At 71.1% G+C, this 177,388-nt stretch carries 162 protein-coding genes, 4 tRNA genes and 2 pseudogenes (1 of these 168 running past the window's edge); 65 read left to right on the plus strand and 103 right to left on the minus strand.

The annotated features are described in order from the left end of the window. On the plus strand, nt 1-12 hold the 3' end of the coding sequence (locus ACJJV7_RS02090) for an ABC transporter ATP-binding protein (protein ID WP_405371966.1). Its footprint begins 1,674 nt before the window's first position; the window shows 12 of its 1,686 coding nt (coding positions 1,675-1,686); its start codon lies beyond the left edge, outside the window; its stop codon occupies nt 10-12. A gap of 62 nt (nt 13-74) precedes the next feature. On the opposite strand, the gene ACJJV7_RS02095 is transcribed toward ACJJV7_RS02090, so the two are convergent. The 3 genes from ACJJV7_RS02095 to ACJJV7_RS02105 all read right to left on the minus strand — a co-directional run bounded on the left by ACJJV7_RS02095 (nt 75) and on the right by ACJJV7_RS02105 (nt 3,790). Next, entirely contained in the window at nt 75-1,034 is a 960-nt protein-coding gene (locus ACJJV7_RS02095) for an ABC transporter permease (RefSeq protein ID WP_405371967.1), read from the minus strand. Next, nucleotides 1,031-2,035, minus strand: coding sequence for an ABC transporter permease (locus ACJJV7_RS02100; protein WP_405371968.1), 1,005 nt, complete (start codon nt 2,033-2,035; stop codon nt 1,031-1,033). Before ACJJV7_RS02100 ends, ACJJV7_RS02095 begins: the two co-directional genes overlap by 4 nt. 84 nt (nt 2,036-2,119) lie before the next feature. Continuing rightward, complete coding sequence (locus ACJJV7_RS02105; RefSeq protein ID WP_405371969.1) at nt 2,120-3,790, minus strand: ABC transporter substrate-binding protein; 1,671 nt, start codon at nt 3,788-3,790, stop codon at nt 2,120-2,122. 147 nt (nt 3,791-3,937) lie between these two features. Between ACJJV7_RS02105 and ACJJV7_RS02110 the strand changes: the two genes are divergently transcribed. The 3 genes from ACJJV7_RS02110 to ACJJV7_RS02120 all read left to right on the plus strand — a co-directional run bounded on the left by ACJJV7_RS02110 (nt 3,938) and on the right by ACJJV7_RS02120 (nt 5,930). Then, a complete protein-coding gene (locus ACJJV7_RS02110) occupies nt 3,938-4,801 on the plus strand; it encodes a spermidine synthase (protein ID WP_405371970.1) in 864 nt (287 codons plus the stop codon). Between the two features lie 83 nt (nt 4,802-4,884). Continuing rightward, on the plus strand, nt 4,885-5,412 hold the full coding sequence (locus tag ACJJV7_RS02115; protein WP_405371971.1) for a hypothetical protein: 528 nt from the start codon (nt 4,885-4,887) through the stop codon (nt 5,410-5,412). Nucleotides 5,413-5,441: 29 nt separating this feature from the next. Continuing rightward, nucleotides 5,442-5,930 carry a SprT-like domain-containing protein gene (locus tag ACJJV7_RS02120; protein ID WP_405371972.1) on the plus strand — a complete coding sequence of 163 codons (489 nt, stop codon included), beginning with the start codon at nt 5,442-5,444 and terminating at the stop codon, nt 5,928-5,930. Between the two features lie 23 nt (nt 5,931-5,953). Here ACJJV7_RS02120 and ACJJV7_RS02125 read toward each other — a convergent pair whose 3' ends face one another. Next, nucleotides 5,954-6,595, minus strand: a complete 642-nt coding sequence (locus ACJJV7_RS02125) for a 2-phosphosulfolactate phosphatase (protein ID WP_405371973.1) — start codon at nt 6,593-6,595, stop codon at nt 5,954-5,956. After that, complete coding sequence (locus ACJJV7_RS02130) at nt 6,592-9,054, minus strand: glycoside hydrolase family 3 N-terminal domain-containing protein (RefSeq protein WP_405371974.1); 2,463 nt, start codon at nt 9,052-9,054, stop codon at nt 6,592-6,594. Before ACJJV7_RS02130 ends, ACJJV7_RS02125 begins: the two co-directional genes overlap by 4 nt. 126 nt (nt 9,055-9,180) lie before the next feature. Between ACJJV7_RS02130 and ACJJV7_RS02135 the strand changes: the two genes are divergently transcribed. Then, entirely contained in the window at nt 9,181-9,690 is a 510-nt protein-coding gene (locus ACJJV7_RS02135) for a hypothetical protein (protein ID WP_405371975.1), read from the plus strand. Between the two features lie 19 nt (nt 9,691-9,709). Here ACJJV7_RS02135 and ACJJV7_RS02140 read toward each other — a convergent pair whose 3' ends face one another. The 6 genes from ACJJV7_RS02140 to ACJJV7_RS02165 form a co-directional block, all read right to left on the minus strand. After that, nucleotides 9,710-11,179 (minus strand): FtsX-like permease family protein, encoded by a 1,470-nt coding sequence (locus ACJJV7_RS02140; RefSeq protein ID WP_405372178.1) that lies wholly within the window; start codon nt 11,177-11,179, stop codon nt 9,710-9,712. A 26-nt stretch (nt 11,180-11,205) separates the two neighbouring features. Then, nucleotides 11,206-11,967: an ABC transporter ATP-binding protein gene (locus ACJJV7_RS02145; protein WP_405371976.1), complete on the minus strand. Its 762-nt coding sequence runs from the start codon at nt 11,965-11,967 to the stop codon at nt 11,206-11,208. Nucleotides 11,968-12,071: 104 nt separating this feature from the next. Beyond that, the gene (locus ACJJV7_RS02150) at nt 12,072-12,713 is read right to left on the minus strand and encodes a response regulator (RefSeq protein ID WP_405371977.1); all 642 of its coding nucleotides are present in this window, start codon (nt 12,711-12,713) and stop codon (nt 12,072-12,074) included. Continuing rightward, a complete protein-coding gene (locus ACJJV7_RS02155; protein WP_405371978.1) occupies nt 12,710-13,912 on the minus strand; it encodes a sensor histidine kinase in 1,203 nt (400 codons plus the stop codon). Before ACJJV7_RS02155 ends, ACJJV7_RS02150 begins: the two co-directional genes overlap by 4 nt. Before the next feature lie 108 nt (nt 13,913-14,020). Continuing rightward, nucleotides 14,021-14,980: a diacylglycerol/lipid kinase family protein gene (locus ACJJV7_RS02160; protein ID WP_405371979.1), complete on the minus strand. Its 960-nt coding sequence runs from the start codon at nt 14,978-14,980 to the stop codon at nt 14,021-14,023. Nucleotides 14,981-15,032: 52 nt separating this feature from the next. After that, on the minus strand, nt 15,033-15,512 hold the full coding sequence (locus ACJJV7_RS02165; protein WP_405372180.1) for an Lrp/AsnC family transcriptional regulator: 480 nt from the start codon (nt 15,510-15,512) through the stop codon (nt 15,033-15,035). Nucleotides 15,513-15,650: 138 nt separating this feature from the next. Here ACJJV7_RS02165 and ACJJV7_RS02170 point away from each other — a divergent pair, with 138 nt between their 5' ends. After that, nucleotides 15,651-17,060 (plus strand): DUF6421 family protein, encoded by a 1,410-nt coding sequence (locus tag ACJJV7_RS02170; protein ID WP_405371980.1) that lies wholly within the window; start codon nt 15,651-15,653, stop codon nt 17,058-17,060. A gap of 138 nt (nt 17,061-17,198) precedes the next feature. Here the strand turns inward: ACJJV7_RS02170 and ACJJV7_RS02175 are convergent. After that, nucleotides 17,199-18,308 (minus strand): annotated as a pseudogene (locus tag ACJJV7_RS02175) (MFS transporter); the annotation flags it as partial. Between the two features lie 74 nt (nt 18,309-18,382). Between ACJJV7_RS02175 and ACJJV7_RS02180 the strand changes: the two are divergent. Next, nucleotides 18,383-19,450, plus strand: coding sequence for a threonine aldolase family protein (locus ACJJV7_RS02180; RefSeq protein ID WP_405371981.1), 1,068 nt, complete (start codon nt 18,383-18,385; stop codon nt 19,448-19,450). A 47-nt stretch (nt 19,451-19,497) separates the two neighbouring features. Here the strand turns inward: ACJJV7_RS02180 and ACJJV7_RS02185 are convergent, their stop codons facing one another. Further along, nucleotides 19,498-20,166 carry an NUDIX hydrolase family protein gene (locus tag ACJJV7_RS02185; protein ID WP_405371983.1) on the minus strand — a complete coding sequence of 223 codons (669 nt, stop codon included), beginning with the start codon at nt 20,164-20,166 and terminating at the stop codon, nt 19,498-19,500. Between the two features lie 100 nt (nt 20,167-20,266). Here ACJJV7_RS02185 and ACJJV7_RS02190 point away from each other — a divergent pair, with 100 nt between their 5' ends. From ACJJV7_RS02190 to ACJJV7_RS02210, 5 genes are all read left to right on the plus strand, one after another. Then, nucleotides 20,267-20,926, plus strand: coding sequence for an alpha/beta hydrolase (locus ACJJV7_RS02190; RefSeq protein ID WP_405371985.1), 660 nt, complete (start codon nt 20,267-20,269; stop codon nt 20,924-20,926). 100 nt (nt 20,927-21,026) lie between these two features. Beyond that, complete coding sequence (locus ACJJV7_RS02195; protein ID WP_405371986.1) at nt 21,027-21,515, plus strand: hypothetical protein; 489 nt, start codon at nt 21,027-21,029, stop codon at nt 21,513-21,515. A gap of 327 nt (nt 21,516-21,842) precedes the next feature. Continuing rightward, nucleotides 21,843-23,447, plus strand: coding sequence for an ABC-F family ATP-binding cassette domain-containing protein (locus ACJJV7_RS02200; protein ID WP_405371988.1), 1,605 nt, complete (start codon nt 21,843-21,845; stop codon nt 23,445-23,447). A 79-nt stretch (nt 23,448-23,526) separates the two neighbouring features. Further along, nucleotides 23,527-28,353, plus strand: coding sequence for a DEAD/DEAH box helicase (locus ACJJV7_RS02205; protein ID WP_405371990.1), 4,827 nt, complete (start codon nt 23,527-23,529; stop codon nt 28,351-28,353). Continuing rightward, the gene (locus ACJJV7_RS02210) at nt 28,346-29,119 is read left to right on the plus strand and encodes a DNA-formamidopyrimidine glycosylase family protein (RefSeq protein ID WP_405371992.1); all 774 of its coding nucleotides are present in this window, start codon (nt 28,346-28,348) and stop codon (nt 29,117-29,119) included. The genes ACJJV7_RS02205 and ACJJV7_RS02210 overlap by 8 nt, the downstream gene beginning before the upstream one ends. Nucleotides 29,120-29,150: 31 nt before the next feature. Here the strand turns inward: ACJJV7_RS02210 and ACJJV7_RS02215 are convergent, their stop codons facing one another. Together ACJJV7_RS02215 and ACJJV7_RS02220 are read right to left on the minus strand one after the other, a co-directional pair. Continuing rightward, nucleotides 29,151-29,450, minus strand: a complete 300-nt coding sequence (locus ACJJV7_RS02215; protein WP_405371994.1) for a putative quinol monooxygenase — start codon at nt 29,448-29,450, stop codon at nt 29,151-29,153. Then, complete coding sequence (locus ACJJV7_RS02220; RefSeq protein ID WP_405371996.1) at nt 29,450-30,115, minus strand: YitT family protein; 666 nt, start codon at nt 30,113-30,115, stop codon at nt 29,450-29,452. Before ACJJV7_RS02220 ends, ACJJV7_RS02215 begins: the two co-directional genes overlap by 1 nt. A gap of 97 nt (nt 30,116-30,212) precedes the next feature. Here ACJJV7_RS02220 and ACJJV7_RS02225 point away from each other — a divergent pair, with 97 nt between their 5' ends. The 4 genes from ACJJV7_RS02225 (at nt 30,213) to ACJJV7_RS02240 (ending at nt 32,811) form a co-directional block, all read left to right on the plus strand. Beyond that, nucleotides 30,213-30,620: a transferase gene (locus tag ACJJV7_RS02225; RefSeq protein ID WP_405371998.1), complete on the plus strand. Its 408-nt coding sequence runs from the start codon at nt 30,213-30,215 to the stop codon at nt 30,618-30,620. Nucleotides 30,621-30,729: 109 nt separating this feature from the next. Further along, nucleotides 30,730-31,260, plus strand: a complete 531-nt coding sequence (locus ACJJV7_RS02230) for a thermonuclease family protein (RefSeq protein WP_405372000.1) — start codon at nt 30,730-30,732, stop codon at nt 31,258-31,260. A 76-nt stretch (nt 31,261-31,336) separates the two neighbouring features. Next, on the plus strand, nt 31,337-32,056 hold the full coding sequence (locus ACJJV7_RS02235; protein ID WP_405372002.1) for a LysR substrate-binding domain-containing protein: 720 nt from the start codon (nt 31,337-31,339) through the stop codon (nt 32,054-32,056). Nucleotides 32,057-32,085: 29 nt separating this feature from the next. Further along, nucleotides 32,086-32,811, plus strand: a complete 726-nt coding sequence (locus tag ACJJV7_RS02240) for a glutamine amidotransferase-related protein (RefSeq protein ID WP_405372004.1) — start codon at nt 32,086-32,088, stop codon at nt 32,809-32,811. A gap of 15 nt (nt 32,812-32,826) precedes the next feature. On the opposite strand, the gene ACJJV7_RS02245 is transcribed toward ACJJV7_RS02240, so the two are convergent. From ACJJV7_RS02245 to ACJJV7_RS02275, 7 genes are all read right to left on the minus strand, one after another. Next, nucleotides 32,827-33,648, minus strand: a complete 822-nt coding sequence (locus ACJJV7_RS02245; RefSeq protein WP_405372006.1) for a tryptophan-rich sensory protein — start codon at nt 33,646-33,648, stop codon at nt 32,827-32,829. Between the two features lie 72 nt (nt 33,649-33,720). Continuing rightward, the gene (treZ, locus tag ACJJV7_RS02250) at nt 33,721-35,448 is read right to left on the minus strand and encodes a malto-oligosyltrehalose trehalohydrolase (RefSeq protein WP_405372008.1); all 1,728 of its coding nucleotides are present in this window, start codon (nt 35,446-35,448) and stop codon (nt 33,721-33,723) included. Continuing rightward, complete coding sequence (gene treY, locus ACJJV7_RS02255) at nt 35,445-37,808, minus strand: malto-oligosyltrehalose synthase (protein WP_405372010.1); 2,364 nt, start codon at nt 37,806-37,808, stop codon at nt 35,445-35,447. The genes treZ and treY overlap by 4 nt, the downstream gene beginning before the upstream one ends. 54 nt (nt 37,809-37,862) lie before the next feature. Beyond that, a complete protein-coding gene (gene glgX, locus ACJJV7_RS02260; protein WP_405372012.1) occupies nt 37,863-40,073 on the minus strand; it encodes a glycogen debranching protein GlgX in 2,211 nt (736 codons plus the stop codon). Nucleotides 40,074-40,171: 98 nt separating this feature from the next. Then, complete coding sequence (locus ACJJV7_RS02265) at nt 40,172-40,645, minus strand: glutaminase (protein ID WP_405372014.1); 474 nt, start codon at nt 40,643-40,645, stop codon at nt 40,172-40,174. 52 nt (nt 40,646-40,697) lie between these two features. Then, nucleotides 40,698-41,384, minus strand: coding sequence for a GTP pyrophosphokinase family protein (locus ACJJV7_RS02270; RefSeq protein WP_405372015.1), 687 nt, complete (start codon nt 41,382-41,384; stop codon nt 40,698-40,700). Between the two features lie 79 nt (nt 41,385-41,463). Then, nucleotides 41,464-42,519, minus strand: coding sequence for a LacI family DNA-binding transcriptional regulator (locus ACJJV7_RS02275; protein ID WP_405372017.1), 1,056 nt, complete (start codon nt 42,517-42,519; stop codon nt 41,464-41,466). Nucleotides 42,520-42,612: 93 nt separating this feature from the next. Between ACJJV7_RS02275 and ACJJV7_RS02280 the strand changes: the two genes are divergently transcribed. Genes ACJJV7_RS02280 through ACJJV7_RS02295 form a run of 4 tightly spaced genes read left to right on the plus strand, consistent with a single transcriptional unit; the run spans nt 42,613 to nt 48,104 of the window. Beyond that, nucleotides 42,613-43,899, plus strand: coding sequence for an ABC transporter substrate-binding protein (locus ACJJV7_RS02280; RefSeq protein ID WP_405372019.1), 1,287 nt, complete (start codon nt 42,613-42,615; stop codon nt 43,897-43,899). Nucleotides 43,900-43,901: 2 nt separating this feature from the next. After that, a complete protein-coding gene (locus ACJJV7_RS02285; RefSeq protein WP_405372020.1) occupies nt 43,902-44,918 on the plus strand; it encodes a carbohydrate ABC transporter permease in 1,017 nt (338 codons plus the stop codon). Further along, nucleotides 44,915-45,799 carry a carbohydrate ABC transporter permease gene (locus ACJJV7_RS02290; RefSeq protein WP_405372022.1) on the plus strand — a complete coding sequence of 295 codons (885 nt, stop codon included), beginning with the start codon at nt 44,915-44,917 and terminating at the stop codon, nt 45,797-45,799. The genes ACJJV7_RS02285 and ACJJV7_RS02290 overlap by 4 nt, the downstream gene beginning before the upstream one ends. A 1-nt stretch (nt 45,800) precedes the next feature. Further along, nucleotides 45,801-48,104: a glycoside hydrolase family 3 N-terminal domain-containing protein gene (locus ACJJV7_RS02295; RefSeq protein ID WP_405372024.1), complete on the plus strand. Its 2,304-nt coding sequence runs from the start codon at nt 45,801-45,803 to the stop codon at nt 48,102-48,104. Between the two features lie 63 nt (nt 48,105-48,167). On the opposite strand, the gene ACJJV7_RS02300 is transcribed toward ACJJV7_RS02295, so the two are convergent. From ACJJV7_RS02300 to xylA, 4 genes are all read right to left on the minus strand, one after another. Then, nucleotides 48,168-49,265 (minus strand): Gfo/Idh/MocA family protein, encoded by a 1,098-nt coding sequence (locus ACJJV7_RS02300; protein ID WP_405372025.1) that lies wholly within the window; start codon nt 49,263-49,265, stop codon nt 48,168-48,170. After that, complete coding sequence (locus ACJJV7_RS02305; RefSeq protein WP_405372026.1) at nt 49,244-49,945, minus strand: ThuA domain-containing protein; 702 nt, start codon at nt 49,943-49,945, stop codon at nt 49,244-49,246. Before ACJJV7_RS02305 ends, ACJJV7_RS02300 begins: the two co-directional genes overlap by 22 nt. Continuing rightward, nucleotides 49,942-51,360, minus strand: coding sequence for an FGGY family carbohydrate kinase (locus tag ACJJV7_RS02310; RefSeq protein ID WP_405372028.1), 1,419 nt, complete (start codon nt 51,358-51,360; stop codon nt 49,942-49,944). Before ACJJV7_RS02310 ends, ACJJV7_RS02305 begins: the two co-directional genes overlap by 4 nt. 61 nt (nt 51,361-51,421) lie before the next feature. Next, nucleotides 51,422-52,609 (minus strand): xylose isomerase, encoded by a 1,188-nt coding sequence (xylA, locus tag ACJJV7_RS02315; protein WP_405372030.1) that lies wholly within the window; start codon nt 52,607-52,609, stop codon nt 51,422-51,424. Nucleotides 52,610-52,705: 96 nt separating this feature from the next. Between xylA and ACJJV7_RS02320 the strand changes: the two genes are divergently transcribed. Next, the gene (locus ACJJV7_RS02320) at nt 52,706-53,875 is read left to right on the plus strand and encodes an ROK family protein (RefSeq protein WP_405372032.1); all 1,170 of its coding nucleotides are present in this window, start codon (nt 52,706-52,708) and stop codon (nt 53,873-53,875) included. Between the two features lie 9 nt (nt 53,876-53,884). On the opposite strand, the gene ACJJV7_RS02325 is transcribed toward ACJJV7_RS02320, so the two are convergent. From ACJJV7_RS02325 to ACJJV7_RS02350, 6 genes are read right to left on the minus strand one after another with little or no spacing between them, the layout of a single operon-like run. Then, nucleotides 53,885-54,589 (minus strand): SDR family oxidoreductase, encoded by a 705-nt coding sequence (locus tag ACJJV7_RS02325; protein ID WP_405372034.1) that lies wholly within the window; start codon nt 54,587-54,589, stop codon nt 53,885-53,887. A 20-nt stretch (nt 54,590-54,609) separates the two neighbouring features. Continuing rightward, nucleotides 54,610-55,182, minus strand: coding sequence for a TetR/AcrR family transcriptional regulator (locus ACJJV7_RS02330; protein WP_405372036.1), 573 nt, complete (start codon nt 55,180-55,182; stop codon nt 54,610-54,612). Continuing rightward, nucleotides 55,179-56,021: an HpcH/HpaI aldolase/citrate lyase family protein gene (locus tag ACJJV7_RS02335; protein ID WP_405372037.1), complete on the minus strand. Its 843-nt coding sequence runs from the start codon at nt 56,019-56,021 to the stop codon at nt 55,179-55,181. The genes ACJJV7_RS02330 and ACJJV7_RS02335 overlap by 4 nt, the downstream gene beginning before the upstream one ends. After that, nucleotides 56,018-56,515 carry a MaoC family dehydratase gene (locus ACJJV7_RS02340; RefSeq protein WP_405372039.1) on the minus strand — a complete coding sequence of 166 codons (498 nt, stop codon included), beginning with the start codon at nt 56,513-56,515 and terminating at the stop codon, nt 56,018-56,020. The genes ACJJV7_RS02335 and ACJJV7_RS02340 overlap by 4 nt, the downstream gene beginning before the upstream one ends. Next, nucleotides 56,512-58,512 (minus strand): acetyl/propionyl/methylcrotonyl-CoA carboxylase subunit alpha, encoded by a 2,001-nt coding sequence (locus tag ACJJV7_RS02345; protein ID WP_405372041.1) that lies wholly within the window; start codon nt 58,510-58,512, stop codon nt 56,512-56,514. The genes ACJJV7_RS02340 and ACJJV7_RS02345 overlap by 4 nt, the downstream gene beginning before the upstream one ends. 2 nt (nt 58,513-58,514) lie before the next feature. Then, nucleotides 58,515-60,089 (minus strand): carboxyl transferase domain-containing protein, encoded by a 1,575-nt coding sequence (locus ACJJV7_RS02350; RefSeq protein ID WP_405372043.1) that lies wholly within the window; start codon nt 60,087-60,089, stop codon nt 58,515-58,517. A 161-nt stretch (nt 60,090-60,250) separates the two neighbouring features. On the opposite strand from ACJJV7_RS02350, the gene ACJJV7_RS02355 reads away from it, so the two are divergent. Beyond that, nucleotides 60,251-61,579, plus strand: a complete 1,329-nt coding sequence (locus ACJJV7_RS02355) for an MFS transporter (protein WP_405372045.1) — start codon at nt 60,251-60,253, stop codon at nt 61,577-61,579. 5 nt (nt 61,580-61,584) lie between these two features. Here the strand turns inward: ACJJV7_RS02355 and ACJJV7_RS02360 are convergent, their stop codons facing one another. After that, nucleotides 61,585-61,989 (minus strand): cupin domain-containing protein, encoded by a 405-nt coding sequence (locus ACJJV7_RS02360; protein ID WP_405372047.1) that lies wholly within the window; start codon nt 61,987-61,989, stop codon nt 61,585-61,587. Between the two features lie 82 nt (nt 61,990-62,071). Here ACJJV7_RS02360 and ACJJV7_RS02365 point away from each other — a divergent pair, with 82 nt between their 5' ends. Further along, nucleotides 62,072-62,647, plus strand: coding sequence for a nitroreductase family protein (locus tag ACJJV7_RS02365; RefSeq protein WP_405372049.1), 576 nt, complete (start codon nt 62,072-62,074; stop codon nt 62,645-62,647). A gap of 56 nt (nt 62,648-62,703) precedes the next feature. Here the strand turns inward: ACJJV7_RS02365 and ACJJV7_RS02370 are convergent, their stop codons facing one another. Further along, nucleotides 62,704-63,810, minus strand: a complete 1,107-nt coding sequence (locus ACJJV7_RS02370) for a fatty acid desaturase family protein (RefSeq protein ID WP_405372182.1) — start codon at nt 63,808-63,810, stop codon at nt 62,704-62,706. Nucleotides 63,811-64,064: 254 nt separating this feature from the next. Here ACJJV7_RS02370 and ACJJV7_RS02375 point away from each other — a divergent pair, with 254 nt between their 5' ends. After that, on the plus strand, nt 64,065-64,865 hold the full coding sequence (locus ACJJV7_RS02375; RefSeq protein ID WP_405372051.1) for a hypothetical protein: 801 nt from the start codon (nt 64,065-64,067) through the stop codon (nt 64,863-64,865). Between the two features lie 35 nt (nt 64,866-64,900). On the opposite strand, the gene ACJJV7_RS02380 is transcribed toward ACJJV7_RS02375, so the two are convergent. The 8 genes and pseudogenes from ACJJV7_RS02380 to ACJJV7_RS02415 all read right to left on the minus strand — a co-directional run bounded on the left by ACJJV7_RS02380 (nt 64,901) and on the right by ACJJV7_RS02415 (nt 69,903). Next, nucleotides 64,901-65,143, minus strand: coding sequence for a hypothetical protein (locus ACJJV7_RS02380; RefSeq protein WP_405372052.1), 243 nt, complete (start codon nt 65,141-65,143; stop codon nt 64,901-64,903). A gap of 118 nt (nt 65,144-65,261) precedes the next feature. Next, complete coding sequence (locus tag ACJJV7_RS02385) at nt 65,262-66,128, minus strand: hypothetical protein (RefSeq protein ID WP_405372053.1); 867 nt, start codon at nt 66,126-66,128, stop codon at nt 65,262-65,264. Nucleotides 66,129-66,305: 177 nt separating this feature from the next. Then, nucleotides 66,306-66,770 carry a hypothetical protein gene (locus tag ACJJV7_RS02390; RefSeq protein WP_405372054.1) on the minus strand — a complete coding sequence of 155 codons (465 nt, stop codon included), beginning with the start codon at nt 66,768-66,770 and terminating at the stop codon, nt 66,306-66,308. 14 nt (nt 66,771-66,784) lie between these two features. Then, nucleotides 66,785-67,117, minus strand: coding sequence for a hypothetical protein (locus ACJJV7_RS02395; RefSeq protein WP_405372056.1), 333 nt, complete (start codon nt 67,115-67,117; stop codon nt 66,785-66,787). Nucleotides 67,118-67,350: 233 nt separating this feature from the next. Beyond that, nucleotides 67,351-67,590: pseudogene (locus ACJJV7_RS02400) on the minus strand (ATP-binding protein); the annotation flags it as partial. 164 nt (nt 67,591-67,754) lie between these two features. After that, on the minus strand, nt 67,755-68,807 hold the full coding sequence (locus ACJJV7_RS02405) for a cation diffusion facilitator family transporter (protein WP_405372057.1): 1,053 nt from the start codon (nt 68,805-68,807) through the stop codon (nt 67,755-67,757). Next, entirely contained in the window at nt 68,804-69,289 is a 486-nt protein-coding gene (locus ACJJV7_RS02410; protein ID WP_405372059.1) for a transporter substrate-binding domain-containing protein, read from the minus strand. Before ACJJV7_RS02410 ends, ACJJV7_RS02405 begins: the two co-directional genes overlap by 4 nt. A gap of 74 nt (nt 69,290-69,363) precedes the next feature. Then, nucleotides 69,364-69,903 (minus strand): YaeQ family protein, encoded by a 540-nt coding sequence (locus ACJJV7_RS02415; protein WP_405372061.1) that lies wholly within the window; start codon nt 69,901-69,903, stop codon nt 69,364-69,366. Nucleotides 69,904-69,983: 80 nt separating this feature from the next. On the opposite strand from ACJJV7_RS02415, the gene ACJJV7_RS02420 reads away from it, so the two are divergent. Next, nucleotides 69,984-70,832, plus strand: coding sequence for a hypothetical protein (locus ACJJV7_RS02420; protein WP_405372063.1), 849 nt, complete (start codon nt 69,984-69,986; stop codon nt 70,830-70,832). 3 nt (nt 70,833-70,835) lie between these two features. On the opposite strand, the gene ACJJV7_RS02425 is transcribed toward ACJJV7_RS02420, so the two are convergent. Beyond that, nucleotides 70,836-71,138 (minus strand): DUF1540 domain-containing protein, encoded by a 303-nt coding sequence (locus tag ACJJV7_RS02425; protein WP_405372065.1) that lies wholly within the window; start codon nt 71,136-71,138, stop codon nt 70,836-70,838. A gap of 446 nt (nt 71,139-71,584) precedes the next feature. On the opposite strand from ACJJV7_RS02425, the gene ACJJV7_RS02430 reads away from it, so the two are divergent. From ACJJV7_RS02430 to ACJJV7_RS02455, 6 genes are all read left to right on the plus strand, one after another. Continuing rightward, complete coding sequence (locus tag ACJJV7_RS02430) at nt 71,585-74,053, plus strand: LuxR C-terminal-related transcriptional regulator (protein WP_405372066.1); 2,469 nt, start codon at nt 71,585-71,587, stop codon at nt 74,051-74,053. Nucleotides 74,054-74,860: 807 nt separating this feature from the next. Then, nucleotides 74,861-76,318 carry a sugar transferase gene (locus tag ACJJV7_RS02435; protein WP_405372068.1) on the plus strand — a complete coding sequence of 486 codons (1,458 nt, stop codon included), beginning with the start codon at nt 74,861-74,863 and terminating at the stop codon, nt 76,316-76,318. A 140-nt stretch (nt 76,319-76,458) separates the two neighbouring features. Next, nucleotides 76,459-77,181 (plus strand): WecB/TagA/CpsF family glycosyltransferase, encoded by a 723-nt coding sequence (locus ACJJV7_RS02440; protein ID WP_405372070.1) that lies wholly within the window; start codon nt 76,459-76,461, stop codon nt 77,179-77,181. A 204-nt stretch (nt 77,182-77,385) separates the two neighbouring features. Beyond that, the gene (locus ACJJV7_RS02445) at nt 77,386-77,955 is read left to right on the plus strand and encodes a hypothetical protein (RefSeq protein ID WP_405372072.1); all 570 of its coding nucleotides are present in this window, start codon (nt 77,386-77,388) and stop codon (nt 77,953-77,955) included. Between the two features lie 3 nt (nt 77,956-77,958). Further along, nucleotides 77,959-79,251: an MFS transporter gene (locus ACJJV7_RS02450; protein WP_405372074.1), complete on the plus strand. Its 1,293-nt coding sequence runs from the start codon at nt 77,959-77,961 to the stop codon at nt 79,249-79,251. Beyond that, nucleotides 79,248-80,294 (plus strand): hypothetical protein, encoded by a 1,047-nt coding sequence (locus ACJJV7_RS02455; protein WP_405372075.1) that lies wholly within the window; start codon nt 79,248-79,250, stop codon nt 80,292-80,294. Before ACJJV7_RS02450 ends, ACJJV7_RS02455 begins: the two co-directional genes overlap by 4 nt. Here ACJJV7_RS02455 and ACJJV7_RS02460 read toward each other — a convergent pair. After that, on the minus strand, nt 80,242-80,673 hold the full coding sequence (locus ACJJV7_RS02460) for a VanZ family protein (RefSeq protein WP_405372077.1): 432 nt from the start codon (nt 80,671-80,673) through the stop codon (nt 80,242-80,244). The two genes, ACJJV7_RS02455 and ACJJV7_RS02460, sit on opposite strands and share 53 nt — an antisense overlap. Before the next feature lie 33 nt (nt 80,674-80,706). Here ACJJV7_RS02460 and ACJJV7_RS02465 point away from each other — a divergent pair, with 33 nt between their 5' ends. After that, entirely contained in the window at nt 80,707-82,593 is a 1,887-nt protein-coding gene (locus tag ACJJV7_RS02465) for a glycosyltransferase (RefSeq protein WP_405372079.1), read from the plus strand. Here the strand turns inward: ACJJV7_RS02465 and ACJJV7_RS02470 are convergent. From ACJJV7_RS02470 to ACJJV7_RS02535, 14 genes are read right to left on the minus strand one after another with little or no spacing between them, the layout of a single operon-like run. After that, nucleotides 82,563-83,948, minus strand: coding sequence for an O-antigen ligase family protein (locus ACJJV7_RS02470; RefSeq protein WP_405372081.1), 1,386 nt, complete (start codon nt 83,946-83,948; stop codon nt 82,563-82,565). The genes ACJJV7_RS02465 and ACJJV7_RS02470 overlap by 31 nt on opposite strands. Then, nucleotides 83,945-84,919 (minus strand): hypothetical protein, encoded by a 975-nt coding sequence (locus tag ACJJV7_RS02475; protein ID WP_405372083.1) that lies wholly within the window; start codon nt 84,917-84,919, stop codon nt 83,945-83,947. Before ACJJV7_RS02475 ends, ACJJV7_RS02470 begins: the two co-directional genes overlap by 4 nt. Beyond that, complete coding sequence (locus tag ACJJV7_RS02480; protein ID WP_405372085.1) at nt 84,916-85,704, minus strand: hypothetical protein; 789 nt, start codon at nt 85,702-85,704, stop codon at nt 84,916-84,918. Before ACJJV7_RS02480 ends, ACJJV7_RS02475 begins: the two co-directional genes overlap by 4 nt. Then, complete coding sequence (locus ACJJV7_RS02485; RefSeq protein ID WP_405372087.1) at nt 85,701-86,915, minus strand: glycosyltransferase family 1 protein; 1,215 nt, start codon at nt 86,913-86,915, stop codon at nt 85,701-85,703. Before ACJJV7_RS02485 ends, ACJJV7_RS02480 begins: the two co-directional genes overlap by 4 nt. Before the next feature lie 3 nt (nt 86,916-86,918). Then, entirely contained in the window at nt 86,919-88,388 is a 1,470-nt protein-coding gene (locus tag ACJJV7_RS02490; RefSeq protein WP_405372089.1) for a lipopolysaccharide biosynthesis protein, read from the minus strand. 3 nt (nt 88,389-88,391) lie between these two features. Further along, entirely contained in the window at nt 88,392-89,519 is a 1,128-nt protein-coding gene (locus tag ACJJV7_RS02495) for a DegT/DnrJ/EryC1/StrS family aminotransferase (RefSeq protein WP_405372091.1), read from the minus strand. Then, nucleotides 89,516-90,484 (minus strand): glycosyltransferase family 2 protein, encoded by a 969-nt coding sequence (locus ACJJV7_RS02500; protein ID WP_405372093.1) that lies wholly within the window; start codon nt 90,482-90,484, stop codon nt 89,516-89,518. The genes ACJJV7_RS02495 and ACJJV7_RS02500 overlap by 4 nt, the downstream gene beginning before the upstream one ends. After that, nucleotides 90,481-91,122, minus strand: coding sequence for an acetyltransferase (locus ACJJV7_RS02505; RefSeq protein ID WP_405372095.1), 642 nt, complete (start codon nt 91,120-91,122; stop codon nt 90,481-90,483). Before ACJJV7_RS02505 ends, ACJJV7_RS02500 begins: the two co-directional genes overlap by 4 nt. Continuing rightward, a complete protein-coding gene (locus ACJJV7_RS02510; protein ID WP_405372097.1) occupies nt 91,119-92,264 on the minus strand; it encodes a DegT/DnrJ/EryC1/StrS family aminotransferase in 1,146 nt (381 codons plus the stop codon). Before ACJJV7_RS02510 ends, ACJJV7_RS02505 begins: the two co-directional genes overlap by 4 nt. Beyond that, entirely contained in the window at nt 92,261-93,256 is a 996-nt protein-coding gene (locus tag ACJJV7_RS02515; protein WP_405372099.1) for an NAD-dependent epimerase/dehydratase family protein, read from the minus strand. Before ACJJV7_RS02515 ends, ACJJV7_RS02510 begins: the two co-directional genes overlap by 4 nt. After that, a complete protein-coding gene (locus ACJJV7_RS02520) occupies nt 93,253-94,320 on the minus strand; it encodes a Gfo/Idh/MocA family protein (protein WP_405372101.1) in 1,068 nt (355 codons plus the stop codon). The genes ACJJV7_RS02515 and ACJJV7_RS02520 overlap by 4 nt, the downstream gene beginning before the upstream one ends. A 54-nt stretch (nt 94,321-94,374) precedes the next feature. After that, complete coding sequence (locus ACJJV7_RS02525) at nt 94,375-100,173, minus strand: DUF4082 domain-containing protein (RefSeq protein WP_405372103.1); 5,799 nt, start codon at nt 100,171-100,173, stop codon at nt 94,375-94,377. Continuing rightward, entirely contained in the window at nt 100,170-101,852 is a 1,683-nt protein-coding gene (locus ACJJV7_RS02530) for a GMC family oxidoreductase (RefSeq protein ID WP_405372105.1), read from the minus strand. The genes ACJJV7_RS02525 and ACJJV7_RS02530 overlap by 4 nt, the downstream gene beginning before the upstream one ends. Continuing rightward, a complete protein-coding gene (locus tag ACJJV7_RS02535) occupies nt 101,849-102,823 on the minus strand; it encodes a glycosyltransferase (protein WP_405372107.1) in 975 nt (324 codons plus the stop codon). Before ACJJV7_RS02535 ends, ACJJV7_RS02530 begins: the two co-directional genes overlap by 4 nt. 177 nt (nt 102,824-103,000) lie before the next feature. On the opposite strand from ACJJV7_RS02535, the gene ACJJV7_RS02540 reads away from it, so the two are divergent. Continuing rightward, the gene (locus ACJJV7_RS02540; RefSeq protein ID WP_405372109.1) at nt 103,001-103,606 is read left to right on the plus strand and encodes an acyltransferase; all 606 of its coding nucleotides are present in this window, start codon (nt 103,001-103,003) and stop codon (nt 103,604-103,606) included. 1 nt (nt 103,607) lies between these two features. Here the strand turns inward: ACJJV7_RS02540 and ACJJV7_RS02545 are convergent, their stop codons facing one another. Both ACJJV7_RS02545 and ACJJV7_RS02550 read right to left on the minus strand, forming a co-directional pair. Then, complete coding sequence (locus ACJJV7_RS02545; RefSeq protein ID WP_405372111.1) at nt 103,608-104,861, minus strand: glycosyltransferase family 2 protein; 1,254 nt, start codon at nt 104,859-104,861, stop codon at nt 103,608-103,610. After that, complete coding sequence (locus ACJJV7_RS02550) at nt 104,858-105,826, minus strand: hypothetical protein (RefSeq protein ID WP_405372113.1); 969 nt, start codon at nt 105,824-105,826, stop codon at nt 104,858-104,860. The genes ACJJV7_RS02545 and ACJJV7_RS02550 overlap by 4 nt, the downstream gene beginning before the upstream one ends. A 233-nt stretch (nt 105,827-106,059) precedes the next feature. On the opposite strand from ACJJV7_RS02550, the gene ACJJV7_RS02555 reads away from it, so the two are divergent. Genes ACJJV7_RS02555 through ACJJV7_RS02570 form a run of 4 tightly spaced genes read left to right on the plus strand, consistent with a single transcriptional unit; the run spans nt 106,060 to nt 110,136 of the window. Further along, nucleotides 106,060-107,175, plus strand: a complete 1,116-nt coding sequence (locus tag ACJJV7_RS02555; protein ID WP_405372115.1) for a glycosyltransferase — start codon at nt 106,060-106,062, stop codon at nt 107,173-107,175. Continuing rightward, complete coding sequence (locus ACJJV7_RS02560) at nt 107,172-108,290, plus strand: glycosyltransferase (protein WP_405372117.1); 1,119 nt, start codon at nt 107,172-107,174, stop codon at nt 108,288-108,290. The genes ACJJV7_RS02555 and ACJJV7_RS02560 overlap by 4 nt, the downstream gene beginning before the upstream one ends. Next, nucleotides 108,287-109,336, plus strand: coding sequence for a hypothetical protein (locus ACJJV7_RS02565; protein WP_405372118.1), 1,050 nt, complete (start codon nt 108,287-108,289; stop codon nt 109,334-109,336). The genes ACJJV7_RS02560 and ACJJV7_RS02565 overlap by 4 nt, the downstream gene beginning before the upstream one ends. Beyond that, nucleotides 109,333-110,136, plus strand: coding sequence for a glycosyltransferase family 2 protein (locus ACJJV7_RS02570; protein WP_405372120.1), 804 nt, complete (start codon nt 109,333-109,335; stop codon nt 110,134-110,136). The genes ACJJV7_RS02565 and ACJJV7_RS02570 overlap by 4 nt, the downstream gene beginning before the upstream one ends. Before the next feature lie 19 nt (nt 110,137-110,155). Here ACJJV7_RS02570 and ACJJV7_RS02575 read toward each other — a convergent pair whose 3' ends face one another. The 3 genes from ACJJV7_RS02575 to ACJJV7_RS02585 form a co-directional block, all read right to left on the minus strand. After that, the gene (locus ACJJV7_RS02575) at nt 110,156-110,503 is read right to left on the minus strand and encodes a hypothetical protein (RefSeq protein ID WP_405372122.1); all 348 of its coding nucleotides are present in this window, start codon (nt 110,501-110,503) and stop codon (nt 110,156-110,158) included. 133 nt (nt 110,504-110,636) lie between these two features. Beyond that, complete coding sequence (locus tag ACJJV7_RS02580; RefSeq protein WP_405372124.1) at nt 110,637-111,683, minus strand: NAD(P)-dependent alcohol dehydrogenase; 1,047 nt, start codon at nt 111,681-111,683, stop codon at nt 110,637-110,639. A gap of 68 nt (nt 111,684-111,751) precedes the next feature. Beyond that, on the minus strand, nt 111,752-112,354 hold the full coding sequence (locus ACJJV7_RS02585; protein WP_405372125.1) for a TetR/AcrR family transcriptional regulator: 603 nt from the start codon (nt 112,352-112,354) through the stop codon (nt 111,752-111,754). A 155-nt stretch (nt 112,355-112,509) separates the two neighbouring features. Between ACJJV7_RS02585 and ACJJV7_RS02590 the strand changes: the two genes are divergently transcribed. Next, nucleotides 112,510-113,223, plus strand: coding sequence for an SDR family oxidoreductase (locus tag ACJJV7_RS02590; RefSeq protein WP_405372127.1), 714 nt, complete (start codon nt 112,510-112,512; stop codon nt 113,221-113,223). Between the two features lie 67 nt (nt 113,224-113,290). Here the strand turns inward: ACJJV7_RS02590 and ACJJV7_RS02595 are convergent, their stop codons facing one another. From ACJJV7_RS02595 to ACJJV7_RS02615, 5 genes are all read right to left on the minus strand, one after another. Next, nucleotides 113,291-114,151, minus strand: coding sequence for an alpha/beta fold hydrolase (locus ACJJV7_RS02595; protein ID WP_405372128.1), 861 nt, complete (start codon nt 114,149-114,151; stop codon nt 113,291-113,293). 37 nt (nt 114,152-114,188) lie between these two features. Continuing rightward, nucleotides 114,189-115,184, minus strand: a complete 996-nt coding sequence (locus ACJJV7_RS02600; protein WP_405372130.1) for an NADP-dependent oxidoreductase — start codon at nt 115,182-115,184, stop codon at nt 114,189-114,191. Between the two features lie 40 nt (nt 115,185-115,224). Next, nucleotides 115,225-116,073 (minus strand): alpha/beta fold hydrolase, encoded by an 849-nt coding sequence (locus ACJJV7_RS02605; protein ID WP_405372132.1) that lies wholly within the window; start codon nt 116,071-116,073, stop codon nt 115,225-115,227. A gap of 133 nt (nt 116,074-116,206) precedes the next feature. Next, nucleotides 116,207-116,297, minus strand: a tRNA-Ser gene (locus ACJJV7_RS02610). Between the two features lie 52 nt (nt 116,298-116,349). Beyond that, nucleotides 116,350-117,036 (minus strand): DUF899 domain-containing protein, encoded by a 687-nt coding sequence (locus ACJJV7_RS02615; protein WP_405372133.1) that lies wholly within the window; start codon nt 117,034-117,036, stop codon nt 116,350-116,352. Nucleotides 117,037-117,131: 95 nt separating this feature from the next. On the opposite strand from ACJJV7_RS02615, the gene ACJJV7_RS02620 reads away from it, so the two are divergent. From ACJJV7_RS02620 to radA, 3 genes are read left to right on the plus strand one after another with little or no spacing between them, the layout of a single operon-like run. Beyond that, nucleotides 117,132-118,505, plus strand: coding sequence for an MFS transporter (locus tag ACJJV7_RS02620; RefSeq protein WP_405372135.1), 1,374 nt, complete (start codon nt 117,132-117,134; stop codon nt 118,503-118,505). A gap of 53 nt (nt 118,506-118,558) precedes the next feature. Continuing rightward, complete coding sequence (locus ACJJV7_RS02625; RefSeq protein WP_405372137.1) at nt 118,559-119,512, plus strand: L-lactate dehydrogenase; 954 nt, start codon at nt 118,559-118,561, stop codon at nt 119,510-119,512. Between the two features lie 41 nt (nt 119,513-119,553). Then, a complete protein-coding gene (radA, locus tag ACJJV7_RS02630; RefSeq protein ID WP_405372139.1) occupies nt 119,554-120,912 on the plus strand; it encodes a DNA repair protein RadA in 1,359 nt (452 codons plus the stop codon). 1 nt (nt 120,913) lies between these two features. Here the strand turns inward: radA and ACJJV7_RS02635 are convergent, their stop codons facing one another. The 3 genes from ACJJV7_RS02635 to ACJJV7_RS02645 all read right to left on the minus strand — a co-directional run bounded on the left by ACJJV7_RS02635 (nt 120,914) and on the right by ACJJV7_RS02645 (nt 122,902). Then, on the minus strand, nt 120,914-121,315 hold the full coding sequence (locus tag ACJJV7_RS02635; RefSeq protein ID WP_405372141.1) for a dehydrogenase: 402 nt from the start codon (nt 121,313-121,315) through the stop codon (nt 120,914-120,916). A gap of 303 nt (nt 121,316-121,618) precedes the next feature. After that, nucleotides 121,619-122,338 carry a hypothetical protein gene (locus ACJJV7_RS02640; protein ID WP_405372143.1) on the minus strand — a complete coding sequence of 240 codons (720 nt, stop codon included), beginning with the start codon at nt 122,336-122,338 and terminating at the stop codon, nt 121,619-121,621. A 45-nt stretch (nt 122,339-122,383) separates the two neighbouring features. After that, entirely contained in the window at nt 122,384-122,902 is a 519-nt protein-coding gene (locus tag ACJJV7_RS02645; protein WP_405372145.1) for an amino-acid N-acetyltransferase, read from the minus strand. A gap of 76 nt (nt 122,903-122,978) precedes the next feature. On the opposite strand from ACJJV7_RS02645, the gene ACJJV7_RS02650 reads away from it, so the two are divergent. Both ACJJV7_RS02650 and ACJJV7_RS02655 read left to right on the plus strand, forming a co-directional pair. Continuing rightward, the gene (locus tag ACJJV7_RS02650) at nt 122,979-125,489 is read left to right on the plus strand and encodes a circularly permuted type 2 ATP-grasp protein (protein ID WP_405372147.1); all 2,511 of its coding nucleotides are present in this window, start codon (nt 122,979-122,981) and stop codon (nt 125,487-125,489) included. Next, a complete protein-coding gene (locus tag ACJJV7_RS02655) occupies nt 125,486-126,364 on the plus strand; it encodes a transglutaminase N-terminal domain-containing protein (RefSeq protein ID WP_405372148.1) in 879 nt (292 codons plus the stop codon). Before ACJJV7_RS02650 ends, ACJJV7_RS02655 begins: the two co-directional genes overlap by 4 nt. A gap of 10 nt (nt 126,365-126,374) precedes the next feature. Here the strand turns inward: ACJJV7_RS02655 and ACJJV7_RS02660 are convergent, their stop codons facing one another. Genes ACJJV7_RS02660 through ACJJV7_RS02680 form a run of 5 tightly spaced genes read right to left on the minus strand, consistent with a single transcriptional unit; the run spans nt 126,375 to nt 131,396 of the window. After that, nucleotides 126,375-127,091 carry a FadR/GntR family transcriptional regulator gene (locus tag ACJJV7_RS02660; RefSeq protein WP_405372150.1) on the minus strand — a complete coding sequence of 239 codons (717 nt, stop codon included), beginning with the start codon at nt 127,089-127,091 and terminating at the stop codon, nt 126,375-126,377. 5 nt (nt 127,092-127,096) lie between these two features. Next, nucleotides 127,097-127,876, minus strand: coding sequence for a 3-oxoacyl-ACP reductase (locus ACJJV7_RS02665; RefSeq protein ID WP_405372151.1), 780 nt, complete (start codon nt 127,874-127,876; stop codon nt 127,097-127,099). A 43-nt stretch (nt 127,877-127,919) separates the two neighbouring features. Then, nucleotides 127,920-129,275, minus strand: a complete 1,356-nt coding sequence (locus ACJJV7_RS02670; RefSeq protein ID WP_405372153.1) for an aldehyde dehydrogenase family protein — start codon at nt 129,273-129,275, stop codon at nt 127,920-127,922. Further along, the gene (locus ACJJV7_RS02675) at nt 129,272-130,060 is read right to left on the minus strand and encodes a gamma-glutamyl-gamma-aminobutyrate hydrolase family protein (protein ID WP_405372155.1); all 789 of its coding nucleotides are present in this window, start codon (nt 130,058-130,060) and stop codon (nt 129,272-129,274) included. Before ACJJV7_RS02675 ends, ACJJV7_RS02670 begins: the two co-directional genes overlap by 4 nt. Further along, nucleotides 130,041-131,396, minus strand: a complete 1,356-nt coding sequence (locus tag ACJJV7_RS02680; RefSeq protein WP_405372157.1) for a glutamine synthetase family protein — start codon at nt 131,394-131,396, stop codon at nt 130,041-130,043. Before ACJJV7_RS02680 ends, ACJJV7_RS02675 begins: the two co-directional genes overlap by 20 nt. Before the next feature lie 167 nt (nt 131,397-131,563). On the opposite strand from ACJJV7_RS02680, the gene ACJJV7_RS02685 reads away from it, so the two are divergent. After that, nucleotides 131,564-133,108, plus strand: coding sequence for an amino acid permease (locus ACJJV7_RS02685; protein ID WP_405372159.1), 1,545 nt, complete (start codon nt 131,564-131,566; stop codon nt 133,106-133,108). A gap of 126 nt (nt 133,109-133,234) precedes the next feature. After that, a complete protein-coding gene (locus tag ACJJV7_RS02690; protein WP_405372161.1) occupies nt 133,235-133,663 on the plus strand; it encodes a GNAT family N-acetyltransferase in 429 nt (142 codons plus the stop codon). A 52-nt stretch (nt 133,664-133,715) separates the two neighbouring features. On the opposite strand, the gene ACJJV7_RS02695 is transcribed toward ACJJV7_RS02690, so the two are convergent. After that, nucleotides 133,716-136,241, minus strand: coding sequence for an ATP-dependent Clp protease ATP-binding subunit (locus ACJJV7_RS02695; RefSeq protein ID WP_405372163.1), 2,526 nt, complete (start codon nt 136,239-136,241; stop codon nt 133,716-133,718). Between the two features lie 202 nt (nt 136,242-136,443). On the opposite strand from ACJJV7_RS02695, the gene ACJJV7_RS02700 reads away from it, so the two are divergent. The 4 genes from ACJJV7_RS02700 to ACJJV7_RS02715 are packed head-to-tail and all read left to right on the plus strand — an operon-like array spanning nt 136,444 to nt 138,755. Further along, nucleotides 136,444-137,190 carry a hypothetical protein gene (locus tag ACJJV7_RS02700; RefSeq protein ID WP_405372164.1) on the plus strand — a complete coding sequence of 249 codons (747 nt, stop codon included), beginning with the start codon at nt 136,444-136,446 and terminating at the stop codon, nt 137,188-137,190. Nucleotide 137,191: 1 nt separating this feature from the next. After that, complete coding sequence (locus ACJJV7_RS02705) at nt 137,192-137,953, plus strand: hypothetical protein (RefSeq protein WP_405372166.1); 762 nt, start codon at nt 137,192-137,194, stop codon at nt 137,951-137,953. Then, nucleotides 137,953-138,528 (plus strand): hypothetical protein, encoded by a 576-nt coding sequence (locus ACJJV7_RS02710; protein ID WP_405372168.1) that lies wholly within the window; start codon nt 137,953-137,955, stop codon nt 138,526-138,528. Before ACJJV7_RS02705 ends, ACJJV7_RS02710 begins: the two co-directional genes overlap by 1 nt. Further along, nucleotides 138,525-138,755, plus strand: a complete 231-nt coding sequence (locus ACJJV7_RS02715; RefSeq protein WP_405372169.1) for a helix-turn-helix domain-containing protein — start codon at nt 138,525-138,527, stop codon at nt 138,753-138,755. The genes ACJJV7_RS02710 and ACJJV7_RS02715 overlap by 4 nt, the downstream gene beginning before the upstream one ends. A 104-nt stretch (nt 138,756-138,859) precedes the next feature. Here ACJJV7_RS02715 and ACJJV7_RS02720 read toward each other — a convergent pair whose 3' ends face one another. The 3 genes from ACJJV7_RS02720 to ACJJV7_RS02730 form a co-directional block, all read right to left on the minus strand. Beyond that, nucleotides 138,860-139,804, minus strand: coding sequence for an endonuclease domain-containing protein (locus ACJJV7_RS02720; RefSeq protein ID WP_405372171.1), 945 nt, complete (start codon nt 139,802-139,804; stop codon nt 138,860-138,862). Nucleotides 139,805-139,965: 161 nt separating this feature from the next. Next, nucleotides 139,966-141,435, minus strand: a complete 1,470-nt coding sequence (gene cls / locus ACJJV7_RS02725) for a cardiolipin synthase (protein ID WP_405372184.1) — start codon at nt 141,433-141,435, stop codon at nt 139,966-139,968. Nucleotides 141,436-141,475: 40 nt separating this feature from the next. Then, nucleotides 141,476-141,661, minus strand: coding sequence for a hypothetical protein (locus ACJJV7_RS02730; protein WP_405372186.1), 186 nt, complete (start codon nt 141,659-141,661; stop codon nt 141,476-141,478). A 135-nt stretch (nt 141,662-141,796) separates the two neighbouring features. Here ACJJV7_RS02730 and ACJJV7_RS02735 point away from each other — a divergent pair, with 135 nt between their 5' ends. Next, nucleotides 141,797-142,888: a DUF4192 family protein gene (locus tag ACJJV7_RS02735; protein ID WP_405372187.1), complete on the plus strand. Its 1,092-nt coding sequence runs from the start codon at nt 141,797-141,799 to the stop codon at nt 142,886-142,888. 19 nt (nt 142,889-142,907) lie between these two features. Here the strand turns inward: ACJJV7_RS02735 and lysS are convergent, their stop codons facing one another. From lysS to tilS, 13 genes are all read right to left on the minus strand, one after another. After that, nucleotides 142,908-144,431, minus strand: coding sequence for a lysine--tRNA ligase (gene lysS / locus ACJJV7_RS02740; protein ID WP_405372188.1), 1,524 nt, complete (start codon nt 144,429-144,431; stop codon nt 142,908-142,910). 105 nt (nt 144,432-144,536) lie between these two features. Further along, nucleotides 144,537-145,274, minus strand: a complete 738-nt coding sequence (locus ACJJV7_RS02745; protein WP_405372190.1) for a formylglycine-generating enzyme family protein — start codon at nt 145,272-145,274, stop codon at nt 144,537-144,539. Then, nucleotides 145,271-145,963 (minus strand): DUF2520 domain-containing protein, encoded by a 693-nt coding sequence (locus tag ACJJV7_RS02750; RefSeq protein WP_405372192.1) that lies wholly within the window; start codon nt 145,961-145,963, stop codon nt 145,271-145,273. Before ACJJV7_RS02750 ends, ACJJV7_RS02745 begins: the two co-directional genes overlap by 4 nt. Further along, nucleotides 145,960-147,696: a PH domain-containing protein gene (locus ACJJV7_RS02755; RefSeq protein ID WP_405467809.1), complete on the minus strand. Its 1,737-nt coding sequence runs from the start codon at nt 147,694-147,696 to the stop codon at nt 145,960-145,962. Before ACJJV7_RS02755 ends, ACJJV7_RS02750 begins: the two co-directional genes overlap by 4 nt. Before the next feature lie 14 nt (nt 147,697-147,710). After that, a complete protein-coding gene (locus tag ACJJV7_RS02760; protein WP_405372196.1) occupies nt 147,711-148,310 on the minus strand; it encodes a PH domain-containing protein in 600 nt (199 codons plus the stop codon). Further along, nucleotides 148,255-148,746 (minus strand): DUF3180 domain-containing protein, encoded by a 492-nt coding sequence (locus tag ACJJV7_RS02765; protein WP_405372197.1) that lies wholly within the window; start codon nt 148,744-148,746, stop codon nt 148,255-148,257. Before ACJJV7_RS02765 ends, ACJJV7_RS02760 begins: the two co-directional genes overlap by 56 nt. After that, on the minus strand, nt 148,743-149,279 hold the full coding sequence (folK, locus tag ACJJV7_RS02770) for a 2-amino-4-hydroxy-6-hydroxymethyldihydropteridine diphosphokinase (protein WP_405372199.1): 537 nt from the start codon (nt 149,277-149,279) through the stop codon (nt 148,743-148,745). Before folK ends, ACJJV7_RS02765 begins: the two co-directional genes overlap by 4 nt. Beyond that, entirely contained in the window at nt 149,276-149,644 is a 369-nt protein-coding gene (gene folB, locus ACJJV7_RS02775; protein ID WP_405372201.1) for a dihydroneopterin aldolase, read from the minus strand. Before folB ends, folK begins: the two co-directional genes overlap by 4 nt. Then, nucleotides 149,641-150,438, minus strand: a complete 798-nt coding sequence (gene folP, locus ACJJV7_RS02780; protein WP_405372254.1) for a dihydropteroate synthase — start codon at nt 150,436-150,438, stop codon at nt 149,641-149,643. Before folP ends, folB begins: the two co-directional genes overlap by 4 nt. 11 nt (nt 150,439-150,449) lie before the next feature. Then, complete coding sequence (gene folE, locus ACJJV7_RS02785) at nt 150,450-151,040, minus strand: GTP cyclohydrolase I (protein ID WP_405372203.1); 591 nt, start codon at nt 151,038-151,040, stop codon at nt 150,450-150,452. A 10-nt stretch (nt 151,041-151,050) separates the two neighbouring features. Further along, nucleotides 151,051-153,057 carry an ATP-dependent zinc metalloprotease FtsH gene (gene ftsH / locus ACJJV7_RS02790; protein WP_405372206.1) on the minus strand — a complete coding sequence of 669 codons (2,007 nt, stop codon included), beginning with the start codon at nt 153,055-153,057 and terminating at the stop codon, nt 151,051-151,053. A gap of 99 nt (nt 153,058-153,156) precedes the next feature. Beyond that, nucleotides 153,157-153,708, minus strand: coding sequence for a hypoxanthine phosphoribosyltransferase (hpt, locus tag ACJJV7_RS02795; RefSeq protein ID WP_405372208.1), 552 nt, complete (start codon nt 153,706-153,708; stop codon nt 153,157-153,159). A 9-nt stretch (nt 153,709-153,717) separates the two neighbouring features. Further along, a complete protein-coding gene (tilS, locus tag ACJJV7_RS02800) occupies nt 153,718-154,725 on the minus strand; it encodes a tRNA lysidine(34) synthetase TilS (protein ID WP_405372210.1) in 1,008 nt (335 codons plus the stop codon). Between the two features lie 109 nt (nt 154,726-154,834). Between tilS and ppa the strand changes: the two genes are divergently transcribed. Continuing rightward, on the plus strand, nt 154,835-155,368 hold the full coding sequence (gene ppa, locus ACJJV7_RS02805) for an inorganic diphosphatase (RefSeq protein ID WP_405372212.1): 534 nt from the start codon (nt 154,835-154,837) through the stop codon (nt 155,366-155,368). Between the two features lie 64 nt (nt 155,369-155,432). Here ppa and ACJJV7_RS02810 read toward each other — a convergent pair whose 3' ends face one another. Next, nucleotides 155,433-156,929: a peptidoglycan DD-metalloendopeptidase family protein gene (locus tag ACJJV7_RS02810; RefSeq protein WP_405372213.1), complete on the minus strand. Its 1,497-nt coding sequence runs from the start codon at nt 156,927-156,929 to the stop codon at nt 155,433-155,435. 198 nt (nt 156,930-157,127) lie between these two features. Here ACJJV7_RS02810 and ACJJV7_RS02815 point away from each other — a divergent pair. From ACJJV7_RS02815 to ACJJV7_RS02830, 4 genes are all read left to right on the plus strand, one after another. After that, nucleotides 157,128-157,200: transfer RNA gene (locus ACJJV7_RS02815), tRNA-Glu, on the plus strand. Between the two features lie 21 nt (nt 157,201-157,221). Continuing rightward, nucleotides 157,222-157,295: transfer RNA gene (locus ACJJV7_RS02820), tRNA-Asp, on the plus strand. A 68-nt stretch (nt 157,296-157,363) separates the two neighbouring features. Beyond that, nucleotides 157,364-157,436 (plus strand) — tRNA-Phe (locus ACJJV7_RS02825). A gap of 119 nt (nt 157,437-157,555) precedes the next feature. Next, entirely contained in the window at nt 157,556-157,738 is a 183-nt protein-coding gene (locus ACJJV7_RS02830) for a hypothetical protein (RefSeq protein WP_405372215.1), read from the plus strand. 60 nt (nt 157,739-157,798) lie between these two features. On the opposite strand, the gene ACJJV7_RS02835 is transcribed toward ACJJV7_RS02830, so the two are convergent. Next, a complete protein-coding gene (locus ACJJV7_RS02835; RefSeq protein ID WP_405372217.1) occupies nt 157,799-158,554 on the minus strand; it encodes an MBL fold metallo-hydrolase in 756 nt (251 codons plus the stop codon). A gap of 96 nt (nt 158,555-158,650) precedes the next feature. Here ACJJV7_RS02835 and ACJJV7_RS02840 point away from each other — a divergent pair, with 96 nt between their 5' ends. The 6 genes from ACJJV7_RS02840 to ACJJV7_RS02865 are packed head-to-tail and all read left to right on the plus strand — an operon-like array spanning nt 158,651 to nt 162,871. Next, a complete protein-coding gene (locus ACJJV7_RS02840) occupies nt 158,651-158,860 on the plus strand; it encodes a heavy-metal-associated domain-containing protein (RefSeq protein WP_405372219.1) in 210 nt (69 codons plus the stop codon). Beyond that, complete coding sequence (locus ACJJV7_RS02845; protein WP_405372221.1) at nt 158,860-159,027, plus strand: hypothetical protein; 168 nt, start codon at nt 158,860-158,862, stop codon at nt 159,025-159,027. Before ACJJV7_RS02840 ends, ACJJV7_RS02845 begins: the two co-directional genes overlap by 1 nt. A gap of 23 nt (nt 159,028-159,050) precedes the next feature. Further along, entirely contained in the window at nt 159,051-161,300 is a 2,250-nt protein-coding gene (locus tag ACJJV7_RS02850) for a heavy metal translocating P-type ATPase (RefSeq protein ID WP_405372223.1), read from the plus strand. Nucleotides 161,301-161,328: 28 nt separating this feature from the next. Beyond that, nucleotides 161,329-161,634: a metal-sensitive transcriptional regulator gene (locus ACJJV7_RS02855; protein WP_405372225.1), complete on the plus strand. Its 306-nt coding sequence runs from the start codon at nt 161,329-161,331 to the stop codon at nt 161,632-161,634. 19 nt (nt 161,635-161,653) lie between these two features. Further along, complete coding sequence (locus tag ACJJV7_RS02860) at nt 161,654-161,977, plus strand: hypothetical protein (RefSeq protein WP_405372226.1); 324 nt, start codon at nt 161,654-161,656, stop codon at nt 161,975-161,977. Nucleotides 161,978-162,019: 42 nt separating this feature from the next. Beyond that, the gene (locus ACJJV7_RS02865; RefSeq protein ID WP_405372228.1) at nt 162,020-162,871 is read left to right on the plus strand and encodes an NAD-dependent epimerase/dehydratase family protein; all 852 of its coding nucleotides are present in this window, start codon (nt 162,020-162,022) and stop codon (nt 162,869-162,871) included. A gap of 18 nt (nt 162,872-162,889) precedes the next feature. On the opposite strand, the gene ACJJV7_RS02870 is transcribed toward ACJJV7_RS02865, so the two are convergent. Together ACJJV7_RS02870 and ACJJV7_RS02875 are read right to left on the minus strand one after the other, a co-directional pair. Then, nucleotides 162,890-163,441, minus strand: coding sequence for an HdeD family acid-resistance protein (locus ACJJV7_RS02870; RefSeq protein WP_405372230.1), 552 nt, complete (start codon nt 163,439-163,441; stop codon nt 162,890-162,892). A 116-nt stretch (nt 163,442-163,557) separates the two neighbouring features. After that, on the minus strand, nt 163,558-166,215 hold the full coding sequence (locus tag ACJJV7_RS02875) for a glycosyl hydrolase 53 family protein (RefSeq protein WP_405372232.1): 2,658 nt from the start codon (nt 166,213-166,215) through the stop codon (nt 163,558-163,560). A gap of 258 nt (nt 166,216-166,473) precedes the next feature. On the opposite strand from ACJJV7_RS02875, the gene ACJJV7_RS02880 reads away from it, so the two are divergent. From ACJJV7_RS02880 to ACJJV7_RS02890, 3 genes are read left to right on the plus strand one after another with little or no spacing between them, the layout of a single operon-like run. Next, on the plus strand, nt 166,474-167,610 hold the full coding sequence (locus ACJJV7_RS02880; protein ID WP_405372234.1) for a glycosyltransferase: 1,137 nt from the start codon (nt 166,474-166,476) through the stop codon (nt 167,608-167,610). Continuing rightward, nucleotides 167,607-167,867, plus strand: coding sequence for a glutaredoxin family protein (locus ACJJV7_RS02885; protein ID WP_405372236.1), 261 nt, complete (start codon nt 167,607-167,609; stop codon nt 167,865-167,867). The genes ACJJV7_RS02880 and ACJJV7_RS02885 overlap by 4 nt, the downstream gene beginning before the upstream one ends. Nucleotides 167,868-167,883: 16 nt before the next feature. Further along, nucleotides 167,884-169,566, plus strand: coding sequence for an aldehyde dehydrogenase family protein (locus tag ACJJV7_RS02890; protein WP_405372238.1), 1,683 nt, complete (start codon nt 167,884-167,886; stop codon nt 169,564-169,566). 70 nt (nt 169,567-169,636) lie between these two features. On the opposite strand, the gene ACJJV7_RS02895 is transcribed toward ACJJV7_RS02890, so the two are convergent. Next, nucleotides 169,637-171,190, minus strand: coding sequence for a DEAD/DEAH box helicase (locus tag ACJJV7_RS02895; RefSeq protein WP_405372240.1), 1,554 nt, complete (start codon nt 171,188-171,190; stop codon nt 169,637-169,639). A 191-nt stretch (nt 171,191-171,381) separates the two neighbouring features. After that, on the minus strand, nt 171,382-172,257 hold the full coding sequence (locus ACJJV7_RS02900) for a neutral zinc metallopeptidase (RefSeq protein ID WP_405372242.1): 876 nt from the start codon (nt 172,255-172,257) through the stop codon (nt 171,382-171,384). A gap of 146 nt (nt 172,258-172,403) precedes the next feature. Between ACJJV7_RS02900 and ACJJV7_RS02905 the strand changes: the two genes are divergently transcribed. Beyond that, nucleotides 172,404-172,835 (plus strand): dehydrogenase, encoded by a 432-nt coding sequence (locus ACJJV7_RS02905; RefSeq protein WP_405372244.1) that lies wholly within the window; start codon nt 172,404-172,406, stop codon nt 172,833-172,835. Nucleotides 172,836-172,845: 10 nt separating this feature from the next. Here ACJJV7_RS02905 and ACJJV7_RS02910 read toward each other — a convergent pair whose 3' ends face one another. The 4 genes from ACJJV7_RS02910 to ACJJV7_RS02925 all read right to left on the minus strand — a co-directional run. Next, nucleotides 172,846-174,528, minus strand: a complete 1,683-nt coding sequence (locus tag ACJJV7_RS02910) for a protein kinase domain-containing protein (protein WP_405372246.1) — start codon at nt 174,526-174,528, stop codon at nt 172,846-172,848. Beyond that, nucleotides 174,525-176,021 carry an FHA domain-containing protein gene (locus tag ACJJV7_RS02915; RefSeq protein WP_405372248.1) on the minus strand — a complete coding sequence of 499 codons (1,497 nt, stop codon included), beginning with the start codon at nt 176,019-176,021 and terminating at the stop codon, nt 174,525-174,527. Before ACJJV7_RS02915 ends, ACJJV7_RS02910 begins: the two co-directional genes overlap by 4 nt. Further along, complete coding sequence (locus tag ACJJV7_RS02920) at nt 176,021-176,848, minus strand: PP2C family protein-serine/threonine phosphatase (protein WP_405372250.1); 828 nt, start codon at nt 176,846-176,848, stop codon at nt 176,021-176,023. Before ACJJV7_RS02920 ends, ACJJV7_RS02915 begins: the two co-directional genes overlap by 1 nt. After that, the coding region (locus tag ACJJV7_RS02925) for an FHA domain-containing protein (protein WP_405467811.1) at nt 176,845-177,388 on the minus strand (544 nt) is incomplete at its 5' end. The genes ACJJV7_RS02925 and ACJJV7_RS02920, both read right to left, overlap by 4 nt.

Raw genomic sequence — 177,388 nt, forward strand, 5'->3', positions numbered from 1 at the left:
ATCGCGGTCTGACCTGCGTGCGGGCGCCCGCCAACCCGGGGTCCGCACGTCGCGAACCCAGGCGGGCGTGCCGATCAGCGACCGCGGGTGCGGGGGTCCATGGCCTCGCGGAGGGCTTCACCGAACAGGGTGAAGCCGAGCGCGGTCACGGCGATGCAGATGCCGGGCAGGAACGCGAGCCAGGGGGCGATCGCGAGTTCCGCCTGCGCATAGGTGAGCATGCGGCCCCACTCGGCCGTCTCGGGGCGGCCGCCGCCGAGACCGAGGAACGACAGCGCGGCGGCGTCGATGACGGCGGTCGCGAGCGACAGAGTGCCCTGGACGATGACCGGACCGACCGCGTTCGGCAAGACGTGCGTCATCGTGATGCGGCCACGGCCGAGGCCGAGGGTCTGCGCCGACAGGACGTAGTCCGATGAGCGCTGCTGCAGCATAGACGCCCGCAGCAGGCGCGCGAAGATCGGCACCTGCGCGACACCGATCGCGATCATGATCGAGTTCTGGTTCTGTCCGAGGATGGCCGCGATCGAGACGGCGAGGAGCAGGCTCGGCACCGACAGCAGGATGTCGACCAGGCGCATGATGAGGTTGTCGACCCAGCCGCCGAACGTGCCCGCGAGCAGGCCCAGCAGCATCCCGCCGATGAGGCCGTAGGCCGTCGAGACGACACCGATCACGAGCGACGACTGCGCTCCCCAGATGAGCTTGGAGAGCACGTCGCCGCCGAAGCGGTCGAGCCCGAGCGGGAAGCCCGGGATCTCGCCCGGTCCGGGGATGAAGGTCGGGGTGATCTCCCGCGCGCCGGGGAGTGCGGTCTCACCGAACGGCGCGAGCAGCGGCGCGAGGATCGCGACGAGCACGAACAGGAGCACGATGACGGCGCCGACCCAGGCGGTCGGGCTGCGGCGCACGCGCTGGAAGACGTCACGCCAGAAGCCGCCCTTGGGCGCGGCCGCGGTGGTCGTCGAGACGCCGAGAGCGGTGCTGTCCTGGGCGGCGCTGCCACCGGCGGCAGGAGGGAGATTGGCGCTCATGACACCCTCACTCTCGGGTCGATCAGGCTGTACGACACGTCGACCAGCAGGTTGATGAGGGCGTAGACGATCGCGATGAAGATGATGAAGCCCTGGAGCACGGGGTAGTCGCGGGTGAAGATCGCCCCGGCGAGGAAGGAGCCGATGCCCGGGAAGGCGAAGACCGTCTCGGTGAGGATCGCCCCCGACAGGAGGAGGCCCGCCTGCAGGCCGATCGTCGTGATGACCGGCAGCATCGCGTTCCGCAGGATGAAGCGGTTGCGCAGCAGCGGCCCGGGCACGCCCTTCGCCTTGCCCGTGCGCACGTAGTCGGCGTTCTGCACTTCGAGCACGGAGGCGCGCGTGATCCGGACGATGATCGCCAGCGGAATGGTGCCGAGGGCGAGCGCGGGGAGGAGGAGATGCAGGAAGGCATCCCACGCGGCGTCGAACTCCCCGGTGATCAGCCCGTCGAGCACGTAGAAGTTCGTATAGTGGGTCGCGTCGATGCGCGGATCCTGACGCCCGTCGGACGGCAGCCAGCCGAGCTGGACGGCGAAGACGTATTTCAAGATGAACGCGAGGAAGAACACCGGGACGGTGATGCCGATGAGGCTCACGACGACGGCGCTCTGATCGGCGATCTTGCCATGCCGGCGAGCAGCCCAGTAGCCGAGCGGCACGCCCACGCCGACGGCGATGATCAGGGCGGCGAGAGAGAGCTCGATCGTCGCGGGGAAGCGGCGGAGGAACTCCTCGACCACCGGCCGCCCCGTCTGGATCGAGCTGCCGAAGTCGCCCGTGATCAGGCGTCCGAGCCAGGTGACGTACTGCTCGATGATCGGCCGGTTGAAGCCGTAGAGCTCGTTGATGCGCTCCACGGCCTCGGGGGTGGCCTTCTCCCCCAGGATGCTGGTGGCCGGACCGCCGCGGAGGGATCGGACCCACCAGAAGAGGAGGATGCTCAGGCCGAGCAGGGTGGGTATCAGCAGCAGAAGCCGGTTGCCGATGGTTCGCAGCACGGTGTCGCTTTCAAGTCGTGGCGGTGCGGGGCGAGGAAGGACCTCGCCCCGCACCGGTCAGGAGGCGGATGCCACGGAGACGTCTTACTTCGTGAGGACGATCCCGGTGAAGACCTCGTCGTTGACGGGGCTGGCCGGGTAGCTCTTGACGCGGGGGTCGAAGGCCAGGGTCGGCGCCGGGTGGGCGAGCGGAACGCCGGGGATGAACTCGGCGACCATCTCGTTGATCTCCTCGTACTGAGCCGCCTGCTGCGCGGGGTCCGCGGTGCCGCGGGCCTCGGTCAGCGCGTCGAAGATCTCCGGGTTGTCGAAGCCCCACTCTGCGGACGGCTGTCCGAAGAAGACGCCGACGAAGTTGTCGGTGTCGTTGTAGTCGCCCGTCCAGCCCAGCAGGTGGATGCCGTGGTCGGTTCCGCCGGTGATGCGGTCGAGGTACTCGCCCCACTCGTTCGATTCGGGTGTGGCGGTGACTCCGACGGCCTCGAGCTGCTTCGACAGCACGGTGAAGATCTGCTCGGGGTCCGGCATGTACGGGCGCGAGACGTTGACCGGGTAGTTGAAGGTCAGCTCGAGCGGGTTCGACTCGTCGTAGCCGGCCTCGGCGAGGAGGTCCTTGGCCTTCTCGGGGTCGTACTCGTACGTCGTGACGTCGGGGTTGTAGCCGTTGACCGAGTCGGGCATGAACTGCGTCGCCCGTTCCGTGCCCTCGGGCAGGACCTGCGAGATGAGCGCGTCCTTGTCGACCGCATAGGAGAGCGCTTCGCGCACCTTCGGGTCCTTCAGCTCCTCGACGGCCTGGTTGAAGGCGAGGTAGAGGATCGTGAAGGGCGGGCGCGAGACCATCCTGAAGCCGTCTTCTTCGAGAGCGGCCGTGTCGGCGGGGCCGACCAGGTCGTAGCCGTCGATCGAACCGGATTCGAGCGCCTGGCGGCGAGCGGTCGGGTCGTCGATCGTGCGGAAGATGATCTCGTCGATCTGGCCCTTCTCGCCCCAGTAGTCGGCGTACGACGACAGGGTGACCTGCTCGCCGACGGCCCACTCGTCGAACTTGTAGGGACCGGTGCCGGCCGGGTGGCCCTTCGCGTACTCGCTCTGGGTGGGGGCCTCTGCGGTTCCGCCGACCTCGTCGGCTCCGAACTCCTCGAGCGCCGCAGGCGACTGCATCGAGAAGGCGGGCAGCGACAGGGCGGGGATGAAGCCGGCGAACGGCTTGTTGAGGGCCACGGTGACCGTGGTCTCGCCGTCGGGCGTGCACGACTTGTAGACCGCATCGGCCGGGTCGGACGCGTAGCCCTTGAAGAGCTTGTTGTAGTAGTAGCCGACGCCCTCACTGGCGGCGAGGCCCTCCCAGTTGTACCAGCGCTCGAAGTTCGCGCAGACGGCCTCGGCGTTGAACGCGGTGCCGTCGTGGAACGTCACCTCCGGCTTGAGCTCGAAGGTGTAGCTGAGCGAGTCATCGGATGCCTCCCACGACTCGGCCAGGAGCGGCGCCGGGTCGGGGGTGCCGGGCTCGGTGCCGACGAGGCCCTCGAAGATCTGGCGGGCGACGCGGAACGTCTCGCCGTCCTGCGCGAACGCGGGGTCGAGACCCGCGGGGTCGGCCGATGCCGCGAACACGAACGTGCCGTCGACGTCGCCGGGCGCGGCGCTCTCGCCGTCGCCGCCGCGCTGGCTGCCGCACGCGCTGAGCGCGAGGGCGCCGATCACGAGTGCCGCAGCACTCGCGACCACCCGCTTCCTGTGAATGGGGAGCATTGCTGTGCACCTTCCGATAAGACTCGTCGGCGGCCGACTACGCAGTCGTTCGCCGAGGGGATGCCGCTGACGCTACCGGCAGCGATGCCGGCAAGCGGTTACATCTGCATCTCGATCGTGTTTCTTCCTCCGGGCTACCGTAGACGAATGGCCCGCTCCCGCGACCCCCTCGACCCGCCCTCCGCCCGATTGTCCGACGGGCGGCACGCGCGGATCATTCCCGGTCGCTTCGCCGGCGGGTGGGAGCTGATCGTCGAGACGACGCCCCAGTCGCACGTCGACCTCGACGACCCGTCGCACCTCCACTTCGAGTACATCGCACGCATGGGCGCCGTGATCGACCAGCTCCGGGAGCCGGGCGAACCGCTGACTGCGGTGCACCTCGGCGCCGGAGCGATGACGCTGCCGCGATACGTCGAGCACACGCGTCGCGGTTCCCGCCAGCAGGTCATCGAGCTCGAGCAGGGTCTCGTCGACCTCGTCCGCGAGCATCTCCCCCTCCCCCGCACCGGCCAGCTGCGCGTGCGCATCGGCGATGCCCGCGACGTCGCCGCCCGCCTACCGGCCGGGCTCCTCGGGCAGGTCGACCTCGTCGTCTCCGACGTGTTCGCCGGCGCGCAGACCCCCGCGCACATCACGAGCGTCGAGTACTACGAGATCCTCACCCGTCTCCTCGCTCCCACCGGCGTGCTCCTGGTGAACATCGCCGACGGCAGCGGGCTCGCGTTCGCCCGCCGGCAGGTGGCCACCGTGAGGTCGGTGCTCGAGCACGTGGTCGTCCTCGCCGAGGTGCGCACGCTGAAGAGCGGACGCTTCGGCAACATCGTGATCGCCGCCTCACCGTCACCGCTTCCGATGGAGTGGCTGCCCCGGCTCATGGCCGCGGGCCCGCATCCGGCCAAGGTCGCCCACGGCGACGAGCTCGAGGCGTTCTCGAAGGATGCGCGGATCGTGACGGATGCCGACGCGACACCGTCGCCGAAACCGGCGGCATCCGTCTTCGAACGCTGACGGATGCGGCGCGCCCTGTCTTCGAAAGCGGGCCGTCCGGGCGACACTGGATGCACACGTGGCCGCGTTCGGGAGGAGTCGCCGTGAGCTTCATCAAGGGATATGACCCGGAGACCCTGCGCGAGATCGTGGACCTGCGCCAGTGCCAGGAGCGTCTGGTCGAGCTCGGCGAACAGCGCAGCCTCGCCGCGATGCTCGAGCGCGTCTGGCTGCTGAAGGTGCTCGGCCGCCTCGACGATTCGCTCGTCGTGTCGGAGCAGGCCGTGCGGCTCGCGCGCATGGCCGGCACCCGCAAAGACCTCCTGCGGGCCCGCGTGCTGCACGCCACCGTGCAGCAGTTCCGCGGCGCCTACGCGGCGGCGGTGCACGAGCTGAACATGTGCGTGGAGGAGGCGGAGGGCCAGGGCTGGGCATCCCTCGCCGCTTTCGGCTACCAGCACCGCGGCAAGACCTACTTCGACTCCGGTGACTTCGGCGCCGCACGGGCCGACTTCAAGAAGGCGCTCTTCCTCCGCCAGGAGGCCGGCGCCCCCGAGGATCAGCTCGAGTCCTCGCTGCTCGCGATCGACGCCGCCGACCGGCGCCGCGCCGGAGCATCCGTCGCCAGCTGAGTGTCCCACCCCCGCCGTACCGTCGCCCCATGACCGATCTCGTCGACGTCCGCCGCGAAGCGGAGACGCTGCTGCAGGTGCATCTCGACGCGACGTGGTCGTTCGCGTTCGACAACGCGAAACGGCGGGCGGGCGCATGCGACTACCTCCGCAAGCGGATCACCCTGTCTCGGTACCTCTCGGCCCGCTACGACGACGCCACGAACCGTCAGACGATCCTGCACGAGATCGCGCACGCCCTCGCCGGCCCCGCGGCCGGTCACGGGGCGGAGTGGAAGCGCATCGCGCGGTCGCTCGGGTACACCGGCGGCGTCACGCACCGCGGCGAGACGGCGAACGAGCTCGCCCCCTGGGTCGGTGTGTGCCCCGCCGGGCATGTCGCCTATCGCCACCGCCAGGCGACGCGGGCGACCTCGTGCGCGGTCTGCGCGCCGACCTTCGACGAACGGCACCTCTTCACCTGGCGCCGGCGCGAGATCACGGCGGCAGCGCGTCGTGCGGCACTCCAGCCGCGCTAGGGGCCGTCGTTTCCCGCCGTGGGTCAGTAGGCCGTCCACACGCCGCCGCGCAGCACGGGGACCGCGTCGTCGGCGTCGTGGTCGGCGGCCGCGAGCACCTCGGCGCGACGGTCCCGCTCGAGCAGCTCCTGGCCCGAGCCGCTCGCGGTGAGCAGGTGCCGTGCGGCGGCCCGCAGGCCGCGGAAGGATTCCGACGCGGCCGCCGCCTCGGGTGAGGAGTGATCGAGCCCGAGGGCCTCGAGCGCTCCCAGCACCGCTCCCGCGCCGAGCTGATCCTCGACGGAGAAGCGGAGGACGGCCTCCGCGCCGCGCCCAGAGAGCTCGCCGGCGGCGATGACGCTGACGCTCGTCCGCGCTGCGCGCCGGTTCTGCTCCGCGAGCACGGCGCGGGCGACCGCCGCCGCGTTTCGCAGGCACCCGAGGAACACCACGGCATCCGCGTCGGCTGCGGCCGTCGCGACGGCGGCACCGTTCAGGGAGACGGCGTGAGCGGCGTCGTCGTGCGGCACCGCCTCGCCCGTCGCGACACGCGCCGACACCGTCGACGAGAACCGCAGCACATCGACCACGATCACGATGTCGGCGGGGGCGAGACGCCGCAGCCCCTCGAGGCCCCAGTCGAATCGCAGCTGATAGCGGGACTGGTCGAAGGGGCTCGCGGTCATCCGACCAGCGTACGAGAATCGACGACCGGCATGAGCGCGAGGACGAGGCGCAGCACGTTGCGCGCCGTCCGCTGCAGCTCGCCGCGCGTGAGCCCGTCGGGGCGCGCGAGCGATGCGAGGATCGTGTCGTCGGCGTAGTCCTGCGGGCCGGCGTCGGTCTTCACACCACCGGGCATGAGCACGTCGACCTGCGCCCGCACGCGGTACGCGCTGTCCTCGAGGGCCGGGAAGTCGGGGTCGACGGCATCCTCCATCCACCAGTCGGTGATGATGAGCCCGTCGTAACCCCACTGCTCACGCAGCACGACCGTCACGAGATCGTGGTGGTAGTGCGCCCAGACGCCGTTGATCTGGTTGTACGACGTCATGATCGTCTTCGGCTGCGCCTCGCGGATGCAGATCTCGAAGCCGCGCAGGTAGATCTCGCGCAGCGCGCGCTCCGACACGCGCGAGTCGTTGCGCGTGCGGTTGGTCTCCTGGTTGTTGGCCGCGAAGTGCTTGGGGCAGGCCGATGCGCCGGATGCCTGGACGCCCCGGACGACGGCGGCGGCCATGCGTCCCGTGACGAGCGGGTCCTCGCTGAAGTACTCGAAGTTGCGGCCGCACAGCGGGTCGCGGTGGATGTTCATTCCCGGGCTCAGGAGCACGTCCGAGCCCTTGCGGAGCATCTCCTGGCCGTGGAGGGCGGCGAGCTCCTCGACCAGGGTCGTGTTCCACGTCGAGGCGAGCGCGGTGCCCGACGGCAGCAGCGACGCGTAGGCGGAGAGGCGGATGCCGCTCGGTCCGTCGGTCGTCGTGATGGGCCGGACGCCCTTCGCGCGGAGCGACTCCGACACGCCGCCGAGCACGCCGGCATTGCCGGGCGCACCGAGCGGGCTGTGCATCGTGACGTCGCCGCGGGCGAGGAGCGCGAGCTCGTCGTCAGACAGCTGGGCGACGAACGCGTCGAGGGTCGCGGCGCCGGATGCCACGTCGTCGAGCACGATGCCGAGGTCTTCCGTCGGCGCCGTCTCCGCCGGCAGCCCGTCGAGAATGCGCTCGGCGCGGGAGACGGTCGCGGTCGGGACGGGCTCGTGGGCGACGACGGCTGCGCCACCGGCATCCGTCCCTCGCGTGATCCGGTCGAAGGGCACGGCGGGTGCGGCGGCCTCGGTGAGCCGCTCGACGACCTGCACCTCGGCGACCTCGAACGACGCGACCTGCGCGGCGGAGCGGACGTCGGTGCCGAGCAGCACGGCGTACTCGCCGGGCTCGAGCACCCAGCAGCTGCGGTGCCCGGTCACCCCGGAGTCGTCATACGAGGCGAGGTCGTCGAGGCGCACCTCGAGCTGCACCCGCACGGTCTCGCCGGGCTGGAGGAGCACGGTCTTCGCGAACGCCGCGAGGTGGCGGGCGGGAGTGCCGAGACGGCCGGCGGGCGCGCTCGTGTAGACCTGCACGACCTCTTTGCCGGCGGCGGCGCCCGTGTTGGCGACCTCGACCTCGAGCCGGAGGACACCGGCGTCCGCGACCTCGTCGACGACCGTCACGTCGAAGGTCGTGTAGCCGAGTCCGAACCCGAACGGGAAGAGCACGCGCTCGGGCGAGAAGGTCTCGAAGTAGCGGTAGCCGACGAAGACGTCCTCGACGTAGACGTTGACGTCGGGGTCGCCGAAGTTCGAGGCGCTGGGGTAGTCGGCGTATTCGCGGGCGATCGTGTCGGTGAGCTTGCCGCTCGGCGCAATCTCGCCCGCCAGGACGCCGGCAACGGCGCGCGCGCCCTCCATTCCGCCCTGCCAGGCGTAGAGGACGGCGCCGATGCGATCGCCGTAGTCGCCCAACCAGGAGAGGTCCATCACGTTGCCGGCGTCGAGGACGACGACGGTGCGGGCGAAGTGCGCCGTGACCTCGTCGAGAAGGGCGCGCTCGTCGCCGGTGAGGTAGTAGCTGCCGGGCTCGAGGACGCTCTCCCGCGCCTCACCGGCGGCGCGACCGATCACGACGATCGCGGTCTCGGCGCGCGACGCGGCCGCCCGGACGACCCCGGGCTCGAGCGGCATCTCGGGGAAGTGATGCGGCCACTGGCCCCACGTCGCCGTGAACGTCGGCCGGTTGACGGCGGTCCACGACGCGTAGATCTCGGCGAGCTCGTCGTCGACGCGCACGCCGGCGTCGCGGAGACCCGCGAGGAGGTTCCAGATGTAGGGCACCTTGACGTCGCCGCCCGATCCGTAGCCGACGGCGAACCAGTCGATCTGGACGCGACCGAACACCGCCACGGCCGCCTCTCGCAGGGGCAGCGTGCCGTCGTTGCGGAGGAGCACGGCGCCTTCGGCGGCGGCCTGACGCGCGATCCCGGCGAGGGCCGGATCGAGCGTCGGGTCGGTGTCGAGCAGCAGCGTCGAGATCTGCGCGACCGACTCGACCGGGGCGAGGGTGTGCGAGCGGTCTCCGGACTCGATGGCGGGATCGAGCGTCATGGGTTCTCCTCGGAGGACGTGGGGCGGGCGGGCGGCGGTGGCCGCGCCGGTGTCATCACGAACCGCATGTCCGTGGGAGCGCTCCCAGCGTATCGGACCGAAGGCCCCGAGTGCGAGACTCGATCCATGCGCATCCTCCTCAAGCTCACGCTCGACTGCACTCCGGATGCCGCGTGGCGCGCACTCCACTCCCCGCGGGCGGTCGCCGAGCTCTACGGACCGCTCCTGGCGATGTCCCCGCTCGAATCCGACCCGCCCACGTCGCTCGAGCCGGGCACCGACATGCCGGTGCAGCTCTCGGCCCTGGGCGGCGTGCCGCTCGGCCGGCAGCTCATCCACGTCGAGGACCGGCACACCACCGATTCGCGCGGACCGGTGCGCATCTTCCGCGACAGCGGCATCCCCCTCACCGGGCCGCTCGCGGCGCTCGATGTCTGGGATCACCAGATGGCCGTAAGCGAGGCGCCGGGCGACCCGACGAAGACGCTCTGGCGCGACCGGCTCGTGGTCGGCGGCGCCGCAGCCCTGCCGCTGTGGCCGATGCTGTGGGCGACGTGGCAGTACCGCGGCCTGCGGCTCCGCGCCCTCGCCCCGACCTGGTCGTACGAGCCGGAGCCCGCCCCCTCCGGAGAGTGAGGCGGGCCGGCCGGCCTGATCACGCCGCGGCGAGCGCTTCGACGGGGACCGTCCGCGTGGCGATGCGGGTCGGCGCGACGGCGGCGACGAGCGTCAGGACCGCGGTGGCGGCCATGACGACTCCGACCGGAAGCCACGGGATCGCCGGGGCGACGAAGGTCGGCGACATCCACAGCGGCGGCATGGCCACCGACCCGAGCAGCGACTGCGCCGCGACCCAGCCGTAGAGCACGCCCAGCACGATGCCGAACGCGAGCGCGGTCACGGTGACGTGCGCGGCCTCGATGAGGACCATCCGCCGGATCTGCGGCGCGGTGAGCCCGAGGGCGCGCAGCAGACCGAGCTCGCGGCGCCGCTGCACCACCCCGATCGTCAGGAGGTTCACGAGGCCGACCGCCGCGATCACGGCGCTCACGGCGACGAGGCCCATCATCACGGTCGAGAAGGTGTCCATCATCTGATCGAACGCGGGGTCGGGCCGGCCCCCGCCCGATGCGGCGACGAGCGCCTTGGCCGATTCGGCGGCGACCGCGAACATCACCACGAGCGCGACGCCCATGACGACGCCGATGGCCATGCGGCTCGACCGTTCCGGGTACCGCACCGCATTCTGCGCGGCCAGGCGGGCCGTCACCGACCGGCCGAAGAGCCGGCCGCTCGCCCGCAGCATCCGCGGCAGGAGCACCGGCGCCCCGAAGGTCAGCGCCGTGAAGGAGAAGAGTCCGCCGAAGAAGGCCACCAGCACGCCGAGCGGGGTCAGCATCCCGAACAGGATGCCGCCGACCATGAGGGCGACGCCGACCACGCTCAGCGCGACGACCGCGATGCGGCGGCCCCGGTGCCGGGTGAGCTCCTCGTGCGTCTTCTCGACCGATCCGCCGAGCGCTTGCAGCGGGGTGACCGCGAGCACGCGCCGCGATCCCGACCAGGCAGCGCCCCACGTCGTGAGGGCGACGGCGACGGCGGGGATGACGAGGGCGGGCTGCAGGACGCCGTAGCCCGACGACGTGCCGAGAGCGTCGTCGAGCAGGGGCACCGCGATGGCTGCCGCTGCCGCCCCGAGCACGAGCCCGACGGCCGCGCCGAGCGCGCCGACGATGACTCCCTGACGCGCGACCTCGGCGCGCTGCGAGCGGGCCGTGGCACCGATCAGCCGCAGGAGCGCGATGCGGCGCGTGCGCCCCGCGATGATCGTCGAGAACGTGTTCGCCGTGACGATGGCCGCGACGTAGATCGCGACGGCGAGAAGGATGCCGCTCATCAGCGCCAGCACGGCCACCATGGTCGCGGAGTCGCCGTAGCCCTCCGTCGCCGCGAACACGCTCGAGATGTAGCCCGTCGCCGTGAGGAGGGCGACGCCGAAGGCCGTCGAGATCGCCGACACGAGGATCGTCGCCCCCATGCCCCGCTCGCGAAGCCAGGCGAGCCGGAACCGGCGGCGAGATGCGCTCTGCGGCGTCGCCTCCGCGGAGGCGGCGGGAGCCGGCATCCGCTCGGACGGCGTCACCGGGGCGCTCACGCCGTCACCTCGGCGGCGAGCATGTGCGCGGAGACCTGCTCGGCCGTCTGCTTCGGCTTGTCGGCGACGATGCGCCCGTCGCCGAGGAAGAGCACGCGGTCGGCGAAGGACGCGGCGACCGGATCGTGAGTGACCATCGCGATCGACTGACCGTGCTCACGGCTCGCCGCCGCCAGCAGCGCCAGCACCTCGCGGCTCGACCGGGAGTCGAGGTTGCCGGTCGGCTCGTCGGCGAACACGAGGTCGGGCGCGGTCGCGAGCGCACGGGCGATCGCGACGCGCTGCTGCTGACCGCCCGACAGCTCGTGCGGGCGGTGCCGCAGCCGGTCGGTCAGACCGAGGGACTCGATGAGGCCGTCGATGCGCGAACGCTCGAGGGCGGTCGGCCGGCGCCCGTCGAGGTCGAACGGCAGCAGGATGTTGCCGATCGCGTCGAGGGTCGGCACGAGGTTGAACGCCTGGAAGACGAATCCGACGCGGCGTCGGCGGAGGATCGTGAGGTCGATGTCGGTGAGGCCGGTGATGTCGGTGTCGCCGATCCACACACGCCCCGAGGCGGGGGCGTCGAGCCCGGCCATGATGTGCATGAGCGTCGACTTGCCCGAGCCGGACGGGCCCATGATGGCGGTGAACTCGCCCCGGCGGATGCCGACGGTGACGTCATCGAGGGCCCGCACGGCCGATTCGCCGGCGCCGTAGGTCTTGGTGAGGTTCTGGACGCGGGCGGCGAGGCCCATGTCGGTCGTCGTGATCTGCATGTCTCCGACGTTACGAATCCCGTCCGGCACGCCGCGTCGGCCTCGGGTCGCTGCCGCGTACATCGCAAGGATGACGTCGCGGCGCGGCCGGGCCGGCCGGCGCGTCAGGCGAGGCCGTGCTCGAAGGCGAAGACGACGAGCTGCACCCGGTCGCGGAGGCCGAGTTTGCCGAGGATGCGGCTGACGTGCGTCTTCACCGTCGCCTCGGACAGGAACTCCCGGGCGGCGATCTCGGAGTTCGACAGGCCCCGCGCCGCGAGGGCGAAGATCTCGCGCTCTCGGTCGGTGAGCCCGCCGTACGACGGCGGCACCGGCTGCGTGGGCCCGCCGAGGTTCGCGAAGAGCTGGCGGGTCGCGGCGGCGGCGATGACCGACGACCCCGAGTGGACGGTGCGGATCGCGGCGAGAAGGAACTCGGGGTCGGCATCCTTCAGCAGGAAGCCGCTCGCGCCCTGCTGAATGGCCCGGGCCGCCGCCTCGTCGAGGTCGAACGTCGTCAACATGACGACGCGCGGCGGGTCGGGGTCGGCCAGGAGCGCGGCCGTCGCCGTCAGGCCGTCCATCACCGGCATCCGGATGTCCATCAGCACGACGTCGGGACGGGTCTGCCGAATCACCTCGAGCGCCTGCCGGCCGTCGGCCGCCTCGCCGACGACCTCGAGGTCGGGCTGCGAGGCGATGACCATGCGGATGCCGGCACGGAACAGCGCCTGGTCGTCGACCAGGACCACGCGGATGACGCTCATCGGACGCTCCCCTCGGTGTGACCCGGCGCACCGGCATCCGTGTCGACGGTCACCGGCCCGCACGGCAGCGACGCGGCCACGGTGAAGACGCCGTTCTCGGGGGCTGCGTCGAGGCTGCCGCCGATGAGCTGCGCGCGCTCGCGCATGCCGATGAGGCCGTGGCCCGGCGGCCGGCGGTCGGCCGGCGCGTCGATGGACACGGGATTGCGCACCGACAGTTCGACCCGGTCAGGGTGCCAGGCGAGGGCGACGTCGACCGTGCCGCCGCCGTGACGGAGGGCGTTCGTGAGCGCCTCCTGCAGGATCCGGTACACCGCGAGCTGCACCGACGCGGCGACCTCGCCGTGCGGCGCCGGATCGACGTCGACGCGCAGCGCGACGCCCGCCGCACGAACCTGCGCATAGAGCTGCTCGAGGTCGGCGAGCGTGGGCTGCGGCCCCTCGGTCTGGCTGTGACGGAGCTGCGTGAGCAGGAGGCGGACGTCCGACAGCGCCGCGCGGGCCGTCGAGGAGATCGTCCCGAGGGCCTGCGTCTGCGCCTCGGGGTCGGCGGCTGCGGCGTACCGCGCCCCGTCGGACTGGGCGATGATCACCGCGAGCGAGTGGGCGACGATGTCGTGCATGTCGCGCGCGATGCGGGTGCGCTCCTGCTCGGCGGCGGTCTCCGCTTCGGCACGGCTCTGCGCGGCGCGGGTGGCACGCGCGCGGATGGCGGTGCGCACCAGGGCACCCGCCGTCCAGGCGAGCCCGAGGGCGAACAGCGCGGCGATGAGGACGAAGACGGCCGTCGGGATGTCCGACAAGCCCGCCTGCGGCCCGAACATGAAGCGGAACAGATAGACGGTGATCGCGCCGGCGCCGACGATCACCGAGCCGAAGCCCGCCCAGAACACGACCCGACCCCCGTACGCGGCGGTGGCGAACAGCACGGCGAAGATGGCGAGGTCGGCGAATCCGGGCGAGCGCCCGAAGCCCATCTGCATGAGCGCACCGGCCCACGCGACGGCGAGCGCAAGGCCCGGCGACAGCCGGCGGATGCCGAGGGCCGCCGTCATGGAGACGACGAGGAGCACGGCGGAGATCCGGGCCCCCGGCAGCTGCATGTCGATGCCCAGCTCCGCCGGGATCGCGATCAGCCCGAAGACGAGCGCCACCGACACGTCGACGACGATCTGGAACGGGCGGAGGCGACGGAACACCCGATCGACGCTACGCGCCCGGCCGCGCTGCGGCATCCCTCTTGCGATGTATCCGTGACCGGATGGCGGGTGCCGGGCCGGTGCCGTCCGCAGCGGAACCGGCCCGCGTCAGCCGCGCGCGGCGTCGGCGCGCGGCACGTAGACGCGCAGCCCGTCGGGCACGGCGCGCACCCGCAGGCGGAACCCGTCGACGCGGAGCTCCTCGAGTTCGCCGTCGTGCACCCATAGATCGGGGGCGCCGCCGGGCTGGACCGCGATCTCGAAGTCGCCCTCGACGATCCGCTCGATGTCGGATGCCGGGGGCATCAGCCGGAGGGCGCGCAGCACCGCGACCGAGCGCCGGCCGAAGGCGAGCGAGGCGACCGCCCGGGCACGTGTGCCGCGCGCGTGGTGGAGGCGCACGTCGAGCACCGCGTCGCCGAGCGTCGCCCGCTGCATCGTTGCGACCCGGCCGGGGTCGTTGCGGCCCACACCGATGAACACCGACCAGACCGTGGCGCGGCGACCGCCCCGCACGACTCCGACACGGTGGGCGCCGTGCAGCTCGCGCCACGCCGCCACGGCGCCTCCCCACCACTTGCCGAGGCTGGAGCGCCGCTCCCGCTCGGCGAGGAGTTCGGGATACGCGCCGAGCGAGACGGCGTTGAGCACGGTGAGCGGCTCGTCGTCGTCGACGGCGACCTCCGCGACGGCGACGGTTCGGATCTTGCCATCGATGTAGGCCGAGAGGCCCGCCTCGACGTCGTCGATGCCCGCCGAGCGCGCGAAGTGGTTGAACGTGCCATTCGGGAGGACGAGAAGGGTCACGTCGTGGGCGCGGGCGAGGTGCGCCGCCCGCGAGACCGACCCGTCTCCGCCGAGGATGCCGAGGACCGTCGGCGGAGAGTCCGCCGCCATCGCCGCGGCGACCGCGTCGTCGAGCGTCTCGTCCTCGGCGAGCTGGTGGACGGTCGCGCCCGGAAGACGGCGTCTCACATCGGGGACGCGATCCGGTCGGCCCAGCGATGCGCCGGAGCGGCTGTTGGCGACGACGAACACCTCGGACCCGGCAGCAGTGTTCTCGGTCATCCGTCGAGGCTAGTTCGCACCTCCGCCGCGGCTCGCCCTCTTGACAGGCTGGTCAGGAGGTCGCGACGGGGCGGTGCTCGAAGAACGACTGCAGCACGATCGTCGTGCGGGTGCCCACGGAGGCCGCCGCGCGGATGTCGCGGATCAGCCGCTCGAGGTCGCGCGGGGTGGCCACTCGGACGAACAGCATGTACGCGGCATCGCCGGCGACGGAATGGCACGCCTCGATCTCGTGGAGATGGGCGATCAGCTCGGGGGCGTTGTCGGGCTGACCCGGGTCGAGCGGGGTGATCTCGATGAATGCGGCGAGCGGCTTGCCGACCGCTTCGGGGTCGACGATCGCCCGGTACCCGGTGATGACCCCTCGGGATTCGAGCCGGCGGACGCGAGCCTGCGTCGCCGAGACGGACAACCCCGTGACGGCGGAGAGGTCGGCGAGCGTGGCGCGGGCGTTCACCGAGAGCTCGCCGACGAGGGCGGCGTCGACCGCGTCGCCGAGGGCCGGCGCGGGCGAGGAGTCGTCGAGAGGCACGCCTCGACGGTACCGCACCGGCCTCGGCAGTCGATCTGTTCGGTTCAGGGATGCGTAGACAGGAAACTTTCCCGTAGAATCGCCCGACTGCCGTCCAGATCGAGGACGCGCGGCATCGACACCGTTGGGAGGTCCACCATGAGCACCGTCACCACACCCGCGACGATCATCGGAATGCCCGAGGTCGTCGAAGACGCCGGCGACGCGGTGGACTCCGCCGCCTGGCAGGCGGTCAAGGGCGCCGCGATCATGCTCCAGTCGCTGCAGGTCGCCGACGGATCGATCCCCGACCCCGCCGACCACGACCAGGCGCGGGGCGCCGTCGGAACGATGATCCGCGGCATCCGGGCTCTCACTCCCGCGTTCCCGCACGACGAGGACTACCTCCGTGCGAGCGTCGCCGACTTCGAACGGTGGGCCGAGGCCGGCTTCACCGTACCCGACTTCCTCGACTCGCTCCTGGCGTTCCAGCCTCAGCAGCACCGGATCGACGGGCTCCGCCACCTCGTGGTCTTCCCGATGTACACCCAGAACGGCACCCGCGACCGAAAGGTCGAGGCGGTCCTCGTCGAGGTGATCTGGCCCGAGTTCATCGCCGCCGTCGAGCAGACCTACTCGAACCGCCTGTTCGTGTCGCTCCGTCTCCTCGACTTCACCCCCGGCTACGACACCAACTCCGCCGTGCTGTTCCCCGAGACGGTCGCGATGCGCGAGGTGCCGAGCTTCACGTGGGGCGCGATCTTCCAGGACCGCGAAGCGGCACGCTACCGGCGCGTGGTCCGGGCGGCATCCGAGATCACCCGCCTCGACCTGCCGGCCGACGCGGCCCGCCTGCTCGATGACCAGGCGCTGACCGAGAAGACCTTCGTGCTGTGGGACATCGTGCACGATCGCACCCACATGCGCGGCGATCTGCCGTTCGACCCGTTCATGATCAAGCAGCGGATGCCGTACTTCCTCTACTCGCTCGAGGAGCTTCGGTGCGACCTCACCGCGTTCCGGGAGTGCGTGAACATGCAGCGCGAGCTGTCGGCCCGCACCGACCTCACCCCGGTGGAGGCGGAGACGCTCGAACACGCGACGCTCGTGCAGTACGCCGTGATCTTCGACCGGATCTTCCGCTTCGCGATCACCGGCACCCGCGTGCGCAACTACGACGGGCTGGGCGGGCAGCTGCTGTTCGCCTGGTTGCACCGTCGCGGGGTGCTGCACTGGACCGACACCTCGCTCGCCTTCGAATGGGATCGTGTTCCGGATGCCGTCGTCGCTCTCGCCGACGCGATCGACCGGCTCTACTGGGAGTCGATCGACCGGCCGAAGGTCGCTCACTGGCTGGCCGCGTACGACCTCGTCCGCGCCACGGTCACGCCGCACCCCGCCTCGGCCTGGGCGCGCGGGCTCTCGGATGAGATCCTCGCAGGGCCGCCGAAGGGCTACACCGACGCCGTCCTCGACGACGAGTTCCCGCTGTCGATGTTCTTCGAGGCGCTCGAGAAGAAGATGCGTCCCGTGATCGCCTCGACGGCCGGCATCCGCGCCGACGACTGACGCGCCCGGCGACGCGCCGCGAAAGGAGGGGTCACCCCGAACCGGTGACCCCTCCCGCGGCATCCCGCGACGACAGCGGCGGCGCCGTGGCATCCGCCAACGGAGATGCGGGCTCGGACGTCGATTCGGGGGCCGATCCTCGAGCGCGGTCGCCGCACCGAACACGCGGCCCTGCTTCTCGAACGGCACCACCCGCTGGATCACCGTCTGCTCGGCGGCCTCGATCACCGGGATGAGGGTCATGTAGAGCCAGATGCCGAGTGCGTAGAGCCACCACCACTCCCGGATGGTGAACAGCGCCCCGAGCGCGCCCATGACGATGACGGCGAGCAGGAGGGTGCGGATCGGGTTGCGCCCGAGGCCTTTCGACGCGACGATGCCGCCGCCGATGAGGAAGCCCGTCGCCGTCACGGCGAGCACGACGCCCCAGATGCGCACGTCGAACATCTGGAGCCCGTACGGGTCCATCAGCGCCATGTAGAGGCCGCCGATCAGGTTGTTGAACGTCGAGAAGAGGATGAGCGCGAACAGCCCGGGAACGGCGGCGATCGCGACGGCAGCGCCGCGGACGTCGATGATCTTGGCTCCCGGGTCGGGGATCGGCGCCGGCTCCGGAATGCGCAGGAGCAGCAGGTGGATCAGGGGAGCCACGGTGAGACCGATCGCGATGACGAGGGTCCACCCCATCCCCACGATGCCGATCGCGAACCCGGAGAGGGCGCTCGTCACGATGAACGAGAGCCCCTGCACGGTGCCGACCAGCCCGTTCGCATTCGCGTGACGTGCAGTCGGGACGAGGAGGGTGACGGTCGTGGAGAGCGCGATGTTGCGGAGGTTCTCGACCACCGCTCCGGTGAGGATGACGCCGGAGAAGATCCAGAACCACGGTGCCCCGAGATCGAGGAGGCGGGATTCGGGCTGGGAGAGGTAGAGCGCGCCCGCCAGGAGGAACGCCGCCAGCGTGAAGACGGCCGAGAAGATCATGACCGGGTGCTTGCGGAACCGGTCGACGATCGTGCCGAACACCATGCCGAACACGGCGAGCAGCAGCATGTACGCGCCGCCGATGATGCCGGTGGCGAGCACCGACTTCGTCTCGAGATACACCCAGAAGGTGAGCGCGAACCAGAGGAAGCTCGTCGTGATGTTCGCCACGGCGGTGTTGACGAGAACCTGGGTGAAGGTGCGCATCCCGTCGGCGGGGACCGGACGCGCCGCCCCCTCCGCAGGCGCTGACGGGGTGGTCATGAAACGAAGGGTACGACCGGGCGCCGACACCGACAATGGGCATCGCGAGCACGGCGGCGACTTAGGCTGAGACGGTGACGACGCTCCACGACCCGACGGTCCGCTCCTTCGCCAGCGACAACTACTCCGGTGTCCACCCGGAGGTGCTTGCGGCCATCACCGCAGCCAACGACGGGCATCAGGTCGCCTACGGCGAGGATGTCTACACGGCGCGGCTGCAGGAGGTCTTCGCCGACCGGTTCGGCGAGGGCGCCGAGGCCTTCCCCGTGTTCAACGGCACCGGCGCGAACGTGACCGGACTGCAGTCGATGCTCCCGCGCTGGGGTGCCGTGGTCGCGGCCTCCACCGCTCACATCAACGTCGACGAGGGCGGGGCGCCCGAGCGCGTCGCCGGCATCAAGATCCTGAACGTTCCGAGCGACGACGGAAAGCTCACCCCCGATCTCGTCGACCGCGAGGCCTGGGGATGGGGCGATGAGCACCGCGCACAGCCCCTCGTCGTGTCGATCACCCAGTCCACCGAGCTGGGCACCCTCTACACGCCCGACGAGATCCGCGCGCTCGCCGACCACGCGCACGAGCGGGGCATGCGCCTCCACCTCGACGGCGCCCGCCTCTCCAACGCCGCAGCCGCTCTCGACCTTCCGCTGCGCGCGTTCACGCGGGATGCCGGTGTCGATGTCGTCAGCGTCGGCGCGACCAAGAACGGCGCCCTCGCGGCCGAGGCGATCGTGGTCCTCGACCCCGCGGCATCCGAGGGTCTGCGGTTCCTCCGCAAGCTCAACATGCAGCTCTCGTCGAAGATGCGGTTCCTGTCGGCTCAGCTGATCGCCCTGTACGAGGACGACCTCTACCTGCGGAATGCTCGGCACGCGAACGCGATGGCGCAGCGCCTCCGCGGGGCGGTCGAGGCCGGGATCGCGGACGGCTCGATCTCGGGCGTCAGCTTCAGCCAGCCGACGCAGTCGAACGGGGTCTTCGCGATCCTCCCCGACGGCGTGGCCGACCGCCTGCGGGAGAGTTTCCGGTTCTACGACTGGGACGCCTCGAAGAACGAGGTGCGCTGGATGTGCTCGTTCGACACGAGCGAGACCGACGTCGACGCGTTCGTGGCGGAGCTGTCGCGCCTGACCCGCGGCTGAGGCGGCTCAGCGGAGGGCGCCGACGGCGCGCGCAGCGGGGTGAGAACTCAGCGCAAAGCGCCGACGGAGGCGAGTGCCTGACGGACGAGCGTCGACCGCCCGCCCTCCATCTCGGCGGCGAGCGCATCGGATGACGCCTCCTCCGGCGACATCCAGGTGACTTCGAGCGCGTCCTGGCGCGGCTCGCATGTGCCCGTCACCGGCACGACGAAGGCCAGCGAGACGGCGTGCTGGCGGTCGTCGTGGAACGCACTGACACCGGGGATCGGGAAGTACTCGGCGACCGTGAACGGCACCGGCTGCGGCGGCAGCAGGGGAAAGGCCATCGGCCCGAGGTCGTTCTCGAGATGACGGAACAGCGCGTCGCGCACCGTCTCGCCGTAGCGGACCCGGCCCGACACGATCGTGCGCGTGATCTCGCCGATGGGCGTCGCCCGCAGCAGGATGCCCACGTCGGTGACCGCGCCCATGCCGTCGGTGCGCACCGGCACCGCTTCGACGTAGAGCATCGGGAGCCGGCGCCGCGCTTCGGCGAGCTCGACGTCGGTCAGCCACGCCGGGTTGCCGCCGCTGCCGCGCGTCGGCGAGCCGAACGAGGCATCACCGCTCGGGCGTCCGGTGCGGTCGAACGACGACCCCAGTCCGCGCAGCGGATCGCGCGGGTCGTCGTTGTCGTCGCGCTCGTTCGGATCGGGATCGGGGGTGCGAACGGCCATGCCTCATGTATACCCGAGCTGATGCTCCCCGGATGCCGCGGCTCCCCCGCCCGCCCGAGTCGGCATTCCGCACGTCGGAGGCCTGCGGCAGGATGGACCCATGGCCCTCGACGTCTCCCTCGATCCGGATGCCGTGCGCTGGTCCGCGAGCGAGACCGACCGCCCCGGGCGGCCCCTGCTCGTCCTCCTGCACGGCTACGGCTCGCACGAGGAAGACCTGTTCGGCCTCGCCCCGCACCTGCCGCCCGCCTTCGTCGTGGCATCCGTCCGCGCCCCCTTCGCGCCCCGGTTTCCGATGCCCGGGCACTCGTGGTTCGCGATCGACGGAGTCCAGAGCCGCGATCCCGCCGAGGTCCAGGCATCGACCGACTCGGTGCTCACCTGGCTCGACGCCGTTCGCGGCGACGCCCCGCTCGTCGGGATGCTGGGATTCTCGCAGGGTGGCGTGATCGCCCTTCAGGCGCTCCGCACCCGCCCCCACGACATCGACTTCGTGGTGAACCTCTCGGGGTACGCGTTTCCCGAGCCTCACGAGGGCGATGAGTCGCTCGCCGAGGTCCGGCCGCCGGTCTTCTGGGGCCGCGGCGCACGGGACGGGGTCATCACGCCCCCGTTCGTCGAGCACACGGCGCTCTGGCTGCCCGATCACGTCGACCTCAGCGGCCGTGTCTACGCCGAGCTCGCGCACGCCGTCTCCACCGACGAGCTCGACGACGTGCGCGTCTTCCTCGAGAAGCGACTCGCGAAGCGGAAGGGCTGAGGGCGGTCCCCGGCCGTGCGGCACCGAAACGCTCATTGACGAGAATTGGTCGCGTTCCGCATACTGCTCGGGAGGGGTGCCACCCCGGTATCGGGGTTCCATGGTCGTCACACGAGCAACCGCTTTCACTCTTGCCGTCATCGGCGTGATCGGGCTTCTGACGGTGTCGTGCTCGCCTGCACCTCGCCCTCTCCCCGCGCCGGACGGGCGCGAGCCCACGATCGAGACGACGTCGCCCTCTCCTGCGCCGGTCGAACTCCGGGATCCGCTGATCGCTCTCGACGATCCGGGCTCACCGGAGTATCTCGATGACCGTGCCGAGCCGGTCCTCCATCGAGAAGGCGTCGGGCCCGAAACCTTCACCGTCGAGGTGCCGGAAGATGCGACGTCCCTCTCGGTCCATATCGCGTGCGAGCCGGTCGCAGAGTTCCGAGTGGACGCCGCGGGCACATTCTTCGCGGGCTCATGCGCTCCGGGGGCCCAGCAATCCGCGGACATCCCCGTCGATCCCGGAACGAAGACTCTGGAGATGACACTGACTCTTCCCGGTGACGTCCGCCGGTTCCTGGTGGCCCTCCCCGGCGCGTAGCGGCGCTTGGTCGCCCAGGTGAGAGCGCCAGGCCCCTGGCATCCGCTCGGGATTGTCGCTAACATTGCCCGGGTCCCCGTCCCGAGTGTGAGGAAGAGCCGTTGAAGGCAATCGACGCGATCGCGCTGTGATCCCGCGCTGATTCGTCGACCCTCTTCGAGGACGATTCGACGGTCCGCTCCGGTGATCCATCCACCGACCAGCGCGGACCGTCGCCCTTCGACCCGCAGCATGCGCTCTTCGTGAGCCGCTGCCCGGCCGCACCGATCGCTGCGGACCGGAATCGAGACGCACGCGTCCGCGCACCCTGACGACAGGGAGGCGCACATGCCCACCACCGCTTCATCGATCACCCTCGACCACGTCTCGCTTCGCCGGCCCGACGGCACCGTCGCCCTCCACGAGCTCACCGGCGCGATCGGGCAGGGCCGCACGGGCCTCGTCGGCCGGAACGGAGCCGGCAAATCGACCCTGCTGGCTCTCATCGCCGGTTCGCTCACGCCCACCTCGGGATCGATCGGCCGCTCCGGCCGCGTCGATCTGCTCCCCCAGCAGCTGACCCTCGACACCGGTCGGCGGATCGCCGACGTGCTCGGGATCGCGCCCGCGCTCGACGCCGTCCGCGCGATCGAGCGGGGCGACGTCGACGACCGCCACTTCGACGCCGTCGGCGACGACTGGGACGTCGAGGCGCGCGCGATCGCGGCCCTCGCCGACGCGGGGCTCCCGCCCGGCGCGCTCGATCGCCGCGTCGGCGAGCTGTCGGGCGGCGAGGCCGTGCTGGCGGCGATCGTCGGCATCCGGTTGCGAGGGGCGGAGATCGCTCTGCTCGACGAGCCGACGAACAACCTCGACCGTCGCGCACGCGGCCGGGTGCACGAGCTCGTGCGGGCCTGGCGCGGCACGCTGATCGTGGTCAGCCATGACACGGTGCTGCTCGATGAGATGGACGACACCGCCGAGCTGTACGGCAACGAGCTGTCGGTGTTCGGCGGAACCTACTCCGCCTGGCGGACGTGGCTCGACACCGAACAGGCCGCCGCGCAGCAGGCCGAGGCGACCGCCCGTCAGGCCGTCCGCCGCGAGAAGCGCGACCGTCAGCAGGTGGAATCGGCCATCGCGTCGCGCACCGCGATGGGCAAACGCGCGGCCGCGAAGGGAAACGAGCCGCCGATCGTGCTCGGCGCGAAGAAGCGCGCTGCGCAGGCGACGGCGGGGAGGCTCCGCGTCGAGGCGAACGAGAAGGTCGACGCGGCCCGCTCCGCTCTCGATCTCGCCGGCCGCCGCCTGCGCGACGACGACACGGTGCGCATCGATCTGCCCGATCCCGAGGTCGCGCCGGGCCGCCGCATCGCCACGATCGGCGACGCCGAGCACTCGTGGGTGGTGCAGGGGCCCGAGCGAGTCGCGCTCGTCGGGCCGAACGGTGCCGGCAAGACGACGCTGCTCGAACGGCTCGTCGCGCGTGGCGACGACCATCCGGATGCCGGCCGTGCGGCCGTGCACGCGGTGGCGCACACCGATCGCATCGGATACCTGTCGCAGCGCATCGACGGCCTCGACGACGACGCCTCCGTGCTGGTGAACGTCCGGGATGCCGCGCCCGACACCGGCGACGTCGAGCTGCGGAACCGCCTGGCACGGTTCCTCGTCCGAGGCGACACCGTGCTGCGGCCGGTGAGCGCGCTGTCGGGCGGCGAGCGCTTCCGGGTGGCGCTCGCGCGGGTGCTGCTCGCCGATCCGCCACCGCACCTCCTGGTGCTCGACGAGCCGACGAACAACCTCGACCTCGACACGGTCGATCAGCTCGTCGACGCGATCGCGGCCTACCGGGGCGCCGTTCTCGTGGTCAGCCACGACGACGCGTTCCTCGGCCGCATCGCGCCCGATCTGACCCTCGAGCTGGAGGGCGGCGCGCTGGCGGAACGGTGATCGCGGCACACACACCACCCGCCGGCGCCCCGGGCGCAAGACCCTCGGCGATGTCGGGGGTCCGCGCGAAGATGGAGTGATGGCAGATGTGCTCGAGCGGTTCAGTCCTGCGACGCAGGACTGGTTCCGTGGCGCCTTCGCGGCGCCCACCGACGCGCAGGTCGGCGCCTGGCAGACCATCTCGGCCGGAAGGCACGCCCTCGTCGTCGCGCCGACGGGCTCGGGCAAGACGCTCTCCGCGTTCCTCTGGGCCCTCGATCGCATCTTCCGCGACAAGGCTGCCGAGCCGGCCCCCGATCCGAAGGCCGCCAAGAAGAAGCGCACGGATGCCGCGCCGCTCCGCACGAGAGTGCTCTACGTCTCTCCTCTCAAGGCCCTCGGCGTCGACGTCGAGCGCAACCTCCGGTCGCCGCTCGTGGGAATCGGGCAGTCGGCGCGTCGCCTCGGCATGCCGGCACCCGACATCGCGGTCGGGGTGCGCTCGGGCGACACCCCCTCGGCCGACCGGCGGCGGCTTCTCGCCGATCCGCCCGACATCCTGATCACGACGCCCGAGTCGCTGTACCTCATGCTCACGTCACAGGCGGCCGAGACCCTGCGCGGCATCCACACCGTCATCATCGACGAGGTGCACGCGGTCGCCGCCACCAAGCGCGGCGCCCACCTCGCCGTGAGCCTCGAACGACTCGACGCGCTGCTCGACAAGCCCGCCCAGCGCATCGGGCTCTCGGCGACCGTCCGCCCGATCGACGAGGTCGCGCGGTTCCTCGGCGGCGCCGCACCCGTCGAGATCGTCGCGCCCCGCGCCACGAAGGCGTTCGACCTCTCCGTCGTCGTGCCGATCGACGACCTCACGAACCCTCCGCCGCCGCCCGGCTCCCCCGCTCCGGGCGCAGAGCCCGAGGCGCCCGGACCGAACGACGACGACGGGGACGGCGACGGCAATTGGTACACGCCGCCGCAGTCGTCCGAGATGACCGGATCGGTGTGGCCGCACGTAGAAGAGGCCATCGTCGACCGCATCCTCGCCCACCGCTCGACGATCGTGTTCTCGAACTCGCGCCGCCTGGCCGAACGTCTCACCGGCCGGCTCAACGAGATCTACGCCGAGCGCGTCGGCATCGAGGTGCCCGACCCGACTGTCCCCGCCGCGATGATGGCGCAGGCGGGATCATCGGCCGGCGTCGCCGCGATCCTCGCGAAGGCCCACCACGGCTCGGTCTCGAAGGAGCAGCGCGCCCAGGTCGAAGACGAGCTGAAGTCGGGTGTGCTCCGCTGCGTCGTCGCGACGAGCAGTCTCGAACTCGGCATCGACATGGGCGCCGTCGACCTCGTCATCCAGGTCGAGGCGCCGCCGTCGGCGGCATCCGGACTCCAGCGCGTCGGACGCGCGGGGCACCAGGTCGGCGAGGTCAGCCGTGCCGCGCTCTTCCCCAAGCACCGCGGCGACGTGCTGCACACGGCCGTGGTCACCGAGCGGATGCTGGCGGGCCAGATCGAGGCCATCTCGGTGCCGCAGAACCCGCTCGACATCCTCGCGCAGCACACGATCGCCGCCTCGGCCGTCGCCACCCTCGACGTCGAGGGCTGGTACGAGACCGTCAAACGCTCCGCACCGTTCCGGTCGCTCCCGCGCTCGGCGTACGAGGCGACCCTCGACCTGCTCGCCGGCCGGTACCCGTCCGACGCCTTCGCCGAGCTCCGCCCGAGGGTCGTGTGGGACCGCGATGAGGGAACCATCGTCGGCCGCCCGGGAGCGCAGCGCATCGCGGTCACGAGCGGCGGGACGATCCCCGACCGTGGGCTGTTCGGTGTGTTCATCTCCGGCGAGGCGCGCAATGCCCGCGTCGGCGAGCTCGACGAGGAGATGGTCTACGAGTCGCGCGTGGGCGACGTCTTCACGCTGGGCACGACCAGCTGGCGCATCGTCGAGATCACGCACGACCGCGTCAACGTCCTGCCCGCCTACGGGCAGCCCGGCAAGCTCCCGTTCTGGCACGGCGACGGCCTGGGGCGCCCCGCCGAGCTCGGAGAGGCGCTCGGGACGTTCTCGCGCGAACTCGCCGCCGCGACGCCCGAGAAGGCGACCGAGCGACTCCGCGAATCGGGGCTCGACGACAACGCGATCGGCAACCTGCTCGCCTACATCGGCGAGCAGCGCGAGGCCACCGGCAGCCTGCCGACCGACAAGACCCTCACCGTCGAGCGCTCGCGCGACGAGGTGGGCGACTGGCGCGTCATCCTCCATTCCCCCTACGGCATGCACGTGCACGCTCCGTGGGCGCTGGCGGTCAACGCCCGCATCCGCGAGCGGCTGGGGGTCGAGGGCGCGGCGGTCGCCAGCGACGACGGCATCATCGCCCGTGTTCCCGACACGGATGCCGAGCCCCCCGGTGCCGAGCTGTTCGTCTTCGAGCCCGATGAGCTCGAACAGCTCGTGACCGACGAGGTGGGCGGGTCGGCCCTGTTCGCCTCGCGCTTCCGCGAGTGCGCGGCGCGGGCACTCCTGCTGCCCCGCCTGAACCCGAACAAGCGGTCGCCGCTCTGGCAGCAGCGGCAGCGATCTGCGCAGCTGCTCGAGGTCGCGAAAGAGCACCCCACCTTCCCGATCATCCTCGAGACCCTCCGCGAGGTGCTGCAGGACGTCTACGACTTGCCCGCCCTCCTGCGCCTGGCGCGCACGATCGGCGACCGGCGCATCCGGCTCGTCGAGACGACGACGAGCTCGCCCTCGCCCTACGCCCGCGATCTGCTCTTCGGATACGTCGGCGCTTTCATGTACGAGGGCGACTCGCCTCTCGCCGAACGGAGGGCCGCGGCCCTCTCGGTCGACCCTTCGCTGCTGAGCGAGCTGCTCGGCAAGATCGAGATGCGCGAGCTGCTCGATCCCGGCGTGATCGAGCAGTATGAACGCGAGGTGCAGCGCCTCGACCCGTCGCGCCGGGTCCGCGGGCTCGAAGGCGTCGCCGACCTCCTCCGCCTGCTCGGCCCGCTCACGGCTGCGGAGGTCGCGGAGAGGGTGGATGCCGCCTCGCTCGACGAGCGCGCGGGTGCCCGAACGCAGACCGCGCCGGCTCCGGCTGCCCCGACGGCGGTGGATGCCGCGTCGCCCGATGCCGATGCCGACACCGACGCCGACGGCGCCGACGAGCCGATCGACGCCGAGTCCGCACCGGCGACCGATCCCACCACCGAGGAGCAGGGAGCCGCGCTGCTCGGCCAGCTCATCGATTCCCGACGCGCGATCCGCGTCACGATCGGCGGCGTCGCCCGCGTCGCCGCGATCGAAGACGCCGGGCGGCTGCGCGACGCCCTCGGCGCAGCGCTGCCCGTCGGCATCCCCACCGCCTTCCTCGAACCCGTGGCCGATCCGCTCGCCGACCTCGTGGCCCGGTACGCGCGCACCCACGGCCCGTTCCGCACCTCCGACCTCGCCGCACGCCTCGGTGTCGGCACGGCCGTCGCCCGCCAGGCGCTACAACGCCTCGACTCCCAGGGCCGGCTGACGAGCGGGTTCTTCCTCCCCGAGCGGTCGTCCCACACGGACGATCTCGAGTGGTGCGACAGCGAGGTCATGCGGCGGCTCCGCATGCGCTCGCTCGCCGCGATCCGCGGGAGCGTCGAGCCCGTCGCCCCCGACGCCCTCGCCCGCTTCCTCCCCGTCTGGCAGCACATCGCACGTCCCCTCGAAGGCGTCGACGGCGTCCTCGCCGTGATCGAGCAGCTGGCAGGCGTGCCGCTCCCGGCGAGCGCGTGGGAGTCGCTCATCCTGCCGTCCCGCGTGCGCGATTACTCGCCGGCGCTCCTCGACGAGCTCACCGCGACCGGCGAGGTGCTCTGGTCGGGCCACGGATCGCTCCCCGGCCGCGACGGCTGGATCGCCCTGCATCCCGCCGACGCCGCGACCCTGACCCTCCAGGCCCCCGAAGACGAGCCGACGCCGTTCGAGCAGAGCATCCTCGACGCCCTCGCTGCCGGGGGTGCGTACTTCGCCGCCCAGCTGACCGCCATGATCGGCGCCGAGAACGAGCAGTCGGTCATCGAGGCGCTGTGGAACCTCACCTGGTCGGGGCGTGTGACCAACGACACCTTCGCGCCCGTCCGAGGGCTGCTCGGCGGGGGCTCCCAAGCCCACCGCACGACCCGCCGCACGCCCCGCACCCGCATGTTCCGCGGCACGCCGCTCGCCGCGGCCGGGCGCTCGGCGCCGCAGCGCCCACCCCTCGTCGGCGGACGCTGGTCGCTCCTCCCCCTCGCCGACGACGACGCCACCCTCCGCGCGACGGCGACCGCGAGCCTCCTCCTCGAGCGGTACGGCGTCGTCACCCGCGGGTCGGTGCAGTCCGAGGGAGTGCCGGGCGGCTTCGCGCAGACCTACCGGATCCTCGCGGGATTCGAGGATGCCGGGCACTGCCGCCGCGGCTACTTCATCGAAAAGCTGGGCGCCGCCCAGTTCGCCACCTCGGCGACCGTCGACCGGCTGCGCGAGTTCGCGTCGGTGCCCGAGCCCGCGCCTCTGCTCGGGCGGACGCTCGCGGCGACCGACCCCGCCAACCCCTACGGCGCCGCGCTGAACTGGCCCGCCCTCGAGGGAGTCACCCACCGGCCCGGACGCAAGGCGGGCGGCCTGGTCGTGCTCGTCGACGGCGCCCTGATCCTGTACCTCGAACGCGGAGGGCGCACCGCGCTCGTCTTCACCGACGACGACGACCTCCTCGCCGCCGCCGCCCGCAGCCTCGTCGAGACGGCGCGCGCACGAAAGCTCGACACCCTGACGATCGAGCAGGTCAGCGGGGCGTTCGTCTACACGACACCGGCAGGGCGCGCGCTCCGCGACGCCGGCTTCGTCGAGTCGCCGCGCGGCCTCACGCTGCGCCGCGGCTCCCGGGAGCCGCAGCATGCCTGAGGGCGACACCGTCTTCCGCGCCGCCCGCCGGCTGCACGAGGGGCTCGCGGGCGAAGTGGTCCGCCGCTTCGAGGTGCGGGTTCCGCGCAGCGCCCTCGCCGACCTCCGCGGCGAGACGGTCCACGAGGTGGTGCCGCGTGGCAAGCACCTGCTCATGCGCATCGGCGAGTACACGCTCCATTCGCATCTGAAGATGGAGGGGCGCTGGCACGTCTACCGCCCGGGCGAGAAGTGGCGCGCCCCCGCCTTCCAAGCGCGCGCGGTCGTTGGCACGGCGCCGGCGGATGCCGTCGGCTTCGAGCTCGCGATGGTCGAAGTGCTGCCCACCGCCGATGAGGAGCGCATCGTGGGCCATCTCGGCCCCGACCCGCTCGCCACCGATTGGGACCCGGCCGACGCCGCCCGCCGGGTCGCCGCCGATAGCCGGGCGATCCACGTGGCCCTCCTCGACCAGCGCAACGTCGCCGGCTTCGGCAACGAGTACGTTAACGAGATCCTGTTCGTCCGCGGCATCCGGCCCACGGCTCTCGCCGCCGATGTCGACACGGTGGGGATCATCGAGACCGGGGCCCGCATGATCCAGGCCAACCGCGACCGGCAGGGCCGGACCTTCACCGGCGACAGCCGTCCCGGTCAGCAGACGTGGGTGTACCGGCGCGAGCACAAGCCGTGCCGCCGCTGCGGCACCCTGATCGAGAAGTCCGACCTGGGCGCCCGCGCGACCAGCGAGCGCATCATCTTCTGGTGCCCGGTGTGCCAGCCCTGACCGGGCGCCACCTCCGTGCCCCCACGCCGCATCAGTCCTCCGGCGGCAGCCCCTCGATGCGGTAGCGCCGCTCGATGCCCGCCGTCGCGCGACCCCACTCGCTCTCGGGCAGGCGCCGCTGGTGCGCGCGGAAGGCCTCCGCGTCGGTGAAAAGCTCCTCGACCGACCAGGCCCGCCCGCCGCCGAGCGGGGTGATCTCGAAGAGCAGGCAGCCCGGTTCGGCGCGGGTCCGCTCGATGTGCGCGTCGAGGTGGCGACGCACGGCATCCGCTTCTTCCTGCGTGTGGCAGATCATGCGCCCCGACAGCCGCACCCCTCCGATGTCGACCATCAGTGGCCGATGTACCGGCCGGGCCGGTGGTTGAGGGCGAGCACGAGATTAAGCACCACAGCGCCTGCCGCGCTCATGACGACATTGGGCCACGGCACGACGAGCAACGCCAGAAGGATGATGATCACGTCGAACACCATCATCGTCCATCCCACGCGGATTCCGGTGGCGTCGTGCACGATCAGGGCGACGATGTTGATCCCGCCCAGGCTCGACCCATGTCGGAAGACGATGAGCAGGCCGATGCCGGCCAACAGGTTGCCGGCGACCGTCCCGAAGATCGGGTCGATCGACTCGACGCGGAAGAGCTCGTCGATGACGACCGAGAACGCCGAGACGAGCGCGACCGACACCGCGGTCCGCAGGGCGAAGCCCCAGCCGCGCTTCCACACCGCGAGCGCCGCGAACGGCAGGTTCACGACCGCGAACAGGAGCCAGAACGGCCACGCGACGGCGTGCGAGAGGAGCAGCGACAGCCCGGCCGTCCCGCCCGTGACGGCGACGCTGAGCTCGAGGAGGAACAGCCCCAGCGACACCGTGAAGGTGCCGGTGACGAGCCCCACGACGTCGTCGAGAACCGTGTGCGGTGCGGCCTCCTGCTCGAAGACGAGGGACGGAGCAGTCGTCGGGGAGACGGGGTCGAGCGGAGGGGAAGCGTCGGTCACCGGTACATCCTGCCAAACCTGATGTCATCCCCCTGTTCCGGATGTATTTCTGGGAATGAAATCCCCCCGCGGACGTTGTACCTGACAAGGAGGACTCGTGGGTAAGAACTACATCGACATCGAGAACGACCGAGGCGAAACGCTGCGCTACCGCAAGCACGTCAACGGACGCGGCTTGATCGCAAACGGCGCCAAGGTGCACCCCAGCGCATTGGTCGAAGCAGGCGCTTACGTCGAACCGGGCGCCCAGATCGCCGCAGGCGCCCACATCGGGCGCGGCGTGTGGATCGAGCCGGATGCCGTGATCGGCCCGAACGCCGAGATCGCACCGCACGCGCACATCGGTCCGGGAGCGGCTATCGGCCCCGGCGCGAAAATCGGCGTCCGCGCCTTCATCGGCGCCGGCGCCCGTGTCGCCGGCGAATCGCTGATCCGTGACGACGAGAACGTCGCTGACGGTGAACGCATCGCGACCGACCGGCGTGGGCTTCGCCTCGCCGCCTGACACCGAACGGCATCCTCGTGATGCCCTCACGAACGAACGGCATCCTCGTGATGCCCTCACGAACGATCGACATCCTCCGGGTGTCGGTCGTTCTCGTTAACCTCGGGGTGTGACGACGCGACGCCTGATGATCGGCGCAGCCGGTGCGCTCGCCCTGGCACTGGTGTGGATTCTGGTGCTCACCGCCCAGAGCGGCCCGTCGAGCCCTGACGCCCATCCGGCGGGGGCCCGTGAATACGCCGTGTCGTTCGTCTTCGACGGCGACACCGTCGAGGCCCGCCCCGTCGGCGGCGATCCCGCCGACGACGCCGAGCGCCTGCGCCTCATCGGCATCGACACTCCGGAAGGGACCCCCGAACCCGAATGCGGAGCTGATGCGGCCCGCGACCGTCTGCGCGCCCTCCTCCCCGAGAACGTTCGTGTGTGGGCTCTCACCGATCAGGAGGATCGCGATCGGTACGGGCGGCTGCTCGTCTACATCTGGACGGAGGAGGGCGCCTTCGTCAACGAGCAGCTCGTGCGGGAGGGGCTCGCCCGCACGATGCGCATTCCGCCCAACACGACCCGAGCGGCCGAGCTGGAGCGCGCCGAGCAGGCCGCCGAGCGCGAGGGCGCCGGCACCTGGAGCGCCTGCCCCTGACCCCGGCGCACCTGGACCCCACCCCTGAACCTCTGCCCCTGAACCCCGCGCCGCCGACCCGACTACGCTGAACGGCATGGCTGGACGCGGCGGACCCCCACGGAGAGGTGCTCGCCCGACCCCTCGCACGGGCGGCAAGAAGCCCGCACCGGCCCGGAAGCCGAAGCCCGCACCGGCCCCGGCCCCGCCGCCGCTGCTGTCGCCGGGGCCGTTCCGTCTCGGCGCGTTCCCGGGCGCGACTCCGGGCAAGTGGATCGACATCTGGAAGCAGCGGATGCCGCGCGTCGCCCTCGAGCTGGTGCCCCTCGACGTGTCCGGGCAGCGCGACGCGCTCCTCGGCGGAGACGTCGATGCGGCGCTCGTGCGCCTGCCCATCGAGCGGAGCGGGCTCCACACGATCCCCCTCTACGACGACGCCGCCGTGGTCGTCTGCGAGGCCCAATCGCACCTGACGGCCGCGGACGAGCTCACCCCGGCGGATCTCGCCGGAGAGGTGCAGATCATTCCGGCCGATGACGTGACCGGCATCCGGATCGACGGCACCGCCGAGCCCCGTTTCGCGCCGCCCGAGACCACCGCCGATGCGGTCGCGACCGTCGCCGCGGGCGTCGGCATCGTGATCGTCCCGATGTCGCTCGCGCGCCTCCATCACCGCAAGGACGTCACGTTCCGCCCGCTCCTGGGGGTGCCCGCCTCGGCCGTCGCCCTGGCCTGGCGCGAAGACGACGCCACGGATCTCGTCGACGTCTTCGTGGGCATCGTCCGCGGGCGGACGGCGAACTCGTCCCGCCACTGAGCGGGGCGCCGCCGATCTAGACTCGGACAATGGCTCCGCTCGTGTATCTCTGCGTCCGGCCGCAGGTCGACGCGGCAGACGGGGAGTACGCCTCGTTCCGCGCCGCGATGCAGGTCGACGCGTCGGGGCTCGACCGGTGGGACCTCGTCCACGACGCGCTGCCGGACGACGCCTTCGACCGCTGGCGGGGCTTTGTCGTGGGGGGCAGCCCCTTCAACACCACCGAGCCCGAATCCGCGAAGCCCGCCGCTCAGCGGAGCCTCGAGGAGGGGCTCGGCAGGGTCGCCCGGGCGGCCGCCGCCGGGCAGACGACCGCGCTGTTCACGTGCTTCGGCATCGGCGTCGCCACGCGCGCCCTGGGCGGCGAGGTGACCCGGGGGTACCCCGAGGACACCGGCCCCACCGGCGTCCGGCTCACGGAGGACGGACGACGCGACCCGCTCTTCGGGACGATGGCCCCGACGTTCACGGCGCTGACGGCGCACAAGGAGGGCGTCGCGCGGATGCCGGACGGCGCCGTGCTGCTCGCCACCAACGACGACTGCCCCGTCCAGGCCTACCGGATCGGCGATCGTCTGTACGCGACGCAGTTCCATCCCGAGCCCACGGGCGCGGCCTTCACTGAGCGCATGACGATCTACCGCAACGACGGTTACTTCGAGGCGAGCGAGTACGACCGCGTGGCCGCACGCGTGCTGGGCGCCGATCTGGCCGAGCCGCAGCGTCTGCTGCGGACCTTCGCGCACACGTTCTGACGACCGGCGCCGTCGTCAGCGCCGCGCGAGCGCCAGTTCGCCCCGACGGCCCGTGACCCACAGCACCACCGGCACGAGGAAGACGATCGCGGCGGCGACGAACGCGGCGACGCCGACCGGCATCGAGGCGGGCTCACCGCTCGTGCGGCCTACGCCGATCCAGGCAAGGCCCCACGCCATCGCCAGGGCAGGGGCGATGCGGCCACCGGTGCCGACGGCGATCGCCGCGCCGATGAGGGCGACGACCACGAGCACCGCGATCCCCCAGGTGTCGGCGGCGTCGCCCCACGATGCGGGAGCGACCTCCGCCGTCAGCCAGGCGGTCGTGTTCGCGACGGTCGCAAGGGAGACCCAACCGAGGTGCAGACCGACCGTGACGTCGGTGAGCAGGCTCTCGACGATCGTGCGGGGCGGATTCCGCACGAGGATGCGGATCGCGACGGCGAGGGTGATGAGCAGGAGGACGATCGTCGCGACGGTCACCGGGAGAGTCGTGAACTGCGCGGCGAGCAACCAGCATCCGTTGAAGACCGCCGACACCGCGATGACGTAGCCGACCCTCCGCTGCCGCTCGCTGGCCCGCTGCGAGGGGAGCGCCTGCCAGATCGTGTACGCGATCATGAACAGGTAGATGACGCTCCAGATCGAGAACGCCGAGCTCGCCGGCGCGAGGACGGTGGCGTCGGCCGACAGCGCCCCGCCCTGCAGGTCCTGCACGGGCGTGCCGCCGAGGACGCCCGCGCCGAACATCGCGGCGACCAGCATGAACACCGTTGCCGACACCACCACCACCTGGCGGGTGACGTCGGACCTCGTCGCAGAAGCAGAACTCATCATGCCGCCCACGGTATGCGGGCCGCGCGGGCGCCGCGACCTGTTGACAACGGCGCCCGCGCTGCTAGCGACGGATCAGAGCACGGGCCCCAGTACGACGGCCGACTCCGGTGCGACGGTGACCCCGGATGCCGCCGACTCGGGCGCGCGGGTCGCGACCCAGACCTCGCCTGCCGGCACCTCCCAGGGCTCCGGCGACAGGTTCACCACGATGCGGGCATCGCCGCGGCACAGCACGTAGCGACGGCCCGGCCCACCGAGGACGACCTCGCCGCCGCGCCCTGCCGGGCTCGGATCGGTGAGCTCGGGGCGTTCCCGCCGGAGGCGTGCGAGGCGGCGGTAGAGCTTCAGCAGCCGTGCGTGGTCGCCCTCCTGGGCCTCCGCCCAGTCGAGCTTCGACCGCTCGAACGTCTCGGGATCGTTGGGGTGCGGCACGATGCTCTCGTCCCACCCCATCTTCACGAACTCCGCGACGCGGCCCTTCGCGGTCGCCTCGGCGAGCTCCGGTTCGGGGTGGGACGTGAAGAACTGCCACGGCGTCGAGGCGCCCCACTCCTCCCCCATGAACAGCATCGGCGTGCCCGGTGCAGTCAGCGTGAGCACGGCGGCGATCGCCAGGCGATCGGTCGACAGCGTGGCGGTCAGGCGGTCTCCGGCGGCGCGGTTGCCGATCTGGTCGTGGTCCTGCGCATAGGTCACCAGGCGCCACGACGCGGCCTCGGCCGGCACCGGCTTGCCGTGGTCGCGCTCGCGGAACGACGAGTAGGTGCCGTCGTGGTAGAAACCCTCGGTCCACACCTTGGGGAGGGCCTGCGGGTCGGCGAAGTCCTCGTAGTACCCCACCGTCTCACCGGTGAGGGCGACGTGCACCGCGTGGTGCCAGTCGTCCGACCACTGAGCGGCCAGACCGTATCCGCCCGCTTCACGCGGCAGGAACATGATCGGGTCGTTCAGGTCGCTCTCGGCGATCAGGGTCAGTGGCCGCCCGACGTGCGCGCTCAGCGCGTCGGAGCGCTCGGCGATCTCCTGGAGGATGTGCACGGGGCTCGACCCCGACTCGTGCAGCGCATGCACGGCATCGAGGCGAAGACCGTCGACGTGATAGTCGCTCAGCCACATCAGGGCGTTCTCGATGATGAGGTCGCGCACGGCCTGCTCGTCGAGGTTGAGGCTGTCGCCCCAGGTGTTGCGCTGCGCGTCGCGGAGGTAGGGACCGTACTCGGGCAGGTAGTTCCCGCTCGGCCCGAGGTGGTTGTAGACGACGTCCTGGATCACGGCGAGACCGGCCGCGTGCGCGGCATCCACGAATCGCTGATAGGCCTCCGGTCCGCCGTACGTCTCCTGGACGGTGTACCAGAGCACGCCGTCATAGCCCCAGTTATGGGTGCCGTTGAAGCCGTTCACCGGCAGCAGCTCGATGTGGGTGACGCCGATGTCCACGAGGTGGTCGAAGCGCTGGATCGCCGCGTCGAGCGTGCCCTCCGGGGTGAACGTGCCGACGTGCAGCTCGTAGATCAGGCCGCCTGCGAGCTGGCGCCCGGTCCACGACGTGTCGCTCCAGGCGAAGGATGCCGGGTCGTACCAGGCCGAGGCGTCGTGCACGCCGCGGGGCTGGCGCCGCGAGCGCGGATCGGGGCGAAAGTCGTCGCCGTCGCCCAGCACGAAGCCGTACTCGTCACCGGAGGCGAGCTCGACGTCGGCCGTCCACCACCCGCCGTCGCCGGCGGTGAGGGCCAGGTCGTCGTGACCGGGGCGGCGGAGGCGTACCGCCGACACGCGCGGGGCCCAGACGTCGATGCTCATGCGGATGCTCCTGACTCGTCGGCCACCAGCAGCGCGACGGGGTAGTCGGTGAGGGTGTCGGACAGGCGGGCGTAGCCGGTGGTGATCCGCCCGGTCAGCGCATCGCGCCAGGTTCCTGCCGGAAGCGGCACGATCGTGTCGCGCCATCCGCCGGCTGCGGCGAGCCCGGCCGGCAGCCGGGTCGCGATGGCGATGACGCCGCCCCGGTCGAAGGCGACCGCGTGGTCGGCCGCGGCGCCCGATGCCGGGATCGGCGTGTACCGCGAGAACAGCTCGGGGCGGTCGCGGCGAAGGCGGAGCGCACGGGAGACGACGAGGAGCTTGGCGGCTCCCGAGTCGTCGACCGGCGGCATCCATCCCCCGTCGAGACGGGCGAGGAGGGCGCGGCGCTCGTCGAAGTCGACCGCGCGACGGTTGTCGGGGTCGACAAGCGAGTGGTCCCACAGCTCGGTGCCCTGATAGACGTCGGGAACGCCGGGGCCGGCGAGCTGGAGCAGCTTCAGGCTGAGCGAGTTCGACCGGCCGAGGTCGTTGATCTCGGCGACGAACGCGTCGACGAGGGGCCGCGCAGCGCCGAAGGCCGCATCGACGAGCGCGTGCATGCGCTCCTCGAAGGCCGTGTCGGGCTGCCCCCACGTCGTGCTCTCGCCGGCCTCGCGGGAGGCCTTCTCGGCGTAGGCGTGCAGTCGCTCGCGGCTGGCGGGCCAGGCTCCGACGATCGCCTGCCACAGCAGGTTGTCGAACGGGCCGTCTCCAGTGGATGCGACATCGCGCAGCGCGTCGAGCGTCTCGGCCCAGCGCTCGGGCATCTCGGCGAGGACGGACAGGCGCGCCCGCACGTCTTCGCTGCGCTTGGTGTCGTGGGTCGACAGCGAGGTCATCGCGTGCGGCCAGGAGGCCTGGCGACGAGCGGATGCCGCGTGGAATCCGTCGACGTCGAGCGAGAACACCGTCGGATCTCCGCCGACCTCGGTGAGCGAGGACAGGCGGGTCCAGCGGTAGAAGGTCGTGTCCTCGACGCCCTTGGCCATGACCGGACCGGTCGTCTGCATGAAGCGGCGGGTGAACTCGCCGCCCGGGTCTGCGAGCAGGAGCCGGGCGACCGATTCGGCGGCCGTGGCCAGCTCGGGGCGGCGCGCCGAGACGGCGGCGACGGCCGATGCCACGTGGGCGGCGCCGTCGGGGAGGTAGGCCCGGTAGACCGGGAAGGCAGCGAGCAGCTCGGCGAGGGCGTCGAGCCAGCGCTCCTCGGTGACGTCGGCGCCTCGATGGCCCTCGGGGATCAGCGCGGCGAGGCGGAGCAGCTCGGCGCGGAGGCCCTCGGTCGCCCAGACCAGCTTCGCGTCGTGCATCATCTCGGTGTAGTCGGGGGCGACGCCGCCGCGGAGGGCGACATCGATCGCGGCGAGCCCGTCGTTGCCCGAGGGGTCGACGAGCACGCGGTCGAGATCGGCCATCGCGTCGTAGCCGGTCGTCCCGGCCGTGGCCCACCATGCCGGCAGTGCCTCGCCGTGCTCGAGGATCTTCTCGACGAGCACGTACGCACCACCGGTCGCCGCGGCGAGGAGGTCGAGGTAGCCGCCCGGGTCGGCGAGACCGTCGGGGTGGTCGACCCGCAGGCCGTCGACGAGGCCCTCGCGGACCCACCGCACGATCTCGACGTGGCTCGCGTCGAAGATTTCGGGGTCCTCGACGCGCACTCCGGCGAGGGTCGTGACGGCGAAGAAGCGCCGGTAGTTCAGCTCGGTATCGCCGCGGCGCCAGAAGAGCAGCTCGTAGTGCTGACGCTCCAGCACGGCGGCCACGTCGGATGCGTCGACGTCGCCGAGCGAGCCGGGCGCGAGCGGGAACTCGTGGTCGAAGTAGCGGACCACGTCGGCGCGCTCGTCGATCGTGATCTCGCCGGCGGCGATGGCCTCGTCGAGTTCGGCGCCGAGCACCGGCAGGCGCAGGCGCCCGCCGAGGGCCCAGTTGATGTCGAACGCCGACGCGTGCGCCGACCCGGCACCGTGGCGGAGGACGTCCCACCACCACGGATTCTCGCGGGGGTCCGACACGCCCTGGTGGTTGGGGACGATGTCGACGAGCACGCCCAGGCCCTGCGAGCGGGCCGCCTTGGCGAACCGGCGGAGCCCCTTCTCGCCCCCGCGAGCGGGGTCGATCCGGGTCGGGTCCACGACGTCATAGCCGTGGTCCGACCCGGTCGTCGCCTGCAGGAGCGGTGACAGGTAGGCCCAATCCACCCCGAGCGCCTGGAGGTAATCGGCATGAGCCGCGGCATCGTTCAGATCGAACGATTCCCGGATCTGCAGCCGGTAGGTCGAGACGGGCGGGGTGGTCGAACCAGATCGCGAAGTCACAGCATCCTTCTCATGGTGATGTGCCCGCGGTGGGCACACGGCGTTCGAGAGCGGTCAGTCCGACAGCTCGGTGCGGGCGGCGGGCGAGGGGATGACGTCGATCGTCCCCGTCAGCGCGGCGAGCGATGCGGCCACCGAGGGGTCGGCGTCGGGCGTCTCCTCCTCGCTGTCGCGCAGCACCACGAGCGACCGCGGGCCGACCGTGAGCGGCTGGCCGGGCCGAACGAGCGGTCCGTCCGTCGCTGCACCGGATGTGTCGACCACGACCTCCCACGGGATCGTGAAGTCGGCCGGCGGGATCGTGAAGTCGATCGCCTCTTCGCCCGCGTTGAAGAACACGAAGAAGTGACGGTCGTGGATCTCCTCGCCGCGACGGTCGCGCTCACGGATCCCATCGCCGTTCAGGAAGACGCCGACGGCGCGGCCGAAGCCCGAGTCCCAGTCCTCCGGCTGCATCTCCGAGCCGTCGGGACGGATCCACGAGATGTCCGCGAGCGGCGCGCCCTCTTCGCGGCGCACGGGGCGACCGTTGAAGAAGCGGCTGCGACGGAACGTCGGGTGGTCGTGGCGGAGCTTCGCGATCACCGAGGTGTATTCGATGAGCGGCTGGTCGACGTTCTCCCAGTTGATCCACGTGGTCTCGTTGTCCTGCGCGTACCCGTTGTTGTTGCCGTTCTGGGTGCGGCCGAGCTCGTCGCCGTGCGAGATCATCGGGACGCCCTGGCTGAGCAGCAGCGTCGCGAGGAAGTTGCGCTGCTGGCGGGCACGGACGGTCAGGACCTCCTGGTCGTCTGTGGGGCCTTCTACGCCGTGGTTCCAGGAGCGGTTGTGCGACTCCCCGTCGTTGCTGTCCTCGCCGTTCTCCTCGTTGTGCTTCTCGTTGTACGACACGAGGTCGCGCAGCGTGAAGCCGTCGTGGGCGGTGACGAAGTTGATGGATGCCACGGGGCGCCGGCCGTCGTGCTCGTACAGGTCGGCCGAGCCGGTGAGGCGCGACGCGAACTCGCCGAGCGTCGACGCCTCGCCGCGCCAGAAGTCGCGGACGGTGTCGCGGTACTTGCCGTTCCACTCCGTCCACTGGGGCGGGAAGTTACCGACCTGGTAGCCGCCGGGGCCGATGTCCCAGGGCTCGGCGATCAGCTTGACCTGGCTCACTACCGGGTCCTGCTGGACGAGCTCGAAGAAGGCCGACAGCCGGTCGACGTCGTAGAACTCGCGCGCGAGGGTCGAGGCGAGGTCGAAGCGGAAGCCGTCGACGTGCATCTCGAGAACCCAGTAGCGCAGCGAGTCCATGATCAGCTGCAGCGTGTGGGGGTTGCCGACGTTGAGGCTGTTGCCGGTGCCGGTGTAGTCGGTGTAGTACCGCTTGTCGTCGTCTTCGAGGCGGTAGTAGGCGAGGTTGTCGATGCCGCGCATCGACAGCGTCGGGCCCATGTGGTTGCCCTCGGCGGTGTGGTTGTAGACCACGTCGAGGATGACCTCGATGCCGGCGGCGTGGAGGGCGCGGACCATGCCCTTGAACTCCTGCACCTGCTGGCCGAGCTGGCCGTTGGCGGCGTAGGTGTTCTGCGGGGCGAAGAAGGCGATCGTGTTGTAGCCCCAGTAGTTCGACAGGCCCTTCTCCTGAAGGGTCGAGTCGTTCACGAACTGGTGCACCGGCATGAGCTCCAGCGCCGTGACGCCGATCTTCTTGAGGTGCTCGATCACGACGGGGTGCGCGATGGCGCTGTACGTCCCGCGGATGTCCTCGGGGATGTCGGGATGCTGCATCGTGAGGCCGCGCACGTGCGCCTCGTAGATGACGCTCTCGGCATACGGCGTCTTCGGCTGACGGTCGCCCGCCCAGTCGAAGTACGGATTGACGACGACGCCCTTCATCATCGCGGCGGCGGAGTCGTCGTCGTTGGTCGAATCGGGATCGCCGAACGTGTAGCTGAAGACCGACTGGCCCCACTCGATGTCGCCGTCGACCGACTTCGCGTACGGGTCGAGGAGGAGCTTGTTCGGGTTGAACCGCAGCCCCTGCGTCGGGTCGTTCGGGCCGTGCACGCGGTAGCCGTAGCGCTGCCCGGGCTGCACCGTCGGAAGGTACGCGTGCCACACGAACGCGTCGACGTCGCGCAGCTCGACCTTCGTCTCGTTGCCGTCCTCATCGAAGAGGCAGAGCTCTACCCGGTCTGCTCCTTCACTGAACAGCGCGAAGTTCGTGCCGCTGCCGTCGAACGTCGCCCCCAGGGGATACGCGGATCCTGGCCATACCTGCATGTGACCTCCAAAGTCCTGATCACATTAGCCCGCGCGGATTTGTGCCTCCGTACCCTTGCCAGGCGCGCGCGCGCAGGGTAGCGCAGGGTAGCGCGGGGTCAGCGGAGGGACAGCATGTCGTCGAGGTAGGCGGCGAGCGGGCGGGAGGCGCCGGTGCTGCTCCACCGCACCTGCACGATCCCGCCGACGCGGGAGAGGATGCCCGAGGTCTCACCCCGGTCGACCGCACCGGGGTCGAGCTCCGTCCAGTCGAGGTGGACGACCTCGCCCTCGGCGAAGCCGCCGCGGTGGGCGGCGGCCGCACGGTCGGAGCGGGCACGCTGCGACTCGGCGGTGAAGCCGCGCACCGCGTCGTGGCGGGCGCGGAGCACCTCGCCGGTCGCGAAGACCCGGTCGTCTCCGATCAGCAGGACCCCGACGTGCCACGCCTCGGTGAGCGGAAGGATGCGGGGCGCGCGCCCGAGTCCGAGGATCCGCCGCGACGACGCCCAGACACCCAGCCGCTCGCGCGGGGAGCCCTGGAGCCGCGCCCGGGCGACGTCGAGGATCTCGGTGGTCGTGGCATCCGTCATCGTCCTATTGTCGGGCCCCGCACCGCTCGGAGCGCGGAACACCCGCGGCGACTCAGATGCGGACGGTGCGCCCGGCCCCGGCGCGCCCGCCGCGGATCTCGCGGTGCAGCCGCTCCATCCGCGCGTCGAGCTCGGCGGCGGTGTGGGCCGCCTGCTTGAGGTCGGCGAGGAGCTCGTCCGGCACCTGCCGGTCGTACTTGTAGTAGATCTTGTGCTCGAGGCTGGCCCAGAAGTCCATCGCGATCGTCCGGAACTGCACCTCGACGGGCACGTCGATGCGGCCGCTGGAGAGGAACACCGGCACGTCGACGATGACGTGCAGACTCTTGTAGCCGTTCTCCTTCGGAGCCGCGATGTAGTCCTTCACCTCGCGCACGTGGATGTCGTCCTGCGCCGTGAGCAGATCGAACAGGCGGTAGGCGTCGGTCACGAAGCTGCAGGTGATGCGGATGCCGGCGATGTCGGTGATCTCGTCGCGGATCGACGCGAAGTCGGGTGCGATGCTCTTCCGCTGCAGCTTGTCGACGAGGCTGTCGGGCGACTTCACCCGGCTCGAGACGTGCTCGATCGGGTTGTAGTCGTGCATCTCATGGAACTCCTCGCGGAGGATCGAGATCTTCGTCTCGATCTCCTGCAGACCGAATCGGTACGCCATGAGGAACCGCTGGAACTCGTCACGCATCGCGCGAAGCGAGGAGGGGGACACCAGGATCTGCTGCTCATCGAGCGGGGTGGGCATGACACCGACGGTAGCGATGCGCACTTCGAACGGCCTGTGAGACGGATGCCGGGGGCTCGGCATCCGTCCCCGTCGCACGTCAGCGCGGCGGGGCCGTGGTGGCGCGCGGGACGAGGGCCGTCGGCAGGCGCAGGTGGGTCTGCGCGGGGGCGCCGCCGCCCATGAGTTCGAGCAGCAGCGTGACCGCCTCCGCCCCGAGGCGCTGCATGGGCTGGCGGACCGTGGTCAGCGCGGGGATCGACTGCGAGGCGTCGGGCACGTCGTCGAAGCCGACGACGGAGAGGTCGCGGGGCACGTCGAGTCCCTGCTCGTGCGCGACCCGCAGAACGGTCAGCGCCGAGACGTCGTTGGCGGCGAAGACCGCCGTCGGGCGGTCGCGCCGTGCCAGCAGGTGCGTGGCGGCTTCGCGCGAGATGTCCTCGACGTAGCTGCCGACCCCGACCAGCTCGCGGGCGAACGGGATGCGGGCGTCTTCGAGCGCGCGCCGGTAGCCGCCTTCGCGCAGCATCGACGAACGGAGGTCGGGCCGGCCGGCCACGAAGCCGATGCGGCGATGGCCGAGCGAGATGAGGTAGGCGACGGCGTGGCGGGCACCGGCGTAGCTGTCGGATTCGACGGTGGGCAGGTCGGCGGGCCCGGTGTGCGGGTCGATCGCGACCACGGGCACATCGGCGGTGACGTTGACGACGGTGGGCGTGACCATGATGGCGCCGTCGATGAGCGTGCCGCTCAGGCGGCTCAGCGAGCGCCGCTCCCACCCTTCGCTGGAGACCTGGCGCGACCCGCTGTACGCGAGGAGGTCGAGCCGCGAGTCGCGGAGGGCGCTCCCGACGCCCTTCAGCACCTCGGCCGAGAACGGCTCGAAGTCGGCGACGAGCACCCCGATGACGCCCGTCCGCCGCGCCCGCATGCTGCTGGCGACGAGGCTCGACTCGTATCCGAGCTCGTCGACGGCGGCCAGCACGCGCTGCACGGTGGCGGGCGCCACCCCGTAGCGGCCGTTGACCGCCTTCGAGACGGTGGCGACCGACACCCCCACGGCCGCGGCGACATCGTGGATGGTGGCGCGCCTTCGCATGCGTCGAAGCCTAGACCCGTGGAAAACCTTTTCGAAAACGTTTGACGTCGGCGGCAACAATTCCGACACTGGCTACGCACCGACACGCACCGTCGGTACCACCGCACCTCGACGAACGAGCGTGCACTCAATGAAGAGATTGGTGATCACATGAGGACCAGACGGTTCGCAACCGGGGCCGCAGCCTTCGCCGTTGCCGCGCTCGCCCTGAGCGCATGCTCCGCCGGCACCGACACCGCCGCGGGCGGCGATGTCCAGATGACCCTGTGGCAGAACTCCACCACCGGGCCCGGCCAGCAGTTCTGGGAAGACGCCATCACGGCGTTCGAGGCCGAGAACGAGGGCGTCACGATCGAGATGCAGTCGGTTCAGAACGAAGACCTCGACGGCAAGCTCCAGACCGCGCTGAACGCGGGCGACCCGCCCGACATCTTCCTCCAGCGCGGTGGCGGCAAGCTCACCGCGATGGCCGGCGCAGGTCAGCTGATGGACCTCACCGACCTTATCTCGGACGAGATCCGCGGCGAGGTCTCCGAGGGCTCGTTCGCCGCCGAGACCTACCAGGACAAGGTGTGGGCGATGCCCCTCTCCGTGCTGCCCGGCGGGTTCTTCTACAGCCAGGATGCCTTCACCGAGGCCGGCATCGACACCCCGCCCGCCTCGATCGACGACCTCAAGACGGCCGTCGACGACCTGAAGGGCACCGGCATCGCGCCCATCGCGCTCGGCGCGAAGGATGCGTGGCCCGCGGCGCACTGGTACTACTTCTTCGCCATCCGCGAGTGCAGCCCCGAGGTCATCGAGGCCACCGGCGACTCGAAGGACTTCAGCGACGCCTGCTGGACGCGCGCGGCCGAGGACCTCATCGACTTCGCCGAGGTCGAGCCGTTCAACGAGGGCTTCCTCACCACCCCCGCACAGCAGGGCGCCGGCAGCTCGGCCGGACTCATCGCGAACCGGCAGGCCGCCATGGAGCTCATGGGTGCGTGGGACCCGGGCGTGATCGCCTCCCTGACGCCCGATGAGAAGCCGCTGCCCGACCTCGCCTGGTTCCCGTTCCCCGAGATCGACGGCGGTGACGGCGAGCCCGGTTCGATGATGGGTGGCGTCGACGGCTACTCCTGCGCCGCGCAGGCTCCCAAGGAGTGCGCCGACTTCCTGAACTTCATCGCGAGCGCCGACCAGCAGGAGGCGTACTACGCCGCCTTCCAGTCGCCGCCCGTCAACTCGGTCGCCCAGAAGGCCGTCACTGAGCCGTACCTGCAGCAGATCCTCGAGGCGTACAACAACGCGCCCTTCGTCTCGCAGTGGCTCGACACGGTGCTCGGGCAGAACGTCGGCAACGCGCTGAACGTGGCCGTGGTCGACCTGCTCGCCGGAGGCAGCGACGCCGGGACGTTCATCGACGCCGTCTCCGCAGCGGGCGCGCAGGGCTGAGCATGACCGTTCGCGAGCTCCCCGGCCCGAACGCGGCCGACCTCGCGCAGCACGATGGGGGCGGCCTCACGCCGCCCCCATCCGCGGCGCTCGGGCGGCGACGGCCGCGTGGACTCGGCTGGTCGGGCCGACTGGAGGTCCTCCTCCTCGCCGGCCCCGCCGTCGTGTTCTTCGTCGGCTTTGTCATCCTCCCGGTGGTCATGGCCGCCTATTACGGCTTCTTCCGCTGGGCGGGCTTCGGTCCGGCCACGGAGTTCGTCGGTCTGCAGAACTACGTCGTCATCTTCAGCGACCCCAACTTCCGGCAGGCGCTGCTGCACAACGGGTTCATCGTCGTGATGTCGCTCGTGCTGCAGGGGCCGATCGCGATCCTGCTCGCGCTGCTGCTGAACCGGAAGATGCGGGGCCAGTCGGTCATCCGCGTGCTGATCTTCGTGCCCTACGTGATCGCCGAGGTCGTCGTGGGCACCGGGTTCAGTCTGCTGCTGGCCACGAACGGCGCCGCGAACGGGATGCTGGACAAGCTCGGACTCGGATCGCTCACCCAGGACTGGCTCGCCGATCCGGCGATCGCCATCTGGACGCTGATGGCGATCCTCACGTGGAAGTACGTCGGCTTCGCGGTCATCCTGTTCCTCGCCGGGCTTCAGGGCATCCCCGAGGAGCTCTACGAGGCGGCGGCGATCGACGGGGCGTCGTATTGGCAGATCCAGCGCCGCATCGCCCTGCCGCTGCTGGCTCCCACGCTCCGCATCTGGGCGTTCCTGTCGATCATCGGCGCGCTGCAGCTGTTCGACCTCGTGTACATCATCTGGGGCCAGTACGTCTCATCCGTCGCCGGCACGAACACGATGGCGATCTACATGGTCGTCACCGGCCGCAACGCCGGCAACTTCGGCTACGGCAACGCCGTGGCCGTCGTGATCTTCGTCATCTCGCTCGTCGTCGCGCTGATCTACCAGCGCGTCGTGCTCCGCCGCGACACCGCCGGAGCGATCACAGAGAGGGGCGCCGCATGAGCGCCACCATGACCCTCACCACCGCCCGCGGCGCCGCGCCGCGCCGCCGGGCGCCGCGGGAGAAGCTCCCCTGGGGCTCCCCCACGGTCTACTTCGTGGCGCTCGTCGTCATCGCCCTCATGCTCGGACCGGTGGTTTACATCATCATCGGCGGCTTCCGCTCGAACTCGGCGATCACGGTCGACCCCGCGGGCTTCCCCGACCCGTGGAACGTCGACAACTACATCGGCGTCATCACGAGCGGGCAGTTCTGGACGCAGGTAGGCAACTCGACGTTCGTCGCGCTGGCGACGACGGTGGGCGCGGTCGCCCTCGGGATCGCCGCCAGCTACGTCATCGCGCGCTACAGCTTCCGCGGCCGCGGCGTGCTCTACGCCCTGTTCGCGGCAGGCCTCATGTTCCCCATCACCGTGGCGATCACGCCGCTGTACATCGTGATCCGCTCGCTCGGGCTGATGAACACCCTGCCGGGCGTGATCCTGCCCCAGATCGCGTTCGCCCTGCCGACCACGATCATCATCCTGGTGCCCTTCCTCCGCGCGATCCCCGACGAGATCCAGGAGGCCGCCTACATCGACGGCTGCGGCCGGCTGTCGTTCTTCTGGCGGATGGTGCTCCCGCTCGCCGTGCCGGGCGTCATCACGGTCGGCATCCTGGCCTTCATCGGCAGTTGGAACGCCTACCTGCTGCCGCTGTTCATCCTCAACAACGAGGCGCAGTTCACCCTCCCCCTGGGTGTGCAGGCGTTCTCCTCGCAGTACTCCGTCGACACGGCTCGCGTGCTGGCGTTCACCTCGCTGTCCATGCTCCCCGCACTGGTGTTCTTCAGCCTGTTCGAGCGGCGGATCGTGGGCGGTCTCACCGGAGCCGTGAAGGGCTGACATGACCGATCCCCGCAATCCGGCATCCGAGCGCGTCCACGACCTGCTCGCCCGCATGACCCTCGAGGAGAAGGCGGCTCAGCTCGTCGGCTACTGGGTCGACCAGGGCGGCGAGGTCGTCGCCCCGCTCGCCGACGAGATGGTCACCACGACCCGCTACGCCGACGCCACCGAGCATGGCCTCGGGCACCTCACCCGCGTGTACGGCACCCGCCCGGTCGATCCCGCGGAGCGCGCCGCCTGGCTCTGGGCGGAGCAGCGACGGCTCGTCGCCGAGACGCGCCTGGGCATTCCCGCGATCGTCCACGAGGAGTGCCTCACCGGCCTCGCCGCGTGGGAGGCAGCGACGTTCCCGACTCCGCTCGCCTGGGGCGCCGCGTTCGATCCCGACCTCGTCGCCGAGATGGCGACCGCGATCGGCGAATCGATGCGCGAGCTCGGCGTGCACCAGGGGCTCGCCCCTGTGCTCGACGTGATCCGCGACCCGCGGTGGGGACGCGTCGACGAATGCATCGGCGAGGACCCCTACCTCGTGGGCACCGTCGGCACCGCCTACGTCCGGGGCCTCCAGGAGGCCAGCGTCGACGCGACCTTGAAGCACTTCGTCGGCTACTCCGCCTCGCAGGCCGCGCGAAACCACGCGCCCGTGCACGCCGGTCCGCGTGAGATCGCCGACGTGCTGCTCCCGCCGTTCGAGATGGCGATCCGCGACGGGGGCGCCCGCTCGGTCATGAACTCCTACGCCGAGATCGACGGCGAGCCCGTCGCGGCGAGCAGCCACTACCTCCGCGGCGTCCTGCGCGACGGGCTCGGCTTCGAGGGTCCCGTGGTGTCCGACTACTTCGCGGTGGCGTTCCTCGCGTCCACCCACCACGTGGCGGCCGACCTGGGCGAAGCCGCCGAGCTCGCCCTCCGCGCCGGCATCGACGTCGAGCTGCCCACTGGCGATGCGTTCGCCGGGCCTCTTCTGGAGCGCATCCGGAGCGGCCGCCTGAGCGAGGGCATCCTCGACGAGGCGGTGCTGCGCGTGCTGAGCCAGAAAGAGCGCCTCGGCCTGCTCGACGCCTCGTTCGACGCGCCACCCGCCGCGGTCGACCTCGACTCGCCGCGTCACCGCGACATCGCCCGGCGCCTGGCGGCCGAGTCGGTCATCCTGCTCTCGAACGACGGCGCTCTGCCCGCGGCATCCCCGTCACGGATCGCGGTCGTGGGGCCGAACGCCGACTCGGCCGAGGCTCTCCTGGGCTGCTACTCGTTCGTCAACCACGTCCTCGCCCACCATCCCGAAACCCCCATGGGCATCGAGATCCCGACGATCCTCGGCGCGCTCCGGAGCGAGTTCCCGGATGCCGCGATCGAGACCGCCCGAGGGTGCGAGGTCGAGGGCGACGACGCCTCGGGGCTGGCGGAGGCCGTCACGGCAGCGGCGGGCGCCGATCTCGCCGTCGTCGTCGTCGGTGACCGGGCGGGACTCTTCGGCCGCGGCACGGTCGGCGAGGGCAACGACGTCGACGACCTCGAGCTCCCCGGGCTGCAGCGCCGGCTGGTCGAGGAGGTCGCCGCCACGGGGACCCCCGTCGTGCTCGTCGTCGTGTCGGGGAGGCCCTACGCGATCGGGTGGGCCCTCGACGGCGACGCCGCTCCCTCCGCCGTGGTGCAGACGTTCTTCCCGGGCGAAGCCGGCGCCGATGCGATCGCCGGAGTCGTCTCGGGCCGCATCAATCCGGCCGGGCGCCTGCCGGTCTCGCTCCCCCGCTCCGCCGGATCGCAGCCCTACTCGTACCTGCACCCGCGGCTCGGTGGCCCGATCGACGTGACGAGCGCCGATCCGACGCCCGTCCGGCCCTTCGGGTTCGGACTCGGGTACACGACGTTCGCCTACGACGATCTCGACGTCGAAGCCACGGCTTCGACGGGCGGCGCCCTCGTGGCATCCGTCACCGTCCGGAACACCGGCGAGGTCGCCGGCACCGATGTCGTGCAGCTCTACGGGCACGATGTCGTCGCCAGCATGACGCGCCCCGTCGCGCAGCTGCTCGCCTATCAGCGCGTGACGCTCGCGCCCGCCGAGGCCGTGCGGGTGACGTTCACCGTGCCGACCGCCCGGCTCGCGTTCACCGATCGGAGCGGTCGTCGCGTCGTCGAGCCGGGCGCCGTCGACGTCTGGGTGGGGCGGTCGTGCGCCGAGCGGGCGGCCGAGAGCACGGTCGAGCTGACCGGCGACGTGCACGCGGTCACCGCCGCCGACCCCCGCATGGGGGCGGCGGAGGTGCGGGCGCTCGAACCCGCAGGCCGGAACGCCTGACGCCCCCGTTCGACGTCCCGGCCGGCCGCGCGTCCAAGCGGGCGGCCGGTGCGTTCGTTCGGGTCAGTGCGCGAGCCAGCGTTCGCGCGGCGTGAGCGGCACGAGCGACGGGCGGACCACGCTCGTGCCGATCTCGAGACGTCGCTGCTCGCGGGACGAGCGGAGCACGCTCTCCATGACGTCGAGCACGTGCAGGGCCAGCTCGCCCCCGGCGCGCGGTCCCTCTTCCGAGCGCACCGCGTCGATGACGGCGACACCGCGACCGGATGCCGCGTAGCCGGCCGACGGTTCGACGAGTCGCCATTCGCGGTCGCCGAGGGTCTGCAGACGGACGGCGCCCTCGAACATGTTCGGGTCGGGCACCTGGATCGAGCCGGCCTCGCCGTGCACCTCGATCGGCGGCGCTGCCGTGGCCACGCCGTCGAAGCTCGTGAGGATCGTCGAGACGGCCCCGCTCGCATGCTCGAGCAGGCCGGTGACGTGGGTGTCGACCTCGACCGTGAACGTGCGGCCGGCGCGCGGGCCGGAGGCGACCGTCCGTTCCTGCCGCCGGCGCCGTGCGGCGCCCGAGACGGCGACGACCGGTCCGAGCAGGTGGATGAGGCTCGTCACGTAGTAGGGACCCATGTCGAGAAGGGGACCGCCGCCCGGGGCGTAGTAGAACTCCGGCGACGGATGCCACAGCTCGTGGCCCGGCGACACCCACGTCGCCGTGGCCCCCGTCGGATGCCCGATGGCCCCGTCGTCGACGAGCTGCCGCGCGGTCTGGATGCCGGTTCCGAGCACCGTGTCGGGGGCGCAGGAGAGGCGCACGCCTGCTCCGGCGGCCGCCGCCACGACGCCTCGGCCCTCGGCGACCGTCAGGGCGAGGGGCTTCTCGCCGTGGACGGACTTCCCGGCGGCGATCGCCGCGAGGGCGACCTCGGCGTGGGCGGCCGGAACCGTCAGGTTCACGACGGTCTGCACCTCGGGGTCGGCCATGAGCCCCGCGACCGTGAGCGCCCGGGCGCCGGGCAGGTTCGCGGCGACATCCGCGGCGCGGCCGGCGTCGAGATCGGCAACGGCCGCGACGCGCACGGCATCCCCGCCGGCGAACGTGTCGAGATACTGCCCGGAGATGACGCCGAGACCGACGATTCCTACCGCGTGCGGGCTGCCCACAGCAGTCCCCTCTCGATGATCGTCCGGACGCTCGGGTCGTCGAGGACGTCGGGGGCGTGGCCGGGCGTCGCGACGAAGACGCGCCCGGAACCCCACTCCCTCGTCCAGACCGCGGGACTCACGACCGGGCGGTGCCACGGGTGATAGTCCCGCGCCGGGTGGGTGGTGGTCGCGAGCACGTCGATGAGGTCATCGTGGAGCACCCAGTACTGCTCGGTGGTCAGCGTGAAGTCGCCGACGCCCGCCGTGATCTCGTGCATCCGGCCGAGCTCGGTCATCTCGACCGCGTAGTCGAGGTAGTTGTCGCGCTCGTCGCCCGGGCGATCGTCGGGATGACGGCCGGGGTGGGTCGCGAACTGTCCGCCGACGAGCATGAGGTAGTCGGCGCTCTCGCGGTAGGAGTCCGCGATACCGCCGTGCCACCCCGCGAACCCGGCACCGGCCTCGACCGCCGCCCGGAGCCCGCGCACGGCGTCTCCGGAGATCGTCGACATCGTGACGGCTTGGACGATCAGATCGACAGCAGCCATGGCCTCCGCGTCGGCGTAGACCTCGTTCGACTCCTCGACCCGCACGGCGAAGCCCTGGGACTCGAGGAAGGGGATGAACAGCTCGGTCGCGGCCACGGGGTGGTGGCCCTCCCACCCGCCTCGGACGATCAGCGCCTGCCGGGCGGTCATCGCCACTCCTCCGCCCGCGGTCCCGCCGCGAGGTCGTACGCCGCCCGAATGCCCGGCACCGGATCGGATACCGCTTCGCGGTCCATCTCGACGGTCCACCGCGGCCAGGCGTCGCCCCACACTGCCGCCGCCTGGCGGGCGGCACCGAGTGCGACGTACTCGCCCGCGGCGGGCACCGCGACCGGCACATCGAAGACCTGCGCCGCCACGCGGGCGACCGCGGGATTGCGCGCCGCACCGCCGACGAGGAGCACGCGCTCGGCCGTGACGCCGAGCGCCCTGATCGCATCGAGTCCGGTGGCCAGCCCCGCGAGCATGCCCTCGATCGCCGCGCGCGCGAGGTTCTCGCGGGTCGTGTTCTCGAGCGAGAGACCGGCGATCGACGCGCGTGCGTGCGGGAGGTTCGGGGTGCGCTCCCCCTCGAACCAGGGCACCAGCACCACTCCGCCCGATCCCGGCGTCGCCGCGAGGGCGAGCTCGGTGAGACCGTCGTGGTCGACGCCCAGCAGCCGCGCGGCCGCGTCGAGCACGCGCGCCGCGTTCAGCGTCGCGACGAGGGGGAGGTAGCCGCCGGCGGCATCGGCGAACCCGGCCGCCGTGCCCGACGGATCGACCGTGCGGGTCTCGCTGACGGCGAAGACCGTGCCCGAGGTACCGATCGAGACGACCACGTCGCCCGTCACGGCGCCGACGCCGAGAGCCGCCGCCGCGTTGTCGCCGGCGCCCGGACCCACCCGCCGCCCGGCGGCATCCGTCGTCCATTCGCGCGCGCCGAGCACGCGGGGCAGCGCCGCGTCGTGCCCGAGGGCGGCCGTGAGCAGCTCGCGGTCGTAGTCCCCCGTCTGGGGGTTCCAGTAGCCGGTCCCCGACGCGTCGGAGCGGTCGGTGACGAGCTCGTCGAGCGCCGCGCCCTCAGCCGCATCCGGTGCGACGGCGCCGTAGCCGCGCAGCCGCCAGGTCAGCCAATCGTGGGGCAGCGCGACGGCTGCGACGCGCTCGGCGTTGCCCGGCTCGGCGCCGCGCAGCCAGCGGAGCTTCGTGATCGTGAACGACGCGACCGGCACGAGCCCGGTGCGGCGCGCGAGCGCGTCGGCACCGAACTCGGCGGTCAACTCGGTCGCCGCAGCGCCGGAGCGGGTGTCGTTCCACAGCAGCGCGTCGCGGATCACCGCGCCGTGCTCGTCGAGCACCACCATGCCGTGCTGCTGACCGCCGATCGACCACGCCGCGACGTCCTCCATGCCCCCGGCCGCCGCGATCGCCGCCTGCATCGCCACCCACCACTGCTCGGGGTCGACCTCGGTGCCGGGCGGGTGCGGAGCCCGCCCCGAGCGCACCACGGCGCCCGTGGCGGCATCCACGATCAGAACCTTGCACGACTGCGTCGACGAATCGACACCCATCACCAGTGCCATCGCACTTCCCTCCGTCTGCCTGTCGCCGATGCCGCCGCGCGCCCGGGGGCGCGAACGTCCGTCAGCGCGCGCCGAGGAGGTGCTCGGTGGCGAGCTGCTGCAGCCGCACGAAGCCGCCGCCCTTGCCGCCGAGGTACACGTCGGTGTCGAAGTCCTCGTAGGCCGAGCGGTCGGCGAGGAAGTCGTCGTAGCTCTCGCCGGGGTTCAGGGTCGGCACGGACAGCTCATCGACCTTGGCGGCGGCGAGCGCCTCCTGCACCTCGGGGTCGGCGCGGAACGCCTGCGCGCGCTCCTTGAGGAGCAGGTAGGTCCGCATGTTGGCGGCGGCCGATTCCCAGACGCCGGTCTCGTCCTCGGTGCGGCTCGGCTTGTAGTCGAAGTGACGCGGGCCGTCATAGGCCGGCACCCCCCCGGGGCCGCCGTTCTCGAGCAGGTCGACGAGGGCGAACGCGTTGTGCAGGTCGCCGTGACCGAACACGAGGTCCTGGTCGTACTTGATGCCGCGCTGCCCGTTGAGGTCGATGTGGAAGAGCTTGCCGTGGTACAGCGCCTGGGCGATGCCGGCGGCGAAGTTCAGGCCCGCCATCTGCTCATGGCCGACCTCGGGGTTCACGCCGAACAGCTCGGAGCGCTCCAGCGAGTCGATGAACGCGATCGCGTGGCCGAGGGTCGGCAGCAGGATGTCGCCGCGCGGCTCGTTCGGCTTCGGCTCGATCGCGAAGCGGATGTCGTACCCCTTGTCGGTCACGTAGTCGCCGAGCAGGTTGACGGCCTCGCGGTAGCGCTCGAGCGCCTGGCGGACGTCCTTGGCGGAGTCGTACTCGGCGCCCTCGCGGCCGCCCCACATGACGAACGTCTTGGCACCGAGCTCAGCGCCGAGGTCGAGCTGACGGAACACCTTGCGGAGGGCGAAACGGCGGACGTCGCGGTCGTTGGCGGTGAAACCGCCGTCCTTGAAGACCGGGGCGCTGAAGAGGTTGGTCGTGACCATCGGGATGATCATCCCGGTCGCGTCGAGGGCACCCTTCAGACGGTCGATCTGGGTCTGGCGCTCGGCGTCGCTCGACCCGAAGGCGAACAGGTCGTCGTCGTGGAAGGTCAGGCCGTAGGCGCCCAGCTCGGAGAGCTTCTCGACGGCGTGCACCACGTCGAGAGGCGGGCGGGTGGGGCCGCCGAAGGGGTCGGTGCCGTTGTAACCGACGGTCCACAGACCGAAGCTGAACTTGTCGGCGGGGGTAGGGGTGGGCATGACGCTCCTTCGCGATCCTGAATAAATGTTGCTGCCAACAACGTATACCAGCCCCGCCTCCCCGCCAACCCCCGATCGGCTCGCTAGGGTGGGTCCGTGAGCGACCATGGCAGGACCGTCGAATCCGTCCGGCGCGCGAATCTCGGCAGCATCCTCGGAATCGTCCACCGGGAGGGCCCGCAGTCTCGCGCCGCCCTCACCGAGCTGACCGGCCTCAACCGCTCCACCATCGCCGATCTCGTCGGCTCCCTCGTCGCCTTCGGACTCGCCGAGGAGCGCGCGCCCGATCCGTCGCACCGCGTCGGGCGGCCCTCTCCGGTCGTCGCCGTCGACCCGTCCGTGGTCGCCATCGCGGTCAACCCCGAGGTCGACGCCCTCGAGATCGCCGCGGTCGGGCTCGATCGCAGCATCCGCGCCGTCGTCGTGCTCGCCCAGGACGACCTGCTCACCCCCGAGACCACCGCGCGGCTGATCGCCACCCAGATCGAGCAGTGGCGCGCCGACGAGCTCGCCGGGGCCCGCATCTTCGGCATCGGCCTGGCCGTGCCCGGACTCGTCCGCACCGAGGACGGCCTCGTCCGCGACGCGCCGCACCTCGGCTGGGTCGACGAACCGCTCCGCGACATCGTCGCCGAGGCCACCGGCCTCCCCGTCGTCGTCGGCAACGACGCGACTCTCGGCACGGTCGCCGAGCACCTGTTCGGGGCGGCGCGCGGCATCGACCACGCCGTCTACCTCAACGGCGGCGCGAGCGGCATCGGCGGCGGCATCATCGTGAACGGGATGCCGGTGGTCGGCGCCGGCGGCTACGCGGGAGAGTTCGGGCAGAACCGCCCCGGCATCGCGACCCTCGCCGACCGTCGCGCGCGCGACGGCGTGCTGGAGGACGAGGTCAGCCGCGCCCGCCTGCTCGCGGTCGTCGGCCTGACCCGCGGCGACGACCGCGAGCTGGGCGGCGCGCTCGAGGCCGCCGCGGGCAATCCGTCGGTGGCGGGCGAGGTGGAGCGCCAGCGCCGCATCCTCGCGACGGCGCTGGCGAACGCCGTCAACGTGCTGAACCCGTCGGCGATCGTGCTCGGCGGATTCCTCTCCGTGCTGGCCGGCCTCGACACCGAGGGCCTCGAGCACGCCGTCCGCGCGCAGGCGATGCCGGCGTGCGGCGAAGACCTGCGGATCCTCCCCGCCGAGCTGGCGGAGCACCGCCTGCTCATCGGCGCGGCCGAGGCCGTCTTCGCCGACGTGCTGGCGAGCCCCTCGGCGATCTGAACCGGGAGGTCAGCGGGGGCCGGGCTTGACCGAGAGGTCGGTGATGGTCGCGTCGCGGGGCAGGTCGAGGGCCGTGACGATCGCGGTGACGACGGATGCCGGGTCGATCCAGGCGCCCGCGTCGTAGGGTTTGCCCTCCTGCGCGTGCACCTGCGCCTGCATGGGCGTCGCCGTGCGGCCCGGGTAGACGGTCGTGACCCGCACGCCGTGGCCGGCCTCCTCGCCGCGAAGCGCGTCGGCGAGCGCCTTCAGGCCGTGCTTCGACGCGGCGTAGGCGGCCCACTGCGGGTGGGCGGTGAGGCCGGCGCCCGAGTTCACGAACAGCACCTGTCCGCGCGCGCGGCGGAGCCGGGGCAGCAGCAGGCGCGTGAGCTCGGCGGGCGAGACGAGATTGACCGCGAGCTGCGCCTGCCACGAGGCGACCGGCAGGTCGGCGACGTGCGCGAGGTCGACGATCCCCGCGGCGTGGACGAGCGCGTCGATCTCGTCGAACTCTTCGGGCAGCCCCGCCGCCGCGAGCGCGGCCTCGAGCGACGACGGCTCTGTGAGATCGGCCACGACGGCGATCGATCCGGGGTACTCGGCCCGGAGGTCGGCCGCGCGGTCTGCGTCCCGGGCGACGACGATCAGCCGATCGCCGCGCTCGGCGAGGCGGCGCGCGAGAAGCTGCCCGATGCCCGATCCGGCACCGGTGAGAGCGATGGTGTGCGGCATCCCCTCATCCTCGCATCGCGTCAGGCGTCGAGCAGCGCACGGCGAGCCATGCCGGCCAGGATGCCGCCGGCCCGCGGCCCGCTCGGCGCGGCCGAGTGCGGCGTCGAGTTGAGCAGGCCGAAGGCGGCGAGGAGCCTGGTCTGCCGCTCGGGTTCGTCGAGGTCGGGGCGGAGGAGGGCGAAGGGCCTGTCCCACTCCTGGACGTAGGCGCGCTGGAGGTGGCGCACCTCCTGATTGACGGCCGCGGGCAGCACGGCGAGTTCGCGATCCTGCACCCGGATGACGTCGGCGTCGGTCGTGGCGAAGTCGAGGTGGAAGGCGATCAGGTCGTCGAACACCCGCGCGGGGTCACCGCCGACGGCGAGCGACCGCGCCCCATCGAGCAGCCGTTCGCTGGCGTCGAGGAGCAGCGCGCACAGCAGGGCCTCCTTGCTGGCGAAGTGGCGGTACAGCGCAGGGCCGCTCATGCCGACCGCGTCGCCCAGGTCGGCGGTCGAGACCGCCGCGAACCCGCGCTCGGCGAACAGCCGGGCCGCCGACGCCATGAGGTCGGCGCGCCGATGCGCCTTCTGCGTCGCGCGCCACGTCGTCACGACCGGTCGCCGCCCGCCTCGCCAGGGAGCGCCGCCGCGATCGTGCGACGAGCCTGACGGAGCACGGGCTCGTCGATCATCCGACCGCGGAACCGGAACACGCCCGGCTGCGACGTCGCCTCGTCGAGCACCGCCCCCGCCCACTCCACCTCGGCGGGGGCGGGGGCGTAGGCGCCGCGGATGACGGCGACCTGGGACGGATGGATGCACGCGGTGGCCGCGAAGCCCGACGCCGCGGCATCCTGCGCCTCATCCTCGAGGCCGGCGGTGTCGGCGATGTCGAGGTGCACCGCGTCGATCGCATCGATGCCCGCTGCCGCCGCCGCGATCAGCACGCGGGAGCGGGCGTAGCGCGCCACATCGCGGTAGGCACCGCCCGGTCGGCGGCTCGACCTGCCGCCGATGCCGGCGACGAGATCCTCCGCCCCCCACATGAGCCCGTCGACGAGCGGATGCCGCGCCAGCTCACCCGCGTTCTCCACGCCCCGCGGGGTCTCGCACAGCGCGATCACGCGGAAACCGTCGAGCGCGGCCAGGTCGGCCGTCTCCTCGGCCTTCGCCAGCATCAGCCGGCGGAAGGGCAGCCCGCGGAGCGCCGCGAGGTCGTGCGCGAACTCGCGGCTCGAGGCGGGGTTCACCCGCACGATGACGCGCCCCGCCTGGGTCTCGGGGGTCAGGTGATCGCGGGCGGCGGCGAGGTACTCACGGGCGGCCTTCTTGTCGTCCGGCGCGACGGCATCCTCGAGGTCGATGATCACGGCGTCCGCTGCCGCCACCGCCTTCGCGTAGCGCTCGGGGCGGTCCGCCGGGCAGAACAGCAGGGCCGGGCCGGGGATCACGACGACGCCTCGTGCGCGGGAGACAGGCGCATCAGCGTGCTGCGCCGTGCCGTCGCGACCACCTGGTCGTGCTGATTGCGCATCGTGTGGACGAACTCGACGATGCCCTGACCGGGGCGCGACCGCGACTCCCGCTTCGCGGCGACGACGGTCTCGGCATAGAGGGTGTCGCCGTGACGGACCGGAGCCGGAAAGGTCACCTCAGAAAAGCCCAGGTTCGCGACGATCGTCCCTTGGGTGAGCTGCGCGACCGACAGTCCGACGAGGGTCGACAGCGTGAACATGCTGTTGACGAGCCGATCGCCGAACTCGGTCTGCTCCGACCACGCGGCATCCAGATGAAGGGACTGCGTGTTCATCGTGAGCGTCGTGAACAGGACGTTGTCGGCCTCGGTGACGGTGCGCCCGGGACTGTGCACGTAGACCGCGCCCTCTTCGAGCTCATCGAAATAGAGGCCGCGCTGCACGATGCGGCGTGGTGTCTCCTCGGTCATGCGTCCTCCTCCTGCGTCGGGGTCACGACCGCGAGCGTCTGCCCACGGGCGACGCTGTCGCCGGCGGTGACGCGCAGCGAGACGACGCCCGCGATCTCCGCCCTCACCACATGCTCCATCTTCATTGCCTCGACGACCACCACCGCGTCACCGGCGGCGACCGCCGCGCCGTCGGCGACGGCGGTGACGACGACGACCCCCGGCATGGGCGAGACGAGCTCCGGATCGCCGAGGGCGTCGGCTCCCCTGCCGTGGTCGGTGCGCACGCGGTGCACCTCATGGGTCGCCCCGCCCGCGGAGAAGAAGACCCGGTCGGCCTGCACGACGGCGACCACCGTGGTGACGGTGTCGCCGATCCGCACCGCGATCCGGTCGCCGTGGCGAGCGACGGATGCCGGTCGGTCTCCGGCGCGGAGCGCCGCCCCCACACCGGTGAGCTCCACCGTCTCGTGCCGCGGACCCTCCGCCACCGCGAGGCGGCGCGGGGCGGGAGGGCCCAGTCGCCACCCGTCGCCGCGGAGCCAGGCGCTCTCGCCGGCCCGGGCGTTGCCGCTCCCCTCCGGCCCGTCCGCGCCGCCCCCGCGCTGCGCGTCGTCGAGCAGCAGCGCCGCCACGATCAGCGCGTCGTCACCCGGATCGGACGGGAGAAGACCATCGAGCTCGCGCGCGATGAGGCCGGTATCGAGCTCTCCACGGACGACCGCGGGCACCTCCAGCAGCGCCCGGAGGAAGGCGATGTTCGTGGCGAACCCGAGCACCGCGGTGTCGCCGAGCGCCGCGACGAGGCGGCGGCGAGCCTCGTCGCGGGTCGGGGCGGTGGCGATGATCTTCGCGAGCATGGGGTCGTAGTCGACCGAGACGTCGAGACCGTCGGCGAGGGCCGTGTCGACCCGGATGCCGTCGCCGGCAGGATGCCGCACGCAGAGCACCCGCCCGCCGGTGGGCAGGAAGCCCGCAGCGGGGTCTTCGGCGTAGAGGCGCGCCTCGATGCTGTGCCCCGTCAGGCGCACGTCCTCCTGACGGAGTCCGAGCGGCTCCCCCGTCGCGATGCGCAGCTGCGCGGCGACGAGGTCGACACCGGTGATCTCCTCCGTCACCGGATGCTCGACCTGCAGGCGCGTGTTCATCTCCATGAAGAAGAACTCGTCGGGGCGATCGGCGGCCACGATGAACTCCACCGTCCCGGCGCCCCGGTAGTCGACGCTCCGCGCCGTCTCGCACGCGGCGCGTCCGATGCGCTCCCTCGTCTCGGCGTCGAGCAGCGGCGACGGCGCCTCCTCGATCACCTTCTGATGGCGACGCTGCAGCGAGCACTCGCGCTCGCCGAGGTGCACGACTGCGCCGTGCGCGTCGGCGAGCACCTGCACCTCGATGTGGCGCGGCGAATCGAGGTATCGCTCGAGGAAGAGGGTGTCGTCGCCGAAGCTGGCCGCGGCCTCGCGCCGGGCGGCGGCGAGCGCACCCGGGAGACCGGCGGCATCCGTGACGACGTGCATGCCTTTGCCGCCGCCGCCCGCGGACGGCTTGATGAGAAGGGGATAGCCGACGCCGGGCGCGGCCGCGATCAGGTCGTCGTCGGTCATGCCGGCCCGGGCGACTCCGGGGACCGTGGGCACCCCCCGCGCCTCGACCGCGTGCTTGGCGGCGATCTTGTCGCCCATCACGAGGATCGCCTCGGCCGAGGGGCCGATGAAGACGATGCCCGCCTCGGCGCAGGCCGCAGCGAACGCTGCGTTCTCGGCGAGGAATCCGTACCCCGGATGCACGGCGTCGGCGCCCGTGGCCCGCGCCGCCGCCAGCACCGCGTCGACGTCGAGGTAGCTCTGCGCCGCGGGCGCCGGGCCCAGGCGCACCGCGACGTCGGCCAGCGCGACATGGCGGGCGCCGGCATCCGCGTCACTGAAGACCGCGACGGAGCGGATGCCGAGCCGGCGGAGCGTGCCGATGATGCGACAGGCGATCTCGCCCCGGTTGGCGATGAGGACGGTGGAGAACATGGTCACATCCGGAAGACGCCGTAGCCCGGCGCGTCGAAGGGGGCTCGGAGACAGATACCCAGGGCCAGGCCGAGCGCGTCGCGGGTCTCTCCGGGCTCGATGATGCCGTCGTCCCAGAGGCGGGCGGTCGAGTAGTAGGGGCTTCCCTGCCGCTCGTACTGTGCGCGGATGGGCGCCTGGAACGCCGCATCGTCCTCCGCCGACCACTCCTCGCCGCGGCCCTCGATCTGCTCGCGGCGGACGGTGGCGAGGACGGATGCCGCCTGCGGCCCGCCCATGACGGAGACGCGCGCACCGGGCCAGAGCCACAGGAAGCGCGGCGAGTACGCCCGGCCGCACATCGAGTAGGTCCCTGCCCCGAACGAGCCGCCGACGACGACCGTGAGCTTGGGCACCGAGGCGCACGCGACGGCGTTGACCATCTTCGCGCCGTGCTTCGCGATGCCGCCCGATTCGTACTCCCGGCCCACCATGAAACCCGCGATGTTCTGCAGGAACACCAGGGGGATGCCACGCTGATCGCAGAGCTCGATGAAGTGCGCCCCCTTGAGCGCCGACTCGCTGAACAGGACCCCGTTGTTGGCGACGACGCCGACGCGGTGGCCGTGGAGCCGGGCGAATCCGGTGACGAGCGTCTCGCCGAACTCACGCTTGAACTCGTGCCATGTTCCGCCGTCGACGAGGCGGTCGATGATCTCCCGGGCGTCGTAGGGGGCGGTCAGCTCGACGGGCACGACGTCCAGGAGTTCCTCGGCCGGCCGGGCGGGGGCGACGACTCTCTCGGGCTGCTCCCGCAGCGGCGGCGAAGGCGGGAGGGTCGCCACGATGTCGCGGATGATCTGCAGGGCGTGCGCGTCGTTCTCGGCGAGGTGGTCGGTGACTCCTGAGACCCGGGTGTGCAGGTCGCCGCCGCCGAGGTCCTCGGCCGATACGACCTCGCCGGTGGCCGCCTTCACGAGCGGAGGCCCGCCGAGGAAGATCGTGCCCTGGCCGCGGACGATCACGGTCTCGTCGCTCATCGCCGGCACGTAAGCGCCGCCGGCGGTGCTCGATCCGAGCACTGCGGCGAGCTGAGGGATGCCGTCCCGAGACATCCGCGCCTGGTTGTAGAAGATGCGGCCGAAGTGGTCGCGGTCGGGGAAGACCTCGTCCTGCATCGGCAGGAACGCGCCGCCCGAGTCGACGAGGTAGATGCAGGGCAGCCGGTTCTCGGCGGCGATCTCCTGCGCGCGGAGGTGCTTCTTCACCGTGATCGGGTAGTACGTGCCGCCCTTGACCGTCGCGTCGTTGGCGATGACCATGACGTGACGACCCTCGACGAGCCCGACGCCCGCGACCACTCCTCCCGACGGGCATTCGTCCTCGTAGAGGTCGACCCCGGCCAGCGCCCCGACCTCGAGGAAGGGGCTTCCCTCGTCGAGGAGGGTGTCGATGCGGTCGCGCGCGAGGAGCTTGCCGCGCGCGACATGGCGCTCGCGGGCGCGCTCGGAACCACCGCGCGCGGCGTCTGCACGGCGCTGCCGCAGCTCGTCGACGAGATCGGCGTAGGAGACCTGCGTGGTCGTGGGGGCTGTCATCGTCGACGCCACCTCCCTGGTCGGGAAGAATGCTCGGTTAACGGTCGCTAACTGAGAGCACGATAACAGCGAGACCCTCGCGGCGGTAGGCCTTCGCCGCGGCGCAGCGGGTGAGGGCACCCTCGCTGGCAGCCGCGACGGCCTCGGCCTAGTGTCATCCCGTGTCCGGGACCGACAAGCTCTACTCCGCCCTGCTGCGACGCGACGCCGGTGCCGAGGCCGAGCTGCCGGACGACGTCCGCCGGAACGTCCCCCGCAACGGTCTGCGCCTCGTCGCCGCTAATGCGCTGCAGTCGACGGGCGATCAGACGGTGAACGCATCGACCGTGCTCCCCTGGCTGCTCACCGCGCTCGGCGCCCCGGCTGCGCTGATCGGCCTGCTCGTGCCGATCCGCGAATCGCTCTCGATGCTCCCCCAGGCGTTCCTCACGCCGATCGTCGTCCGGGTGCGACGACGCACCCGCGTCTTCGCGGCGGGCGCCGTCGTGCAGGCCGCGGCCGTGGCCGTGATGGCCGCCACCGCGGCCCTCGGCGAAGGCCTCGCGGCCGGCACCGTCATCCTCGTCGCCCTCGCGATCTTCGCGCTCGGCCGCTGCCTCTGCTCGATCGCGTCGAAGGACGTGCAGGGGCGGACCGTCCCCAAGGGTGAGCGCGGTCAGATCAACGGTCTCGCCACGACGGCATCCGGCATCGTCGCCATCACCCTCGGGCTCGCGATCCGCGTCTGGGGTGGCGACGACCTCACCGCCGGCATCCTCGCGTGGATCCTCGCGGCGGGCGCCGCACTGTGGGTGGCGTCGGCCGCCGTCTCTCGCGGCGTGCGCGAGCCCGCGCCTGCCGCCGTGGAGCGCTCCGCCGACGACCCGGGCTGGTTCGCCGACACCCTGCGACTCCTCCGGGAAGACCGCGACTTCCGCCTCTTCGTCGCCGTCCGGGGACTCCTCGTCGTCTCGGCCCTCGCGCCGCCGTTCGTCGTCAGCCTCGCCGTCGCGGCCGGGTCGGACGGGCTGGCGGGCCTCGGCGGGTTCGTCGTCGCCTCGGGAGTCGCCGCTCTGGTCGGCGGACGCATCTTCGGACGCTGGGCCGACCGGTCGAGCCGTCGTGTCATGACCTACGGCGCCGCAGCCGCCTCCGCCGTGATCATCGCGGTGGTCGCGGCCACGTCGCTTCCCGGTTTCTCGGGCTCGAGCGCGGGCGGCACGATCTTCTTCATCGGCGCGTACTTCGCCCTGACCCTCATCCACACCGGCGTTCGCGTCGGTCGCAAGACGTACGTCGTCGACATGGCCGAGGGCGACCTCCGCACCACGTACGTCGCCGTCTCGAACACCGCGATGGGCGTCATCCTGCTGGTGATCGGCGGCATCAGCTCGCTCATCGCCCTGGCCGGAGCGAGCTGGGCACTGCTCTTCCTCGCCGTGATGGGCTTCGTGGGCGTCATCGCCTCGCGGGGCCTGCGCGACGTGTCCCGCGGGCGGACCGCGGGCTGAGGAAGTCAGTCCTCGTCGTCGGCCTGCGTCTGGTGCACGGTGCCGTGTGCGTGGTGCGACGGCCCGTAGATGGAGTAGAGCTTCATCGGCTCGTCGCCGATGTTCGTGATGTTGTGCCAGGTGCCCGCCGGCACGAGGATCGCCCAGTCGGGCCCGACCGTCTCGTCGAACGGGAGGTCGTCTTCGGCGGGGCCCATCTGCACGCGCCCACGCCCCTGCTCGAGCCGGAGGAACTGATCGGTATCGGGGTGGACTTCGAGCCCGACGTCCCCTCCCACCGGGATCGCCATCACGGTCACCTGCAGGTGCTCCCCGGTCCACATGGCCGTCCGGAAGGTGCCGTTGGAGACGGTGGCCTTCTCGATGTCGAGAACGTGGGGGTGGGGTCCGTGGTCGCTGAAATCAGTCACGATCCCGACTGTAGGTGGCTGCGGCGACACGTTCCAGGCAGGTGAGGCTCCACTCACTCGCGCGGAGCACGACAATAGAGGGATGCCGACACCCCGGGATCCCGTTCTGCAGGCGATGGCGATGCGACGATCGCTCGCGAAAGTGGGGCCTGGCGCGCCCACCGATGAAGAGCTCCTCGACCTGCTCTCCGCGGTGACCCCCGTCGCCGATCACAAGGCGCTCCGGCCGTGGCGGCTGCTCACCCTCCGGGGCGACGATCGCGCGCGCCTGGGCGCGGCCCTCGACGCGGCCGCGGGCGTCGAGCGGGAAGCCGGCGAGATCAACACGAAGCCGTTCCGCTCCGACCTGCTGATCGCGATCATCGCGAGCCCTCGCCCTCACCCGAGCGCACCGACCTGGGAGCAGCACGCCACGGCGGCCGGCGCCGGGCACCTGCTCGAGCTCGCGCTGTGGCGAGCCGGATGGGGCGTCATGTGGCGCACCGGCCTCATGGTCAACTCCCCCGAGGTGCGCGCCCTCCACGGCCTCGCCGAGAGCGAGCTCCTGATGGGGTGGCTCTACGTCGGCAGCATCGACGCGCAGCTGCGCGAGCGCCTCGACGAGTCACCGCGCCCCGTGCTCGACCCGCGTCCGTTCCTGGGGCGCCTGCCCGGCTGAGCCCGCCCGGACGACGAAGAACCGCCTCCCCGGGATGGAGAGGCGGTTCTTGTCGTTCAGGACGGGCGGTAGGCGCCGACGACCGGGCAGTCGAACGGGTCGCGGGCCGCGAGCCCGACACGGTTCAGATAGTCGATCACGATCGCATACGACCGGATGAGGCTCGTCTCGGTGTACGGGACCCCGAGGGTGCGGCACTGCTCCATCACGATGTCGCGGGCACGCGCGAGGTGCGGGCGCGGCATGTTCGGGAAGAGGTGGTGCTCGACCTGATAGTTGAGACCACCCATGAGCCAGGTGGCCCACCAGCCGCCGCGGATGTTGCGGGAGGTGCGGACCTGCTTGCTGAAGAAGTCGAGCTTCGCGTCGGGGGCGATGACGGGCATGCCCTTGTGGTTCGGAGCGAAGGCGGCGCCCATGTAGAGGCCGAAGACGGCGAGCTGCACGCCCATGAAGGCGAACGCCATGCCGACGGGCAGCAGGAGGAAGACGGGGACGATCATGAGCGAGAGGCGCACCACGATCAGCGCGATCTCGAGCCAGCGCGCCTTGACGTCGCGCTCGGTCACCAGGTACTTCAGGCCGAGATAGTGCAGGTTCAGGCCCTCGAGGGTGAGGAGCGGGAAGAACAGCCATCCCTGGCGCTTCGTGATCGCACGGCGGATGCCGGTGGCCGACGCCGCATCGGTCTCGATGAACGAGATCGTGTCGATCTCGATGTCGGGGTCCTTGCCCACGCGGTTCGGGTTGGCGTGGTGGCGGGTGTGCTTTCCGGTCCACCAGGCGTAGCTGATGCCGACGACACCGGCGGCGAGGAAGCGCGCGAGGCGGTCGTTCGCCGGGCCGGAGGTCAGCACCTGACGGTGCGCAGCCTCGTGGGTGACGAACGCGACCTGGGTCAGCAGGATGCCGAAGGCCGCGGCGATGAGCAGCTGGAACCAGCTGTTCCCGAGGAGGATGAAACCTGTGATCGTCCCACCGAGGCCGAGCGCGAGGATCGTGCCGACGAGGGCATAGAACCAGGGTGTGCGCTGAAGAAGGCCGGTCTCGCGCACGACGCGGGACACGTCGGTGAAGGCCTTCGCCATGGGCGGGAACTCCTTCGTTCCGGCGTAGGTCTGACGGACAGGTCCGAGTCGTGACTCGAGGGCGGTGGAGGCGATGAAAGCACCTGCTTCTCACTGGAGGGCCCGGGGGGAGGCCGAGAAAACCGAGGGCAACTGCCGAAGGCTTGACGCCACACTACGGGGACGTCCATAGCCCGAACGGTATGCACCAGACATCTGCACGATGTTGCCAGGTGACACCCATACGAGCGCGCCCGTCACTGTTCCTGTGTTTTTGTCGGCATGGTCGCGCTCCTTACCTACTATCGATCGGTCGACGGTCGCCGTTAGGTGTCGTCGAGAATGGACACGTGGCCGAAGACCGTTACACCGAGGAAGACATCCGCGAGAGGTGGATCGAGTTCGGTAGCGCCGTCGATCGTCTAGTCCAGCGCGTCGGCGATCTGGACGAGTTCCCCGTCCTTGCTCGCAGCTCGCTCGCGGGTGATGACCGCAAGGCGCACCCGTTTGAGGTGTCGCGGGCCGTCCGCCATCTGATCAACGCGAGCATCGACCAGCTTCACGGGATCAAGGTGCTCCTCGTCGACGCCCAGGTCGAGCACCTCGCCGTTGGCCCTACCCTCGCCCGAGCGGCGACCGAGAACACAGCGACCGCTCTGTGGATCCTTGGACCAGCTCAACGGGCGGAACGCCTGAATCGCGTCTTCCGCTGGCACGTTCGCAACTACCAGGACGAGCGAAAGACGGTCGGCAAGTTCGTGGGGGACAGGCCTGACGCGAATATCTCCTCACTTATGAAGACCGCCACGATGCTCGGACTCGATCCCAAGGTTGAGCACGGGTACGCCATCAGCAAGCCGATCGAGGAAGCCCAGGACTTCACCGATATGGATGTGCTCTTCCTCTGGCAGGTCGCATCGGGTTTCGCGCATGGCCGCCCGTGGGCGTATCAAGGCTTGCTGCAGCGTCGGACGCTGCAGGTGAACGAAGGGCACAGAGTGATGCGGCTGGCCCCGCGGACCGATCTCTCCATTTGGTTACCGATGCAGGCGCTTCACCTGCTCGGCGAGGTCCTCCGACTCCGGGACCGCCGAGCCGGCTTACTCATGCCACCAATGCCCAACGGTGAACCCGACTCCAGCCGCCGCTGACAGGAGAAGGTGTCCCCGCTCGAGTAGGCGATTCGTCACAGATCCTTGGTGGCACGGAAGTCGTAGTCCTCGTCCATTCCGCTCGACAGCCAGATTTCCTCAGCCCCTGCGAAATCTTCGGTGCCATCATCTTCCGTGTCGAGCAGATTTCCCCACGAGGACGAGTCATCGAGGTGGTCCTCACCGCGAACGCAGCGGCAGGGAAAGAATTCCTGTGCAACGACCTCGCCGTTGACGATCTCATTCACAATTCGTTTGTGTGCTGCTCCAGTGGGCATATGCCGATGGTACGGACTCCCGGCAAACCGTCGGATGCTGTGTTCGTAAGAGGATCCCCGACGACGACGCAGGGGACGGTGATGGAGACCCCCGTCAGGAGCCTCCATCACCGGTTATTCACGCGCAGTTGCTTTTCGAGGTGGCGACGAAAGGCTTGCCGCTACCGAGGCGAGTTTGATAACAGCTGGTGTTTTTGTAGGTCGAATTCTTCAGGTTTCGCGCGAGGTCATCGAGAATCCCAGCGACAGTCTGGGCTCCGAACAAGCCGCAGAGCGTCCGGACCACGTTCCGTGTGAGCGGGTGCGGGATCTTGTCCAGTGTGAGGCAGATCACTGCCGGCGCGATCGAAGCTGCGAAGATCACTCCGGTCCCGAGCGCCTTTAGCATCAGCCCCGTCATATTCAAGTAGAAGCCGGGGCCCTGCGGCGCGTTAGCCAGCCCCAGGGTGATCATCGGGTCAGCGACCACAGGGAAGGTCGCACCCGTCGTGTCGACCGTCTGAGTGATCACTCCATTCGCGAATGTGTACTCGGTCGGCAGCGAGACGCCCTCGGCGTCTACAGCCCACGGAGCCGCAACGTGCGCGATGGTGATATTGATGTCCTCGACATCGATCATCACGTCGTATCCGCCGTTACTCGGCACGACTGTCGCTGCGTTTGGCACTGTGAACTCGAACTCCGCCGTGGATGATCCTTCCTTCAGCACGGATAGCGCCTGCACTCCCTCGGCGCGTGCGAGAACCCTCGAGTTCTCGACGTCGAGCGGCGTGATGTCGATCGAGACACCTCCGAGATCCAGGCTGCCTGTCTCGTCTGTCACTGACACGGCATCAGGGACAATTGCCACCTCACTCGGCGTGAGCTCATTACCGACGGCGACGAGCGCCTCATCGATGACCTCGCGGGTCTTGTCCACCGGTTCTGGAGCTGCAGTCGCGCTCTGACCCGAAACGATCAGTAGTACAACGGTCGCGGCCGCCACAAATGATCCGCGCCCAATGAATGAACCTGTCACTCTCACCTCAAAAGAGCCGAGCCCCCCTGGCTCGCTACCCCCTAAGGCTCACCCTTCCAGCAGCACACCTCCTGCGCAAGAAGCGGCACCAGTTATGGCTCGCTGACGGATCGACTGACCGTCGAGACGAATCCCACCGGCTCGTCAGAATAGGAGCGCCTGGATAGCGAGGGTCGCGACTCCGACGCCAGCGACGAGAAGCACAGCGCTCATCACACGTTCAGCACCCTTTGGATCTGCTTGCAGGTTGCGATAGCCGAAGTACATTCCGGCGGCGCCGAGCATAACGGCGATCACGGCGGAGAGCGGGCCGTATGCAGCGCCGACAACTGCCCCCGCGGCAACGGCGGCTATCGAGACGCCGCCCGCCAGAACGGTCAGCCAGCCCGGCTCAGGTGAGGTTCGCCGAAGTGCAGGGAGGTGCTCCCATGCCCGCAGCGATTGCCACCTTCCCATAACGAAGAGTGACACTCCGACCAGAGCTGCAATCCAGCCGATAACTGCCGGCGATGCGGCGATCAACCACAGCGCGGCGCCAACGAGCAGCGCGCCGAGCACCTCAACCCCGCGTCCAAGAAGGTAAGGGCCTCGGGCGCTGTCATCGCGCATGGGGTGACTGGCGCTCAAAATTTTCCCTTTCCGCTGATGGCTTTGGAAACAGCCTGCCGTGAGATGCCCAGATCCTGAGCGATGTCCACGATCGAGCGTTCACGGTTCTCGAGCCGTAGCGCTTCCCGGCGCTCCCGCGCTGCGAGGCCGGCACGATGACGAAAATGAGCGACACGTTCCTCTGCGAGCACAGCCCGGACCAGTGGAGTCGTTGCCGGGACGTCATCGAGGCGTTCGGAGTCGAGAGCCCGCCGGAGCAGACCCGCGTCGATCCCGAGCCTCGCGAGCCTCTCCGCGTAGATGCGGGCATCGATGTGAGCGCGGTAGGCCCCGATCAGACGCACCACGTCCCCACTATCGGTCATGCATTCATGATGACCGCAACCCTAGGTTTGCGCAACCCAGGGTTGCCTGGAATCGGGATGACCCCACCACCTGATCGAATGCATCCGCGGCGTCCCGTTTGCCGATCGCTCTACGGGATGCGGACGAGCTGGTCGCCCTTGGTGGCCGAGCCGCGGAATGGCGCGTGTGGGCAGCTTCGCTCTGTGTCGTCCTTCTCGCTGCGGTCCGTGTCGGGTCAGGTGGTGCCGATGACGAGGGTGCTGCGGGCGGCTTCGACGACGTCGTTGGTGATGACGTCGAGCTCGTTGATCTTCAGGACGCGTTGGATCTGTGGGAGCAGGCGTTCGAGGAGGCGGAAGTTGCCGCGGGTGATGCGTTCGACAGCGGCGATGGCTTGTGCGTCGGTGAAGTCGTCGGGGTCGAGTGTCTTGCCGAGCTTGCGCCATTGGCGTTCGAGGACGAACAGCAGCTCGTCGGGATCTACCGACCACACAGACTCACGCAAGCGCGTGGGCGTGTCCGTGACGGTCCATCGCTCCCCCGCATAGAACAAGCGACCAGTCGACGCTACGCGACGAGTGTCGATCGCCAGATGGATCGACGGATCTTGGAGCGCATCGCGGTCGAAGCCGGCCCCCTTCAATCGCTCACGAAAGAAGAGTTGCGCCTGGACGACGAGCCCGTGACGGTCGACCCGAAACCTAAGCCCGTACGCGCGTCGGTGGATCGACCTTGCGCCGCGCCTGGGAAGACCGCGACCGGAACGATCACGACGTCGTGGAGCTTCCAATCGAGTGCGCGGCACTCCTCCTGGGCGGTCTCGAGATCGGCGAGTTTCGGCATCCTGCCGCGCAGCGTGACGAAGACCTCCACATGGAAGAACTGTCCTTGGTCGCGGGTGCGGGTGCGCACCTGATCGACCCAGCGCAGCGATTCGAGGTGGTCGTGGATCTTGTCGATGTCGGGGTGCGGTCGGCCGTCGTCGAAGGTCGACGCCCGGACGTCCATGAGGTCGGCGATCGACCCGCGGGTGTTCTTCACGCCGTCCCACAGGATGCTGCCGGAGATGAAGATGGCCGCAGCGGCATCCGCCCACCAGAGACCGATGCCGATGCCGGCGACACCGACGATGGAGCCCACCGCCGTCATCCAGTCGGCCTTGTTCATGTCGGCGTCGGCGTAGAGGACCTTGTTGTGGAGGTCGCGTGCGAGGCGCATCTTGACGCGGCCGAAGTAGATGGGGAGCGGGATCGTCAGCGCCATCGCCGACATCATCAGCCATCCGAGCCAGACCGTCCCGCCGAACAGTTCGACGGAACCGATCGGGGGCCGCTCGCCGCGGATGAGCGTCAGGGCCGAGTCGACGAGGAGGAAGGCGCCCATCACGAAGAGGGCGACCCCGGAGACCAGGTGCGCGACGCCGACGGATCGGAACCAGCCGTAGGGGTGATCCTTCGTCCCTGGACGGGACATCACCCGGACGGCGAGCAGGAAGGCGAGCGGCGGCGCCAGCGAGAGCATGTCCTCGATCCAGGCCGCTCGCATGGCCTGCGAGCTGCCCGTGACGAGGCCGACGACCGGGATCGTCACGGCGAGGAAGGCGACCGTCGCCCATTCGATGCGGACCGCGCGGCGGAGGCTCCGGCGCTGGGCGTCGGGGAGGCTCTCGCGGAGGACGTTCTGGCGCGTCATGGCCGGGGCCCCTCCTCGCGGAGGTAGGTCTCCAGCTCGACCAGCAGCCGATTCTCCCCGGGACGGGTCAGCATCACGTGCTTCTCGACCGAGCCGTCGGATGCCGTCACCTCGGCGTAGGCGTCGGTCACCGCGGCCTTGTCGGTCCACGGGGTGTCATCGGTGAACCCTCCGATCGCGACATCGATCACCCCGCCCCTCAGGCTGTCGGCGAGGGTGGCCTCGGATCCCTCCGTCCAGGCGACGTCCGCGCCGTGGCGGCGGGCGAACTCCTCGATGAGGTCGACCTCGGTGCCCGTCGGCTCGGCGGACGACGTGTCGGTCCACGGCACGTTCGACGTGACACCGACCCGCAGCTCGCCGTCGGTGCGGACGCGCTCGAGGGTGCCGTCGACATCAGCCGGCACCGCCCCGCACCCGGCGAGCACTCCGAGGGCGACGGCGGACGCGACGGCTCCGAGCAGGCGCAGAGAACGGTCCATGGTTCCTCCCGCCGAGAGGGTACTGAGCGCGCCCGCTGCACCTCACCGGGGTTGACACCCCCGGCAGGATCGGCTCAGGCGAGGCGGTGCTCGTGGATGGGCGACGTGAAGGTCTGCCCGTTGATCTCCAGGTAGAGCTGGCGCTCGGTGACCGAGACGGTGATCGACGATCGGCGGTCGATCGCCTCCGCGGCATCCTCCACGAAGCCGCGATCGAAGCTGTAGAGCGGGATGTCCGCCGCGCGATGGATCGTCTTCCCCGCCCAGGTCGGAAGCAGTCGTGACGGCTGGCGCTGCGTGTAGATCGCGACGCGGCCCGCGAGCTTGCTCCCGGTGTGGAGGCGACCGGCATCGGGAGCGCCGACCTCGATCCACGCTGTCATCCGACCGGTGAGGTCACGGACGGCGACGGCAGGTTCGTCCGTCGCGGCGATGCCCTCGCTGAACGAGATGCCCGCCTCGTACTCGAGCGCGTACGCGAGGACCCGGGTCAGGAGGAACGCGCCCGTCTCGGAGGGGTGGCGCGCGACGCGCAGCGAGAGTTCGTCGTAGACGCCGCGATCGACGTCGGCGAGGTGCACGGTGAACGCGTGCATCGTCGATCCGATGGCCATTCCCTGAGCATACGGGCGCTCGCGGCCACCGAAATGCGGGGAACGGCCGCCCCCCTCCGACGGTGTGCCACGATGCAGAGATGGACAACGGCGCCGCTGCGGAGCTCCGCGCACTCCGCCTCCGGGCGTATGGGCCTCATGCCGACATCGACGCGGACCCGGCCGCCCGCGCTCGACTGAGCGAGCTCGAAGCCGCAGAGAGAGCCGAGCGGATGCCGCTCGTCGCCGCGGGGGCTCCGGCATCCGCATTCACAGATGTGACCCCTCGTCCGCTCCCACCCCCGGCCGTCGACGCGGTCGGAGCCGCCAGATCGCTCGACGCCCGTCACGGCGCGCCCCGCACGACGGTGACCTCGACGACGACCGCGGCGCCCGCCCCTGACGCCCGGCGGCGGAGATTCGTGCTCGCCCTGACGTGGGCCGGTTCGCTTGCGCTGGTCGCCACCGTGGCGGTCGCGCTCACGGCGGCGTTCTCGGCGCGGACGGCACTGCTCGGGCCGGCCACCGCCGACGACGCCGGCATCCGACACGTCACGACCCTCGCACTCGATCCCGACTCCGACGTCGCGGACGAGCTCGGGATGGGCGGGTTCGGCGGCGAGCCGCCCGTCACGTACGAGCCCTACCTCGGCTTCACGCCGATCTCCGGCGCCTGGGGGCCGCCGGGAGACCAGCAGACGTGCGTCACCCTGGTGTCGGTGCCGGAGGACCCGGGCCCCGACGAGCCCGGCATCGAGTGGTCGTTCTCGGGATGCGGCGCCGGTCCGTTCGCGGCGTCCCTCCAGTTCACGGTGGAGACGTCGTCGCCGGAGGCGGTGAAGGCCGCACACCCCGTGGGCACGGCGCTGCAGTTCGTGCTGCAGGGCGAAACCGTCGAGGTGTTCGCCGCCGATCCTCCCGCCGTCGAGGCGGGCGGGCGGCAGCGGTGAGGATCAGACGCGCTCGTAGGTGAGGCAGTCGGCCGACTCCGCACCGGGGCCCACGCGCACGGCGGTGGCCGAGCATTCCAGGGCGTCGTTGTAGCGGCATTCCGCGCGCTGGCACGCGCCCACGTGGCTCACGACCTTGTCGAGCCCGCCCTTGGTGCCGAGCGGGATGAACGTCGCGCACTCGGCGTCTCCGACCGAGCCGCCGATCGTGACGGCTGCGGCATGGCAGTGGGAGTGATCGTTGTAGGAGCAGCCGAGCGCGGCGCACTCGGACACACGGGGCAGATCATCGAGAGTGATGCTCATGTCGTCCTCCAGGAAGGTGATGGTGAGCCCGACGTTACGCCGCCACCCCCAGGGTTTGGCCAGCCTTAGTCGCAATATTCTTCCCAGATCACGCGCCTATTCTTAGTTAGGTGAGCCTCACCACTCTCGCGAGAGGGTGATACCAGGAAACAAAGTTTTTCCACAAGGGTTCCATCCCCCCTTCTTCGCGGGTGTACTCTCCGATCACCCCTCGCTGGGGAGGGGGATCGTGATCGGTGACACGAGGAACCGCACCCGCACGGTTTCTCTTCGTCATCATCGCTCCAGCCGGCACGCCCCCGCGCGCCGTCATACCGCTCCCGTCGTGCATCCGCACCACGTTCACGCACCACCGCTCCACCACCCGAACCACCCCTTCTCCGAGCCCGCACCGCGGCAGAAAGGAATGTCGACTCTTCCGGGGGGAACTCGGGGGAAAGAACGCCATGGCAGTCTTACCCCGCGCTGAGGACGACCACGTGCCGCACGGCTGGTGGTCGCGGCTCGTCGACGCCCACATCGAGGATGCGCTGGCCTCGTCGTGCCGCACACGCATCGTCATCGTCGGGCCGGCCGGGTCGCAGACATCGACCCTGATGCGTCATCTCCGCGAAGAGTTCACCCGTCGCGACGGATCGTCCGATCGGATCCGCTTCATCAACGATGCCCAGTTGCTGACCGATGCGGAGATCGACGACCTCGAGGCGCACCTCGAGCAGGAGGATGCCGGCGTCGTGCTCACCTGCCGCCCGTGGCCCCGGAGCGATCGCCTCCGCGGCCTCCTGCAGCAGCTCGAGCAGGCCGCGCCGCCGCTCGTCCTCGGGCAGGTCGACGCCAGGGACGTCGTGACGATCGCCGGCCGTGAGGGCGTGACATTGACCGAATCGTGCGCACGGTCGATCACGGATCTCTGCGGATCCGTGGTCTGGCTCGTCCGCGAGGCGGTTGCCGCTCACGGCGACGGACCGTGCCACGACGCCGCCCACGACGGCGTCGCGCGCACTCTCGCCGACCTCATCGCCGAGCGTCTCGCGATGACCGACCCCGACGTCGCCGCGAGCGTGCGCCGCGCCAGTCTCGAAAGCGCCGGCCCCGGGATGCCGTCCAACGGTGCCTTCGTCAGCGACGACGACGCCGCCCGCGCTCACGCGCTGGGCTTCCTCCACCGCAACGGGCGTTCGATCCCCGTCATCCGCACGGCCGTCCTGCGCTCGACGCCCGTCTCCGAGATGGTGTCGATCCTCGGCGATGCGCAGGGTCCGCTCGCGCCCGACGTCGTCGACTCCTTCGGAGCGGTGACGGATCCCCGGCTGGCGCGGACCCTCCTGGCCTACGCCGACGACGCAGCCGGCCGGGACGAAGTGCGCACCGCCGAGCTGTACGACGCCGCACGCAATGCGGGTGCGGACCCCCTCGACGTGGCCGTGCGCCTCGCGCGCCTCGCCTGGTCGCGCGGCGAGATCGACACGGCGGCCGCCGAGATCGACGCCGCCGAGATGCCCACCGGGCACCCCTCGCACGACTCCGCCGTCGATCTCATCGGCGCCGTCTGGAGTGCTCGGGGCTTTCTCGAGGTGAGCGGCGCGACCTTCCGTGCGCACTCGCTGACAGAGCCGCGGGTGCGCACCCATGCCGCGATCGCGACGCTCGGGACGGGCCACGCCGACCTGCTGGAGGCGGTGACCGCCGACCCGCTGATCACCGCGGCGATGCCCACGACCCTCTCAGTGTCGCGCCGACTCATGATGCGCGGGCTCTCGGCATCCGTCTCCTCACGCTTCGACGGCGCGCTCGACGATCTCGTCCGCGCGAGCGAGATCTACACCGACGCGCAGGAGGACGGGCCCATCCCCGAACTCCCGGCCGTGCTCGCCACCATGACCGCGGTCAATGCCGGCGAGCTCGACACCGCCCACACGATCCTCACGGGCGCCCTCATGAACGGACACGGGGGCGGCTGGGCGCGACCACGGCTGCTCCTGTGGGCCGCGTGGGTCGCCGTGCAGCGGCAGCAGCCCGACGACGCCTCCGCACGGATGGCCGAAGTGGATGCCTCGCCGATGCCGCTCGGGGGCCGCGACGTGCTCCTCCGCGACGCGGTGCTGCTCGCCTACGTGCGCCGCTACGGCGCTCCCGGTGAGCTCCGGCCTCTCTGGGAGCGGGTCCGCGACGACATCCGCGTCGTCGAGCCCGACCTCTTCACGATCCATCCCCTCGCGGAGTTCCTCGCGGTCTCCGCGATGTTCGACGACACCGCGCGCACCGATGCCGTGCTCCGGACGACGCTGGCGATGTCCGCGCGTCTGGGCGACCCACCGCTGTGGGCCGGGCACCTGCACTGGGCCGCCTTCCTGCAGGCGGCCAATGATCCGACCGAGCGATCCACCGCCGCGCATGTGAAGGTCCTGCTGTCGCTCGCCGCCTCCAGCAACGTCTGCGCGGCGATGGCGGCGGCGGCCTCGCAGTGGATTCTCACCGACCTCGGCGAGATCGACGTCGCACGCGTCGAAGAGGCGGCCGAGCGCCTCGCGTCCGTCGGGCTGTCGTGGGATGCCGCCCGGCTGGCCAGCGCCGCCGCCGACCATGTCGACCACCGTCGGCCGAGCGCACTGCTCACCACGATCGCGCGCCGGCTGCACCCTCGCGCCCTCGGCGCCGAGAATCGCGACGACCTGCCCGCGCCCGAACCTGCGCCCGATCCGCTCACCGCGCGGGAGCGCGAAGTGGCGGCTCTCGTCGTGAGCGGCAAGACCTATGCCGAGATCGGAGAGGCGATCTTCATCTCGCCGCGCACGGCGGAGCACCACATCGCACGCATCCGCCGCCGCATCGGAGCGACATCGCGAGCGGACCTCATCACCAAGCTGCGCTCGATCGTCGACGGCGACGACACGGGCCCGCGGTGGACCGCCTGATCCTCATCACCGGCGGCGGAGATGCGGGAGAAAAGGGGACGGGCTCCCTCACTTCGCTCAGTGGGGACTGAGGCGTAGGAGAGAGCCCGCCAAACCATCCCGACTCCTCGCCGCGCGAGCTTGGGGACAACACGCGGCGGAAACCGCTGGGGAGCGGCTTGGAACCTGACCGGACGGCGCTTTCATGCTAGTCCAACGCTTTCCCGGACAACAGAGTCGTGGTGAACGAGCCGGTTTCGTCACGGGTCCGCGCCCCCTAACCGACTCCCTAATCTCGAACCCCCCATGGGGGACGTGAGATTAGGTTTGTCCCCCTATTGGTGGACAAGCGGCAGGCGGGTAGCGTTCCATCTGTCGCAGTTCGAAATGCTTTGGGGAGCGCTTCGGAACACCCGGCGACGACACGATGGAATGGGGCGATCTTGGGGGAACTTTCCCATGTCTATCTGGGATCTTCGTGCGGTGCAGCCCACTCGGGCGCACCGCACGAAGAGCACCGACACGGCGGGCCGCGCGGCGGGCTCGACGTCAGTCGCTGAGTCATCAGCGACTCGTTGATCCGAGGGGTCGGATCAACGAGAACACCGCCCGACGTGGGAGTCGAGCGGAGCCGTAGGGGGTTTTCGGGAAACCGAGGCCGCCACAACTTGGGGACTGCAGATCTGATCTGCAGTGGGGAGGTGCGGGCTTCGGTCCGTGCCTGAAACTGGGGAAGACGTCCATGGGGATGGAACGTGACGTGCTCGGACGCCGAAACCGGCGTGCCGGCACCATGACGGGCGATCGCGCCACCGACGAGGTGCGGTCATGACGTCGTCCGCTGCGGCGACGTCGCTCGATGTCGCGCTGACACCGCGACTGTCTGCGGATGCCGCTCGGCGTCTGCGGCAGCGGAGCCGGCACCGGCTCCGACTCGTCGTCGGAGACGCCGTCGCCGTAGCGATGAGCGTCGGCGGCGCTGCGCCCCTGTGGCGGGAGGCTCACCTCGACCGGACGGCCCTCCTGCCCGGGGCGCTCGCGCTCGCCCTTCTCTTCCTGATCGCGCTCAGCGTCGCGCGGAGCGCCGCTGCGCAGCTCACGGTCGCCGACGAGGCCCGCCGCGTCGCCGCCGCCGCTGCCGCGACGTTCGCCCTGGGCGCAAGCATCGTCGCCGTCGCCCCCTCGGCGACCGGACGGGCGCTCCTGATCTGCGTCGTCCCGCTCGCGCTGGCCCTCGTCGGCCTCGGCCGGCTCTACTGGCGCACCGGCGCCCCGCGCGGGCAGCGGCCCCGCGAGCCGCGCACCGTGCTCGTCGGCGACCGGGCGGCACTCGAAGCGCTCCTCCCGGCACTCGGGCGCGATGCCCGTCTCGGTTTCGACGTGATCGGGACGACGCTCGTCGGCTCGGATGCCACGCCGGCACTCCTCGGTCCGGGCGACCTGCCTCTCCTCGGCCCCGCCGAGTCGACTGCCGCGGTCGCCCGGTCGATGGACGCCGACACCGTCATCGTCGTGGGGGCGACGCCCGAGCCCGACTTCGTCCGTCGCCTCAGCTGGCAGCTCGAGGGCACGGCGATCACCCTGCTTCTCGCGACCACCCTGACCGACGTCGTGGCCGGTCGCATGACGCTCCGCCGCAGCACCGGTCTCGCTCTCGTCGGCATCCGAGTCCCGACCTACGACGGAGCGCAGCACCGGGTCAAACGCGTGCTCGACGTCGTCACCGCCTCGCTCGCACTCGTTCCCATCGCGGTGCTCACACCGCTGATCGTCCTCGTCATCCGGCTCGACTCGGCCGGCCCGGCGCTCTTCCGGCAGAGGCGGGTCGGCCGCGACGGCCGCGAATTCGACATGCTCAAGTTCCGCACCATGCGAGTCACGGCAGAAGCCGAGCTCGAGGCGATGGCGGGACAGAACGAGGCATCCGGAGCGCTCTTCAAGCTCCGCCAGGATCCCCGGATCACCCGGGTCGGGCGGGTGCTGCGCAAATACTCCATCGACGAGCTCCCGCAGTTCTGGAACGTGCTGCGCGGCGATATGAGCGTCGTCGGGCCCCGTCCCCCCCTGCCGCGAGAGGTGCGCCTGTACGACGTGCCCGTCTTCCGCCGGCTGTACCTGCGGCCCGGGATCACCGGACCGTGGCAGATCGGAGGGCGGAGCGACCTGTCGTGGGACGACACCGTCCGCCTGGACCTGCACTACGTCGAGAACTGGTCGGTCGCGTGCGACCTGGGAATCATGCTCCGCACCGCGGGCGTGGTGCTCCGAGCGAAGGGAGCCTACTGATGGCTATGCGTGTGGCGACATCGCCGATTCGAGTACGGACGACCCGCACGGCACCGGCGGTTCCGGTTCCGGTCCTGGCACCGCCGCCCCCGGCTCCAGCACCATCGGGCCCTCCGAGCGTCCGCATCGCCGGAACCGACGTGCACCTGGTCGATGCGGCCGGCGCCGTCGAGATGATCGCCGACGCCGTGGTGCACCGGGACGTGCGCCCCTTGGCGGTGGTGTCGATCAACCTCGACCACGTGCACCACGGCGGCGCGATTCCCACCTCAGCGGCGCGCACGCGCTGGCTGAACCTCATCGACGGCGCACCGATCGCGAGCCAGGCAGAGCGGATGACCGGCACCGCCTGGCCGCGACTGGCCGGGAGCGACCTCGTCGGGGACATCCTGCGCGAGGCCGACACCCAGCGCTGGCGCGTCGCCGTGCTGGGCGGGTCGCCGGAGGTCCGGACGTCGCTGCACCAGCGGGTCACCACCGAGTGGCCCGGGGTCCGACTCGTCGGACATTGGACTCCGACGCGCGACGAGCTCGCCTCACCGGCGTCATCGGCTGCGATCGCCGCGCAGATCCGCTCCTCGGGAGCGGACGTGGTGATCGTGTGCCTGGGAAAGCCTCGCCAAGAGAAGTGGATCGCAGACTTCGGTCACGAAACCGGCGCGGGTGTCCTGCTCGCGTTCGGGGCGGTCGTGGACTTCCTGGCAGGTCGAGTGTCGCGGGCACCCCGGTGGGTGTCCCACGCGGGACTCGAATGGATGTGGCGGCTCATGCTCGAGCCACGACGATTGGCGAGACGGTACCTCATCGAGGGACCTCCGGCCTTCATGGCCGTCCGCCGATCGACGGTTCGACAGGAAGCCTGAACCGCCGCCCGCACGCGGGCACGGCCGGGTGTCCCCCCGCCCGGCCGTGCCCGTTCTGTGGGCTGACGAAGCGCTCCTGAGCGCCGCGACAGCCGCAGATCTGCAGTCCACAGGGGGGAATCAGGGGGAAACAGAATGGATGAATCCACGCCGACCGGCGCCCATCGGGGTGCTGCTCCACGGCGAGCCATCACGCTGGCCGCCGTGGCGATCGCAGGGATCGTCATCGTGGGCGCCGTCATCGCGGGAACGGTCATCGGCGGGGCGTCTGCGCCGCCGGCCGGCTCTGCCGCAGCGGAGCCACCGGCATCCGCGCTTCCCGCCCCCGGGCCCGAGCCCGACGCGACACCGGTCGCCGGAAGCGAAGTGCAGCCCCCCGACACCACGAGCCGGTCGGCGGGGGTGCCTCTCATGACGCCCGCCCCACGAATGTCACCGGTTCCCGCGCCCACCCCCGACGCCGAGACCGGCGGGCTCGCAGACGGATACCCCGCGGCCCTCGCCGGCCCGCTGCCGGGTGACGCCGTGATCACCAGCTCGGTCGCGGCCGAGGGCGGCACGGTGCAGGCGGCGCTGACCGCACGCACCTCGAAGACCCCCGACGCCATCCGAGACCACTATCGCGACCTGTGGGCGACGGCCGGCCTCCAGCCCGCCAGCGGCTCGGACGAAGAGATGACGTACACCGGCCCGGGCGCAGCGATGACGCTGGTCGTCGCGGATGCCGGCACCGGCACGTCCTACACGCTGTTCGCCGTCCTGCAGACGGACTGACGCGTGTACATCTCGCTCCGCTCCGCTCCGGCCGCCTCGGCCGGCCGCCCCCGCGGCATCCGCACCGTCTCATCGACGGTCGTGACCCTCGGGATCGTGTCCTTGCTCACCGACATCTCCTCGGAGTCGGTCGCCGCGATCCTGCCGCTCTACGTCACGGGGGTCCTCGGGCTCTCCACCGTCGCCTTCGGCGTGCTCGACGGGCTGTACCAGGGGGTGAGCGCGCTCGTCCGCATCGCCGGCGGCTACACCAGCGACCGCATCGGCCGGCCGAAGTGGGTCGCCTTCAGCGGCTACGCGACGGCCGCCGTAGCGCGCGCAGGTCTGCTGTTCGCCTCGGGCTTCGCGGCACTGTCGATCGTCCTCACCGCCGACCGCATCGGCAAGGGAGTGCGCACAGCGCCGCGCGACGCGCTCATCGCCGCCGCATCGGCGCCGGAAGACCGCGGCCACGCCTTCGGCGTGCACCGGATGCTCGACAACATCGGAGCCGCGCTCGGACCCCTCATCGCATTCGTCATCCTGTGGGCGATCCCTGACGGTTTCGATGTCGTCTTCGCCGCGTCGCTCGCGTTCTCGGTGCTGGGCGTCGTGATCCTCGCGCTGCTGGTTCCGAATCTGCGCAGCCGCCGCGCCGCCGCAGGCGGCGCACGCGGCGACGACGACGCAGCCCACGCCGCGCACCGCGCCGACGCCCCGCCGCGCCGACGCCGTGACTGGCGAGCGCTCACCCGCGGCCCGCTCCGCCGCGTGCTCGCGGCGGCCGGCATCCTGGGGCTCCTCACGATCGGCGACGGATTCATCTACCTCGTCCTGCAGGCGCGGAGCGACTTCGCGGCGCAGTGGTTCCCCCTCCTCTACGTCGGCACGAACGTCGCCTTCCTCGCTTTCGCCATCCCGCTCGGTCGACTGTCCGACCGCATCGGCCGCGCACGGGTCTTCGTGTTCGGCCACCTGGCGTTGCTCGCCGCCTACCTCGTGGCCACGCTCGCCGTCGACGACCTCGTCGCGACCGCGCTGTGCTTGCTTTTCCTCGGCGCCTTCTACGCCGCGACCGACGGAGTCCTCGCAGCGCTCGCCGCGGAGCTCACCCCGGCCGACACGCGCGCCACCGGCATCGCGGCGGCGCAGACGGTGGTCGCCCTCTCGCGGTTCGCGTCGGCATCCGTCTTCGGAGTGATGTGGTGGGCGCTCGGGCAGGACGTCGCGCTCGTGGTCGTCGCCGCACTCCTCGCCGTCGCCGTGCCCGTGTCGGCGCTGATCCTGCGTCCGCTGCTCGCGGTGAGGTCGACGTGATCCGGCGGACGCGGGTGGCCATCGTCGCCGGTGCGGCCGCGGTCCTCCTCGGCGGCACGCTGGCCTTCGGCGTCTCGGCGTGGGCAGCGCGTCAACAGGCCCTCGCCGGCCCGAGCGACGCCCAGATCGCCGCCGCGGGCAGCTGGGCCGGAGAGGAGCGGCTCGTCTTCCGCAACACTGCTCCGGGCGACGGCTACGGCCATGTCGCGAGCGTTCCGCTCGGCGACCCCGCCGGGCCCCGCACGGTATCGGCCGATGTCTGCGACCGGGTCGACGCGACCGGCGAGCTGCTGGCGTGCCTGCGCACGGTGCGCGGGATCGTGCCGCAGTACACCGCGACGGTCACCTCCGCCGACGGCGCCGTCGACGCCTCGTGGCCCCTCCCCGGCGTGCCGAGCCGCACCCGGTTCTCGCCCGACGGATCGCTCGTCGCGACGACATCGTTCGTGACCGGTCACTCGTACGCATCGATGGGATTCTCGACGTCGACCGTGATCGCCCGCACCGACGGTCAGGGCACCGGAGCCGACCTCGGAAATCTCGAGGAGTGGACCCTCCTCCGCGGCGGCACGACCGTGGCTCCGGCCGATCGCAACTACTGGGGTGTCACCTTCGCCGACGACGACACGTTCTATGCCACCGTCGGCATGAACACCGCCGGCACGACCGCGCTGGTGCGTGGAGACATCCGCTCGCGCACCCTGACGACCCTGGCGGACAACGTCGAGTGCCCGTCACTGTCACCCGACGGCAGCCGGGTGGCGTTCAAACGCGTCACCGGCGGCACGCTTCCCGCCGTCCACTGGACGCCGGCGATCTACGACATCACGACCGGGAAGATCGACGTGCTCCCCGAGGAGCGGAGCATCGACGACCAGATCGAATGGCTCGATGACGACACCCTGCTCTACGGGATGCCGCGACCGGACGCCCCCGGCGACAGCGACGTCTGGCGGCTCGAGGTCGATGGGGGGGCCGCTCCGGAGATCTTCATCGAGCACGCATGGTCGCCGGCTGTCGTCGCCGACGGGACTGCCGGATGACGATCAGCCACGCCAGCAGCGCACCGATCAGTGCACCGAGACCGTTCGCGACGACGTCGCGGAGCGTCGCCGTGCGTGCCGGGAGGAGCAACTGCGTGACCTCGGCGAGCACCGACAGGGCGAGCGCGATCATCATGCCCCACCAGGGCCGGCGGAAGAGGAGGGTCGACAAGAAGCCGAGCGGCGCGAACATGACGACGTTGCCGGCGAACTCGACCCACCCCTGCCGAACGAACGACAATCCGAGGTCGTCGCGGATGACGCGCGTGATGGCGTCGACCGCCGCCGACGGTGACGACGGCGCGAAGAGCACCATGATCACCGCCAGGGCGTACAGCCCGAGCCCCGCCCACACCATCCACCGCCACTCTCGCTGCACGCGCCCACTGTGACACAGGGAACGAAGGAAGACATGACCGACACCACCGCCGCACCCGCGCCGTCACTGCCCGCCGAGCGCGCGGCATCCTTCGCCCTGGATGGGCCGGTGGACGTCGCCGTGCTCGTCGTCACGTACAACAGCGCCGACGACCTCGACGCCCTCATCGACGACCTCCGGCGCGAGACGGCGGGCACCCGCATCCGCGTGATCGTGGCCGACAACTCGTCGTCCGACGACACCTGGGCCGTCGCCGGCGCCCACCCCGACGTGGTGCGCCTCCGCACCGGGGGGAACCTCGGGTACGCCGCGGGCGTCAACGCGGCCACGACGCGGGCGGGTGATGCCGAGGCGATCCTCGTGCTCAACCCCGACCTGAGGCTCGTGCCGGGAGTGATCGCCACCCTCCTCGCAAGACTGCGCTCAGATCCTTCGATCGGGGCCGTGGTGCCCCGCATCGACGATGCGGACGGACACCTGCACCACTCGCTGCGACGCGAGCCGACTGCCGTGCGAGCGGTCAGCGACGCCGTCTGGGGCCGGGCGTGGAGGAGCCGACCCGCGGCCCTGTCGGAGCATGTCCGCACCGACGCCGCCTACGCGGAACCCGCGGTCATCGACTGGGCGACCGGTGCGGCGCTCCTCATCCGCACGCGTGCTGCTCGGAGCGTCGGCGACTGGGACGAGAGGTTCTTCCTCTACTCCGAGGAGACGGACTTCCAGCGGCGTCTGCGCGGCGCCGGATGGCGGATCTGGTTCGAGCCGTCGGCGCGCGTCGTGCACCGCGGCGGGGGCTCGGGCGTGTCCGACGAGCTCGTCGCCCTCACGATCGTCAACCGCGTCCGCTACGCCGACAAGCACCTGGGCCGTTCGGCGGGGCTCTTCCGTGCCGCCGTCGTCGTCGGCGAGGAGCTGCGTCGCGATCCGACACACGCCCGTGCGCGCTGGGCGCTGCGACGCCGTGCGCGCTGGGCGGCGCTGCCGCGGGCGCAGAAGGATGCCGCTCCGGGCGATGCCGAGGCACCGGCCTCGCCCGGAGCGGTGACGATCGACCACGTGTTCGTGACGCGGTTCAATCTGCCTACGGCGGGGCCCGAATCGCTCGTGCGCGCCCGCGACGGATGGCTGCGGGAGCGGGTCGATCTCTTCGAGCGGCACACGGTTCCGTCCGTTCAGCGCCAGCACGCCCCCGGGCTCGCGTGGATCGTCTACCTCGACCCCGAGAGCCCGACCTGGCTGCTCGAGCGACTCGCGCCGGCTATCGCCGCCGGGATGTTCACGCCGCTGTACCGGGAGGAGGTCGGGTGGGCCGATGTGGCCCGCGATGCCCGCGCCGTGACGGGCGCCCGGGGCGACCTGCTGGTGACGACGAACCTCGACAACGACGACGCCCTCGCCGACGACTTCGCCGCGCGCGTGCAGGCGCTCGCTCGACAGCACGGACGATCGGCGATCTATCTCTCGAACGGGCTCATCGCCCGCGGCGACGAGCTCTACGGACGACGCGACGACCACAACGCGTTCTGCAGCGTCGCCGAGTCGTGGGAGGCCCCGGGAACCGCCTGGCGCGATTGGCACACCCTGCTCGGCCGTCACTACCCTGTCGTCACCGACCGGGGAGCTCCGGGCTGGCTGCAAGTCGTCCACGGCGGCAACGTCAGCAACCGCGTCCGCGGACTCCGCACCTCCCCGTCACGGCACCGAGCCCTGTTCGGCGCCGAGCTCGACGTGCTGCCCGAACCCGGGCTCGGGGTGGTTCTCGTCGATCGCCTGGTGCGTGCGCCGCTGCGCGGAGCGCGGGAGGTCGCGCGTTCGGCGGCGAAGAACCTCGTGCTCCACGTGTTCGGCAAAGCTACGGTCGACCGCGTGAAGGACCTCCTCAGCGCCCGTCAGTCCTCGCCCCGCGACGCCGTTCGCTGAAGCGATTCGGCGAGCCGGGCATCGGTCTCTCCCACCGTGCGCAGCGCGCAGCACAGACCGATGAGCAGGAAAGGCAATCCCGCCGCGATGGGGAACTGCAGCCCGTCGAAGAACGCGTAGAGCACTCCGATCGTGATCAGCGAGGCGGTGAGTGCGCGCCCGGCGAGGAACACGTCGTCCTGCCCCGAGACCTTGCCGGCGTGCCAGGCGCTCCACACCCCCGATCCGAGGACGGCCGCGAAAGCGAGGACTCCCAGCACGCCGAGCTCGACGGCGAGAAGCGCCCACTGGTTGTCGAAGATGTAGTACCGGGGCAGGAAGATGCCGAACCCGTTGCCCACGAGCGGCGAGGTCGAGATGAACTCCCCCGCCCGGTCGAGTCCGTCGACGCGCGATGAGGTCGACGAGTCGTTGCCGATCCCCGCGAACAACCCCACCATGGTGCCGAAGAGACCGGGCACGGCGACCACCGCGACACCCGCGAGCGCCGTGCCGCCCACGACGACGAGCGCGCGGAAGCGGCGTGGGATGCCGGGGATGGTCGCGACCACCGCGACGACCATGCCGATGATCGCGGAGCGGGAGACGGCGAGCAGCGACGACAGCCCGATGAGGGCCACGGGGATCCACCACCGCAGCACTCCGCCCCCGCCCGTCCGCCGGAAGCCTCGCGAGATGGCGGTGGCGAGCGCCAGCGGGAGGATCGCGCTGAGCGCGGTCGCATACTCGAGCGGATGCGTCGCGGTTCCCGACGAACGCGTGAACGCGCCGCGCGCATCGACCCCGCCCTGCTCCAGCGACAGGCCCGGAATGACCGAGAACACGTCGAGCAGGGTCTGGCCTGTGACGAACTGGGCGATGCCGAGCGCGGCGAGCGCACCGCCCGCGATCACGAGACGCCGGATCATCCGCGACACCTCGTGCATGGTGCGAAGACCGTCCATCGCCACGAGCGCGACTCCCGCCCAGGAGAGCAGACGGAGGACGGCGGTGATGGCGGGGCTGATCTGATCTGCCGGCTGACCGCGCAGGAGCGCGGCCGTGAGGCTGACCAGCGCGATCACGATCATCGCGCCCATCGCGAGGCGCACGGGCTGCGCGATCCTGCGCACGTCGAGGCTCGGCGGCTGCAGCCGGCTGAGGCCCCACCAGGCGAACAGGAGCAGACCCCAGAGCAGCGACGGCCGTCCGATCGCGGCGAGCGCCCCGACCGTCAGGTTCGAGGGCACACCGAGCAGCAGCACGAGGTAGACCGTGAGCATGGCGCTCGCGTCCCACCCGCGCCTCGACCCGCCCGCGCGGGCGCCGGCGGCGAGGGGCGGGGCGTTCTCCGAGAGGCGCGCGATCGCGCTCATGCCGAGCGCCGCGCCCGCACGGGTCGGCCGGTGGAACGGCCGCGGGTGGTGAGGTGCGAGGTCGCGGCAGCGGCGGCGTCGGAGTCACCCGAGGCGCGGGGGGCCCACCCCGCATGCGACAGCACCCGTGCGGGCTCATGGGTTTCGGGGTCGGCGTCGTCCATCGGCTCCGGCTCAGCCGCAATCACGGCATCCCCATCGGCGCCGGCCGGCTCCTCCGATGCGGCGTGGGCGACGGCTCGCCCGTCTGCCGCGTCAGGCGTCGCCACGGCGGCGCCCGCCGCATCGGCATCCGCGGCGTCGGCCGCGTCGGCATCCGCGGCGTCGGCCGCGTCGGACGCGGCATCGTCGGCATCCTTCCGGCGCTTGCGACGCGCCCGAGCGACGACGAGGCCGTCGACTCCCACCGCCAGCACGAGCGTGAGCGCGACGGCGCCCAGACCCGCCCCCGCCGCCGCGATCAGCCGATCGCGCTGCATCAGCACACTCGTCTCGTCGATCGCGACCGGGATGATCTTGATGCGGCTGGCCGCGCTGATGTCCTCCTGATCCTGCAGATCGCCGAGCACCCGCGTCGTGCGGGTGACGAGGCGGGCGAGCACCGCCTCGGCGTCGGCGTCGCTGCCGGCGGTCACCGAGACGAGGATGAGCGGCCCCGACGCGCTCGGGTCGCGCGAGACCTCGACCTCGACGTTCGGGCGGTCGCCGACGACATCCTCGATGACGTTGCGCGATCCGAGGGCGCGCACGACCACGTCGGCGGCCTGCGTCAGCCCGCCGATGTAGATGTACGGGTTGCCGCCATCGGGCACGCTCGCCGTTCCGGGGAGGAGCATCTGCGTGGCGGAGCGCTGGTACTCGGGCTTCTGGACGTGCCACATGCCGACGGCGAGCGCCGCGGCGGCCAGCAGCCCCGGCACGACGATGTACCACCTGCGCAGCAGGCTTCTGAGTGTTTCGGCGATGTTCATGCGGTTACCCCCCGGTGACGCGGTGTTCGGTCGGACCGGCGCGCTCGTCGCGCCGGAGTCAGGAATCGGTCGAGTGCCGTCGACGCCCAGGCGGCGACGAGGATGCCGGCGATGCCCATCGCCGTGAAGGCGATCAGCTGCGCCGAGCGCGACGGGACCACGTGCTCGATCTCCGTCGTGAGTGGTGCCACGGTGGCGGTGAGCCGGTCAGCGGCATCCGCCCCGGCCGCCGACTGCTGCCCGTCGGCCACTTCGGCGATCCGGGCGAGCGTGCGCGCCTGGGTGGCCTTGACCCACTCCTCGGTGCGGCCGACGATCTGCACCTCGATCTCGGCCTTGGAGTAGTTCGTCGCCCACTGGCCGCCGAGGTTCGGCAGGCCGATCCACACGCCCTCGCGCACACCGGCGCCGTAGGCGGGCGCGTCGGCGGCGGCATAGGTGTCGGCGGGGCGCCCCCCGTTGACGACTTCGGCGACCGACGCGGCGAAGCCGATCACGCTCGCGTCGCCGAGGCCGCTGTCGGGCAGGAGCGACGCCTGACCGGGCAGCGTGAAGAGCACGACGGTCCGGGTCACGTAGAGTCCGCCGTCCCGGGCGAAGCCGGCTGCCCCCGCCGCCGCGATCAGGAGGACCACGACCCCGACGTACCAGCGGCGCCCCATCGTCCCGAGGAGGTCGCGGAGGGCGGTGCGAGACCCGCGCCCGCCCGTCTGGACGACACGCGTCGCATCCGTCTGCTGCCCGTCGCCGCTCACGGCACGGGCGCTGAGCGTCGGCCCGCTCACGAGATCACGTCCTGAGAGACGGATGCCGGAGCGATGACGTCCAGGAGCGCGTGGGCCGTGTCGTCCCACGTGGCGGTCGGCCACGCCGCCAGGCCCGCAGCGCGCTCACTCGTGGCGCCGGCGACCGCCGCCTCGAGGGCCTGAGCGAGCGAGCCGGGCGTCGGAGCAGCCCAGCTCGCGTGCGGGTTGTCGAACACCGCCCGGGCGCCGTCGAAGTCGTTCATCACGGGGATCGCCCCCGCGGCGGCCAGTTCGGCGGGCACGAGCGAGACGTTCGTGAAGGAGAGGACGAGGCCCGCGGCGGCGGCGTTGTAGAGCTCGTTGAGCGCATCGGGAGAGAGGTAGCCGTGGTTGCGGACCCGGAGACCCGGCTCCCGCATCGTGTCGCCGTAGACGTCGATGGGCACCTCGGGCGCCCGCCGCTGGAACTCGCGGAGCGCGAGGACCCCGAGCCGGTAGCCCCGACGATCGTTGCCGGTCTTCGCGAAGAAGACCACTCCCTGCCGCCGCGACGCCGGCGCGAGCAGTCGGTAGGTGGTGCGGTCCGTCCCGTACGGGATCACCCGGCAGGCGACGCCGAGCTCGTCGGCGACGCGCTGCGCGACCATGGGCCCGAGCGCGATGTTCTCCACCGGGAAGCGGTACGAGTCCTCGGCCAGCGCACGAAGCGACCCGCGCGCGTAGAAGTCGGGCTCGTAGTCCTGGAGCAGAGCGAACCGCTCGACCGGGAGCTCCGCCGTGCGCCGGGCCATCACGTGCGCCGTCTGCCACGCGGAGGCCACGACCGCATCGAGATCGTCGAGCGGATCGTCGATGTCGCGCACCTCGCAGTCGAGCCAGGGCCAGCCGCGGCGAAGGCGGTCTAGGTGCGTCGCAGTGTCGCCGCCGTAGCGGTCGTAGAGGAGGAGGGTGTTGCGGTGCCCGGCGCGCTCGGCGGCCGCCAGCATCCGGAAGAACGTGGTGTGGCCGCCCGATCCCGGAGTCGGGGGGACGACGACCCAGCCGATCCGCCGCGCCCCGCCGGGAGCGCGGCCGGCAGCGGGCCGGAGGGGACGGGTCGAATCCCACACGTCGCGGTCGTGCAGGGGGAAGTCGAGCTCCCCGACACCGGCCCGGTCGGCGAGGCGGCGAAGGGTCACCTGGAGGAGGTGACGGGGGCTCTTGCCCGACAGGCGCCGCCACAGCGCGCGAGGCGAGATCACGGTCGGCATGGGTCAGCTCCTCCGGATCCGGACGCGGATCTCGGCACCGAGGTCGCGCATCGCGCCCGGCAGGAGCAGCCGCGCGGAGGCGAGATGGACCGCGAGCACCACGACCCCGACCACGGCGACCGCGGCGAGCGGCGGCCACGACCCGAGGGCCCCGAGCACCAGCCAGCCCGCCGCCGCAGACGACGCCATGCAGACGAGGGCGGCGAGCGTGCGCCGGGCGACCGACCACAGGCGTGCGCCGATCAGCCGGCAGACGAGCACCGACCGCACCATCGTGGCGACCGCCGCGACGACGACGAACCCGAGGGCCACCGCGACGATGCCCTGCCACACGAGCACGGCCGTGACGGCGAGGGTGATGACGTCGACGACGGCCGCGTAGCCGAGCCACCGACCCGGCCGGCCCGCGCCGAGGAACAGGCCGTGGTCGAGCGTCGCCGTCACGGTGAAGATCGCCGCGACCGCGAGCGCCGAGGCGACACCGGCCGTGTGGGTCCACTTCGCGCCGAACAGGAACGGCACGAGGACGGGCGCGGCGACGGCGATGACGGTGAGCGCCGGGGTGATCACGGCGTAGGTCAGCGACAGCGCACGGTCGTAGCCGCGCCGCAGCCGCTCGGGGTCGTCGCGCACCTGGGCGAACACGACCGTCGAGACGGGCGCGATCGCGGCGCCCGCGACCTCCTGCGTCGTCTGCACGAGCCGCTGGGCGACCGTCATCCGGCCGAGGGCGCCTGCCCCGAGGACCGTCGCGATGAGCGCGTTCTCGGCCCAGACGCGGCCCGCCGCGATGAGGTTGATGCCCACGACGCTCGACCCGAACCGGAACATGACGCCGAAGTCGCGGCGACTGAACTGCCGCGCCGGTCGCCATCGGGACGTGACCCAGGATGCCGCGAGGATGATCGCCTGGGCGATCACCGTCTGCGCGACGAGGGCCCAGACCCCGAAGCCCGAGAACGCCAGGATGATCGCTGCGATCTGCGCGATCACGGCCGCCACGACCGCCTGGATGGCGAGGACGCGGAAGCGCAGGCCGCGGCGGAGCAGCGCCACCGGCACGGCGGAGGCGCTCACGAACAGCACCGCCGGACTGATCGCCGCCATGACGGCCGCGACCCCCGCGATCCCGAACATCGACTCGACGAGGGGCGCCGACGCCGCGACGAGGCCGGCCAGGACCACCCCCGAGCCCACCGAGTACCAGAAAGCGGTGCTCGCGAGCCGCGGGGTGACGGCGGCGACCTGGGTGAGATAGGCGCCGAACCCGAGATCGGCGATGAGCGACACGAGCGAGATCACGGTCATCGCGACCGCGACGACACCGAAATCAGCCGGCTCCAGCAGGCGCGCGAGGATCACGAGCGTGACGAATCCGCCCGCCTTCGCAACCCACGTCTGCGCGGTCAGCCAGGCGACCCCCGAGGCGGCGTTCGAGCCGAGGGATGCCGGAGCGCGGTCGGTGACCACCATGGCTCAGTGCCGCACCGCGCTCAGGAGCGCCTCGATGACCCGCTCCTGCGCGTCGCGGGTGAGCCCGGGATAGATCGGCAGCGAGAGGATGCGCCCCGCCTGAGCCTCGGCCCGGGGAAAAGCACCGGCGTCGCCGAGGCCCCGCCGCGAGAACGCCCCCAGCAGGTGGATGGGCCGGGGATAGTGGATGGCGACGCCGATGCGCGCCGCGGTCATCTCGGCGAAGACCCGGTCGCGCTCCGCCACCTGCACCACGAACTGGTGATAGACGTGCGCCGAACGCTCCCCCGCGACGGGCAGCTGCACTCCGGAAACGCCGGCGAGCCGGAGCCGGTAGTGATCGGCGACCGCGCGGCGCTCCTCGTTCCACTCGTCGAGCCGGGCGAGCTTGGCCGACAGCACGACGGCCTGCAGGGCGTCGAGCCGTGAGTTGGTGCCGATCACCTGGTGCTCGTAGCGCTCGATGCCGCCGTGGTTGCGCAGCATCCGCACCGCGTGCGCGATCGTCTCGGAGCTCGTCGAGACCCCGCCCCCGTCGCCGTAGGCGCCGAGGTTCTTGCCGGGGTAGAAGCTCGTGGCCGCGACATCGCCGAGCGCGCCGGCGAAGATCCCGTCCCGCACGGCGCCCTGGCTCTGGGCGGCGTCCTCGATGATCGCGATCTCGGGCCCGGCCACCGCCCGGATGGCGGCGACGTCGGCGACCTGACCGTACAGGTGCACGGCGATGACGGCGCGGGTGCGCGCGGTGAGCGCGGCGGCGACCGTCGCGGCATCCATCAGGAAGTCGTCGCCGGGGTCGACCAGAACCGGCGCGGCGCCCACGAGCACCACGGCCTCCGCGGTCGCGACGAAGGTGTTCGCCGGGATGATCACCTCGTCGCCCGGGCCCACGCCGACGGCGCGGAGGGCGAGGACGAGGGCGTCGGTGCCGTTGCCGACGCCGACGACGTCGGAGACGCCGAGGTAGTCGGCGTACGACCGCTCGAAAGCCGTGACGTCGGGCCCGAGCACGTACGCCGTCGTGGCGAGGATGCGGGCGAAGCCGTCGGCGACGATGTCGGCGACCTGGTGGTGCTGGTAGGCGAGGTCGAGCATCGGGACGGCAGGCGCGGTGAGGGTGGGCGTGGTCATGATCGGTCGAGGCTCCGGGAGGTGATCGGGGCGGGCCGCGTGGCCGAGCCGCCGGATGAGAGGGTGGCGCGCAGGGCGGCGAGGGGCACGGATGCCTCGGCGTCGCCGGCTGCGGCGAGGAGCCCGTCGACCTCTGCGAGGAGGGTGCGACGGGCCGTGTCGAGCCGGTCGAGGGCTGTCGGGAGCGCGGCGCGGGTCTCGGGACGAGCGAGCACCCGGAAGGCCGCGTAGCGTTCGCGGATGTCGGCTTCGCGGCTGCCGAAGTCGGTGAGGTGCATGTTCTCGCCGTGCACCCGGTAGTACGCCTGCACGGGTCCGTGGATCTGCCCGACGTCCCACATCGAGGCGACCCGCAGCCAGTACTCGAGATCGCCCGAGTGCGGGAGCGCGGCCGTGTACCCGCCGATCTGCTGCACGGCGCTCGTGCGGAGGACCGCTTCGGGCGACGCGATCGGGTTGTAACCCGAGGCGGCGATCGACGCGATCCATTCGTCACCCGTCCACCGGCGCCAGGCCGAGTAGGGCCGGGTGCGCTCGGGGCGGGGCGCATCGTCGTCGGCGAACGTCGCGATCGCGCCGTAGACGAGCCCGACACGAGAGTGCCGTTGCATGAGCGACACCGCGCGGCCGAGCGCTCCGGGAGCGATGACATCGTCGGCCGAGACGAGCGAGACGAATTCGGTGTCGACGGCGGCGAGGCCGTCGTTGTACGTGGCGATGTGCCCCCGGTTGGTCTCGTGGACGATCGCGCGCACCCGCGGTTCGCGCCGGGCCAGCCGCGCGGCGACCTCGCCCGACCCGTCGGGCGAGGCGTCGTCGACGATGATCACCTGAGCATCGACCCCGGGCTGCGTCAGCACACTGTCGACGGCGCTCTCGAGGTAGTGCCCGTAGCGGTAGCAGGGGATCACGACCGTGACGGTCGCGCCCCGGCGCGGGCGGCGGGGAACCGACAGCCGCATCATCGCCGCACGCTCGCCGTCGACGGGTCGAGGGCCCGGGCGGGGACACCGGCCCAGGTCTCTGCGGCCGGGACGTCGGAGAGGACGACGGCGCCCATCCCCACCGTCGCGGACGAGCCGATGCGAACCCCCTGGCGCACCGAGGCGTTCATGCCGATGTAGGCGCGTTCGCCGACGGTCACACCCCCGCCGAGAGTGACCCCGGCGGCGAGGGTGACGACGTCGCCGAGGACGTCGTCGTGAGTGACGATGCAGCCGGGCATGAGCACGACGTGGGCGCCGATGCGCACATGCGCGGTGACCACCACGCCGTCGAGGACGATCGTCCCGGGTGCCACATCGCTCGTGCGGCCGATCCGCGACGACGGGGCGAGGAAGGTCGCGTACCGCTCTTCGCCGACCCCGGCGCGCGCGAGGCGTGCCACGACGTCTGCGCGCGCGCCGCTCGGACCGACGCAGACGAGCAGGCGTTCGCTGCGACCGGATGCCGCCTCGATCGGTCCGAGCACGGGCACCCCGTCGAGGGTCGTGCCGTGGCGGGCGGGATCGTCGTCGAGGATGCCGGCGACGCCGGTCATCCCCGCGGCGAGCACCTCACGGGCGAGTCCACTCGCCCCGAGGAGGAGCACTCCGCCGCTCATGAGACGACGACCGCAGGGTCGCGGAGCACTGCGATGACGCGGTCCTGATCGGCATCCGACAGCGTCTGGTACACCGGCAGGATCAGCGTGCCGTCGGTGACCCGCTCGGTTGCGGGCAGCCCGCCCGCGGGCACGAGGTGCCGGTAGGGCGCCTGGCGGTGCGCGGCCATGATGCCCCGCCTCGCGGAGATGTCGGCGGCCGCGAGGGCCTCGAGCAGGCCGTCGCGGTCGGTCGGGTACTCCTCGAGCACCTCGACCCAGAACGACTGCACGTTGCTCGTTCCCCAGGCGGGGTCGACGACCGCCCGAAGACCGGGGATGCCGCGGAGCGCCGCCCGGTAGCGGTCGGCGATCTCGCGCCTCCGGCGAACGATCTCGGGCAGGCGACCGAGCTGGACGAGCCCGACCGCGGCCTGGAGATCGGTCATCCGGAAGTTGTAGCCGACCTCCTCGTAGACCTCGGCGGGCGGGAGCACCGATCCGTGCCGGTCGGCCGCCGACACGCTCATCGCGTGTTCGCGGAGGCGGCGAGCGCGCGTGGCCCAGGCGCTGTGCGAGGTGGTGAGCATGCCGCCTTCTCCCGTGGTGAGGAGCTTGCGGGGGTGGAACGACCATGCGGCGATCTCGGCCCCGGCGCCGACGGGCCGGCCTTTGTAGGTCGATCCGGCGCCGCAGGCGGCATCCTCGATCACGACGATGCCGCGCGGGTCGGTCACCGCGCGGATCGCGTCGAGGTCGACGGGCACGCCGCCCTGGTCGACGACGATGACGGCGGTCGTTGTGGGGGTGAGCGCCCGCTCCACCGAGGCGGCGGTGACGTTGCCGGTGATCGGGTCGACGTCGGCGAACACCGGGTGACCGCCGACGTAGCGCACGGCGTTGGTCGTCGCCACGAACGACAGCGACGGGATGACGACCTCCTCGCCCGGCTGCACGCCGGCCACGATGAGTGCGAGGTGGAGGGCGGTCGTGCAGCTCGTGGTCGCGACGGCGTGGGCGGCGTCCATCGCCTCGGCGAACTGCTTCTCGAACAGTGCGACCCGAGGCCCCTGCGCGACCCACCCGCTCGCGATGACGTCGGCGACGGCGTCAGCCTCCTCCTGGCCGAGCCAGGGGACCATGACGTTGATGCGCTCGCTCATCGGGCCACCGCCACTCGCCCGGTGGAGATCTCCTCGCGAAGCGGCTGCCACCATGCGACGAGCCGGCGGAGCCCGTCGTCGATGCCGATCTGCGCCTCGAACCCGAGGTCGTCACGGGCGGCACGCGTGTCGGCCAGTCGGCGGACGACGCCGTTCACGGCGCGCTCGGGGCCATGCGCGACCGGAAGGTCCGATCCCATGACCCGCAGAAGTGCCTGCGCGAGCTCGAGGAGGCTGGTCTCGGTGCCGCTCGCGACGTTGTAGGTGCCGTCGACGATGTCGCTGCGGGCGGCGAGCACGTTCGCCCGGGCGATGTCGGGCACGCACACGAAGTCCATCGTCTGGAGGCCGTCGCCGAAGATGAGCGGCGGCTCGCCGTCGGCGATGCGCTCCATCCAGCGCACCAGCACCTCGGTGTAGAGCCCGTGCACGTCCATGCGGGGCCCGTAGACGTTGAAGTAGCGGAGCAGGACGTAGTCGAGCCCCTGCATCGCCCGGAAGCTGCGGACGAGTCCCTCGTTGAAGGTCTTCGCCGCGCCATAGAGCGTGTCGTTGTTCTCGTGGTGGTGGCGCTCGGTGGTGGGGAACTCCTCCGCCATCCCGTAGACCGACGCACTGGATGCCGCGATGAGCTTGCCCACCCGGTGTCGCGCCGCCGACTCGACCACGTTGAACGTGCCGTCGACGAGCACCTCGAGGGCGAGCCGCGGCTCTTCGGCGCACTGCGTGATGCGGATCGCCGCCTGGTGGAACACGACGTCCTTCTCGGCGACCAGGTCGTCGACGAGGCGGGCGTCGCGAATGTCGCCCTCGATCAGCTGCACGCGACCGCTCGAGAGGGCGTCGTCGAGGTTCGCCTGACGGCCTCGGACGAGATTGTCGAGCACGTCGACCGCCGCGACCCCCTCATCGAGCAGAGCATCGACCAGCGTGGACCCGATCGTGCCCGCCCCACCGGTGACGAGGACGCGGGCCCCTTCGAGCCGGGTCACGCCGCCAGCTCCTCGTTCGCACGTGCACCCGTCACGGGGAACGGTGCACCGAAGGCCCGAAGGCTTCCGGCCGCGGCATCGAGGACGGAGAGCACCCGGAGGCCGGCTGCGCCGCTCGTGCGCGAGGCGCGCTGCTCGCGGATCGCCGCCGCGAACTCGGTGACGACGGCGCCGAGCGCTTCACGCTCTTCGAGGGCCGGCGCCCAGGTGTCGCCGAGCCGGTAGGAGATGTTCGCCGCACGCCGGTCGCTCGCCGTCGCCGAGGAGACCGTCTGCACGTCGACACCCCGGTCGTACACGCTGAGGCGCTGCTGCGGGTTCAGGTCGTCCCAGACGAGGGTGCGACGGGTGCCGCCGATGACCATGCGCCGGATCTTGGTCGGGCTGAGCCAGTTCACGTGGACGTGGGCCATCGCGCCGCCTTCGAGCGGCATCGCCAGGTAACCGACGCAGGCCTTTCCGGTGCCGAGCGGGTCGGAGCCGTGGGCGGAGACCGAGGTCGCCGAGAGCCCGCCCGGGAGGACGAAGTCCATGATCGACAGATCGTGCGGTGCGAGGTCCCAGAACACGTCGACGTCGGGCTGCACGAGCCCGAGGTTGATGCGCACGCTGTCGACGAAGAGGATGTCACCGAGCGCCCCGTCAGCGATGAGCTCGCGCATCTTCAGCACGGCAGGCGTGTAGCAGTAGGTGTGGTCGGCCATCAGCACGAGTCCCCGCTCGTGTGCGCGCTGCACCATCTCCCCTCCCCGCTCATGCGTGTCGGCGAGGGGCTTTTCGACCATGACGTGCTTGCCCGCATCGAGCGCCGCCATGACGATCGCGTGATGCGTGCGCGCCGGTGTCGCGATCGCGACGGCGTCGATCGACGGATCGGCCAGCACCGCGGTGAGGTCGGCGGTGGCCGGCGCTCCCCCGACGCCGTCCGCGACGCGGCGAGCGCGATCGATGTCCAGGTCGCAGATCGCTGCGAGATTCCATTCCTTGCTCGCCCGCAGATTGCGCGCGAGGTTCGGTCCCCAATATCCGGCGCCGATGACAGCGACGTTCAACCGTCCATTCACGGTGTACTCCCCCAAGTTCCCCAAGTGTTCTTCTGTGTGGTGCGGCCGGTGCCGCTAACTGGATGGCGTGAACGACACGTCCACCCAGTAGTTGTGCGACGAGGTGTTCCCCGGAAAACCTCGCGAGTAGGTGTAGGCGCTGCCGTTCGCGGGCAGCGCGAAGGGCCCGACGACGGTCGGTTCGGCGAGCGCGCCGATGTCCACGGCGTATCGCCCCGTCGTGCTGTGGAGCCCGACGCGGTATTCGGAACCGGCGACGAGCCGGATGGGGTCCGGGAGCGTGACACTCTGCCATCCCTCCGCGGTCGCATCGGTGACCGGGATCTCCGCGAGCTTCTGCTCGTCGGGACCCCACAGGTAGACCGTGTGGTCGCCGGTCGCGGCGGACCCCTTGTAGAAGCGGATGCCGGTGGCATCCCCCGTCTGATCGACGCTGAACCGCGTCGCGACCTGCACGCCCTCCGGGTCGTTCCAGAACGGATGCTGCGGGCTGCCCACGCCGAAGATCGTCGTCGCCTGCCGGACCGGCGGCTCGGTGATCGTGGTGAAGGACCAGGTCGCCTCGGCGGGCGTCTGCCCCGGTACGGCGACGACGGCAGTGTACCGGCTCGACCAGGCGAGCGGCTCATCGGGCGTGAAGACGACCGTGCGCGTGGCGGCGTCGAACACCGACGCTCCGGCGAGCGCTCCGCCGGGGCCGGTCATGACGAGGGCGGCGTCGTCGACGGCGGCCAACAGCCGCGCGCTCACCGTGGCGGTCGGGGCGACGTCCACGTCACCGGGCGCAGGCGTCTTCTCGACGACACGGAGATCGGTCGCGGCGGGAGTGGTCTGCGGGTCGGGCCCGCCAGGGGTCGGCGTGGGCGTCGGCGCGACCTCGGGGCTCGGCGTGGGCTCAGGCGTCGGCGTCACCTCGGGCGTCGGGGTCGGCGTCGGCGTCGGCGTCGGCTCAGGCATCGGAGTCGGCTCAGGCGTCGGCGTCGGCGTCGGCTCAGGCGTCGGCATCGGCTCAGGCGTCGGCGTCGGCTCAGGCATCGGAGTCGGCGTCGGCTCAGGCGTCGGCGTGGGTTCGGGTGTCGGCGTCGGAGTCGGCGAGACCTCCGGGGTCGGGCTCGGCGCCGCGGCGCCGAACGTGACCTCGGCGTCGACGAAGTACGAGGTCGACCGCCAGGACTGCGTGGGACGCTGGCCGTCGGCGCCGTAGGCGAACCGCCCGTTCTCGCCGCCGGGAGCGGCGAGGTGGCCGTTCTCGACGGGCGCCGCGAAGTACCCGGCCGCCGAGGAGTATCCGCCGACCGGGGCGAAGTATGAGACCGCGTAGGTCTGGCCGGGCACCAGCTCGACGGGAACCGACAGCGGCGCGCTCTGCCAGCCGCTCGCCGTCTCGTTCGCGAAGGTGACGCGTGCGAGCTCGGTGCCGTCCGGCCCCCACAGCCGGCCGACGTGGGTTCCGGTGTTGCCCGGTCCCTTGTAGAAGCGGATCGCGGTCGCGTGACCTCGGTACGCGACCGTGAATGCCGTGCCGACCGTCACGGGACCGTCGTCGGCGGTGGCCGGAACCGCAGGGATCTCCGCCCCGAAGAGCGTCTGCACGACGCCTTCCAGCTCGGGCGGCACCGTGGTGAACTCCCAGCTGTCGAGGATCTGACCAGCCAGCCGCACGGTGGCCCGATACGTCGTCGCGCGGGCGAGAGGCGCGTCGGGGGCGAACGAGACGGTCGTCGTCGCGGCATCGTACGAGCTCGTCCCGGCCACCGCGGATCCGCTGCGGCGCAGGTCGATCGTCGGCGCCGGGGCGTCGGCGCTCAAGGTGGCGCGAATGGCGCCGTCAACAGGGGCATCCGTACCGGAGGGCGACCGCGACTCGATCACGAGGGGCGGCTGCTCGGCCGTTCCGAGTGCGACGTCCACGTCGACGAAGTAGTTCGTGGCGTTCCACGACGAGACGGGCATCGCATCGCCCGCGCCGATCCGGAAGACCCCGTTGCCCGGCGCTCCCGCCGTCAGCGGGCCGCTCGACCGCGGCGACGAGAAGCCCCCGGCCGCGTAGGAGTAGCGCCCCTGCGGCGAGAAGTACGACACGGTGTAGGTGCGGCCGGGCACGAGGTCGACGGGGATCGACAGCTGCGCACGCTGCCACCCGGACGTCGTCTCGTTGCGGAACGTGACGCTCGTGAGCTCCTCGCCGTCCGGACCCCAGAGGCTCCCGGTGTGGGTGCCGGTGTCCCCGGTTGCTTTGAAGAAGCGGATGCCGGTGACTCGGGCCGCCGCCGAGGTGGAGAACGACATCCCCAGTTCCAGCGCGGTGCCCTCGTCGGCGGCCCGGACGGTCGACGGGGTCGCGTCGCCGAAGAAGGTCACCGTGGCGGGCAGAGTGGGATCCTCGGCGGTCCGGAACGCCCAGGTGCGCCGCGCGGCCGTTCCGGAGTCGGAGGTCGCACCCGTCACGGCGACGACGATGTCCGCGGCGTACGGCAGAGCCGCGTCAGGCGTGAAGGTCGCGGTCCGTGCATCCGCCGACAGTGACACCGCACCCGCGATGGCGTTGCCGCCGGCACGGAGGAGGAATTCGGGCTCCTTGACGAGGGGCTCCGCGAAGGTCGCCGACACCGCGGTCGCGGCGTCGACGCCGGTCGCCCCGGGAGCAGGCGTCACGGAGACGAGGGCGGGACCGGCGCTCGTGCGTTCGAAGACGGGGGTGACGAAATAGCTGGACGTCGACCGCTGCGAGGGGTAGCCCGCGCCGTAGGTGAACGATCCGCCCTGTGCCGGCACCGAGATCGGCCCTCGTGAGACCGGGCCCGCGAAGGCGCCGGGCGTCACGGAGTACCCGCCGGACGGGGCGCGGTACGCGATCACGTAGGCGGAGCCCGGGGTGACGGCGATCGGCGCGTCGAAGACGGCGGTCTGCCACCCGGATGCCGTCTCGTCGCTGAAGGTGACGCGAGCCAGTTCCTTCTGGTCGGGGCCCCAAAGCGTTCCGACGTGCGTGCCGATGTTCGCCGCCCCCTTGTAGAAGCGGAGGCCGGTGATGAATCCCGCGTCGGACACGCGGAACTCGGTGCCCACCGTCACCGGAGAGGTGTCTCCTGCAGACGCGATCGAGGGCACATCCGCGTCGCCGTACAGCGAGCACGGGCAGACGGTGTCAGGGTCGATCAGCGCGGCCGTGGTGAACGTCCACTCGCCCGGTTCGAAGGCGGCGTCGCCGACGGCGTCGGCGCTCACCGACACCGTGTACACGGTCTCGGGGGCGAGCTCTGCGGTGGGAGCGAACCGGAGCCGGCGCGAAGACTCGTCGTACGAGAAGGTGCCGTCGACGGCGACGCCCCCCGCGGCGGTCACGGTCGCCGCCACCGACGACGCGAACACCGGTTGCGTGAAGGTCGCGGAGATCGCGGTGTCGCGCGCCACGCGCGTGGCGCCCGCGGCAGGCGTCTGGGCTGACAGGCGCACGGGCGAGGTCGCGGCGGAATCGAACGAGATGTCGACGAAGTAGGTGGAGTCGCGGTGCGACTGCGTCGGCAGCGCACCGGGGAACCCGTAGACCCCCGGCGAGGCCGATCCGGTTCCGGGGGCGAGCTGCAGCGGCGTCGACGTGCGTGCGCGGTAGGGCCAGGTGTACTGCTCGTAGGCGTAGCCACCCTGCGGCGCCGTGTACGAGACCGTGTACTGACGGCCGGCGACGAGATCGACCCCGGCGTCGAAGCGCGCCGACTGCCATCCGGTCGCGGTCTCGTCGGCGAACGTGACCGTTGCGAGCCGCTCACCCCGCGCCGACCACAGCGACCCCGTGTGGGTGCCGCGGTTGCCGGGACCCTTGTAGAAGCGGACGCCGGTGGCCACGCCGTCGACGCTCGCGGTGAAGCGCATTCCAAGTTCGATCGGCTGGGTGTCGGTGACGCTGGCGATCTCGGGCACGGTGCCTCCGAAGACCGACGCCGACCCCGTCACCGTGACGTCGCGTCGCGCGCCGGTGGCCGAGAAGTTCGCGCTGTCGTCGATCGCGCGGGCGATGATCGTGGCGGAGCCGAGCCCCTGCTGCACGTAGCGGTACGACCAGGAGGAGGTGCCGGTGGCCGCGAACCAGGAGCGTCCGCCGTCGGTCGAGACCTCGACGCCGGCGACGACGCCGGCGTCGTCGGAAGCGGTGCCGGTGACCGTCACCACGTCGCCGTGGGCGATCGTCGCGTCGGCCGCCGGCGACGTGATCGTCGTGGTCGGAGCCTCATCGTCGTCGCTCGCGGCGGCTCGGACGAGGCCCGTCATGAGAGAGCCGGGCTGAGCGCCCATGTCGGCGAGCAGATTGACCTGAGCCTGCTGCATCCGCCGGTCGGCGGCGGCGCCGTTGCCGTCGTGGGTCTCGTCGAGACCCCACCCCCACTGCACGCTGCCCGCGGAGAAGACCAGCGCATCGCTGGCGGCGCGGTAGAGGGTGAGGTGATGGCGAGTGGTGCCCTCCACGACCGTGTTGCCGTAGTCGGTCAGGTACTCGGGCGTCGGGCCGAACGTCGTCGAGAGGCGGATGAGCCCGGGCGGGCTGAAGCCGTTCTCCATCACCTCGTCGGACTCGTACCCGACGGTGTGCGGCGCGAGCGGGGTCGACGAGCCCGCGGGCATGTCGCTCAGCCCGGTGCTCCGCCACAGGCGCATCTGCGCCTCATCGCTCGAGACGGTGACGGGCAGGTCGCTGTGATTGGCGACGTAGATCGTGCCGGTGAGCGCGTTCTCCGGCGAGTGGCCACCCTGGCCCGCGTCCGCGAACCGCGGATCGCGCCAGGTTCCCGTCCACTCCTTGGCAGGATCGATCTTCGCGTCGTCCCAGGTCTCCTTGTACGACACGAGCGTGCGGTGGTCGGTGCGCGACGCGTCGGCCGACGGCTCCCACCGCGTGCGCCAGTACATCTCGTTGCCCGACAGGAACTGCAGGTTCACTCCGGCGTCGCGCGCGGCCTCCACATTGCGGCGCTGCGCTCCCGACCAGTACTCGTCGTGCCCGACCGAGAGGAACACCTCGTGGTTGAGCAGTTCCCCGCCGCGCCGGTCGGTGTCGACGCCCGCGAGGTAGCTGACGTCGTAGCCGTTGCGCTCCATGAACCGGACGGTGGCGTACTCGGAGCTGAAGTAGAAGTCGCGGGCGGTCACGCCCTGACGGGTCGCGAAGGGGCGGTTGTAGCTGATCTTGTAGGCGCGCCCGTTGGCGGCACCCTGGTAGAAATCGGAGCCGCCGTACGAGTTGTACGCCTGCCAGCTGCTGTCGGAGGTCTGGAAGAGCACGTCCGACGTGTTGCCGTCGTTTCGGACGATGAAGATGATGTGGCTCTGCCCGCCGGTGTCGGTGCGGGCGAGCGAGGCGATGTACACGCCCGACACGGCGGTGCTCGGCACGTCCCACGTCGCCGAGACGTCCCAGGTGCCGCAGTCGTACAGCTCGGTCTCGGTGTCGGAGATGCACTCGGGCTGAACCTGCGGGAGGGATGCCGACGGGTCGACCTCGGCGATGTGACGGGCGCCGAGCCCCTGGTACCAGCCGGTGCGGTAGATGTCGATCGTGTAGTCCGCGGCGTCCGTGTCGATCTTGAAGTCGATGGCCGACCCCGCGTTGACGCTGATGTCGGTCGCGAATCCCTGGATGGTGGGGTCGCCCGCGCCCGAGACGTCCCACACCCGCGGATCGGTGCCCTCCTGGCGGTTCTCGCAGACGATCGGGTTCACGTCGGCGCCGCACGGGCTCGACGCCTGCGCGGCCGGCGCGGGCACAGTGGCGACGAGGGTTCCCGCGACGATCGCGACGAACGCCAGGAGGGCGCTCCATCGAAGCCGTCGGCGCTGCCGTGTCTCGGGGCGGATCATGCGCGGGTGCTCCCAGCGTGGCGGGCGACGGTGGCCTTCGGGCGCGTCGTCAGGTGGTGGGCCAGACGCACGGCGAGCGCGGCGGCGAAGAAGGTCGGGTTGGCCTCGGCCGACGTGGTGAGCACGCTGCTCGAGGCGATGAAGAGGTTCTCGGTGCCGTGGACGCGGCACTCGGCGTCGACGACCCCCTGGGCGGGGTCGTCGCTCATGCGGGTGGTGCCGATGCTGTGGAATCCGTCGGTCGTCTGCTCCCAGGCAAGGGCGCGGATGCCGGCTGCGTCAGGGGCCGCGTACTCGAGCCGGCCGAGGCCCGCCCGGCGCAGTTCGGCGTCGAGCAGTTCGTGGCAGCGGAGCAGCGAATCGACGTCGGCCTCGAGGTAGCGGTAGTCGACGCGGAGCACGTCGCCTCCGGCGGCGTCGCGGACGAGGGTGACCCGGCTGTCCGGGTTCGGCAGCTGCTCACCGTGATAGTGGAGCGCGTACCGTCCGCCCGCGTTGCGCAGGAGGAACCCGGGCTTGCGGACGCGTGACAGGTAGCGCCGCCCGATGATGTCGACGACGTCCGCGGCGGCGCGCCACGGTGCGCGGACGATGTTGCCGATGTGCGCTCGCAGGCGGTACGGGCGCGGTCCGACGTGGCGGAGGCGGATGCCCTCGGCGAGGATCGCGCGACCGATCGGCGGGATCGCGATACCGAGGAAGACCGCCGACAGGGTCGCGTTGCGGTGCTCGGCCTCGTAGAACGCCGGGTTGTCGAGGTAGAAGCTCGTGTTGAGCAGCCGGTGACGGCGCTGAGCGGCCTCATCGAGCGTGAAACGACGGCGGACGTAGGTGTCGACGGCGTCGCGGACGAAGTCGAGGTCGGCCGCCGAGGCCGGGTCGGTGAGCACGATGTCGGCGATGCTGCCGGTGGCGTGGCCCATGTAGTACCGGCCGAGCGGCCCGTCCTGCCCGCCGAAGGCCGACGCGTGGTCGCGCTGCGCCCGCAGGAGCAGTCGGGTGACCTCGAGGCCGCCCATGGCGAGCACGGAGGAGGCGGCGCGGATCGGCATCCGCTCGCCGCCGCGGATGACGGCGAGCTCCGCGACGACACCGTTGTCGCCGGGGAACTCGACGCCGGCGAGTCGGGCACCGAGCAGAGCGGTGACCCGGGGGTGCGCGAGGACGCGCGCACCGAGGCGCGGGCCCAGCTTGGGCCGGCGGGCCCAGCGTTCGAGGTTCGACATGCGGAACTCGTCGAGCCCGGCCCACTCGGGGGCGTCTGAGCGGAACACGGGCGCGCCGCAGTCGAGGTGACGCGCAGCCGCCGCGAAGAAGGGCTCGACGTCGCCCAGTCGGATGGGCCAGTCGCCGCTGCCGGGCACGTAGTCGCGCGGCTCGAGGTCGATCGGCTCGAAGGCGACGCAACGGCCGCCCCACAGCCAGGACGTGCCCCCGACTCCCTGACGGGTCGTGAGCTCGAGCGGCGCGTGGCGCGCGAGGTCGACGATCTCCGTCGACTCCCCCGGCACCGGAACGCTCTCGCGGCGACCCGACCGGTCGTCGCCGGCATCGACGAGCAGCACCCGCGCGCCCGCCTCCGCCGCCTCCATCGCGAGGGCGAGACCGACGGGACCGGCGCCGACCACGCAGATGTCGTATTCGCCCTCGGGGCGCTCATCCGCAGAGAGCACGCTCATGCGAGCACCTCCGCACCCTCGCGGGTCGACGCATCGCGCTCCCAGATCGGTCGCGCGGCGCGGGCGGCCCGGCGCGCACGGCGGCGGGAGACCAGCGTCAGGGCGACGTAGACGACCGCGTCGACGGCATCCTTCGGTGTCCGCACCGATCGCACGAGAGCGCCGGCCCGGGCTCCGGTCGTGGCGGCGATGCCGATCTCGACGTAGCCGCGGCGCTGCCGGGCGAGCACCGCGAGGAGCGCCCCGCTGTCGCGCGGCGTGCTCACCCGCATCGGGTCGGTGTCGACGATGCGCTTCTCGGCGGGCGAGAACTGCGCGTCGAACCACGAGTCGTCGGCCGTGACCGTCGGAAAGGCGTCGAAGCGCTCGTGTCCGAGTTCGTTGGTGGCGTACCCGCCCGCGCCCCAGAGCCGCTCCGGCGGCGCGGGGATGCGGGCCCGGGCGCGGTAGTACGCGCGCACCGGCGCCGTGGCGCCGGTCGTGTCGTAGACGTACGGCGGGCGGGCGGCGAGCACGCCCGGCTCGGCGAGTGCGGCGAAGACCGCGAGCACGGCGCCCGGCGTGATGTCGATGTCGGCGTCGAGGTAGAGCCGCGGCCACAGGGTCGCCGTGCGGTCGCCGAGGTTGAGGCCGGCGGGCTTCGACGCCTCATCGGTCTCGGCCACCCGCACACCCGCGAAGGCCCGGGCCCGGTCGGCGGTATCGTCGCGGCATCCGTTGCACGCCACGATGACCTCCACGCCGCCGAGGGCGGCAAGCGGGGCGAGGGCCGACAGGGTGCGACTGATGACCGCCGCCTCATCGTGCGCCGGAATCACCACGGCGCCGCGAGCGATGACAGAGACCGCCGCGTGCCAGGGCGTGCGTCGCGCATCGCCGCGGTGGCGCGCCACCGAGACGACGGCGCCGTCGATACTGCGCGTCGATTGCGCTGCCGGTCCGGCAGCGATCCCCAAGATCCCCATGCTCATCCCCAAGTGCACGCACACCGAGCAGGAGTGCGAGCTATGAACCGGTGCCGTCGACGATCCCACTCGTCGCCGTTGCGCGTACCTCCCCAGGCATGCGCGGCCGGTGTCCCCGCGGCAATATAAGCAGATCCGGGGCGTCGGCACAATACAATCCCGAACAAACCCGAGGAGTACGCCATGACCGGCACCGCTGCCACCGTCCATCCCTCCGCCGACATCGACGACGACGTCGTCCTGGGCGACGGGACCCGCGTCTGGCATCTCGCCCATGTGCGCGAGGGGGCACGCGTGGGCACGGGGTGCACGATCGGGCGCGGTGCCTACATCGGACCGGGCGTGGTCATGGGCGACTCGTGCAAGGTGCAGAACTCGGCGCTCGTCTACGAGCCGGCGGTGCTCGGAGACGGCGTCTTCGTCGGCCCCGCGGTGGTGTTCACGAACGACGAGTTCCCGCGCGCCGCCAACCTCGACGGCTCACCGAAGAGCGCGGACGACTGGCACGCCGTCGGTGTCACGGTGGGGAGCGGCGCCTCGATCGGCGCCCGGGCGGTCTGCATCGCGCCCGTCCTGATCGGCGCCTATGCGCTGGTCGCCGCGGGCGCCGTCGTGACCCGTGACGTGCCGCCGCACGCCCTCGTCGCCGGTGTCCCCGCGCGGCGCGTCGGGTGGGTCGGGCGGGTGGGCAGGCCGCTCACCCCCGCGGCCGACGGCGACGGATGGACGTGCCCCGAGACCGGCGAGCGCTACGCCCAGGACGGCGACGGGCTCCGTCTCGCCGACTGACTCAGCCCCACCCACCGCACCAGGCCTCGACGCGGGGCTCGCCGGCGAGCAGCTGCACGCCCGGAACGGCGACCACGTCTGACGGGAACAGGTCGTCGCGCCCCCAGCTCTCCGCCCGTGCCCGCGCCCGCTGCGCGGTGACGCGGATCGCGGGAACGCCACCCGCATCCGTCACCGTGCGCACGCCGATGCGCCCGGCCACGGCGGCGTCGACGGCGAGCCGCAGCCCCTCGCCCTCGACCCGCACCGGGCGGAGGATCTCGAGGTGCAGGCGCACCCGGTCGCACCGTCCGGCGCGCGCGGCGAGCTCGGCGGCGTCCACGGGTTCGGCTCCCGGGACGGCCGCGACGACCGAGTCGACGCTGACGAAGCTCTGCCCCGGTGTCGATCCCGGCGGCGGTGTCACCGCGACGTCGACGAACGCGGGACGGATGCCGCGGGGCCGCGATCCCGGCACGGGGATGAGGTCGACGAGGCGCAGGGTCTCGGCGTTGCGCCGGGCCTGGTCGCCGTCCGGGCGACCGGCGGCATCCGGCCCGTCATGCCAGGCCACGGCGCCGGGAACGTGCGCGAACACCGCTCCGCCGAGCCATGCGCGGTACGCCCACTCCCAGTCCTCGCCGCCGTACGAGGTGAAGGATTCGTCGAACCCGCCGACGGCGTCGAACAGGCGGCGGGAGCAGGCGAGCACCGCGCCGATGAGGTGCCGGTAGCTGCGATCGTCGGCGTCGAGCAGGTCGCGCGAGGCGCGGTACTCGCGCGCCAGCCACTCGGGTTCGTCGAGCTCGCGGCCGCCCACCGCCCCGCGGATGTCGGCCGTGGGAGCGACCCCGGAGAGGTCGGCGTGGCGGCGGCGTCCGACGGTCACCGCGTCGGGCGCGAGGGACGGCAGCCGGGTCAGTTCGCAGACGAACCCGGGCTCGGGCGTCGTGTCGGCGTCGAGGAAGACGAGCACGTCGCCCGTCGCGCTCCGCACCCCGAGGTTGCGTGCCGCCGCGAGCCGGAACCCCTGATCGGGCTGCACGACGAGGCGGACGCCCGGCGGCACCCTCGGGGCCTTCGCCGACCCGTCGTCGACGACGATGACCTCGAGCTCGCCGCTCGGAACGCGCTGAGCGGCGAGCGCGGCCAACGTCCGCGCGAGCTGATCCGGCTGCTCGTAGTGCGCCACGATCACCGAGACGCGGGTCGCCGGATCGCCCGGCACCCCGTCGAGGAGGTCCCAGCTGTTGCCGGGCAGAGCGATGCCGCTCATGCGGCGGCCCACCAGGCGAGGTGCGCGGCGGCGACGTCGTCGAGTGTGGGAGCGAGCGAGGCGCCCGAGGAGAGGCGGGTGAGCGACGGATCGGCCCAGGCCTCCGCGAGCCGGGCGGGGAGGGCGCCGGGCTCGTAGCGGAGGAGCGTTCCGGGTCGCAGAGCGTCCATCTCCGCGGCGTAACGCGACTCGACCACGAGGGGGCGGCGGCCCGCCTCGACCCAGTCGAGCATCGAGCGCGACGCCGACACGTGCTCGTGCGCAGCGAGGGGGATCCCTTCGCCGGCGAGCTCGCGGGCGAAGTCGTCGTCGGCGAGGAAGCCCGTCACCTCGACGTCCACGCCGCGCTCGGCCGCGCCGCGCGCGAGCTCCACGACATCGTCCTCATGCCCCCGTGACGGTGCGCCGAGGGCCCGCACCACGACGCGGCCGACCGGCGTGCCGCGTGCGGCGAGGAGGGCGGCGGCGTCTGCCGCCGCGCGGACGGCGGGGCCGTGACCCTTGCCCGGATAGATGAACCCCGCGATCAGCACGCGAAGGTCCCGCGCGCCCTCCGGCGACCGGTCGCCGGCCGAGGGCGACGGGGCAGCGGTCCGCGCCCCGAGCGCGATGGCGTGGGGTGCGGGCAGTCCGGCCAGGAACTCGGCCCACAGCAGCTGCTCATGCCTGCTGTTCACGACGACACCCTCCGCGGCGACCGCCATCCGGCGGTAGGCGCCCCGGCGGCGCTCGAACATCGTGCCGTCCGAGGTCTGCGGCACGTCGTGGAAGGTCAGCGTCAGGCGCGTGGCGGCGGCCCAGCGCTCGATCGTCGACGCGGCATCCTCGGGCGTCGACCCGAAGAGGCGATCGGTCACGTGGACGTGAACGCGGTCGGACTCGGCGATCGCGGGCTCGGCGTCGGCGACGGTCGGCGCGGCGACGGTGCGGGTGCGGGGATCGAGGGCTGCCACGGCGGATGCCACGTCGGCACCGTACCGGCGCACACCATGCCCGTCGGGTCCGAGCAGAAGGAGAAGGGGAGGCGGGGTCACTCGGCTCATCGTTACCGCCCGGCTCGGCTGCGGTCAAGCCCCCCGACCCGGGCGGATATCGAGCCTACGGTCGGGGCGGCGGCATCCGTCCAGAGAACCGGTGGCAGTCGCTTCCGGAGTTCCCGCCGGGCCGGAGCATCCGCCACCGAATCGAAAGGAGCGCCGTGGGAACGAGCACGTCATCGACCGTCATCGACGCCGCGGCCCTGCCCGACGCGATCACGATCATCTCCGTCCCCGCCGCACACCCGTACATCCGTCAGATCACCGCCGACCCGGGCGTGACCGTCCTGCCCGACCCACCCGTCGCGGGTGCGGCACCGGGAGTCTGGTGGCCGCCCGCAGCGCTCGACCCCGGCTGGATCGCGTCGCACCGCGCCGACGCCGACCTCCTCCACATCCACTTCGGCACCGAGTCGTTCGCCCCCGGTCACCTGACGGCCTGCATCGCCGCCGCTCACGAGGCGGGCTGGCCGGTCGTCTTCACGATGCACGACCTCGACCACCCTCAGCTCCGCGACAGCAGCGCGTACCTCGGTCAGGTGGCTGAGCTGGTCGGCGGCGCCGACGCGGTCACGACGCTGACGCCGGGCGCTGCGGCGGAGGTGGCGCGTCGCTTCGGCCGGGACGCCGTCGTCATCCCGCATCCGTCCGTTCTCGCGCGCGACGCGGTCGTGGCGCCGACGCCGGAATCCCCGGCCGTGCGGGTCGGCGTGCACCTGAAGGACCTCCGCCCGAACGTCGACGGACCGGCGACGGTGCGGGCGCTGGCCGGCGCCCTCGACCTCCTTCACCGCGACGGCTTCGATGTGCGGGCCGAGGTGCGCCTCCACCCGGCGGTCCGCGACGACGACGCGCGCGCGGAGGTCCGGCGCCTCGCCGCGCGCAGCGAGCAGATCACGCTCGTCGAGCACGAGCGCCTCACCGACGACGGGCTCGTGGGCGCCCTCTCGACGATCGACATCGCGGTGCTGCCCTACCGTCACGGCACGCACTCGGGCTGGCTCGAGCTGTGCTGGGACCTCGCGCTCCCGGTCGCCGCTCCGCAGGTGGGCTTCTACGCCGAGCAGCACGACGACGGCTCGGTCGCGACCTTCACGCCGGGTGACGCGGGATCGCTCGCCTCGGCGCTCCGCGCCCTGCTGCCCGCAGGGGCCGCCGCATCCGACCGCACTGCGACGATCGTGCGTCGACGCGCGTCCCGTTCGCAGACGGATGCCGTCGCCGCGGCGCGTCACGCCGAGCTCTACCGCCGACTGATCGCCGAGCGTCGCGCATGAGGGGCGCCGCTCCGCTCCGCATCGTGGTGATCGCGCCCCTGCGGTTCCCGATCCGCCGACCGCACGCGGGCGGGCTCGAATCCGCCGTCTGGGCCGAGGTCGAGGCCCTGCGCTCGCGCGGTCACGACGTCACCTTCATCGCCCCGCTCGGCTCCGACTTCCTCGGCGACGACGCGGTCTTCCACCTGCCCCGCCTGACGTGGCCCCAGGGCGCGACGTCGTCGGACGACACCTGGCCCGAGAGCTACCACTCCTCCAGCGCCCCGGCTCTCGGCCGCGCCCTCGATGCGATCGCCGCCCACCCCGAGCGCTTCGACGTCATCTCGAACCATTGCCTGCACCCCCTGCCGCTCCAGCGCGCGGCGACGCTGGGCGTGCCGATGGTGACGACCCTGCACACACCCGTCGACGAGGAGTTCGTCTCCGCGCATCGCGCGGCCGGCGACCGCGGCTCGGTGTTCCTCTCGGTCAGCGACCACACGCGCCGCGAATGGTCTGCCGCGGGCGTGCCCTCCGACCTTCTGCCGAACGGCGTCGACCCCGCGGCCTGGCCCCTGGGTCCCGGCGGCGACGGACTCGTCTGGTTCGGGCGCATCGTCCCCGAGAAGGCGCCGCACCTCGCCGTCGAGGTCGCGCGGCGCCTCGGCCGGCCGCTCACGATCGCGGGCCGTGTCGGCGACCGACGGTATGCCGAACGCGTGTTGCAGCCCCTGCTCGGGCATGGCGTCGCGCACGTCGGACCGCTCGGCCCGGCCGATCTCGCCCGGCTCGTCGGCAGCAGTGCTCTCGCCCTCGCGACACCCGCGTGGGCCGAGCCGTTCGGCCTCGTCGGACCCGAGGCGCTGATGTGTGGAACCCCGGTGGTCGGGTTCGCCGTCGGCGGGGTGCCCGAGGTCGCCGCCGGCGTCGTCGGGATGGACCTCGTCGCCGCGGGCGACCTCGACGCCATGACCCGGCAGGCCCGCGTCACGCTCACGCACGGGGCCGACCCGGAGTTCCGCCGCATGGTGCGTGCCGGAGCGGTCCGCCGCTTCGCCCTCGACTCCCGCATCGACGCGCTCGAGGCCGTCTTCGCCGGGCTGCGGCCCCTCTCCGAAGACAGCCTGAGCGCATGACCCGCATCGGCTGGTACGTCCACCATCACGGCCGCGGGCATCTCACCCGCCTCGCGGCCGTCGCTCCCCATCTCGACGCCGACATCGACTGCTTCAGCAGCCTCCCGGCTCCCGACGATCTGCCGCCCCGGTGCACGTGGACCCTCCTCCCCCGCGACGACGACGCCCGCGCGGGCGCTGCTCCTCCGACCCAGGCCGACCCGACGGCGAACGGCCTGCTGCACTGGGCCCCGCTCCGGCATCCCGGTCATCGTGAACGTCTTGCGGCGATCGTCGCCGCGACCTCCACGCGACCCTTCGACGCCTTCGTGATCGACGTGTCGGTCGAGGTGACGCTCCTGATGCGCCTGCTCGGTGTGCCGACAGTCCTGTTCACGCAGCCCGGCGCTCGCAACGACGAACCGCACCGGCTCGCCTTCACCGCCGCGAGCGCCGTCATCGCCCCGTGGCCCCGGGAGCTCCTCGCGCCCGCCCACCTCACGGAGCTCGGTGATCGGGTGACCTTCACCGGCGGTATCAGCCGGTTCGACGAGCGGATGCCGCCGGCGCCCCCCGCCCGCGCCTCCGACGACGTGCTGCTGCTGGCGGGAGGCGGCGGCGGCAACGTCCGCGCAGGCGACGTCGATGCCGCCGAGCAGGCCACCGGCCTGGCCTGGCGCGTACTCGGGCACCTGAGCGGCGACGGGCTCGATCCCGCCGCACCGCGGCGAGGCGAGTGGCGTGACGACCCGTGGGACGACCTCACGTCCGCAGGCGTCGTCGTCTCGTGGGCGGGACAGAATGCCGTCGCCGACCTGGCGGCTGCAGGGGCCCGGGCCGTGGTCGTCGCGCAGGACCGCCCGTTCGACGAACAGACCGCGACCGCCCGCGCTCTCGGCCGAGCCGGCCTCGCCGTCGCCCTGGAGGGGTGGCCCGCGGCATCCGACTGGCCCGCCCTCATCGACCGCGCCGCAGCGTCGACCCCGGCGTGGGAGCGCTGGGAGGTCACGGGTGCTGCCGGGCGCGCCGCCGATGCCATCGCCGCGGTCGCCGGGGGACGCGGGTGACGCCGCCCGTCGCGGTGGTGAGCCTCTGCTCGGCCGGCCGCGTCGATCACCTCCGGGTGCAGCTGGCAGCCGTCGGCGAGTCGGCCGACGCCCAGCGCATCGTCGTCTGGATCGGCGATGATGCGCCTCCCCCGCTCGAGGCCGAGGTCGTCGTGCGGGTGCCACCGGGCGCTCACGGGCTGCGGCTGGCCGCGGCGCGCAATGCCGGCGCGGCGGCTGCCGTCGCCGCCGGCGCCGAGGTGCTGGTCTTCCTCGATGCCGACTGCGTTCCTGCGCCGGCCCTCATCAGGCGCTACCGGCAGGCCGCCGAGCGGTTCCCCGGCGCGGTGCTGTGCGGCCCGGTGACCTACCTGCCCGAGGGTGTATCGGCATCCGCTCCGGCAGAGCTCAGCCCGGCGCCGCATCCGGCCCGGCCCGTGCCCGCCGACGACGAGGCGCGCGAAGCCACGGCGGCGGAGTATCCGCTGTTCTGGTCGTTGTCGTTCGCCCTGACCCCGTCGACGTGGGCCGCCGCCGCCGGATTCGACGAGGCGTACGAGGGGTACGGCGGGGAGGACACCGATTTCGCCTTCCGGCTGCGAGCCGGCGGCATCCCGCTCGTCTGGACGGGAGGCGCGCACGCGTTCCATCAGCACCACGCGACGTCGTCACCGCCCTGGCAGCATCTCGACGACATCCTCCGCAACGGCGCCCTGTTCGCAGATCGCTGGCACGAATGGCCGATGACCGGCTGGCTCGAGTCGTTCGCGGCGGCAGGGGCGATCGTGCGCGACGGCGACGGGTGGCGCCGTTCGGAGTGACTGTCCGCTCAGGCGGAGATCAGAAGCTCTCGCCGTCCCACGGGGTGGCGGTCTCGTCGTCGTCATCGTGACGCGTCTCGCTCGACGCGCTCGGCGGATGCAGGAGCGCATCGGCCCGCCCGAAGAGGATCATGAGCGACTCCTCGTCATCGATCTCGGGAGCAGGTCCATGGTAGGGCGTCGTGTGGAACTGGCTGGTCGGGCCGATCAGCATCGTCGACGTGGCGACGTCGCCGCGATCGACGATGGGAATGGTCACGAGATCGGACTGCTCGTTCGACGAGAGCGTCTGCGCATAGCGCATCACCGCTTCTGCCACGGCCTCCGTCGTGACGACGGAGGCGTCGGAATAGTGCAGGTTGAGCATGCTTCGATCGTGCTCGACCGCGCGCCTTAGCGGTAAGGGGTCGCGCCCGGGCCGTTCGGCTCTTACACTGCGTCTCGCACGCGCGAGCGGTGACGGATCCTCTCCGGGACCCGTCACCGCGTCGACCGTGGGGTCAGGCGAAGGTGGCCGCGTCGATGACGAAGCGGTACCGCACGTCAGACGTCAGCACCCGCTCGTACGCCTCGTTGATCTGGTCCGCGCCGATGAGCTCGGTCTCGGGGACGATGCCGTGCTCGGCGCAGAAATCGAGCATCTCCTGCGTTTCCCGGATGCCGCCGATCGCCGACCCGGCGAAGCTCCGGCGCGCCGGGATCAGAGCGAACGCCGGCACCGGCAGCGGCTCCGAGGGTGCGCCGACGTTGACGAGGGTGCCGTCGACGGCGAGCAGCGACAGATAGCGGCCGAGGTCGAGCTTCGCGGAGACCGTGTTGATGATGAGGTCGAAGCTGCTGGCGAGCTCGTCGAAGGTGTTGTCGTCGTTCGTGGCGTAGTAGTGGTCGGCGCCGAGGCGAAGGCCGTCCTCCTTCTTCGAGAGCGTCTGCGACAGCACGGTGACGTCGCAGCCCATCGCGTGAGCGATCTTCACGGCCATGTGACCGAGACCGCCCATGCCTACGACGGCGACCTTCGTGTCGGGTCCGGCGCCCCAGTGGTGCAGCGGCGAGTACGTGGTGATGCCCGCGCACAGGAGCGGAGCCACCTTCTCGATGTCGAGTGACTCGGGAACGCGGAGCACGAACTTCTCGTCGACCACGATGGCCTCGGAGTAGCCGCCCTGGGTGATCGTGCCGTCGGCCGGGTCGACACTGGCGTAGGTTCCGATATTGCCCTTGGCGCAGTACTGCTCCTCGCCGCGCTGGCAGTACTCGCACGAGCCGCACGAGTTGACCATGCATCCGACGCCGACGCGGTCGCCGACCTGGTGCGAGGTGACCTCGGAGCCGATCTCGGCGACGTGGCCGACGATCTCGTGGCCGACGACCTGGGGGTACTGGATCTCGCCCCACTCGCCGCGCACGGTGTGGATGTCGGAGTGGCAGATGCCGGCGTAGGCGATGTCGATGCGCACGTCGTGTGCGCCGACCTCGCGGCGCTCGATCGTGAGGGGGACGAGGGGGCCGGTGGCGGAGGTGGCCGCGTAGGCGTTGACAGTAGGCATGTTTCTCCTTGAGCGTGCGTCAGCCTCCATCATCCTCGCCGTCGGCTATGCGACAGCCCGACGGAGCGTCAGCGGGGCAGGATGGTGCGCGTCTGGCGCTCCACCTCGGCGAGGACCGCGTCGACCGAGAGCCCGGCGTTGACCGTGACGGCCATGCTCAGGAACATGATCGACGAGAGCACCCGGGCGAGCGCGGCCGCGGTGGCGGCGTCCATTCGTTCGCGGGAGCCGAGGATGCCGGCGAGGAGATCTTCCGTGCGGCTCGAGAGGGCGAGCGCTTCGCGGTGGTGGGGCTCTTCCGCATCGCCGAAGACCATCTCGCGCAAGTAGGTGCGCCCGTTGTCCACCTGGGTGCGATTGCATTCGACGACGGGCCGCACCACGGCCATGACGGCATCGAGCGTGGTCGCCGCCGCCGCGGAGTCCTGTGTGCCACGCTCGAGCGCCGCCTCGTAGAGGGAGTTCTGCACGAGCAGCAGTAGTTCGCCCTTCGTCTTGGCGTAGAGGAAGAGGGTCCCGGTTCCGATGTCGGCGCGGTCAGCGATCTCCTGCGTCGTGACATCGTCCACGCCGCGCTCGGCGAACAGCGCTGCCGCCGCCGCGGTGATGCGTTCGAGCTTGTCGAGCTTGTTGCGTTCACGGCGACTGAGCGACGGGTTCTCGTTGGCCATGCCGTCTCCTCGGAATGAAATATGAACACGCTCAGTTATGAGGATAGTCAGGAGTGTGCGCGCTCGGAAGTCTCGTCCAGTTTCCCACGCGTCCAGGCTTCCGGCCCGTCCGGTGGAGCGCGACGGCATCCTCTCCCTCAACAGAAAGATCGAACATGCCCTCCCTCTCTGGAGCAGTCGTCCTCGTCACCGGTGCGAACGGCGGCATCGGCACGCACTTCGTCACCGAGGCGCTCGCCCGCGGCGCCGCCAAGGTCTACGCCACGGCCCGCACACCGCGCGCCTGGGACGACGACCGGGTCGTCCCCCTCGCACTCGACGTCGCCGACCCGGCGTCGATCGCCGCGGTCGTCGCCGCGGCCCCCGACGTCACCGTGCTGATCAACAACGCCGGAGTGTCCCCGTCGAGCCCCGGCATCCTGTCGCACAGCGACGAGGAGATCCGCACCAACGTCGAGACCAACTTCCTCGGCCCGCTCTTCCTCACCCGCGCGTTCGCCCCGATCCTGACCCGGGCCGCCGGCGGCACCGTCATCGACATTCACTCCGGCCTCAGCTGGTACGCGGTGGCCGGCATCTACAGTGCGACGAAGGCGGCGCTGTGGTCGGTCACCAACTCGCTGCGCCTCGAACTCGCCCCCGCCGGCGTCCACGTCGTGGGTGTGCACGTCGGCTATGTCGACACCCCGATGGCGGCCGGCGTCGACACCGACAAGCTCGACCCGGCCTCCCTCGTCACCGCCGTCCTCGACGGCGCCGAGTCGGGAGACTACGAGGTGCTCGCCGACGACACGTCGGTCCAGCTGAAGGCCGCGCTCAGCGCTCCGCTCGAAGCCCTCTACCCCCAGCTGGTCCGTTCGGCCGAATAGTCCGCATCGCGACGACGCCCCGACCGGTCACACATCGGTCGGGCGCCGTCGCATGGGCGAGCGCTCGTCAGCGGGTCAGGAAGTCGACCGCGCGGGGAGCGAAGTCGGCGTGGTGCTGGAAGATCCCGCCGTGGCCGGAGTTCGGGTAGATGATCAGCTCGGACCCGGCGATCCGCCGGTGGAGGTCGTCCGAGAGCCGCGAGGGAACCATGCGGTCGTGGTCGCCGTTGGCGATGAGCGTCGGCTGCGTGATGACCGACAGATCCGACGGCGCCGACCGCCCGAACCGCTGGATCGCCTTCAGCTGGGTGCGGAGCGCCCCGATGCTCGCGTTCTCGTCGCGGTCGGTCTTCCGCTCCGCCAGCCGCCGGATGAACGCCTTCCCCGCGCGCGTGCCCTCTGCGTCTCGGGGGAAGAACAGGAACTCCTTGGGGTCCGACCGGGTGAGGGCGGCGCGGAGGATGTCGAGGTAGGTGACCCTCGCGACCTTGTCCATGTCCCTGCCGCCTCGGGGCCCGGTGCCCGTGAGCACCAGGCGGCGCACGAGAGCCGGGTGGGCGACGATCAGGTCCTGGGCGATCATCCCGCCCATCGAGAAGGAGAACACGTCGATCGTGTCGTGCCCGAGCGCGCGGATGAACTCGTACGCGTGGTCGGCGGCCACCTCGATCGTGTCGGCCACCGCCCCGGACGATGCCCCGACGCCCCGCTGATCGAAGGTGATGACGTGGCGGTGCGCGGCGATGGGGTCGACGATCCGGGGGTCCCAGTTGTCGAGCGTGGCCGCGAGGTGCACGAAGAAGACGACGGGGATGCCGCCGCGCGGACCCAGCTCGCGGTAGGCGTACGTCGCCCCGCCTGTCGTCACGGTCTTCGTCGGCGCTGTCGCGTAGGACGTGATGGTCGGTTCCTGCGGCGTGCTGTTCATGTCGTTGCTCCGAGAAGGGTCTGCGAGGGGTGGATGGTCACGGGATGCTGACGACGGCTTTGCCGCGGACGCCGCCGGAAGCAAGCGATGCGACGGCGGCGACGGTGTCGTCGAAGGGGTAGACGGCGCCGACGACCGGACGGATCGCACCGCTGTCGACGAGGGCGGCGATCTGCGCAAGCTGCTCGCCGCTGGCCCGCATCCACAGGAAGCGGTAGTCGACGCCCAGCCGTTTCGCCTGGGCGCGCACCTTGCGACTCAGCGCCGCGATGGCGAGCCGGACGAGCGGATTGAGTCCGGCTTCGCGGGCGAAGGCCGGGGTCGGCGGACCGGCGATCCCGATCGCGATGCCGCCGCGGCGGAGGATGCCGAGGGACTTCTCGAGGTTCGCGCCCCCGAGGCTGTCGAGGACGACGTCGAAGCCGCTGAGCCGCGACGCGAAGTCCTCCGACCGGTAGTCGATGACCTCGTGGGCGCCGAGCGCGCGGACGACGTCGGCGTTCGCGGCGCTGGCCGTCGTCGCGACGTGGGCGCCGAGGTGCGCGGCGAGTTGCACGGCGATCGACCCGACTCCGCCGGCGCCGGCGTGGATGAGCACCTTCTGGCCCGGCTGCACGTCGGCGATCTCGACCAGGGCCTGCCACGCGGTCAGCGCGACGAGGGGAAGCGAACCGGCCTCGGTCATGCTGATCGACGCGGGCCGCCGGGCGACGTCGCGCTCGTCGATCGCGATCCTCTCGGCGAAGGTGCCGATGCGGTGATCGCGGGGACGCGCGTACACCTCATCGCCCGGCCCGAGGCCGCGCACAGCGGAGCCGACACGGATGACGGTGCCCGCCACGTCGTGCCCGAGGGTCATCGGGACCGCGTACGGCAGAATCGCCCTGAACTCACCGGCCCGAATCTTCTCATCGAGCTGGTTCACTCCGGCTGCCTCCACGCGGACGAGGACGTCGCGCTCACCGACGGTCGGCTCGGGCACGTCCGCTTCGCGAAGGGGGGCCTTGTAGGTCGAGAGGACGAAAGCTCTCATGGTCTGCTCCTCGGTTGTTCTCGGGGGTTCACGGCAGCGGTCAGCGGCGCAGGAAGGCGCGCACGGCCGCGACGATCTCGGGGTGGTTCTGGAAGACGACACCTTGCCCCGCATCCGGGAGGACGGTGACGGATGCCGCCGGGAAGACGCGCAGGAGAGCCGACGCGTTCGACGCGGGAACCATGCGGTCACTGTCGCCGTGGAAGACGGTGACGTCTCCGGCGAAGGCGCTGACGGGAGCGGCATCCGCGAGACCCCAGCGGTGCACGGCGGCGAGCTGGGCGCGCAGGACGGTGAGCCCCACCGGCCCGTCCTTCTCCGCAGAACGCTCGCGCAAGCGCGCCCGGTAGGCGGCGGCGGCCCGCCGTCCGACGTCGGAGCGCGTGAAGAAGAGATCGGCCTTCGGGTCGCGTCGGGCCAGGATCGCGCGGGCCGTGCCACCCACCATCACCCGGGTCATACCGACGAGCCGGGGCCCACCCGCGGGCCCCGCGCTGACGAGCACGAGTCGCCGGACGAGGTGGGCGGACGTGCGGACGATCTCCTGCGCGACCATGCCCCCCATCGAGAGGCCGAACAGGTCGACTGTCGCAAGGCCGAGCGCTCGCACGGCGGCGACGGCGTCGTCCGCCATCTCGCGGATCGTCGAGCGCACGCGCCCGGTCGAACGGCCGACTCCCCGATACCCGAGGAGGATGACCCGGCGGCCGGCGGCCAGACCGTCGGCGACACGAGGGTCCCAATCGTCGAGGTTCGCGCCGAGATGGGTGAGGGCGACGAGCGGGATGCCGCTGCCCCGGCCCAGCTCGCGATAGGCGATCCGGGCGCCGTCGACCTCGATGAACCGCGTGGGAGTCTCGGCGAAGGGTGCGCCGGTCGCGTGAGCCATGAGTCTTCTCTCCGGCCCGTTTTCCGAGCCGACTCAATTATGAGCGTGCTCAATAACATTGTCAAGGCGTCCGATATACCCTTGACGCCCAGCCCGGAAACGCCGAAAACCCCTGCATCAGCAGGGGTTTTCATGGCGGTGACGGTGGGATTTGAACCCACGGTAGGGGGTTACCCTACACAACTTTTCGAGAGTTGCACCTTCGGCCGCTCGGACACGTCACCAGCGATCAGTTTACGACACGAGAGCGGATGCCGCGAACCAGGCCGCTCCGGCTCAGGCGCCGGGCTCCCCGTAGAGGTCTCCGAAGACCCGCGAAGGAGCGCCACCCTCGTACGTTCCGTGCTGCGGCCACCCCTCCGGGGAGTCCTCCCACTCCTCCTGCCGCCCTCGAGGGAGCACATCCACGAGGCCGTGGATGTACCCGAGCTGCTCGGTGCCACGGCCGTCCGTGTGCCAGGTCCGGAAGACCGTGTCACCGTCTCGCAAGAAGACGTTCACCGCGAACCCTGCCCCTGCCGGAGCGCCCATGTCGGCGCCGAACGGGCTGTGAGCGGTGGAGTACCACTCCATCCGGTTGCCCACGCGCCGCTTGTAAGCGAGCGCCTCGGCGATCTCGCCCTGGGTCACGACGACGAACCGGGCGTCGTACTGGTCGAGGAACTCCAACCGTGTGAACTGGGCCGTCCAGCTCGTGCAGCCCGGGCACTGCCACGTCTGGCCCGGATGCCACATGTGGCTGTAAACGATGAGCTGCGACCGTTCACCGAACAGGTCCACGAGGCGAACCGGTCCGTCCACGCCCTCCAGCACGTACTCGGGAAGCTCGACCATCGGGAGTCGCCGGCGCTGAGCCGCGACGGCATCCAAGTGCCGGGTGGCCGCCTTCTCCTCCACGCGCAGCGCGTCGAGTTCTCGTTGCCAGGTGGCGGCGTCGACCACAGGAGGAAGGGCGGTGGACATGGCGGCTCCTTCGTTGCATCCGATGAGAGCAGGGTACGCCGCGAGCGGAGATCGAGGGAGGGCCGGGTTCCCCGCGGCGGGCGTACGGTGAGCAGGTGAGCGCACCTCCTCGAGCAGCGCAGCACGGACTCATCGTCGCGATCGCTGCCCTCGCCTCCGCTGTCGCCTTCCTCGACGGGACGGTCGTCAACGTCGCCCTGCCCGCGATCAGCGAGGAGCTCGGCGGCGGCCTGGCCACTCAGCAGTGGACGGTCGACGCCTATCTGCTGACCCTGAGCTCGCTCATCCTCTTCGCCGGGTCGGTCAGCGACGCGTACGGCCGCGTCTTCGTGCTCCGCATCGGGCTCATCGGCTTCGCGATCGCCTCGATCGGCGTGGGCCTGGCCCCCGACCCCGTCATCCTGATCGTCGCCCGCGCACTGCAGGGCGCGGCGGGCGCCTTCCTGGTGCCGAGCTCGCTCGCTCTCATCACCTCGCTGATGAGCGGTCCCGAGCAGTCCCGGGCCATCGGCCAGTGGACCGCGTGGACCACCGGCGCGACCCTCCTCGGCCCGCTCATGGGCGGGGTCTTCGTCGACACGCTGTCGTGGCGTTATGCCTTCCTGGTCAACATCGTCCCGATCGCGGTGACGTTCTTCCTCCTGCGGCGCCTCGAGGGCGCCGATCGCCGACGCGACGATGCGCACATCGACGTGCTCAGCGCGGTCCTGTGCACTCTCGGCCTCGGCGGCATCGTGTTCGCCCTCATCGAGCAGCCGAACCTCGGGTGGTCGCATCCGGCGATCTGGATGCCGCTCGTCGCCGGCATCGTGATGTTCACCGCCTTCCTCCTCCGGCAGCGCACGATCCCGTCGCCGATCCTGCCGCTCGAGATCTTCCGGGTGCGCAACTTCTGGACCGGCAACGTCTCGACGTTCTTCGTCTACGCGGCGCTGTCGCTCAACGGCTTCGTCGTGGGCGTGTACCTGCAGCAGGGAGCGGGCCTGTCCGCGACCCTCGCCGGCCTCGCCAGCCTGCCGATGACGGTCCTGCTCATCCTCCTCAGCTCGCGGGTCGGCACCCTCGTGGCCCGCTGGGGACCGCGCCTGTTCATGACCGTCGGTCCTCTCCTCATGGCCGGAGGCAGCCTGCTGCTGCTCACCGTGACAGCGGAGTTCGACTACCTGACGCAGGTCCTGCCCGCGCTCCTGCTCGTGGGGCTCGGGCTCGCGATGACCGTCTCGCCCCTCACCTCGACGATCCTCGGTGCGATCGGCGGCGAGCGCTCGGGCATCGCCTCGGCGACGAACAACGCGGTCTCGCGCATCGCCGGCCTGATCGTGATCGCCGTGCTCGCGGCGATCGTGGGCGGCTCGCTCGACCTCGACGGCTTCCACCGCGCAGCGATCGTCACCGCCGCGATGCTCGTCGTCGGCGCCGTCGTCGCCTTCCTCGGCATCCGCAATCCCGCCGCCGCAGCCGCGGAATGATATCCACGGCCCGCTGCCTGGCAGGGATCGGATTCGCCTGACACACTGACGGCATGAGCCTCATCGAGAACTCGAAACTCACCGTCGTCGGCGCGGGCGCTGTCGGATCCAGCGTCGCCTACGCCGCCCTCATCCGCGGATCGGCACGCCACGTGGCACTGTACGACATCGCCGCCGAGAAGGTCGAAGCCGAAGTGCTCGATCTCGCGCACGGCGCCCAGTTCACCGGCTCGAGCGACATCACGGGCGGGTCCGACATTTCGGTGGCGGCGGGCTCCCACGTCGTGGTCATCACCGCCGGCGCGAAGCAGAACCCCGGACAGACGCGCACCGAGCTCGCGGGTGTCAACGCCGGCATCCTGCGCCGCATGCTGCCCGAGCTCCTCGAGGTGGCCCCGAACGCCGTGTTCGTCATCGTGACGAACCCCTGCGACGTCCTCACCGTCATCGGCCAGGAGGTCACCGGGCTGCCCTCCGAGCGGATCTTCTCGTCGGGCACGGTGCTCGACACGTCGCGGCTGCGCTGGAAGCTCGCGCAGCGCGCCGGGGTGTCGACCTCGAGCGTCCACGCGTACATCGTGGGCGAGCACGGCGACACCGAGTTCCCGCTCTGGTCGCACGCCACCATCGGCACGGTCCCCATCCTGGACTGGCAGCCGCACGACGGGCAGCCGAAGTTCACGAAGGACGAGCTCGACCAGATCGCGATCGATGTGCGGGATGCCGCGTACACGGTCATCCGCGGCAAGGGTGCGACCAACTACGCGATCGGCCTTTCGAGCGCTCGCATCGTCGAGGCGATCCTCGGCGACCAGCACGCGGTCATGCCGGTCTCGACGGTGCTCTCCGACTTCCACGGACTCGACGGCGTGGCCCTCTCGGTGCCGTCGGTGCTGAGCAGCGCGGGAGCGCGCCCGATCCGGGAGACCGCGTTCGCCGACAACGAGCTCGAGCTCTTGCGCCGTTCGGGTGCGGCTCTTCGAGACGTCGCCGCGTCGCTCCGCTGAGTCGCTGAGGCCGTGTCGGCGGCCGCGGATACCCTGAGACCATGGCCACCCGACGAACCGCGACCACCGCGGCCTACCGCTGCACCGAATGCGGTTGGACGACTCCCAAATGGGTGGGTCGCTGCGGCGAGTGCCAGCAGTGGGGCACGGTGGTCGAGAGCACCACGCAGACCGGGATCACGGCCACCACCGCGGCGGTGGCCCCGTCGCGCAGCGCCCGGCCGATCACCGAGATCGACACCCGTGAGACGCCGCGACGCACCAGCGGCGTGGGCGAGTTCGACCGCGTCCTCGGCGGGGGGATCGTTCCCGGCGCCGCGATCCTGCTCTCCGGTGAGCCCGGGGTCGGAAAGTCGACGCTCCTGCTCGAGGTGGCGGCGCAGAGTGCCCGCGCTGGTCGGCGGGTGCTCTACGTCAGCGCCGAGGAGTCGCTCGGGCAGGTGAGGCTGCGCGCCGAGCGCACGGGTGCACTCCACGACGAGCTCTACCTCGCCGCTGAAACCGATCTGGCAACGACGCTCGGCCACATCGACGATGTCCGCCCCGACCTTCTGATCGTCGACTCGGTGCAGACCGTCTTCTCGTCGCTCATCGACGGCGCCGCCGGGCAGCCGGCTCAGGTGCGCGAAGTCGCCTCGACGCTCATCCGCACCGCGAAGGAGCGCGACCTCCCGGTGATCATCGTCGGGCACGTCACGAAAGACGGCCAGGTCGCCGGACCCCGCATCCTCGAGCACCTCGTCGATGTCGTCTGCCATTTCGAGGGCGACCGGCAGACCTCGCTGCGCTTCGTCCGGGCACTCAAGAACCGCTTCGGCGCCACCGACGAGGTCGGCTGCTTCGATATGAACGGCGACGGTATCGCCGAAGTGCCCGACCCGAGCTCGCTCTTCCTCAGCAACCGGCCGAGCGAACCGGGCACGTGCGTGACGATCGCCCTCGAGGGGCGTCGCGCGCTCCCCGTCGAGGTGCAGGCCCTCACCCTGCACACGACAGCGCCGAACCCGCGGCGCATCGTCAGCGGCGTCGACAGCGCCCGCGTCGCGATGGTGCTGGCCGTGCTCGAGAAGCGCGCCGGCATCCGACTCTCCGACCAGGACGTCTACGTCTCCACGGTCGGCGGCGTGCGCCTCACCGAACCCGCCGCAGACCTCGCCATCGCCCTCGCGATCGCGAGCGCGGCCACCGAGCGCCCCAATCCCGCCGGTATGGCGGCGATCGGAGAGCTCAGCCTGTCGGGCGAGATCCGGCGGGTCACCCAGCACGACCAGCGGCGAGCCGAAGCGGCACGCGTCGGCTATCGCGCCGTGATCGACGTGGCCGCAGGAACCCTCCGCGGCGCCCTCGCAGAGCGCACCCGGCACCACGCCCCCGACAGGGCCGACGTCCCCGACTTCTGAGTCAGGCTTCGAGCGCCGCCACGAGATCGGCGGGCGATGCCTGCATCGGGTGCGGACCGGCGATGTCGAAGAAGACTGTCGTGATCTGATCGCCGTGCGTGCCGAGGAACGCCCTCAACCAGCCCGGAGACTGCAGCCCGACCCCGGGCGGGAGCGTGGCCGGCTTGTTCACGGCATCGCTGAAGAGGAGGAGCGCCACATCGCCGGAGTTCGGGTCGCGGTACGTCCAGATCTCACCCGCATCGCGGGGGTCATCGCGCTTTCCGGGTCGGATCAGGGGCACCACCGTCGGCCCGTGCCGCAGGGCGAAAGCGAGAGCCGCCATGTCCTGCGTCTGCAACGCATCCGCCAGGGCGGTGTTGCGGAACTCGAGCGGCTTCTTGTCGCGCTTCTTGCCAGCCATACCGACAAGCCTAGGCTCGCGGCCCCCCGCCACCGGCTCCGGTCGCCACCCCAGAGCCCGAGAAAAAGTAGGGGGCCCTCTCGAACTCCCCATTGGGGACTGGGAAAGTCGAGAGGGCCCATCGCTCACCGGCACCGGATGCCGAACGTCTCATCTCTGGGGATTGACGAGACTCCGAAGCTGGGGACAACGGGGCACGGCGCCGGGAGCTGACCCCAGGCTACGCGTCCGCCGTGCGAAGTGAACCCCCCGCGGAGGCCCACAAGATGAGAATCCTCTCAGGAACGAGGGATGCCGCAACCCTCACCGAAGAGTGAACTGAGCGGGCTCGACCGACTCGATGCCGCCGACCGAGACGGTGAGGTTGTACCACCCGGGCAACGCGTTCTGCCGCTTGCCGTCGCAGGAGTCGGCCGACGAGCGGGTGCGGTCCCAGACGAGGGGTGTGGCGCTCGACACCTTCTGCCCCGCCTCGATCTTCACGACCTGATCGCTCGGCTCGGTCTGGCAGTCGGTCGAGCGCCACCAGGTGTCGCTGCCGCTGGTGATCTCGAACCGCTGCGAGGTGGTGCCCACGTTGATGAGGCAGGCCATGCCCGCATCGTTGGTGAGGGTGATCGAGAGCTTCGGGAGCTCCTTCGTTCCGTACGAGCTCTTGTCGACCGTCGCCGCGACCGTCACGTCGGCGGTCGTGCAGGGGAGGATCTCGGTGTCGTCGTCAGCGCTCGCCTCGTCGTCCGCGGGCGGCGTGGTCGCCGGTGCGCCCGGAGTGGCGGTGGGCGCCGGTGAGCCGGGAGCCGGGCTCGTCGGGATCGGCGTGCCCGCCGGTGCGGTGGACGCGGGCGCCGAGGTCGGCGCCGCCTGGGCGGGTGAGCCCTCGGCATCCGCCCACGCTCGCCAGGGCTGCCAGGCGACCACGGCCACGATGCCGGCGACGACGAGGATCGCGAGGAGCACGACGAACAGCCGCCGGCGGCGGTAGACGGCCGGCGTCGGCCGGCGGCGTGGAGTCGTGCTGCTCACCGCTCAAGGCTAAGCGGCGCCCCGCGCGCGGGCGGGTCGGCGCGCCTACAACTGCTTGAGCATGCGGGTGTTGCCCAGGGTATTGGGCTTCACATGGGCGAGGTCGAGGAACTCCGCGACGCCCTCGTCGGGGCTTCGGAGGAGCTGCGAGTAGACGTCGGGGTCGACGACCTGCTCGCCGATGGTCTCGAATCCGCGACGACGGAAGAACGACACCTCGAAGGTGAGGCAGAACAGGCGCGAGAGTCCGAGGACACGGGCATTGCGCTCGAGCAGGTCGACGACCGCGCCGCCGACGCCTCGGTGCAGCCAGTCGTCCGCGACGATCAGGGTGCGGATCTCACCGAGGTCCTCCCACATGACGTGGAGCGCACCGCATCCCACGAGCCGGTCGCCGGCGTCGGCCACGACGAACTCCTGCACCGTCTCGTACAGCGTCACGCGCTCCTTGCCGAGCAAGATGCGCTTGCGCACCCAGGGCTCGAGTAGCTCGAGGATGCCGGGGATGTCCGACGTGCGCGCCTGCCGCACCTCGAACGCGGTGTCGGAGACGGGTTCGGTCATCGCTCCACTGTATTGCCGCCGCGGCCGGGCGCGCCGCCGCGGAGCCCTACGCTGGACCCAGGGAGAGGACCCGCCCGTGAGTGTGCTCCGTGACTATGCCACGGCAGTGTCGCAGCCGACATTGCCGTTCGCGTCGACGGCGGTCGCCCGCTACGACGAGGTCGTCGACACCGACGGCTCGCTCCGGCCGGCGTGGCGGGCACTCGCCTCGTTCGCGCTCGGCCTCACCGGCGAAGAGCTCACCCGCGTGGGCGGCGAGATCTCCCGCTTCCTCGCCGACGACGGCGTCTCGTATGCGCGAGCCGGCGCCGACCTGCAGCCGTGGCAGCTCGATCCGATGCCCTTCGTCCTCGACGCGGCGAGTTGGAGCCACCTCGAGATCGGCCTCGCTCAGCGCGCCGAACTGCTCAACGCGCTGCTCGTCGACCTCTACGGCCCGCAGACCGTGCTGCGCGACGGCATCGTCCCCGCCGCCGCCGTCTACGCCCACTCCGGTTTCATCCGGTCGGTCGCCCGCCCCGGCGCAGCCGACGTCACCCCGCTCCTGCTCTCGGCGGCCGACCTCGGCCGCGACGCCGCCGGCGAGTGGCACGTGCTCTCCGACCGCGTGCAGGCGCCGTCGGGTCTCGGCTACGCCGCGCAGAACCGCCGCGTGATCTCGCAGGTGCTGCCCGACCTGCTCGACGAGGGCTCCCTCCACCGGATGGACCCGTACTTCGCCGCGCTCCGCGCCGCCCTCATCGCCTCCGCCCCCCACGAGAACCCGAATCCGCGCATCGTCGTGATGACGCCCGGGCCTCTCTCCGAGACCGCCTTCGACCAGGCCTTCCTCGCGAACGCGCTCGGGTTCCCGCTCGTCCAGGGCAGCGACCTCATCGTCCGCGGCGGCGACGTCTGGATGAAGCCCGCTCGGTGGCCCGCGAACGCCCCCACCGAGCGGGTCGACGTCATCCTGCGTCGCGTGGACGCCGAATGGTGCGACCCCCTCGAACTGCGCGCCGGCTCTCGTCTCGGCGTCGCCGGCCTCGCCGAAGCGGTGCGGCGCGGACGCGTGCGACTCGTGAACGGCCTGGGTGCCGGTGTGCTCGAGAACCCCGCGCTCCTGCCCTACCTGCCCGCCGTCTGCGAGCACCTCCTCGGCGAGCAGCTGCGCCTCCCGTCGGTGCCGACGCACTGGCTCGGTGATCCGGCCTCGCGGGATGCCGTGACGCCACGCCTGCTCGCCGGCGATCCGTCGCTCGAGCTCCGACTCATCGACGACCCGCGCCGCCGCCTCGCGCTCACGCCGAGCGAGATCGCGGAGCGTCTCCGCACCGAGCCCCACCGCTACGCCGCACAGGAGCAGCTCGCGCTGTCGCAGGCTCCGGTGTGGGACGGCGACGACACGGCATCCGCTCTTCCCGTCACCCTGCGCGGATTCGCGATCCGCTTCGGGGCGACGTACCGGCCGCTTGTCGGCGGCCTCGCGACCGTGCGCGAGAACCCCGACGCCCCGCCGCGCACGAAAGACGTCTGGGTGCTCAAAGCGCTCGAGACCGACCCCGACCAGGGCATCAGCGACATCGCGGCGCTCCCGACCACGCGGAGCGATCCGACCCTCGCCCCGCGCGCCCTCGCCGACATGTTCTGGACCGGGCGCTATGCGGAGCGGGCCGAAGACCTGCTGCGCCTCATCCTCGCGACCCAGACCGCGCTCGACCAGCCCGGTGCCCACACCGCGGCGAGGGCCGGCGAGAGCGTCGGCGTGCTGATGCGGACGCTCCACGCGCTGTCGGGGACGAGGTCGACCGACCACGAGGCGGAGTTCCGCTCGCTGCTGCTCGACGCGACCCGGACGGGGTCGGCAGCGCACTCCATCGCCCGCCTGCGCGATGCGATGGAGGGGGTCCGCGACCAGCTCTCGGGCGACACCTGGCGGGTGTTCGCCAACGTCGACCGCGCCGTCCGCGCGCTCCGCAGCGCTCCGCATCCGCACCGGAGCGCCGAATCGGCCGGCCGCATGCTCGCCGCCATGCTGTCGCTGTACGGCGTGACGGCGAACATGATCCGCGACCCCGGCTGGCACATGATGGAGGCCGGCCGCTACCTCGAGCGGGGGCTCCAGCTGACGACCGTGCTCTCGTCCGCGCTCGGCACGACCCGCACCCTCCGCACCGACCGCGAGGTGCTCGAATCGCTGCTGCTGTCGTCGGAGAGCGTCGTCACCTACCGCCGCCGGTACCGCGGCTCAGCGCGTGCGGCCGACGTCGTCGAACTGCTGCTCCTCGACGCGGGCAACCCCCGGTCGCTCGCTTTCTCGCTCGCGACGCTCCGTGAGCACCTCGCCGCGATGCCCGCCTCGACCGGATCGACCCGGGCCGAGCGCCTGCTCGACCACCTCGAGACCGAGCTCGGCGCAGTCGATCTCATCGAGCTGACGGCCGACATCGACGGGCGGCGACCTCGCCTCGTCGACGCGCTGGCCGACATCGCGATCCAGCTCGCACAGCTCTCGGATGCCATCGGCCACCTCCACTTCGAGGCCGGGCCGCCCGCGGTGTCGATGGCCGACCTGTCGCTCGTCGAGCTGATGGAGGCCCGCGGATGATGCGCTACCGGGTCTGGCACCGCACCGCCTACGCCTACAGCGAGGCCGTGCACGACAGCGTCGGGCAGTTCCACCTGATGCCCCGCGAGCTGCCGTGGCAGCGCGTCACCGCATCCGGTGTCACGGTCGACCCCGTTCCGGGCGACATCTCCCCCGCCGTCGACTACTTCGGCAACTCGTCGACCTACTTCCATGTCACCGACCCGCACGAGGCCCTGACGATCGAGTCGACGAGCGACGTCGAGGTCACCGAGCCCGAGTACGACGCCGCCGCGCTCGCACAGCCGTGGGAGCGCGCGCGCCCGCTCCACCACCCCGATCTGCCCGGGGCGTGGCAGGCCACCGAGTACGCGCTCGAATCCGACCGCGCGCGCCACGCCCCCGAGGCGACGGCCTACGGCGCGCAGTCCCTCACGCCCGGCCGTCCTCTCGGCGAGGCGGCGATCGACCTCATGCAGCGCATCTTCGCCGACTTCGACTACGACAAGACGGCGACCACTGTCACGAGCACCGTCTCCGATGCGATGGCTGCCCGCGCCGGCGTCTGCCAGGACTTCGCCCACGTCGCCCTGGCCTGCCTGCGGGGCAACGGCGTCGCAGCACGGTACGTGTCGGGGTATCTCGCGACCCAGCCGCCTCCCGGCAAGGAGCGGGTGTTCGGCGCCGACGCGTCGCACGCGTGGCTGGCGGTCTGGCTGCCGGGCACCGATCAGTGGCTCGCTATCGACCCGACGAACAACCAGCGGGCGAACGAGCGATACGTCACGGTCGCCTGGGGCAGGGACTACGGCGACGTGTCACCCGTGAAGGGCATCATCTTCACCGAGGCGAAGACGTCGACCCTGCGCGTCCAGGTCGACGTCGCCCCCGTCTGACGCCCCCCTCTCACCCGAGGAAGCCGCGCAGCAGCGCCTCCGACCCGGCGAGGTGCTCGAGCACGGCCGCCTCGGCGGCATCCGGTGCCCCGGCGAGGATCGCGCCGACGATGCGGTCGTGCTGCGCATCGGAGTGCTCGATGTTGCGGGGCAGCAGGGGAAAAGTGTCGAGCCAGACGTTCACCCGGGTGCGGTTCTCGACGACGAGGGGAAGCAGCGACGGGATGCCGCTCAGCTCGGCGATCGTCAGGTGCAGCAGCGAGTCGAGCCGGCGGTAGTCGGACTCCCCCGCTCCGCGGGTGGCGTGGTGGCGCTGCTCGAGGGTGCCGCGATCGGCATCCGTCAGAGTCCGTGAGGCGGCGGCCCGGGCGGCGCCCGCTTCGATCACCCGCCGAAGCCCGAGGACGTCCTCGAGTTCGACAGGATCGACCGGGCCCGGAGTCGCAGGGCGCGGGAGCGGGTCGGCGACGAAGGTGCCGCCGTACCTGCCGCGGCGTCGCGCGACGAATCCCGCTGCCGCCAGCTCGCCGATCGCCTGCCGCACGGTGTCGCGACTGACCGCGTAACGCTCGGCGAGGTCGCGCTCCGAGGGCAGCGACTCACCGGGCGCGACGACGCCCAGCCGCACGGTCTGCACCAGTCGCGCGACCGTGTCTTCGAGCGCATTGCCGCCGCGCACCGGGCGGTAGACGGCGCGTCCGAGGTCGTGCGGCGGGTGGGCGGGCATGCCGGTCAGAGCGGCGTCACGTAGGCGTTGGTGATGCCGCCGTCGACGACGAAGGCGTTCGCCGTCATGAACGAGGCGTCGTCGGATGCCAGGAACGCGACCGCCGCGGCGAGTTCTTCGGGCTCGGCGAAGCGCCCCATCGGCACGTGGATGAGGCGGCGCTGCGCACGCTCGGGGTCCTTCGCGAACAGGTCCTGCAGCAGCGGGGTGTTGACCGGACCCGGGCACAGCGCGTTGACCCGCACGCCCTGGCGCGCGAACTGCACGCCGAGCTCGCGCGTCATCGCGAGCACGCCGCCCTTCGACGCGGTGTACGAGATCTGCGAGGTCGCCGAGCCGAGCAGCGCGACGAACGACGCCGTGTTGATGATCGATCCGCGCCGCTGCGGCACCATGTGCCGGAGAGCGGCGCGCGAGCACAGGTAGACGCTCTTCAAGTTGACGTCCTGCACACGATCCCAGGCGGGCAGCTCGGTCGTCTCGATCGAGTCGTCGTCGGCGGGTGAGATCCCGGCGTTGTTGAAGGCGATGTCGACCGACCCGAGGTCGGCCGCCACCCCGTCGAACAGCGCGTCGACCGAGGTCTGGTCGGCGACGTTCACCTCGCGGAAGACGCCGCCCACCTCGGCGGCGGCGTGCTCGCCTGCCACCGGGTCGAGGTCGGCGATGACGACGCGGGCACCTTCGGCGGCGAAGCGGCGGGCGGTCGCGAGGCCGATGCCGCTCGCGCCGCCGGTGATGATGGCGACGCGGTCGCGAAGGCGCTGCGTGAGGTCGACGGTCATGGGGGTTCCTCCGGGTGGGGCTCGGGTGCAGAAACGGGGAAGGTCAGGACGTGGCGTAGAAGACGTTCTTGGTCTGGGTGAAGTGCTGCGCGGCATCCGGGCCGAGCTCGCGGCCGAGCCCCGACGCCTTCATGCCGCCGAAGGGCGTGGTGTACCGGACGGAGGAGTGTGAGTTGACCGACAGCACACCGCTTCTCACGCCTCGCGAGACCCGGATGCCGCGCCCCAGGTTCTCGGTCCAGATCGACCCGGCCAATCCGTAGACGGTGTCGTTGGCGAGGGCGATGGCGTCGGCCTCATCGTCGAAGGGCATGACCGCGACGACGGGCCCGAAGACCTCCTCGCGGGCGATGCGGTCGCCGCGCTCTGCGCGGACGACGGTGGGCGCGAACCAGAAGCCGTCTCCCGTCGGCGCCGAGCCGCGCAGCATGACGTCGGCCTCGTCGACGTACGACGCCACCCGATCGCGCTGCGCGGCGGAGATGAGCGGCCCCATGTCGACGCCCTCGTCGTTCGGGTCGCCGACGCGCCAGGCGGCGACGGCGGGCTCGAGGAGCTCGACGAAGCGGTCGTAGACCGAGCGCTGCACGAGGAGCCGGCTGCGGGCGCAGCAGTCCTGTCCGGCGTTGTCGAACACCGAACCGGGCACGGCTGCCGCGGCCTTCTCGAGGTCGGCGTCGTCGAACACGATGTTGGCGCTCTTGCCGCCGAGCTCGAGCGTGACGGGTTTCAGTTCACGGGCGCACCCGGCCGCGACCTCGGTGCCGACGCGCGTCGACCCGGTGAAGACGACCTTGGCGACGTCGGGACTCGTCACGAAGCGCTGCCCGACGACCGGACCGGCGCCGGTCACGACCTCGAAGACGCCCTCCGGGAGACCGGCCTCGAGCGCCAGGTCGCCGAGGCGCATCGCGGTGAGCGGGGTCAACTCCGCGGGCTTCAGGACCACGGCGTTGCCCGCGGCGAGCGCAGGCGCGAACCCCCATGCGGCGATCGTCATCGGGAAGTTCCAGGGCACGATGATGCCGACGACGCCGTAGGGCTCGTGGTAGGTCACGTCGAGGCCGCCGGCGACCGGGATCTGCTGGCCGATCAATCGTTCGGGGGCGCCGGAGTAGTACGCGAGCACCTGCGCGACATGAGACGCCTCCCACCGGGCCGACCCGATCGGGTGACCGGCCTCGAGCACCTCGAGGCCAGCGAGCTCCTCGACGTGCTCCTCGACCACGCGGGCGAACCGGCGCAGGGCGTCGGCGCGCTCGAGCGGGGCGAGCGCTGCCCAGCCCCGCTGCGCGTGAACTGCGCGTGCGATCGCGGCGTCGGTCTCGCTCACCGAGGCGGCGGGCACGGCTCGGATCGCGGCGCCGGTCGCGGGGTTCAGGACGGTGTGCATGCTCATGCCGTTACTCTCCGGTGTGCGTGGGCGTAGGCGTCTGCCGCGGCGACGAGCCCGAGGAAGAGTCGCCGATCGGCGGAGTTCTCCTCGGGATGCCACTGCACGGCGACGAGGTAGTCGTCTCCCGGCGACTCGACCGCCTGGACGAGTCCGTCGTCGGTCCGCGCGGTGACGACGAGGCCGTCGCCGAGCCGGTCGATTCCCTGGTGGTGGTAGCTGTGGACGCCGTAGTCCCCGGCGCCGATCAGGCCCGACAGGGTCGTACCGGCATCCACCGTCACCGTGTTCTCCGCGAACACCCCGCCGCCGATCTTGTACCGCTCGGTGCCGAGCGCCTCAGGCAGATGCTGGTGCAGCGTGCCGCCGGAGGCGACGTTGATGAGCTGCAGGCCGCGACAGATCCCGAACACGGGGATGCCGCGATCGCGCGCGCCCGCAAGCAGGGCGATCTCCCACGCGTCGCGGTCGGCGCGGGCCGGATCGGTGAGCGGATGCCGCGGGGCGCCGTACAGCTCGGGTTGCACGTCGAGTCCGCCGGTGAGGATCAGCCCGTCGAGCCCGTCGAGAACGGCAGCAGCCGCCGGCCCGGGCGACGGCTGGGGCGGCAGCAGCACGGCGACGCCTCCCGAGGCGGTGACGGCGTCGAAGTACTGCTGCGGCAGAAAGCTGGCGCGGACGTCCCAGACGCCCTGCGTCGCCTGCTCGAGGTACGTCGTCAGACCGATGACGGGGCGAGGCGTGCTGCCGGCGCCGAGCACGGAGCCGACGTCAGAGCCGTTCGAAGCCACGGATGCGCTCCCAGTCGGTGACGGCGGCGTCGTAGGCCAGGACCTCGACGCGCGCCTGGTGCAGGTAGTGGGCGACGACCTCTTCGCCGAACGCCGCACGGGCGATCTCCGACCGCTCGAACAGGTCGGCGGCCTCGCGGAGGGTGGTCGGCAGGTGATCGACGTCGGAGTCGTAGGCGTTGCCGGTGAGGGGCGCAGGGAGCTCGAGCTCGTTCTCGATGCCGTGGAGGCCGCCGGCGATGATCGCCGAGATCGCCAGGTAGGGGTTCACGTCTCCGCCGGGCACCCGGTTCTCGACGCGGAGCGACGGGCCGTGGCCGACGACGCGGAGCGCGCACGTGCGGTTGTCGACGCCCCAGGCGACGCCGGTCGGCGCGAACGTGCCCTTCGCGTAGCGCTTGTACGAGTTGATCGTCGGTGCGTACAGCAGCGTGAACTCCCGGAGCGTCGCGAGGATGCCGGCGATCCAGTGCCCCATGAGCGGGCTGAAGCCGTACTCGCCGTCTCCCGACATGACCGCGTCGCCGTCGTCGGCGCGCACGGAGAGGTGGATGTGGCAGCTGTTGCCCTCGCGCTGGTCGAACTTCGCCATGAACGTGAGCGACTTGCCGTGCGCGTCGGCGATCTCCTTCGCACCGTTCTTGTAGATCGTGTGCTGGTCGGCGGTCTCGAGCACCTCGGCGAAGCGGAAGGAGATCTCCTGCTGACCGTCGTTGCACTCGCCCTTGACGCCCTCGCAGTACAGGCCGGCGCCGTCCATCCCGCGCCGGATGTCGCGCAGCAGCGGCTCGAGCCGTGTCGTCGCGAGGAGGTTGTAGTCGACGTTGTAGTCCGTCGACGCCCGCAGCCCGTCGTAGCGCTTCGCCCAGGCATCCCGGAACGAGTCGTCGAAGACGATGAACTCGAGTTCCGTGCCCGAGAAGGCGACGAGACCCCGGTCGGCGAGGCGGTCGCGCTGCGCGTTCAGGATGCCGCGTGGCGACTGCGGCACGGCCCCACCGGTCGTGACCTCGAGGTCGGCCATGACCAGCGCCGTGGCCGGCTGCCACGGGATGCGCCGGAGGGTGTCGAGGTCGGGGCGCAGCACGAGGTCGCCGTAGCCCTTGTCCCAGCTCGACATCGCGTAGCCGTCGATCGTGTTGAGGTCGACGTCGACCGAGAGCAGGTAGTCGCACACCTCGGCGCCGTGACCGGCCACCTCGTCGAGCCAGAACCGGCCCGAGATGCGCTTTCCGACGAGGCGCCCCTGCGCATCGGGGAAGGCGACGATGACCGTGTCGATCTCATCGGCGGCGATCGCGGCCTCGAGTGCGGCGGGTGTCAGATTGCCCGGCATGGGTTCCTCCTCGCTGCGACGCGGCGTCGCATCCGGATCATGTAACAAGGAACTTACATGCCAAAGGTAGACACGGCGTACCAATAACCTCCACACTCATTCGCAAGGTGCAAGCCCTGCACGCCACCCGACGGCGCGCCGGCCGCCGACTGCAGCCAGGAGGTCTCATGTCAGATCCCAACGTCGCCCCGAAGCGGGTCGCCGGCGTCAGCTACGCCCGAGCCGAGGACGGATACTTCGAGAAGCGCACCCTGAAGAGATCGGCCGGGGTGTGGGGCCTGTGGGGCCTCGCCGTGGCCGCCGTCATCTCGGGCGACTTCTCGGGCTGGAACTTCGGCATCGACTTCGCCGGGTTCGGCGGCATGCTGATCGCCTTCGCGATCCTCGTGCTGATGTACTACGGCCTCACCTTCTCGATCGGCGAAATGGCCGCCGCGATGCCGCACACCGGCGGCGCCTACTCGTTCTCCCGCTCCGCCATGGGGCCGTGGGGAGGGCTTGCGACCGGTCTCGCCGAGACGATCGAGTACGTCGCGACCACCGCGGTGGTCGTCTACTTCTCGGGCTCGTACGCCGACAAGGCGCTGAACCTCCTGACCGGAGTGAGCCTGCCGCCCTGGCTGTGGTGGGTCATCCTCTATGCGCTGTTCATCGGCCTCAACGCCGCCGGCGCCGCGGTGTCCTTCGGCTTCGCGATCGTCGTCTCGATCATCTCGATCGGCATCATCGTCGTCTTCGGCGTCATGGCGCTGGCCTCCGGCGCCTTCAGCTGGGACGCCCTGTGGGATATCGCCCCCGACCCCGAAGCGCTCGGCTCGTCGGTCTTCCTGCCGCACGGGATCGGCGCCGTCCTCCTCGCACTGCCCTTCGCGATGTGGTTCTTCCTCGGCATCGAGGAGCTCCCGCTCGCCGCCGAGGAATCGCACGACCCGGCGCGCGACATCCCTCGCGCCGGACTCTGGGCTCGCGGCACCCTCATCGTGACGGGCCTGATCGTGCTGTTCCTCAACACCGGCGTCCTGGGCGCTGAGGCGACCGGCCCATCGACCGAGCCGCTGCTCGAGGGCTTCCAGACGTTCCTGCCCGACCAGGCCGCCGCGATCCTGTCGCTGCTCGCCCTCATCGGACTGTTCGCCTCGCTGATGGGCATCATGTTCGCTTACGGGCGCAACATGTACTCGCTGTCGCGCGCGGGGTACTACCCGCGCTGGCTGTCGCTGACCGGCAAGGCGCAGACCCCCTGGGTCGCCCTCGTGTTCGGCGCGATCCTCGGCTTCATCGCGCTCGTCATCTTGCAGGCCGCGGGCGGCGACACCAGCCCCGCTGGTGCGATCGTCCTCAACATCGCGGTGTGGGGCGCCGTCGTGGCCTACTTCCTGCAGATGGTGTCGTTCATCATCCTGCGGAAGAAGTTCCCGAACGCGAACCGCCCCTACAAGAGCCCGTGGGGCCTGTTCGGGGCGTACTCCGCCGGGATCATCGCCGCGATCGTCTTCGTCGGCCTGCTCTTCAACCCGGCGTTCCTGCTCGCGATCATCGCCATCATCATCGTCTACGTCGTGATCTTCATCGGCTTCGCCGTCTACGGCCGCAACCGCCTCATCCTCTCGCCCGAGGAGGAGTACGCACTCTCGGGCGGCATGCACGGCGACCCGCAGGCCGAGGGCTACGACACGATGGAGAAGCAGGTCTTCGGCGACCCGCGCCCCTGAAATCCCGAACGGGCCGGGTGCTGCTGAGGGCGCACCCGGTCCGTTCGCATGTGCGTCGCAGTCCACGAGACCTGACGCGGCTCAGAGCGGTGCCAACGGGCCGGGCCACCGCGGTTGAATGGATGGATGCGCTGGACCACCCGCCCCTCGACGCCCGACGACGCCCCATGGATCGCGGAGCTCCGCGCGGTCGTCATGCGCCCCGACCTCGAGCGCCTCGGCGTCTTCAGCCCCGATCGGGTGCGACAGCGCTTCCTCGACGCGTTCGACCCCGCGCTCACCCGGGTGATCGTGGTCGACGGAGCGGATGCCGGTTCGATCGCCATCCGCCCCGCTTCGGACGGCACCTGGATCGAGCACTTCTACCTCGACGAACTGGTGCAGGGCGCGGGCATAGGTACAGAAGTCCTGACCGCTGTACTCGCCGAGCACGCTCCCCTCCCGTGGCGCATCAACGTCCTGCAGGAGAGCCCCGCCCGCCGCCTCTACGAGCGGCACGGGTTCGTTCTCGACAGCGAGGACGAAGTCGACGTCATCCTGGCGCGTCACGCCTGAACGACGAAGGGGCCGGATGCCTCTCGGCACCCGACCCCTTCAGTTGTCTCGCTTACGCTCCGGCGATGATGTCGGGCCCGGCGGTGATCTCGCCGGCGGCACCGACGCCGACCGCGACGCGGTCTTCGCGGGGGGTCATCTCGAAGGTGAACGCGCCACCCTCGAGGCCGACCTTCACGTGGTCACCGGCGTTGAGCTCGCCGCGCAGGATCCGCTCGCTGAGCTGATCCTCGACCTCGCGCTGCATGGCGCGGCGCAGAGGACGGGCGCCGAGTGTCGGGTCGAACCCGATCTCGATGAGGTGATCCTTGGCGGCATCCGACAGCTCGACCGTCATGTCGCGGTCCAGCAGGCGATCTGCCAGGCGCTTCGTGAACAGTCCGACGATCTGACGGAGCTCGTCCTTGCTCAGCTGCGGGAACACGATGATGTCGTCGAGACGGTTGAGGAACTCGGGCTTGAAGTGCCGCTTGAGCTCTTCGTCGACCTTGCCCTTCATCCGGTCGTACGTCGTCTGCGTGTTGCCCTCGACCTGGAAGCCGACCGGTCCACCGGCGATCGCCGACGAGCCGAGGTTCGTCGTCATGATGATCACGGTGTTCTTGAAGTCGACCACACGGCCCTGGCCATCGGTCAGGCGACCCTCTTCGAGAATCTGCAGGAGCGAGTTGAAGATGTCGGGGTGAGCCTTCTCGATCTCGTCGAACAGGACCACCGAGAACGGCTTGCGCCGCACCTTCTCGGTGAGCTGGCCGCCGTCTTCAAAGCCGACGAATCCGGGAGGGGCACCGAACAGACGCGAGACCGTGTGCTTCTCACCGAACTCCGACATGTCGAGGGAGATCAGGGCGCCCTCGTCGTCGAAGAGGAACTCGGCGAGCGCCTTGGCCAGTTCGGTCTTTCCGACACCCGTGGGGCCGGCGAAGATGAACGAGCCCGACGGGCGGTTCGGGTCCTTGAGTCCGGCGCGCTGGCGACGGATCGTGCGGGAGAGGGCCGCGATGGCCTCCTCCTGACCGATGACGCGCTGGTGCAGGGCCTTCTCCATGAAGACGAGACGGCTGGTCTCCTCTTCGGTGAGCTTGAACACGGGGATGCCGGTGGCCTGGGCCAGGACCTCCGCGATCAGACCCTCGTCGACCACGGCGTGCGACGCGACGTCGCCCGAGCGCCACTGCTTCTCGAGACGGAGACGCTCGGCGAGCAGGGACTTCTCCTCGTCGCGGAGCGATGCGGCCTTCTCGAAGTCCTGCTCCTCGCTGGCGAACTCCTTGTCCTGACGGACCTTGGCGATCTTCTCGTCGAACTCGCGCAGTTCGGGCGGGCTCGAGAGGATCGACAGCCGCAGGCGGGCGCCCGCCTCGTCGATCAGGTCGATCGCCTTGTCGGGGAGGAAGCGGTCGGAGACGTACCGGTCGGACAGGTTCGCCGCGGCGACGATGGCGCCATCGGTGATCTGCACCTTGTGGTGAGCCTCGTACCGGTCGCGCAGCCCCTTCAGGATGTTGATCGCGTGGGGCAGGCTCGGCTCGGCAACCTGGATCGGCTGGAACCGGCGCTCGAGCGCGGCATCCTTCTCGAAGTGCTTGCGGTACTCGTCGAGCGTCGTCGCACCGATCGTCTGCAGCTCGCCGCGAGCGAGGAGCGGCTTCAGGATCGAGGCGGCGTCGATCGCCCCTTCGGCGGCGCCGGCACCCACGAGGGTGTGGATCTCGTCGATGAAGACGATGATGTCGCCGCGGGTGCGGATCTCCTTGGTGACCTTCTTCAGGCGCTCCTCAAAATCACCGCGGTAGCGGGACCCGGCGATGAGCGAGCCGAGGTCGAGCGAGTAGACCTGCTTGTCCTTGAGCGTCTCGGGAACCTCTCCCTTGACGATCGCCTGCGCGAGACCCTCGACGACGGCGGTCTTGCCGACGCCGGGCTCGCCGATGAGGACGGGGTTGTTCTTCGAGCGACGCGACAGGATCTGCATCACGCGCTCGATCTCCTTCTCGCGCCCGATGACGGGGTCGAGCTTGCCGTCGCGCGCAGCCTGCGTGAGATTGCGTCCGAACTGGTCGAGCACGGCCGAGCCGCCCTGAGCGGATGCCTGAGCCTGCTCGCCTGCGCCGCTGGCGACACCGGCGGGCTCCTTGCCCTGGTATCCGCTGAGCAGCTGGATGACCTGCTGGCGGACCTTGTTCAGGTCGGCGCCGAGCTTGACCAGCACCTGTGCGGCGACGCCTTCACCCTCGCGGATGAGGCCGAGCAGGATGTGCTCCGTGCCGATGTAGTTGTGGCCGAGCTGCAGCGCTTCGCGCAGTGACAGCTCGAGGACCTTCTTCGCACGCGGCGTGAACGGGATGTGACCCGTCGGCTGCTGCTGTCCCTGGCCGATAATGTCCTGGACCTGCTCGCGCACGGCATCGAGCGAGATGCCGAGGCTCTCGAGGGCCTTGGCTGCGACGCCTTCGCCCTCGTGGATCAGGCCGAGGAGGATGTGCTCCGTGCCGATGTAATTGTGGTTCAGCATCTTCGCCTCTTCTTGGGCGAGCACCACCACACGACGCGCACGGTCAGTGAATCTCTCGAACATCGTCCCCTCCTCCTGCCGACGCACTGGCGGCGTCTTACGTAGAGGCTAACGACCGGGGGATGCCGGTATGCCCGTGTTCGCCGTGGGCATAGCACCTGGCGCGGAGGTGGGACGCGGCATCCGAGGGGCGCACCACTTGACGATCGCGGACCGCAGCCATAACGTTTGTCGATAACAACGATTTTCGATATGGGGTGATGTCGTGCACGTCAGATGGACAGACTGGACCGGTGCTGCGCTGTACACGGGCATCGCCCTCGTGATCGTCGCGGGCATCGTCGCCCTGCTCGTGTGGGACGCCCGACGCAGGAAGTCGCCGTCGGTGACGCTGGACGTCGTCGCTGCGCTCGCCCGCGTCTGGGTTGCGGCCGTGCTGATCGGCGTCGTCGTCATGATCCTGCAGTGGTCGACGACCGACTGGACGCGGATCGAGGCGCTGCCCGTCTCGGCGGCGTGGCCGGTCTCTCTCCCCTGCGATGAGCCGACCGCTGAGTTCCGCTGGAACACTGCGGCGCTCGAGTGCGCGAGCTTCTCCACCGCCAGCGGCTCCGTCGTCGGAGTGGACGCGGGCCTTCGGACGCTCCTCGCGTCGGGTGCGATCCTGAGTCTGCTCGTCTCGGCTGTCCCCGGTCTGCTCATCGCCGCCATCAGCCAGCGCGCGATCTCAGGTGCTCCGTTCGCCCGGAACGCCGCACGATGGTTCCTGGTCGGCGCCGCGATCGTCCTGGTGGCGGGAACGTTGGGCCCGGTGCTCACCCAGATCGGAGAAGCGCTCGTGGCACAGGCGGTCCTGCCCGCGCCGGGCGGCGATGCTCCGGTGACGGCAGAGAGCGTGGTCGGATTCACCACACCGCTCTGGCCGCTCGGCGTCGCACTCGGCCTGAGCGCGCTGAGCGTCATCTTCCGCCAGGGCGCCCGCCTGCAGCGCGACACCGAAGGATTGGTCTGACATGCCACGCTGGACGTTCATCATCGGAGCAGCGCTCGTCGTGCTGCTGCTCGTGGGCACCGTGATCGCCGTGGTCGTCTCGACCGCCAGGCGCCGAACGAGCAGCGACGACCCCTCAACGGTGGTTCGGGTCACGCAGATCGTGGCAACCGTCTGGGCCGCAGTCGCTTCGATCGGCGCGATCGCGACGGTCGTCATCATCCTCGCCACCCCAGACGTGACGATAACAATGCCCGTCACCTCCTTCTGGCCGGAGCTCCCCTCAGGTGTACTGGGAGGAGGAACTGACGCGGAACGCCTCGGGGGCGGGTTCGACTCCGTCACGCTCACGCTCGCAGGCCTGAGCGCGGGTGCCCGGACGCTGTGGGCGATCAGTCAAGCGCTCGGATGGCTCCTCCCCGGGGCGATCGCGCTCCTCGTCGCCGTTGCGTGCACGCATCTACGAAGGGGACAGGCGTTCGCGCCGGTCGTCGCGCGGGTGACGATGGTCGCTGCGGCGATCGTCGCAGGCGGGGGTGTGCTCACCCAAGTCCTGGGGGACATCGCCGGAAGCATCGCCTCATCGGAGGTCTTCGGCTACTCGACCGCGGTGTGGGGCGATATCCCCGGAGTCGATGACCCCATCGCCGCATGGCTGCCGCAACCCACTGTCCAGATCGTTTTCCCCTTGTGGCCGATCGCCGCTGGCCTCGCGCTCGCCGCGCTCGCGGCGATCTTCCGCTACGGCTCCCGCCTCCAGCACGAGGTGAAGGGGCTGGTGTGATGGCAACCACGACACGGTTCACGGGGGCGCTCGATCTCATCGTCTTCGGCGTCGCGGTCGCGCTCAGCGCCGTCGTGCTCGCAGTCGTCGAGATCGTGGGCATCCTCGCCCCCGCCGGGCCCGCCGTGACGGTCGCCGCCGACGCGGCATCCGATCTGGTGTCGTCGGAGGTCGTCACGGCGGTCACCGTGCGCGCGGCCGAGATCGACCTCGCCGGGAGGCTGTGGCTGATCTCGGCCGAGCTGCTGCTCGCGATCGGAGCGCTGGTGGTCGTCGCCGCTCTCATCCGGATCGCGCTCGCCGTCCGCCGTGAGCAGATCTTCGCGGGCGGAGCGACCCGGGCTCTGACGACAATCGCCGTGACCCTCACGATCATCGGCTTCGCCTGGCCCGTCGTCGACGGCATGGGTCGTCAGCATGCGGTCGAATCGCTCGGCATCCCCTTCGAGACCCTGTCGCTGCCCGACCTGCTCCCGATGGCGCCCGTCCTGTTCGCTGCCATCACGGCCGCCGTCCTGGCGGGCGCCTTCGCCCACGGCGAGCGCCTTCGCCGCGACACCGAGGGGCTCGTGTGAGCCCGGCCGAAGAAGACGAACTCACCGGCATCCACTGCCGACTCGACGAACTGCTCACCGCGCGCGGGATGACGCTCACCCGCCTGTCGGAGATCGTCGGGGTGTCGGTCGTGAACCTCTCAGTGCTGAAGAACGACCGCGCTCGGGCGATCCGGTACTCCACCCTCTCCGCGATCTGCCGGGCACTCGACTGCGAGGTCGGCGAGCTACTGGTCCGGGCCGACTGAGCCTCCTCCCCCGGCACGTCTGGCGGGTGCCGCCCGGGAGAACCCGCCGAAACTGACGGGCGAACGGTCGCGCGAGGGCGCGCGCGTCGCGCGAGGCGCGCGCGTCACGCGAGGGCGGCGCGCACGCGTTCGACGACGCTGCGCCCGAGGTGAGCCCTCGTCACGCGGATCACGGACCAGCCGAGCGACGCCAACGCCTCCTGCCGCAGGATGTCGCGGCTCCACTGGGCAGACTCCCGCAGGTGGTGTTCGCCCTCGTATTCGACCGCGACGCGATGGCTCGGATAGGCGAGATCCGCGACGGCGATGAGCCTCCCTCGGGCGTCGCGGATGACGTGGTTCAGCGCGGGCTCGGGAAGCCCCGCCTGCACGAGATCGAGGCGGCAGCGCGTCTCCCCCGGCGACGCACTCCTCGTGCGGATGAGCGGCAGCGCTTCGCGCAGATGACGGATGCCGACCCGGCGCCCCGATTCGACGGCACCGCGCAGCTCATCGAGCGTCGCCATCGCCCGGGGATCGCCGCGGAACATGGGCTCCCGGACGATCCGGTCGCCCGCGATCACCAGGTCGCCCACGCGGGGGAGGACGGCGGCGAGCATCGCCCAGGTGCTGCTGGGTGACGTCACCGGAAGGCCTGTCGTCGGGTGGGTGACGACGTCCGCTGCCCCCGGCGCGACCTCGTGCCCGCGGACCCCCTCGCGCCGCGGATGCCGCGACGGCGCGAACACGCCCACATCGAGCCGAGCGGCGGCACGCAGCATCCCCGGCGGAATCGGGATGCCCCACACCACGGCGGCCGTGACATGGGTGAAGAACTGGGCGCTCGTCAACACGGACGCGAGCGCTCCGGCCCTGTCCACGATGAGCTGCTCCCGGGCCGCGAGGCCGTGCGCCCCCTCGGCCGGTGGATGACCGGCGAGCACGCGCACCCCGCGGAACGGCGCATCGAGGTCGTTCGCGCGTAGCCGGGATCGGCGGACGCCGGCTGCCGCGGCATCCTTCACCGGGAAGACGGTGCCCAGTTCGGGCGGAAGCGGGGCGCGTTTCACCCCGCCAGTGTCGTCGCGTCACCGCCCCTCACGGCCTCGCCACCCGCCCCCCGCTCCGCTCACCCCCACCGGCCCGCCGTGGGGTGGGGAGGAGCCTTCCCCCGTCGTGAAGGGCGGGTTGCGCTCCCCCGCACCCACCACTGGCGCCGGGCGAAGCGCCGCTATTGCAGCGAGGAGGTCAGCCGCGCGAGGTTGTCGAGCATCATCGAGCGGATCGGGCGCTTGCGCCACTCCTCGATCGTCAGCTCTCGGGAGCGGGAACGGTACTGGTCTTCGACGTCGCGCAGCTGCTCGACGAACTCGCCGCCTCGGACCAGCATGGTCACCTCGAGGTTCAGGCCGAAGGAGCGCATGTCCATGTTGCTCGACCCGACGACCGCGAACTCGTCGTCGATCGACATCGACTTCGAGTGCAGGATGTAGGGCCGCTTGTACATCCAGATCTTCACGCCCGTGCGCAGCAGCTGCTCGTAGTAGCTGCGCTGTGCGTGGTACACCATCGCCTGGTCGCCGACCTCCGAGACGAACAGCTCGACCTCGACCCCGCGATGGCAGGCGGTCTGGATCGCGAGCAGCAGACCCTCGTCGGGCACGAAGTACGGGCTGACCATCACGATCTTCCGCTCGGCCGCGAAGATCAGGCTCATGAACAGCTTCAGGTTGTTCTCGTACTCGAATCCGGGGCCGCTCGGCACCACCTGGCAGTCGAGGTCACCCGAGCCGGGCTTCGTCTCGAGCTCGACCTCGGTGACGAGCGCCTGCCCGGTCTCGCCGTACCAGTCCGAGAGGAACACGGCGTCGATGGAGGCCACCACCGGGCCGTCGATGCGGGTCATCAGGTCGACCCACTGGAGTCCGCGGCGGATGTTGCGCGGCAGGTTGTAGCTGCGGTCGGTGACGTTCTGGGAGCCGAGGAAGGCCACCCGGTTGTCGACCACGACGATCTTGCGGTGGTTGCGCAGGTCGGGCCGCTGGTAGCGCCGCCGGAACGGCTGCACCGGGAGCATGAGGTGCCATTCGACCTTCATCGCGTCGAGCCGCGCGACCGTGTGCTTGTAGAACGGCTTCCACCGGTTCGCCCAGTGATCGAGCAGCACCCGCACTTCGACGCCCCGCGCCGCGGCGCGATCGAGTGCCGCGAAGACCACCTCCGTCGTGGCATCCGCTTGCAGGATGTAGAACTCGACGTGCACGAACTCCTGCGCGGTGTCGATCTCGGCGGCCATGGCTTCGAGGCTGCCCTCGTAGTCGGAGATGATCTGGGCGCCGTTGTCGCCCGCGATCGGCATGGCGCCGAGGTTCTGGTTGAGCCGCACGAGCTGCGAGAACCAGGTCGGCGGGTCGGCGCGCAGCGTGCCGAAGGTGAGGTTCTCCGTCGACGTCCGCAGGAACTCGTTGATCGCCTGCTGCTCTTTGCGCCGCTTGCGAGGCAGCCGCGGGTTGCCGATGAGGAGGAAGAGCAGGATGCCGACGGGCGGGATGAAGTAGATGGCGAGCAGCCACGCGGTCGCCGCGGTGGGCTTGCGGTTCCGCGGCACGATGATGATCGCGAGGATGCGGATCGAGATGTCGAACATCACGAGGAGGACGAGCCACCAGGTCCACGTCCAGTCGAGACTGATGCTGATCACGGGACCCCCAGGATGTTTCGGCCAGCCTAGCGTTCGGGGGTCAGACGGCTGTGTCGTCGCGGGCGCTCAGGCCGCGCTTCTTGCGTTCCTCGGCTTCGACCTTGGAGTACATCTTCCGTTCGTTGCGGTCCATCCGGATGATGCTGCGGAGGACGAACACGAGCAGGGAGAACACGACGATGGTCGGCACGAGGCCCCAGATGACCGACGTCCAGTATTCGTCCATACCCCCATCGTAGGCCGCGCAGACCGGGGCGATGCCCGTGAACGGGCCCTCCTCCCCAGCGGCTCCGACGCCGCCTCTCCCCCGAGACCGGATGCTGCGCCACCACGGCGGCCGCCGGCATCCGACGCTCGACACATGTCGACCGTCGTCACCGCCGCGGATGCCGCGCACTTCCTGTCCCTCGTCCCGCACCTCCTCGGCTACACGCCGACGCGGAGTCTCGTCCTGGTGCCGATGGCATCGGGGCGAAGTCTCGGCGCGATGCGGGTCGATCTGCCTGCGGCGCACGTCGATCCGGATGCCGCCGCGTCGAGCATGATCGGTCTGGTCTGCCGCATCTCGGGCGCCGATGCCGTCGTCGCGGTCGCCTACACCCCGGCGCGCATCGCCCGCGGCCTGCCGACGGCGCGGCTGATCGCCGCGATCGAACGCTCCGCCGACGCGTGCGGCATCGCGGTCAGCGATGCCCTGACCGTCGCTGCGAACGGCTGGGGATCGCACTTCGACCGCGACCTGCCGCCCGGGGGGCGGCCGCTTGCCGACCTCACCGTCCGCACCGCGCCGCCGCCGGGCGATCAGACCTTCGGTGCCGACCTTCCCGAGGTCGCACCGGCTGCCCTCGAGTCCGTCGAGGCGGCCATGACATCGCTCGAGTCGTCGCTGGCGGTGCTGTGCGGCATCCCGGGGCTCGGCCGGATCGACCGCGTCGACCCGGCGGCGCTCGAAGCGGCGTGCGCCCTCGATGACCTCCCGACCTTCTACGAGGACGCGCTCCGGTGGGATGCCACGGCGATCGACCCGATGCGTGCGGCCCTGATGGCCTGGTGCCTCGCCCGGCCGTCGCTGCGCGACATCGGAGTGGTGCAGTGGTCGAGCGACCAGGCGGGCGGCGAACTCGCCGCCCGCGCGCAACTGCGGTGGGAGGAGGGCGAGGAGTATCCGCCCGACCTCGCGTGCGTCATGTGGGGTGAAGGCTCACGACCCGACCCCGACCGCCTGGACGCCGCCCTCGCGCTCGTGAGAGAGGTTGCGGCGCGAAGTCCGGAGCGGCTGCGGGCCGGTGCGCTGGCCACCGCCGCCTGGCTCTCCTGGGCGCTCGGACGCTCGACACACGCCGATCGCTACGCCGATCAGGCCGAGGCGCTCGATCCGAAGAACGGGCTCGCCGAGATCGTCCGCTCGTTCGTACGGCACTCGCACCTGCCCGACTGGGCGTTCGAGCGCTGAACCCGCCGCCGCCAGCGTGCTACTTGACGAGCGGGAAGAGGATCGTCTCGCGGATGCCGAGGCCGGTGATGGCCATCAGCAGGCGGTCGATGCCCATACCCATGCCACCGGTGGGCGGCATGCCGTGCTCGAGCGCGCGCAGGAACTCCTCGTCGACCCTCATCGCCTCGTCGTCGCCGCGTGCGGCGAGCTTCGCCTGCTCGACGAAGCGCTCGCGCTGAATGACGGGGTCGACGAGCTCGGAGTAGCCGGTCGCGAGTTCGAAGCCGCGGATGTAGAGGTCCCACTTCTCGACGACGCCCGTGATCGTGCGGTGCTCGCGCACGAGCGGCGACGTGTCGAGGGGAAAGTCCATGACGAACGTCGGCCGCTCGAGGCCGCCCTTGACGAAGTGCTCCCACAGCTCCTCGACGAGTTTGCCGCGCGTCGCGATCTTCGCCGGCACCTCGACGCCCACCTCGGCCGCGAGCGTCGACAGCTCGTCGAACGTGGTGTCGGGAGTGATCGAGCGCCCGGCGGCATCCGACAACGACTCGTACATCGAGATGCGATCCCACTGCCCGCCGAGGTCGTACTCGGTGCCGTCGGCCCACGTGACGACGGTGGTGCCGGAGACGGCGACGGCCGCCTTCTGGATGAGCTCCTGCGTCAGGTCGGCGATGCCGTTGTAGTCGCTGTAGGCCTGGTAGGCCTCGAGCATTGCGAACTCGGGGCTGTGCGTCGAGTCGGCGCCCTCGTTGCGGAAGTTGCGGTTGATCTCGAAGACGCGATCGATGCCGCCGACCACGGCGCGCTTGAGGAAGAGCTCTGGCGCGATGCGCAGGAAGAGCTCGGTGTCGAATGCGTTCGAGTGCGTCGTGAACGGTCGGGCCGCGGCGCCGCCGTGCTGCACCTGCAGCATGGGCGTCTCGACCTCGAGGAAGCCCTGCTCGTCGAACGTCCGGCGCAGCGAGGCGACCGCCTTGGCGCGGGCGACGACGGTGCTGCGCGCCTGGTCGCGGACGATCAGGTCGAGGTAGCGCGAGCGGACCCGGCTCTCCTCACTCAGCTCCGTGTGCAGGTTGGGCAGCGGCAGCAGCGCCTTCGACGCGATCTGCCAGTCGGTCACCATGATCGAGAGCTCGCCGCGACGGCTCGAGATGATCTGCCCGGTCACCGAGACGTGGTCGCCGAGGTCGACGAGTTCCTTCCACGCCTGCAGCGACTCGTCGCCGACCTCGGCGAGGGAGACCATCGCCTGGATGCGGCTGCCGTCGCCCGACTGGAGAGCGGCGAAGCAGAGCTTCCCGGTGTTGCGGCTGAACACGATGCGACCGGCCACCGAAGCGACGACGCCTGTCTCGTCGCCCGCGGCGAGGTCGGCGTAGCGCTCGCGGAGCGCGGGGATGGTGTCGGTGACGGCGACCGCGACGGGGTACGCGCCACCGGCGGCATCCGTCCGCTCCGACAGGAGCCGCTCGCGCTTGGCGAGGCGGACGGCCTTCTGCTCGATGACGTCCTCTTCGGTCGTCTCAGCGGGCACGGGCGCAGACGCGTCGGTCATGACAGGGGGCTCCTCGGGGATTCGACCCTTCAGTCTACCGAGGGCGCGGCGCCGGCCCGCCGGGGGCAGGCCAGGCGCAGCACCCGGGCCCCCTCGCGACCGGGATCAGCGTCGCGGAGTCCATCCGGGCGGCAGCGGCCTGCCGCCGTGGGCGCTGTCGGCGGCCGCCGACCAGCCTTGCGCGGCGTCGACGGCGTCGAACCCGCCCCGGGCGATCCGGAACCCGACATCGTCGTGATGCATCCGAGGCCCGCCGCCGCGGCGCACTCCGGCGCGGACGCTCCAGGCATCGTCGGCGAAGCCGCCGCCACGGAACACGCGGTAGTCGTCGTACCGCTCCGGGTCGAGGAAATCCCAGCACCACTCCCACACGTTGCCGAGGGTGTCGAACAGGCCGTTCAGATTCGGATGCTTGCCGCCCACGTCCTGCGGGGCGCTCACCCCGTCTGCCGCCGTCCATGCGACATCGGCGAGCGGCCCGTACTGCGGGGTCGTCGATCCGGCACGGCAGGCGAACTCCCACTCCGCCTCCGTCGGCAGGCGGAATCCGTCGCTGTCGACGTGCCACCGCACCTCTTCGCCGTCGACGGCGTAGGCGGGGTCGACGCCCTCCCACTCCGACAGCGCGTTGCAGAATCGCACCGCGCGCAGCCAGCTGAGCCCCACGGCAGGGCGACGCGGGTGCGAAGCCATCACGCCGATGACCTCGCCGAGCTGTTCCTCGGTCACCGGGTACACGCCGATCTCGAAGGGCTCGAGTGCGACGGTTCGCCGCGTGCCGCGTCGGGCGTCGTGGAGCATGACGCTGCCGCCGTCGATGCGGGCGAGCTCGACGTCGCTCACAGCGGAGAAGGGTCGCCGCCGGCGACGCTGAGTGCCCGGTCGACCGCGGTGTGCATCAGCGCCGACAGGTACCGGCCGGGGTGTTCGACGCCGGCGCTGACGAGCAGCTCCGACGACTGCCGGACGATGGATGCCGAGAACTCGGTCGCCGTGGCGATCGCCTCGCCGTAGGCGGCACGGTCGGCATCGGCCACGACGACCGGCTCGCATCCCATCTCCACGGCGAGCGCCTGGGCGATGGGCAGGACGGCGGCCGGAGCGGTCACGGCGGCGTACGCGTCCCGAAGCGCACGCAGATCGGTCGACGATCCGGTGAAGGCGATCGCCGGGTGGATCGCCAGCGGGATCGCCCCCTTGGCAGCCGCGGGCGCGAGCACGCTGATCCCGTGGGCCGCGTCGGTGTGCACGATGAGCTGGCCGACCTGCCAGGCGCCGAGATCCGCGAGCCCCGCGACGAGGCTCGGAAGCTCGTCGTGCGGCACGGCGATGATCACCAGCTCGCTGCGCCGAGCGACCTCGTCGGCGGTGAGCGTCGGGACGCCGGGCAGGATCGCACCGACCCGGTCGGCATCCGATCCCGCGGTGATCCCCGTGAGGGCGTGACCCGCCCCGGCGAGCGCCGCCGCGACGACCGGGCCGACACGGCCCGCGCCGATCACGCCGACGCCGAGCCGGCCATCACGACTCACGGGCGGTCCCGCTCGTCGGGGTTCCCGTCCGTCGGCGGGGCGGCAGGTGCGATGGTGTCGTCGCGACGAACCTGGGGCTCGGCGACCGGCGCGAGCGCGGGTTCGGCAGCCTGGGCCGGTGAGGTCTGACCCCACTCGATGTCGACGTTGCCCTCCGGGGCGAACGCGAGCCGGATGTCGCCCGTCTGGTCCCAGTCCTCGTCGCCGTCCGACGACGAGGCGACCACGGCGGCGTCGGTCGCACCGCGCCACAGCGTCAGCGCGTCGCGGTGGTCGAGCGCGCTGATCGCTCCGGAGACCGGGCCGAGCACGGTGTGTCCGGTGACGCTCGCGAGCCCGAAGGCCCGATCGATCGGACCCTGATCCACGCGCACCGACTGCAGGCGGGCGAGGGGCAGGATGACGAGCTTCGGCCAGATGCGCCCCCGGCGCAGGAGCAGCGCGGCGCGCTCGAGGCGGAACCCGTTGCGCGGCTGCGAGAAGGGCAGGTACCAGCGTGCGCGGCGCGGAGAGACGGTGAACCCGTCGCCCGCCGCTGCCGGGCCTAGCCCGGCCTGCAGCAGGGCCGCGTCGACCTCGACGGCGGGCAGCAGAAGCCGTAGCACGCGCTCGACGTCGTCGCGGGTGCCGATCGGCAGCACGTCGGCGAACTGCGTCGTCGACGTGTCGGTCGCCGCGCGGCCCGAGAGACGGTTGACGCGGATGCGCCACCACCCGCCCAGCCGCCACAGCACCGGCTGGCGCACGTCGACGGCGTGGATTCGCCCGGGCGGCAGGGTCTCGGTGACCGTCGTGAGCAGGCCGAAGGTGACGCGCACCCCGGCCGAGGTGGGCGCGATCGAGTACCGGACCGTCTTGATGAACTGCCGCACCGTGTACGCACCGAAACCGATCGCGGCCGGGATGGACGCACCGAGAGCGGGGATCAGCCAGATGGGCTGCAGCGCCAGACCGATCACGGCGGCGATGATGATCGCGATGAGCCAGATCGTCGACCCCGACAGCAGGTTCGCGAGGATCAGCCGGCCGATCGGCACCCGGACGATGGATGCCGGCTCGACCTCGTCTTCGTCGACCCCGTCGACGATCTCGGTGATGCCGGCGCCGATGCGGCGCGCGGCGGCCGAGGCGGCGGAGGATGCCGGTGCGGCAGCCTCGCGGCGGGCTGCGGCTTCGGCGCGCTGCCGACCGGAGGCAAGGCGGAGGATGTCGCCGCGGATGGTCTCGGCGTTCGACGTGGAGAGGTACTCGAGCCGCACGTTCGCGTCGAGCCCGGCGCCGACGACCTCGAGCTTCGCGAGACCGACGAGGCGGGCGAGGGCCGGACGCGTCAGGTTCACGCCCTGCACCCGGTCGAGGGGCGCCCGTCGGTGGGTGCGGAACAGCACCCCGCTGCGCACCTCGACGTCGTCGCCGGTGATGCGGAACGTGTGGAAGCGCCACGAGACGGCGAACAGCACGATGACCACGATGATCACGCCGAGGACGGCGAGGATCGCCGGCACCACGAAGTCGTTCTCGACCAGGATGTCGACCGGGTTCCCCTCGTCGTAGTAGACATCCGACGGCAGAAACCAGCCGATGATCCGGTCGCGGAGGTTCGCGATCAGGATGCCGAGCACGACGAGGAGCGTGAGGCCGCCGCGCAGAAGCGGCGACAGCGGATGCATCCGATGCCATTCGCCGTCGGCGAGACCCGAGCGCACCCGGGTCTGGGGAGGCGCGGTGCTCACCGGAAGGTCGTCGCTCACAGGCCGGTCCGCCGGGTCTCGGCGACCTCGATGAGGGTGTCGCGGAGCTTCTCGGCTGCCGCCTGCGGCAGGCCCGGGATCGTGACGCCGGTCGAGGCCGCCGCGGTCACGAGCTTGAGCTGCGCGATGCCCAGGCCGCGATCGAGCGGGCCGTGGGTGATGTCGACGAGCTGCAGACGTCCGTAGGGCACGGCGACCATGCGCTGCCACAGGATGCCGCGACGGAACACGAGGTCGTCTTCGCGCAGCTGGTAGCCGACGGAGCGCGCCTGCCGCGGGGTGACGATCAGGACGAACAGGACGATGACGCCGATCACCAGTGCCGGGATCCAGACCCATTCCTGCTCGAACACGTACGTTCCCACGATGTAGCCGGCGGCGATGAGGGCGAGCAGGAAGACGTTGCCGACGACCTGGCCGATCACGTAGCGCCGGGAGATCTGGTACCAGGTGCCGTCGCCGAGGGGCAGGCGGTTGGCGCTGCGCGGCTCGATGATGCGGTCGTAGGCCCCGGTGGTGAAGGCCTGCTCGTCCGCGACCTCAGTCGAGGTGGGAGAGACCGAATCCGGGTTGGTCTGGTCCGGGCTGCTCGTCATCGTCGTCCTTCCGAATGGTGCACAGGTACTCGGCGAAGAGGGCGGCTGCCACGAGGACGAGCCCGCTGAGAAGTGCGGCGATCACCGCACCCGTCGAGCCTAGCGAGGGCGACGCCGGGCGCGTGAACACGAACAGGACGAGGCCTCCGGCGAAACCGGTGACCAGGGCGCCGACGATGCTCGAGGCCTTCGCGAGCATCGCGACGCGCAACGCACGGAAGGGATCGACCGGCGACGCCTTCCCGAGGGTCGCGCGGCGCACCGGGATGGCGGCTGCGACGACGGCGGCGGCCAGGGCGATCAGGAAGATCGGGAGGAAGGGGGACGGCAGGAAGGTCGGCTGGCCGGAGGCGGTCAGCAGGTGATCGACGATGAAGCCGGCGCCGCCGGCGACGAGGGCGGAGATGATCAGACCGAGCGGGCTCGTGCGGTTCACGGCTCTTCTCCGCGGAGGGCGGCGAGCAGGTCGGCGACCGGGCCGGCGCCGGGGATGACGGCATCCGGATCGACACTCAGCCAGGGCACGAGCACGAACTCCCGCTCGTGTGCGCGCGGGTGCGGCAGCACGAGGCCGGGAGTGTCGGCGCGGACGTCACCGTGGGCGATGAGGTCGAGGTCGAGGGTGCGACTCCCCCAGCGCTCTCGCCGCTCGCGCCCGTGGCGCGCCTCGATCGCGTGGAGGTAGCCGAGGAGCACCGTCGGGGCGAGGCGTGTGTCGACGAGCACCACGGAGTTCAGGTATCGAGGTGCCGACTCGTCGATGCCCTCCGCCGTCACCGCGACCGACTCGACAGCCCTTGCGGTCGCGACGACGCTCGTCATCGGGAGCCGGCCGATGTCGGCGACGGCTTCGGTCATGGTCGCGGCGCGATCGCCGAGGTTGGCGCCGAGCGCGATGACGGCGCGACGGGGCGCTGCCGGCGTCCGGGGCTCCGGTTCGCCGAGGCGCTCGGTCAGTCGACGGCTCATGCGTTCTCCCGGTGGCGGCGGATCGTGACCGTGACGTCGGCGAAGGGCACCTCGATCGGCGCGCTCGGCTTGTGGATCGTGACCGTCACGCCGTCGACGATCGGCCACGCCAGTGCGGCGGTGGCGATGCGCTCGGCGACGGTCTCGACGAGATTGGCCGGCTCGCCCGACAAGATCGCGGCGACCTGTTCGGCGAGCTCGCCGTAGTGCACGGTGTCGAGCACGTCGTCGCTCTTCGCGGCCGCCCGCGTCGACAGCGACAGCGTGACGTCGGCGATGAACTCCTGCCCCTCGCGGCGCTCATGAGCGTAGACGCCGTGATATCCGAACGCGCGGATTCCGGTGACCGTGATCTCGTCGCTCATGCCTCGCCCTCCCAGGCGTCCCGCACCGCGAGCGCGACGCGGGTCGCGACGACGTCGTGCACACGCACGGCCCACACCCCGCTCTGCGCCGCGAGCACGCTCGTGACCGCGGTCGCGAGATCGAGGGATGCCTCGCCCGCCACGTCGATGCCCGCTCGAGCGCCGGCGACCGCCAGCATCCGCTTCCGGCTCGTGCCGATGAGCACACGGTGCCCACCCTCAGCGAGACCGCGGAGACCCCGCACGAGCGCCCAGTTGTCCTCGGGCGTCTTGCCGAAGCCGAACCCGGGGTCGACGATGATGCGTTCATCCGGGATGCCGGCGGCGCGGGCCGCGGCGATGCGGAGACCGAGCTCGGCGATGACCTCCACCACGATGTCGGAGTAGCGGGCGCCGGCGTACATGTCCTTCGAGTGACCGCGCCAGTGCTGCAGGACGACGTCGGCCTCGGTGTCCGCGACGGCGGCGAGGAGCTCCGGATCGGCGAGGCCGCCCGAGACGTCGTTGACGATTCGCGCGCCGGCCGCGATCGCCGCGGCGGCGGTGGTGGAGTTCATCGTGTCGATGCTGATGAGGGCGCCCGCTCCGGCGAGGCGTTCGATCACGGGGATGACCCGGTCGTACTCGTCGCGCGGGGTGATGCGCTCGGCGCCCGGGCGGGTGGACTCGCCGCCGATGTCGAGGATGTCGGCGCCGTCGACGCGGAGCCGCTCGCCGTGGGCGACGGCATCGTCGTGGTCGGCGAACCGGCCGCCGTCGCTGAACGAGTCGGGGGTGACGTTGACGACGCCCATCACGAGGGTCGTCACGCCGCACCTCCGGTGAGGAGGGCGATGACCTCGGCGCGGGCCGCCGGCTCGCGGAACTCGCCGCGCGCGGCGATCGTCACGGTCGACGTCGAGGGCTGGCGGCCGCCGCGCATCGTGACGCACTCGTGCTCGGCGTCGAGCACGACGAGCACGCCGCGCGTGTCGATCGAGCCGTCGATCGCGTCGGCGATCTGCTCTCCCAGCCGTTCCTGCACCTGCGGACGCGCCGCGAGGATGTCGATCACCCGGGGCAGCGCGCCGAGCCCGATGACCTGTTCACCCGGGAGATAGGCCACGTGCGCGCGCCCGACGAAGGGCAGCAGGTGATGCTCGCACACCGACCGGAAGCGGATGTCGCGGAGCATCACCGCACCCGACGGGAGCGTGTCGGGCGCGGGCCCACGGGAGACTGAGATGGTGTGGGCGAGCGGCGCCGCGGCATCCTCCCCCACTCCGGCGAAGAACTCCGCGTACGTCTCGGCCACGCGTTCAGGGGTCGCCCGAAGACCCGGCCGGTCGGGATCTTCCCCGATGGCCTGCAGGAGTTCGCGCACGAGGTGGGCGACGCGCTCGCGGTCGACCGCCATGCGCCAGCCCCTACGCCGTCGCGGGGCGGGCCTGGCCCGTCGGACGCCGAACGGCGGCCGACTCGGCTGCTTGCGGTTCAGCCTCGACCGAGGCGGCGACCGGCGCCTGCTCGGCGCGACGCGGCACGTCGACCGGCGGCAGCGTCGACACGGGCCGCTCGCTGCTCGACAGCCACTGCGGGCGCGGCGGGAGCTTGGTGATGTCGGAGAAGATCTCGGCGAGCTCGAGGTGGTCGAGCGTCTCCTTCTCGAGCAGCGCCAGCGCGAGCTTGTCGAGGACGTCGCGGTTCGCGTTCAGCACCTCGTAGGCCTCGTTGTGCGCCTGCTCGATGAGCGCGCGCACCTGGGCGTCGATCCGCTCCGCGACGCGCTCGCTGAAGTCGCGGCCGTGACCCATGTCGCGGCCCATGAAGACCTCACCCGACGATGACCCGAGCTTGACCGGTCCGACGTCGGTGGTCATGCCGTACTCGGTGACCATCTTGCGGGCGATGTCGGTCGCCTTCTCGATGTCGTTGCTCGCGCCGGTGGTCGGGTCGTGGAAGACGATCTCCTCGGCGACGCGGCCGCCCATGGCGTAGGTCAGCTGGTCCTGGAGCTCGTTGCGGGTGATCGAGTACTTGTCGTCGATCGGGAGCACCATCGTGTAGCCGAGCGCCTTGCCGCGGGGAAGGATCGTGACCTTCGTCACCGGGTCGGTGTTGTTCATCGCGGCGGCAGCCAGCGCGTGGCCGCCCTCGTGGTACGCCGTGATGAGCTTCTCCTTGTCGCGCATCACGCGAGTGCGACGCTGCGGACCGGCGATGACGCGGTCGATCGCCTCGTCGAGCGCGCGCATGTCGATGAGCTGCGCATTCGAGCGCGCCGTGAGCAGCGCGGCCTCGTTGAGCACGTTCGCGAGGTCGGCACCGGTGAACCCGGGCGTCTTGCGCGCGATGATCGCGAGGTCGACCGACGGCGAGAGCGGCTTGCCGCGCCCGTGGACCTCGAGGATGCGCTGACGCCCCTTCAGGTCGGGGGCGTCGACGCCGATCTGGCGGTCGAAGCGGCCCGGACGCAGCAGGGCCGGGTCGAGGATGTCGGGGCGGTTGGTGGCCGCGATGACGAGCACCGACACCTTGGGGTCGAAGCCGTCCATCTCGACGAGCATCTGGTTGAGCGTCTGCTCGCGCTCGTCGTGACCGCCGCCCATGCCGGCGCCGCGGTGGCGACCGACGGCGTCGATCTCGTCGATGAAGATGATGGCGGGAGAATTCTCCTTGGCCTGCGTGAACAGGTCGCGTACGCGGCTCGCGCCGACACCCACGAACATCTCGACGAAGTCCGAACCCGAGATCGCGTAGAACGGGACGCCTGCCTCGCCGGCGACGGCGCGGGCGAGAAGGGTCTTGCCGGTTCCGGGAGGGCCGTACAGCAGCACGCCCTTCGGGATGCGGGCGCCCACGGCCTGGAACTTGGCCGGGTCGCGCAGGAAGTCCTTGATCTCCTGCATCTCCTCGATCGCCTCGTCGGAGCCGGCGACGTCGGCGAACGTGACGGTGGGAGTCTCCTTGGTCACGAGCTTCGCGCGCGACTTGCCGAACTGCATCACCCGGCTGCCACCGCCCTGCGCGCTCGACATGAGCCACCAGAACAGGAGGCCGAGGAGCAGGATCGGCAGGAGGATCGAGATCAGGCTGCTGAACCAGCTCGTCCGCGGCACGACGTCGTTGAAGCCGTCCTTGGGCGCCGCAGCGTCGACGGCGGCGACGACCTCGTCGCCACGGGGCTCGACGTAGTAGAACTGCGCCGTCGTCGACCCGTCGAACGGTTCGGACAGCGTCAGGTCGACCCGCCGGTCACCGTCGGTCATCGTCACCTCGGTGACGGTGTCGCCCTTCAGCAACTCGAGACCCTCTTGCGTGGTGATCTGCTTGACGCCGGTGAGGCTCGAGATGAGAGTCATCCCGAGGATCAGCAGCACGACGACGAGCAACACGTACACGACGGGGTTGCGCGAGAGCTTCTTGACGTTCATGGTGCGATCAGGCTACCCCGCGGGGGCTATGCCGCGTCTGGGATTCGCCCAAGGCGTACGCCTGCGCGGCGCCGGGCGGCGAGCGCCGGCATCCGCTGGTCAGGAATAGACGTGCGGGGCCAGCACGGCGACGTCGCGGAGGTTGCGGTACTTCTCGGCGAAGTCGAGGCCGTAGCCGACGACGAACTCCACCGGGATGTCGAAGCCGACGTAGCGGGAGTGGATCTCGACCTTGGCGGCCTCGGGCTTGCGGAGCAGGGCCAGCACCTCGATCGAGGCGGCTCCGCGCGACGCGAAGTTCTCGAGCAGCCAGCTCAGCGTGAGGCCCGAATCGATGATGTCCTCGACGATCAGCACGTGCTTGCCGGAGATGTCGGTGTCGAGGTCTTTCCGGATCTGAACGACTCCGCTCGACTTGGTACCGGCGCCGTACGACGACACGGCCATCCAATCCATCTCGATGTCGCGCTTGAGGGCGCGCGCGAAGTCGGCCATGACCATGACGGCGCCCTTGAGCACGCCCACGAGCAGCAGGTCCTTGCCCTCGTAGTCGGACTCGACACGGCGGGCGAGCTCTTCGAGCTTGGCCTGGATCTCCTCCTCGGTGACGAGGACATCGGTGAGCTGATCGGCGATCTCGGCGGCGCGCATTGCTGAAGTCTAGATACCCGATCCGGATGCCGTGAACTCGATCGCCCGCCCCGATCGCCGCGCCGTGCACCCGGGGAGATCGATCGGGCCCTGCCCCGACCAGTCGGTGACGAGCCGGGCCACCTCGAGGGTCTGGCTGCGGGTGAGGGAGACGTGGAACTCGCTCGCGACGACGTGCCGGATGATCCGGTGACGGAGGGCGGGCGGGTTGGCGGCGAGCGCGGCGACCGACACCGCGATGCCGGCCTCCGCGGGCTCGACGATGTCCTCGATGACCTCGTCGATCATCTCGGCGAACGCGTCGGCGTCTTCGCGCAGCTGCGTCGCGGTGCGGGCGAGGGCTTCGGCGATGCCGGGGCCGAGCTCGGCTTCGAGGGTCGGCAGGACGGTCTCGCGCACGCGCACGCGGGTGAACCGGTGCTCGCTGTTGTGCGGATCGGTCCAGGGCTGGAGGCCCTCGGCGGCGCACGCGGCGACGGTCGTCACACGCCGCACGTCGAGGAGGGGCCGCAGCAGCGGCACGCCGCCCAGGTCGATCTGCGGCGCCATGCCGGCGAGGCTGGTGCCCCCCGAGCCGCGGGCGAGCCCGAGCAGCACGGTCTCGGCCTGATCGTCGAGGGTGTGCCCGACGAGCACGGCCGCGGCGCCGGCGTCGCGCGCGGCATCGCGGAGCACCCGGTAGCGGGCGTCTCGGGCCGCGGCTTCGAGCCCGTCCGGCGCGGCGGAGGCGCCTGCGAGATCGACCCGGACGACCAGGGCGTCGAGGCCGAGCCCCGTCGCGACCCGAGCGGCCTCGGCGGCGATCTCTGCCGAGCCGCCTTGCAGCCCGTGGTCGACGGTCACCGAGGCGGGGCGGATGCCGAGCCGGCGGGCCTCGAAGGCGGTCGCCGCCGCGAGGGCGAGCGAGTCGGCGCCTCCCGAGAGCCCCACGACGACGACCGACCCGGGGGCGAGCGGCGAGAGGGCGGCGCGGACGGCGCGGCGCACCTCGGCGACCGCGGGATTCAGTGACGGCACGCCCCCACCGTATCCGGCGACCCGGGCGGCATCCGCTCGCGCTTCGGCGGGGCAGACCCGCGCCAGTAGGCTGGTGCCGCAAACTTCACCCCTTCGAAGGAGTACAGGTATGGGCGCGTACGACGCCGTCATCGAGATCCCGCGCAACAGCAAGATAAAGTACGAGGTCGACCACGGCACCGGCCGTGTCTTCCTCGACCGCATCCTGTTCACGCCGATGGGGTACCCCGCCAACTACGGCTTCTTCGAGAACACCCTCGGCGAGGACGGCGACCCGCTCGATGTGCTCGTGCTGCTCGACCATGACCTGGCACCCGGCATCCTCGCGAAGGTGCGCCCCGTCGGCGTGCTCAAGATGTCCGACGAGGCCGGCGGCGACGACAAGGTCGTGGCAGTGCTCGCGAAGGACCCGCGCTGGAGCCACATCCAGGACGTCGCCGACATCGACGACTGGACGAAGAACGAGATCAACCACTTCTTCGAGCACTACAAGGACCTCGAGCCCGGCAAGTGGGTCAAGGTCGACGAGTGGGCGGATGCCACCGAGGCCGAGCGCCTGGTGACCGAGGCCTTCGAGCGCTTCGCCGAGCACGAGGGTCAGACGAAGACCCAGGGTGAGGGCGAGTCGCCGAACACGCTCTGAGCGCGAATCGAGAAGAGGGTCGGATGCCACGCGGCATCCGACCCTCTTTCGTCACCCGGGCGGGTCAGACGCTGACGCCCCGAGCGCGGAGGTAGGGCGCGGGGTCGATGCGGACGCCGCCGGACCAGACCTCGAAGTGGATATGGCAGCCCGTGGAGGCGCCGGTCGAGCCGGTGTAGGCGATGACCTGACCGGCGCGCACGCGCTGACCGTACGAGACGTTGTAGCCGCCCGACATGATGTGGGCGTAGGCCGTGACGATGCCGTTGGAGTGGCGGATCTGGACGTAGTTGCCCCAGGCGCCGCTGAGCCCGGCGAAGATGACGGTGCCGCTGGCGGCCGCGTAGATCGGCGAGCCGCAGCCCGAGCCGAAGTCGATACCGCGGTGACCGCTCGAGGTGCAGTAGCCGCCCGAGCAGATGGAGCCGCGGGTGCCGAACCACGAGGTGATTCCGCCGTGGCCGGGGCGCACCCAGCCCGACGGCTGGACCTCTCCGCCGCCACCGCCGGAGGAGCCGCCGGCGGGCGAACCGCCACCGCCTCCCGATGACCCGCCGGAGGAGCTTCCGCCCCCGCCGCCACCGTTGTTGTTGTTCGCTGCCGCTTCTTCGCGGCGGCGCTTCTCTTCTTCGCGGCGACGACGCTCTTCTTCGCGACGACGACGGGCTTCTTCTTCGCGGGCTCGACGAGCCGCCTCTTCGCGTTGGCGCTTGAGGCGCGCTTCGCGCTCGCGACGGCGGACCTCGACGCCTTCCTTGTAGCTCGCGACCGTGGCGGCCGTGGTGTCGCGGAGGGCGTCGAGCTGCGCTTCGAGCACGTCGCGGTGCTCGTTCTGCGCGGCGAGCGCGGCCTGCGCCGCTTCGGCGGCGGCCTGCGCGGCCTGCAGCTTGCTCTCGGCTTCGACCTTGAGGCGGTCGCGCTCCTTGCGGGCGACCTCGGCCTGATTGGCGAGGTTCTTCGCGTTGTCGCGGGCGCCCGTCGCTTCGGCGTAGACCTCGCGGTTCGCTTCGACGAGCTTGTCCATCGTGCCGAGGCGACCGAGGAGGTCGTCGGCGCCGGCGGTCGACTCGGAGAAGAAGAGATCGAGCGTCGCATCGCTCTTGCCGGAGCGGTACTGCTGAGCGGCGAGCACACCGAGCTTGGATGCCGCGGCATCCGCTCGTTCGGATTCGGCATCGGCCTGGGCCTGCAGCGATTCGGCGAGGGCGTGCGCGGTCTCGAGGTTGTCGACGGCGACGGCGTATTCGTTGCCGAGCCGCTCCGCCTCGGCCTGCTTCGACTGGACGTCGTTCTCGAGCCCCTGGATCAGTCCCTGGATGCGGGTGATCTCGGAGCCCTTCGCGGCCTGGTTCGAGCGGGCCTTCTCGACGTCGTCCCACGAGGGGTAGGTGGCGGCGAAGGCGGGCATCGCGATGCCGAAACCGGCGGTGGCGACCGCCGCACCGAAGACGCCGAGCCCGAGAGCGTTGCGGCGGCTGATCGACGAGCGGAACGAGCGCATCTCGTCGGTAGTGGGCGCGCAGCCGCAGTCGACGTCGGTCGGGTCGGTCTCGATGGTCACGCAGGCACCCCCTCACAGGTCCGCAGATCACAGTAGCAACACTGTTCACATTCGTCACAGGGTGATGACGCGCGAGCAACCTCGGCCATCTTGCCCCGGAAAACAGCGGATGCAGCGGCGGACTCGCCCTCGATTCGCACATCGGCCGCAGATCGCATATGCTTGGTCGTCGGTAAGCGTGAGCCTCAGGGTTCGCTCGGCCCCATCGTTTAGCGGCCTAGGACGCCGCCCTTTCACGGCGGTAGCACGGGTTCGAATCCCGTTGGGGTCACTCCCATAATTTAATACGCATGGCCCTGTAGCGCAGTTGGTTAGCGTGCCGCCCTGTCACGGCGGAGGTCGCGGGTTCAAGTCCCGTCAGGGTCGCTCCGTGCGACAGGCCCTTTGTCTCCTCAGAGGGCCTTTCGTCTAGGACATGGCTTTCGACGCCATGCGGCTCTGTAGCTCAGTTGGTAGAGCGCACGACTGAAAATCGTGAGGTCACGGGATCGACGCCCGTCGGAGCCACACGGGTGATCATTACGTCATCCTAGAAACCCTCGCGAAGCTTCTATTCGCGGGGGTTTCGCCTTTCTCCGCTTCGGCCGCGGCGCGGGCGGGCACCCGGTCGTGGTTACGATCGGGACATGATCAAGTACGCTGGCTACCTTTTCGGAATCTCGATGGTGTTCGCCATCGTGGGCGTGCTGCTCGCTGAGCGCCTTCCGGAATGGTGGCGGCCTCTCTCGGTGTTCCTCGTCGCCTCGAGCGCGGCGATGTTCCTGCTGTCCTTCGTCATCGACTACCGGCGCAAGCGCGCGGCCGAGTGACCCGCCTCCGCTCCGCCCGCCTGATCGGATGCGCCGCGGGGGCGCCGGCTCCCGTGCACGTCAGAACGTGAGGACGGCGCCGTCCTCCGGAACCACGACGGATGCCGCGATCCCCCGCTCCTTCGCGAGTGCGCGGACCATATCCCGGGTGACCGTGCAGTGGTTCAGGGCCTCCATGTGGACGGCGACGATCTTCGCCGCCGGGGCGAGCCCGTGCACCGTGGCGACGTCCTCCGCGCCCATGATGATCGGATCGAGGCCCGGTAGAACGGCCTCCCCGGTGTTGAGGACGACGATCTCGGGGCGGTGCGCCGCCAGCGCCTCCGCGACCTCGCCTGTGAACACGGTGTCGCCCGCGACGTAGACCGTCTTCTCGTCGGGGTGGGCGAACACGACACCCATCACCTCACCCAGGTTCGGCTTGGCCGCGAGCGTCGCGTCGGATCCGTGCTGCCCACCGGTGCGGGTGAGGGTGACCCCGGCGAACGTGCGCGGCTCGTCGAGCACCATCACCTCGGTGAAGCCCGCGTCCCGCACCACCTGGGCGTCGCCGGCGTGCTGGACGATGATCGGCACCTCGCGCGGCAGCAGCGCCGCCGCAGCGGCATCCCAGTGATCGGAGTGCGTGTGCGTGACGACGACCAGGTCGGGACGCACGAGCTCGTCCAGCGGGACGACGAGCTCGACGAGAGGGTTGCGCTGGGGTCCGCCGAATCCGGGTTGCGAGGCCTTTGCGCCGAGCATCGGATCGATCAGGATGCGAAGCCCCTTCATCTCGAGCAGCATGGTCGCGTTCCGCACCTGAGTCATCTTCATCCCTCGATCGTCTCACGAAGCGTGGAATACCCCCATGAGGTATGCGTTACAGTGGAAGACATACCCAAGGGGGGTATCCCGATGAGAGGAGACATCATGACGACGACCGAATACCAGGTGACCGGAATGACCTGCGCCCACTGCGAGCGTGCGATCCGCGATGAGGTCGGCCAGCTCGCCGGCGTCGAAGACATCCGCGTCGATGCGACCTCCGGCTCCCTCATCGTGACCGCCGCGCAGCCGCTCGACGACGCCGCCGTCCTCTCGGCAGTGGACGAAGCCGGATACTCCGCGGTCCGCATCTGATGAACGCCGCAGCGAGGCTCAGCCTGTTCGCCGCCGCCCTCGCGGTCGCCTTCGCGGGTTCGTTCGCCCTCGCCGCGGTCGCCGTGCCCGACGACTGGGCAGACGACTGGACATCGCAGACCACCGCGCCGGGCCACGCGCCGGGCGACACCGCGGACGATCACTGATCGACGACGTGAAAGAAGCCAGCATGACCACCGCAACACCGACCGCCTCCGCGGGCTCGAGCGTCGAGCTCGAGATCGGGGGCATGACGTGCGCGTCCTGCGCGATGCGCATCGAGAAGAAGCTCAACAAGCTCGAGGGCGTCTCCGCCACCGTGAACTACGCGACCGAGAAGGCCCGCGTCACCGTTCCCGAGGGCTACGACGCGGCAGCGCTGATCGCACAGGTCGAGGCGACCGGGTACACGGCATCCCTCCCCGCGCCGGCGCAGCCCGACGCTGAGGCCCCCGCCGACCCCGAGCTCACGTCGCTTCGCACCCGGATGATCGCCTCGATCGTGCTGACCGTTCCCGTCATCGCGATGGCGATGATCCCTGCCCTGCAGTTCACCTACTGGCAGTGGGCCTCGCTCGCCCTCGCCGCGCCGGTCGTGGTCTGGGGCGCGCTGCCCTTCCACCGCGCCGCCTGGGCCAACCTCCGCCACGGCTCGGCCACGATGGACACCCTGATCTCCATGGGCACCGCCGCCGCCTTCCTGTGGTCGCTGTACGCCCTGTTCCTCGGCTCGGCCGGCGAACCCGGCATGACGCACGCCTTCGAGCTCTCGCTCGCCCCGTCCGACGGCGCCGCCAACATCTACCTCGAGGTCGCCGCCGGCGTGACGACCTTCATCCTCGCGGGCCGCTACTTCGAGAAGCGCTCCAAGCGTCAGGCGGGCGCCGCCCTCCGCGCCCTCCTCGAGCTCGGCGCGAAAGACGTCGCCGTCCTGCGTGACGGCCACGAGACCACGATCCCCGTCGGCGACCTGCGCACAGGCGACGAGTTCGTCGTGCGTCCGGGCGAGAAGATCGCGACCGACGGCGTCGTCGTGTCGGGCTCGTCGGCGGTGGATGCCGCCATGCTCACCGGTGAGTCGGTCCCGGTCGACGTCACCGTGGGCGACGCCGTGACGGGCGCGACGATCAACGCGGGCGGCCGACTCGTCGTCCGCGCGACGCGCGTCGGCGGCGACACCCAGCTCGCGCAGATGGCCCGCCTCGTCGAAGACGCCCAGACCGGCAAGGCCGAGGTGCAGCGCCTCGCCGACCGCATCTCGGGCATCTTCGTCCCGATCGTGCTCGTCATCACCGTCATCACCCTCGGCGCCTGGCTGGGCGCCGGGTTCCCGGCATCCGCTGCCTTCACCGCGGCCGTCGCCGTCCTCGTCATCGCCTGCCCGTGCGCACTCGGGCTCGCCACTCCCACCGCTCTTCTGGTGGGCACCGGCCGCGGCGCGCAGCTGGGCATCCTGATCAAGGGCCCCGAAGTGCTCGAATCGACCCGCAAGGTCGACACCATCGTGCTCGACAAGACCGGCACGGTCACGACCGGCAAGATGACCCTGGTCGACGTCGTGACCGAGCCCGGCACCGACAGCGACGAGCTCCTGCGCCTCGCCGGCGCGCTCGAAGACGCCTCGGAGCACCCGATCGCCCGCGCCATCGCCGCCGCGGCCGCCGAACGCACGGGGCGTCTCGCGGAGGCCCAGGGCTTCGCGAACATCGAGGGCAAGGGCGTGCAGGGCGTCGTCGACGGGCACGCCGTGCTCGTCGGCCGCGAGAGCCTGCTCGCCGAATGGTCGCTGCGCCTCAGCGCCGACGTCGCCGAGGCGAAGGCGGCCGCCGAGGCCGCCGGGCAGACCGTCGTCGCCGTCGGCTGGGACGGCGCCGCGCGCGGCATCCTCGTCGTCGCCGACACCGTCAAGCCCACCAGCGCCGAAGCCGTCTCGCAGCTCGTCCGGCTGGGGCTGACTCCGATCCTCCTCACCGGCGACAACGACGCGGTCGCCCGGCGCATCGCCGACGAGGTCGGCATCGAGCAGGTCATCGCGGGCGTCCTTCCTGCCGACAAGGTCGAGGTCGTCGCGCGACTGCAGCGCGAGGGCAAGGTCGTCGCCATGGTCGGAGACGGCGTCAACGACGCTCCGGCGCTGGCGCAGTCCGACCTCGGCATGGCGATGGGGGCCGGCACCGACGCCGCCATCGAGGCATCCGACATCACCCTGGTCCGCAGCGATCTGCGCAGCGCCGTCGACGCGATCCGCCTCTCGCGGCGCACCCTCGCCACGATCAAGTCCAACCTGTTCTGGGCCTTCGCCTACAACGTCGCGGCGATCCCGATCGCGGCACTCGGACTCCTGAACCCGATGCTGGCAGGCGCTGCCATGGCATTCTCGAGCGTGTTCGTCGTGGGCAACAGCCTGCGCCTGCGCGGCTTCTCGACTACCACCCGATGACCCGCCCGCCCGTCCGAGGAGGAACCCCATGACCACCGTCGACACCCACGCCGCGCACGGCTACATCAACGACAAGGACAAGTATCGCAACCGCCTGAAGCGCATCGAAGGCCAGGCGCGCGGCGTCTCGCGGATGGTCGAGGAGGAGAAGTACTGCATCGACATCCTCACGCAGATCAGCGCGCTCAAGAGCGCGTTGGATGCCGTCGCGGTCGGCCTGCTCGACGATCACCTGAAGCACTGCGTGGTCGACGCGGCCCGTTCGGGTGGCGACGAAGCCGACCTGAAGATCAAGGAAGCGAGCGACGCCATCGCCCGCCTCATCCGGTCCTGACCGGGCGCGCCCTGCCGTGATGCGCTTCTGCCGCAGTCGCCGTCAGGGTCGCCGCTGCACCCGGCCCCTCGAGCACGCGGGCCTGCACCGGCACCGCACGATCATGTGGGCCGACGGCGCCGCCGACGCGTCGGCGTGCGCAGGATCGGGCGCCGCGGGGCGCCCGGCCGCGACCCTTGCGGACGGCTTTCCGGGCGGCCGCGCGCTCTGCGACATCTGCCAACGGTTCGTGCCCCTCACGCCCGACGGGCGGCTCGCGCCGCACGACACATCCGACCCGGATGAATCGGATGCCGACGCCGCCCGCCGCCGGGAGTGGTTCAACTCCCACGGCTGGCAGTGACCAGGCCGTCCCGGCGCCGTCGCCACGTGGCATGCTGACCTCATGCGTATCGCCGTCACAGGTTCTTCGGGAAAGCTCGGCTCCGTCGTCGTCGACGAGCTGCGCGACGCCGGGCACGAGGTCATCGGGTTCGATCTGACCGGCCGCCGCGGCCCCGGCTTCGTCCAGATCGACCTCACCGATTACGGGCAGGTCGTCGACGCGTTCACGGCGGTGGGCGATCAGCACACCGGCCTCGACGCGGTCGTGCATCTCGCCGCAGTGCCGGCCCCCGGCATCCGGCCCGACGTCGCCACGTTCCACAACAACATGGCGAGCACGTTCAACGTGTTCTGGGCTGCGATCCGCGCGGGGATCACGCGCATCGTCTACGCCTCGAGCGAGACGGTGCAGGGCCTCCCCTTCGACGCCCCGCCGCCCTACATCCCGGTCGACGAGGCCTACCCGGCGCGGCCCGAGTCGGTGTACTCGGTCGTCAAGCACCTCGAGGAGACCCTCGCAATCGAGCTCACCCGGTGGCATCCGAACGTGTCGATCACCGCCCTGCGGTTCTCGAACGTGATGGTGCCGGCCGACTACGCCGAGTTCCCCTCCTTCGACTCCGATGCGCGCCTGCGCAAGTGGAACCTGTGGAGCTACATCGACGCCCGCGACGGCGCGCAGGCGGTCATCCGGGCCCTCGAGGTCGCCCCGGCGGGGTTCGACCACTTTCTCATCGCGGCGGCCGACACCGTCATGTCGCGCCCGAACGCCGAGCTCGTCGCCGAGGTGTTCCCCGGTGTCGAGCTGCGCGGAGACCTCGGTGAGCACGACTCGCTGTTCTCTACCGCGAAGGCTCAGCGCCTGCTCGGCTACCGCCCCGTGCACTCGTGGCGCGACGAGGTCGGCGCGTAGCGCGAGGCGAGCGCCACGTCAGCGGACGCGGAGCGAGAACGCCCGCACGATCTGGATGAGGCCGAGGGCGACGAGCGAGATGCCCATCATCCACCAGAGCACCACGGCACCCCAGAGCGGGGCGAACAGGATGAAGATCCCCGCGACGAGGCTGAGGATCGCGAAAGCGAGCGTCCAGAGGCGGGTGCGCCCCGCGGGGAGCGTCGACAGCGCCACGACGCCCTCGATGATCCACATGATCCCGACGAGGGCGCCGAGGAACGTGGCCAGCGTCGCCGCGGCGAGGCCGAGGTTCGAGAACGCGACGATCCCCGCGAGCACGAAGAGCAGGCCGAGCACGATGTGCCCGATGCGCGACCAGCCGCCCGCCGTCTTCGACAGGATGCCGATCGCGGCGTACACGAGCCCGGCGATGATCGCGTAGACCGCGATGATGCCGGCGACGACCATGGCGGTCTTGGCCGGCCAGATGAGGATGAGCAGTCCGACGATGACGGCGAGCGCACCGCCGACGATGAACGCCGTCCGGATGCCCTTCACGATCGTTCCCGATGCCGTGGTCGTGTGCATGGCCGCCCCGTTTCGCAGATGTGGGGCCAGCGTATTGGTCCCGTCGCCGCAGGTACAACGGCCCTCACGACGAGAGGGGGGCCGCCCGATGACGGGCGACCCCCCTGCATCCGGTCTTATCGCTTGAGCCGCGTCGCGGCCGAGACCTTCGTCACGCTCTGATAGCCGTCCTTCGTTACGGTCGCCTTCACGACGACGCGCTTTCCGGCATCAGCCTTCACGGGCGTGTAGCTCGCGCCCATCCCGACCGTGCGGCCGTCGACGAACCACTCGAAAGCCTGGTTCGCCGAGGGCGACACCCGGATCGACGCCGTCAGCTTCTTGCCCACGACGGCTGCACCCGAGATCTTCGGCGTCGAGACGCGGGAGAAGGTCTTCGCCACGGTCGAGGCCGCCGAGGTGGCGGTGACCGACTCGTAGCCGCGCCGTGCGAGGGTCACCTGGACCGCCAGCTTCTTGCCGCCGTCGGCCTTCTTGATCGTGTACCCGGCGCTCTTCGCCCCTGCGATCGGCGCCCCGTCGGCGAACCACCGGTAGGTCTTGACGGATGCCGCCGGGGTCGACGTGACCGACGCGGTCACCCGCTTGCCCACGACGACGTTGCCTGAGATCTTCGGGGTGCTGACACCGGTGAACGCCTTCGTCAGCGCGCCGGTGGCCTTCGCGATGAGCGATGACGCCGTCTTGACCTGGTCTGCCGTCGGGGCGGATGCGGCCAGAACGATGCGCGCCTTCTCGAGCGCGAGGTCGAGCGAGGCGAGCGACGATGCCGAGTACGACGCGCGATCGATGCCCTCGGCGCCGGCGACAGCCGCGGCGAGCCCGGTGGTGTCGACCGTGGACGGGGCGACCTCACGGATGAGCGAGAAGTCGTCGAACGCGCCCCAGGTTCCTCCGGCGACATCCGTCAGCGAGCCGGAGACGACCGCCTCACCCGATGCGCCGACGACGACAGGGACGCTCGACGGGTTGCGCTCACCCCACGCGGTGAGCCGGAGAGGGGTCTCGTAGGTGCCCTCCGACGTGACCGCTCGCAGCGTCGCCGCGCCTGCGGTGAACGCGCCGCCGTGGGCGACGGCCGAGAGCACGTAGGTGCCGGCGGGCAGCCCCGTGATCGTCTGGGTGACGGCCGTCGAGTAGGTCTCGGCCGCCCAGAAGCGGAAGGCCCGCTCCCCCGACCCGGCGTCGGGCGTCCAGTCGATCGACGACCCGGTGCCGGCGAGCGACCACGGTGCGGCGCCGTCTTCGAAGCCGCCGTTGGCGACGTGCTGGGTGACGGATGCCTCGACCGTGACGCTCGCGGTCACGGGGAAGCCCGCGCCTGTGACGCCGGAGACCGTGTACGTACCCGGGCTGGTGATCCACGAGAGCGCGTCCGACCACTCGACGGGCGCCGACGCGGTCGAGCCGTCGTTGTACTGGAGGCGGACGCTCGCCGGCAGGGCGACCGAGGCGGCATCCGCGAAGGAGAGCGTCACGGGGTCGTGCGCCACGACCTCGAGCGCCGTGGCCGCGCCGGTGTAGACGTACTCGAAGGTCGACAGCGACTCGAGGGGGGTGCCGTCTGCCGCGAACAGGGCCTGGTTGTCCCAGGCAGATCCGCCGAAGTACTCACCGGCATCGACCGGATCGTACTCGCCGGCGGCAGAGCTCGCCCAGCCCGATCCGTCGCGCTCCCACAGCGCCTTGTTGGCCTCGACGGTCGACGCCGGGCCGACCGGCAGCCAGGCCGGCTCCCAGTAGTAGACGCCGAGACCGGCGCCGCCCTGCACGTCGCTGACGGCGGCGATGACGTCGCGGAGCGACCGCGCCTGACCCTGGACGGAGACCGGGTACTGCGTCGCCTCGGCGGGGGTGTCGATCACGTTGGCGTGGCCGTCGGCGTCATCGAGGGTGGTCGCCCACGACGTCTCGGCGACCATGACCTTCTTGCCGAACTGGGTGACGATCTTGTCGAGCTCGCTCTGGAGGTTCTCGACGGTGCCGTGCCAGTAGGGGTAGTACGACGAGGCGAACACGTCGTAGTCGACGCCGTACGTGCGCAGGTTCTCGGCGATCGTGGCGTAGTTGCCGCGCTCGGGGTTCGTGAAGTGGACGGCGACGAGGGCGTCGGGAAACACCTGGTCGACGCCCTCCGACCCGGCCTGGAAGATGCGGGACATGTTCGCCCAGCCGGTTTCACCGGCGACACCGCCGTTGGTCTCGTTGCCCACCTGGACCATCTCGACGTCGACTCCGGCGGCCTTCATCATCTCGAGCGACTGGACGGTGTAGGCCTTGGTCGCGGCGGCCTTCTGGTCGATCGTGTAGCCGGCCCACGCCTTCGGGGCCTTCTGCTTGGCGGGATCGGCCCAGAAGTCGGAGTAGTGGAAGTCGACCAGGACGCCCAGGCCCGCCTCGGTGGCGAGCGTGCCCATCTCGGTCGCGCGCGCGGCATCGACGTTGCCGCCGCCGTAGCCCTGGCCCGTCGACGAGTGGAACGGGTCGTTCCAGACGCGCAGCCGCACATCCGTGACACCGTGGTCGGCGAGCACCTCGAACAGGTTCGCCGGCTGCCCTGCGTCATCGCGGAACACGACGCCCGATTCGATGAGCGACAGGTACGAGGAGACGTCGACACCCATCGTGAAGTCGGCGGACAGCCCGTCGACTTTGTCGACGAAGATGCCCGCGTCCACGGGGCCCGTGTCGGCGACCGCGGCGTTCGCGTTCGCGCCGATCGCGAGGGCGACGGCGGCCGCGATCGCGGCCGTCCTCGAGAGATGACGATTCATCGAGATGCTTCCAATCTTCGTCGATTGGTCGGTGCATCTCTCCGGCGAGCGGGGGCGGGAGGATGCTGTGACCGGTCACAGTTGGGACCGGTCACAGCGTACGATCCGAGGCGCGATGCGGAAAGGCCGAGGCGAGCGCCGAGACCGAACCGTTACCATCGAGCCCGAGCATCCGTCTGCGGTGCACATCCTCAGTCCCGGCCGAACACGCGCGGGTAGGCTGAGGCGTCCCGTGCCCGCCGAGCATCGCGAGCCCCCATGGATCTGTCGATCATCGTTCCGACCTTCAACGAGGGTCCGAACGTCGACGAGCTCCTGCGCCGCATCGGCGCGGCGCTGGACGGCCGCGTCTTCGAAGTCGTATTCGTCGACGACTCCACCGACGACACCCCGGCCCTGATCACGGCCGCCGCCGAGTCCGCAGGCTTCCCAGTTCGGCTGATCCACCGCGAGGCCGCTGTCGCCGGTCTCGGCGGCGCCGTCCTCGAGGGCTACCGCGCCGCGACATCGCGGTGGTGCCTGGTCATGGACGGCGACCTGCAGCATCCGCCCGAAGACATCCCCCGCATGATCGAACGGGCCGAGCGGGGCGACGTCGACATCGTCATCGCGTCGCGCTACGCCTCGGGCGGCACCTCGACCGGCCTCGCCGACGCCACCCGGACGGCAGTCTCCCGCGCCTCGACCGCTCTGACCAAGGCGATGTTCCCCCGAAAGCTCGCCGGGTGCTCCGATCCGATGACCGGGTTCTTCCTCCTCGACACCACGACCGTCGACCTCGAGTCGCTCCGGCCTCGCGGCTTCAAGATCCTGCTCGAGGTGCTCGCGCGGCGTCAGCTGCGCATCGGAGAGGTGCCGTTCGATTTCGCCGAGCGGTTCGCCGGCCGCTCGAAGGCGACCTTCACCCAGGGTGTGCGCTTCCTCACGCAGCTCGCCATGCTGCGCTTCGGGCGCATGTCGGCCTTCGCCCTCGTCGGAGGCTTCGGCGCCATCGCGAACCTCGTCATCATGTGGGGGCTCATCCGCCTCGGGCTCGACTACGTGCCCGCCGCAGTCGTCGCCAGCGTCGTGACGATCATCACCAATTTCTTCCTGCTCGAGTACCTCGTCTTCGCCGACATGAGGTCGGAGTCCGGGCGCATGCGCGCGCGATTCGTGAAGTCGTTCACCTTCAACGGCCTCGAGGCGATCATCCGCATCCCCGTGCTGTCGATCCTCGTCGAGGGAGCGCACATCCCCGCGGTGATGGCGGCCGCGCTCACCCTCATCGCCGCGTTCGTCGTGCGGTTCATGTTCCACGCGCTCATCGTCTACGCCCCCACCCGGCCGCGGCGAGCGGCGGCCCAGCCCGATACCGCCCCCGCCGTCGCGCCCGGGCGTACCCTGGAGCCATGACCGAATCGACCGACCAGATCACCATGTTCGGCGCCGCCTGGTGCCGTGACTGCCGCCGCACCAAGGCTCAGCTCGATGACCTGGGCGTCGCATACCGGTACGTCGACCTCGAGGCCCAGCCCGAGGCCGCGGACATCGCCCGCGAGATCTCCGGCCGCACGAACATCCCCGTCGTGGTCTACCCCGACTCGACGCACCACGTCGAGCCCAGCAACGACGACGTCGCCGCGAAGCTCCGCGAACTCTCGCTGATCTGACCGAGCAGACGCGCGCATGACGGATGCCGGGGCGACGCCGCCCACGGTGATCGCCGACGACATCCGCGGCGCGCTCGACGCCGACCTGGGCGCGCTCCAGGCCGGCTCGACGCGGTGGGCGGGGCGTACCCTCGCGGAACGCCGCGAGCTGCTGCTGCGCGTGCGCGCCGCGGTGGGCGTCGTCGCGGAGGAGTGGGCCACCGCCGCCGCCGCGAGCAAAGGACTCGGCCCACGGCATCCGCTGCGAGGCGAAGAGTGGCTCGCCGGGCCCTACGCGGCGCTCGTGGCACTCGATGCCTACGCCGCTACGCTCGGCGCCCTGGCGAGCGGCCGCAGCCCCCTCGACGGGGTCAAGACCGGGCCGGCGCCGGGCGGTCGGACCGCCGTGCACACGTCACCGCTCAGCGGGACCGATGCCCTGCTGCTCTCGGGCCACACCACCGAGGTCTGGCTGCAGCCCGGCGTGACGGCGTCGCAGGCGCGGGATGCCGCCGGCCTCGGCGCCCGGCATCCTGCCACCTCAGGCGGCGTGGGGCTCGTCCTCGGTGCCGGCAACGTGACCTCGATCCCGTTCCTCGACGTCCTCTACGAGCTGCTCGCGTTCAACCGCGTCGCCCTGCTGAAGGTGAACCCGACACAGGACGCGCTCGTGCCGATCTTCACCCGGGCGTTCGCACCGCTGATCACGGCGGGGTTCGTGCGCATCGTCACCGGCGGCGGCGACGTCGGGGGCTATCTCACGCGGCATCCGCTGATCGATCACGTGCACATCACCGGCTCCGAGGCGACCTTCCGGGCGATCGTCGGTGACGGCCTCGTCGTTCCGATCACGGCCGAGCTCGGCGGGGTCTCGCCGATCATCGTCGTGCCGGGCCGGTGGAGCCGTGCCGATCTGCGGTTCCAGGCCGAGCACATCGCCACCATGCGCCTGCAGAACAGCGGCCACAACTGCATCGCGGGTCAGGTCGTGCTCATCAGCGCCGACTGGGATCAGCGCGCCGAGTTCGAGCGCGAGCTCCACGCCGCTTTCGCCCGAACCCCCGAACGGCCCGTCTGGTACCCCCGCAGCGCGGACAAGCTGGGCGCGGTGCGCGCCGAGTATCCGGATGCCGCGTGGTCGGCGGGCGGGTCCCGCGCCATCGTGACCGGAGGCGGCGCGGTGGAGACGACCGAGTTCTTCGCGCCCGTGCTCGGCCTGATCGATCTTCCGGGCACCGGCCAGCGGTTCCTCGACGCGGCCGTCGAGCATGCGAACAGCCGGCTCACGGGCGCACTCGGCGCCAACGTCCTCATCGACCCGCGCACGCAGCGGGCGCTGGGCGACGGGTTCGACGAGGCGATCGCGCGCCTGCGCTATGGCACGGTGGCGATCAACACCTGGACGGCCTTCGGGTTCCTGACCCCCACCGCCACCTGGGGTGCGTTCCCGGGCGGCACGACCCATGACGCCCCGAGCGGGATCGGGATCGTGCACAACGCGCTCCTGCTCGCCGACGTCGAGCGCACCGTCGCACGAGGTCCGTTCCGCCCGTTCCCGCGGTCACTCCTGGGCGGCGGGCGGTTCTCGGTCCTGCCGACGCCGCCATGGTTCGTGACGTCGCGCACCGGCGCAGCCGTGTCGGAGGGCTTCGCACGGTTTCGCATCGACGGCAGCATCCCGCGGCTCATCGTCACGATGGTGCGGGCGTTCGGCGCCTGACGCAGCGCCGGAAACGCGAAACGCGCGCGGCCCGGGCCGAAGCCCGACGCCGCGCGCGTTGCGCGGAAGATCAGCGTCCGCTGCGGCGGGCGCCACCGTTCTGACGGACGACCGAGCCGACGCTCAGGCCGGCAGAGGTCGCGCGGCGACCGGGACGACGAGCGCCACCGGATGCCGGGGCCCCGGCCTTCGCGCCGGTGTGACCGGCAGCGGCACCCTGACCGTGCGAGGCACCGTGCGAGCGGGCGGCGGGCGCCTGGCCCTGACCGCTGCGACCGGCACCGGAGGCGGCGCCGCGGCTCGAGCTGCGACCGTCACCGGAGCTGCGCTGGCCGCGGCCTTCGCCACGGGACTGGCCGTCGCGCGCGGCGCGCTTGCGCTGCGCGTTGGCGCCCTGGCTCTGACCGCCACCGCGCTGCTGGAGCTCGATGGGCGCGGGCGTGACGTGCGCGGCGACGGGGCCGACGAGCTCGGTCACGGCGGGCGACTTGGCGTGCACGGCCTCGGGCGTGACGGTGATGGCCGCCTTGCGGAGGAGTCCGTCGACGTCACGGCGCTGCTCGGGGAGCACGACGGTGACGACGGCACCTTCGGCACCCGCACGCGCGGTGCGGCCCGAGCGGTGCAGGTACGCCTTGTGCTCGGTGGGCGGGTCGACGTGGACGACGAGCTCGACGTTGTCGACGTGCACACCGCGGGCGGCGACGTCGGTCGCGACGAGCACGCGGGCCTCACCCGCGGCGAACGCCGCGAGGTTGCGGTCGCGCTGCGGCTGCGAGAGGTTGCCGTGCAGGTCGACCGCGGGGATGCCCTCGGCCGTCAGCTGGCGAGCCAGCTTGCGGGCGGTGTGCTTCGTGCGGAGGAACAGGATGCGGCGGCCCTTGCCCGAGGCGAGGGTGCGGACGAGGTCCTTCTTCGCTTCGGTGCTCGCGACGTGGAAGACGTGGTGGGTCATCGCGGCGACGGGCGAGTTGGCCTCGTCGACCGAGTGGAGCACCTCGTTGTGGAGGAAGCGGCTGACGAGCTTGTCGACGCCGTTGTCCAGCGTGGCACTGAACAGCATGCGCTGCGAGCCCTGGGGCGTCGCGTTCAGGATGCGGGTGACGCCCGGCAGGAAGCCGAGGTCGGCCATGTGGTCGGCCTCGTCGATGACGGTGATCTCGACGGCATCCAGGCTCACGAGCTTCTGCTGCATGAGGTCCTCGAGGCGGCCGGGGCACGCCACGATGATGTCGGCGCCGGCGCGGATCGCCTCGACCTGACGGTTCTGGTTCACCCCGCCGAAGATCGTCGCGGTCTTCATGCCGTAGGCGGCGGCGAGGGGCGCGAGGACGCGGTCGATCTGCGTCGCGAGTTCACGGGTCGGCGCCAGGACGAGACCGAGGATGCGGCCGCGGCGACGGGTGCCGCCGGCGAGGCCCTGACCCAGACGGGCGACCATCGGGATCGAGAAGGCGAGGGTCTTGCCCGAGCCGGTGCGACCGCGGCCGAGCACGTCGCGACCCGCGAGGGTGTCGGGGAGCGTGTCGATCTGGATCGGGAACGGGGTGGTCTTGCCATCTGCGGCGAGGGCCGCGATGACGGGAGCGGGCACGCCGAGCGTGCCGAACGTGGGTTCAGTCATGAGAGAACTAACTCGGGCGTGATCGCCCGGATCGGTGTCCCGAGTGCGAATGCGCAGACGGGTTCGCCGTGAGAAGGAGTCGCCGGCGACGATCGAGCGATCGGCAGCGGTAGATGCGTTCTACGACGCGAGGGGCACCGGGGAGGGCGCCGCAACCCTTCGATCGTAGCAGGCACGCCTGGGAGGGCGCCTCAGAGGTCGGAGTCCGCTGCCGCGAAGGTGTCGCACGCGCCGACTCCGCCGTCGTATCCGGTGGTGAACCAGCGCTGCCGCTGCTCGCTCGACCCGTGCGTCCAGCTCTCGGGATTGACCTGACCCGACTGCGACTGGATGTGGTCGTCACCCACGGCGGCCGCAGCCTCGAGGGCGCCGTCGATCTGCTCGCGGGTCGGCTCGAGCAGGTAGGCGTTGCCGTTGCTGTCGGTCTGCTCGGCGGCATCCGCGACCCACGCACCGGCGAAGCAGTCGGCCTGGAGCTCGGTGCGCACCGCGTTGCTCGTCTCGCCCGTGCCGTCACGCGGATACCGCTCGAAGGTGCCCTGGAGCTCCTGCACGTGGTGGCCGTACTCGTGGGCGAGGATGTAGAGCTGCGCGAGCTCGCCGGTCTCCGCGCCGAGCTGCGTGCGGACGATCGACCAGAACGACGGGTCGATGTACACCGTCTGCTCGGGCGGGCAGTAGAACGGGCCGGTCGAGTTCGACGCGGTTCCGCACGCCGTCGCGGTGGACTGGTCGACGACGACGAGATCGGGCGCCCGGTAGTCGGCCCCGAGGGTGTTGCTCCAGAAGCTGTTGATGACCTCTTCACCGGCGTCGAGCCGGCAGGCGTCATCGGCGTTCGCCTGCTCGCCCGTGACGCAGTTCTCCACAGCGGTGCCCGGGTCGCCCGACCCTCCCTGCGGGGCCCCTCCCCCGAGGAGTCCGCTGAGATCCTGACCGGTGAAGATCGAGATCAGGAGGACGGCGACGGCGATCACACCGCCACCGCCGGCGATGGCCGTGCCCTTGCCGGGGCCGCGCCGCTTCGCGCTCTTGCCGGAGACGTCCGCGTCGGGATTGAAGGTCATGTCGTGACGGTACTGCCCCGGCGCGGACCGCCGCAGGTGCTTGCCTCGCGCACGCCGTCGTGCTTAGCGGACGACGATCAGCCGGCGGCGATGGGCTGCGCGCTCCGCGTCGGTCACAATGGGAGGACCGCGCGAAGGAGAGCACAGTGGCCGACATCTCGGAGCACGCCCCCGGTGACTACGCGGAATCGCGGACGATCGCGATTCCGGCCGATCCGGCCGCCATCCCGCCGGCCCTCGCCGGACTGCAGCCGACCCCCGAGTGGTGGCTCGCCCTCCCCTCGGGCGCCCGCCTCGTGGGGCTCGTCGTCTCGCGGCCCGACATGCCCAGCATCTTCGCGCAGCGAGAGGCCCTGGCCGGCTTCGGCGTGCCGATCGAGGGGTTCCGGCATCCGGCTCCCGAGACCGGCGAGACCTGGGAGGAGCGGCTCGCGCGACTCTTCGGCCGACTGGGCGCCGGCGACGTCCTGGTCGTGACGGATGTGAAGGCGCTCGGCCGCGACGTCGACGAGGAGACCCGGACGTTCGCCGAGCTCCGGCGTCGCGCCGTGATCGTGAAGGTGCTCGACCGAGGCTGAACGCCTCGGCTCAGGATGCCGCGCAGATGCGGGTCTCCTGGCTCACCGCCCCGTTCTCGCGGCGGACGGCCACATCGATGCAGGCCTGGGTGTCGCCGTCGAGCGGCACGGCGATCGTCGGATCGGCGACGATCTTGAGGTCTCCTGCCCCGCCGTCGAGCGTGACGCGCTCCCAGACGTAGCTGTCGCCCGACTCCGGCTCGGGGTTGATCCAGGAGAAGACCGCCTGGTCGCCCTCGATCTTCGCGCCGCTCTCCTGCGGCGCCGCGACGAAGCCCTCGACCGGGTCCTGCGGGTCGACCGGTTCAGGCTCGGTGGCCACCGGCGTGGGGATCGCCGACGGCGGCGCCAGCAGGCTCGCGGTCGCGACGGCGCCCACGACGACCACGGCGGCGGCGGCGAGGCCGATGCCGATCCAGAGACCCTTCTTCGAGCGGGGCTTCTGGGGGCCGGTGGTCGTCTCCGGCGCGGCCGGATGCTCGGGCCGAGGGGCAGGCGCGGTGACGGGCAGCGCCCCGCCCGGGCCGCGGACGACCGTGCCCTCGTCGACGGCCGTCGTGGTGTCGGCGCGCGCCGAGGTGCGGCCGATCGTGTTCTGCGGGATCGACACGGCGCCGCGGAGCATGGTGGCGTCGGTCTCCGTCGCCCCGTTGCCGGTCACACCGGCGACGCCGGTCGGCCCGGTGAGGCCGGGAGCAGCGGCCGCCCAGGCGCCGCGTTCCCACGTGGGGCCCGCCGAGGGAACCGTGTGGGGGTCGATGCTGACGATGCCGCGAACTCGGGTCAGCTCGCCGTCGTTGTCTTGATCTTCGACGGCAGGTGAGTCGTCGAGGATGTCGATCGGGGTGACGGAGTGCGCCAGCTCGATCTGCACCTTCTGGAGCGCCCGCGCGAAGGCGACCGCGGACTCGAAGCGGTCCGCCGGGCGCTTGGCCATGGCGCGCTCGAGGACCACGTGCAGCGACGCGGGCGCGTCGGCGCGGTCGAGGCGGGCGAGCGGCTCGGTCTCGATGCGTCGGATGAGATCGGCTCCGCCGTTGCGCCCGCCGGGCACCTCGAAGGGCGAACGGCCGGAGAGCAGGTTGTAGACGGTGGCGCCGAGGGCCCAGACGTCCGAGCGCACGGTGAAGTCGGGGGTGTCGGCGAACGATTCCGGCGGCGACCAGGGAATGGACATGCCGGCGGACGGGTCGATGCCGTCGGCGGTCGTGGCGATGCCGAAGTCGGTGAGGGCGGGGCGGTTGTACTCGGTGACGAGGATGTTGGCGGGTTTGATGTCGCGGTGGAGGATGCCGGCGCGATGCGCGGTCTCGACGGCGGCGGCGACCTGGATGCCGACGCGCAGCACCTCAGCGACGGAGATCGGCGCCGTGCGGGCGCGCACCTGAAGGTTGGGCTTGGAGCAGTACTCCATCACGAGGTACGAGCGGCCGTCGTCGGAGACACCGGCCTGGTAGATCGTGACGATCGCGGGATGCGTCGACAGCATCGCCATGACGTTGGCCTCGGCCTGGAACTGCTCGACGGCGCCGCTGGTCAGCTTGTCGGAGAGGAGCACCTTGACGGCGACCCGGCGGCGCGGCAGGGCCTGCTCGTAGAGGAAGACGTCGGCGAACCCGCCCGAGCCCAGCACCTGCTGGTACGCGAACCCGGGCAGCTGCGGCGGCGCGGCGGGCGCGCGCTTCGAACTCACGGCAGATCCTCGAAGGTCACGGTGACGCCGTCACCGAGGTCGAGGATGTCGCCGTTGACCACCATGGTCGGCTCCTGCGGATGGAGGCGCACGGCATCGTGGCCGCCGCGCATCAGGACGGTGCCGTTCGTGCTGGCGAGGTCGATCGCGAGCACGTGCTCACCCTCGGCGCGGATCTCGACATGGTTGCGCGAGATGTCGTGCTGCGGTCCGTCGACGGCGATGAGGGTCGGGAGCTCGGCCTCGGCAGGGCGGGTCGAGCGCGGTCGCCGACCGATGATGACCGTGCGCTCGAGCTCGAACGCGCGGCCGTCCGCGAGACGGATGCGCCCCTGGGAGGGCTCGCGCCCGGGGACGTTCTCGGTGGAGTCGTACGACGGCGCGCCGGCACCCCGGAGGGCACGAGCCTCCGCGACCGAGATGGTCGCGCCGTCGTGGTCGCCGAGCTCCGAAGGCGTCGGATGGGTCGGCGGCACGAACGGCGGCAGCGACGGGACGGGCGGGATCGGCGGGGCGGCAGCCTTGCGCGGGCTCGCGATCGTCGCCCCGAGAGCGTCGTCGGCGCCGACGGTGTCGGCGCTCGGCGGGCTCGACAGCTCGGTGACCGTGCTGGGCGTCTCGGCCGCCGGCGCCGGGCCGGTGGCGAACGGGATGCCGGTCACAAGGCCGCTCGGCGACGGCGGCTCCTCCGCAGCGGGCTCGCCGGCGGAGGGCTCCTCGGCAGGGGGCTCCTCGGGAGACGGCTCGACCTCTGACGAGGAGGCGCCGGGCTCTCGCTCGTCGGCGGAGTCGGCATCCGCGGCAGGCTCGTCGTCTGCCGACTGCGGGGCTGCAGGCTCTGCGATCTCAGGAGCAGAGATTTCAGACGCGTCGGCATCAGCGGGCCCGGGCTCGGCGGGCTCGACCGCCGGCTCGACGGGTTCAGGTGTGGCCGTGGCCGGCGATTCGGCCGGCGCAGGAGCGGGCTCGGGCTCGACGACGACCGGCGCTGGGGCTGCGGCGGCGGTGACGGTGCGGATGGGCGTCGACGGCACGCCGCGGCTGTCGTCGAGCGTCAGCACGAGGCTCGCGACGGGCACCACGCCCGAGGCGATCGGCAGAGCCGCTGCGTCGTCCGCCGTGCCGACCTCGATCGTGAGACGCGTCGCTCCCGCGAAGAACCGCTCGGTCCAGGTCGACACACCGGCGCCCGACACCGCTTCCGCGCCAGCCGGCGTCTCGACGATCAGCTCGACCGCGCCGCGGACGGCGATGCGGATGCCGTCACCTTCGGCCACTGCGAGCCCGAAGGGCGGGATGGCGGTCAGCGACGTTCCGAAGGCGCCGGTGAGCGACTCGAGCACCGCGCCGATGCCGCCGCCGTCGAGCCGGCGCCACACCGCCTCCACCGCGTGCGGGGTGACCTCGGCGGGCAGCACCGCGAGCGATGTCCCGGTCACCGCTGCGCGCCACGCGTCGCTCCGACCGTCCGGTCGGTATCGCACTTCGCGCATCAGGCGTCTCCTCCTGCCGCGGAACGCGGCCGTGTGTCTCCATCGGCGTCCGAGATCCCGCCGGCGGGCGCGGTCTCGTACGCATCATCATCGTGCCCTGTCACCTGGAGGGCGTCGACCACGACAGCCGTGATGTTGTCGCGACCCCCCTGGAGCATGGCCTCATGGACGAGTCTCGTCGCGGCATCCTGCGGGGAACGCACGTCGGCCAGCACCTGGGCGATCCGCTCTGCCGACACCTCGCCCGACAGGCCGTCGGAGCAGATCAGCATCCGGTCGCCGGGTTCGGCGGGAACGAGCCAGAAGTCGGCCTCGCCGCCGCCGCCCGCCCCGATGGCGCGGGTGATCTCGTTGCGGCGACTGTCTCTGCCCGCGGCCTCGCTGTCGAGGACCCCGGCGTCGATGAGCTCCTGCACGACCGAGTGGTCGACGCTGATCTGCTCGAGCACGCCCTCGGCGAAGCGGTAGGTGCGCGAATCGCCGACGTTCACGGTCAGCCAGTAGCCCGACCCGTCGACCTCGGTCACCGCGACACCGCTCAACGTCGTCCCCGCGGCGCGGCCCTGATGTCCGATGCGCTCGACGATGTCGCGCGCCCGCGCCAGGGCGGCCCGCATCGCGTCGATCCCCACCGTCGGGGTGCCCGCGAGCAGGCCGAACTCGGTGACCACGGCGGCGCTGGCGGCCGCTCCCGCGTCGTGGCCGCCCATGCCGTCGGCGACGAGAAAGAGCGGATACTCGGCGAGGTGCGAATCCTCGTTGACGCGGCGGCGCAGACCCTGATGGGTCGCCGCGCCCACGGCGACATCGATCACGCGGCCGCTCATCGCGCGCTCTCCACGGTCACCCGGCGGTCGCCCACGTCGAGGACGTCGCCCGACCACAGCCGTGCCCGCTCGCCGGGGACGATGCGCTGCGGCTGACCGGCGCGGACGACCACCACGCCGTTGAGCGAGTGCCGATCGACGACCCAGGCGCCCTGCTCGTCTGCGCCGATCTCGAAGTGCGTTTTCGAGATCGAGAGGGTGTCGTCGCGGATCGCCGTGATGCGCATGCCCGGTTCTGCCGCGGGGCTCCGCCCGAAGAGGGTGCCGTCGTAGACGACGTGCCGGGTTCCGTCATCCCAGACGAGCATGGCCAGAGTGGGCGGCGGTGTGCGACCCGCATCGGGGTGGATGCCGGCGCGGTTCGCCACGCCGGGAACCGTGGAGATGACGTCGACGGGAAGTGTGCTGGGCACCCGACCGGCGTTCGTGCGCACCGGCGGAGCCCAGGCCTGCGGCACGGGCATCGGCTGGACGAGCGTCGGCGCGGCCGCAGGCCTGGGCTCCGCCGGTGCGCACGAACGCCGGTCGGGTGCCCAGCAC

This window comes from Microbacterium sp. Ld4 (assembly GCF_045066555.1).
Classification (GTDB): domain Bacteria; phylum Actinomycetota; class Actinomycetes; order Actinomycetales; family Microbacteriaceae; genus Microbacterium.

Excerpts from the sequence above, each read along its gene's own strand:
- ACJJV7_RS02380 (WP_405372052.1), bottom strand. The coding sequence starts at position 65,143 with ATGCCCACTGGAGCAGCACACAAACGAATTGTGAATGAGATCGTCAAC.
- folP (WP_405372254.1), bottom strand. The coding sequence starts at position 150,438 with ATGGGCGTCGTCAACGTCACCCCCGACTCGTTCAGCGACGGCGGCCGG.
- ACJJV7_RS02190 (WP_405371985.1), top strand. The coding sequence starts at position 20,267 with ATGGCCCTCGACGTCTCCCTCGATCCGGATGCCGTGCGCTGGTCCGCG.
- ACJJV7_RS02305 (WP_405372026.1), bottom strand. The coding sequence starts at position 49,945 with ATGACCGCCCGGCAGGCGCTGATCGTCCGAGGCGGGTGGGAGGGCCAC.
- ACJJV7_RS02625 (WP_405372137.1), top strand. The coding sequence starts at position 118,559 with ATGAGCCTCATCGAGAACTCGAAACTCACCGTCGTCGGCGCGGGCGCT.
- ACJJV7_RS02205 (WP_405371990.1), top strand. The coding sequence starts at position 23,527 with ATGGCAGATGTGCTCGAGCGGTTCAGTCCTGCGACGCAGGACTGGTTC.
- ACJJV7_RS02420 (WP_405372063.1), top strand. The coding sequence starts at position 69,984 with ATGGACAACGGCGCCGCTGCGGAGCTCCGCGCACTCCGCCTCCGGGCG.
- ACJJV7_RS02845 (WP_405372221.1), top strand. The coding sequence starts at position 158,860 with ATGAACGCCGCAGCGAGGCTCAGCCTGTTCGCCGCCGCCCTCGCGGTC.
- ACJJV7_RS02760 (WP_405372196.1), bottom strand. The coding sequence starts at position 148,310 with ATGACGAGCAGCCCGGACCAGACCAACCCGGATTCGGTCTCTCCCACC.
- ACJJV7_RS02310 (WP_405372028.1), bottom strand. The coding sequence starts at position 51,360 with ATGGCACTGGTGATGGGTGTCGATTCGTCGACGCAGTCGTGCAAGGTT.
- ACJJV7_RS02900 (WP_405372242.1), bottom strand. The coding sequence starts at position 172,257 with ATGACCTTCAATCCCGACGCGGACGTCTCCGGCAAGAGCGCGAAGCGG.
- ftsH (WP_405372206.1), bottom strand. The coding sequence starts at position 153,057 with ATGAACGTCAAGAAGCTCTCGCGCAACCCCGTCGTGTACGTGTTGCTC.
- ACJJV7_RS02465 (WP_405372079.1), top strand. The coding sequence starts at position 80,707 with ATGACCGACACCACCGCCGCACCCGCGCCGTCACTGCCCGCCGAGCGC.
- ACJJV7_RS02915 (WP_405372248.1), bottom strand. The coding sequence starts at position 176,021 with ATGCGCGAAGTGCGATACCGACCGGACGGTCGGAGCGACGCGTGGCGC.
- ACJJV7_RS02605 (WP_405372132.1), bottom strand. The coding sequence starts at position 116,073 with ATGGCTCACGCGACCGGCGCACCCTTCGCCGAGACTCCCACGCGGTTC.
- folE (WP_405372203.1), bottom strand. The coding sequence starts at position 151,040 with ATGGCGGTCGACCGCGAGCGCGTCGCCCACCTCGTGCGCGAACTCCTG.
- ACJJV7_RS02690 (WP_405372161.1), top strand. The coding sequence starts at position 133,235 with ATGCGCTGGACCACCCGCCCCTCGACGCCCGACGACGCCCCATGGATC.
- ACJJV7_RS02545 (WP_405372111.1), bottom strand. The coding sequence starts at position 104,861 with ATGAGCGGCATCGCTCTGCCCGGCAACAGCTGGGACCTCCTCGACGGG.
- ACJJV7_RS02290 (WP_405372022.1), top strand. The coding sequence starts at position 44,915 with ATGAGCGCCACCATGACCCTCACCACCGCCCGCGGCGCCGCGCCGCGC.
- radA (WP_405372139.1), top strand. The coding sequence starts at position 119,554 with ATGGCCACCCGACGAACCGCGACCACCGCGGCCTACCGCTGCACCGAA.
- ppa (WP_405372212.1), top strand. The coding sequence starts at position 154,835 with ATGGGCGCGTACGACGCCGTCATCGAGATCCCGCGCAACAGCAAGATA.
- ACJJV7_RS02595 (WP_405372128.1), bottom strand. The coding sequence starts at position 114,151 with ATGAACAGCACGCCGCAGGAACCGACCATCACGTCCTACGCGACAGCG.
- ACJJV7_RS02695 (WP_405372163.1), bottom strand. The coding sequence starts at position 136,241 with ATGTTCGAGAGATTCACTGACCGTGCGCGTCGTGTGGTGGTGCTCGCC.
- ACJJV7_RS02535 (WP_405372107.1), bottom strand. The coding sequence starts at position 102,823 with ATGAGCATGGGGATCTTGGGGATCGCTGCCGGACCGGCAGCGCAATCG.
- ACJJV7_RS02505 (WP_405372095.1), bottom strand. The coding sequence starts at position 91,122 with ATGAGCGGCGGAGTGCTCCTCCTCGGGGCGAGTGGACTCGCCCGTGAG.
- ACJJV7_RS02560 (WP_405372117.1), top strand. The coding sequence starts at position 107,172 with ATGAGGGGCGCCGCTCCGCTCCGCATCGTGGTGATCGCGCCCCTGCGG.
- ACJJV7_RS02210 (WP_405371992.1), top strand. The coding sequence starts at position 28,346 with ATGCCTGAGGGCGACACCGTCTTCCGCGCCGCCCGCCGGCTGCACGAG.
- ACJJV7_RS02470 (WP_405372081.1), bottom strand. The coding sequence starts at position 83,948 with ATGAGCGCGATCGCGCGCCTCTCGGAGAACGCCCCGCCCCTCGCCGCC.
- ACJJV7_RS02350 (WP_405372043.1), bottom strand. The coding sequence starts at position 60,089 with ATGACAGCCCCCACGACCACGCAGGTCTCCTACGCCGATCTCGTCGAC.
- ACJJV7_RS02895 (WP_405372240.1), bottom strand. The coding sequence starts at position 171,190 with ATGACTGAACCCACGTTCGGCACGCTCGGCGTGCCCGCTCCCGTCATC.
- ACJJV7_RS02365 (WP_405372049.1), top strand. The coding sequence starts at position 62,072 with ATGCCGACACCCCGGGATCCCGTTCTGCAGGCGATGGCGATGCGACGA.
- ACJJV7_RS02425 (WP_405372065.1), bottom strand. The coding sequence starts at position 71,138 with ATGAGCATCACTCTCGATGATCTGCCCCGTGTGTCCGAGTGCGCCGCG.
- ACJJV7_RS02410 (WP_405372059.1), bottom strand. The coding sequence starts at position 69,289 with ATGGACCGTTCTCTGCGCCTGCTCGGAGCCGTCGCGTCCGCCGTCGCC.
- ACJJV7_RS02160 (WP_405371979.1), bottom strand. The coding sequence starts at position 14,980 with ATGACCGAGAACACTGCTGCCGGGTCCGAGGTGTTCGTCGTCGCCAAC.
- ACJJV7_RS02575 (WP_405372122.1), bottom strand. The coding sequence starts at position 110,503 with ATGCTCAACCTGCACTATTCCGACGCCTCCGTCGTCACGACGGAGGCC.
- ACJJV7_RS02525 (WP_405372103.1), bottom strand. The coding sequence starts at position 100,173 with ATGATCCGCCCCGAGACACGGCAGCGCCGACGGCTTCGATGGAGCGCC.
- folB (WP_405372201.1), bottom strand. The coding sequence starts at position 149,644 with ATGAGCGACGAGATCACGGTCACCGGAATCCGCGCGTTCGGATATCAC.
- ACJJV7_RS02540 (WP_405372109.1), top strand. The coding sequence starts at position 103,001 with ATGACCGGCACCGCTGCCACCGTCCATCCCTCCGCCGACATCGACGAC.
- ACJJV7_RS02530 (WP_405372105.1), bottom strand. The coding sequence starts at position 101,852 with ATGAGCGTGCTCTCTGCGGATGAGCGCCCCGAGGGCGAATACGACATC.
- ACJJV7_RS02185 (WP_405371983.1), bottom strand. The coding sequence starts at position 20,166 with ATGGCCGTTCGCACCCCCGATCCCGATCCGAACGAGCGCGACGACAAC.
- ACJJV7_RS02860 (WP_405372226.1), top strand. The coding sequence starts at position 161,654 with ATGCGCTTCTGCCGCAGTCGCCGTCAGGGTCGCCGCTGCACCCGGCCC.
- ACJJV7_RS02170 (WP_405371980.1), top strand. The coding sequence starts at position 15,651 with ATGAGCACCGTCACCACACCCGCGACGATCATCGGAATGCCCGAGGTC.
- ACJJV7_RS02120 (WP_405371972.1), top strand. The coding sequence starts at position 5,442 with ATGACCGATCTCGTCGACGTCCGCCGCGAAGCGGAGACGCTGCTGCAG.
- ACJJV7_RS02835 (WP_405372217.1), bottom strand. The coding sequence starts at position 158,554 with ATGAAGATGACTCAGGTGCGGAACGCGACCATGCTGCTCGAGATGAAG.
- ACJJV7_RS02710 (WP_405372168.1), top strand. The coding sequence starts at position 137,953 with ATGGCAACCACGACACGGTTCACGGGGGCGCTCGATCTCATCGTCTTC.
- ACJJV7_RS02735 (WP_405372187.1), top strand. The coding sequence starts at position 141,797 with ATGTCGACCGTCGTCACCGCCGCGGATGCCGCGCACTTCCTGTCCCTC.
- ACJJV7_RS02405 (WP_405372057.1), bottom strand. The coding sequence starts at position 68,807 with ATGACGCGCCAGAACGTCCTCCGCGAGAGCCTCCCCGACGCCCAGCGC.
- folK (WP_405372199.1), bottom strand. The coding sequence starts at position 149,279 with ATGAGCCGTCGACTGACCGAGCGCCTCGGCGAACCGGAGCCCCGGACG.
- treZ (WP_405372008.1), bottom strand. The coding sequence starts at position 35,448 with ATGAGCATCGACGTCTGGGCCCCGCGCGTGTCGGCGGTACGCCTCCGC.
- ACJJV7_RS02500 (WP_405372093.1), bottom strand. The coding sequence starts at position 90,484 with ATGATGCGGCTGTCGGTTCCCCGCCGCCCGCGCCGGGGCGCGACCGTC.
- ACJJV7_RS02130 (WP_405371974.1), bottom strand. The coding sequence starts at position 9,054 with ATGACGCTCGATCCCGCCATCGAGTCCGGAGACCGCTCGCACACCCTC.
- ACJJV7_RS02865 (WP_405372228.1), top strand. The coding sequence starts at position 162,020 with ATGCGTATCGCCGTCACAGGTTCTTCGGGAAAGCTCGGCTCCGTCGTC.
- ACJJV7_RS02435 (WP_405372068.1), top strand. The coding sequence starts at position 74,861 with ATGACGTCGTCCGCTGCGGCGACGTCGCTCGATGTCGCGCTGACACCG.
- ACJJV7_RS02150 (WP_405371977.1), bottom strand. The coding sequence starts at position 12,713 with ATGAGCGTCATCCGCGTGGTCCTGGTCGACGACCAGGCGCTGTTCCGT.
- ACJJV7_RS02485 (WP_405372087.1), bottom strand. The coding sequence starts at position 86,915 with ATGCCGACCGTGATCTCGCCTCGCGCGCTGTGGCGGCGCCTGTCGGGC.
- ACJJV7_RS02655 (WP_405372148.1), top strand. The coding sequence starts at position 125,486 with ATGATGCGCTACCGGGTCTGGCACCGCACCGCCTACGCCTACAGCGAG.
- ACJJV7_RS02920 (WP_405372250.1), bottom strand. The coding sequence starts at position 176,848 with ATGAGCGGCCGCGTGATCGATGTCGCCGTGGGCGCGGCGACCCATCAG.
- ACJJV7_RS02600 (WP_405372130.1), bottom strand. The coding sequence starts at position 115,184 with ATGAGAGCTTTCGTCCTCTCGACCTACAAGGCCCCCCTTCGCGAAGCG.
- ACJJV7_RS02490 (WP_405372089.1), bottom strand. The coding sequence starts at position 88,388 with ATGGTGGTCACCGACCGCGCTCCGGCATCCCTCGGCTCGAACGCCGCC.
- hpt (WP_405372208.1), bottom strand. The coding sequence starts at position 153,708 with ATGCGCGCCGCCGAGATCGCCGATCAGCTCACCGATGTCCTCGTCACC.
- ACJJV7_RS02645 (WP_405372145.1), bottom strand. The coding sequence starts at position 122,902 with ATGACCGAACCCGTCTCCGACACCGCGTTCGAGGTGCGGCAGGCGCGC.
- ACJJV7_RS02885 (WP_405372236.1), top strand. The coding sequence starts at position 167,607 with ATGACCGAATCGACCGACCAGATCACCATGTTCGGCGCCGCCTGGTGC.
- ACJJV7_RS02665 (WP_405372151.1), bottom strand. The coding sequence starts at position 127,876 with ATGACCGTCGACCTCACGCAGCGCCTTCGCGACCGCGTCGCCATCATC.
- ACJJV7_RS02200 (WP_405371988.1), top strand. The coding sequence starts at position 21,843 with ATGCCCACCACCGCTTCATCGATCACCCTCGACCACGTCTCGCTTCGC.
- ACJJV7_RS02590 (WP_405372127.1), top strand. The coding sequence starts at position 112,510 with ATGCCCTCCCTCTCTGGAGCAGTCGTCCTCGTCACCGGTGCGAACGGC.
- ACJJV7_RS02390 (WP_405372054.1), bottom strand. The coding sequence starts at position 66,770 with ATGCGCGATGACAGCGCCCGAGGCCCTTACCTTCTTGGACGCGGGGTT.
- ACJJV7_RS02235 (WP_405372002.1), top strand. The coding sequence starts at position 31,337 with ATGGCTGGACGCGGCGGACCCCCACGGAGAGGTGCTCGCCCGACCCCT.
- ACJJV7_RS02270 (WP_405372015.1), bottom strand. The coding sequence starts at position 41,384 with ATGCCCACCCCGCTCGATGAGCAGCAGATCCTGGTGTCCCCCTCCTCG.
- ACJJV7_RS02510 (WP_405372097.1), bottom strand. The coding sequence starts at position 92,264 with ATGAGCGAGCGCATCAACGTCATGGTCCCCTGGCTCGGCCAGGAGGAG.
- ACJJV7_RS02265 (WP_405372014.1), bottom strand. The coding sequence starts at position 40,645 with ATGACGGATGCCACGACCACCGAGATCCTCGACGTCGCCCGGGCGCGG.
- ACJJV7_RS02295 (WP_405372024.1), top strand. The coding sequence starts at position 45,801 with ATGACCGATCCCCGCAATCCGGCATCCGAGCGCGTCCACGACCTGCTC.
- ACJJV7_RS02215 (WP_405371994.1), bottom strand. The coding sequence starts at position 29,450 with ATGGTCGACATCGGAGGGGTGCGGCTGTCGGGGCGCATGATCTGCCAC.
- ACJJV7_RS02855 (WP_405372225.1), top strand. The coding sequence starts at position 161,329 with ATGACCACCGTCGACACCCACGCCGCGCACGGCTACATCAACGACAAG.
- ACJJV7_RS02125 (WP_405371973.1), bottom strand. The coding sequence starts at position 6,595 with ATGACCGCGAGCCCCTTCGACCAGTCCCGCTATCAGCTGCGATTCGAC.
- ACJJV7_RS02325 (WP_405372034.1), bottom strand. The coding sequence starts at position 54,589 with ATGCCGCACACCATCGCTCTCACCGGTGCCGGATCGGGCATCGGGCAG.
- ACJJV7_RS02850 (WP_405372223.1), top strand. The coding sequence starts at position 159,051 with ATGACCACCGCAACACCGACCGCCTCCGCGGGCTCGAGCGTCGAGCTC.
- ACJJV7_RS02880 (WP_405372234.1), top strand. The coding sequence starts at position 166,474 with ATGGATCTGTCGATCATCGTTCCGACCTTCAACGAGGGTCCGAACGTC.
- ACJJV7_RS02840 (WP_405372219.1), top strand. The coding sequence starts at position 158,651 with ATGACGACGACCGAATACCAGGTGACCGGAATGACCTGCGCCCACTGC.
- ACJJV7_RS02660 (WP_405372150.1), bottom strand. The coding sequence starts at position 127,091 with ATGCCCGCCCACCCGCCGCACGACCTCGGACGCGCCGTCTACCGCCCG.
- ACJJV7_RS02095 (WP_405371967.1), bottom strand. The coding sequence starts at position 1,034 with ATGAGCGCCAATCTCCCTCCTGCCGCCGGTGGCAGCGCCGCCCAGGAC.
- ACJJV7_RS02245 (WP_405372006.1), bottom strand. The coding sequence starts at position 33,648 with ATGATGAGTTCTGCTTCTGCGACGAGGTCCGACGTCACCCGCCAGGTG.
- ACJJV7_RS02580 (WP_405372124.1), bottom strand. The coding sequence starts at position 111,683 with ATGCCTACTGTCAACGCCTACGCGGCCACCTCCGCCACCGGCCCCCTC.
- ACJJV7_RS02195 (WP_405371986.1), top strand. The coding sequence starts at position 21,027 with ATGGTCGTCACACGAGCAACCGCTTTCACTCTTGCCGTCATCGGCGTG.
- ACJJV7_RS02875 (WP_405372232.1), bottom strand. The coding sequence starts at position 166,215 with ATGAATCGTCATCTCTCGAGGACGGCCGCGATCGCGGCCGCCGTCGCC.
- ACJJV7_RS02105 (WP_405371969.1), bottom strand. The coding sequence starts at position 3,790 with ATGCTCCCCATTCACAGGAAGCGGGTGGTCGCGAGTGCTGCGGCACTC.
- ACJJV7_RS02145 (WP_405371976.1), bottom strand. The coding sequence starts at position 11,967 with ATGCAGATCACGACGACCGACATGGGCCTCGCCGCCCGCGTCCAGAAC.
- ACJJV7_RS02430 (WP_405372066.1), top strand. The coding sequence starts at position 71,585 with ATGGCAGTCTTACCCCGCGCTGAGGACGACCACGTGCCGCACGGCTGG.
- ACJJV7_RS02345 (WP_405372041.1), bottom strand. The coding sequence starts at position 58,512 with ATGTTCTCCACCGTCCTCATCGCCAACCGGGGCGAGATCGCCTGTCGC.
- ACJJV7_RS02340 (WP_405372039.1), bottom strand. The coding sequence starts at position 56,515 with ATGACCGAGGAGACACCACGCCGCATCGTGCAGCGCGGCCTCTATTTC.
- ACJJV7_RS02705 (WP_405372166.1), top strand. The coding sequence starts at position 137,192 with ATGCCACGCTGGACGTTCATCATCGGAGCAGCGCTCGTCGTGCTGCTG.
- ACJJV7_RS02585 (WP_405372125.1), bottom strand. The coding sequence starts at position 112,354 with ATGGCCAACGAGAACCCGTCGCTCAGTCGCCGTGAACGCAACAAGCTC.
- ACJJV7_RS02565 (WP_405372118.1), top strand. The coding sequence starts at position 108,287 with ATGACCCGCATCGGCTGGTACGTCCACCATCACGGCCGCGGGCATCTC.
- ACJJV7_RS02680 (WP_405372157.1), bottom strand. The coding sequence starts at position 131,396 with ATGCCGGGCAATCTGACACCCGCCGCACTCGAGGCCGCGATCGCCGCC.
- lysS (WP_405372188.1), bottom strand. The coding sequence starts at position 144,431 with ATGACCGACGCGTCTGCGCCCGTGCCCGCTGAGACGACCGAAGAGGAC.
- ACJJV7_RS02870 (WP_405372230.1), bottom strand. The coding sequence starts at position 163,441 with ATGCACACGACCACGGCATCGGGAACGATCGTGAAGGGCATCCGGACG.
- ACJJV7_RS02135 (WP_405371975.1), top strand. The coding sequence starts at position 9,181 with ATGCGCATCCTCCTCAAGCTCACGCTCGACTGCACTCCGGATGCCGCG.
- ACJJV7_RS02670 (WP_405372153.1), bottom strand. The coding sequence starts at position 129,275 with ATGAGCATGCACACCGTCCTGAACCCCGCGACCGGCGCCGCGATCCGA.
- ACJJV7_RS02285 (WP_405372020.1), top strand. The coding sequence starts at position 43,902 with ATGACCGTTCGCGAGCTCCCCGGCCCGAACGCGGCCGACCTCGCGCAG.
- ACJJV7_RS02830 (WP_405372215.1), top strand. The coding sequence starts at position 157,556 with ATGATCAAGTACGCTGGCTACCTTTTCGGAATCTCGATGGTGTTCGCC.
- xylA (WP_405372030.1), bottom strand. The coding sequence starts at position 52,609 with ATGCCCACCCCTACCCCCGCCGACAAGTTCAGCTTCGGTCTGTGGACC.
- ACJJV7_RS02890 (WP_405372238.1), top strand. The coding sequence starts at position 167,884 with ATGACGGATGCCGGGGCGACGCCGCCCACGGTGATCGCCGACGACATC.
- ACJJV7_RS02280 (WP_405372019.1), top strand. The coding sequence starts at position 42,613 with ATGAGGACCAGACGGTTCGCAACCGGGGCCGCAGCCTTCGCCGTTGCC.
- glgX (WP_405372012.1), bottom strand. The coding sequence starts at position 40,073 with ATGCAGGTATGGCCAGGATCCGCGTATCCCCTGGGGGCGACGTTCGAC.
- ACJJV7_RS02730 (WP_405372186.1), bottom strand. The coding sequence starts at position 141,661 with ATGGACGAATACTGGACGTCGGTCATCTGGGGCCTCGTGCCGACCATC.
- ACJJV7_RS02635 (WP_405372141.1), bottom strand. The coding sequence starts at position 121,315 with ATGGCTGGCAAGAAGCGCGACAAGAAGCCGCTCGAGTTCCGCAACACC.
- ACJJV7_RS02495 (WP_405372091.1), bottom strand. The coding sequence starts at position 89,519 with ATGACCACGCCCACCCTCACCGCGCCTGCCGTCCCGATGCTCGACCTC.
- ACJJV7_RS02475 (WP_405372083.1), bottom strand. The coding sequence starts at position 84,919 with ATGAACATCGCCGAAACACTCAGAAGCCTGCTGCGCAGGTGGTACATC.
- ACJJV7_RS02615 (WP_405372133.1), bottom strand. The coding sequence starts at position 117,036 with ATGTCCACCGCCCTTCCTCCTGTGGTCGACGCCGCCACCTGGCAACGA.
- ACJJV7_RS02415 (WP_405372061.1), bottom strand. The coding sequence starts at position 69,903 with ATGGCCATCGGATCGACGATGCACGCGTTCACCGTGCACCTCGCCGAC.
- ACJJV7_RS02685 (WP_405372159.1), top strand. The coding sequence starts at position 131,564 with ATGTCAGATCCCAACGTCGCCCCGAAGCGGGTCGCCGGCGTCAGCTAC.
- ACJJV7_RS02140 (WP_405372178.1), bottom strand. The coding sequence starts at position 11,179 with ATGCCGGCTCCCGCCGCCTCCGCGGAGGCGACGCCGCAGAGCGCATCT.
- ACJJV7_RS02240 (WP_405372004.1), top strand. The coding sequence starts at position 32,086 with ATGGCTCCGCTCGTGTATCTCTGCGTCCGGCCGCAGGTCGACGCGGCA.
- ACJJV7_RS02110 (WP_405371970.1), top strand. The coding sequence starts at position 3,938 with ATGGCCCGCTCCCGCGACCCCCTCGACCCGCCCTCCGCCCGATTGTCC.